Raw genomic sequence first — 228053 nt, 5'->3', positions numbered from 1 at the left:
TGCTGCTGGCCACGTACGCGCGTAAGAGCGACCAGGTGCTGGCCATGCGGCAGAGCTACCACGGGCGCAGCTTCGGCGCGATCAGCGTCACCGCCAACCGGTCGTGGAAGAACAACTCGCTCTCCCCGCTCAACGTGCACTTCCTGCACGGCGCCGACCGGCACCTGACCCAGTTCAAGGGCCTATCGGACGCCGACTACATCAAGGCGTGCGTGGACGACCTGCGCCACGTCCTCGCCACCTCCGTCTCCAACGACGTGGCGGCGCTGATCGCCGAGCCGATCCAGGGCGTGGGCGGGTTCACGATGGCCCCCGACGGGCTGTTCGCCGCCTACAAGGAGGTGCTGGACGAGCAGGGCATCCTGTTCATCTCCGACGAGGTGCAGACCGGCTGGGGCCGCACCGGCAGCTCGTTCTTCGGCATCGGCAACCACGGCGTGACGCCCGACATGATGACCTTCGCCAAGGGGCTCGGCAACGGGTTCGCGGTGGGCGGCGTCGTCGCGCGCGGCGACCTCATGGACGCGCCGCACGCGGTGGGCCTGTCCACCTTCGGCGGCAACCCCATCGCCATGGCCGCCGCCAACGCCACCCTCGACTACGTGCTCGACCACGACCTCCAGGCCAACGCCGCCCGTACCGGGGAGATCATCATCAGCGGCCTCAAGGCCGCGGCGCAGCGCCTGTCCGTGGTCAAGGACGTGCGCGGCAAGGGCCTGATGTTCGCCGTCGAGCTGGAGAGCCCCGCCCAGGCGGGCCGCTTCATGGAGCTGACCAAGCGGGCGGGCCTGCTGGCCGGCAAGGGCGGCCTGTACGGCACCGCCATCCGCATGGCGCCGCCGCTCACCCTCAGCGTGGACGAGGCCACCGAGGGGCTCGGCATCATCGTGACCGCCCTGGAGACCATCGACGCGGAGGCAGCGGCCCAGTGAAGTCCGTCAAGCACTGGATCGGCGGCGCACTCGCCGACGGTGACTCCGCGCGTACCGCGGAGATCTTCAACCCGGCCACCGGCGAGGTGAGCGGCCACGTCGCGCTCGCCTCGGCCGCCGACGTCGACGCCGCCGTCGCGGCGGCCGTCGCGGCCTACCCCGCCTGGCGGGACGCCTCGCTCACCAAGCGCACGCAGGTGCTGTTCCGCTTCCGCGAGCTGATGTACGCCCACCGCGACGAGCTGGCCGCCCTCATCTCGGCCGAGCACGGCAAGGTGCACTCCGACGCGCTCGGCGAGGTGGCCCGCGGCCTGGAGGTCGTCGAGTTCGCCTGCGGGATCCCGCACCTGCTCAAGGGCGGCTTCTCCGAGGGCGTCTCGACCCGGGTCGACTCCTACTCGATCCGCCAGCCGCTCGGCGTGGTGGCCGGCATCACGCCGTTCAACTTCCCGGCCATGGTGCCGATGTGGATGTACCCGATCGCGATCGCCTGCGGCAACGCGTTCGTGCTGAAGCCGTCGGAGCGCGACCCGTCGGCCTCGCTGCTCATGGCGCGGCTGTGGCAGGAGGCCGGGCTGCCCGACGGCGTGTTCAACGTGGTGCAGGGCGACAAGGTGAGCGTGGACCGGCTGCTTGAGCACCCCGACGTGCGCGCGGTGTCGTTCGTCGGCTCCACCCCCATCGCCCAGTACGTCTACGAGACCGGCACCGCCCACGGCAAGCGCGTCCAGGCGCTCGGCGGCGCCAAGAACCACATGCTGGTGCTGCCCGACGCCGACCTCGACCTGGTGGCCGACTCGGCGGTCTCGGCCGGGTTCGGCTCGGCGGGTGAGCGGTGCATGGCGATCTCCGTCGTGCTGGCCGTGGACCCGATCGGCGACGAGCTGGTGGGCAAGATCGTCGAACGGGTCGGCAGGCTCGTGGTCGGCCCGGGCGACGACCCCAAGTCCGAGATGGGGCCGCTCGTCACCGGGCCGCACCGCGACAAGGTCGCCTCCTACCTCGACCTCGGCGTCGAGGAGGGCGCCAAGCTGGTCGTGGACGGCCGCGAGACGCCCGTGCTGGGCGGCGGCAAGGCGGCCGAGACGCCCGGCTTCTGGCTCGGGCCGACCGTGCTCGACCACGTGCCCGTCGGGTCACGCACGCACACCGACGAGATCTTCGGCCCGGTGCTGTCGATCGTGCGCGTCTCCTCGTACGAGGAGGGCCTGGAGGTCATCAACAACGGCCTGTACGGCAACGGCACCGCCATCTTCACCAACGACGGCGGCGCGGCCAGGCGCTTCCAGAACGAGGTCGAGGTCGGCATGATCGGGATCAACGTGCCGATCCCCGTGCCCATGGCGTTCTACAGCTTCGGCGGCTGGAAGTCGTCGCTGTTCGGCGACACGCACGTGCACGGCACGGAGGGCGTCCACTTCTACACCCGCGGCAAGGTCGTCACCTCGCGCTGGCTCGACCCCTCGCACGGCGGCGTGAACCTGGGCTTCCCCACGAACGGGTAAGCGGCGCTCACGGGCGGGAGGAACGACCGTTCCTCCCGCTCCCGTCCCCGGTAAGCTCCAGCACGACGGACAAGGGGGGACATCGTGAACGGTCGTCGTACTTATGCCCTGGCGCTCGCCGCGACGGCGCTGGTCGCGGGCATGGGCGCGGCGGCTCCTGCGGCCGTTCCCGGGCCTCAGGGCGTGCGGCCCATGCCCACCCCCACGGCCAAGCCCAGCGCGACCTCCACGCCCACACCCACGCCCACACCCACGCCCGCACCGAGCGCCACCCAGCTCGACGGCACGCTGCAGATCCTCACCTACCGTGGCTACGCCGAGTACGGCGGCGTCAGCTCCCGCGTCAACTGGGTCGGCTCGTTCGAGAAGGAGACCGGCTGCCGCATCGCCAGGCTCGACATCGCGCAGACCGCGGAAGAGCTGGCCGCGCGGGTGGACGACCGGCCCTACGACGTCGTCACGGCCGGTCCCGTGCTGGCGGCCGACCTGATCCAGCGCAAGTGGGCGCAGCCGATCGACCCGGCCAAGGTGAGCGGCTACACCGATCTCGACAAGCGGTTTCGCGACATGACCACCGTGTCGGGCAAGTCGTATGGGGTGCCGTATCTGTGGGCGTACGACGAGTTCGTCCGCGACCGCAACACGGGCGGCGACCTCGAGCAGGTGTTCTCCTCGACGCGGGCGGCGCTCAGGGACAGCCCGCTGACGATCGCCGCCGCGGCGCTGGCCGAGGGGGCGAAGGAGCCGTACGAGCTGAGCGAGGCCGACCTGGACAAGGCCATGGCGCTGCTCGACCGCAACAAGGACCGCACCTACTGGCGCAACCCCGTCGACCTCGTCAAGGGCTTCGCGACGGGCGCGCTCGACTATGCCCAGCTCACCCCCTACTACCGGCTGCTCCTGCAGAAGGCGGGGGTGCCCCTCGAGACCGTGAAGACGCGGGCCACGCTCGGCTGGCTCGACTCCTGGATGCTCAGCGCGAACGTCCCCGACGCCACCTGCGCCTACCGCTGGCTCAACTGGGTGACCGCGACCGACGCGCAGCGCGACGCCGCCGCATGGACGGGCATGGCGCCCGCCAACGGCAAGGCGTGCAAGGGACGGGCCAGGGCGATGTGCCGGACGTACGGGATGGGCGACGACAAGCGGCTCGGCAAGGTGCACTTCGCGGTGCGGCCGCCCGGGGGTTGCCACGCGGACGACGGGGAATGCACTGACTACGCCACCTGGGCCAAGCGGTGGCAGGAGCTCATGAAGTAAGTGGTGGCCGCCCCCACCTGACCGTGCCGCGGGCTCGCCCTTCTCCCCCGCTGGGCGGGCTCGCTCTGAGGCGCCCCGGGCCTTCCCCTCTATCCCGGGGCGTCTCGCCGCGCTCGTCGTGCGTCAGCGGGACGGGAAGGCCACCACGGTGGCCATGGGCGCCGGCACGAGGGCCTCGGCGCAGTCGGCGCACGCGAGGACCGGTGCGTCGTCGGGCAGGCGGCCCACGCGCACGCGCGGGCGCGGCCATCGCTTGTGGCAGACGACGCAGGCGTCGCCGTCGCGCTGGGCCCAGGTCAGGCCCTCAGGGTCGAACGTCAACATGTCCTGCGCCGTTCTGGTCGCACCCCAGCTCATCACGCTCCCACCGCCCATGGGACTCTCCGCATGTCGCAACCGTTATAACCCTGACCGTGGCCGTGAGCGTCCTGCTGAGCGTCAAGTCAGGGTGAATTCTCTACCCGAGCGACGCCTTTTACACCACAAAAACGGGCAACCAGCCGCAAGCTGGGTGCCCGTTTCGTAGGGTTTCGTCTAGAGGTCGGCGATGGCCTTCTCCAGGATGCCGAGGCCCTCCTCCAGCAGGTGCTCGGGGATGACCAGCGGCGGCAGGAAGCGCAGCACGTTGCCGTACGTGCCGGCCGTCAGCACCAGCAGGCCCTCCGCGTGGCAGCGCTTGACGACCTCCGCGACGGCCGCCGGGTTCGGCTCCTTGGTGCCCGGCTCGACCAGCTCGATCGCGATCATCGCGCCCCGGCCCCTGACGTCGCCGATCACGCCGAAGCGCTCCTTGAGCGCCTCCAGGCGGGGCAGCATGATCTCGCCGATCCGCCTGGCCCTGGCCACCAGGTCCTCGGACTCGATCGTCTCCAGCACGCCCAGCGCGGCCTCGCAGGCCAGCGGGTTGCCGCCGTACGTGCCGCCGAGCCCGCCCGCGTGCACCTTGTCCATGATCTCCGCGCGCCCGGTCACCGCCGCCAGCGGCAGGCCGCCCGCGATCCCCTTGGCCGTGGCGATGATGTCCGGCACGACGCCCTCGTCCTCACAGGCGAACAGCGTCCCCGTACGCGCGAATCCGGTCTGCACCTCGTCGGCCACGAACACGATCCCGTTCGCCCGGCAGAACTCCGCGATGCGCGGCAGGAAACCCCTGGCCGGCACGATGAAGCCGCCCTCGCCTGCGATCGGCTCGATCACCACGGCGGCCACGTTCTGCGCGCCTATCTGCTTGGTGATGAGGTCGATGGCCTGCTCGGCCGCCTCTTCGGCGCAGTTGTCAGGACCCGTCGGCCAGCGGAACGGGTAGGCCAGCGGCACCCGGTAGACCTCCGGCGCGAACGGCCCGAACCCCTGCTTGTACGGCATGTTCTTGGCCGTCAGCGTCATCGTCAGCAGCGTGCGGCCGTGGTAGCCGTGGTCGAACACCACGACCCCCGGGCGGCCCGTCGCGTGCCTGGCGATCTTGACCGCGTTCTCCACGGCCTCGGCGCCCGAGTTCACCAGGAACGTACGCTTCTCGTGCTCGCCCGGCGTCAGCTCGTTGAGCTTCTCGCACACCTGCACGTACGACTCGTACGGGGTGACCATGAAGCAGGTGTGGGTGAACTCGGCGACCTGCTTCCGCACCCGCTCGACGACCTTGGGCGCGGCGTTGCCCACGTTCGTCACGGCGATGCCGGAGCCGAAGTCGATCAGCGAGTTCCCGTCGGCGTCCTGCACCACCCCGCCGCCCGCGCGGGTGACGAAGACCGGCAGGGTCGTGCCGATGCCGGGTGGGACGGCGGCCTGCTTGCGGGCCAGCAACTCCTGCGACTTCGGGCCTGGGATGGCGGTCACGACGCGCCGCTCCTGGGGAATGCTCATGCTTCGACGTTATGGCGGGCTTTCACCTGCGCCGATACGTCGATATGTAACACTGGGAGCGGTCGTCTTAGCCGAAATGGACAAATTCCGCATGCCGCCTACGCTGCAGACCGTCATGCGCCGCATGCACCTGAGGCCGCTGGCCGGCACCTCGGGGCCCGGCGTGCTCGACGCGGCCGTCCGCTGGGTCGCCGTCAGCGAGCTGGCCGACCCGACACCCTACCTGGAGGGCGGCGAGCTCCTGCTCACCACCGGCCTGCGCATGGACGGCGACCTGACCGGCTACGTCGCCCGCCTCGTCAGGCGCGGGGTGGCCGGGCTCGGGTTCGGCGTCGGGGTCTCGCACGAGGAGACGCCGCCCGCCCTCGTCGAGGCCGCGGAGGCGGCCGGGCTGCCGCTGCTCGAGGTGCCGCGCGAGACGCCGTTCATCGCCATCGGCAAGGTCGTCAGCGAGCTGCTCGCGGCCGAGCAGTACGAGGAGATCAGCCGCGCCTTCGCCGCCCAGGGCCGGCTGACGCGGGCGGCGCTGCGGCCCGAGGGCGTGCACGCCGTCATCGACCGGCTGGCCAAGGAGGTCGGCGGGTGGGCGGCACTGCTGGACGAGTCAGGCGAGGTCCGCCACGCCACGCCAGGAGCCAGGACGGACGCCGTCGCCGCCGAGCTCTCCCGCCGCCGCGGCCGCCCCCTGGACACCCCCCGGCGAGCCGAGGTGGGGGATGGGCGGATGCCGGCGAGTCTGGCGCTCTCCGCGCCGGGTGAGCACATCGTGGTGCAGCCGCTGGGTGGTGGCGGGCGGCCGCGGGGGTTCTTCGCCGTCGGGGCCGGGCACGCGTTCACGCCCGTCACGCAGACCGTGATCAACGCCGCGGGCTCGCTGCTCACCCTGTCCATGGAGCAGGGCAGGGCGCAGCGCGCGGCCGAGCGCAGCCTGCGGGCCGCCGTGCTGGAGCTGCTGCTGGCGGGGGAGGAGGAGCGGGCCAGGGCGGTGCTGGGCCGGCTGGGCGGCCGGCTGCCCGCCGCACCCGTGGTGGTGCTCGCGGCGGGGCCCGACGCGCTGGACGCGCTGGAGGCGGTCACGTTCACCGCGCTGACCGGCGTGCCGGACGTCGTCGCGCTCGTGCCCGAGCCGGAGGCGGATGAGGTGGCGCTGAGCGCGGGCGCGCCGGTCGGGGCGAGCCTGCCCACCGGCTACGGCACCCTGCGCGACGGGCTCGACCAGGCCAGGCGGGCCCTGGAGGCGGCCCTGGACACGCGCAGGGGCCCGGTCGTCAAGTTCGGCGAGCTCGCGGGGCAGGGGCTGCTCGCGCTGCTCGACCCGGCCGCCGCCCACGCGTTCTCGACGGCGGTGCTGGCCCCGCTCACCGCGTACGGTTCCCGCGCCGACCTCATGGAGTCGCTGCGGGCGTACCTGGAGAGCAACGGCCACTGGGACGCCGCGGCGCAGCGGCTCGGCGTGCACCGCCACACGCTGCGCTACCGCATGAGACGCGTCGCGGAGCTGCTGGGCCGCGACCTGGACGACCCCGGCGTGCGCGCGGAGCTGTGGCTCGCCCTGGAGGCGGCCGGCCGCCCGCCGCTGCGCAGCCGCGCTACTCCGGCTTCTCGACCTGGTAACAGCAGATGATCGCGGTCGTCACGGCCTCGTAGGTGCGCCCGTCGCGCAGGTGCCCGGCCCGCTCCAGGCCGATCGCGCCCTGAGCGGCCGCCCAGAACGCGTCGGCGATCTTGCGGGGCTGCGTCGGGATCAGGTAGCCGGCCGAGATGCAGTCGGCGATGACGCGGTCGAGGATGTTCAGGGCGGCGCGGGCGAGGGTGCGGGCGCGCTCGCTGGGCTCGAAGCCGGGGATCGCGCGCTCGAACATCAGGCTGTAGTAGCCGGGCTCCGACAGGCACGCCTGCCGGTAGGCGGGGCCGAGCGCGGTCAGGTGCTCGTACGGGTTGCGCCGCTGCGGCACGGCCTCCAGATAGCGGCGGAAGCGCTCGAACCCCTCCAGATAGAGCGCCTCCGCCAGCCCTTCCCTGTTGCCGAACATCGTGTAGATGACGGTCGTCGTGCAGCCGGCTTCCGCGGCGATCCTGCGCATGGTGAGGCTGTCGGGCCCGTCGCTCTGGAGCAGGTTGACGGCCACGTCGAGGAGACGCGAGCGGAGTTCGTCGTGGGTGGCGCGCTCACCCAGGAGGTAAGCACCCTGCAGTCCCAGAGGCGCCGAGGTCATGAGACCTCCCTTGTGGCCAAGGAGCTATGCGTCCTTGTGACCTCACGTCGTTCGGTCACGGGGCCCACGCCTTTCTGATCGGGGGCCCACCGCGCTGGAGACCCGCACCCGATGACTTAGCCATGGCGGAGATCCCTCAAACCACTCCGCATGGTAAACATCCCGAATTGGGTCTACTTCTGTTACATCATGGGTATACAACGGGGCTTGTACTTAACGGTGAGCCCTCGTGTGAGTCTTGTGCATCGTGGTGTAAATCCCCCGTGCACGCGTGGCATAACGTCGGGGTATGGACGTGCGTACCTTCTGGCTGGCCGGCCGCGCCGCGACCGGGGAGACCGAGCTCACTGTCACCAACCCCCACGACGGCCGCGCGGTCGCGCGGCACTGGGTGCCCACCGACGCCCAGGTGGAGGAGGCCGTCGCGGCCGCCGCCGCGGTCGCCGGGCAGGCCGCCGCGCTGCCCGTGCACGTACGCGCGGAGGCAGTCGCCCACGTCTCGCGCCGCCTCGCCGAGCGGGCCGACGAGATCGCCCACCTCATCACCGCCGAGAACGGCAAGCCCATCATGTGGGCGCGCGGCGAGGTGAGCAGGGCCGTCGCCACCTTCCGCTTCGCCGCCGAGGAGACCCGGCGCTGGTCCGGCGGCGTGCAGCGGCTCGACACCGAGCCCGCCGCGGCCGGGCGGCTCGCCTACGTCTCCCGCGTGCCCAAGGGCCCCGTGCTGGCGATCACCCCGTTCAACTTCCCGCTGAACCTGGTCGCCCACAAGGTCGCCCCCGCCATCGCCGTCGGCGCGCCCATCATCGTCAAGCCCGCGCCCGCCACCCCGCTGTCCTCGCTGCTGCTCGGCGAGATCCTGGCCGAGACCGACCTGCCCGCCGGCATGTTCTCGGTGCTGCCCATCGAGAACGAGCGCGCCTCCGCCCTCGTGACCGACCCCCGGCTGCCCGTCGTGTCGTTCACCGGCTCGGCGCCCGTCGGCTACGCCATCGCCGACCAGGTGCCGCGCAAGCACGTGACGCTGGAGCTGGGCGGCAACGCCGCCGCCGTCGTGCTGGCCGACGCCGACCTCGACTGGGCCGCCCAGCGCATCGCCCTCTACTCCAACTACCAGGCCGGGCAGAGCTGCATCGCCGTCCAGCGGGTGATCGTCGAGCAGTCCGTCTACGACGCGTTCGCCGAGCGGCTGCTGCCCGCCGTCAACGCGCTCGTCACCGGCGATCCCGCCGACGAGAAGACCCAGGTCGGGCCGCTCGTCTCCGAGGCCGCCGCCGAGCGGGTCGAGCAGTGGGTGCGCGAGGCGGTCGACGCCGGCGCCACCCTGCTCACGGGCGGCGGGCGCGACGGCGCCACCGTCGAGCCGACCGTGCTGGCCGGCGTGCCCCACGACGCCAAGGTCGCCTGCGAGGAGGTCTTCGGGCCCGTCATGATCCTGCAGCCGGCCGCGTCCATCGACGAGGCTTACGCGATGGTCAACGACTCCAAGTACGGGCTGCAGGCCGGTGTCTTCACCCGGTCGCTCGACGCCGCCTTCCGCGCCAACCGGGAGCTGGAGGTGGGCGGCGTGATCATCGGGGACGTGCCGTCGTACCGGGCCGACCAGATGCCCTACGGCGGGGTCAAGGACTCCGGCATCGGGCGCGAGGGGCTGCACTCGGCCATGGAGGACCTGACGTACGAGAAGGTCATGGTCCTGACCGGGCTGTCGCTGTAGGAACCGCGGCGGGGTGACGCGGCGCGCCCGCCACCCCGCCCGTCCTGATCCCCCCTTCCTAGGCGCGTTCGGCCGTGCGGAAGAGAGACTTGATCGTGTCGCCGAAGTACGGGCCGTACATCGTGCGGTGGTCGTCGCTGTACTTGAAGCTGCTCAGCGACGTTATCGTGCCCCTGCCCGTCGCGGTGTCGAACGACGTCATCCACGGGCCGCCGCTGGCGCCCGCCGTCATGTCGCAGCCGAGGCCCTGGTCGCGGGTCTGGCCGTGCGGGTCGTTCTTGAGCCGGCCCGCGCAGTAGACCAGGTGCGAGCCGTCGTACGGCGGGTCCGCCGGGTAGCCGAAGCCGAACGCCTGGCCGCCGCGGCCCGTGTTGAAGGCGATGTTCTGGGCTCCGACGACGTCCGTCACGTGCCGGCCCCTCGAGGTGGCCAGGGCGACCATGCCGACGTCGTAGTCGTCGTCGCCGCTGCGCGACCACGGGCCGGCGACGAACATGCGGCGGGCGGTGTACTGGCCGTACGGGTGCCCGTCGGCCGTGTCGTACCCCGGGACGAACGTCCAGTTCGCCGCCCACTCGCCGGAGCCGTCCTTCACGCAGTGGCCCGCGGTGACCACGACGTCCCTGTTGGCGCTCTTGACCGTGCTCGCCGAGCAGACGAAGTCGGCGCCCGCCACGGTCAGGAACACCCGGCCCGTCGTCCTCGCCACCTGGCCGCCGGTGATCCAGCGGGAGCCGGCCGTGCTGGTGGCCGGCTTCGCGGGCCCGGCCGGCGCGAGGGGGCGGGCGGCCGCCATGAGCTCACGCGGCGACGGCAACGCCGACTCCCCGCCCGCTCCCGCCGCACCGCTCGCTTCCGCACCGCTCGTTCCCGCACCGCTCGTTCCCGCACCGCTCGCTCCGGCAGCGCCGCCGGTCCCCGCCGCACCGCTCGCTCCCGGCCCCGCCGGACCGCTGTGCGACCTCCCGGCGCCTCGCGTCGGCGCCCCGCTCGCTGGGCCGCTGTTCGCGGGGGCCGCGCTGCCCGTGAGGCCCTTCGTGATGCCGCTCAGGCCGCCGGTGAGGCCGCGTTCGACGAGGCCGAGCACGTCGATCGGCAGGGCCTTCGCCATGCGTTCCGGCGTCCAGTACGCGAGCACGCGCCGCTGGTCGGCGGCCGTCCTGGCGGCCACGTGCTCGACGATGCCCCCGTGGATGTCCCCGTGGATGTCCCCGTGGATGTCCCCGTGCTCCGCGAAACTCGCGGAGACGACGGCCCGGGTCCCGGTCTGGGTGCCGGTCTGGGTGCCGGTCTGGGTGTCGGCCTGCTGGCGGGCGGGTGCCGCGCCGGCGAGCGCGGGGCCGATCAGCCCCGCCATGAGCGAGGCGGCCGCAAGCAGGGGGGTGCTCAAGGTCATGGCCCCCGAGTGTGCCCCACGAGATGTGTTCTTGTGACTACTTTCGGTGAATTCCTCAGGCTGCGTTGGTGGTTTGCGCCGCTTGGTAGACGGCCTGGGCCTCGGTCCCGAAATAGGGGCCGAACATCCAGTTGGGGGCGAAGTTGTATTTGAAGCTGTTGACGGAATTCTGGGTGCCGAGCCCGGTCGACTCGGTGAAATTCAGCATCCAGGGACCGCCGCTCGAACCGCCGGTCATGTCGCAGGTCAGGCCGAGGCCGCGGCTGGCCAGGAAGTCGTCGAACGTCCGCCCGCTGCAGTAGACGAGCTTCGAGCCGTCGTAAGGGGCCGCCGCCGGGTAGCCGAAGGCGTACATCTGCTGCCTGCGCGGCTGGTTGAAGGCCACGCCCTGGCCGCCGACGGTGTCGACCAGCGTCTTGCCGTTCACCGGCGCGACCACGGCGGCGGCCACGTCGAAGTTGATGTCCTCGCCCGAGTTCCACTGCGGGGTGGTGAGCAGCCGGATGGCGGGCCAGGTGCCGAAGGGGCGCTGACCTTTGTCGTAGCCGGGGACGAAGACCCAGTTCGTGTGGAAGGCGCCGGACATCTTCACGCAGTGGCCTGCGGTCAGCACCACGCTCTTGTTGGCGCTGGTGACGGCGGTGCCCGAGCAGGAGGCGTTGCGTCCCTGGGTGGTGAAGAAGATCCGCCCGGTCGTACGCGCGACCGCGCCGCCCTTGGTCCACGCCGCGCCCGAGCCGCGCGCCGCCTGCGTGGTGGCGCCCGACCCGCCGCGGGTGGGTGGAGCGGTCCACGCCGTGCCCTGGCGGGGTTCCGCCGCACCGGGCGCCACCTTGGGGTCGGGGACGTCCAGCGGCTGGGCGGCCTCCATGCGCCGCTCGGTCCAGTACGTCATCACCTGCCGCCGCTCGGACGCCGTGTCGGCGGCGGCGTGCTGCGCCGGCTTCGGCCGGGGCGCAATCCGGGACCCGGCTTGCACCCCGGCTGAGGACGCAGCTGAGGACGCAGCTGAGGACCCGGCTGAGGGCGCAGCCTGGGCCGCCACGGCGGGGAGTGCGGTGGTGAGCAAGGTGCCGGTGAGCGTGGCGGCGGAAAGCAGGGCGATTTTGCGGTGCATTACGTACCTCCCTAAAGCGGACTCGGGGTTGGAACGTAGCCGCCGCAATATCCGGATTTCTCAAGATTCGCGCATTCCGATATGACGATATTCCGACATAAATGAACTGGGTTATCTCGTGTCACATAAGGCGGCGAATTCTGGCCCGGCCGCCCCGTCGTGCCTGAGCGCCCGGCACAGCGGGGAGAATGGGTCTGTGCATGCAGAGACCCTCCGCTCCGTCGTCATCCTCGGCTCCACCGGTTCAGTCGGCACGCAGGCCCTCGACGTCATCGCCGCCAACCCCGACGGTTTCCGCGTCGCGGCGCTGGCGGCGGGAGGCGGCAGGGTCGACCTGCTGGCCAGGCAAGCGGCGGAGTTCGGTGTCGAGGCGGTGGCGGTGGCCGACGCCTCGGCCGTGCCCGCGCTGCGCGAGGCGCTGGAGGCCCACGGCGTCAAGCCGGTCGTGCTCGGCGGCCCCGACGGGGTGGCCGAGGCGGCGGGCTGGGAGTGCGACATGGTGCTCAACGGCATCACCGGCGCGCTCGGCCTGGCCTCCACCCTGGTCGCCCTCAAGGCGGGCCGCCTGCTCGCGCTGGCCAACAAGGAGTCCCTGATCATCGGCGGGCCGCTGGTCAAGCGGCTGGCCGCGCCGGGCCAGATCCTGCCCGTCGACTCCGAGCACTCCGCCCTGCAGCAGTGCCTGTGGGCCGCGGGTCCCGACGGCCACGACCCCTCCCGCGTCAAGCAGCTGGTGGTCACGGCCAGCGGAGGGCCGTTCCGCGGCATGAAGCGCGAGGAGATGGCCGACGTCACGCCGGAGATGGCGCTGGCCCACCCGACCTGGTCGATGGGCCCCTACATCACGATCAACTCCGCCACCCTGGTCAACAAGGGGCTCGAGGTGATCGAGGCCCACCTGCTGTTCGACCTGCCGTTCGACCGCATCGAGGTCGTCGTCCACCCGCAGTCGATCATCCACTCCATGGTCGAATACGTCGACGGCTCCACCATCGCCCAGGCCAGCCCGCCCGACATGCGGCTGCCGATCGCGCTCGCGCTCGCCCACCCCCACCGCGTCGCGGGGGCCGCGCGCCCCATCGACTGGACCAAGGCCCACACCTGGACGTTCGAGCCGCTCGACGACGTGGCCTTCCCCGCCGTCGCGCTGGCCAGGCACGTCGGCGGCGAGGGCGGCACCGCGCCCGCCGTCTACAACGCCGCCAACGAGGTGTGCCTCGACGCGTTCCTGCGCGGCGATCTGCCGTTCCTCGGCATCGTCGACACCGTGGCCAAGGTCGTCGAAGAACACCAGGTCACCCCGGCCGGCTCCGTCGAGGAGGTGCTCGCGGCCGATGCCTGGGCGCGGGCCCGTGCGGCCGAACTCACAGCCGGGCAGTCCCGCTAGCTACCTAGACTGGAAAGCGTCGTCACAGTAAGGGTTGAAATGTCTCCTGTAGCTCTCGGCATCCCGACGGTCCGCCCCAAGCCGCTCGCCGAACGCCGCCACTCCCGGCAACTCATGGTCGGCAGCGTGCCCGTGGGCGGCGACGCCCCCGTCTCGGTGCAGTCGATGACGACGACGGTGACCGCCGACGTCAACGCCACCCTCCAGCAGATCGCCGAGCTCACGGCGTCGGGCTGCCAGATCGTCCGCGTGGCGGTGCCGTCCCAGGACGACGCCGACGCGCTGCCGCTGATCGCGAAGAAGTCGCAGATCCCCGTGATCGCCGACATTCACTTCCAGCCGAAATACGTCTTCGCCGCCATCGACGCCGGGTGCGCGGCCGTCCGGGTCAACCCCGGCAACATCAAGAAGTTCGACGACAAGGTGGGCGAGATCGCCCGCGCGGCCTCCGACGCCGGCGTGCCCATCCGCATCGGCGTCAACGCCGGCTCCCTCGACCCCCGCCTGCTCCAGAAGTACGGCAAGGCGACGCCAGAGGCGCTGGTGGAGTCCGCGCTGTGGGAGTGCTCGCTGTTCGAGGAGCACGGCTTCCGCGACATCAAGATCTCGGTCAAGCACAACGACCCGGTCGTGATGATCAACGCGTACCGGCTGCTGGCCGCCCAGTGCGACTACCCGCTCCACCTCGGCGTCACCGAGGCGGGGCCGGCCTTCCAGGGCACGATCAAGTCGGCCGTGGCCTTCGGCGCGCTGCTCGCCGAGGGCATCGGCGACACCATCAGGGTCTCCCTGTCGGCTCCTCCCGTCGAGGAGGTCAAGGTCGGCGCCCAGATCCTCGAGTCGCTGGGGCTGCGCGAGCGCGGCCTGGAGATCGTGTCCTGCCCGTCGTGCGGGCGGGCCCAGGTCGACGTCTACACCCTCGCCGACCAGGTCCAGGCGGGCCTTGAGGGGATGAAGGTGCCGCTGCGGGTGGCCGTCATGGGCTGCGTCGTCAACGGTCCAGGCGAGGCCCGCGAGGCCGACCTGGGCGTCGCCTCCGGCAACGGCAAGGGCCAGATCTTCGTCAAGGGCGAGGTCATCAAGACGGTGCCGGAGTCGCAGATCGTCGAAACCCTCATCGAGGAGGCCCTGCGCCTCGCCGAGGAGATGGGCGTCGAGGTCGACCTCGACGACGACACCACCGGCCCCACCGTCACCGTCAGTTGACCCTCATCCCTGTCTGACCGGCCTGCTCGGCTGAGTGCGGGCCGGTCAGGGCCGAGGTTGCTCGGTTACAGCGGGCAATGGGGGCATTACAGGTTGGCAAGCTTTTCCCCATACCCTTCGTGGTCGCCTGGTCGCTCGCGGGAGCATCGCAGGGCCTATGACAGGAAGGGGGCCGGGTGAAGCGGCTTGTTGGGGTTGTCGCCGGAGTGGCGGTGCTCGTCGCCGGGGTCGGGAGTGCGAGTGGGACCGCGGGGGCGGTGGCCGGGGGAACGACGCCGGCCGGGGTGAGGCAGGCGCAGGCGGCCGTCGCCTGGGCGGCCTGTCCCAAGGTGGCGGGCAAGGCGGCGCCGGCGGCGCTGGAGTGCGCCACCGTACGCGTGCCGCTCGACTACAAGCGGCCGAGGGGCCAGTCGATCAAGCTGGCGCTCAACCGGATCAAGGCCAAGGTGCCCAGGGGCGGCGGCCATCTGGGGACGCTCCTGATCAACCCGGGCGGGCCAGGCTCGCCGGGGCGGGCACTGACCGAGTACGTCGCCACGTCCCTGCCCGCCGAGGTGTCCGAGCGTTACGACATCGTCGGCTTCGACCCGCGCGGCGTCGGCGGCAGCGAGCCCGCCGTGCACTGCGTGGACGCCGAGACCTACTACAAGGCGCCGCGGCTCGACCAGATCCCGCGCAACAGGGCGCACGAGAAGGCGCTGCTGGCCCGCGCCGCCGGCTACGCGAAGCGCTGCGGCGACCAGTGGTCGTGGCTGCTGCCGCACCTGACGACGGAGAACTCCGCCAGGGACATGGACCGCATCCGCGCCGCGCTCGGCGAGGAGAAGATCAGCTACTTCGGCTACTCGTACGGCACCTACCTCGGCGCCGTCTACGCCACCCTGTTCCCGAGCCGGATCAAGCGCCTGGTCATGGACAGCACGGTCGATCCAGGCGGCGTCTGGTACGCCTCCAACCTCAAGCAGGACCGCTCGTTCGAGCGCCGCCACCGCCAGTTCCTGGCCTGGACAGCCCGCCACAACGACGTCTACAAGCTGGGCTCCACGGTCAAGCAGACGTCGTTCGCCTTCTACGCGATGCGCGACCGGCTGCGCTCGCACCCGGCGGGCGGCGTGGTGGGCCCGAGCGAGCTGGACGACACGTTCACGCTGGCCGGATACACGGACAAGGTGTGGCCGTCGTTCGCGCAGGCGTGGTCGTCGTACGTGCGCGACGGCGACGTCACGGGCCTGACCGACGTCTACACCAGGCACGGCAAGAACGACGCGGCCGACGAGAACGGCTACGCCGTCTACCTGGGCGTGGAGTGCAGCGACGCGCGCTGGCCGCGCAAGTGGGACAAGTGGCGGACCGACATGACCAGGATGCACCGCAAGGCGCCGTTCCTGACCTGGCCGAACGCCTGGTACAACGCCCCGTGCGCGTTCTGGCCGGTGCGGGGCGGCACGCCGGTGCAGGTGCACGACTCGCCGAAGCTGCCGCCGTTCCTCATCCTGCAGTCCAAGGACGACGCGGCGACGCCGTACCAGGGGGCGCTGGAGATGGCCGAGCGGTTCCCGCGTGCCAAGCTGGTGGTGGACCAGGGCGGCAACCACGGGGTGACGCTGTCGGGCAACGCCTGCATGGACCGGCACCTGGTGACGTACCTGCGGGACGGGACGCTGCCGAGGACCGGCGCGGCGTGCGCCGCGGCGGCGGACCCGAAGCCGGCCGCGCACATGGCGTCGGGCAGCTCGCGCGCCCCTGACCTGCTGGGTCTCCTCGGGGCGCTGAACCTGCTGAAGGGCGCGCGCTGACGCGCCGGGCGGGGCGCGCACAGGTCGGACGTCAAGAAAGGGTTACCGTGGGCATTTCCGGATGAGCTATTCGGTAACCCTTCGCGTAGTCTGACCATTGTGATGCTGCGTACATCGGCGTCGCGCGTGCTCGACGACAACGACCGGGACGAGGTTCTCGCCCTGCTCGACGCCGATCCGGTCGCCAACGTCTTCGTCTCCTCGCGGGTGCGCGCCGTCGGTCTCAACCCCGCGCGGCTGGGCGGGCAGATGTGGGGCTTCGGCACGCGCGGTGGCCTCGTGTCACTCTGTTACGCCGGCGCCAACATGGTGCCGGTCAACGCCGGCCCCGAGGCCGTGCACGCGTTCGCCGACCGTGCCCGCAAGCAGGGGCGGCGCTGCTCGTCCATCGTGGGCCCCGTTGACGCGGTCAGCCTGCTGTGGGAGCGGCTGGAGCCGCACTGGGGGCGGGCGCGGGCGATCCGCTGGGCGCAGCCGGTCATGGCCACCTCCAGCAGGCCGCCGGTGCCGGCCGACCCGCTCGTGCGCAGGGTGCGGCCCGAGGAGTTCGACATCCTGCTGCCGGCGTGCGTGGCCATGTTCACCGAAGAGGTCGGCGTCTCGCCCAACCTGGGTGACGGCGGCGCGCTCTACCGTACGCGGGTGGCGGAGCTGATCAGGATCGGCCGCTCGTACGCGCGGATCGCCGACGGCCGGGTGGTGTTCAAGGCCGAGATCGGGGCGGTCACCCCGCAGGCCTGCCAGATCCAGGGGGTCTGGGTCGATCCCGAGCTGCGCGGCAGGGGTCACGCGGTGGCCGGGATGGCGGCCGTGGTGGAGGCGGCGATCAGCTGCTTCGCCCCCGTGGTCACCCTCTACGTCAACGACTACAACCACTCGGCGCGCGCGGTCTACCGCAAGGTGGGCTTCCACGAGGTGGACACGTTCATGTCGGTGCTGTTCTAGCCGGGCACGCGCAGGGTCAGCAGCGCCACGTCGTCGTCGTTGTCGTCGGGGCGCACTCTGCGCAGCAGCCGGTCGCAGAAGCCGTCCAGCTTGCGCGCGCCGAGCGCCGACGCCTCCCTGCGCAGCCGTTCGAGGCCGTCGTCCAGGCTGTGGCTGGGCGACTCGATCAGCCCGTCGGTGTAGAACACCACGCTGGAGTGCGGCGGCAGGTCGACGACCGCGTCCTCGCGGGGCACGCAGATGCCGGTGCCGAGCATCAGGCCGCCGCCGTCCTCCAGGAACCGGGTGGTGCCGTCGCGCTCGACGAGCAGCGGCGGCGGGTGGCCCGCGTTGGTGTAGCGCAGCCGCCAGCCGCCGTCCACGGGCTCGGCGCGGGCGAAGACGACGGTGGCCATCGTGGCCTCGGCCATGCGCGAGACCGCCTGGTCGAGCCGGCCGACGACGGTGCTGGGCAGGCTGTCCATCTCTCCCGCGTACGCCCGCAGCATGTTGCACACCTGGGCCATGCCGGCGGCGGCGTCGAGGTCGTGGCCCACCACGTCACCGATCACCAGGCCCAGTGCGCCGCCCGCCTGGGTGAAGGCGTCGTACCAGTCGCCGCCGACCTGGGAGGCGTCGGGGGCGGGCACGTAGCAGGCGCTCATCTCCAGGCCGGACACGACCGGCAGCCGGGGCAGCAGGTGGCGCTGCATGGTCTCGGCGACGCGGCGCTGGCGCTCGTACAGGCGGGCGTTGTCGAGTGCCAGCCCGGCGCGGCGGGCGATGTCCTCGACCAGCAGCAGGTCGCCCGCGGTGTACGGCTGGGCCCGCTCGGACCGCCCGAGGGTCAGCGCGCCGATCACCTCGCGGATGCCGCGGATCGGGGCGATGCACGCGGACTTGATGCCGGTCTGCGCCAGCAGGTCCTGCTGGGCGACGGCGATGCCGGTGTCGGGCGGCATCTGGTAGCTCTGGGGGCTGATGAGCGTCGCGGTGACGCCGCGCAGCGCCCGCGACAGCGGCATCGGGGAGTCTTCGGTGACGGGTGGCAGCTGCCGCTGCAGGTCGTCGCGGTGGGTCAGCGTGCCGTTCTCGTAGTGCACCACGACGGCGCGGGAGATCGTGCCTTCTTCGTCGAGCAGGTCGACCACCACCCAGTCGGCCAGCAGCGGCACCACCAGGCGCACCAGGTGCCGCAGCGTCGCGTCCACGTCGAGGCTGGAGGTGAGCGTGGCGGTCGTCTCGGCGAGCAGGGCCAGGCGTTCGAGCTCCGACAGCGACGGGTTCTGCCAGGGCGGCTCGGCGGCGCCGTCCTCGGTGTCGGGGGCCGGGTGGAAGATCACCAGCGCGCCCGTCGCGGACTCGTCGACCCTGCAAGGGGTGACGAGCCAGCTCACGCGGATCAGCGTGCCGTCGCCGCGCTCCATCCACTCCTGGTCGCCTGAGGCGGTGCTGCCGGAGATGAGGGCGTGGCGCATCACGCACCGGCTGTGCGGCAGCGCCTCGCCGCGCCTGCCGCGGTGCAGGGCGTCGTGGGCGTCGTGGTCCAGCAGGTCGCCGGCGCGCCGCAGGAGCAGCCGCTCGGCGTTGGGGTTGACCTCGATGATGCGGCCGCGGTCGTCGACCACGTACGCGCCGGCGTCCTTGAGGTCGCGCAGCCTCAGAGGACGCCCGCCCCCGAGGGTGAGGTCGTGCGCCTGCCCGTGCGGGACGCTCATGGACGATCTCCTTCCTCCCGGAGAAACCTACCCAGGAGTCACCCCCATCACCGCAGGCTCGGCTATACGCGTACGAGCTTGTCGAAGAGCCGGGCCAGCTCCGTGCCCGGGTCGGCGGTCAGCCCCGCGTGCACCGGCCCCGCCTGGACGATCGTGCTGCGCGGCGCCGTCAGCCAGCGGAACCTTCCGCCGAGCGACTCGCCGGCCAGCGGGCCAGGCTCGGCGCCGCAGGCCAGCTCGTACGCGCCGAGCGCCCGCCGCACCCCCTCGACGTCGGCGCCCGGGTCGAGTGCCCGCAGCCGGCCGGGGTCGAGCTCGACCTTGGCACACAGGTAGCCGCGCGGCTGACAGTAGAGCAGCACGCCGGCGTTGATCTGCTCGCCCCGCTCGACCTTCGGCACCACGCGGATCACCGCGTACTCGTAGACGTCCCTGCTCATCGGCTCCCGCCCTCCCGCCAGAACGCGCCGACCGAGCCGGGGCCCGCCGTCTTGCGGGCCCGCTGCTCGCCTGCCACCAGCCAGCCGCGCGGGCCGTGCGCCCGCTCCAGGAGGTGCTCGACGTACGCCGCCCGCACGGCGGCGGGGGAGTCGAAGCCCGGCTCGCCCGCCAGCCACTCGTCGGGCACCAGGGCGGTCACGCTCTCCAGCAGCTCGCGGTCGATGCGCCCCGCCAGGTCGGCGCCCGCGCGGCCCACGTCGCCCGCGAACGGCGCCAGCACGTGGTCGCCCGCGTCGAACGGCCGCTGCGGGTCGGCGGTGCGCCAGTTGTGGTGGAACCACAGGGCGGCGCCGTGGTCGATCAGCCACGTGTCGCGGTGCCAGATGAGCAGGTTGGGGTTGCGCCAGCTGCGGTCGACGTTGTGGATCAGGCCGTCGAACCACACCACCCTGGCGGCGAACACCGGGTCGGGCACCCAGGCCAGCGGGTCGAACCCGAGCGCGCCGGGCAGGAAGTCGACGGCCAGGTTGAGCCCGGTGCTGGCCTTGAGGAGGTCCTGCACCTCCTCGTCGGGCTCCCTGACGCCGAGCTGCGGGTCGAGGTCGATGAGCTTGAGCTCGGGGGTCCTGAAGCCGAGACGCCGGCCCAGCTCGGCGGCGATGATCTCGGCGACCAGCACCCGCCGGCCCTGGCCGGCCTCGCGGAACTTGACGACGTAGGTGCCGAGGTCGTCGGCCTCGACCACGCCGGGCAGCGACCCGCCCTCCCGCAGCGGGGTGACGTAACGGGTGGCTGCGATCTTTTCCAGCACGAGATGAGGCTATCGCCCTGGAAGCGCCGTTCAGGACGTCACACGGGCATCTTGGCGATCACCTCTTCGGCGAAGCGTTCCATGGTGGCGAGCTTGAGCTCCAGGGTGCCCTCGCCGTACCGGGACTTCTCCTCCGGCGTGGCCAGCCACCACGGGGCGGCCAGCGTACCCGTCACGCCCTTGGCGGCGAAGTGGCGGTAGGTCTCCGCCTCGGGCAGCACCGCGAGCGGCGCGATGATCTCGAACTCCTCGATGGACCTGCCGTTGGCCTCCAGGTGCCCGCGCAGGGTGTCGAGCACCTCGTCGAGCTGCTCTTCCGTGTAGATGCGGTTGCCGATCCAGCCGTCGCCGAGCCGGGCCGCGCGGCGCAGGGCGGCCTCGCTGTCGCCGCCGACGTACACGGGGATCGGGCCTGACGGGGTGGGGGAGATCGACAGCGGCGGGAGGCCGTCGAGGGTGACCGTCTCGCCCGACCAGAGCGCGCGCAGCGCGGGCAGCATCGCGTCGAGGCGCTTGCCGCGGGTGTGGAAGTCCTGGCCGGTGGCCGTGAACTCCTCCTTGCACCAGCCCACGCCGACCCCGAACGTGACCCGCTCGCGCGACAGCACCGCCGCCGTGGACACCTGCTTGGCCACGGTGAACAGGTCGCGGGCGGGCGCGATGTAGACGTTCGGCGCGAAGCGCAGCGTGCTGGTGACCGCGGCCATCGCGCCGATCGTCACCCACACGTCGGGCCAGTGCGTACGCGCGTCCCACCGGGGCCGCCCCGACCGCGAGTACGGGTACGGCGAGGCGAAGTCGGCGTAGAAGAGGTGGTCGGAGAGCGTCAGCGTGTCGAACCCGCACCGCTCGGCCGCCCGCGCCAGTTCGGTGAACTGATCGGTGTCGGAGAAAGAGGCGCCCAGCCAGAACTTCATCGGAACTCCGGTGCGACCTTGGTGGCGAACAGCTCGAGGTTCCGCTTGACCGTGTCGAGCGGCAGCACGCCCTGCTGGCCCTGCATGTAGAGGCCGAACCACTCCAGGTCGGGCATCTTGTCGAGCATGCGCTGGATGCCGCGCTTGACGTCGTCGGGTGTGCCGAACAGCGCCATCTCGACGTCCCTCATGCGCTTGGCGTCGCCCTTCTCCGGCGAGATGGGCTTGTGCTTCTCGTCCTCCTTCTTGCGCAGCACCTCCAGGTAGCCGAAGGGGCCGAAGAAGGCGGCGAAGTCCTTGGGGATGCTCCTGCCGAAGGTGGCGATGGCCTGCTCGGTGGTGTCGCCGATGCCGACGATCTTGAGGATGCCGGTGTGCTCGCCCAGCTTGTAGTGGCGGCCGTGCTTGGCCGACTCCTCCTGGTAGAGCCTGGCCTTCTGGGCGTGGTCGTCGGGGTTGGGGGTGAACATCCACGGCAGGATGTCTTCCTGCGCCGCCCTGATGACCGACCGGTCGGAGATCGTGAACGGCTGCCACAGCTCGGGATGCGGGTTCTGGTACGGCCTGGGGCAGACCGACACGGCCCTGACCACGCCGTCGTCGTCGATCTCGCCGGGCGCGCCGAACGTGCGGGTCCACTCCTGGGCGGGCCAGCCCTCGATGCCCTCGTACGGGAAGGGCACCTGGTAGTCGAGCACGTCCGACTTGTACCGGAGCGTCTCCTGCGTCCAGGCCAGCTTCATGATCTTCAGCACCTCGCCGAAGACGTCGAAGTTCCGCGTGTCGGTGGCCGAGCCGTCGGAGCGGGCGGCGGCGGCCTGCCAGCGCTGGCCGAGCACGTTCATCCAGCGGTTCTGGTAGCCCCGCGCCACGCCCAGCCGCAGCCGTCCCTTGCTGAACTGGTCGAGCAGCGCGACGTCCTCGGCGGCCCTGATCGGGTCCCAGGCGGGCAGCACGAGGCCGAGCGGGGCGAGCAGGATGCGCTCTGTCCGCGCCGCGAGGTCGGTGAGGAACATCAGCGGGTTGACCGAGAACTCCATGCCTTCCGAGTGGAAGTGGTGCTCGGTCATCATCAGCGCGTCGAACCCGATCTGGTCGGCGTGCACGGCGATCTCGCGTACCTCGTGCAGCAGCCGCTGGTACGACTCGGTGTCGCGGCCGATCGGGCGTTTCGCCCTGGCGTTCTCCTCGGCCGCGTAGCCCGAGCCTGGGATCTGCGGGTTCAGGAAGATCGAAAACTTCACCGGGAACCTCTCTCCGCGGGACGGTCCTTCGCAAGGTACTCTGGAAATCTTAACCGAGCAATCGCTTGGTTTACCGGTGTGGGGGTGTGATGAAGCTCGGCGTCACGATGTTCGCGACCGACCTGGCGATGCCCGTGCAGGAGCTCGCGAAGGCGGCGGAGGAACGCGGGCTCGACTCGCTCTACCTGCCCGAGCACACCCACATCCCGGTCTCGCGGCGCACGCCCTACCCGGGGGCGGCGGACGGCGAGCTGCCCGAGGAGTACAAGCGCACGCTCGACCCCCTCGTCGCCCTGTCCTTCGCCGCCGCCGCGACCACCCGGCTGAGGCTCGGCACCGGCATCCTGCTCGCCGCCCAGCGCGACCCCATCGTCACCGCCAAGGCCATCGCCTCGCTCGACCTGCTGTCCGGCGGTCGCGTGGTGGTCGGCGTCGGCTTCGGCTGGAACGTCGAGGAGATCGAGAACCACGCGGTCCCGTACGGGCGGCGCCGCGAGATCGCCCGGCACCATGTCATGGCCATGCAGGCGCTGTGGCGCGACGAGGTGGCCTCCTTCGACGGCGTCGAGCCGGCCTGGTCCTGGCCCAAGCCGATCAACCTCCCGCCCGTCCATGTGGGCGGGGCGGCGGGGCCGAAGCTGTTCGCCCACGTCGCCGAGTACGCCGACGGCTGGATGCCCATCGGCGGACGCGGCATCAAGGCGGCGCTGCCCGCCCTGCGCGAGGCGTGCGAGAAGGCGGGACGGCCGACGGCCCGCGTGATCCCGTTCGCCACGCTGGCCACCAGGGAGAAGCTCGACTACTTCGCCGAGCTGGGCATCGAGGAGGCCGTGGCGACGCTGCCCAGCGGGCCCGCCGACGAGGTGCTGCCCGTCCTCGACCGGTACGCGGCGCTGCTCCCGTAGCTGGTTCTGGACGCTCGCTTGCCCCGGCCAGGCATAATGGCGGTATATGTCCGAGCTACGTGCCGACGACCCCCGGCAGTTGGGGTCCTACCGGCTGACACGCAGGCTCGGTCAGGGTGGCCAGGGAGTGGTCTACCTGGGCGAATCCCCGCAACGCGGCCGGGTCGCCATCAAGCTGCTGCACGCCAGCCTCTCCGGCACCGCCGACGCCCGCCGCCGCTTCCTCGGCGAGGTCGAGGCGGTGCGCCGGGTCGCCGCGTTCTGCACGGCCCAGCTCCTGGACGCCGACCTCGAAGGCGACCGTCCTTACCTGGTGAGCGAGTACGTCCACGGCCCCTCGCTGCGCGAGCACGTGGAGAAGGAGGGGCCGCGTACGGGCGGGTCGCTCGAACGCCTGGCCATCGGCACCGCCACCGCCCTCGGCGCCATCCACCGCGCCGGGGTCGTGCACCGCGACTTCAAGCCAGGCAACGTGCTGCTCGGCATCGACGGGCCCCGCGTGATCGACTTCGGCGTGTCCCGGCTCGTCGACACCACCGTCACCACCAGCCACATGCCCATGGGCACGCCCGCCTACATGGCGCCGGAACGCATGAAGGGCGAGCCGGCCGGACCGCCCGCCGACATGTGGGCCTGGGCGCTCACCGTGGCCTACACCGCCAACGGGCGGCCCGCGTACACCGCCGAGACCCACAACGAGGTGCTGGCCCGCGTCCTCTACGGCGCGCCCGACCTCGGCGACCTCGACGGGCGGCTGCGCGAGATCGTCGAAGCCTGCCTGGCGACCGAGCCAGGCGACCGGCCCGACGCGGAAGAGGCGCTGCGCCTGCTGCTCGGCCAGGAGGGCGACGGGGGCGACGTGCTGACGACCGGCGCCATGGCCGCCGTCGGCGGCAACGGCATCGGCACGCTCGTCCGCACGAGCAGGCCCGTCACCCGCGCTCCCGACGCCGTCGTCGGAGTCGGCGCCGCCGAGGCCGAGCCAGGCGTCATCACCGACCCCGACCCCACCACCAGCTTCCCCGCCATCACCCCCGGCCAGGTGGCGCGGGCCGGGCGGCGGCGGGTGCGGCCCTGGCAGATCGGCGTCGCGCTGGCCGGGCTGCTCATGGGCGTCGCCGGGTTCGTGCTCTACCTCCGAAGCGCCCAGGGCGAAGGGCTGGCCGGCGGCTGGACCGGCTCCGCCGAGCACTTCAGCGCCGAGCGCGTCTTCCCCGTCGAACTCGTCCTGGACCACGAAGGCTCGGGACGCATGCGCTGGGGAGCCGACCTGCGCTGCACCGGACGGCTCTCGCGCGACGGCGGCGGCATGGTCTTCACCCTCCGCGACGTCGGCGGGCAGGAGTGCTACCCGGGCACGCTCCGCATGTACCCCACCTCCGATGTGAACCAGATGGACATCAAGGTCACTCGTGCAGGTAAGGACGAAGTGACGTATTCCGGCAGGGTCGCGCGTACGTCCTGACCGGCTGTGTCACGGTCCGGATGCGATTGCCCTGCGCACCGTTGACTGTTCGCGGCCCCTTGCCTTCAGTAGGAGGCAGAAGGGGTGGCGCGGCGAGGGGAGGCGCCCCGTGCCAACGGCACAGCCGCTCAGAACGGGGGACCCTCGGCGACTCGGCGACTACGAGCTCACCGGGCGGCTGGGCGAGGGTGGCCAGGGCGCGGTGTTCCTCGGTTCCAGGAGCGGAGAGACGTACGCGGTCAAGCTCCTGCACGGGCCCGTCGGTGACGAGCGGGCGGCGTTCCTGCGGGAGGTCGAGCTGGCCAAGCACGTCGCCAGGTTCTGCACGGCGCAGGTGATCGACGCCGGGTTCGACGAGGGGCGGCCGTACATCGTCAGCGAGTACGTCGACGGGCACTCCCTGGCCCGCGAGGTCGCGCTCACCGGGCCCCGCAGGGGCGGCGCGCTCGAACGCCTCGCCGTCGGCACCGCTACCGCGCTCGCCGCCATCCACCGGGCCGGGATCGTGCACCGCGACTTCAAGCCCCAGAACGTGCTGCTCGGCTCCGACGGGCCGCGCGTCATCGACTTCGGCCTGGCCCGGGCACTCGACGCCGCCGCCACCGTGAGCGGGCGGGGGGTGGGGACGCCGGCGTACATGGCGCCCGAGCAGATCACCGCCTCGGCCGTCACGGGGGCCGCCGACGTGTTCTCGTGGGGCGCCACCATGTGCTTCGCGGCCAACGCCAGCGCCCCCTTCGGCCAGGACTCCGTCGCGCCCGTCCTGCACCGCATCCTCACGGCGCCGCCCGAGCTGGGGCTGCTCGACGGGCGGCTGCGTACACTGGTCGCGGCCTGCCTGGACAAGGACGCCCGCAACCGGCCGAGCAGCAGGGAGCTGCTGTTCGAACTGCTGGGAGCGGACGGGCCTGCGGAGGTGCTGCGCTCACCTCCGCCGCCCATCCCGCGCACCCCGCCGACACCCCTGGTACCGGGCCAGCGCACCCCGGACGCCCACTCCGGCCCCACCGCCGCAGGTGGCTCCGCCGCCTCACGCGGTCCCTCCGGGGTCTCACCCGGCCCTGCCGGGGCGTCACCCGGCTTCTGGTTCACCCCGCTGGCCGATCCCGAGGCCACCGGGGCCATGGACGCCTACCATCTCCCTCCCGCGACCTCCGGCCCGCAGGCCGCCCAGCCAGCAGCCGGGGCACCACAGCGGGGTGCGGATATCGGGGAAGCGTTACCCGGGGATCCTTCGCAGGCCGGGGAAGGGCGTACGGACCGGAGGCAGTGGCCGCGGGCGGCGGTCGCGGTGTGTGCGGCGCTGCTGGTGACGGCCGTGGTGCTGCTGGCCGTGGTCGTACCGGCGCTCACCCAGAGCCCGGCCGGGCACGCGGGACCCCAGGCGGGCGGACCTCTCGCCTCGCCGCCGCCCGTCACGCCCGCGCCCGAGACGACCCGCGAGTCGCCCGCCGAAGCCGCACCCACGAAGACCGCGGAGGCCCGGCAGTCCCAGGACGACCGCCGCCCCGCCTACGACCCGCCCGCGGTCGTACGTCCGCCGACGGTGACGATCCCGCCCCTGACCGGCCTGGACAAGGCCGCCGCCACCAAGGCCGTCGAACGCGCCGGCCTCACCCTGGGCCGCGTCACCCGTCAGGACTCACCCCGCGCCATCGGCCAGGTCCTCGCCAGCACCCCCGCCGCGGGAACCGCCGTGGACCGGGGAGCCAAGGTGTCCCTGCGCGTGTCGGCGGGCCTGCCCGTGCCGGAGGTGACGGGCATGCGACGCGGCCCCGCCGAAGCGGCCCTGACCGGCGCCGGCCTCAAGGTCGGCGCCATCACCCGCTCCTGCTCCCAGGAGCCGTCGGGCCAGGTTCTGTCCACCCGCCCCAAGGCAGGCAGCCGCGTGAAGGGCGGCACAGCGGTAGCGCTCACCGTGTCCCGGAACGGCGCCACCGTCCCACCGGTCGTCGGCCGCTCCCGCGAGGCGGCCCGCACAGCCCTGACGGCGGCGGGTTTCACGGTAGGAACGAAGGAACAGCTGGTGGACGACGAGTCCCAGGCAGGCGCAGTCCTGGCACAAAGCATCGACCCGGGCACCTGCGCCGAACCCGGCGCCCAGATCACCATCACCGTCGGCCTGGCCGCCCAGACGGGCCCCGACCCCGGCGAATCCCTCGAACCCACCACCAACGAGCCCGAACCCGAGCAACCCCACTCGCCCTGACCGTCAGATGGCGACCGCCCCTCACCGGGTTCTGCCCCAAACAGCGCCAGGTCCGGTGCGGCCTATGCGTGCGCCTACCGTCCTGGGGCAGTTGAGGGCGTATGAAGAAACTCCTGAAGCTTCTGGTGGCCCGCAAGATGGCCACCACCCCCCTCGGGATAGCCGCCCTGGGCGTCGGCTGGTTCCTCGGCCGCCGCCGCAAGCGCCGCCGCGCCGAGCGCGAGGCCCAGCACAACGTCCCCCAGCACACCGGCACCACACACGAGGACGTCAGGGCCGCCCAGCCCTGATCCGTCGTCGGTCGTCACACGCGCAGGATGGTGACCGGGCGGCCAGAGGGTGTGGTGGCCTCCTCGAACGCGCCGCGTTCCTGCCATGGCGGCGCTTCTGGGCGCCGGTCGAAGATGACGAGTCTGCCGGTGGACAGGGTGAGCCGGTCGAGATAGCGGTCGAGCTGGGCGAGGCCGTCGGGGGCGGGGTCGTTCTCGCCCGCGCGCCACACCTTGAGCTCCATGGCCTCGCGCTGCACGAGCCGTTCGCCGTCCGGCCCCTGGTAGGGCCAGCGCATCAGGACGTCGAGGCGTTTGGTGCCGGCGGCGTATTCACGGTCGAGCTGGCCGCCGCCGTTGACGAGCCGGTGCAGGAAGGCCATGAGGATGATCTGACATGCGGCCTCGTGATAGCCCTCCTGCTGGATGAGGACTTCGCCGTGCTCCCGCCAGAAGACGACGAACTCCTCCAGGAGGCGTGCCAGGTCGAAGCGGCCGTCGGGCAGTACGAAGCTGCGCGGGTCGGCGCGGACGCGGACCTCGGCCCGCTCGCCCAGAACCCGGAGCAGGACCTCCCGGTAGATCGGGTTGGCGATGTCCAGATCCCTGGTGCTCCGGATGAGACCCAGGTCATGGACATAGCGGGCGTCGCTGCTGAAGGCCATGTCCATGTCGGGCCAGGTGCCCGCCAGGATCGGTTCGATGACCCGGGCCACCCGGGGCTCCCGCAGCCGATCCGACAGTGACTCCAGGTGCATGGCATGTGCTCGGATCAGCCGTTCCTTGGCTTCCTCCACCCGCGTCACGGAGACGGCGCCGGTCACCCCCATCTCCTGGGTGATCTCGTAGGCGAGAGCGTTGACCAGCCATGGCTGGCCCTGGGTCAGCTCGAAGACCCGCTCGACCGCGTCCTTGGTGAACTCCTGACCGGTCGCGTCGGTGTGCTGGCCGTACAGCTCGGCGATCTGGTCGATGGTGAAGTCACCCAGGCGCAGCGACTTGGCGATGATGTTGAACGGGCTCGCCGGGTTGGTCTGATCCGGATCCCTGCCAGAAGCGACCTTGTAATCGCGCACGTCCCGTAGTCCGCACAGCGCAATGGATGCAGGAAATGGATGGCGTTCCGGTCGCGCGTTGTGACCGTCGCGAAGTTGGCTGAGAATACTGGCCATGCTGTTGCCCTGCAGGGCGTCGAACTCGTCCAGAAAGAGCACCACCCGGCGCGGACAACGGCGGCACCACTCCCCCAATGCCGCGCCGAACTGAACACCCGGAAGATTCGATGGCCAGGGATCTGGCGGAAGCCATTTCTTCGGCCATCCCGAGCGATTGGCCGCTTCGCGAAGGGCGGTCAGCAGCACTGACTCCGCGGCAGCGTAGTTCTCGCCTACCGCTTTAACACGCTCGCAACTGACCATCAGGGCGGCGACGTCGCCTGCTGCGGTCAGCTCGGAGGCGAGGGTGCGCAGCGCGGTGGTCTTGCCGGTCTGGCGAGGGGCGTGAAGGACGAAGTAGCGGTCCATCTCGATGAGGGTGCGGGCCTCGGGGATGCGTGGCGTGGGAGGCAGCATGTAGTGGCGCGTCGGGTCGCACGGGCCCGTGGTGTTGAAGAACTTCGCGCGGGGTAGTCGCATGGTCACATTCTGACAGTCTTCGGGTCAGCGTTCGTGGCGTTTGTTTCGTGCGGTGCGGGTGCCGGGGCCGGTGCCGGGGATCAGGCGGAGGGGGCGGTGGTGGGTGGTGCGGAGGGGTTCGGCGACCAGCGCGCGGATCTCCTCCAGGCCGACCGTGTCGTGGTGGCCGGCGTCGAGGACGGCGGCGACCAGCTCGTACGCCTCCCGCCCCGCCATCGCCTTGAGCTGCTCGATCAGGGTTTGAGGGCCGCCCAGCTCCAGCAGGGTGAGGAAGTTCTCGGCGGCCAGCAGCAGGTGCTCGTCCTGGCCGATCGCGGACGGGTCGAGCTCGCCGACGTCCACCAGGTACGTCAGGGCGGCGGGGCCGAGCATAGGGTCGCGGCGCAGGCCGTGGAGGAGGGCGCGGCCGTCGGGCAGGGCCTCGGCGAGCACGTTGAGCATGGCGCCGGCCCGGGTGCGGAACGGGCACCGGCGTACCGCCTCCAGCAGCGGCTCTATGCCGTGGCCCGGCTGGGCGAGCCAGCCGTGCAGCTCGGCGGCGGCGTCGTACGGCGGGTAGTGCTGGGTGAGGACGCCGAGCAGTTCGGCGGGGTCGGCTTCGGCGAGTTCGCCGATGAGCGGGGCGTCGCGGCCCTCGGCGAGCAGGCGGGCGCGTACGGCGCGCTGCCCGAGCGGGGTGAGCCTGGCGAGGAGCAGGTCGGGCTCGGCGAGGCGGGTGCGGAGGCGTTCGACGGACTCGAGCGGGAGCTCCTGGGCTTCGTGGTCGAGGTCGGCGAGGTAGAGCTCGTCGGCCGGGCCGCGGCTCAGCTCGACGGCGCCCAGGTCGGCGAGGACCTCGAAGGTGCGGACGAGGTCGTCGCCGAGCCGGCGTCGCGGCAGGGTGGATGAGGCGCGGTGGTCCCCGGCGACGTAGTCCTCGTATTCGCGGCAGGCCAGCCACACCGTCTCCTCCAGCCGTGTCACCGGCATGTCGTCCATGCCGTAGAGGGTGTTGAGGAGGTCGGGCAGCAGCTCGTCGAAGAAGAGCGTGAAGGGCGCGCCGTCGGTGCGGCCGGTGATGGGGCGGCCCAGCTCGGGCAGGACGTCGAAGGCGCGCTGCCACAAAGCTTCCGGGTCGCGCAGCAAGGGAGCTGCCTTGGCCACCGCATGGACGCGGCCCTTGGCGACCCGCACCAGCCGCACCCGCTTCGCCCACGCCAGGAGGAGGTCGGGGTCCGCGCCGGTGGCAGGCAAGGTGCCGAGCTCGGTGAGGGGGCGGCCGTCCTTGCCGGCCCAGGCTGCCAGGGCCGTCAGGCGTTGGACTGTCCGGCTCCCAAGGGCGGCGGTCGTGAGGTCTGGCGCGGGGGGCAGGGCGATGGGGGGTTGGAGGGGGGCGCGCTCCTCCGCCAGGTCCAGCTCCGCGCCCAGCAGGCGGGCCTGGGTGAGGTGGTCGAGGATGTCCTGGTCGTAGTGGACGCGGCCGGCGTCGAGGTCCTGTTTGAAGTCGTCGAACCCGCCGGGGTCGGTCAGGTCGACGCCGTGGTCGAGCGCGGTCTGGGCCCAGAACTTGGCCAGCCCCTGCAGGTGCGGGTCGTCGAGGGACTTCCTGAACTCGGGGGTGGCGCGGGCGATGGCGGTGTCGGCCTCTGACAAGGTGGCGCCGCGCGGGTCGCGCAGGCCCGACGCGGCGAGGTAGGCGAGGTAGGTGCGCAGGATGTCGGGGGCGATGTCGAGGATCTCGCGCGGCGCGACGACGTATTTGGGGATCCAGGCCAGCAGATAGCGGCGGATCTGCGGCTCGTCCCAATAGGCGAGCCGGCCGTCGCGGCTGTGGTGGCGGGCGTCGATGGCGGCGCCGATGAGAAGGTCGTCCGCCGGGCGGCCGTGCTCGTCGGCCCAGGCGAGGCAGCGCCGCAGCAGCACGGCCTTCGCCGCTTCGAACTCCTCCGCCTCCTCCGGCTCGAACCAGGTACGCAAGACCGTTCTCCCTGCCGGTGCGAAAAAGGGGATCTGGCGTCCCAGTATCGCCCTTCAGGCCCGCCGTCGTGAGCCGTTGTGCACAAGCGGTCAGTACGCGCGTGCCGCTTCGAGCAGAGCGGCGCGTACCTGCTCCTCCGGCAGGTCCATGGTCTTGACCGCGCCCCACTGCAACGCCCCCAGCAGCGCCCAGCTCTTGAGCCTGGCCTCGGGGGTGGGGTCGGGCCCGGCGAGCTTGGCGTAGATCTCGTCCCTGAAGGTCCTGATGGTGTCGCGCTCCGAGCCGGGCGCGGCGCCGGCGTCGTCGGCGGCGAGGTCCTCCATGAACAGCCGGATGACCGAGCGGTAGCGCACCGCGAACGCGACGAGGGCCTCGACGAAGGCGTCGCGGCTGTCGTGCGCGGTGTCGAGCAGCGTCAGCATGTCGGCCGCGACGGGGTCGAGCAGCTCGGCGGCGAGGCGGTCCTTGGGGTGGAAGTGGTAGGCGACGGCCGTCTTGGTGAGGCCGACGGCGGCGGCGATGTCGGCCAGGGAGGTCGCCGCGTAGCCGCGTTCGGCGAACAGCTCTCTGGCGGCGGCCAGAATCCGCGATCGGGTGTCGTCGGCTGTGGTCTCAGCTGTGGTCATCGTCTCATTTCCCTGCGGGAGACGGCCTTCCTGATGGGTTCCGTTTTATCGTATGTCGCTGTACGACCGTACAGGACGGTCGTCGAGTGGGGGCTGAGCGATGACGCGGTTGCTGGGACGGCTGGGCGGCTGGTGCGCGCGGCACGGCTGGATCGTGCTCGTGACGTGGGTGATCGCCGCCGCGGCGCTGATGGGCGGCAGCCTCGCCTTCCCCAGCCCGACCAGCAACGACGCGAGCATCCCCGGCACGGACGCGCAGCGCGCCCACGACCTGATGAAGGAGGGCTTCGGCGCCGGGTACGCCCAGGGCGGCACCGTCCAGCTCCTCGTCTACTCCGCCGACGGGCCGCTGCTGGAGGAGAAGCGCAAGCAGGCCGTCGAGCGGGCCGTGGACCGGCTGGAGACGATGCCGCACGTCACCTCCGTGGACACCCCGTTCCGCGTCGGCGGCATCTCCTCGAACCTGCAGATCGGCCTCATCACGATCAAGCTGGAGGGCAACGACTCCGACACGATCGCCCAGACCACCCAGGAGCTGTCCAAGGCCGCGGATCCGGCGCGCGAGGCCGGGCTCGAGGTCGTGCCCGCCGACAGCTCGAACCCTGCGGACAAGGAGATCAAGACCGGCCCCAGCGAGGTCATCGGCGTGGTGTGCGCGCTGCTGGTGCTGGTGTTCGCGTTCGGGACGCTGGTCGCCGCCATCGTGCCGATCTTCGCCGCGCTGGTCAGCGTGGCCTCGGGGCTCGGCGTGATCGGGCTGCTCGGCTGGGTCGTGGACATGCCCAAGCAGGCCGGCATCATGGCCACGATGATCGGGCTCGGCGTCGGCATCGACTACGCGCTGTTCCTGCTGTCGCGCCACCGGCGGCTGCTCGCGCAGGGCGTGCCGGTGGTGGAGTCGGTACGCAGGACGGTGTCCAGCTCGGGCGGCGCGGTGGTGTTCGCGGGCGGCACGGTGATCATCGCGTTGAGCGCGCTGATGCTGGCCGGCTTCCCGCTGCTGGCCACGCTCGGCTGGGTGACCGGCATCTCGGTCGTGGCCGCCGTGCTGACCTCCGTCACGCTGGTCCCCGCCCTGCTCGGGCTGCTCGGCCACCGCGTCAACGCTCTCAAGGTGCCGTTCCTGCGCGGCTCGGGCTCGTCCGGCACCGGCTGGGCCGGGCTCGGCTCATGGGTGGCGCGCCGCCCGTGGCGGGTGCTGCTGGCCAGCACGATCGTGCTCGGCGCGCTCGCCGCGCCCGCGCTGGCGCTCAAGCTGGGGCCGATCGACGAGGGGTACGGCGACAAGGGCTCCGAGCCGCGCCGGGCGTACGAGCTGATGGCCACCGGCTTCGGCCCCGGCTTCAACGGCCCGCTCATCGTGGTCGCCGAGCTGCCCGAGAAGGTGCCGGGCGCGAAGGACCCGCTGGTCAAGAAGCTGGTCGGCGAGGTGGAGGACGTCGAGGGCGTCAAGTACGTCAGCGACCCCAAGGTCAACGCCGACGGCCGCTCGGTGCTGGTGCAGGCCATCCCCGAGTACGCCCCCAGCGACGAGCGCACCGCCGGGGTCGTCGAGGACGTCAGGGCGATCGCGCTACCGGGCGTGCAGGTGCACGTGGGCGGCAAGGTCGCCGGACTGACCGACGCGGGCGACCGGATGGCCGAGCGCACCCCGCTGGTCATCGGCGTCGTGGTGCTGCTCAGCGCGCTGCTCCTGCTGCTGGCCTTCCGCGCGCCGATCGTGGCGATCAAGGCGGCGGTGATGAACCTGGTGTCGCTGGGCGCCGCGTTCGGCGCGCTGGCGCTGGTGTTCTCGATCGGCCTCGGCACCGGCCTGGTCGGCCTGGACCCGCCGGCCAGTTCGTCGTACGTGCAGACGATCTTCTTCTCGGTGCCCATCGAGAGTTACGTGCCGCTGATGCTGTTCGCGGTGCTGTTCGGGCTGTCGATGGACTACGAGGTGTTCCTGCTGACGGCGGTGCGGCAGTCGTACCAGCGGCACGGGCGCAACGCGCGGGCGGTGGCCGAGGGGCTCGGCTCGACCGGGCGGGTCATCACGTCGGCGGCGCTGATCATGGTGGCGGTGTTCACCGCGTTCATCGCCTACCCGGACTCGCTGGTCAAGACGTTCGGCGTGGGGCTCGCGGTGGCGATCGCGGTGGACGCCACGATCATCCGCGGGTTCCTGGTGCCGGCCACGATGGTGCTGCTGGGCCGGCTCAACTGGTGGTGCCCGCGCTGGCTCGACCGGCTGCTGCCGAACCTGTCGGTGGAGGGCCACGAGGAGGACGAGGACGAGCCGGTGGCCGAGCGGCGGGAGCCGGTCGGCGCGGGCGCCGGATAGGACTCCGATAGGGCGTCGGGGTAGGGCTCAGTCGGAGTCGAGCAGGTCGCAGGCGGGCACCCAGCCGATGACGCCGGTGCTCGCGTTGTGGCCGTGGTGCCACAGCGTGGTCTCGTACGGGCCGCACGCGTACGCCTCGTGCTCCTCCTCCCGGTTGGACGCGAACCCCTCGCCCGGCTGCCCGAACCCGTGCACCGGGGCCCCCGCCGCGGGCTCGGCCCGGATGGCGACGCCGGGGGCCGCGAAGTCGTAGGCGGGCCTGGCGCTCAGCGCCGGCACGGCGAGCAGCGCGGCCAGGGCCATCGGTCCGAAGCGCACGCCGCTCAGCGTAGTGGCATGGTCGCTCAGCGTTCCAGCGGCTTGCCGTCGCGCCGCCAGGCGAGGTAGCCGCCGTCGAGCGGGCGGGCGGAGCGGCCGTGGGCGCGCAGCACGCGTACGGCCTCGGGCGAGACCACGCAGTACGGCCCCCCGCAGTACGCCACGATCTCCGCCGACGCCGGCAGCTCGCCCAGCCGGTCGCGCAGCTCGGCCATGGGCACCGAGACCGCGCCGGGCACGTGCCCGGCCGCATAGTCGGCCGCCGAGCGCACGTCGAGCACGAGCGTGGACGGGTCGGCCAGCCGCGCGGCGAGCTCGTCGGCCGTCACGCCCTCCAGGTCGCCGAGCCGGTCGCTGACCGCGCCGCGCAGGTCGGCCAGCCGCTCGCCGGCGAACGCCTGGAACGCGCCGAGGAAGCGCGACACGCTCTCGTCGGCCAGCCGGTAGTAGACCCGGGTGCCGTCCCTGCGGCTGGTCACCAGGTGGGCCGCGCGCAGCTGCTGGAGCTGCGCCGAGGTGTTCTTGAGCGGCACGCCGGCCGCTCGCGCCAGCTCCTCGACCGTGCGCTCGCGCTGGTCGAGCACGTCGAGCAGGCGCAGTCGGACGGGGCCCGACAGCGCCTTGCCGATGCGGGCGAGCTGCTCGTAGATCGGCTCTTCGGCGAACATCAGACCATGTACTGGTCGTGGCGCAGGTAGAGCTCGGTCCACTCCTCGGGGGAGAGCTGCCGGCCGGTGGCGGCGATCTCGGCCAGCTCCTCGAAGTAGCCCTCGCGCGGCGCGCCCGGCGTGAACAGGATGAGCATCGTGGCCGGCTCGCCCGACTCGTTGCGGAAGGCGTGGATGCCGCCCTCGGGCACGAACAGGAAGTCGCCCGGCTTGCCGTCGGCCCACTTGTCGCCGTTGTAGAGCCGGATGGTGCCGTCGAGGACGTAGAAGGACTCGGTCATCGTGCGGTGGAAGTGGGGGCTCGGGCCGGACGGCTTGGCGGGCATCTCGTAGCGGTAGAGGCCGAACGCGCCGCCCGTGCTGCCGCCCGTGGCGAGGTAGTGGACCTGGGTGCCGCCCGGGCCGCCCATGCTCAGGTCGGGCGCCTGCCCGGCCAGGTGGAACACGCCGCTGGGCTCGCCGTGCTCGGCGTGGTAGCGGGGCTCGGGGTAGGACATGGGGGCCTCCTCTAGAGTTCTAAGGATTCTTAGAATAGCTCAGGAAGGACGTCCTCCGCCAGCCGGTCGAGCTGCCCGGCTTCGCCGACCATCGGATCGATCAGCACGAGGTCCGCGCCGGCGTCGATGACCGCGCGCAGGCCGCGTACGACCTCCTCCGGCGAGCCCGTGACCGCCACGTCGGCGCTGCCGTACATGCTGCGGAGCTGGTCGTCGATGCGGCCCGGCGCGTCGACCGAGACGTAGACGCGCTTGGCCACACCGAAGCTCCCCGGGTCGCGCCCGGCCCGCGCCAGCTCGTCCTTGAGGACGCGCACCTGCTCGGCGAACGCCTCCGTGGTGGCGCCGCCCGCGCCGATGAAGCCGTCACCGTGCCTGACGGCCCTGCGCACGGCGGCCGGCTTGTGGCCGCCGATCCAGATCGGCGGATGCGGCTTCTGGTACGTCTTCGGCTCCATGGCCGCCTCCACCTGGAAGAACCGCCCCTGGAACGACACCTTCGGCTCCGTCCAGCACGCCTTCATCAGCTCGATGCCCTCGGTGAACCGCGTCACCAGCCCCTCGGCCGGCACCCCGAACGACTCCAGCGCCCGCCTGCCGCCCAGCCCGAAGCCCACCTCCAGGCGGCCCCGGCTGAGCTGGTCGAGCGTGCTCAGGCTCTTGGCGAGCTGGAGCGGCTGGTGCTGCACGCTGACGAACACCGCGCAGCCGATGCGCACCCGCTCGGTGCAGGCGGCCGCGTACGTCATGACCTCGATGGGGTTGAGCGTCGGGACGGGTGACAGGGTGCCCTCGCGGGTCCAGACGCTGTGGAAGCCCAGGTCCTCCACCCGCCGCAGGTAGGCGCGGAAGGCGGCGGGGTCGAAGGCGCCGCCGGAGATCTGCTGGGGGAGGGAGACGGCGAAACGAGTGCGCGTGGTTGCGGTCATCCTCCACCCAATATCCGGCCGCCCGGCGCGCGTCCAGCTCCGCCGCGCGTCAGAACGTGATCACGGTACGCGCCACCGTGCCCGCGCGGACGTGGGCGACGGCCTCGTCGATGCGGTCGAGCGGCAGCCGCTCGGTGATGAGGCCGTTGAGGTCGAGCCGGCCGCGCACGTACTGCTCGGCCAGCATGGGCAGGTCGCGGTGCGGCGCGGCGTCGCCGCCCTGGGTGCCCATGAGGCGGCGCGAGGCGAACAGCAGACCGGTGTCCAGCTCCATCGGATGGCCCTGGGGCGGGCTGCCGACCATGACGGTGGTGCCGCCCGGCCGGGTCGCGGCGAACGCCTTGGCCAGCACGCCCGGCGCGCCCGTCGCGTCGAAGGCATGGTCGACGCCGCCCCTGACCAGCTCGTCCACCTGACGGGGCAGGTCGGTGACCAGCAGGGAGTGGGTGGCGCCGAAGCGCTCGGCGAGCTTGAGCTTGCCCTCGGCCACGTCGGCGGCCACGATCGTGGTCGCGCCGGCCAGCACCGCGCCCTGCACGACGTTGAGCCCGACGCCGCCGCAGCCGACGACGAGCACCGTCGCGCCGGGGGGCACCCGCGCGACGTTCAGCACCGCGCCGACGCCGGTGACGACGCCGCAGGCCAGCAGCGACATCGCGTCGAACGGCAGCCCCGCGGCGAGCTTCACGCACATGGCCTCGGGGACGACGGCGTACTCGGCGAACGAGCCGATGCCGATGAACCTGCGCACCTCGGAGCCGTCCAGCGTGACGCGGGGGAGGCCGCCCATGATGATCGGCAGCCGGCCGGGGCTCGCGCACAGGTGGAAGTGTCCGGCCTGGCAGGGGCGGCAGCGGGCGCAGGGGCCGTTCATGGCGATGATGACGGGGTCGCCTTCCTTGACGGAGGTGACGCCCGTACCGGTGCGCTCCACCACGCCGGCGCTCTCGTGACCGAGGATGAACGGCAGGCGGCCCGCCACCGGGCTCTTGCCGTCGATGGCCTTGAGATCGGACCCGCACACGCCGGACGCCTTGACGCGCACCCGCACCTCACCGGGCCCCGGGTCGGCGATCTCCACCTCACGCAGCTCCATGGGGGCGTGGAACTCGGTCAGCACGGCCGCGCGCATCCGCATGGGCCTCACGGTAGCCGCGCCCCGTCATACGAGCAAGCGGTTGCTCGGCAGGCTCATCAGTCCCGCGCACGCGCGAGGCGTCCGTTCCCGGCGGGCGTGCCGGCGGTGGCCGGGGAGGAGGGCCGTACGGCCGGGGCGAGCAGCGTCAGCAGCACCACCACGCCGGTGATCACGGCGAAGGCCGCGGGATAGGACAGCCCGCCCGCCACCCACCCCGTCACCGCCGGGGCGACGAGCCCCGAGAGGTACGTGATCGTGGCCACCCCGGCCACGCCCTCGCCCGGCGTCGCGCCCTTGTTGCCCGCCGCCGCGATCGCCAGCGGCACGATCACCGCCACGCCCAGCCCGAGCAGCGCGAAGCCGGTGACGGCGAGGGCGGGCGTGCGGGACAGGACCACGATCAGGCCCCCGAGCGCGGCGACCGCCCCGCCGGCCCGCACCGTCCGCACCGGGCCGAGCAGACGGATGACGCGGTCGCCGAGCAGGCGGGTGCCGGCCATGCAGAACATCAAGACCATGTAGCCGGCGGCGCCCACGCCGGGCCCCGCGCCCGTGACGGCGGTGATGTAGACGGCCGACCAGTTCGCGCTGGCTCCCTCGGCGAAGGTGGCGCAGAAGCCGACGACGCCGATGAGGGCGATCCCGCGGGCGGGCAGCGCGAAGCGGCGCGGCGCGGGGCCGGTGGCCGGGCCGCGCTCGTCGGCGAGCAGGCCGCGGCCGGTGCGGGCGCCGGTCAGGAGCAGGGCGGCGGCGACCGTCGCGAGGTGCGCGCGGGCGTCGATGCCGGCCTGCGCGGCCAGGGCGCCGAGACCGGCCGCGGCGAGGCTGCCGACGGCCCACATGCCGTGCAGCCCGGACATGATCGGCCTCTCGAGGCGGCGCTCGAGGACGACGGCGTGGGCGTTCATGGTGACGTCGGACATGCCCGCCGCGACGCCGAACAGCAGGAACGCGAGGAACAGGCAGGCGGTGGAGGGGGAGAGGGCGGGCAGTGCGAGGGCCGCGCACCATAGGGCGATGAGTAAGCGGGTGGCGGTGCGGGCGCCGATCCGGTAGGCCAGGCGCCCGGCCATCGGCATGCCGGCGAAGGCGCCGATGGGCGTGCAGAGGAGCACCAGGCCGAGGACTTGGGGGTCGAGGCCGAAGTGCTCCTGGAGCCAGGGGATGCGGGTGGACAGGCTGCCGGCCACGGCTCCGTGAATGAGGAAGACCGAGACGATGGCGCGATGAGGGCTCATGAATCGGAAACTATCAGGCAGGGTTCCTGATGGAAAGAGCTTTCAGGCAGGGTTCCTGATTATTATGGCGAGCATGAAGACCGCGACCCCTTCCACGGCTCGAGCCATCAACGACCGGCTGGCGCTGGACCTGCTGCTGGAACGGGGCCCGCTGAGCGCTCCCCAGCTCCGCTCGCTGACGGGGCTGTCCAGGCCCACCGTGTCCGACCTGATCGAGCGGCTCATCGGCGGCGGCCTGATCGAGGTCGCGGGGGAGTCGGGCGAGGACAGGCGCGGGCCCAACGCGCGCCTCTACGGGCTGGTGGCCGGCCGGGCCCACGTCGCGGGGGTCGACGTGCGGCGTGACACCGTCCACGTCACCGTCGCCGACCTCACGGGCCGTACCGTCGGCTCGGCCGCCCGGCCGGTCGGCGGCGACCTGGTGGATCTCGTCGAAGGCGTCCTGGCCGAGGCGGCGGGGCGGCGGAGCCTCGACGCCGTCGTGGTCGGGGCGCCGGGCCTGGTCGCGCCGCGCGACGGCGAGCTGGTGTCGTCCAACGACGTGCCGGGGTGGCGGCCCGGGCTGGTGACGTCCTGGCGGGAGCGGCTCGGCGGCGTCCCGGTGGTGCTGGAGAACGAGGCGAACCTGGCCGCCGTCGCCGAGTCGCGGGACGGGGTGGCGCAGGACGCCGAGGACTTCGTCCTGCTCTGGCTGGGCGACGGGGTCGGGGCGGCGGTCGTGCTCGGCGGGCGGTTGCGCCGGGGGGCGTCGGGGGGCGCGGGCGAGATCGGGTTCCTGGAGGTGGGCGGGACCGCGTTCTGCAACCTGGTGACCTCGTCCGTCGCGCGCGGCCTGGCCCGTACGGAGTTCGCCGCCCGCATCGCCAAGGGCGCCGCCGCCTTCGTCACGCTGCTCGACCCCGGCCTCGTCGTGCTCGGCGGCGAGTGCGGGAGTGAAGGGGGCGCCGAGCTGGCCGAGGAGGTGGCCGCCCGGCTGCGCGACCTGGCGCCCGCGCCCACCGAGGTGCGCGCCAGCTCGGTCACGGGCAACCCCGTGCTCCAGGGCGCCGTGCTGACCGCACTCGACCTGGCCCGCGATCGCGTCTTCGGCGCCTCGGCCGCCCGGTGACGGCCGCCATCACCCGTGTGTGAGCAAGCGGTTGCTCGGTAAGCCCGTTGACGGCGCCGTAAGGCGAATTTACGCTCGGACGAAACCAAGCGAGCGCTAGGCCAAGGCGCAAGGGGAGGCCGTCATGGTGCGAGTGAGGTCGGTGGCCCTGGTGACGGTCCTTCTCGCGACCGGATGCGCGGCCCAGCAGCAGGGCGGCGCCGCGGGCGGGGGCGCGGCCGGTGTGACGGACGCGACGGTCAGGGTCGGTGGTGTGCTGACCAAGACCAGCGCCAGCGGTTACTCCACCAAGGACGCCGAGCTGGGCGCCAAGGCCAGGTTCGAGCGGGCCAACGCGGAGGGCGGCGTGCACGGCCGCACGATCGAGTTCCTCGGAGCCGAGGATGACGGCCAGGACGCCGCCAAGGGCGACGCCGCGGCCAAGAAGCTCGTGCAGAAGGACTCGGTGTTCGCCCTCGTCCCCGTGCACGCGCCCAACTTCGGTGGCGCCGCCTTCCTTGAGCAGCAGGGCGTGCCGTGGTTCGGCTGGGCGACGGGCCCGCAGTGGTGCGGCACGAAGACCGGCTTCGGCTACAACGGCTGCCTGGCGCCCAAGCAGGGCGCGGGCTCGCAGACATGGTGGGGCCGTCAGATGGCCGACCTGCTCGGCGGCGCCGAGGGCAAGAGCGTGTACGTCCAGACCTCCGACTCCAGCGGCAGCAAGTACGGCGGCACCACCATCTCCCAGTCGTTCACCGCGGCCGGGTTCGAGCTGGCCGGCGTGAACTCGGGCCTGCCGGCCGCCGCACCCCCGCCCGACTGGCTCCCGTACGTCAACAAGATCATGACATCCGACGACGGCGGCCCGCCCGACGTCGTGGTGTCGGTGATCGCCGGCACCAAGTTCAACGTCGGCCTGTACTCGGCGCTCAAGCGGGCCGGCTACAGGGGCGTGCTCACCGACGCCACCAGCTACGACGCGGCCATACTCAAGGACCCCGCCAGCGCGAAGGCCCTGGAGGGCGTGATCGCGGCGCCCATGTTCGAGCCCTTCGAGTCGGACGCCCCCGAGGTCGCCCAGCTCAGGCAGGACGTCGAGAAGGTCGCGCCGGGCACCGAGCTGACCCAGCACCTCGCCATCGGCTACTGGGCCGCCGACATCTTCCTCGACCTGCTGGACAAGACCGGCAAGGAGCTGACCAGGGAACGCTTCCTCGCCACCGCCAACGGCTCCTACGTCTACGAGAACCCCGGCTTCGGCCGCATCGAGTATCCGAAGGACCACAGCGAGCCCAACGGCTGCGGCGCCCTGGTCAAGCTGGAGGGCGGCGCCTTCCAGGTGGCGAGGAACATGCGCTGCTTCGGCAACGTGCCGCTGAAATGAACGTGCCGCTGAAATGATCGCCTACATCCTCAGCGGCCTGGTCACCGGCGCGGTCTTCGCGGTCATGGGGGCGGGCCTGACGCTCTCGTACGCCGCCACCGGCGTGTTCAACTTCGCCCACGGCGCCATCGGCTTCCTGACCGCCCTGCTGTTCTACGAGCTGACCCAGGCCGGCGTGCCCGCGCTGCCGTCGGCCCTGCTGGCGGTGGCGCTGTTCGCGCCCGCGCTCGGCTACGCCCTGCACAAGGCCATGTTCAGGGGCCTCGCGCAGGCGGGAGAGACCGCGCAGATCGTGGCCACCATCGGGCTCACGATCGCGCTGCCCGCGGCCGGTCTGCTGGTGGTGGACGTGGCCGGGCTGCCGCCCGCCGACGCGACCGCCCTGCCGCGCGGCGTCGGGCCGCACCCGGCCGTGGACGTCGAGGTGTTCGCCGTGCGGCTGGACAGCGACCAGCTCATCACGTTCCTGTGCTCGGCGCTCGCGGCGGCCGGCTTGTGGGCGTTCATGCGGCACACCCCGTACGGGCTGCGCATGCGCGCCTGCGTGGACCGGCGGCGGCTGGCCACGCTGCGCGGCATCGACGCCGACGCGGCGTCGGCGCTGGCCTGGACGCTCTCCTCAGGGCTCGCCGGGCTGGCCGGGGTGCTGGCGGTGCCGGTGCTGGGGCTGGACGCGACGGCGTACACGGTGCTGCTGTTCGCCTCGGCGACGGCGGCGGTGTTCGGGCGGCTGCGCTCGATCCCGTGGACGTTCGCGGCCGGGCTGGCGCTCGGCGTGATCCAGAACCTGGTGGCGGGCTACACCGACTTCCTCGAAGAGGTGACCGGGCTGCGTACGGCGGTGCCGGTGATCCTGCTGTTCGCCGGGCTGGTGCTGCTCAACAGGGCGCGTGACCGGGTCGCGGGCAGCGCGGCCGAGGACGCGCCGCCGCCCGACCACCTGGCCGGGCTGCCGCCGTGGCGGCGCCGGCTGCCGTGGGCGCTGGGCGCGCTCGCGCTGGCCGCCTTCGCGTTCGCGGGTCCCGTCTACTACGTGGGCGTGGCCGCGCAGGGCCTGGTGCTTGCGCTGATCTTCTGTTCGTTCGTGATCGTCACCGGCATCGGCGGCATGGTGAACCTGGCCCAGGCCGCCTTCGCCGCCATGGCCGCGCTGACCTGCGGCTGGGCGTTCACCTCAGGGTTGCCGTTCGCCGCCGCGATCGTGCTCGGCGTGCTGGCAGCGGCGGCGGCCGGGATGCTGGTGGCGCTGCCCGCGCTGCGGCTCGGCGGCCGGGTGCTGACGCTGGCCACGCTGGCCATGGCGCTGCTGGCCGATCAGGTGCTGTTCCAGGTGGACGCGTTCAGCAACGGCACGATCGGCTGGGCGCTGCCGGCGCTCGGGTTCGGCTTCGCCGACACCTCGGATCCGCGCGTGCGGGTGGTGCTGCTGCTCGCGCTCATCGGGGCCGTGGCGCTGCTGGTCCGCAACCTCGAACGGTCGGCGTCGGGGCGGGCGATCCTGGCCGTGCGCTCGGCGCCCGCCGCGGCCGTCACGTCGGGGCTGTCGGCGCCGCGTACCAAGATCGTGCTGTTCGTGCTGGCGTCGGCGGTCGCGGGGCTGGGCGGGGTGCTGTTCGCGATCTTCAAGGGCTCGATCACGGCGACCGACCTGCCGGCCTTCTCCGGGTTCGTCTGGCTGGCCATCGTGGTGCTGCAGGGCGTGCGGCGGATCGGCGGCGCCGTGCTGGGCGGGCTCGTCGCCGTCGCCGTGCCCGAGCTGCTGGCCGTCTGGGACCTGTCCGCGCACGTCGGTGCGATCCTGTTCGGGCTCGGCGGCGTCATCCTGGCCAAGCACCCCGACGGCGTGCTCACCCAGATGGCCGGGCTGCGGCACAGGAGGCGGGAGCGCCCCGAGCCCGAGGTACGGGCCGAGCCGGCCGTGCGGGAGCGGCGGCTGTTCACGCTGGAAGGCGTCGTCGCCGGATACGCCGACACCACCGTGCTGCGCGGCGTGGACCTGGCCGTCGGCCCCGGCGAGGTGGTCGCGCTGCTCGGCGCGAACGGCGCGGGCAAGTCCACCACCTGCGCCGTCGCGGCCGGCGACCTGCCCGTGAGCGCGGGCCGCGTGCTGCTCGACGGCCGCGACGTCACCGCCTGGCCCGCCCACCGCAGGGCCCGCGCCGGCATCCTGCTCGCGCCCGAGGGCAGGGGCGTCTTCCCCGGGCTGACCGTGGAGGAGAACCTGCGCACCTGGCTGCCCGACCCCGAGCCGGTCTTCGCGCGGCTGCCGCACCTCGGCGAGCGCCGCCACGTGCCGGCCGGCGCCCTGTCCGGCGGCGAGCAGCAGCTGCTCACGCTCGCCCCCGCGCTCATCAGGCCGCCGCGCGTGCTCATCGCCGACGAGCCGTCGCTGGGGCTCGCGCCCATGGTGGTGCGGCAGGTGTTCGAGGTCTTCGCCGAGCTGCGGGCGCGCGGGGTCGCGCTGCTGCTGGTCGAGGAGAAGGCCACCGAGGCGCTGGCGATCGCCGACCGGGTGGCGTTCATGCGGCTCGGCCGCGTCACCTGGTCGGGGCCGCGCGCCGAGGTGGACGGCGAGCGGCTGACGGCCGCCTACCTGGGGGTGCGCTGATCATGCTGGCGGTGGACGGGGTGTCGGTCGTCTTCGGCGGCGTCAAGGCGCTGGACCAGGTGTCGTTCGAGGTCGACGAGGGGGTCGTGTGCGGTGTGATCGGGCCGAACGGGGCAGGCAAGACCACCCTGTTCGACGTCGTGTCCGGGCTGCGCAGGCCCGTCGAGGGCCGGGTCCGCGTCCATGGGCGGGACGTGACCGGGCTGCCGCCGGTCCGGCGGGCCAGGGCAGGGGTGCGCCGCACGTTCCAGCGCACGCAGGTGTTCGGCCGGCTCACGGTCGAGGACAACGTGCTGGCCGCGCTCGACTGGCACGGCGGCGGTGGCGGGCTGGCCGCCGACCTCGTCGGCCTGCCCGCCCGGCGGCGGCTCGAACGCGACCGGCGCGAGCGCGTCGCCGAGGTGCTGGAGCTGTGCGGGCTCGACGGGCAGCGCGAGGCGTACGCCGCCGCGCTCCCGGTCGGCGGGCGGCGCCTGGTCGAGCTGGCCAGGGCGCTGGCCGACCGGCCCAGGCTGCTGCTGCTCGACGAGCCCACCTCCGGGCTCGACGCCGCCCAGACCGCCCGCCTGGCCGAGGTCGTCAGGAGCCTGGAGACCACGGTGCTGCTGGTCGAGCACGACATGGGGTTCGTCATGGACGTCTGTGACCGGATCGTCGTGCTCGACCTCGGCCGGGTCATCGCCGCGGGGCCGCCCGCCGAGATCCGCGAAGACCCCGTCGTCCGGGCGGCCTACCTGGGATGACTCAGGAGTGGCGCTCGGTGAAGTCGAGGATGCGCCGCCACGAGTCCTGGCAGACCTCGGTCCACTCCGCGTACGAGCGGTCGAAGTACGAGTGCGGAGCGCCCGGGTAGACGTGCTTCTCGTACGGGGTGCCGGCCCGGTCGAGCGCGGCCTCGTACGCGGCGGACTGCTCGCGCGACGTGGCCCGGTCGGCGCCGCCCAGCAGCATCAGCAGCGGCGCGCCAGGCCCCGACTCGGGCGGCTCCACGAAGCGCAGGGTGGGGTAGAAGCCGATGCCGCCCGCCAGTCCGTTGCCCTCGGCGGCCTGCCGCAGCGACTGCGCGCCGCCCAGGCAGAAGCCCACGGTGAACACCGGCCCGTCCAGCGCCCGCGTGGCCGCCAGCGCGTCGGCCCTGACGTGGTCGCTGGTGAGCTGGTCGACGTGGGGACGGAACGGGAAGTCGTCGCCGCGGTCGCCGAGGCCCGCCGTGCGGCCGAAGTAGTCGATCGCGATCGTCCGGAACCCCGCCTCGGCGAACCGGACCGCGAGGTCCCGGTAGTAGGGGTGCAGCCCGCGGATGTCCGGCAGGATCACCATGCTCCGGCCGTTGGGCTGGGCGGGTTCGGCCCGGTAGGCGAGGAAGCGGTTGCCGTCGGCGGCGGTCAGCTCGATCTGCTCGTGGGCGGCCACCTCGCCACGCACGGGTGGGGCGGGCGGCCTGCTGTCGGTGGAGTGGCACATGATGATCAGCATGCCGGACGGCCGCGGCTTCGTCCCGTATCCGGGGCGGCCATTCGCCGGACGGCGGGGGCGGGGCGGTCAATCTCCGCCGCATGACGGTTGTGCGACGATGACCGGGAATTCCACGATGTCAGCAGAGACAGCACCGCTCCGCGGAAGGAACACCCCATGGCGCATCACCCCAACCTGGACGCCGAGCTGCGGGCCGGGGTCGAGCAGGCCGCGCAGATGCCGTCGATCGACTTCGCTTCGCTGACGCACGAAGCGCTGGCCCAGCATCGGGCCGAGCTCAACGCCATGCTGGCCGCGGCGCCGCGGCCGGAGACCGAGGTCTCCATCGAGGACAGGATGGTGCCGGGGCCCGCGGGAGCGCAGGACGTACGAGTGCGCGTCTACCGGCCCGCCGAGGCCGGCGAGAACCGGCCCGCGCTCTACTGGATCCACGGCGGCGGCATGATCATCGGCAAGCCCGAGATGGACGACGAGATGATCGTCCGCTACGTCGAGCGGCTCGGCCTGGTCGCCGTCTCCGTCGACTACCGGCTCGCCCCCGAGCACCCCCACCCCGCGCCCGTCGAGGACTGCTACGCGGGCCTCGCCTGGACCGCCAAGAACGCCGCCGAACTGGGCATCGACCCGGCCCGCCTGGCCGTGGGCGGGGCCAGCGCGGGCGGCGGGCTGGCCGCCGCCACCGTGCTGCTGGCCAGGGACCGCGGCGGCCCCGACGTCGCCTTCCAGCTGCTGATCTGCCCCATGCTGGACGACCGCAACGTCACGCCGTCCAGCCACGCCTTCGCCGACGCCGTGGTGTGGCCCAGGTCGGCCAACCTGTACGGCTGGAAGGCGCTGCTCGGCGACCTGGCGGGCACCGGCGACGTGTCCCCTTACGCCGCCCCCGCCCGCGCCACCGACCTGTCCGGGCTGCCGCCGGCGTTCGTGGACGTGGGGGAGCTCGAGGTGTTCAGGGACGAGTGCGTCGACTACGCGCAGCGGCTGGCCCAGGCCGGGGTCTCGACCGAGTTCCACTTGTTCCCCGGGGCCTTTCACGGGTTCGACATGATGCTGCCGGACGCCGAGCTGAGCCGGCGGGCGCGGGCGGCCAGGGAGGCGGCGCTCAAGCGCGCCTTCGGTATCTGACCACGTCCTCTTGAGGGGCACCTGCCTGGTCTTCGGGCGGGTGCCCCTTTCTGTGGAAATGATGGGGGCTGGGCGTACATAGAGGTAGGTGTCCGTGTCAATCGTCTGCTGAGGAGATCTGCCATGGGGACCGCCTGTGGATGACGAGCGGCTGGCCCGGTTCGAGGCCGCCTATGACCTGGCGTACGGCAAGATCACCGCCTACGCCGTACGCCGCTGCGACTCGCCCCAGGACGCCGCCGACGTCGTGGCGGAGACGTTCACCGTCGCCTGGCGGCGGGTGGCGGAGCTGCCGGACGGCCCCGAGGCCGTGCCCTGGCTGTACGGCGTGGCGCGCAAGGTGCTGGCCAACCACTTCCGCGGCGACAACCGCCGCAGGGCCCGCACCGCCGAGCTGGACGCCGAGCTCGCCGACCTCTACGGGCACTCCCCGGACACCGAGGTCGAGCTGGAGGCGATCGGGCGGGCCTTCAGGAGCCTGCCCGACGACGACAGGGAGCTGCTGGCCCTGGTCGCCTGGGAGGGCCTGGAGCGCGAGGAGATCGCGCGGGCGCTGGGGCTGTCCCGCAACGCCGTGCGCATCCGGCTGTACCGGGCCCGCAAACGGCTGTCCCGGGCACTCGCCGACGCCGGGGTGCACGTCAGCACGCGGGCTCGGCCCGCATGGGTGGAACGGTCGCAGGGAGGAGCGCTGTGAAGGACATCGACGAGGTCGAGGCGATCAAGCCGCTGGCCCGGGTCGCGCCCGGTGGCCTCGGTGGCGAGCCGTCCGGCGCGGGGGCGCGGGCGCTGCTGGCCGAGATCACCGCGCAGGAGCCGGAACCGGTGCGGCGGCCCCCGCGCTCGTTCAAGCGGCCGTTGCTCGGCCTGGCGGCGGCCGTCGTGCTCGCCGCGGGTGTCGTCGTGGTGCCGAGCGTGCTGCGCGGTGGCGCGCCCAGCTCGTACGCCGTGGACATGCAGGACGGGATGGTGACGATCCAGATCCGCGACTTCGACGACGCTGAGGGGCTGGAGCGGCGGTTGCGGGAGCTGAACGTTCCCGCGACCGTCGACTTCGTCCCTCAGGGCATGATGTGCCGGGAACCGCGTGGGAAGCACGTGAAGAACATCCCCCGTGGTATCTACAGCCTGCCGGAGAACATCCCCGGTGAGCGGGAGGGGTGGCAGATGCGGATCAACACGAGACTGTTCCGGCCAGGTCAGACGTTCGTGTGGAGCATCAGCGGCAAGGGCGGCGCGACCACCACGTACCTGATGGAGGGCCCGATCGCGCCCTGCGAGCCCGTCCCCGCGCCCACGCCCTCGCTCAAGGAGCCGGAGTTCCGCGTCGCCACCGACAAGGGCCGCTCCCTGGAGGGCCTGCGCGTGGACGAGAAGACCGTCGGCGAGGTCCTCCCCGAGCTGCGCGAGCGCGGCAGGAAGGTCGTCTTCGCGGTCATCTCCGTCCCTCCGGGAAACCCCGGCGGATTCGGCATCGTCCGCACCCAGGAGGAGCCTGTCGGCGGCGACTGGGTGGTCTGGGAGGCGGAGGAGAACGCCAAGGGGGTGATCCGCCTGCTCGTGACCGAGCACCGGCTGGACAAGAACCCCGTCTACGGCGGCCCCAGGGACGCGCTCATCCCGGACTGAGCAGCCTGTCTCAGCCCGGGGGCGGCTCCGGCGTTGGCGAGCAGGCGTATCAGGGCGAGGGCCAGGTGGGCGCGCCCGCCCACGACTCGGCCGCATCCCGGTCCCAGGACCGGGTGAGGTGGTGGTGTGGCCGCCGGGGGTGACGCGGGTGCGGCGGCCGGTGGCGGCGTCGAGGAGGCCGGCCGGGCACGGCGTGAGCCGGGCCGTGGCGGACCTGGTCAGCGCACCAAGCGTGCGCTAGGTTGGTTGTCGTGGATCTCGACTTCTCCCCGGCCGAGCGGGACTTCCGCGCCGAGGTTCGCGAGTGGCTGAGCACGCACGTCCCCGATCACCTCCCGTCCATGGACACCCCCGAGGGCTTCGCCGCCCACCGGGCCTGGGAGGCGGAGCTGGCCGCCGCCCGGCTGTCCGTCGTCTCCTGGCCCGAGGAGTACGGCGGCAGGGGCGCCTCCCTCGTCGAATGGCTGATCTTCGAGGAGGAGTACTGGGCCGCCGGCGCCCCCGCCCGCGTCACCCAGAACGGCATCTTCCTCCTGGGCCCTTCGCTCATGCGGTTCGGCACCGAGGAACAGCGGCGGCGCTGGCTGCCCGGCATGGCCTCCGGCGAGCAGGTGTGGGCCCAGGCGTGGTCGGAGCCCGAGGCGGGCAGCGACCTGGCCGCGCTCACCTCCAGGGCCGAGCCCGTGCCCGGCGGCCGGCGCCTGTACGGACACAAGACGTGGAGCTCGCGCGCCGCGTACGCCACCCACGGGTTCGGCCTCTTCCGCACCTCGGGCGAACGCCACCGCGGCCTGACCTACTTCCTGTTCCCCCTGTCCGACGTCGCCGTCCGGCCCATCGCCCAGCTCGACGGCCTGCCCGGCTTCGCCGAGCTGCACTTCGACGGCGTGTACGTGCCCGACTCCCTCGTGCTCGGCCGGCCAGGCGACGGGTGGCGCATCGCCATGGCCACCACCTCATCGGAACGCGGCCTCACCCTGCGCAGCCCGGGCCGCTTCCTCGCCACCGCCGACCGGCTCGTCGCCCTGGCCGCCGGCGCCGACCCGGCGCTCGCCGACCGGGCCGCGCGGTGCTGGGTGGAGGCGGAGGCGTACCGGCTGCACACGTACGCGACCGCGCGCAGGATCGCGGCAGGGGAGGAGATCGGAGCCGAGGCCAGCCTGGGCAAGCTCTTCTGGTCCGAGCTCGACCTGCGCATGCACGCCCTCGCGCTCGACCTGCTCGGCGACCGGGCGGGGGCGGAGGGGTGGCTCGACGGGTTCCTGTTCGCGCAGGCGGGGCCGATCTACGCGGGCACGAACGAGATCCAGCGCACGATCGTCGCAGAACGCCTCCTCGGACTGCCCCGATGATGATGGATGCCGCTTTCAGCGCCGATCAGCTCGCTCTGGCCGCCACCGTACGGGATGTGCTGCGGGCGCACTGCCCGCCCGCCGCGCTGCGGAGCGAGCGGCGGCCCGGGTGGAAGCAGCTCGCCGGGCTGGGGTTCTTCCAGGTGTTGTCGCCCGAGGAGGCCGGCGGGCTGGGGTTACGGCTGGTCGACGTGGTGCCCGCGCTTGAGGAGACCGGGCGGGCCTGCCTGCCGGGGCCGGTCGTGGAGACCGCCGTCGTGGGGGCTTACCTGCTGGGTGGGGCTGAGCCGGTGACCGTGGCGGTGCTGCCGCCCGGGCAGGCTTATGCGGCCGATGCCGATCTCGCCGACCTGATCGTGGTCGTACGGGATGGTGTGGCCCGGTCTGTGCCCGCTGTGTCCGTGCGGCTCAGCCCGCGTTCAGGGCCCGACCCGTGCCGGCCGCTGTTCGAGGTCGTCAGCGAGACGCCGGGTGAGCCGCTCGGCGGAGACGTGGGGGCGGCGCTGCGGGCCGGTGTCGTGGCGACCGCCGCGCAGCTCGTCGGGGTCGCCAGGCATCTGCTCTCCACCACCGTCGATTACGCCGGGGCCCGCACCCAGTTCGGAGCTCCGATCGGGTCGTTCCAGGCCGTCAAGCATCAGCTCGCCGACGTGGCGGTGGCGGTCGAGTTCGCCGCGCCGCTGGTGTGGCGGGCGGCGGTGACGGCGGACAAGGCGCTGGGCGGCGCGGACCGGGACGCGAGCGCCGCCAAGGCCGCCGCGGGCGAGGCCGCCACGCTAGCGGCCAGGACGGCGCTGCAGGTGCACGGCGCCATCGGCTACACCGACGAGCTGGACCTGCGGTTCTGGCTGGCCCGCGCGTGGTCCCTGTCCAGTGCGTACGGCACCACCGCCCGCCACCGCGAACGCCTGCGCACCGCCATCGTCGACGGCTCCCCTCGGAGGTATCCGTGAAGTTCGGCGTCCCGCTCGGGCTGCTGCATCCCGCCGCGTGGAAGGACGTGGCGGTGGCGGCCGACGAGCTGGGGTTCGAGTCGGTGTGGCTGCCCGAGCACCTCGTCTTCACCACCGACCTGTCCACCGCTCACTACCCGGGCGCCACCTCGCCGGGGATCACGCCGGGGACGCCGCTGTTCGACGCGCCCGCGTACCTGTGCTGGCTGGCCGCCCTCACCTCGCACGTCAAGCTCGGCACCGCCGTGCAGCTGCTCGCCCTGCGCCACCCCTTCGTCTCCGCCCGCGCCTTCGCCACTCTGGACGTGGTCTCCGCCGGGCGGGCCGTCTGCGGGGTCGGGGCGGGCTGGTATCGGGGGGAGTGGGACGCTGCAGGGGTGCCGTTCGAGAGCAGGGGGGCGCGGCTGGACGAGGCCATCGAGGTCGTACGGCGGTTGTGGAGCGAGCCGGTGGTCGCCCATAACGGGAGGTTCTACTCCTTTCCCGAGGTCGCCTTCGAGCCCAAGCCCGTGCAGCCGCGCCTGCCCGTGCTCGCCGGCGGGGAGTCGGACGCTGCCTTGCGGCGGGCGGCGCTGCTGTGTGATGGGTGGATCGGCATGCCCCACACGCTCGCCTCGATCCGGCCCCGCCTCGCCGCCCTCGGGCGGCTGCGTGAAGGGGTGCCGGTGACCGCCCATGCGTACGAGCTGGGGTCCCCTGACGAGGTCGCCGAGTGGGCGGCACTCGGGGTCGAGCGGCTGATCGTACGGCCCTGGACCCGCGGCCGCGACGCGGTGGCCCGCCTGACCAGGTTCGCCACCGACTACGGCCTCACGCCCCCGTCGGCCCCCGGCCTGACCGCCACCGGCTACGGCCTCACGCCCCCGTCGGCCCTTACCTGACCGCCCCCATGGGGTGGTCAGGCGCGGTGACGGCCGGTGGTGTCGGCGATCAGCTCGTCCTCCGGGCGGGTGCGGCGGTGGCGGCGGCCCCTGGGCGGGGCGTCGGTGTAGGGGAACGCCGGGTGCTCGTCCGATGAGCGGCGACGGCGGCGGCCACGGTAGGTGGTCGCGGGCTCCGAGACGGTGAGCAGGCCGCCGGACCGCGCGGGCGGCGCGAAGGCGTCGAACGTGCTCGTCGCGCCGGGGATGACGATGCGCTCGAACGGGCTCGTGTCCACCACCCGGTCCAGGGGGCCGGTGTCGAGCACGACCTCCAGCGGGCCCGTGTCGTCCGTGAACCGGTAGCGGGACCTGTCGAAGTCCGGCTCGTAGGGCGCGGCCAAGAAGGCGGGCTCGTAGGGGGCCGTGTCGTGGGGCGCGCGGGTGTGGGGCCCGTCGGCTCCCCGGACGGACGGGGCGCGGTGGTCGTGGGAGCCCTGGGCGGTGGCCGGGCCGTGCGGGGTGATGTCGGTGGTCAGGTCGAAGGGACGGATCTCCAAGGGAAGCCTGCGGTGCCTGGCGTGGCGGGCGCCGTGCCTGAGCGTGTCGCGTGCCGCCTCCCTCGCGGCGACTTCCCTGGCGGCGGCGTGGCGGGCGGCCTCCCGCGCGGCGGCCTCCTTGGTCGCGGCGTGGCGCGCGGCCTGCCGGGCGGCGAGCTCCCTCGCGGCGGCCCGCTGCGCGGCCTCACGTGCGGCGGCTTCTCGGGCCGCAGCCTCACGGACAACCGCTTCCCTGGCCGCCGTCTCTCGGGCGGCAGCTTCGCGTGCGCCGGCCTCGCGTGCGCCGGCCTCGCGGGCGGCGATGCGGCGGGCGGCTTCCCTGGCGGCGGCGTGCTGGGCGGCTTCCCGCGCGGCCGCTTCTCTGGCGGCGGCGTGCTGGGCGGCCTCGCGTGCGGCGGCGTCCTTGGCCGCGGCGTGGCGGGCGGCGTTCCTGGAGGCGGCGTGGCGGGCCCTGCCTCTGGAGGCGGCGTGCCGGGCCGCGTCCCTGCCGCCCGTTCGGTGGGAGCCGTCCCCGGCGCCCGGATGGCCGTGCAGGCCGGCGTCCGCGGAGTGGCCGTCCGAGCCGAACCCGGCGCGCACCCCGGAGGAGGGGGCGTCGAAGGCGTCGGGCCAGGGGGTGCCGTCGAAGGAGACCGACCGGGGACCGAAGGCGGCGCGGGTGGTGTCCGAGCCGGACCCCGCGGTGACCGGCCAGGCCGTGGGGTCGGTGGATTCCGGGAGGGGCCATGCCATCGTGGTCGAGGCCGCGCTTGCGGTCGCCGGGGTGGCGGTGGTGGCCGCTGCGGGGGAGAGGGTGCGGAGGGCGGCGGCGGTGGCGAGGCGTTCCGGGGTCTCCGGGAGGTCGACGACGGTGCGGCGGTCGGCCGTCGCCAGGACGGGGGCCGTCCTGCCGCGCCGGCGGCGGCCCTTCGCGCGGGACGGGCGGGGCGGCCTGGCCGGTGCGGCGGCCGCGGCGGCGGCCGAGCGCTGGCGGCGGGTCTTGGCCACGGCGAGCAGCGTCAGGGCGGCGATCAGCGTCGAGCCGACCAGCGTCGGGGTGTTGACGACGGGCAGCGGCCCGGTGGCGGAGGCGTCGGTGTGGGAGGGGAGGGGCTCGCTGGTCGCGGCCTCGGTGTCGGCCGTGGTGGGCTTGGCGTGCTTGCCCTTCTTGGCGGGGGCTCCGCTGGCAGCGCCGGTGGAGGCGCCGGTGGAGGCGCCGACCTGGGGTTCGGCCGGGGCCGGCGCGGTGGGGGCGGGGCGGGCGGCGGAGTCGCCCGTTCCCGTACGGGACTTGGCCGTCTCCTTCGAGGAGGACTTGGACGTCTTCGCCGGGGCGTCCGCGTGCGCGTCCGAGGACGAGGAGCGCGGAGCGCCGTGGGGGTCGGACTGGGCCTGCTCCGGGGTCTGGCCCTCGGTCTGGCCGGTCGCTCCCTGGTCGGTCTGGCCGGGCGTCAGGGACTGGATGCGGTCGCCGGACAGCGGCACCTGTGCGGAGCGGCCGTCGTCGCCCCGGGGGATCTGCGAGGTGAGTGACTGCTCGGGAAGCTGGATCGTGCCAACCTCGCTTCCCGGTTTCCCGGCCTCCTTGAGCGCCTCCTGGGCCTCTTTCTGTGCCTTCTTCCTGGCCTTCTTGTCGAGCCGCTCCTTGACCCGCTGCGGATAACCGTAACCGACGACCTTGCTCGTGTCGCGTTCCTTGCGCTTGGCGACGCCGCCGTCGATGTTGCCCTCGATGGTGTGGATCCGGCCGCCTTCGACCCTGGTCACGACCCCGACGTGGTCGATCCTGTCGATGTCGTCGGAGCCGCTCCAGTCGTAGAAGACCAGCGCCCCGACCTCGGGCTTCTTCCCCCACGCGCCCTGCTTCTTGAACCACTTCGCGTGCTCGACGGTCCAGGCGAACTGGCCGACCCAGTCCTCGTAGCCGAGCTTGTGCGCGGCCCATGAGAGGTACATGTCGCACCACGGCGCGGAACTGTAGTCGGCGTCGAACTCGATGTTCTTGCCGTACCAGGCGCCGAACTTGGTGTACGAGCCCGACTTCTCGGAGTAGCCGATCTGGCTCTCGAGCAGTTCTATGTACTTCTGGATCTCTGGCGTCATGGAAGTGTGGGGGAACCTTCCGGGCAAGACCGGGTTCGACCCACCAGTCATGGGTAAAGGGGGGTAACCCGGGACTGGTGTGACAAAACCGGAGGCCTGTCGTCTTCCGTGATGAGTGAGGTTATCGTGTCGTGACCTTAGCTCAAGCACGCACCCTGGGGGCAAGGGCCCTCACGGGGTAGAAACCAGCAGGTCAGTAACGTTGCCAGAAATGTCCAACCCTAGGTGGTTTAACACTAAAAGATCTACCTTGTGGTGAGATCTTAGTATCCTGCGCCGGTCAGCAGCCCGCCGTCCACGGTGAACTCGCTCCCCGTGCAGTAGCTGGCCCGGTCCGAGGCCAGGAACGCCACCACGTGCGAGACCTCCACCGGCTTGGCGAACCGCTTGATGACCATGGATTTGACGAACGCCTCCGCGTCCACCTCGCCGACCAGCTCAGGGTCCATGACCATGGAGGTGTTGATCGCTCCAGGGTGCACCGAGTTCACCCTGATCTTGAACTTCGCCAGCTCCCGCGCCGCCGACTTCGTCACGCCGCGCACACCGAACTTCGAGGCCGAGTACGCCGACAGCCCCTCGGCGCCGACGTACCCCTCGATGGAGGAGATGTTCACGATCGAGCCGCGCCCGGCGGCCTTCATGGGCTCGATGACCGACTTGATGCCGAGCCAGGTGCCCCTGAGGTTCACCCCGATCACCCGATCGAAGTCTTCGAGCGACATGTCAGCAATACGCCGAAATTTCAGGATCCCGGCGTTGTTCACCAGCACGTCCAGCCGCCCGTACGCCTCCAAGGCAGCCCCCACGGCCGCCTCCCACTCCTCAGGACGGGTCACGTCGTGCCGCACGTACGCCGCGCCCGTCTCCGCCGCCAGCGCCTTGCCCTCCTCCTCCAGCACGTCCCCGAACACCACCCGCGCGCCCTCGGCCAGGAACAGCCGCACATGCGCCTCGCCCATGCCCCGCGCACCGCCGGTGATCAGCGCGACCTTGCCGTCAAGCAGCCCCATGGCGTCCTCCTGCCGCGACGGCCACGGCGGCCGCCTCCATCGTGCGGTAGACGGGGATCCCGGCCGCCGCCGCGATCCGCCCGACCTCGTCCGTGACGCCCGGAGGCGCGCACTCGGCGTTCCTGGTGACGAGGGTGATCCTGGTGTGCGGGTGCGCGGCCTGGGCTCCCGCCAGGGCGCGCGCGTAGGCGTACAGGGGCTCGGCGGCGTCCCCGTACGTGAAGAAGGCCGTGACGTTCACGTGCGCCACCACGTCCCGGTACGGCCCCGCGAGCGCGTCGATCACCTCGGCCACGAGGCCGGCCCGGCCCATCGGACCCACGGGCACTTCGAGCGGGTTGCCCGCCGCCACCACGCCGAGCCCGCGCAGCGCGGCCAGGCGGTCGGCGGGCAGCGGGTCGAGGCGGACGCCGGCCCGGTCGAACGCGTCCGCGGCGAGCACGCTCGCGCCCCCGCTCGGCCCGGCCACGAGCGTCCTGTCGCCCTCGACCGCGCGCCCGCCGTGCGCCTGGAGGAACGCCAGCACGCCGATCAGGTCCTCCTGGGACGTCACCAGCGTCACGCCCGCCTGCTCGGCCACCGCCGCCCAGATCCGCTCGTCGCTCACCAGGCCGCCGGTGTGGGAGGCGGCGGCCTGCCTGCCCTGCCCGGTACGTCCGCCGACCAGCAGCACCACGGGCAGGTTCGCGTCGCGCAGCGCCTCGTACAGCTCGCGGCCGTTCCTCGGGTCCTCCAGGTACAGCCCCGCCGCCCGCGTCTCGGGGTCCTCGGCGAGCCAGCGCAGCAGCTCTGCCGGGGTGACGTCGGCGGCGTTCCCGGCCGTGACGACCCGGCTGAACGCCAGCCCGCGCCGCTCCCCGACCTTGATCACCTCGCCGGCCAGGCCGCCGCTCTGCGAGATGAGCGCGACGGAGCCCGCCGGGCCCGTGCCGCCGCCCACGAATGTCTGACCGCCTCGGGGACAGTACACGCCCATGCAGTTCGGCCCGAGCAGCCGGGCGCCGGCCGCGCGCGCCGCCGCCACCAGCTCGGCCTCCAGCTCAGGCCGTCCCGCCTCGCCGAACCCGCCGCTCATCACCTGCACGAACGGGACTCCCGCCGCCTGCCGCACCACCTCGGCACAACGCTCGGCGGGCACTGCCACCAGCGCGTAGTCCACGTCGGCGCGGTCGAGCGACGGCACGGCCGGCACCCCCGCGACCTCCTCCGCCGTCGGATGCACCGCCACCAGCGGGACGCCCGTCTCCCGGTAGAAGCCGAGAAACATGTTCCCGAAGTTCGGCCTGCTCGTGGACGCCCCGACCACGGCCACGGCCCTGGGCTCGAAGAGCGGCAGGAAGTCGGTCGCGGGGGCTGCCGGGATCGGCGGGGCCGGGGACGCGGGGAGGTAGCGGGCGTCGACGGCCACCACGCCTGACGGGCCTGCTATGACCGGGTTCAGTTCGAACTCGCCCAGATCCAGCCGCTCCCACAGCCCGCCGGTCCCGCCCACCGCCATGAGGAGCTTGACCACGGCGTCCTCGTCCACGGGCGGCGCGCCGCGCCAGCCACGCAGCACGGCGGCGCCGCGCAGGGAGGCGGGCATGCGGCGGGCGTCCTCCTCGGAGATCGGGCAGAGCCGTACGGCGGTGTCGCGCAGCGCCTCCGTCCACACCCCGCCGAGCCCGGCGAGCAGCACGGGCCCGAACGCGGGGTCGCGCACCAGCCCGACGATCAGCTCGGCCCCGGCGGGGACCTGCTCCTCGACCAGGAAACCGGCGGGCCGCAGCCGTTCGCGCAGCCGGTGGGCCGCCGGGGCCAGGTCGGCGTGGCGCAGGCCCAGCACCACCGCCCCCGACTCGGTCTTGTGCGTCAACCCGGGACCGAACGCCTTCAGCACCAGCGGCTCGGCCAGCTCCCCGGCCGCCGAGAAGTCGTCGCCGGCCACCACGACCCCGCGCGGCACCGGCACCCCGGCCTCCCGGATCAGCGCTTTGACCTCGTGCTCGTCCACTCTCTACCCGCGCAGCCCGGGCAGCTCGCGGATCTTCCTGCGCAGCAGCTTGCCGGGCCCTCCGGAGGCGTCCTGGGTGTGCGGCAGCTCGCCCGTCACCACGATGCGGTCGGGCCGCTGATGGGCGGGCAGCGCGTCGGCGAGGGCCGGCATCAGCTTGGACGGGTCGAGCGTGTGGCCGGCGCGCGGCACCACGGCCAGCAGCACCTCCTGCTCGGCGGCCCCCTCAGGGGTCCCCACCGCGCCCGCCTCGGCCACGCCGTCCAGCGCGCAGGCGGCGTCCTCGATGACGGCCGGCTGGGTCCAGACGCCGCCCTTGAGTATGGAGTCCTCGCGCCGCCCCAGCACCCGCAGCACGCCGTCGGGGCAGAGCGTGCCGAGGTCGCCGCCGACGTACCACTCGCCGCGCAGCACCTCCGCCGTGCGGTCGGGCAGCCCGTCGTAGCCGGCCATCCGGTGCGGCCCGGCCAGGTTGATCTCGCCGACCTCGTCGATCACCCGGTGGCCCTGGGGGCCGGTGACGCGCACGGCGTTCCCCGTACGGGCCCGGCCGGACGAGCCGAGCGGCGTGGAGCCGTCGTCCACTCGCCCCATGCACGTGTACGGCGCCTCGGTCTGCCCGTAATAGGAGTAGATGCCCGCCTGTGGCAGCCTGGCCTTGATGCGGTCGAGCATGGACGCCGTCAGCGGCTCACCGCCCAGCATGATCACCCGGATCGACGACAGGTCCACGCCCTCATGCGCGGGTGAGGCCAGCAAGGCCGCGTAGAACGACGGGATCTGCGACACGTGCGTGACGCGCTCGCGCGGGACCACCCGCAGGAAGTTCTCCGGCCCCCAGTCCTGCTCCAGCACCAGGCGCATGCCCGCGTACAGGGCCGGGCCGACGATGGCGGGGAAGCCGATGCCCCAGATGATCGCGCCGGTGCCGAACACCGCGTCAGGTCCGCGCGGCACGTCCAGCCAGATCTGGGCGGTGGCCAGCGACGAGGCGTGGGTGTGCACGACGGCCTTGGGCAGGCCGGTGGTTCCCGAGGTGTAGTAGAGCGCGAGCGGGTCGTCGTAGGACCCGCCGAGCGGCGGCTCGGCGTCGGACGCCTCCGGCAGCTCCCGTACGTCGATCCAGGTCGTCACCTGCGGCAGCTCCGGCTTGATGGCCTCGACCACGGGGGCCACGGTGGCGTCGTGCACGAAGGCCGTGCACCCCGAGGCGGCCACCACGGCGCGCAGCGTCTCGACCGGCCAGTACGGGTTCAGCGCCGCCGTCACCGCCCCGATCTTCGCCTGGGCCAGATAGACCTCGGCGACCTGCAACGTCTCGTTGAGCAGCGCCGCCACCCGCGTGCCCGGCGTGATCCCGGCGGCGATGAGGGCGTTGGCGCGGCGGTTGACGTTCCTGTTGAGCTGGTCGTAGGTGAAGCTGCGCTCCCCGCAGTACGTCAGCGCCACCTGGTCGGGCGTGCGCATCGCGCTCGCGGTCAGGATCGCGTGCCCGTAGTTGCCGTACGGCGATCGTGCCGGTCGTGCCATGGGGGTGCCTCCATCTCAGACTGGCGAATAGAACACGAAGACGTTGCCCGAGGGGTCGCGCAGCACGGCCCGCCTCTCGTGCGGCCCCGCCTCGGGCTCCCGCACCACCTCGGCGCCGCGCGCGACCAGCTCACCCACCTCGCGATCGACGTCCGCCACCTTGTACGACACCGCAACCGACCCGGCGACGTGCTCCTCCGGCCCCGCCAGCGCCACGGTCACCCCGCCGCCGTCGAGCGCGGCGAACCTGTCGCCGTCGCGGAACTTCACCGGCAGGCCGTAGAACGCGATCGCCGCGTCGAGGTCGGCGACGGGGATCAGCACGTTGCCCAGCTTCACGCGGGCCTCCAGTGGGGCAGGTCGTCGTGGAAGGTCACGCGTACGGGCAGGCCGATGCGCACCTGCTCGGGCTCGCAGCCGATCACGTGCCCGAACGCGCGCACGCCCTCCGGCAGGTCGACCCAGGCCATCACGTACGGCTCGCGGCCCTGGTAGGCGGGGGAGAAGGAGCGGTGCACGACCGTGTAGGTGTGCACGACGCCGTCGCCCGAGACGGGGTCGAACACCAGGTGCCGGCCGCCGCACCAGGGGCAGGCCGGCTCGGGGAGGTGGATGCGGCGGTCGCAGGCCGTACAGCGCTGGATGACCAGCTCGCCGCGCGCGCAGGCGGCCCGGTAGGCAGAGGTGTCACCGCTCATCGTGCCTGCCAAGCTAGCGCACGCTTGGTTGCCCGGCAAGGCCCGTTCAGCCGGACCGCTCAGCCCCCGGCCTGGCATCGGCCGGCGACTCGGAACCGGGCTCCTGGACGCCGCCCGATGACCCGCCGACGGGCTCATGCGAGCCGCCCGAAGCCTCGCCGGCCGGCTCGGGCGGGCCGCCGGAAGGCTCCGGCGAGTCGGTGCGAAGGGTCGGCGTGGAGAGACCGGCATCCGGGCCGGCGGACGAACGGGCCTCAGGGCCGCCGGTGGGTGGGCCGGCTGGGGAGCGGGCGGCGGGACCGTCGGACGGTGGGGTGGCGAGCGGGGTCGATGGGCTGGGCGGCGGTTCCGTGGTGGGCGGGGCGGGGCGGGTGGCTGTGGAGGTGGGTGGCGCGGGGCAGGCGGGGCCGGTCAGCGCGACCTCGCTGACCTGCGGCCCGTTCCCCGCGGCCGGCTCGGTCATCACGAGGATCCCGACGTGCGCCTGCTCCCCGCACGGCATCCGCCCAGGGTCGTAGGTGACGGCGCTGGTGTAGGAGGTGCGGCCGCGCAGGGTGCGGCTCTCCTGCCGGACGGTCCGCGCCGCCCCGCCGTCGCCGTCCCTCCTCGTGTACGCGATCCGCAGCCGCACCGCCCCCGTGCCGTCCGCCGAGACCCCGATCGTCCCTGCCGTGCCGTTCCAGCGCAGGATCGTGGCCGCCCGCACGGAGGCGATGGGAGCGGACGTGCCGGGCTGCCCGCCGCGGGTGGGCCGGGGGGAGGGAGGGGCGGCGGTCCGGGTGGCGGGCGGGGACGGGGAGGCGGCGGTCCGCCGGGGCGCGGGGCTCGACCGGGTGGGTGAGGGGCTCGTGGTGGCAGGGGCCGGCTCGTCGCGGACCTCGGGCGGCGGCAGCAGGATCGTCCCGGGGCCGGGTGGCACCCCGCCGCCGGACACCAGGATCGCGACCACCGCCGCGACCACCGCGCCGCCCGCCACCCAGAGCTGGGGCGGCAGCCTGGGCAGCCGGGACCGCAGGCCGTTCGAGGGAGCCGGGCCGGTGCGCGCCAGCGGGAAACGTAACGCCAGCAGGGTGGCCAGCTCCGCCAGGTGCCGCCGTCCGCGTTTCTCCCAGTCGGGGCCGTACCCGGCGGCGGCGTCCTCCTCCAGCTCGGCCGCGAACTGCCGGGCGGAGGCGTACCTGACTGCCGGGTCTTTGGCCATCCCGCGCCTGAGCAGGTCGCGAAGCGTGTCGGGGGCGACCTCCACCGGCACCGGCTCCACGAGGTGCTTGTCGCGCAGCGCGGGGACGTCCTGCTCGCCGTCGCCGTTCTCCGCCCGGTACGGCGGCCGCCCCCTGACCGCCTCGAACAGCACGCACGCCGCCGCGTACACGTCGGCCGGCGGCCCGTCGCGCCCCTGCGTCCATAACTCGGGCGCCATGTACGGCGGGCTGCCGGCGGGCACCCCGGGCTCCTCGGCGTGCACCACGACGCCGAAGTCGGTCAGCTTGGTCGTGCCGTCGGCCTGGACCAGGATGTTGCCCGGCGTCACGTCCCGGTGCGCCACCCCGCGCTCGTGGGCGGCGGCGAGGGCCAGCAGCGTGCTCTTGACCACGGCCAGCGCCGCCTCGGGGGCGATCCGGCCGTGTTCGGCCAGCAGCGTGCGCAGGGACACGCCGTCCACCAGCTCCATGACGAGGGCGGCCCTGGTGGCGGTCTCGACGTACTCGTAGAGGCGCACCACGTCGGGGGAGTCGATCTCGACGAGGCGGTGGGTGTCCGACCGGAAGCGGTCCATGAACGCGGTGTCCCTGCGCAGGGTGGCGTTCAGGTACTTGATGGCCACGTACGCGCCGGTCTCTTGATAGGTGGCGAGGAACACGCGGCCGGTGCGGCCGGCGCCGAGCTGCCGTACTTCGCGGTACCCAGGGACCAAGTCCTACCCCCATCAGACGGCCGTCTTCGATTTGACGGTCTCACCCGGGGTTCGGGTTGTCACGACCGGAGATATTTCGCCCCGCGTTAATCGGAGATGGCGGGATGTACCGGTGTTATGCTGAACGGCGTACCAAGCAAGCGCTCGGCTAAAGAACGGGTGGAGGTCGCCGGTGGAGCGCGTGGCGGTGCTGGTGATGGAGATGCAGCGGGGCGTCGTCGGCGATCTCACGAAATTTCCGGATCTGGTGGCGGCGTGCGACCGGCACGACGTGATCGCCAACGCCGCCCGCCTGCTCCGGGCCGCCCGCAGGGCGGGCATGCCGGTGATCCACTGCACCGCCGCGTTCCGCTCCGACCGGGCCGGCTCCCACACCGGCAACTGCCCGTTCATCGTCTCCCTGCTCAAGGACCCGGCCCACATGCTGGAAGGCGCCCCCGCCACCGAGGTGCTGCCCGAGCTGCTCGACCCCGGCGACCTGGAGAGCCGCCGCCACCACGGCTTCTCCCCGTTCACCGGGACCTCCCTTGACATGACGCTGCGCTCGCTGGGCGTCTCCGAGGTGGTCGCGGTCGGCGTATCGCTCAACCTGGGCATCCCCGGACTGGCGCTGGAGGCGGTCAACCTGGGTTACCGGGTGTGCGTGGTGACCGACGCGGTCGCGGGCGTCCCGGAGGAGTACGCGCGGGCGGTGCTCAAGCACACGATCAGCCTGCTGGCCACCCGGACGACGGCCGCCGGCCTGGTCGAGGCGTGGACGTGATGGAGGGGCTGCGGCTGGACGGGCGGGTCGCGGTCGTCACCGGGGGAGCGGGGGCGATCGGCGCGGCCATCGGCGCCGACCTGGCCGCGCTCGGCGCCCGCGTGGTGCTGGCCGACGTGGACCTGCCGGGGGCGTCGAAGGCCGCCGCCGGGCTGCCGGACGCGCGGGCGCTCCGCGTGGACCTGGCCGTGCCCGAGTCGGTCTCCGCGTTCGCGGCGGCCGTGGGGGAGGTGCACGTCCTCGTGCACAACGCCGGGGTGTCGATCGTGCGGCCGTTCACCGAGAGCGACCCCGCCGACTGGGAGCTCATGTGGCGGGTCAACCTGCGCGGCCCGATGCTGCTGACCAGGCTGCTGCTGCCGGGCATGACGGCGGGGGGATGGGGGCGGCTGGTGTTCGTCTCCTCCGACGGCGCGCGGGCCGGCTCCGGCGGCGAGGGCGCGTACGCGGCCACCAAGGCCGGGCTGTTCGGCCTGGCCAAGACGCTGGCCAGGGAGGCCGCCAGGGCGAACGTCACCTCCAACGTGGTCTGCCCAGGCCCCACCGACACCCCCATGCTGCGCCGGGTGGCGGAGGCGGAGCCCGGCCTGGTCGACAAGATCGCCCGAGGCATCCCGCTGCGCCGCCTCGGCACCCCCGCCGACGTCGCCGGCCTGGTCGCCTACCTGTGCACGGAACGCGCCGCGTACATCACCGGGCAGATCCTGTCGGTGAGCGGCGGCGTGACCATGCACTGACCCCCGCCATGCGCCTACACCGCGTCGTAGACGGCCTGGACCAGCCGCATCCCGCGCAGGTTGCCGGTCAGGGCGCCGGCCATCCTGTTCATCACGTAGCCGATCGCGAGGCCGCGCTCGGGGTCGCCGAGCCCGATCGCGCCGCCCATCCCGGAGTGGCCGAACGCGGTCTTCGACGGCATCAGGAACGTCAGCGACGGCCGCATGAACCCGAGCCCGAACGCCGTGTTCAGGAGCAGCACCTTGTCGGGGCCGTTCACGCGGGGGCGCAGCGCGTCCCGCAGCGTCTCGGGGCGCAGCAGGTCACCGGCGATCAGCCCCCGGTAGAACCCGGCCAGGCCCCGCGCGGTGGTGACGAGCCCCGCCGCCGGCCAGCCGGCGCGCAGGATCACCGGATGGTTCGCGCCGCCCTTGAGCCGGTGCATGGCGGGGTTGCCGAGCGCCCTGTTCATCAGGCTCGCGGGGTCGAGCGCGGCCCGCTGCACCTCGGCCAGCACGTCCTGCGTCCGGTTCCCGGTCTCGACGATCTGCATCCCGCTCCTGGGCCCGGGCTGCGCGGCGGGCTCGGTCTGGGCGGGCTGCTCTGCGGGCTGCTCTGCGGGCTGGTCTGCGGGCTGTTCCGCGGGGTCGCGGCGGGGGCGTTCGCCGGCCTGGAGCCGCGCCGTACGCTCGATCACCGCATCGGAAGCGCCCACCCACAGCTCCAGGTCCAGCGGCCCCGCGATCTCGGCCGCCGCCAGCTCGCCCACGGACTTACCCGTCACCCTCCTGACCACCTCGCCGAGCAGGAACCCGTACGTCAGCGCGTGATACCCGTGCGCCGTCCCCGGCTCCCACAGCGGCCGCTGCCCGGCCAGCCGCGCCGCGATCGCCGGCTGGTCCTCGAACTCCTCCACCGGCACCTCCTCCTCCACCACCGGCAGCCCGGCCTGGTGGCTGAGCAGGTGCTCGACCGTCACGGACCCCTTGCCCTCGGCGGCGAACCCGGGCCACACGTCCGCGACCGGCGCGGCCAGGTCGAGGCGGCCCTGCTCGGCCAGCCGCAGCAGCACGGCCGCGGTGACCGCCTTGGTGCAGGAGTAGGCGAAGACGGGGGTGCCGCGCTCCCAGGGACGCCCGGTGTGCCGGTCGGCGACGCCGTCCCACAGGTCCACCACCGGCTCGCCGTCCAGGTAGACGGCGAAGGCCGCGCCCAGCTCCTCGCCGTCGGCGAAGTGCCGCTCGAACACCTCGCGTACGCGGGCGAAGCGCGGGTCGCAGTACATCGGACCTCCAGCGGGGAAAGGGAGTGCTTACGTGATCCACGAGCCTAACAATTGGGGACGATTCGGCCCAGACGATCAGCGCGGCACCCTCAACCTGCTCACCCCGTCCGTGGTGCTCGACGCCCTGCGCAGCGCCACCACCGGCGAGGTGCTGAACCTGGCCCTGCCGATCAGGGGCGCCACCTCGTCGCCCGCGCCCGGCACCGTCCCGCACCTGCCGGGCCGCCCGCTGCCGCAGCACTTCATGAGCGTGGACGGCGGCGACTACGCGGCCGGCGCCCGCCCCGTCGGCCCCGGCCTGCGGGTGGCCGACGACGCCCTGCTCGTCAGCCACCACGGCACGACCACCCACATGGACGCGCTGTGCCACATGTGGTCGGGCGACGAGCTCTACAACGGCCACCCGGCCGCCCGCGTCCGCTCGTACGGCGCCACGAGGTGCGGCATCGAGCACGCGGGTGGCGTGGTGGCGAGGGGCGTGCTCTACGACGTTCCCCGTCACCTCGGGCTCGACCACCTGCCCGCCGAGCACCGCGTCTCGGCCGCCGAACTGGCCGCCATCACCACGCCGCGCCCCGGTGACGTGGCCGTGGTGCGTACGGGCTGGCCGCTGGTGTGGGAGCGGTCGCGCGAGGAGTACTGGTCGGGACAGCCTGGCCTGTCCGCCGAGGCGGGCCGCTGGCTGGCCGGGCACGACGTGGCCGCCGTCGCCTGCGACAACGCCGCCGTCGGCGGGCTCGACGGGCGCGGCATGTCGCAGGAGCCCGTCGAGGACGACCTGCACCTGCTGCTCCTGCACCGGCACGGCATCCACCTGATCGAGATGGTGTGGCTGGAGGAGCTGGCGGCGAGGGGACGTACGGACTTCGTGTTCGTCGCGGCCCCCCTGCGGATCGAGGGCGGCACCGGCAGCCCGCTCAGCCCGCTGGCGATCCTGTGACCCAGGTGACGGGCGGGCCCTCGTCGGGGGGCGCGTCAGGCGCCCGGGTAGTTGCCGCCGCCGTGTGCCTCGTCCAGGGCGTCGTAGTCGGGGGTGAAGCCGCGTTTCGGGATCGTGTCCACGAACGTGAGGTGGCGCGGGCGCTTGTACGCCGCCAGCAGGCCCCTGACGTGCGCGATCAGGTCGTCCTCCGTGGCGGTGGCGTCCGGTTTCAGGGACACGACGGCCTTGACCGTCTGGTGCCAGTCGGGGTCGGGGACGCCGATGACGGCGGCGTCGGCCACGGCGGGGTGGGTCTTGAGCGCGCGCTCGACCTCGGCGGGGTAGATGTTCTCGGCGCCTGACTTGATCATGCGCAGCTTGGGGCCGATGAAGGTGATGGTGCCGTCGGGTTCGCGGCGGCCGAGGTCGCCGGTGTGGTGCCAGCCGTACCGCGACTTTTCCGCATTTAAGTCGGGCCGGGCGAAATATCCGGAAAAGAGGGTCTTGCCGCGGGCGCAGATCTCCCCGACCTCCCCGACCGGCACCTCGCCCCCGTCCGGCGCCAGGATCCGCACCTGCGCCAGCGGCGAAGGACGTCCCGCCGGCCCCGCCTCGCCCTCGGCCAGCCCGAGGAAGGTCAGCATCCCGCCCACCTCGGTCTGCCCGTACCCGCCCATCTTCGAGCGGCACCACGGCGAGTCGTCCACGGTGATCATGTCGTCCCACTCGGCGGAGTGGGCGACGAAGCGCAGCGAGGACAGGTCGTACTTGCCGCCCGCGTTCGCCTTCGCGACGGCGTCGATCATCGGCCCGAACAGGAACGCCTGCGTCACCCGCTCGGCGTCGATCAGCCGGCACACCTCCTCGGGGTCGAAGGCGGGGGTGAAGACGTTCGTGCCGCCGATCTGGAACGTGGCCAGGCAGAACATCATCGTCCCGACGTGGAAGAGCGGCCCGTTGTTGAGGAAGGTGAAGCCGGGCTCCATCCGCCGGACCACGAGCAGGGTGGTGGCGTGCGCGAGCAGCGCGGCGCTGCTGAGCAGGGCGGCGCTCGGACGTCCGGAGAAGGCCGCCGTGTAGAGGGCCAGGGCCGGCTCGCCATCGTTGACCTGCGCGAACTCCCTCGGCTCGGCGCCCGCGATCAGCCGCTCGTACTCCTCACCCGCGCGCACCCACGCGCCGCCCGCCTCGTCGCGCAGCGCCGCGGTGAGGTCCGACGGCTCCCACACGACCGCGGCCGGCGCCAGGTCGCCGAGCACGAACCGCAGCTCGTCGAGCGACTGCCGCCAGTTCGCCGGGCACAGCACCGCGCCCAGCCGGGAGCAGGCGAGCAGCAGCTCCAGCACCGCGTACGCGTTCTGCCCGAGCCACACCACCCGGTCACCGGCCCCGACGCCGAGCCCGTCGAGCGCCGCCGCCAGCCGGGAGACGCGCTCGTCCAGCTCCGGGTAGGTGAGCCGGACTTCGCCGTCCACCACGGCCGTGGCCTGCGGCCTGCTGCGGGCGTGCTCGGCGAGGGCGTCGGACAGGGTCAGGCTGTGGATCATCGTCCGCCTCCAAAGGCCGGCATGACTTCGGTCGCGAAGAAGCGCATGACCCGCTTCATGTCCTCCAGCGGCATCGGCCGGGTGCTGCCGAAGTCGCACAGGAGGTTGCCGAACCCGGCGTCGCGCAGCAGCGCGATCTGCTCGATCACCCGGGCCGGGTCGCCGATCACCTCCAGCTGCTCCCAGCGGAAGTCCGGCGAGACGGTGCCGCCCTTGAGGTAGCGGTCCTGGTAGTACTCGAAGCCCTGCGCGGCCCGTCCGGTGCGCGGGTCGATGGGGGCGCTGCGCTCGTTGAAGATGCGCGAGCGGTCGAACGACGCCTCGAACCTCTCCTGGTCGGCGCGGGCCTGCTCCAGGGTGCGGGCGACGTACACGCTGCGCGCCACCACCAGCTCGGCCTCCGCCGCCGGATGCCCCGCCCGCGCGGCCGTCTCCCGCCAGGTCCCGGCCGCCTTGACGACCTTGCGGAACGGGGCCGCGGGGTCGGCCAGGATGGGCAGGCCGCGCTCGGCGTACATGGTGACGGTCTCCGGCGAGACGGCCGCGACGTGCAGCGGCGGGTGCGGGTTCTGCAGCGGGCGCGGCACCAGCGACACCTCGGTGCCGGTCCGGTAGAACTTCCCCTCGTGCTGGTACGACTCCCGCGTCCAGAGCCCGACGATGACCTCCAGCGCCTCGTTGAACCGGTCCCGCGCCTCCGCCAGGTCGACCCCGAACCCCTCGAACTCGTAGCTCTGGTACCCGCGCCCGATCCCGAGTTCGAGCCGGCCGCCGGACAGCACGTCCACCTGCGCCGCCTCCTCGGCGACGTGCACGGGGTTGTGCAGCGGGAGCACCACGATCCCGGTGCCGAGCCGCAGCCGCTCGGTGCGGGCGGCGGCGTGGGCGAGCACGGTGAACAGGTTGGGCGCGACGCCGTAGTCGCGGAAGTGGTGCTCGGCCAGCCGCACCCCGTCGAACCCCAGTTCCTCGGCCAGCTCGATGAGCTCCAGGTGGTAGTCGTAGACGTCCTTGAAGCTCTGCCCGTCGAAGCGGTGGAAGAGGTGGAAGGTCGAGAACTTCATACGGCGGCCGCCCCTCAACGGAAAACCAAGCGCTCGCTTGGGAGCGTATCACAGGCGTTTCCAGCGGACCTGCCGCGAAGAGGAGACCTACGCCAGGGCGGTGATCAGGCCCATGGTGAGGGCGGTGCGCTCCGGGATGTGCTCGACCAGGACGTGCTCGTGCCGCGCGTGGGCCCCGTCGCCGACGGCGCCCATGCCGTCGAGGACCGGGCGGCCCAGGGCCGAGACGAAGTTGCCGTCGCTGGCCCCGCCCACCGACGCCTGGTCGAGGGTCCAGCCGAACCCGGCCGCCACCCCCTGCGCCTCCTTGAACAGCCGCTGTGAGGCGGCGTTCTGGACCATCGGAGGCCGGTTCCACTCGCCGGTGGCGGAGATCGTGACGCGCGAGTCTGAGGCGCGCAGCCCGGCGAACACGTCGTCGATGCGGCCCATCTCGGCCGGGTCGGTCACGCGGACGTCGATGCCGCAGGTGGCGCGGCCCGCGGTGACGTTGCGGCCGGTGCCGCCGCTGATGAGGCCGACGTTCACGGTCGTGCCGCGCTCGCGGGAGCCGGCCCCGGCGAGTGTGGTGACCAGCTCGGCGAGCGCGTGGATGGCGTTGGCCCCCGCATACGGGTCCAGCCCCGCGTGCGCCTCCACCCCCGTGACGCTCACGTTGAACAGCCCGACGCCCTTGCGCGCGGTCTTGAGCGCCCCGTCCAGCGACGCCTCGAAGACGAGGGTGGCGAGCGCGTCCTCGCCGGCCGCCTCGATGTGCTCGCGGGAGGCCGGGCTGCCGATCTCCTCGTCGCCGTTGAACAGGAAGCGCACGCTCGGGTGCGGCAGGCCCAGCTCGCGCAGCCCGCGCAGCGCCCAGATCGACTGCACGAGCCCGGTCTTCATGTCGAAGACGCCGGGCCCGGTCGCCTTGCCCTCGACGACGGTGAACGGCCAGCTCTTGAGCGTGCCGGTGGGCCAGACCGTGTCGTAGTGGCTGAGCATGAGGATCGTGCCGGGCGCGGTGCCCTCGTAGAACAGCTCAAGGATGTCGCCGTGCTGGCCGCCCTCGTGCAGGATCTCGTCGTCCGGTGTCCCCAGGTGGCCGACCACCCTCGCCCTGATCGCCCGCAGCCCCTTGACCAGCATGGCCTTGTCGTAGCTGTTGGTCTCCAGCTCCACCACGGCCCTGAGGTCGTCGAGCATGGCCGGCAGGACCTGCCGGGTCCAGTCGGTGATCAACACGAGAATCCTTCCAACGGGTGTACTAGGGGACGGGGGCTCCGGGGCCGAGCGGCACGCCCAGCCACCAGAAGACGTAGAACAGCAGCGTCCAGACGACGAGCAGGGTGAGCGCGAGCGGGATCGTCATCGAGGCCAGCGTGCCGATGCCGGCCGAGCGGCGGTAACGCTGCAGGAAGCCGAGCGCCATCACGAAATAGGGGCTCATCGGGGTGATCGCGTTGGTGCAGGAGTCGGCGATGCGGTAGAGGGCCTGGGTGTACTCGGGCGGGATGTCCAGCAGCATCAGCATCGGCACGAACACCGGGCCGACGAGCGCCCACTGGGCCGACCCGCTGGTCACCACGAGGTTGATCACGGTGACCACGAGCAGGATGCCGAGGAAGACGACCGAGCCGCTCACCCCGGCCGACTTCAGCAGCCCGGCGCCGTCGATGGCGAGGATCTGGCCGATGCCGGTCCACTTGAAGTAGGCGAGGAACTGCGAGATCGCGAAGAACAGCACGAGGATAGGCGCCATCTCGCGCACGCCGTGCACCATGAAGCCGGGGATGTCGCCGCCGCGGGTGACGGTGCCGGCCGCCTTGCCGTACGCCCAGCCGACGGCCAGGAACGCGAGGCCGAGGAAGACGGCGATCGAGGTGAGCAGCGGCGACTGCACGATGCTGCCGCCCTCACCGCGCAGCGGCGACCCCGACGGCAGGACGGCGGCCGTCAGCGCGGCGGCGAACACCACGAGCGTGATCAGCGCGGCCCGCAGCCCCCGTCGCTCCTCGGGGGTCAGCTTGAGCGAGCCGAGGTCGTCCTCGTCGGCGTCGGGGTCCACGGGGATCGACTCGACGCGGCGGGCCAGCACCCGTTCGGTCACCAGCGTGATGACGGCGGCCAGCACGACGGACGACACGAGCGAGAAGAAGTAGTTCGCCAGCGGCGTGACCGTGTAGCCGGGGTCGATCGTGTGGGCGGCGGCGGTGGTCAGGCCGGACAGGATGGCGTCCACGGGGGTGACGACGGGGCTGGCGTCATAACCGGCCGAGATCGACACGAACGCCACCACGATGCCGAGGATCGGGCTGCGCCCGACCGCGCGGAAGGCCAGCGCGCCGAGCGGGATGAGCACCACGTACGCGGCGTCGGAGGCCACGTGCGCGACCATCCCGGTGAACGACAGCGCGAACGTCACCCACCGCGGCGACACCCGCGACACGCCCGAGCGGAGCACCGCGGCCAGCAGCCCCGACCGCTCCGCGACGGCGACGCCGAGCATGACGACGAGGATCGTGCCGAGCGGCGGGAACGAGGTGTAGTTCTCGATCGCGTCGCCGACCATCATCCGCACACCCTCGACGGACAGCAGGTTCTTGGCCGCGACGGTCTCCCCCGTGGCCGGGTTGACGGCCGAAACCCCGGCCGCCGCGAGCGCCCAGCTCAGCAGCGACAGCAGCACGCTCAGGATGACGAACAGCCAGAACGGATGCGGCAGCCGGTTCCCCAGCCGCTCGATCCCCCCGAGCATCTTGAGCAGCGCGTTCAGCGAACGCGATCCCGTCATCGTCTCGGGGGTCGCCACCGGGTCATCTCCTTTCCGCATTTCGGTCACCCATTACATGCGGTCAGAAGACATCCTGACAAGTCGGGGTAAAAACTCAGCCAGTGGCGGCGGGCTCACGCAGCGGCAGGCGTACCTCGAACCACGTGTCGCCCGGCGTCGAGCGGACCTTGATCTCGCCGCCGTGCCGGCCCGCCACGATCCGGTACGAGATGTCCAGCCCCAGCCCCGTGCCCTCGCCCACGGTCTTGGTCGTGAAGAACGGGTCGAAGATGCGGTCCTTGATCTCCTCGGCCACGCCATGACCGGTGTCGCCGATCTCCACGATGGCCTCGTCCTCGTCGTACGCCGTGCGGATGGTCAGCGTGCCCTCCTGCCCCATCGCGTCGAGCGCGTTGTGCATGAGGTTCGTCCAGACCTGGTTGAGCTCGCCCGCGTAGCAGGGGATCTCCGGCAGCGTGCGGTCGTAGTCGGTGACCACGGTGATGCCGGGCGGGATCTTGCCGCGGAAGATCGCGATCGTGCTGTCGAGCAGCTCGTGCACGTCGGCCTGCTGGAACGGAGCCCGGTCCATCTGGGAGTACTGCTTGGCCGAGCGGATGAGCGTGGTGATGCGCTCGGTCGCCTCGGCCACCTCGTTGAGCATCTGCGCGATCTCCACCGCCTCCGACAGCCAGTGCAGCGCCTTCGGGGTGTGCTCCTCGCCGACCTTCGTGCGCACCTTCTCCAGGTCCTTACCGGAGAAGCCCGCGCTGACCAGGGCGGGCGCGAGGTCCCACGCGTCCTCGACGCCGATCTCCTCAAGAGCCTCGCCCAGCTCGTCCTCGGCGTCGGAGATCTCCAGCGGTGAGCGCTGCGGCTGCTCGCCCAGCTTGCTCGTGCACGCCTCCTGCGCCTCGATCAGCGCCCGCAGCTTCTCCGGCGGGATGCCGTCCTCGGCGAGCTGGGCCAGCTGCAGCCGCGAGCCGGCGATCAGCGAGCGCAGCTCGCCCACCGCCCGCACGGCCGCCGCGGCCGGGTTGTTCAGCTCGTGGGTGAGCCCGGCGGTGATCGTGCCGAGCGCGGTCAGCCGCTGCCGCCTGTCGATGATCTCCCGCTGCATCCGCCCGCCCGACATCAGCCCGTCGAGCAGGTGCATCGCCATCGGGAACCACTCGGCCACGATGTAGGCGAACTTCTTGGCCGGCAGCATGAACATCCGCGACGGCGCTGTTGCGCGCAGCGTGTGCTGGTAGGTGAGCGGGGCGCGGTCGCCGAGGTAGGCGGCGGTGGCGCCGCCGTACACGCCGGGCTGGGAGGTGCGGGGCATCGCGACGGTGCCGGCGCTGACCGTCTCGCTGATCATCTGGATCTCACCCTCCAGCAGCACCGCGAAGCACTCGGCGGGCTCGCCCTGCCGGACGACGTCCTCGTCCTGGGCGTAGGTCTGCACGCGGCCGCTGGCCGCGAGCTTGGAGAGCTGCTCGTCGCTGAGGCGCTCGAACAGGAACAGCTTGCGGAGCTCGTCGATGTCGATCATTGCTTCTCCAGGTAGCGGTGCACGAGCGCGACGGCCATGGCGCCCTCGCCGACGGCGGAGGCCACTCTCTTGATCGACTCGGCGCGCACGTCGCCCGCGGCCAGCACCCCGGGCAGGTTGGTCTCCAGGAAGTACGGCTCCCGCCGCAGCGGCCAGTTGCGCGGCCGCTGGCCGCCCTGCACCAGGTCGGGCCCCGTCAGCACGAACCCGCGCGCGTCCCGCTCGATCGTCTCGCCCAGCCAGTCGGTGTACGGCCGGGCCCCGATGAACACGAACAACCACTGCGCGTCCACCGTGCGCTCCTCGCCCTTGGTGGACAGCGTGAGCCGCTCCAGGTGACTGTCGCCGGCCGCGCCGGCCACCTGGGTCTGCAGGTGCACCTCGATGTTGGGCAGCGCGGCGATCTGCTCGATGAGGTAGTGGGACATGGACTTCTCCAGACCGTCACCCCGCACCAACAAGTGGACCTTGCTCGCGAATCCCGACAGGTAGACGGCCGCCTGCCCGGCCGAGTTGGCCGCGCCGACGATGTACACCTCGGTGTCCTTGCACGAGGGCGCCTCGGTCAGCGCGGCGCCGTAGAAGACGCCGCGGCCCACGAAGTCCTCCAGGCCCGGCGCCTCCAGCCGCCGGTAGGTGACGCCGGTCGCGAGGATCACCGCGTGCGCCGCGATCTCCCCGCCGTCCTTGAACCCGACCACCCGCGCCTGCCCGCGCGCCTCCAGGCTGCTCACCTTGCGCGGGGTCAGCAGCTCGGCCCCGAACTTCAGCGCCTGCCTGCGCGCCCGGTCGGCCAGCTGCTGCCCTGAGACGCCGTCGGGGAAGCCCAGGTAGTTCTCGATGCGGGAGCTCTGGCCCGCCTGCCCGCCCGACGAGTACGCCTCCACCAGCACGGTGTTGAGCCCCTCCGAGGCGCCGTAGACGGCCGCCCCGAGCCCGGCCGGCCCGCCGCCCACCACGATCAGGTCGTAGAAGTCGGTCGCCGGCGTCGTGGACAGCCCCACCGCCGCGGCCAGCGTCGCCTGGTCGGGCGACTCCAGCGTGGTGCCGTCGGCCGTCACCACCAGCGGCAGGTGGCTGTCGTCGCCCGCCGCCTTCACCAGCTGCGCGCCCTCCGGGTCGTCGGCCAGCAGCCACTGGTACGGCACGTGGTTGCGGGCCAGGAAGTCGCGCACCTTGTACGACGGCGCCGACCACCGGTCGCCCACCACCCGCAGCTCGGAGCGCTCGACCCGGTCGGTGCGCAGCCAGGCGTCGAGCTGCCCGTCGATCACCGGGTAGAACTTCTCCTCCGGCGGGTCCCACGGCTTGAGCAGATAGTGGTCGAGGTCGACCACGTTGATCGCCTGGATGGCCGCGTCGGTGTCGGCGTAGGCGGTCAGCAGCACGCGGCGCGCGTAGGGATAAAGGTCCATGGCGGCTTCGAGGAACTGCACGCCGTTCATCTGCGGCATGCGGTAGTCGGCCAGGATCGCCGCGATCTCGTCGCCGCGCAGCCGCATCTCGCGTACGGCGTCGATGCCGTCCCTCGCCGTCTCGGCGCGGACGATCCGGTATTCCTGCCCGTAACGGCGTCTCAGATCACGGGCGACCGCCCGCGAGACGCCTGGATCGTCATCCACGGTCACGATGACCGGCTTGTCCATGCGATTCGCCCTTTCCTGCGCTCCTACTAGGAAGGATGTCATGTGCTCGGGTATGGGCGAGACACCGCTCATATCATGGGCGGATGGGCACCCGCGAACGCATCATCGACGCCGCTGAGCAGGCGATTCAGGAGTTCGGCATCTCGGGGGCCACCACCAAGCGCATCGCGAAACAGGCGGCGTGCTCCGAGGCGCTGCTCTACAAGCACTTCGCCGGCAAGGAGGAGTTGTTCCTCGCCGTGGTGACGGAGCGCATGCCGGCGCTGGGCCCGGCGCTGGAGGAGCTGCGCGCCGCCGCCGGCCGGGGCGACCTGCGCACGAACCTCGTCACGTTCACGCTGGCCGCGCTGGGCTTCTACACCCGCGCCCAGGGCATCGCCGGCGGCCTGCTCGGCGACCCGGCGCTGATCACCGGGTTCCGCGCCATGCTGGCCGAGCGGGGCGCCGGGCCGCACGTGCCGATCCAGGTGCTGGCCGGCATCCTGCGGGACGAGCAGCGCGCCGGCCGCGTCGACGCCGGTCTCGACGCGGACGCGGCGGCGTCGATGCTCATGGGCGCCTGCTTCCACCGGGCCAACCTCGCGCGCTTCGTGGACCTGCCCGGCCACGGCGACGAGGAGTGGGCCGCCGCCGTCGTCGGCACCCTGCTCAGGCGATGACCCTGGCCTCCCCGCCGTCCACCAGCAGCGACACCCCGTTCACGTAGGACGCCCGCTCGCTGGCCAGGAACGCCACCACGTCGCCCACCTCCTCGGGCCGCCCGACCCGCCCCACCGGCACGCCCGCGCCGCGCTCGCGCAGCGCCGCCTCGTCGCCGGCGAGCTGACGCAGCCGCTCGGTCTCGATGGGCCCCGGCATCACGTTGTTGACCAGCACCCCCTCGCCGCCCACCTCGCGGGCCAGGGTGCGCACCACGCCCGCGACGGCCGTACGCATGGCGTTGGACAGCGCGAGCCCGTCGATCACCTCGCGGGCCGACCTGCCGGTGATGGTGACGATCCGGCCCCAGCCGCGCGAGCGCATCTCCGGCAGCACCGCGTGCATCAGCCTGACCATGCCGAGCAGGTTGCGCTGGACGGCGGCGTCCCAGTCGTCCAGCCCGACCTCGTCGAACCGGCCCGGCTTAGGCCCGCCCGCGTTGGCCACCAGGATGTCGACGGGACCGAGCACGTCGCGCGTCTCCTCGACCACCCGCCGGGCGGCGGCCGGATCCTCCACGTCGGCCAGCACCGCGTGCACGACCTTGCCGAACTCCTGCAGCTCCACCACCGCGTCCGCGAGCTTCTCCGGGTCGCGGGCGCTGACGCACACGTCGCAGCCCTCCCGTGCGAGACTCTTGGCCGCCGCGAGGCCGAGGCCCGCGCTGCCACCGGTGACGAGGGCGACCTTGCCCGAGATGCCGAGATCCATACGGCCGACTATAGATCGTGCGGGCCGGGCCGCTCGTACGGCTGTGCCGGTACGGGTGGTAATGCCGCGACAGGCATGATGGGCTGGGCGGGTGGCGAGAAATCTCATCCTTTCTGGAGGCCTGTTCCACGACTTCGCCGCCACATCGGCCGCGCTCGCGGAGGTGCTCGCCGAGGTGGGGGTCGAGTCGGAGATCACCGAGGACATCGCGGGAGCGCTCAGCGAGCCGTCGGAGTTCCAGCTCATCACGGTCAACGCGCTGCGCTGGCAGATGACCCAGGACCGCTTCGCCGGCCTGCGCGACCAGTGGCGCTTCACCCTGCCGGCCGGCGCGCGGGCCACCCTGCTCGACCATCTCGACCAGGGCGGCGGGCTGCTGTGCATGCACTCGGCGGCGATCTGCTTCGACGACTGGCAGGGCTGGCCGCGCGTGCTCGGCGGCTGCTGGGTCTGGCCCAAGTCGCACCACCCGCCGCTCGGCTGGACGGGCGTGCGGGTGCACGGCGGGCATCCGGTCGTGGACGGCCTGCGCGACTTCGACGTGGTGGACGAGGTCTACAGCGACCTCGACGTGCTCCCCGACGTCCGGCCGCTGGCCTCGTCGGCGAGCGGCCAGCCCCTGGTGTGGGCCAGGCCGGTGCGCAGGGGGCGGGTCCTGTACGACGCGCTCGGCCACGACACCAGGTCGTACGACAACGAGGTGCACAGGACGCTGCTCCAGCGCGCCGCGCTGTGGCTGCTGAAACGCCCGGTCACGGTCAGGGACTAGCCGCCCACGCGCTCCAGCGGGTCACCTCGACGCGGATGACGGCGCCGGCGGGCGGGCGCTCCCGGTATTGGGCGTACTTGGCGGCGAGGGCGGCCAGCGCCCGCTCGCGGGTTCCCGGGTCGTCCGCTTCTTCGGCCGTGCCGTCGGCGCGCACCCACCACAGCCGCGCCCAGTCGTCCTCGTAGTGATCGGCCAGCACGCTGACGGCGGGGTCGCGGGCGATGTCGCGCAGCCGTCCGAGCCGCATGGTCGTCTTGGGCTTGTGATCGACGGCCGTCACGATGGCGCCGTCGAGCAGCGCGAACGTGATGGGCACGATCCGCGGCGTCCCGTCTTCGGCCAGCCGCGCCATCCTGGCCACCGGCTGCCCCGCGAACATCTCCCGCGCCCGCTCTTCCCCCATGCCCCCATGCTCGCACCGGCGGCGTGTCCGATACCTACAAGACCGGGCGGCGGCGGTCTGGGCACGATGACAGGCATGAACGTGAACCTGTCCGCGGTCCCCGGCTTCATGGCCGGGCACGCCCGCGTCCTCGACCGCCGCCGCTACGGCCTGCTCATGGGCGAGGAGGACGCGACCGGCGCACTCGCCGCACTCGACGCCTACCGCAACCCCGACGGCGGCTACGGCTGGGGCCTCGAGCCCGACCTGCGCTCGCCGGAGAGCCAGCCGGGCGCGGCCCTGCACGCCTTCGAGGTCTTCGAGGAGGCCGGCCCCGTCACGTCGCCGCATGCCGCGGCCCTGTGCGACTGGCTGGAGTCCGTGACGCTGCCCGACGGCGGCCTGCCCTTCGCCCTGCCGGTCGGGGTCTCCACCGGCACCGCGACGTGGTGGGCGAGCGCCGACCCTGCCTCCTCGTCGCTGCAGATCACCGCCGTCACCGCCGCCGTCGCCCACCGGGTGGCCGCCCACGACCGGGCGGTGGCCGAGCACCCCTGGCTGGAGCGGGCCACCCGCTACTGCATCGAGACCATCCGCGCCATGGAGGAGCGCCCGCACGCGTACGTGCTGTCCTTCGCCGTCCGCTTCCTCGACGCCGTCCACGACCGCCACCCCGCAGCCGCCGACCTGCTCAAACGGCTCGGCGCGTACATCCCGGACGACGGCAGGGTGCCCGTCGGCGGCGGCACCGAGAACGAGGCCCTGCGCCCCCTCGACTTCGCCCCCTACCCGGGCAGCGCGGCCCGCGCCCTGTTCGACCCCGCCGTGATCGCCGCCGACCTGGTCAGGCTGGCCGGCGAGCAGCAGGACGACGGCGGCTGGGTGGTCGACTACGCCCGCTTCTCACCCGCCGGCTCCATGGAGTGGCGCGGCGCGGCCACCGTGCACGCCGTCCAGGTGCTGCGCGCCAACGAGCTGATCTAGCCGATCACGAGCTCCGGGCTGTCCAGCCGGAAGCGCTGCCCGTCGGGGCCGACGGTCAGCCCGAAACGGGCGCGCCCCGACTCCTCACCCGGCGCCCAGATGGCCAGCGCCTTCTCCTCCATGGCAACCGTCCGCGGCGGTGTAAGAGGGGCGGTCCTTGTCAGGGGGCGAGCCTCCGGGCGGATTCTGATTCGTGGGCCATGCGGCGCAAGGTGTCGAGGGCTCTGCCGTACAGGACCGTGCCGAGCACCATGGCCTCCACGGCGGCGTCGCGGGGGCCGTCGAAGGGGATCACGTCCATCTCCACCTCCGACACCAGGCGGCGGGCCGCCTCCACGTACGGGGCCAGGTCGATGGACAGGCCGAGCTGGCGCATCCTGACGATGGTCTGGGCCAGTTCGTCGCGGGTGGGGGCCTCCTCGGTGATGTCCCAGCCGAGTTCGGTGACCAGATCGTCCACCAGGGCGCGGGCCGAGCGCCACTCCTCGGTCTGCTCTGGGTCCACGGCGGGGCTGAGGGCGTAGTGGGCGGTGCCGAGGACGCGGTGGGTGGGCAGGGACTCGTCCTCGACGGCGGCGATGACCTTCTTGATGGAGGCGACGGAGAGCCGGCCGACCTCGAGGAGGGCGCGGATCATGCGGAGCCTGCGCAGGTGCGTCTCGTCGTACTCGGCCCTGGTCGCGGCGGTCTGCTCGCCCTGGTGCAGCATGCCCTCGCGCAGGTAGTACTTGATCGTCGGGATCGCCACGCCGGACTTGGCGCTGAGTTCGGAGATGCGCATTATTGGATAATAGTACTATCCAGATCGTGCGAGATGCCGTGCGGCGCTCACCAGCTCGTGCACGTCGGCCTGGCGGTTCCAGAGGAAGACCACCTCGATGGGCGGCGTGTCCTCCTTGACCGGGACGAACGTCACCGAGTCCGGCACGGTGGTGCCCTCATGGACGCAGAGCGCGTAACCGGCGCCCTCCCCGACCATCGTGATCACCAGGTCGTGGGTGGCGGCGGCGGGACCCAGGCGGGGATGCAGGCCGTGACGGACGAAGCCCTCCAGGAACCGGCGGGCCCCGGCCACCGCGTCCGACTCCGGCATCAGCAGCGGCTCGCCGGCGAGGTCGGCCAGCGACACGGCGTCGTACTCGGCCAGGTGGTGCTCGCGGGGCAGCAGGGCGCGTACGGGGAAGCGGTGGACCAGCATGCGCGCCACGCCCCGGGGCAGCGAGCCGGGCGCGTACCCGAGCCCGGCCTGCAGGGTGCCGTCGGCGATGGAGACGATCTGCTCGGCGGTGCCCATCGGCGCGACGCGTAAGCGGCCGGTGTGCAGCTGGGACAGCAGCCGGGCGACGACGTCGGCGAGCCCGTCGGCGACGCCCAGGCGGGCCGTCGTGCCCTTGCCGCGCGCGGCGACGACCGCGCGCTCGAAGGCGTCGAGGGCGACCGTGGCCTGCGCCAGGAACGCCTCGCCCGCCTCGGTCAGCTGCACCCCGCTCGACGAGCGGCTGAACAGCTCGACCCCGATCTCCTTCTCCAGCGCCCTGAGCTGCTCGGACAGCGTGGGTTGAGCGATGTGCAGGGCGGCGGCGGCCCGTCGGAGGCTGCCCGCCCGCGCGATCGCCATGGCGTACCGGACATAGCGTAGATCCATCGCTCACCTCGGCGTGATGATGATGAGCTATCGGTAGATCGCACCTCCGTATTACAAGACCGGACAGCTTTCGTGAAGTTCTGCAGTCATCTCTTTTCGCTTCCCCAAGCAAGCGCTAGTCTGGCTGAGGAGCGGAGGAGGGTGGATGCGGCCCTTCGCGGGACGTGCGGCCGTGGCGGGCGTCGGGATGACGGCGCTGAGCAGGCGGTCGGGGGAGCGCGAGCGCGAGCTGGCCGCGGCGGCGTGCCGGGCGGCCTGCGCGGACGCGGGCATCGCGCCGCCCGAGGTGGACGCGCTGCTCAGCTACCACATGAACGACTCCGTGCCCGTCGTCCAGGTCGCCAGGGCGCTCGGGATCGAGCGGCTCGGCTGGCACAACGACATCGCCGGCGGCGGCACGCAGGCGGCCTCGATCCTGGGGGACGCGGCGCTGCTCATCGAGGCGGGCCTGGCCCGCCACGTGCTCGTCTACCGGGCGCTCAACGGCCGCTCGGGCAGGCGCATGAACGTGGTCAGCACCGGGCCGCAGGAGGAGTTCACGTACGGGATGGCCGGTCCGATCCCGATGTTCGCCCTGGCTGCCACCCGTTACCTGCACGACACCGGCCTGACCGCCGAGCACCTGCACGCCGTCGTCGACCAGTCCAGGCGGAACGCCGCGGGCAACCCCAGGGCGTTGCGCCGCGAGCCGCTCACCCTCGACGACTACCTCGCCCGCCCGTACGTCTGCACGCCCCTGCGCACGGCCGACTGCTGCCAGGAGACCGACGGCGCCTGCGCCCTGCTGGTCAGCGGCGCGCTCGGCGGGCCCAGGGTGCGGGCCGTGGTGCGCGGGGGAGGGCCGGGCTGCTCCGCGATGGACCGTGCCCCCGACGTGACGGCGATCTTCTCCGCGTACGTGGCTCCCATGCTGTGGGAGGCGTCCGGCATGAAGCCGCGCGACGTGGACGCGATGCTGCCCTACGACGCGTACTCGTGGCTGGTGCCCCGCCAGCTTGAGGACTTCGGGCTGGTCGAGCGGGGGGAGCTGGGGGCGTACCTGCTGGAGCGCCGGCACGCCTGGGTGAACCCGCACGGCGGCCTGCTGTCGGAGGGCTACGTGCACGGCCTGAACAACGTGGCCCAGGCCGTACGCGAGCTGCGCGCGGGCGCCGCGACCGCGCTCGTGACCGGCTTCGGCGGCAGCTACGGAAGCGCCGCGCTGCTCAGCTGGTGACAAGAATTATCACCCGATGGCCTTGACGGAGGCGGGTGGTGAGCATAATTATCACCGCGTGGACCTCCTCAACCGCATCAGAGCCGACCGGCCCGACCTGCCCGAGGCGCTGCGCAAGGTGGCGGACGCCATCCTCGAGGCGCCGGGCGAGACCGTCCGGCTGACCATCGTCGACCTCGCCGAGCGCAGCGGGACGTCCACCGCCACGATCACCCGCTTCTGCCGGGCGCTCGGCTTCGCCGGGTACGCCGAGCTGCGGGTGGCCATCGCCACCGAGTCGGGCCGGGTCGCGCAGCAGACGTGGGAGACCGACATCGGCCAGGAGATCCTGCCCGACGACAGCCTCGAACGCGTGCTCGGGGTGGTCTCCGGCAACGACATCCGCCTCATCCAGGAGACCCGCGACCAGCTCGACCTGGCCGTGGTCGAGAAGGTCGCGCAGGCCGTGGCCAGGGCGGGGCGGGTGCTGCTGTTCGGGGTGTCGAGCAGCGCGGCGGTGGCCAGCGAGATGGAGTACCGGCTGCAGCGGATGCGCGTGCCGACGTGGAGCAGGTCCGACGCGCACGCCGCGCTGACGGACGCGGCGCTGCTCGGCCAGGGCGACGTGGCGATCGGCATTTCCCACAGCGGCAGGACGCGCGAGGTCATCGAGGTGCTGGCGGAGGCGGGCAGCCACGGCGCGATCACCGTCGCCGTCACCTCGCAGCCGCGCTCGCCGCTCGCCGAGGTGGCCGAGCTGGTGCTCACCACGGCCAGCAGGGCGACCAGCTTCCGCTCCGAGGGGTTCGCCGCGATCCACTCGCAGCTGCTGGTGCTGGACGTCGTGTACGTGTCGGTGGCGCAGCGCACCTATGAACGGACGAAGCAGGCGTTCGACGTGACCGTCCGCGCGGTCGCCGGACATCGCCTGCCAGAAGGGGATATATGACTGTCAATCCGCAGGACTTCGTGGAGCACATCGCCCGCCTCGTACGGACGATCCCCGAAGACCCCGAGATCTCCCGCGCCGCCGACCTGTTCACCAAGGCGCTGACCGGCGGCGGCGTCATCCAGGCGTTCGGCTCCGGCCACTCCGAGGCCGTGGCCATGGAGATCGCCGGGCGCGCGGGCGGCCTCGTGCCCACCAACCGGCTCGCGCTCAGAGACATCGTCCGTTACGGCGACGCCCCCGCCTCCGAGCTGGACCGCTACGACCTCGAACGCGACCCCGCCGTCGCCCGCCAGATCCTCGACCTGGCCCCCGTCCAGCAGCATGACCTGTTCGTCATCATCTCCAACTCCGGCGTGAACGGCGTCGTCGTCGAGCTCGCCACCCTCGTCAAGGAGCGCGGTCACGACCTGATCGCGATCACCTCGCGCACCCACAGCGAAGCCGTCGCGTCCCGTCACCCCTCGGGCCGCAAGCTCGCCGACCTGGCCGACGTCGTCCTGGACAACCACGCGCCCTATGGCGACGCCGTGCTGCCCCTGCCCGACGGAGGCGCCACCGGCGCCGTCTCCACGATCACCTCCGCGCTGCTGGCCCAGCTCGTGGTCACGCAGACCGTCCGCAACCTGCTCGAAGCCGGCGAGGTGCCGCCCGTCTACCTGTCGGCGAACGTCCCCGAAGGCGACGAGCACAACCTCCGCCTTGAGGCGCTGTACGCGGGCCGCATCCGCCGCGGCGCCTGACCCTCCGTCACTCCGGGCGCCGGCTCGGCGCCACGACCTGTCTTCAGCATGCCCGCACGTCTCCCCGGGAGCCGCACAACCGCAAGGAGCCCACCCCCCATGTCCCGAAATTTCGGTAAACGTCTTGTCTCCTTAGCCCTCCCCGCCGTCCTCATCGCGGTCACCCTGATCGCCTCACCCGCAGCAGCCGCCCAAGCCGTCCGCCTCCAGTACCGCACCAGCGCCCCCGGCGCCATGACCGCCCAGGCCGAGCCGTGGCTGCGCCTGTTCAACACCGGCACGACGACGATCCCGCTCAGCCAGGTCAAGATCCGCTACTACCTCACCGGTACGGAGACCTACCGCTTCGCCTGCTCCTGGGCCGTGGTCGGCTGCTCCACCATCACCGGCAGGTTCGCCCCGCAGGAGGGCGGCAAGCAGTACCTGGAGGTCGGCTTCACCTCCGGCAGCCTGAGCCCCGGCCAGAACACCAGCGACATGCAGCTGCGCTTCTACCGAGCGGACTGGCAGTCGTTCCAGCAGGGCGACGACTACTCCTACGGGCCGAACACCTCCTACGCCGACTGGGACAAGGTCACCGTCCACGTGGACGGGCAGCTCGCCTGGGGCACCCCGACCGGCACCGAGCCCGACCCCGACCCGGATCCCGACCCCGACCCGGGCGCCACCGGTGAGCTGTTCGACGACTTCACCTACACCGGCTCCACCGACCCGAGGCTGGCCCAGCGCGGCTGGACCGTGCGCTCGGCGTCGGGCGGCCCCGGCGTGCCCGGCGCGACCTGGTCGCCGTCGGCCGTCTCGTTCCCCGGCGGCCTGCTGACGCTCGACTCCTCCACGAACGGCACCGCCGGCGGCACCGTACAGACCGAGCTGTCCACCGCCCAGCGCAAGTTCCGCGAAGGCACCTACGCCGCCCGCGTGCGCTTCAGCGACGCCCCCACCAGCGGCCCCGACGGCGAGCACGTGGTGCAGACGTTCTTCACCATCACCCCGCTGCGCTACGACCTCGACCCCGACTACGGCGAGCTGGACTTCGAGTACCTGCCGAACGGCGGCTGGGGCGAGCCGTCGAACATCCTCTACGCCACCAGCTGGGAGACCTACAGGAACGACCCCTGGCTGGCCGTGAACACCCACACCGAGGAGCGCACGAGCTTCGCCGGCTGGCACGACCTGGTCATCCAGGTCTCCGGCGGCCGCATCAAGTACTACGTGGACGGCCGCCTGTTCGCCGACCACGGCGGCGACCACTACCCCGAGACGCCCATGTGGATCATGTTCAACCAGTGGTTCATCGATCTTCAGGGCGCGAGCGGGACGCGGACGTACCGGCAGCAGGTGGACTTCGTCTACTTCAGCGCGAACGAGGTCGTCGCGCCCGCCACCGTGACCTCTCGCGTCGCCGCGCTGCGGACGGCGGGCACCGCCTTCAGGGACACCGTCCCCAACCCGTGACCGACACCCCCGCGCCCGCCCGGTGCGGGCGCGGGGCACCCCCCAGCAGTGGACAAGGAACGTCTTGGCATCCTCCCCCGCCTCAAGGCGGGGGTTTCCTCGGAGGTCTTCGATGAAGAACCGCATCCTGGCCCTCGCGGCCGTGTTCGCGCTAGGGGCGTGCGGCACGGCCCAGGAGCCGCAGGCGGCCACGCCCGACGCCCCCGCCAAGCTGACCGTCTGGATCATGGACGGCAGCGTCACGCAGGAACTGCTGAAGAAGTTCGAGACCGAGTACGAGGCCGCGCACCAGGACGTGGACCTCGACATCCAGATCCAGCAGTGGGACGGCATCGGCGAGCGCGTCACCGCGGCCCTGGCCAGCACCGACGCCCCCGACGTGATCGAGGTCGGCAACACCCAGGTCGCCCAGTACAGCGCCAGCGGCGGCGTGACCGACCTGACCGCGAAGGTGGCCGACCTCAAGGGCGAGGACTGGCTGCCGGGCCTGGCGCAGCCGGGCAACGTGGACGGCAAGCAGTACGGCATCCCGTGGTACGCCGCGAACCGTGTGGTCGTCTACAACAAGGAGTTGTTCGACAAGGCCGGGATCAAGGAGCCGCCCGCCACCCGCGACGAGTGGCTGGACATCACCTCAAAGCTCAACAAAGGCGGAAATCAGGGCATTTATCTGACCGGCCAGACCTGGTACGCCCTCGCCGGCTTCGTCTGGGACGAGGGCGGCGACCTCGCCGTCCAGGAGGGCGGCCGGTGGAAGGGCGCGCTCGACACCCCGCAGGCGCTCGCCGCCATGGACTTCTACAAGCGGCTCCAGGCGCTCGGCAAGGGCCCCAAGGACGCCGACGAGGCCAACCCGCCGCAGCACGAGGTGTTCGCGCAGGGCAAGGTCGCCCAGATCATCGCCGTGCCCGGCATCGCCGCCCGCGTGCTGGAGGTGGACGCCGGACTCAAGGACAAGATCGGCTTCTTCACCATCCCCGGCAAGACGGCCGACAAGCCGGGCACCGTCTTCACCGGCGGCTCCGACCTCGTCATCCCGGCCGCCTCCCAGCATCAGGAGCAGGCGTACGAGGTGGTCAAGGCGCTGGCGGGGGAGCAGTTCCAGACCGAGCTGGCCAAGACCATGAGCTTCGTGCCGAACCGTACCTCGCTGGCCGGCGTGCTCGACGGCGACGAGGGCACCGCGGCCATGGCCAAGGGGGCCGCCTACGGCCGCGCCACCCCCAACACCCCCAACTGGGCCGCCGTCGAGGCCACGTCCGTGATCAAGCAGTACATGACCGCCGTGCTCACCGGCGGCGACCCGGCGGCCGAGGCGAAGAAGGTCTCCGAGTCGATCACCACGACCCTGAACAGCGGATCCTGAATGTGGTCGAGGAGCCGCTCGTACTGGCCCTACCTGCTCATCGCGCCCACGGTGGCGGGCGGGGCCTTCCTCCTGCTCTACCCGCTGCTCAAAGCGCTGCTGATCTCCCTGCAGCACTTCCGCATGGGAGAGCTGATCAGGGGCGGGGCCGCGTTCGTCGGCCTGGACAACTACGCCGAGCTGCTCGGCGGCGAGCAGTTCTGGCAGGTGCTGCTGCGCACGCTGGTGTGGACGGTGATCAACGTCGTGCTCATCGTGGGCCTGGCCACCGGCGTCGCGCTCATGCTCCAGCACCTGCGCCGCGGCCTGCGCCTCGCCCTGATGAGCGCGCTCGCCCTCGCCTGGGCCATGCCGATCATCGCGGCGACCACGGTGTTCCAGTGGTTGTTCCAGTCGGAGCTGGGCATCGTCAACTGGCTGCTGGTCACGCTCGGCTTCGACTCGTTCGCCGGATACACCTGGTTCGCGAACGGCACCGCCACGTTCGCCGTGCTCGTGGCGCTCGTGGTGTGGCAGTCGGTGCCGTTCGCCGCGCTCACCCTGTACGCCGGCCTCACCACGATCCCCAGCGAGCTGTTCGAGTCGGCCAGGATCGACGGCGGCACCGGCCGGCAGGTGTTCCGCCACGTCACCTTCCCCATGCTCAGGTCGCTGTTCGCGCTCATCACCTCCTTGGAGATCATCTGGGTGGCCAAGTGCTTCCCGCAGATCTGGGTGCTCAGCCAGGGCGGCCCCGGCGACGCCACGACCACCCTGCCCGTCTACGCGTTCAAGGTCGCCCGCGTGCTGCACCGCTACGACCTCGGCTCCGCGGTGGCCATCCTGCTGGTGCTCGTGCTCGCCGCCGCCCTGATCAGCAACCTGCGCCGGATGGTCCGCTCATGAGAAGAGTCCTGCTCAACACCACGGCCGTCGCCGTGCTCCTGACCACGATCTTCCCCGTCTACTGGATGTTCCTGACGGCCTTCAAGCCCACCCGCGACATCCAGGCGGCCACGCCCACCTTCTGGCCCGCGAACCCGACGCTCGACCACTTCGTCACGGCGGTCAACGCGCCGGGGTTCTGGACGTACTGGCGCAACAGCCTCCTGGTGACCGTGGGCGCGGTGCTGATCGCGCTCGGGGTGGCGCTGCTCGCGGCCTTCGCGGTGGCGCGGATGCGCTGGCGCGGGCGCGGCCCGTTCGTGGTGGCGGTCTTCGCCGCGCAGATGGCGCCGTGGGAGGCGCTGCTGGTGCCGGTGTTCGTCATCGCCCGCGACACCGACCTGCTCGACTCGCTCGCCATGCTGACCGGCGTCTACTTCATGTTCACCCTCCCCTTCACGATCGTGACGCTGCGCGGCTTCCTCGCCGCGATCCCGCCGGAACTGGAGGAGGCCGCCCAGGTGGACGGGTGCAGCCGCATGACGGCCTTCCGCCGCGTGGTCTTCCCGCTGCTGGCACCCGGCCTGATGGCGACCTCCCTGTTCGGCTTCATCACCGCGTGGAACGAGTTCGCGTTCGTGAACGTGCTGATCATCAAGGCCCAGGACAAGCGCACCCTGCCGGTGTGGCTCTCGTCCTTCAGGGACGTCTTCGGCACCGACTGGGGCGCCACCATGGCCGCCGCCAGCCTGTTCGCCTTGCCCGCCCTGCTGCTCTTCCTGTTCTTGCAACGCAACGTCGGCACAGGCATGACAGCGGGCGCCGTCAAAGGCTAGATGACGCGTGCTCGGGTTCGCGGGGCCAGGTGGACGGGTCGGCCACGCGGACGCCGCGCGGGGATGACTCGACCGCCCAGCCCTGGCGTACCAGGAGGGCGACGGCCTGCCGGGCGGTGACCCTGGCGACGCCGTAGTGCCGCGACAGCGTGCCCGCGTCGGGGACCGCGCGGCCGGGCCGCAGCTCGCCGCGCGTGATGCGGGCCGCGACCGCCGCCGCGATCGGCACGTACAGCGCCCTGCTCGGCTTCACCCTGGGCACCCCCGCAGGACCGACGAACGTGCCCTCGCCGCGCACGGTGTGGGCCAGGCCGCGCCTGCGCAGCTCGCGGGCCGCGTTGCGGGCGGTCGTGCGCCCGATGCCGAACTCCTCCTCCAGCGCCGCCTCGCTCGGCAGCGCGTCGCCGACCCTGAACTCTCCGCCCGCGATCCGCTCGCGCAGCACCTCGGCCACCTGGACATAGAGGGGGACGGGACCGTCGCGGTCGAGCATGCTCGTATCGTAGACGTCTGCCTACGGCCGGACAGGCATGATCAGTCCTTCGGCCACTTCTCCTCGGGTGACACATAGCTGCCCCGCTGCGGCACGGTGTAGATCCAGCCCTGCTCGCGCAGCAGCGCCATCGCCCTGCGGACGGTCTCGCGGGCCACGTCGTGCTCCTTCACGAGCGCCGTCTCGCCGGGGATGGGGCGCCTTGGACGGTATTTCCCCGCTTTGATGTCGCCCGCTATCTCCGTGGCGATCTGCTGGTAGAGCGGCACTTTGCGCTTCTTGCGCGGTCCGCCCGCCGGCGGCCCGACGAAGGCGCCCTCCCCTTGGACGGCGTAGATGAGCCCTTCCTCGCGCAGTACGTGGATCGCGCGCCGGGCCGTCGTCCTGGCGACGCCGAACTCGTACTGGATGTCCGCCTCGCTCGGCACCGGGTCGCCCGCCGACAGATTCTTCAGCCGCTCTCTGAGGATGTTGGCGATCTGGATGTAGACGTGCGTGTCGCCTTCGTAGTCGAGCACGTAGGCAACATAGGCCAACGCGGGCAAGAGTGCCCATATCGCTCTGTCTATTTAGACAGAGTTTCCTGTGCAACCAGACAAGCGCACACGACCAGAGCTATGGTTCAGGCATGACGATCTGCCCCGTCCCAGATGACGACAGGTGTCTGTCGACGCACCTCCCGCCCGCCAACCCCGACTACAAGAAGCTGGCGTGGACGCCCATCCGGCCCATGGGTCACTCCATCCGCGTACGCGACTTCACGTGCCCGTACCAGTCGATCAGCTACGAGCTGTGCGACTACGGCGGCGAGAGCTTCATCCGCAGGACTCGCAGGCACGGCGACGCCTTCTTCGTCGACGAGGCCGCCCGCGGCCGCCGCGCCGTCACCACGGCGATCTGGGAGCAACTCCGCTCCGGCGACGCCAGGTGACGACACGTCCTCAGCACGAGGCGGCTTTGTTTCACGGATCGTCAAGAAGCCGGTTCATTGCCGGGCGGGTGTCCTGCACGTCGGATGCCCGCCCGGGCGGCGCGTGTGCTTACTTCAGTGCTCCTGAGGTGAGGCCGGCCTGGATTTGGCGTTGGAAGGCCGTGTAGACGATCAGCATCGGGAGGATGGCCAAAGTCAGGGCGGCGAAGAGGGCGGACCAGTCCTGGTCGTAGCCGGCGGCCGTGGAGATGTCGGCGATGCCCATGGTCAGGACCCACTTGTCGCGCTCCTGCAGAAGGATGAGCGGGAGCTGGTACTGGTTCCACTGGCCCAGGATGTTGAAGATCGTGATGCTGATGATCCCTGGCCGGGCCATCGGCAGCATGATCTGGAAGAAGACCCGGGTGTGCGAGGCCCCGTCCACCATCGCGGCCTCGCCCACGGCGGTCGGCAGCGTCCTGAAGAACGCCGACAGGAAGAAGACCGTGAAGGGCATCGAGTACGCGATGTAGACCAGCACCACCCCCGCGTGCGTGTTCAGGCCGATGAACGGCCCGATCAGGGGGAGGTTGCCCATGTTCTGCACGACGAAGAACAGCGGCGTCAGCGCCAGATAGACGGGGAACGCCAGCCCCGAGACGAACAGCAGGTAGATGGCCCGGTTCCCGCGGAAGGGATACCGGGCCAGCACGTACGCCGCCATCGACCCGATGAGCATCGTCCCGAACGTACTGAACGACACGACGATGACGCTGTTGAGCATGTACTGCCCGATGTGCGCCTGCTCCCAGGCCCGCGCGAAGTTGTCCCAGCGCAGCGAGGCGGGCAGCGACCAGGCGTCGCCGAAGATCTCGTCCTCGCTCTTGACCGAGGCGAGGAACGTCCACACGATCGGGACCATCACGAGCAGCGTCCAGATCAGCAGGGCCAGGTGCGTCAGCACCCCGAGCGGCCCCAGCCGGTTCCTGCGCTCGGCGCGCGCGAGCTTGCGCGAGTTGGCCGCGGTCCACGAGGTCATCGTCGTCACCTAGTACTCGATTCGTTCGCGCCGGGACAGGCGCAGTGACAAGATCGCGAAGCCGACCGTGAAGAAGAACATCACCACGCCCAGAGCCGAGGCATAGCCGAAGCGGAAGTACTCGAAGGCGTTGCGGTAGATCTCGGCGGCCATGACCGTCGTCGAGCGGTCGGGGCCGCCGTGCTGCAGGGTCATCACCCAGACGATGGCGAACACGTCGAGGGCGAGGATGCCGAGATAGACCCAGGCGACCTGCACGGTGTCCCACAGCAGCGGCAGCGTGATGCGGAAGAACAGGCTGACCCGGCTCGCCCCGTCGATCTGCGCCGCCTCGAACATGTCCTTCGGGATGCTCGCGAGGCCGGCGGAGAACAGCACGACGTAGAAGCCGACCGCCTGCCACACCATGACGCTCAGCACCGACCAGAACGCCACGTCAGGGTCGGACAGGAAGCCGACGGGTTCGAGCCCGAGCGCCATCAGCGGCCCGTTCAGCATGCCGCTGCCGTCGGGCCGGAACACCTGCTGGAACAGCACCGCGACCACGGCCACGGCCAGCACCTGCGGGAAGAAGAAGACCACCCGGTAGAACTTCGAGCCGCGGATGCCCGACGTGCCCTGCCGGCCGCCCACGTTCAGCAGGAACGCGAAGAACAGCGCGATCACGATCGTGATCAGCGGCAGCAGCACGAGCAGGGCCGCGTTGTGGGTGACCGCCTTCCAGAACGCGGTGTCGGCGAACAGCCGCTGGAAGTTCTCCAGGCCGATGAACCGCGGCGTGGCCGTCACGCCGCGCCAGTCCGTCATCGCGATGTAGAACGCCTGGACGTACGGGGCGATCACGTACACCAGGTAGAGAATCACCGGGGCTGCCAGGAACGAGGTGATGAACAGCCCGCGGCGATACCTGTTGAAGGTCATCAGCGCTTGTACTTCTTGATCGAGGAGTCGTTCTTGATCTCGTCGGCCTTCTTCTGGATGCGCTCGAGGTACTTGTCGGCGGTGAGGTTGCCGGACATCAGCTCGCCGGTGGCGGCGATGGCCTCGTCCTTGAGCGGGCCATACCAGTTGAACCAGCGGTAGTAGACGGTGTTGTCGCCGGCGTCCGCGACCGCCTTCGAGGCGCTGGTGACGCCGGGGGAGATGTCGCGGCCCTCGGTGGCGCCCTTGACCACGGTCATCGTGCGGACGAGCGCGCTGAAGTCACCGGCGGCCTTCTTCGACAGCATGGCCCGCAGGTACTCCAGGCCCGCCTGCGGATGCGCGCTGCGCGAGGAGACGATGAAGTTCTCGCCCGGTTGGGTGTGCAGGGTGCCGTACGGCAGCTTGTCGGAGCCGGTGACGTCGGGGATGGGGAACATGCCGTACTCGAAGTCGTCCGGCGTGGTGGTCTTCTGCTCGTTCTCCAGCCACGAGCCGGACGGCAGCATGGCCACCTTGTACTTGTTCTGGGCGGTCTGCGTCTGTACGTGGTCGAGGCCGGTCGTGCCCTGCATGAGGTATTTGGCGCCCACCTCGGCCCAGGCCGCGGCGGCGGTCTTCATGGCCTCGGTCGTCCAGGCGCCGTCCTCCAGGTTGTCGATGTTCACCAGCACCTCGTTGCCGCCGATCTTGGCGGCCATGGTGAGCAGCGGCTCGTACAGGTATTGGGGGAACTTGCCGGCGTAGGTGAAAGGCGCCATCTTGCCGGACTTCTTGATGGTCTCGCACAGCGCGAGGAACGCGTCCCAGGTCTTCGGCACCTCCCACTCGTTCTCCCTGAAGACCTTCTGCGAGTACCAGATGCCGTGGATGTAGTTGACGTAGCCCAGCACGCTGAACTTGCCGTCGTACATGCCGATGTCGATGACCGACTGGTCGATGGTGTCGCGGACCTTGACGTTCGGGTCGTCCCAGCTCGGCGCGTCCAGCAGCGGGGTCAGGTCCTGGAGCTGGCCGTCCTGGGAGAGCGCGCCGAAGTCCATGAAGTTCGCGCCCGAGTTGTCGATGACCTCGGGCGGGTTGCCGCCGGCGAAGCGCGGCTGCAGGATCTTCGTGATCTCCTTGGTGGAGTTGTGCTTGATCTCCACGCTCGGATACTTCGACTTGAACAGCGGCTGGTGGATGTTCGTGGCGTACTCCTGGCCGAAGCCGCCGTCGAAGATCCACACCTCCAGCGGCTTGTCGTTGGCCACGCCGAACGGGTTCGCCGCGCTGGTCGCCGCGGGGGCGGCCGAGCTGGACCGCGCCGGCTGGGCGGCCGGGGTGGCGCAGGCGGCCAGCGCGCCCGCCACGGGCACGAGCGCCGCGCCGCGAAGGAGTTCGCGCCTGCTGATACGGGGGGTGTGAGGCATGGTGGCTATTCCTGACCTTTCATGGTCCGCTGTGGTGGAGCCCGTCCGGTGGACGAGGCTTGAGTGATCGCCTGAGGGTGGGCCAGGACGCCGGCCGTGGGCGGCCTCGCGCGGGGAGCGTCATTCAGCCTCTCTCCACCCGGTGGCCCTCGACGGCCCTGATCGTGCGTTCGAACGCCTCGTTCGTCCGCTCGTACGTGAGCTGTGCGACCGCCACGTAGACCGCGTCCAGCACGAAGAGCTGCGAGTGCACGGCCGCTAGCCCGCCCAGCCTGAACGTGGTCTCCCTGCTCGCGGTGGTCAGCACCAGGTCGGCGAGCTCGGCGAGGGGGGAGCGGGCGAAGGAGGTGACGGCGACGGTCAGCGCGCCGTGGCCGCCCGCCTCGGCGAGCGCCTCCATGACCTCCCTGGTACGCCCGCGGTGGCTGATCCCGATGGCCACGTCGCCCGCCTTCATCAGCGCCGCCTCCGACAGCGCCACGTGGGCGTCGCCCGCGCTCCAGACGGGGATGCCGATGCGGCGCAGCCGCCCTTCGAGCATGGTGGCGACGTTCCCGCTGGTGGAGACGCCGACCAGGAGCACGCGCGGCGCGGCCACGATCGCGGCGGCCACCCGGCCCACCACGCCGAGGTCGAGCTGGGCCGCGGTGTCCTGGATGAGCCGGGTGTCGGCGGCGGCCATCACCTCGATGGCCGCGTCGAGCGGGTCGTCGGGGCCGATCTCGTGGCCGACGCCCGCGCCCCAGCCGGCCTGGGCGGCGCGGCCGGTCTCAGTGGCCAGCGCGACCCGCAGCTCGGCGTAGCCGGAGAACCCGAAGGCCCGGCAGAACCTGGTGACGGTCGCGGGCGAGCTGCCCGCGCGTTCGGCCAGCGCGATGATGGTCGAGCGCGCGGCCTCGGCCGGGTCGCCGAGGATCACCTCGCCGACCCTGCGTAGGGCCTCCGGCAAGCCGGGTAGTTCTGTTTCGACGCGCCCGAGCGCTCCTGAAGTCACGAATATTCCTTCCGAATACCCGGTCTTCTGGCGAAAATTATTCTTGCTTACCGGTCGCGTCAACCCCCAGACTCGTTCCGTGACTGAATCGCTAGTGGTCGGTGTCGATGCCGGCGCCACCTCCACGCGGGTGTCCGTGCACACGCTCGACGGCCGGAGGGTGGGGTACGCGCGGGCCGCCGCCGGCAACCCGACCGCCCACGGCCTGGCCAAGGCCGTCGCCGCGGTCGGCGCCGCGCTGAAGGAGGCGCTGGACTCCCTCGACGGGAGCCGCGTCGCCGCCTCGATGGCGGGTGTCGCCGGGCCCACGCCCGCGATGGTGCCGGAGCTGGCCGCGCTCTGGGCCGCGCACGGCATCCCTCGGCCGCCCGTCCACGTCCCCGACGTGACCATCGCCTACGCCGCGGGTTCCGCCGAGCCCGACGGCTCACTGCTGCTGTCGGGCACGGGCGCGGTCGCCACCCGGGTGGCGGGCTTCGAGGTGGCGCGGATCGCGGACGGGCTCGGCTGGCTGCTCGGCGACCAGGGCTCCGGCTTCTGGATCGGCCGCGAGGCCGCCAAGGCGGTCATCTCGTCCCTCGACCGGGGCCGTCTCCCGGTCCCCGGCGACATCCTGACCGACCTGGTCCTCACCCACGTCCTCGGCCAGGAGCGGCCCGAGACCCCGCGTGCCATCGCCGATCGGGTCGTGCGGGTGGCGCAGGCCGATCACATGGGGCTGGCCGCCCTTGCGGCGCTGGTCAGCAAGGCCGCCGCGGCCGGTGACCCGGTGGCGGAGGGGATCGTCAGGCGGGCGGCCGGGCACCTGGTGGACACGCTGCGGCGGGTGCACGTGTCCGGGCCCGTGGTGCTCGCGGGCAGCGTGCTGACCAACGACGGGCCCGTGCGTGACGCGGTCACGGAGCTGCTGGCCGGTGCGCGGGTCGCGACGGCCAGGGACGGCGCCGGGGCGGCGGCCTGGCTCGCCGCCCGCCCGCTCCTCACCGACGCCGCCTCCTGCCACGCCGCCTTCACCACCGCCCCCTAGAGTTCCGCGCGGAGGCGGCGGGTGGCGGTGATCACGTTGGTCAGCGACGCCTCCACCTCCTCGTACGTCCTCGTCTTCAGGCCGCAGTCCGGGTTGACCCACACGCGCTCGATCGGGAGCGCCTCGACGGTCCTGCGCAGGAGTGCCTCGACCTCGTCCACGGCGGGGACGCGGGGTGAGTGGATGTCGTACACGCCGGGGCCGAGCCCGCGCCCGAAGCCCGGGACGGAGCCGAGGATGCGGCCGCCGGAGCGGGCGGACTCGATGGTGGTGACGTCGGCGTCCAGGCCGTCGATGGCGGCGAGGATCTGGTCGGCGTCGGAGTAGCACAGGTGGGTGTGGATCTGGGTGTGGTCGCTCGCTCCCGACGTGGCCCGCCGGTACGCCGCCACCGCCCACTCCAGGTAGTCGGACTGGGCGGCGCGGCGCAGCGGCAGCAGCTCGCGCAGGGCCGGTTCGTCCACCTGGATGATCCGCACGCCGGCCGCCTCCAGGTCGCGCACCTCCTCCCTGATCGCGTCGGCCACCTGGAACACCACATCGCGCAGCGGCAGGTCGTCGCGGACGAACGACCAGGCCACGATCGTGACGGGCCCGGTGAGCATGCCCTTGACCGGCCGGTCCGTCAGCGACTGCGCGTACGTGGCCCACCGCACCGTGATCGGGGCGGGCCTGGAGACGTCGCCGTGCAGGATCGGCGGCCGGGTGCAGCGTGACCCGTACGACTGCACCCAGCCGTTCCTGGTGACCGCGAACCCGTCGAGGTGCTCGGCGAAGTACTGCACCATGTCGTTACGCTCCGGCTCGCCGTGCACGAGGACGTCGAGCCCGAGCCGTTCCTGCAGCCGGATCACCCGCTCGATCTCGGCCTCGACCCGCCGCTCGTAGTCCGCCTGCGACAGCGTCCCGGCCACCACCGCCGCGCGGGCCGCGCGCAGCTCGCCGGTCTGCGGGAACGAGCCGATCGTGGTGGTCGGCAGCGGCGGCAACGTGAGCTGCGCGGCGGCCCGTACCGCATACGGCCCGCGCTCCTCCAGCGCCACAGGAGCGGCCGGCGGGACGGACACCTCAGGGATGGGCCCGGCGGCGGGGCGGTCCGCCGCGGCGAGTGCCACCACCTCGGCCGCCTTCTCCTCGGCGAAGGCCAGCCGCTCCTTCAGCGCCGGGTCCAGGCCGGGCTCGGCGGCCAGCGTGTAGGGGACGTGCAGCAGGGAGCACGAGGTGGAGACGGTGACCCGGGAGGCGCGGACGGCCGCGAGGACCGCCAGCGCGCGCTCCTGCGAGGTCCGCCACACGTCGCGCCCCGAGACCACCCCGGCGACCACGGTCTTGCCGGTCAGATCGACGGCGGGGACGCCGCCGCGTACCAGGTCGAGCCCGACGGCCTCCACGGGCGTGCCGGCCAGCACCGGCAGCGCCGCCCCGAGGTCGCCGTAGGGCGCGGCCACGAGCAGCGCGGGCCGCGCCGCCGCAGCGCCCAGCCGCTCGTACGCCCGCCGCACCGCGTCGAGCTCCTCCGGCGTCCGGTCACCGACCAGCGCGGGCTCGTCGAGCTGGATCCAGGCGACCCCCTCGGCGGCGAGCGCCGCCAGCAGCTCCTCGTAGGGCCCGAGCACGTCGTCCAGCCGGTCCAGCGCCCCGCCCAGCAGCAGGAAGGTGAGCGGCCCCACCACCACGGGCCGCGTCTCGTACCCCAGGGCCCGCGCCTCGCGCACCTCACCGAGAGGTTTGGCCGCGTCCAGCTCGAACACCGTCTCAGGCCCGATCTCCGGCACGATGTAGTGGTAGTTCGTGTCGAACCACTTGGTCATCCGCAGCGGCGCCAGCTCCTCGGTGCCCCTGGCCATCGCGAAATAGGGGTCGGCCGCGTCGCGATACCGCTTCGGCACCGCCCCCAGCAGCACCGCCGTGTCCAGCACGTGGTCGTACAGGGAGAAGGTGTTGGACGGCAGCCCGTCGAGCCCCAGCTCGGCCAGCCGCCGCCAGGTGCGCTCGCGCAGCTCGGCACCCACCCGGTCGAGCTCGGCCTGGGTGGACCGCCCGGCCCAGTACGACTCCAGCGCCCGCTTCAGCTCCCTGCGCGGCCCGATCCTCGGGTAACCGAGCACCGTGGAGGCGGGGAAGACGGCGGTTGGGGACATGGGTTTCGACTCCCTCAGCAAGGACGATCAGGTCGCTCGCATCGTGCCGACCTTCCGCCACGTCGTGCACCATGTATTGGTGCTGCTTATGCTCAGGGAGATCCAGTGCTTCACGCGGGTGGCCGAGCGGCTGAGCTTCTCGGCCGCGGCGGCCGACCTGGGGATGTCCCAGCCGGCGATGAGCCAGGCCGTCACCCGGCTCGAACGCGCCACCGGCGCCAGGCTGTTCGAGCGCAGCGCCCGCGAGGTGCGGCTCACCGCCCAGGGCAAGGCGCTGCTCGCGTACGCGGAGCAGGTGATCGAGTCGGTACGCGCGTTCGGCGACGAGGCGGCCAGGCTGGCCAGGCCGACCATTCACCTGGCTTATCCACCGCTCGTCGGCGCACTGGCGGCCAGGATCGCCAGACGGCTCGCGAGCCGCACCCCGTCCATCGGGGTCGAGCTGCGCGCGGCGGGACGGACGGCCGCGGCACGGGCACTGGCCGATCAGGAGGTGTCGGCCGCGATCCTGGCGACGCCGGCGCCCGCCCAGTTCGTCACGGCGGCCAGGTTCCACGTCACGGTGGACCACCTGGCCGTGCCCGCCGGGCACCGGCTGGCCGGGCGGCCACGGGCGAGCGCCGCCGACCTGGGCGGCGAGGTGCTGCTGACCCCGGCGAGCCGCCCGTGGCAGGGGCTGCCGGGCAGGCCGCGGCTGGTGGCCGACGACGACTTCGCCGCCGCGCTCGACCTGGTGGCGGCCGGCGCCGGGCTGCTGCCCATCCCGCACCTGCTGGTGCGCACGGTCCGGCGCGACGACGTGCGGTTCGTGCCGCTGGAGGCGGGCGGGCTGCGCATCACGTACGCGCTGGCCTGGTCGAGGGAGCGGGTCACCCCTGAGCTGATGGCCCTCGTCCAGGCCGTGCAGGACGCGCTGTGGACCCGCTAGGAGGCGGGCACGTTCTTCAGCGCCTCGCGCTTGCTGAGCCCCGTCAGGCCCTTCGCCCGGACGTAGCGGACGACCTCGGCGGGGTTGACCTTGGCGTATTCGCGTAAGGCCCAGCCGATCGCCTTACGGGCGAAGAACTGGTTGTCGGACAGGCTCGGCTCGATGCACGCGTAGAGCAGGGCCGTGTCGGTGCGCTCCTTGAAGCGGTTCTGGCACAGGATGGCCGTGCGCCGCTTCCACAGGTCGGCGTCGTGGGCCCACTCGAGCATCATCGGGCGCATGGAGTCGGGGTAGGTGGCGAGCAGGTGGCCGATGCGATGCGTGGCCAGCTCGTCGACCAGGTCCCACCAGGCGCCGGTGACGATCATCTCCTCGTACATGGGGACCGTGTAGAGGGTCTGGTAGTCGCGGTAGAGGTGGTGGCCGGACAGCTCGATGGCGGCGTAGCGCTCCTCGCGGTATTCGGCCTCCCGCCACAGCGACAGCACCGCGCGCCGCCACTCGGGCGCGCTCTCCAGCCGGTGCTCGCCGAACACCACCCGCAGCACCGACCGCCTGGGCACCGCCTTCACGCCGAGGAACGGCATCTCCGACTTCATGTAGGCCCGCATGGTCTCGGCCTTGCCGGGCTCGGCCACTTCCTGCAGTGCCAGCCGCACCGCCTTGCCGAGGCTCATCCCTTGTGCGTGGTGCGGTCGCCCGTGGCGATGCCGTCGAAGAGCACGGTGATGTAGTGCTCGGCCAGCCCGGCCGTGTTGAGCCTGCCGCCTGGACGGAACCAGCGCACCGCCACCCAGATCGTGTCGCGGATCATCCGGTAGGTCAGCTTGGGATCGACGTCGGCCCGCAGCAGCCCGGCCGCCTGCCCGGCCTTGATCTGCGAGACCCAGATCTGCTCGACCTCGTCCTCGGCCTTGACCAGGTAGTTGAAGCGCTCGAACTGGCGCAGGTAGTTCCAGTCGTTCTGCATCACGGTGATGGCCGAGCGGTGGGGCTCCAGCGTGCCGAAGCCGATGCGGACCATCTCCTCCAGCACCGCGCGCGGGTCGGGGCCCGAGTCGAGCGCGGCGCGGTAGCGGGCGAGCAGGTCGTCGAGGAAGGTGGACAGCACCTCGTCGACGATCGTCTCCTTGGAGTCGAAGTGGTGGTAAAGACTGCCGGAGAGGATGCCGGCCTCGTTGGCGATCTCGCGTACGGTCGTGGCCTGGAAGCCCTTGCGCGCGAAGAGCTCCGCGGCGAGCTTGACGAGGTGGTCACGGCGCTCTGACGCGGACCCCGATGAGGTCGCGCGCTGGCGCTTCGCCGGGGCGGTGGTGGTGCCGGAGTTCTTTCGCGTCGTCACGTCACCATTATGAGCCCTCAGACAATCGCTTGTTCACACAACAGTGCCAGCTCATACGGCGTTCCCGACTAGACCAAGCGCTTGCTACGATGCGGAGATGAGCGAGGCGTACATCGCCGGCGCCGTCCGCACCCCGGTCGGGCGCAGGAACGGCGGCCTGTCCGCGGCCCACCCCGCCGACCTCGGGGCCCACGTGCTGAAGGAGCTGATGGCCCGCACGGGCGCCGACCCGGCGGCCGTGGACGACGTGATCTTCGGCTGCGTGGACACGATCGGGCCGCAGGCGGGGGACGTCGCGCGTACCTGCTGGCTGGCGGCCGGCCTGCCGGAGCAGGTGCCCGGGGTCACCGTGGACCGGCAGTGCGGCTCCTCGCAGCAGGCGCTGCACTTCGCCGCCCAGGCCGTGCTGTCCGGCACCGCCGACCTGGTGGTGGCGGGCGGCGTGCAGAACATGTCCATGGTGCCCATCTCCGCCGCCATGCTCGCGGGCCGGCCGCTCGGGCACGAGACGCCGTTCTCGGGCTCCAAGGGCTGGGCCGAGCGGTACGGCACCCGCGAGGTCTCCCAGTTCGCCGGCGCAGAGATGATCGCCGAGCGCTGGGAGCTGTCGCGCGAGGAGATGGAGCGGTACGCGTACGCCTCGCACCGCCGGGCCCTGGACGCCATCGACGCCGGTCGCTTCGGCCGCGAGATCGCCCCGTACGAAGGCGTCACCACCGACGAGGGCCCGCGCAGGGACACCACCCTGGACAAGATGGCCGCGCTCGAACCCCTGACCGAGGGCGGCCGCCTGACCGCCGCGCTGGCCTCGCAGATCTCCGACGGCGCCGCGGCCCTGCTCGTCGCCTCGCCCCGAGCCGTACGCGAGCACGGCCTGACCCCGCGCGCCCGCGTCCACCACCTGTCGGCCCGCGGCGACGACCCGATCATGATGCTGTCGGCCCCCATCCCCGCCACCGCGCACGCGCTGCGCGTCACCGGCATGGAGATCGGCGACTTCGACGTCATCGAGATCAACGAGGCGTTCGCGTCCGTCGTGCCGGCCTGGATCAAGGAGACCGGCGCCGACCCGGCCCGCGTCAACCCCAACGGCGGCGCCATCGCGCTCGGCCACCCCCTCGGCGCGACCGGGGCGGTGCTGGCCGTCAAGCTGCTGCACGAGCTGGAGCGCACCGGCGGCAGGTACGGCCTGCAGGTGATGTGCGAGGGCGGGGGACAGGCGAACGTCACCGTCGTCGAACGCCTGGCGGGGTCGGGATGACGCCATGGCCGACCCGTTCACGCTGGGTGTCGCCTCCGGCGAGCCGATGCCCGACGGCGTGCTGCCCGGGCCCCGATGAGCCGCCGATCCCCTCGCCACCGACCCCGCGCGACCCGGCGGCATGCCGCCGAGGGCCGTCGAGGTGGACTGGCAGCTCGCCGAGGACGAGCGCTTCACGCGGGGCCTGCGCCAGGGGCGCGTCAACGCGCCGCCGGCGGTGGACGGCCGCCGCGGCTTCCTGTCGTGCGTCGCGGACCCAGGGGAGCTGCGGGTGGCCTTCCGCGCGGTGGACTTCGTGGGTCGCAGGGACGCGCCCGTGCGGAGGGTGGCGGAGTTCCGCACCGATGGGAGCGGGCTGACGTCAGAAAATGCCTCTAGCAAATAGGAAACTTTCCTATTAGATTGCGGTGCATGTCCCTCAGCGGTGACCTGCTTCGCCTCGCCGACGCCGTGCTCTTCCCCGGCTTCACCGGCCACACCCCGCCCGACTGGCTGCGCCGCCGGCTCGGCGCCGGGCTCGCCGGCGTCGCGCTGTTCTCCCGCAACATCGCCGACCCCGGCCAGCTCGCCCGGCTCACCGCCGAGCTGCGCGCGGAGAACCCCTCGGTGCTCATCGGCACCGACGAGGAGTCGGGCGAGGTCACCAGGCTGGAGGTGGCCACCGGCAGCAGCAGGCCGGGCGGGTACGCGCTCGGCGTCGTGGACGACGTACGGCTCACCGAGGCCCTGGCCCGCGACCTCGGCCACGACCTGGCCGGGGCCGGCATCACCATCGACTTCGCCCCCTCGGCCGACGTCAACTCCAACCCCGACAACCCGGTCATCGGCCTGCGCGCCTTCGGCGCCGACCCGTCCCTGGTCGCCCGGCACACCCGCGCGTTCGTCCGCGGCCTGCAGTCCGCCGGGGTGGCCGCCACCGCCAAGCACTTCCCCGGGCACGGCGACACCACCGTCGACTCCCACCACGGCGTGCCCGTCGTCGCCGAGAGCGGGATCCAGGACGCGCTGCACCCGTTCCGCGAGGCCATCGACGAGGGCGTCAAGGTGATCATGACCGGGCACCTGCTCGTGCCGTCGTACGACGCCGAGCGGCCCGCCACGCTCAGCCCCAAGGTGCTCACCGGGCTGCTGCGCGAGGAGCTCGGGTTCGACGGGCTGATCATCACCGACGGCATCGAGATGGCGGCCGTGTCGGAGGCGTACGGGATCGGCGGCGCCTCCGCCCGAGCCCTGGCCGCCGGGGCCGACGCCATCTGCGTCGGCGGCGAGCACGCCGACGAGGCCACCGCGGACGGCGTCCGCGACGCGATCGCGACCGCCGTCACCACCGGACTGCTGCCCGAGGAGCGGCTGGCCGACGCCGCTCGAAGGGTCCGCGAGCTGGCCGGCTGGGCCGCCTCCTCGGGCAGCCGGAGCCACTCCGACGGCGAGATGGGCCTGGAGGCGGTCCGCCATTCCGACGGCGGGGTGGGCCTGGAGGCGGCCCGTCGCGCCGTCCGCGTCACCCGCCGCTCCACCGCGCCCGTGCTGCCCATCGGACCTGCGCCGCACGTCGTCGAGCTGGCTCCCGAGATGAACCTGGCCATCGACAAGGGCACCCCGTGGGGCGTCGGCGAGCCGCTCGCCCGCCTGCGGCCCGGCACCACCGTCACCCGCCTCACCGCCCGCTCGGCCACGGGCGCCGAGCTGGACCGCCTGCTCGTGCTCGCCGGCGACCGCCCGCTGGCCGTGGTCGTCAGGGACGCGCACCGGCACCCCTGGCAGGCCGAGGTGCTGCGGCACCTGCTCGGGGTCCGTCCCGACGCCGTCGTGGTCGAGATGGGGCTGCCCGTACGCTCCGACCTGGGCGGCGTGCACATCGCCACGTACGGGTCCGCCAGGGTTTGCGGACAGGCCGCCGCCGAGGTGCTGACTGGTAGCCTCTGACGGTGATCTTCGACGGCGCGGACCTCTCCCACCAGGCGCTGGCCGAGCGGCTCTCCTCCGACGAGACCCACGTCTTCCGCGAGTGCGACCTCACCGAGGCCGACCTGTGGGGCGCGCCGCTGGCGGGCGCCCGCTTCGAGTCGTGCGTCCTGGAGGGCGCCGACCTTCGCAAGGCCGACCTCGACGGGGCCGTGTTCACCGGCGGGGGCGGCATGCGCATCCGGTTCGCCGACGCCGACCTCATCGACGCCCGCTTCGCCGACGTCGACCTGTCCTCCGCGCAGTTCGGCGGGGCGTTGCTGACCGACGCGTCGTTCACCGGCTGCCGCATGATCGGCGCGATGCTCACCGGCTCGCGCGGCACCGGCTTCACGCTGTCCCGCTGCAACCTGACCCTCGCCAACCTCGGCGGCTGCTCACTGCGGGGCGAGACCATCGAAGGCGTCCGCTTCGACGACGCCGACCTGTCAGGCTGCGACTTCACTGAGGCAACCCTGGTGGATTGCCGCCTCCGAGGCACCCGCCTCCTGAGCGCCAAGTTCGCGAAGGCCGACCTGAGAGGCGCCGACCTCGGCGAACCGGACGACACCAAACTCCGCGCCCTCGCCGGCGCCATCATCACCCGGTCGCAGGCCGCCGCCATCCTCGCCGCCCGCGGCATCACCGTCCTTTAGTTGGAGGTCTTCAGTCAAGGGAGACGGGCGAGGGTGGTTTCGGCCTCTGCCATGATGCGTTCGATCAGCTCCTGGCACGACGGCAGGTCGTCCAGCACCGACACCACCTGGCCCGACGCCATCACTCCCAGGTCCGCCCGCCCCTCGACCATGGCCGCCCGCAGCAGCATCGGCGTGCTGGCGGCCTGGAGCACCTGGGCCCACGTCAGTTCCCGCCCGTGCCGCATACGCCGCCCCTCGCGCAGCAGCGACCCCCACGACAGCCCTGAGAGCCGCTTGAAGCGCGCCGCGTTGACCAGCGCCCGCACGAGCCGCGACCGCTCAAGGGCGGCCACGAACGGCGTGTGCAGGACCCGGTGCGGGACCCCGTCCACGTTCCTGGTCACCACGGTCTCCCGGGCCGCGAGGTAGAACCGCTTCACCTCGCCGGGCACCGGCGAGTCGCTGGTCAGCAGGAAGCGGGTGCCCATGGCGATCCCGCAGGCCCCGTACGCGAGCGCCGCCACCAGCCCCCGCCCGTCGAAGAACCCGCCGGCCGCGACGACCGGGATGTCCACCGCGTCCACCACCTGCGGCAGCAGCAGCGTGGTCGCGAGGGGCCCGGTGTGCCCGCCGCCCTCGCCGCCCTGCACGATGACCGCGTCCGCCCCCCACCCCGCCACCTTCTCGGCGTGCCGCCGCGCCCCCACCGACGGGATCACCACGACCCCGGCGTCCTTGAGCCGCGCGATCAGCTCAGGTCGCGGCGCCAGCGCGAACGACGCCACCCGCACCCCCTCCCTGACCAGCACCTCCACCCGTTCGGCCGCGTCGTCGGCGTCGGCGCGCAGGTTCACCCCGAAGGGCGCGTCGGTACGCTCCTTCACCCGCCTGATCGCCGCCGTCAGCTCGGGCACCGACATGGTGGCCGCCCCGATGACGCCGAGCCCACCGGCCCGCGACGTGGCGGCGGCGAGCCGGGCGCCCGCGACGTACCCCATGCCGGTCTGCACGACCGGGTACCGGCAGCCGACGAGCGAGGTCAGCGCGGTCCTCACGCCGGCACCTCGCGGTCGCGCAGCCGGCCGGGGTCGAGGCGGCCGAGCACCCGCAGCTCCTCGGCGGTCGGCTCCCGCGTACGCGGCACGTCCCCGTCGGCCCCGGACAGCTCGAACCCCGTCGCGGCCACCACGTCGGCCACGCTCACGCCAGGATGCACCGACACCAGCCGCATCGTTCCGCCCGGGCCGGAGAAGTCGAGGACGGCGAGGTCCGTCACGACGCGGCGCAGCTCGTACGCGCCCCGGCCGGTGCCGATGCCGCTCACCATGTCCACCTCGGGCACGAACACCCGCCGCCCGTGCCGGGGGATCCAATAACTGGTCGGGTCGCAGCGCGTGTTGCCCGGCGCCCCGCGCACCCCCAGGAGCTGCGCCTTGGGACGCGCCCAGTCGCCGACGCAGGAGATGTTCGTGTTGCCGTACCGGTCGATCTGGCTCGCGCCGAGCATGACGTGCCGGCGTCCGTTCAGCACCAGCCACAGGTGGTCGCGGAACGGCAGCCACCCCTCCACCACCTCGGGCGCCGCCCCCAGCGCGGGCACGTCGCCGGTGAGCAGGCAGACGCCGTCGCTGGTGAGCAGATCGGGCTCGAACGTCAGCCGCGCCAGCCGCGCCGCCAGCGCCGTGACGGGCCCGCCGATCCCGGCCGCCAGGATCTCCCCGTCACCCCTGAACGCCTCCGCGCACGCCACCACGCACACGTCAGCACGCGTCACGGTCGGGGTCGTGGTCGTCGTCTCAGGCGAGCCGCTCACGGTAGTCCTCCCAAGGAGTCCCGGCGTACACCCGCTGCTCCGCCTCGTCGCGCCCGTAGTCGGGCTCGCACGAGGTGAACCCCGCACCGCCCGGCGCCTCCACCACCCCCGCCACCATCGACCGGCTGATCAGCAACGACTGCACCGGGCCCTCCTTGAGCAGGTCGGCCGGGTCCACCAGCCGCTCGCACGAGACGTAACACCGCGCCGCCGCCTTGGCGTAGAGGTCGTCGAAGTACGGATCGGGCCCCAGGTACTGGGCGTTGCCCCGCGGGTCGGCCCTGTTGAGGTGGACGAGGGCCACGTCCATGGTCAGCGCGGGCACCGCGACCAGCTCCTCCCCGTCCCCGTACGGCGACCGCACCGTCCGCAGCTCAGGGTTGACCCGCAGCACGTCGGAGCCCAGCCCCGCCCGCGTCGGCAGGAACGGCAGCCGGTGCGCCCCCGCCAGCAGGCCGAACATGAACATGCCCTCGTCGTACTCGGTGAACGCGATCTCGCCGCGCTGCCTGGCCCGCCGGAAGTGCGGCTCCAAGGGGATGGTGTCGAGCGTGACGAACGGGGCCACCACCCTGCGCACCTTCCCCGCCGCGCAGAGCATGCCGACGTCGGGGCCGCCGCAGGAGACGATCGTGAGGTCGCGTACGGGGGAGCGGAGCAGGGCCGACACCAGCGCCATGGGCTTGCGCCGGGACCCCCAGCCGCCGATCCCGACCGTCATGCCGCTCTCCACCTGGCCGGCCACGTCGGAGGCCGTCATCACCTTGCTCACGCGAACCGCTCCCTGTGCCGGTCGCCGACGCCCATGAGGTTCAGCTCGAAGGTGAAGCCCTGCTCGAAGCGGTAGCTGCGGTTGACGTCGATCGGGTCGATGCCGTTGAGCGACTCCTTGGCGCGGCGGATCACGTACGGGTCCTTGGCGGCGATCTGCCCGGCCACCTCCATGGCGGCGTCCCGCAGCTTGTCGCGCGGCACCACCTCCAGCACCGCCCCGAACGCGTGCAGCTGCGCCGCCGTCGCGTTCCTGCACGTGTAGACCATCGCCCGCATCAGGTGGCCGGGCACCAGCCTGGCCAGGTGGGTGGCGGCGCCGAGCGCACCCCTGTCCACCTCGGGCAGCCCGAAGTAGGCGTCCTCGCTGGCCACCACCACATCCGCGTTGCCCACCAGCCCGATGCCGCCGCCCAGGCAGTGGCCGTGCACGGCGGCGATCACGGGGACGGCGCACCCGTAGACGGCGGCGAAGGCCGCGTGGCATGCGCGGTTCGCCCCGACCAGGGCGGTGAAGCCGTCGGTGTCGCGCATCTCCTTGATGTCCACCCCGGCGTTGAACCCGCGGCCCTCGGCCCGCAGCACGACCACCCTGGTCGCGGGGTCGTCGCCGGCCGTGCGCAGGGCCCGCGCCAGCTCCTCCCAGTGGCGTACGGCCAGCGCGTTCACCGGCGGCACGTCCACGACCACCTCCGCGACGGGCCCGTCCAGCAGCGAGATCCCCATCCACTCTCCTCCACCTAACGCTTGCTTGGTACGGTAGCACCCGTGACCGTCTCTTACGACTACGCGGGCAAGCACGTCCTGGTGACGGGCGGCACCCGCGGCATCGGCGCCGGCATCGCCAAGGCCTTCCAGGCCGCCGGCGCCACCGTCACCATCTGCGCCCGAACCCCATCCCCAGCAAACGACTCGCGACCCCCTCACGCAGATCCGCGACCCCCTCGCGCGGACCCAGAGGAAGATCCGCGGGCTCCTTGCGCGGATCTGGGGGGAGAGCTGCCGGCTCCTGGGTTCGTGCGGGCCGACGTGCGGGTGCCTGAGGACGTGGAGCGGCTGATCTCCGGGTTCGAGCGGCTCGACGTGGTGGTCAACAACGCCGGTGGGTCGCCGCCCGCGCCGTTGGCGGGCACCTCGCCGCGCCTGCACGCCAAGGTCATCGAGCTCAACCTGACGGCTCCGCTGCTGGTGGCGCAGCGCGCGTACCCGCTGCTCGCCGCCGTGGGCGGGGCCGTCGTGATGATCGGCAGCGCCAGCGGGGCCAGGCCGTCGCCGGGCACCGCCGCGTACGGCGCCGCCAAGGCCGGGCTGCACCACCTGGCCCGCTGCCTGGCCGCGGAATGGGCGCCCCACGTCCGCGTGAACACGGTCGTCGTCGGCCTGGCCGCCACCCCGGACGCGGCACCCCACCACGGCGGTCGCGACGTGGACGCCTCCGCGATCCCGGCCGGCCGCCCGGCCACCCCGGAGGACGTCGCCGCCGCCTGCCTGTGGCTGGCCGCCCCGGGCTACGTGACCGGCGCCGAGGTCCGCGTGGACGGCGGCGGTGAAGTCCCCGCCTGGCGCCTCCTCGCCACCACCCCACCTTGACCGCGTCCTTCGGAGGGCGCTCACCCCGCGCCTCTGGGAAGCCGCCCGGGGGCGCTCGCTCCGCGTCTGCGGGGAAGGGCTAGCGCCGTGCCTGTGGGGAGTCGCGTGGGTGGCGTCCACGCCGTGCCTTGCTCTCGGAGGGTGGTTTCTGGGGGCGTTTGCTGGTATTTGTGCTTGATCCTTGTCGGGAGGTCTGTGTGGGTATCTGTGCCGGGCGCGTGGTGGTCGTGACGGGTGCCGGTCGGGGCATCGGCAGGGAGCACGCGCTGGAGTTCGCCCGGCAGGGCGCTCGCGTCGTGGTGAACGATCTCGGCACCGGGCCCGCCGGCGAGGGCGGCTCGGCGGGGCCCGCGCTGGCCGTGGCCGAGGAGATCCGCGACCTCGGCGGGCAGGCGGTGCCCAGCAACGAGGACGTCGCCGACTGGGACGGCGCGGCCCGGCTGGTCAAGACCGCCGTCAGCGCGTACGGGCGGCTGGACGTGTTGGTCAACAACGCCGGTTTCGTACGGGACAGGATGCTGGTCTCGATGACCGAGCAGGAGTGGGACGACGTCGTACGCGTCCACCTCAAGGGACACGCGGCGCCGTTGCGGCATGCGGCGGCTTACTGGCGGGAGCGGGCCAAGGCGGGCGACCGGGTCAGCGGCCGGGTGATCAACACCTCGTCGGGCGCGGGCCTGATGGGCAGCGTGGGGCAGGGCAACTACGCGGCGGCCAAGGCGGGCATCGCCGCGCTGACCCTGGTGGCCGCCACCGAGCTGGCGAGGTACGGGGTGACGGTCAACGCGATCGCGCCCGCCGCCCGTACCAGGATGACCGAGCAGGTGTTCGCGGAGTCCATGGCCCGCCCCGCGTCCGGCTTCGACCCCATGGACCCCGCGAACGTCTCTCCGCTCGTCGTCTGGCTCGGCTCGGAGGAGTCGGCGCACGTGACGGGACGGGTGTTCGAGGTGGAGGGCGGGACGATCGCACTGGCGACGGGCTGGCGCCACGGCCCGGAGGTGGACCGCGGCGCCCGCTGGGACCCGGCGGACGTCGGCCCGGCCGTCACCGACCTCCTGACCACGGCCCCGTCCCCAGAACCCGTCTACGGCCAGCCCATCTGATCCGCCCGCCTCCCGACCGGCGCCCGCCTCCCGACCGGCGCCCGCCTCCCGACCAGCGTCCTGCCCCCGGCCGTGAGGCGCGATCGGCCCCCACGTCAGCGCATGGTTGAGCGGGCCGTCGGGTGGAGTTTCAGGCGGAGTGAGGGGGCGGTGAGGTGGGGGGTGATCATCGGGAGGTCCACCTCCTGCTCCTTCTCCGGGCCGTCGAAGCGGGCGAACCACACGAACACGTTCACCCCCGTCCGTACGGGCAGCCGCGGGTAGGTGTTCTCGGCGTGCTCGCTCTCGAAGCACGCGACGACGGGCACCCCCGCCTCGGCCAGCACGGGCGCGACCTCACGCGCGAAGAACCCGGCGAAGCCGGCCCCGGCGTGGTGGACGGTGGCGACGTACAGGGCGGGCGGCAGGTCGGTGGCGCCGGCGGGCGGGCGCTCGGACAGGGGCGGCTCGGGCCCGACGGGCCGCAGCAGCAGCACGTCGTCGGAGTCGTCGAGGGTGGCGTTGGCGGCGTCGCGGTGCGCCCGCCACACCGGCCCGCCGTAGAAGGACTCCAACGAGGCACGCCGCTCCTCCATGGAGGGAAAGGCGCGCAACCAGGGGAACGTGTCCCGCTGCCCCGCCTCGCGGAAGGAGCCGGGCACCCGCATGCCCGCCGCCTCCTGTCCTTCGATGAACTCCCGCTCGAACAGCGAGATCAGGGTGTCGCGCCGTCCCGGGCGCATGCGGTAGCGCCGCAGTTCGTAGATCATGCGCGGACGGTAAGCCCGGGTCACTGACACCCCTTGTCAGCGTAAGCTCCGAACAATGTTCTGATCACTCCTCGCTACCATTCGACCACGCATGGTTATATGCTCGCACTGACCTTGATCCCCTGAGGTCAAGGAAGCCCCAAAGGGGCCGGCGGCGCCCATCGGGCCCGGTGGCCGCCGTCCCCGGCGGGCTTCCCCCTCGGATGGCGAAGGAGCAGATGTGATCAGAAGGGTGTGGACCGTCGCGGCCGTGCTCGCAACGGCCGTCGGCGGAGCGCTACTCGCAACCCCCGCTCACGCTGACGACGACTGGGCCCGGTGGGCGGGCCCCTGGGCGGGTGGCAACTGGGCCGTCAACCGGAGTGCCAACACCGACTCGGCCCAGTCGGGAAACGCCTTCGGAGACGTCCTCGCCGGCAACGACGGCGACGGGCTCTCGACCAACGTCAACAACATCAACGGCATCGCCCCGACCGCGACCAACGGCGGGATCACGGTGACCTACATCTTCTACTGACCGGCTGACGTCCGAGAAAACAGCACCTCGAAAGGACACATCATGATGAAGAAGCTCTGCGTGACCGGTGTCATCGCCGCCACCGCCGCCGGCGTCACCCTGCTGTCGGCCCCCGCCTACGCCGACACCAACGCGGGCAACTCCAGCCGTAACGCCAACTCCTCGCAGTCGGGCAACAACTTCGGCAACGTCTACAACGCCAACGTCAGCGGCGGTCGTGGCGCCACCAGCTTCAACAACGTCAACGGTAACGCCGTGACGGGCACCAACGGCAGCGACGTCGTCGTGGACGACGTGGTCGACTAGCACCACCAGGGCCGCGCCGCGCGACCGCCGGACCGCGGCGCGGCCCGACCGCGGCGAGCCGGGCCGGAAAAGGCCCGGCTTGCGGCGTATTAGCATCCCTGCGTGACTATCTGTGCTTATGCCACGTTTGACGGGCCCGATGACGAGCTCGCCCCGATGCTGGCGGCCTGGCGGGAGGCCGGCATCGAGGGGCGCGCCGAGCGCTGGGACGACCCTGACGCCGACTGGAGCGCCTACGACGCCGTGGTGGTCCGCAGCGTCTGGGACTACGTGGACCGGCGCGAGGAGTTCGTCGGGTGGGCGCGGCGCGTGGCCTCGGTCACGCGGCTGCTCAATCCGTACCCCGTGATCGACGCCAACACCGACAAGACCTACCTGCGTGAGCTGGGCGTGCCGATCGTGCCCACGCACTGGTCGTCGCGAGAGCTGCCCCACTGGCCGGAATACGTCGTCAAGCCGGCCGTCTCCGCCGGCGCCCGCGACACCACCAGGACCACCGACCGTGCCGAGGCCGCCCGGCTGGCCGCGGCGCTGGAGGCCGCGGGGCGCACGCCGATGGTCCAGCCCTACCTCGACATGGTCGAGTCGGAGGGCGAGACCTCCCTGCTCTACTTCAACCGCCGCTTCAGCCACGCCGTACGCCGCAGCCCCATGCTCGCCCCCGGTGCCACCACCGAGGACAACGAGCGGGCCGAGCTGCGCACACCAGCCCCGGACCAGGTCGAACTCGCCGAGAAGGTGCTCACCGCCGTACCCCATGACCTTCTCTATGCCAGGATCGACCTGGTCCGGCTACCCGGCGGCGAGCCGGCGCTGATCGAGATGGAGCTGACCGAGCCGTACCTCTTCCTCACCCTCGACCCCGCCGCTCCGGCGCGGTTCGCGGCGGCGCTGCGCGAGCTGCTGGGTCAGCAGGTGATGCCGCCGTCCACGGGGATGACCGCCCCCGTGAGGTACGCCCCCGCCCGCGACGACAGGTAGATGGCCGCGCCCGCCATGTCGTCGGGCCGGCCGATGCGCCCGAGCGGCACGCTCTGCGCGATGGCCTCCCGGGTGTCGGGGTCGTCGAGTGCGAACGCCATCATCTTCGAGTCGAACGGCCCGGGGGCGATGGCGTTCACCGTGATGTGCTCCTTGGCCAGGCGCTGGGCGAGGTGGCGGGTCAGCATGTGGACGGCCGACTTGGTCGAGGAGTAGGCGTAGCTCTCCAGCGCCGGCACCCTGATGCCGTCCACCGAGCCGATGTTGATCACCCGCGCGGGGTCGTCGGCGCCGGCCGCCTGCCGCAGCTGCGGCAGGAACTTCTGCGTCAGGTAGAAGACGCCCTTGACGTTGATGTTCCAGAGCTTGTCGAAGGCGTGCTCGGGGAACTCCTCCAGCGGCGCGCCCCAGGTGGCGCCCGCGTTGTTCACCAGCACGTGCAGCGGCCCCTCCACGGCCGACACCAGCCGGTCGATCCCGCCGGGCGTGGACAGGTCGGCGGGCACCGCCCGGCAGCCCAGCTCGGCGGCCGTCTTCTCGACCTCGGCCGTCTTGCGGGCGGAGATGTACACGTCCGCGCCGGCCGCCACGAACCCGGCCGCGATCATGCGTCCGATGCCGCGCGAGCCGCCCGTGACGACGACGGTCTTGCCTTCAACGGAGAACAGAGTCATGTTCTGGGAGCATGCCATACCAACTGGTCGGTCGCCAGGCGTCGCGCCGGTCAGGGGTGCTGCGAGGAGACCGAGACCACCTCGCCTGTCATGTACGACGAATAGTCGCTGGCCAGGAAGACGATCACGTTCGCGACCTCCCACGGCTCCGCCGACCGCCCGAACGCCTCCTTGGCCGCCAGCTCCGCCAGCAGCTCCTCGCTCGTCACCTTCGCGAGGAACGGGTGCACCGCCAGCGACGGCGCCACGGCGTTGACCCGGATCCCGTGCTCGGCGGCCTCCAGCGCGACGCACCTCGTCAGCGCCATGACCCCGGCCTTGGCCGCCGCGTAGTGCGCCTGCCCGCGCTGGGCCCGCCAGCCGATCACGGAGGCGTTGTTGACGATGACGCCGCCACCCTGGGGGATCATGTGCCGCAGGGCCGCCCTGGTGCAGCGCATGGTGCCGGTCAGGGTGACGTCGAGGACGGCGTGCCACTGCTCGTCGGTCATCTTGGCGAGCGGGGACGTACCGCCGAGTCCGGCGTTGTTGACCACCACGTCCAGCCGCCCGTGCGCCTCCACCACCGCGTCGAACAGCGCGAGCACCTGCGCCTCCGAGGTCACGTCGCACGGCACGGCCAGCGGCTTGACGCCGGTCAGCTCGGTCAGCGCCTCGGCGGCGGCGGCCAGGCGGCGCTCGTGCCGGTCCGAGAGCACGATCGTGGCGCCCTCCTCGGCGCAGCGCCGGGCGGTGGCGTAGCCGATGCCCGCGCCCGCGGCGGCGGTGACCAGCGTGACCCGGCCGTCGAGCAGGCCGTGCGCTCTGGGATAGGACGTGGGCATGGGTGCGGCTCCGTTCAGCGGGGGAGCTTCAGCGTGCGCTCGGCGATGATGGTGCGCTGGATCTCGCTCGAACCGGCATAGATCGTGTCGGCCCTGCTGAACAGGTAGAGGCGCTGCAGCGCGTCGAGCTCTCCTACCAGCCCCGCCCGGCCCTGTACGGCCTGCGCCAGCTCGCCCAGCCTGCGGTGCCACTCCGACCAGTAGAGCTTGGCGATCGACGCCTCGGGGCCCGGCCGGTCGGAGCGCAGCATCCTGAGCGCGTTGAGCCGCATGATCTCCAGCTCCAGCCACGACCGGACGAGCCGGTCGCGCAGCACGGGGTCGCCGGCCGCCCCGGTGCGCTTCGCCGTCTCGATGACCCGCCGCAGCTCCCGGCGGAAGCCGATCTGCTGGCCGAGGGTGGAGGCGCCGCGCTCGTGCCCGAGCGTGGCCATCGCCACCCGCCAGCCGTCGCCAGGGGCGCCGAGCATGTTCCCCGCCGCCGTGCGCGCGCCGTCGAAGAACACCTCGTTGAACTCCGAGGTGCCGGTGAGCTGCACGATCGGCCGTACCTCGACTCCCGGCCGCTTCATGGGGACCAGCAGGTACGACAGCCCGCGATGCCGCTGCGAGCCCTCCTCCGTCCTGCACAGCACGAAGCACCAGTCGGCCACGTGCGCCAGGGACGTCCAGACCTTCTGCCCGGTGACCACCCACTCGCCGCCTTCGAGGCGGGCCCTGGTGCGGATGTTCGCCAGGTCGGAGCCGGCGTCGGGCTCGGAGTAGCCCTGGCACCACAGCTCGTCGCCGCGCTGGATCGGCGGCAGGAAGCGCTCCTTCTGCTCCTCGGTGCCGAACTCCAGGATGGTCGGGCCGATCAGGCCCTCGCCGATGTGGCCGACCCGGGCGGGGGCGTCGGCCCTGGCGTACTCCTCGTGGAAGGCGACCTGGTCCTCCAGCGAGGCGGCGCGGCCGCCGTACCGTTCGGGCCAGGCCAGGCAGGTCCAGCCGTGCTTGCCGAGGTGGCGCTCCCACGCCTGGCGCAGCTCCTGGCCCTCGTGCTCGCGCCCGGGGCCGCCGAGCCCGCGCGCGTGGGCGAACGGGCCGCTCAGGCTCTCCTCCAGAAAGGCCCGCGCCTCCTCACGCAGGCTCAACGAACCCCCCGGCGAATCCTCCGTAGCCGCCGCGGAAGAACACCAGCGGCCCGCCGTCGGCGTGCGTGTCGAGCTGGAGCACCCGCGCCACCACGATCATGTGGTCGCCGGCCGGATGCTCGGCCTCGACCGCACAGTCCAGCCAGGCCAGCGCGCCGTCGAGCACGGGGTTGCCGCCGGGGGAGCCGGTCCAGGCCAGCCCGGCGAACTTGTCGCCGCCCTTGGCCGCCATCTGCACGCAGACGGCCTGCTGGTTCTCGGCCAGCACGTTGACGGTGACGACCTTGGCGCCGCGCACTTTGGGCCAGCTCGTGCTGGTGTGGGCCACGCAGAAGGCGATGAGCGGCGGGTCGAGCGAGACGGAGGTGAAGGAGTTGGCGGCCAGCCCGTACGGCCGGCCGTCCACCGGATCGACGGCGGTGATCGCCACCACCCCGGTCGCGAACCTGCCCAGCACCTGCCGGAAGCGGCGGCTGTCCAGCCGGCCGTTCTGGCCGTTCTGACCGCTTTGGACAGGCTGGGCTGGGCCCGTGGCCATGGCGGCTCCGTTGCGAATCCTGCGCTGATGGGGCGTGGGAAGGCCGCGGCAGCCGTCCGGTGCGATGAGCCGGGCAGCGTGTGTGCTCATGGTGGGCCTCCTCGTCCGCCTGTGCGCTCAATCTTACCAAGCGCTTGCTTGGACGCTAGGGGGAAGCCGAAACGGCTGTCAAGTCGTACCCTCCGACCTGCGTTGACAGCGGCGAGAGCGGCTGCCTACGGTGCTATTGTGCCCAAGCGCTTGCTTGAATTCCGCGACCGCACCGCCGTCGCGGGCGTCGGCTGGACCCCCTTCTCCAAGGACTCGGGGGTCAGCACGCTCACCCTGGCCTGCCGCGCCGTGCTCGCCGCCCTGGAGGACGCCGGGCTGCCGCCCGACGCCGTGGACGGCCTGGCCACCCACCGCGTCGGCGACTCCGCCCCGCCCGCGCTCGTCGCGCCCGCGCTCGGCTTGACCGGCGTCACCTGGCACCTCGACCAGTTCGGCGGCGGCAGCGTCTCGCACGCCGTCGTCGGCCAGGCCGCGCTCGCCGTGGCCACGGGGATGGCCGAGACCGTCGTCTGCTACCGCGCCATCAACGCCCGCTCCGAGTTCCGCATGGGCGGCACAGGACGCGCCCTGCCGGTCAGCCCCGAGGTGCAGTACCAGGCCCCGTACGGCTACGTCGCCCCACCCCAGCAGTACGCCATGTACGCCCGCGCCCACATGATCCGCTACGGCACCACGGCCGAGCACTTCGGCCACCTGGCCGTCACCCAGCGCGCCCACGCCGCCGCCAACCCGCGCGCCCTCATGCGCACCCCCATCACCCTGGACGACTACCTCGCCGGACGGTGGATCGCCGAGCCGTTCCGGCTGCTGGACTGCTGCCTGGAGACCGACGGGGCGTGCGCCGTCGTCGTCACCACGGCCGAGCGCGCCCGCGCGCTGCGCCGTCCGCCCGTCCTCATCTCGGCGGCGGCCTGGGGCGGCGGCACCTCGCACCTGTCGGGCGGCGCCGCCGACCCCACGGTGACGGCCGCCGCCGAGCTGGCGCCCCGCCTGTACGCCCAAGCCGGCCTCGGGCCCGCCGACATCGACGTGGCCGAGCTGTACGACTGCTTCACGTACTCGGTGATCGTGCAGCTGGAGGACTACGGCTTCTGCCCCAAGGGCGAGGGCGGCCCGTACGTGGCCTCCGGCGCCACCGCGCTCGGCGGCCCGCTGCCGGTCAACACGCACGGCGGCTTCCTGTCGGAGGGATACGTGCACGGCATCAACCACATCGCCGAGGCGGTCTCCCAGTTGCGCGGCGAGGCGGGGGAGCGGCAGGTGGCCGGGGCCGAGGTGGCGCTCTCGACGGCGCAGCCCGGCTACGTCCTGCCCGCCACCTCAGCCCTGATCCTGAGGAGCGACCGATGACCGGCTCTCGCGAGGAGCCTTCGCTGACCGGCCACCTCTGGAGGAGCGACCGATGACCGGTTACCTGCCCCAGCCCGACCGCGACTCGGCGCCCTGGTGGGAGCGGCTGGCGGAGCGGCGGTTCGCGGTGCAGGAGTGCTGCTCCTGCGGCGCGCTCCGGTTCCCGCCGCGCGCGTTCTGCGCGGCCTGCCGTACGGAGGAGTGGCACTGGCGGGAGGTGGCGCCCGAGGGGACGGTGGAGAGCTGGATCGTCAGCCGTCAACCCTTCGTGCCGGGAAGACGCGACCCATACCTAGTGGTGATGGTCCGGCTGGCGGCGGTGCCGGGCTGCCTGGTGTACGGGAACTGGCGGGCGTCGCGGCCGCCCGTGCCCTGGGAGCCGGTGACGGGAGAATATGTCGAGGTCGCGGCGGGGGTGACGCTACTGAACTGGGCGCCGGCCGGCGACGGGAGCGGGCCCGGGGCCGGTGCCGCTGCGGGGACGGCGCCGTAAATCCTCCCGGTTTCTGACCTTGAGCCGGAAATTGGATTGGTACCCGTAAATCCCACCAGTCCCACCATCACGAAAGGTGTCCCCACGTTCGGCCCTGAGGGTTGATGATGAGGCAGTAGGCGTCGTCAACGCGGACGGCGCGGACTTGGGGCAGACGTGAGCGTTGCGTACGCGAAGGCTCGCGTGACCGCGAGGAGGTCACGCGGTGCTCGCATGCCCGCCCGCGCGCCCCCCGGCACATGGAAAAGCCCCCATCGGGAGATGGAGGCGTCGGTTCTGCCGGTCCCCTCGGAGGAAAGCGCGCCCTGGCGGGCGTGGGGGACCCGCCAGGACGCGCTTCCTGCCCCGTGTGCGACGACCCAGGACTCCGGCGAGGGATGGAGTCCTAAACCGTTGATTCGCACACGGAGTCGATGGGGGAGCGCGAAGGCTCCTGCTGCCGGATACGTGCGATGCGTCGAACTGCTCCGACCGGGTCATCGATGGAATGCGCGACGGGGGCGCCAACCTCCTCGTTGCGGACTAAGGATCCGTCGGCGCATCTCGCGGTCAGCTCAGCCGACACCGTGTGCGCGGGCGTGCCGCCGCCCATGCTCTGGTAGGTGTGGGTTGACCGCAGGCGGAGCGACGCGTAACGCAGTGAACGCGTTGCTTCGCGAGGGTCCTGCCAGGGCAGGTATGGCGTACCCGCGCGGACCGGCAACACTGGCCTTCACCCCCTCACCGGCCTTTAGATGGATTTGTACCAACGAATGGATGATGGGCCGGTCAAGGGGGTTCGGTCAAGGGGTTGTGGCCTGCTAGAACCAGATCGTCTAAATTGTTGGAACAAAAGGGGTGAAAGTGGCAAGGTCGGTGCTGTATCAGCAGGTGGCTTCGGAGTTGCGTCGAGCCATCTACTCGGGTGTCCTCGGCCCCGGGGCACAGCTGCCGACCGAGGCGCAGCTCATGGAAGACCATGGGGTGAGCAGGAACACCGTGCGACTGGCCCTCGGCGAACTCGTCAACGAGGGTCTCGTCACGCGCACGCCGCGGCGCGGCACGGTGGTCAGAGACCGGCGCCCGTTACTGATCTATCCGCAGCGGGAGCTGGAGCCACAACCCAGCGGGGAACTTCGCGAGGCCTTCGCCTACGCCGTCGCGCAGGAAGGCCGGGCGCCCAGCCAGTACATCGAGGTCCTGACGGTGTCTCCGGTCGAGGAGATCGCCAGCAGGCTCGAGCTGGCCGATGGGGAGCTGGCGGTGGTGAGACGCCGTCTGCGGTTCGTGGACGGACAGCCGTACAACACCAACGACTCCTACTTTCCCCGTGACCTAGTCGCAGATTCCGAGATCGCCAGGCCCGGTGACATCGCGAGAGGGGCGAACCGGGTGCTGGAGGAGCTGGGCCATGCGCAGGTGCGCGTCGTCGACGACATCTGGGCGCGCATGCCTAACCAGGAGGAGGCAGAGCGTCTCCAGCTCGAACTCGGTACACCAGTCATGGTGTACGTCAGAGTGGGGTACGACCGGGCTGACATGCCTGTGCGTGTCGCCGTGTCGGTTTTGCCAGCCGACAAACATCTGATCAGATACGAGCTCGATCGCCGCTGAGAGCTCGTGGGTGAAGGGGTGATCCCGCCGGCCGGGCGCAGCGAGAATTAGCCGCCTCGCTGGCCATGGGGAGTCGTGCATACTCCCCTAAATCGCCATTTATCCATATACATCGGGTATATGGCCCCATTTCGCCCCAGCGCACCATTGCGCCATTACGCATCGTGCCGCTGCGGCCACCCACGGCATCGAAGGGTTTGTACTATGCACACCACCACCCTCCTGCACCCGCTCTCCCTGCGCAGGGCGGAACCCGCGGACCTTCCCGGCGTACTCACGCTGCTCGCCGACACCGCCGAGTGGCTCTATATGCGGGGAGTGCGGCAGTGGCCGCGGGGAGGGTTCGGCCCCGAGCGGATCGAGCCGCTCATCTCCGAACGCGTGCTCTACCTCCTCGACGACGAGCTCAGGTATCTCGATCCCGACGAGGCGGCCCCGCCTGTGGCCACCATAGCCCTTGACGACCACGCCGACCCCGAGTTCTGGCAACCCGCCGACGACCCGGGGGCCGCGCTCTACATCCACAAGCTGGCCGTCGCCCGTCCCTGGTCCGGCTCCGGTCTCGGGGACGCCCTGCTGGACTGGGCCTGCTCCATGGCGTACGCGTCCGGCCTGCCCTGGCTGCGGCTCGACTGCGCCAAGAGCAACCCGCGACTGCAGGACTACTACCGCAGCCGCGGCTTCCGCCACGTCCGCACGGTGGACCTGCCGCACCGGTCGTCGGGCGCGCTCTTCCAGCGCCCGTCGGAGGACGTGCCGGCCACGGCCTTCCGTGACCTCACGATGGCGGAGCTGATCAGCGCCTGACCCACCGCCGGCCCCGGTCCCACCCCCCGCCGGGGTCCATGCGGAACGTCACATTCCGTACAGAAATGACAGCAAAGTCGATCTTGTCGGGTTGACGGTCAGCTAGTTAAGCTTTGCCCGGTTTAGTCAGAGCTCCAGAGCCGCACGAGTCAGGCACGCGCCTGCCGGTGGGGTGGAGCGACGTCCGACGCCCTGGTCAGGGGCGTCCCTCGTTGTGGTTCGGAGTGTGACGCGCCGTGCGCAGATTCTTGTCGCATGCCTTCTTTTCCCGGACGGCGGCTCTCGTCCTGATCGCCGGGCTGCCAGGGCTGCTCCAGTTACCGGCGATGCCCGTCGCCGCCGAGGTGAGCGTCCAGCAGACCGGCTTCGTGACGCGGCAGGCACCGTTACGCGGCGCCGAGGCCCTGCCCGAGCTGACGGGCCGGCCCACCGGGGCGACCGCGCCGGACGACGCGCAGGACCCGTACGTGCCGGGCGCCCTGCCCCGCGACGCCGGCGGATGGCCGCGTACGGCACTGAAAACGGACAAGGAACCTGACTCTGAGCTGCCTCCCGCGATCAAGCGCGCGGAACAGCGGGACGTCGCGACCGCGGCCGACACGTTCCCTTTCATTGACGCGGTCTACCCGGTGGCGGGCTCGCTGGTCGGCACCACGACGCCGCTGTTCATCGTCCGTGCCTCGCGGTTGGGCGGGCCTTGGATCGAGATGCGCTACCGCTACAGCATCTGCGAGAAGCCCGAGGAGACCGACGAGGTTGTCTTCCCTCCGCCGCCCGACCCGCAGTGCTGGAGCTCCTCCGACATGCTGGGTGCGGAGACCTGGAGAGTGCCCGCCGGCTGGCTGGAATGGGGCAAGCAGTACGAGTGGTGGGTCCGCGTCACAGACCCGGAGAGCCAGGCCACGGCGACGTCCGAGAAGCAGCTCATCGGCACGCAGTCGCCGCAGCCGTTCAACAGCCCGCACCTGGGTGAGCAACTCGGTGACGGCAAGGAGTTCTCGCTCGCCTCCGGCAACTACACCACCACGGTGGTGGACGCGCAGGTGCAGGTCGCGGGGCCCGACCTGGCCGTGGTGCGCACGTACAACAGCCTGGACTCGCGGACGAACGGCATGTTCGGCCCCGGCTGGTCGGCCACGTGGGACATGAACGTCGTGGCCGAGCGCTCGGGAACGACGATCACCGGGCTGCTGGTCACCTACGCCAGCGGCCGCCGGGTCCGCTTCGCGCCCAAGGGCGACGGCACCTACCAGCCCCCGCCGGGCAGGAAGGACACGCTGGCCGACGTCGAGGGCGGCGGCTGGCGGCTCATGGACACCTACGCGACGACGTACGTGTTCAACGAGAACGGCCGGCTGACCAGGATCGAGGACAACCGCGGGCGGGCGCAGACACTCACCTACAACGCCGACGGCACCTTCGACACGGTGAGCGGCCCCGGCGGCCGGGCGCTGCACTTCACCTGGGACGGTCACCGGGTGGCCACGGTCTCCACCGACCCGGTCGACGGCAAGGCACAGACCTGGACCTACTCCTACACCGACGGCAACCTCACGTCGGTCTGCTCACCGGCTGCCGCCCCGAACTGCACCACCTACAGCTACGGCGACGGCTCCCGCTACAAGGGCTTGGTGCTCGACTCCGAGCCGCTGGGCTACTGGCGGCTGGGCGACGCCCGGTACGAGCCGGCCGCGAACCTGGGCAGCGAGGGCGGCGACGGCATCTACAAGAACGTCACCGTCGGGCAGCCGGGCGCCCTGGAAGGCACCGCCGACACCGCGGCCGGGTTCACCAAGTCCACGATGATGCTGCCCTTCGACATGCTGGACAAGGTCCAGAACTCAATGTCCGTCGAGGGCTGGATCAAGACCTCGCAGAACGGCATCGTCCTGTCCGCCGGCCAGTTCGGCTACGAGTACGGTGCGACCGAGCCCGTCGTCTACGTGGGCACGGACGGCAAGCTGCGCGGCCAGCTCGGCTACGTGGACGGCCGCTACACCCCGATCACGTCCGCCGGCGGCGTCAACGACGACCAGTGGCACCACGTGGTGCTCACGGTGGACGGGAACAAGCAGAAGCTGTACCTGGACGGGCAACCCGTCGGTGAGCTGACCGGCACGCGCTCCACCTACTATCTCGCGGAGGCGTTCCTGGGCAGTGGCGACCGTGCCACCTCCTGGCGCGACATCCCCGCCGGGCAGACCACGTCGGGCGCGTTCGCGTTCAAGGGCTCGATCGACGAGTTCGCGGTGTACGGCAAGCCGCTCACCGAGGCCGACGTGCAGGCGCACTGGGCGGCCCGCGCCAAGGTCAGCCACAAGCTCGCCAAGACCACCCTGCCCTCCGGCCGGGTCTGGGCGACCAACACCTACCACCCGTCGAGCGACGCGCTCCAGACGCACACCGATGGCGACGGCGGCACCTGGCGCATCGGCGACTACGAGATCGATTGGACCGAGGGCCTCTACAAGGTCACGCTCACCGACCCGCGTGGCGCGACCCTGCAGTACGCCTACGACTCGCTGCGCAACAAGCGGCTGGCGTACACGGTCGACCAGGCCGGCGGCAAGACCACGTACGACTACGACACAGGCGGCTTCGCGGTCAAGCAGACCGACCCCAACGGCACCGTGTCGCAGCAGTGGCACGACAAGCGTGGCAACGCCATCAGGATCAAGACCTGCCGCAAGGCCGGCGACTGCCAGTACGTCTACCGCGACTACTACTGGGACAAGGACAAGCCGCTCGACCCGCGCAACAACCTGCTGACCCACGTACGGGACGCCCGCTCGTCGAGCGAGACGGACAACCGCTACCTCACCACGATCGCCTACAACGAGTACGGCGAGCAGGTCACGCAGACGACCCCGGCCACGTCGGACTTCCCGGACGGCCGCTCCCGCACCGTGACCTACACCGACGGCACCGAGCCGGCCGTCGGCGGCGGCACCACGCCCGCCGGTCTGGTGAAGACGGAGACCGACTACCGGGGCAAGACGACCACCCACGCCTACACCGCGGCGGGCGACCACGCCGAGGTCCGGCTGCCCGCCGGGCTGGTGACCAGGTACACCCACGACGCGCTGGGCCGGATGACCTCGAAGACGGAGGTGACGGAGGAGCATCCGGACGGGGTGCGGACGACGTACACCTACGACGCCGTCGGCCGGCTGCTGTCCACCCGGGGGCCCGGCATCAAGAACGAGGTCACGGACGTCACCCACACCTCCGAGGTGACCTACACCTACGACCCGGACGGCAACGCGCTCACCGAGACCGCCTCCGACCTCACCGGCGGCGACCCGCAGCGCGCCATCACCTACACCTACGACGACTACGGCCGGGTGGCGACGGTGACGGGCCCCGAGGGCGGCACGGTCTCCTACGGCCACGACGCCATGGGCAACCAGACGCACATGGTGGACGAGCTGGGCAACCGCTTCGAGTACACCTACACGCAGCGCGGTGAGCTGCACAGCACGACGCTCAAGGGCTACACCGGCAGCCCGGTGTCGCCCCAGCCGGCCAAGGACGTGGTGCTGGAGGAGCTGTCGTACGACCCGGGCGGGCGCCTGAGCCTGCGTACGCTGCCAGAGGGCCGCAAGACCGAGTACGTGCACTACGGCGACAACCTGCTGCACCGGGTGGTCGCCAAGGGAGCCAAGCTGAACGGCTCGACCAGCACCCGCGACGTCGTGCTGGAGGAGAACACCTACGACGCGGCCGGCAACCTCGTCCACGTGGCCGCCGGCGGCACCCCCACGCAGAGCGCGAGCCGGATCGAGGAGATCAGCTACACGGTCGACGCGGCCGGGCGGGTGACGTCCGAGACCTTCGACCCGGTGGACCTGGCTCGCAAGACCGCCTACGTCTACGACGCCAACGGCAACGTCACGAAGGTGACCAGGACCGGCGCGGGAACCAGCCGCGCCGAGTCGGTCGAGTTCGCCTACAACGACGACGACGTGCTCGTCCGGCGTACCGTCGAGAACGGCGACGAGGACGTCACCACGCGCTGGAAGGTCGACGAGCGCGGCCTGATCGTCGAGTCGGTCGACCCGCGCGGCAACGCCTCGGGCGCCGACGAGGCCGGCTTCACCACCCACTACCGCCACGACGCGGCGGGCCGGCTCGTCGAGGTCAAGGCGCCCGAGGTCGCGGTGGAGGAGTACGGCGCCGAGCCGAGGCGGGCGCGGCCGAGCATGAAGTTCGGCTACGACGGCGCCGGGCGGCGTACGCACGAGGTGGACGAGGCCGGCGCGGTCACCACCTCCGCCTACGACCGGCTGGGACGTCTGGTGTCGATCACCGGGTTCCCGTACCAGCAGCCGGGCGGCCCGGCGCTGACGCCGAAGGAGACCTTCGCCTACAACCCGGCGGGCCAGGTGACGCGCTACACCGACCCGCGCGGCTCGTCCTGGGTGACCGAGTACGACGCGCTCGGCAACCGGGTCCGCGTGACGGAGCCCGCCGTCGAAGGCCGGGCCGCCGGGCAGTGGGTGTACGAGTACGACCTCGCCGGGGAACTGCGCGCCGCCGTCGACCCGACCGGGGCGCGGGTCGAGAGCGACTACGACGCTCTTGGCCGGATGTGGAAGACGACGGTCCTGGAGCGCAAGCCGGCGGCCGAGGCGTTCACCACGCAGCTGACCTACAACGACGTCGGCGCCCGTACCAAGGAGGTCGGTCCGCTCAACAGGACCACCTCGTGGGAGGTGAACGCGGCCGGCGAGATCACCAAGGAGACCGACCCGGCGGGCAACGCCACCTCCTACGCCTACGACCCCTCCGGGCGGGCCACCAGAGTCACCGACGCGCTGGGCAACTCCGCGATCAGCGAGTACGACCTCGCGGGCCGGCTCACCGCGCTGAAGGAGGCCGACAGCACCGGCAAGGTCCTGCGGACGACGAGCTACGGCTACGACGCGGCGGGCAACGAGATCTCGGAGACCACGCCGGAAGGCCACACCATCCGGAGCACGTACGACGCCACGGACCTGCTGACGAAGCTGGTCGAGCCGGTCTCGGCCGACAAGTCGATCACCACCACGTACGGCTACGACATCGCCGGCTCGCCGACCAGGGCCACCGATGGTCGCGGCAACGCGTTCTGGACGACGTACAACAGCCTCGGCCTGGCCGAGCGCACGATCGAGCCGGCCACCACCGCGCACCCGGACGAGGCGGACCGGACGTGGACCTACGTCTACGACGCCGGCGGCAACATGATCTCGGCGCGGTACCCCGGCGGGGTGCGCGTCGACCACGCCTACGACGCGCTCGGCCGCCTCACCGAGCAGAGCGGCACGGGCGCGGAGGTGGACACGCCGCGGTGGACGTTCGACTACGACGCGGCCGGCCGCAACACCGTCGTCGGCGACTACATCCTCGACTACAACGACCGGGGGCTGCTCACCAGGGTCGCAAAGGGCGGCACGCAGACGGCGGCCTTCACCTACGACGCCTACGGCAACGCCACCAGGAAGCAGGACGTCAACGGCGCCACGACGTACGGCTACGACGCCGCCGACCGGCTGAAGACCTTCAGCGACGCGGTCAGCGGCCGGTCCCTGACCTACGACTACGACGCCGCCGACCGCCTCAGGACGCTCACCTCCGCCGGTCCCGGAGGTAGGCAGGAGTTCGGCTACGACGACCTCGACCGCATCACCAGCCACACCCTGCGCAACGCGAGCGGCAGCCAGCTGGCGAAGATCACCTACGGCTGGGACAAGAACGACAACCTCACCTCCAAGGTCACCGCGGGCACGGCTGGTGCGGGCACCAACACCTACACCTACGACCAGGCCGACCGGATGACCTCCTGGACGGCCCCCGACGGCACCACGACCACCTACGAGTGGGACGACTCCGGCAACCGGGTCAAGGTCGGGGACACGCCCTTCGTCTACGACGAGCGCAACCGGCTGCTGTCGGGCGGCGGGACGGAGTACACGTACACGCCGCGCGGCACCCTCGCCACCGAGACCACGAACGGCGTCACCAAGCAGCTCAAGTTCGACGCCTTCGACAACCTGGTCTCCGACGGGGACGCCACCTACACCTACGACGGCCTCGGCCGCCTCGCCTCGCGCACCCAGGGCGGGCAGGAGGAGCGTTTCGTCTACACCGGCATCGAGAACGACATCGCCGCCGTCACCGACCCGGCCGGCACGGTCAAGGCCCGCTTCGGCCGCGACCCCGACGGCAGGCTGGTGAGCCTGGCGGAGAACGGCGTCCAGCTGGGCGTGCTCAGCGACCAGCACGACGATGTCGTGGCCACTTTCACCGGGGACGCGCTGGTGGATTCGAGCGCGTACAACCCGTTCGGTGAGGTCATCGCGAGCAACGGCACCAAGCGGCGGCTGGGCTACCAGGGGGCTTACACCGACCCGAACACCGGCAAGGTCAACATGGCCTCCCGCTGGTACATCCCGGGCACGGGTGGCTTCGCCTCGCGCGACGACTTCTCGATCGACCCGTACCCGTCGATCAACCTCAACCGCTACACCTACGCGGGCGGTAACCCGCTCGCCTACACCGACCCGTCGGGTAATTGCCCGTTCTGCATCCCGATCCTGTTCGCGGTGGTGCGGGTGGCGGCCCAGGTGGCGATCAAGCAGTTCGCCAAGGCCGCCGTCAAGCAGGTGGTCAAGCAGGGCGTCAAGCAGGCGGTCAAGAAGACCGCCCAGACGGGCGGCAGAAAGGTCACGCAACAGGCCGCCAAGAAGGGCACCCAGCAGGCCGGGAAGAAGACCGCGCAGCAGGCGGGAAAGAAGGCCGGCCAGAAGACGGCCAAGAAGGGCGGGAAACCGAAGAAGGCCACGAAGAAGAAGTCGACGACCAAGAAGCAGACGACCAGGGCGGGGGCGAAGAAGCCCACCAGGCCGGTCGCGAAGTCGCCGAAGGTCAAGACGCCCAAGGTCAAGAAGCCGCAGACCAAGACCCCCAAGGTCAAGAAGCCGAAGGCGAAGACCCAGAAGAAGACGACGAAGACGACCAAGAAGACCACGAAGAAGACGGCGTCGAAGCCGAAGACGAAGACCTCGACGAAGAAGAAGAACGAGACCGCCAACGAGGCCACCGAGATGGTCTTGGAGGAGGCGGAGGTCGCCGACATAGCCACGGCGGGCGTCGATTACGACGGCCTCGACTACGACGGTGACCTGCTGTGCCGCAGCATGATCTCCTGCGCCAAGGACGTGGTCGAGGAGCTTGGGGAGAACGCCGCCGAGGACATCGCCGACAAGGTGATCGAAGACGTCATCGACGCCACGATCCCGGACGTCCCGGTGGACCCGCCCGGTACGACCTGCGCTTTGCCCAACAGCTTCGTCCCCGGCACCCCGGTGCTGATGGCCGACGGCTCGACCAAGCCGATCGAGAAGGTGGAGACCGGCGACGAGGTAGTGGCCACCGACCCCGTGTCCGGCCGCACAGAGTCTCGCCCGGTCCTGGCGTTGATCAGTAGCAAGGGCGTCAAGAAGCTGGTCGACATCACCGTCACGGTGGACGGCGCGAAGGACGTCATCACGGCGACGGACAACCACCCGTTCTGGGTCCCGAAGCGCAAGGCATGGCTGACCGCCGGCGCCCTGCAGCCCGGCATGTGGCTGCAAACCTCAGCCGGCACGTACGTCCAGATCACCGCAGTCGCCCACCGCACCGCCACCCAACGCGTCCACAACCTCACCGTCGAGGACCTCCACACGTACCATGTGGTGGCCGGCAGCCAGGCCGTCCTCGTTCACAACAGTGGCCCAGGAAAGTCTGACGAAGACCTCCTGTCGGATGCAAGGTCTTTGCATGAAACGATGCGTACAAGGTACGGAGATCGTGCCTATAATGGCACGACGGTCGCGACCGGAGAATTCGGCGGAGAATACGTTTATACCGTAAATCGGAATAAGACGAACCCCGCTATGCGAGCATTGGCGAATAGTCTCGGATATGGTCGTGTCAGTGGATCGAAATACATAGGGCCCAATCAAACCGATGCGGAACAGGTAATGCTGAATGCCGTTGATCAGGGGCGCCTGTCGGATCGAGGTAGGATGGCAACCTCTCGTCCGCCGTGTGGGCCAAGTCGGCAAGACTGTTCCGGACGAATTGACGAGTACCCTGGTATTGACCTGGTTGGAGGGTGCTGATGTTGCTCTGGGACTACGAGATGGCCGAGGACCGAGATAAGTTGGCCGTTCTTAGCTCAGCTGAACGGATGGCGGTGGCAGTGGAGGCCATCGAATGGACTCTGGAAACGATGTCACCGCCGATCCAAGATGGCGCCACTACTGATTTCCTAAGTAGGGCTCTAACAATCTGTCGTCAGGCGGTAACTGAAGGAAGAGGGGCGGTTCCGGAGCAGCCGGATCTTAGCAGGGACTTCGACGATGTGTACGAGGGCACCGAAGAGCCCGGTACTGCTCATCTTCTTTCGGCGGTGATGGAGTGTTGCGAAGCTCCTGATGGCATACAAGCAGAGGGGCTTTACAATATTCTTTCCTATTGCTATGAAGGGTCGATGGATAGAGAAGATATCGCCGATCTCAATGTCGAAGCCGAGCGCAATAATAGTCGATGTAAATCAGTAATTCTTTACCAGCGCAACCTTATTCGGACTGCGTTGGCTAATAGGATGCCGTAGAAGTTGTGGCACTATCAATATGCCATAACTTCGTGAGTAAGGCCCTGTGCTTGGATTTCAGCGCGCCTGCAGTGACCGTCTGACAGCTAAGTTGACGGTTAGTGCACCCTTTCGTTCTCTGACGGCTACAGTACCTCTTTGTTGCCTCGGCCAATGCCGGCCATACGGCAGGGCAGCGTGGATTGGGCTCGATGCCGGCCAACGGAATAGGTGTGGAGCGGGATCTCGATGCGGCTCGCGAGCTGTTCGAGTCTGCGGCCCTGTCGGGTGATCTGTTCGCTCTGTTCAACCTGGCGATGATGTACCTCAAGGGAGTCGGTGTTGAGCAGGACGACTCCAAGGGGCGGAATTGTTGCGGCGCGCTGCCGACGGAGGGTTGCCGGTCGCCAACGCCGTTCTGGGTGATCAGTTCGCGGCGCGGCGGGATCTCGTGGAGGCGCGCGCCCGGTATGACGTGCCGGCAGGGGGTGGGGTGTCCGGGGTCATCTTCAGGCTGGCGGAGTGGTGTCGGGACGGGGTGGGTGAGCCGGTGGACAAGGCGCAGGCAGTCCGTTGGTTCCTGAAGTTGCTTGACTTCGGTGACGGTGATGGCGTCCATGAGGCGATAATGCTGGCTCGCTCGATGTCCGATGAGGAGATCAGGACGGCGGCGCGTCTTGCTGACAGAAGCGGCGAGGCGGAGGTTCTCATCGGCGTGGCCAGGAGATGACCGGCTGTCGGAAGGTGGCATGTGGTGAGGCGGTTCTCGTCCGAGGCGGAGCGAGTGTTACGTCGTGCCGGCTGGTTTCCGGGTAGACAGGTTGATATCGAGGCGTGGAAAGCGTCGTTGGCGCTGTTCGATTGGCATGATGAGGTTGAAAGATTTCTCCGTGAGTTCGGGGGCATCTCTGTGAACGTGCGAGGCCCAGGCATAACGACCGCTCGGGAACCGTTCGAGTTCGACCCTGAATTGGCGGTGGGTGAGGAAGACAGATTTGCGGAGCTCTCCCGTGACTTCCGGCGGAGGTTCTTTCCCGTTGGAGCAGTGGGTACGGGTGGAGAGTTCTTTCTGGCCATCGATGAGCAGGGGTATCTTTACCTGGTTATCTCGTGGGTTTTCTACCTGGGAGACGTCACCAGCGGGATAGAGCGGCTCGTCACTGGAGTCAAGGCGGAGCGCGTGGAACGGACTGTGGAGGATGTCGGCGGTGACTGACGTCAAGTACGCGCTTCGTGAGTTCAGGACATCCGGGTGCATCCTTGCCATGGCCGACATGGACGGCTTTTTCATCGGTGACCGCTCGTTCTATGAGGACTATGAGTGCCCAGACGAGACGCCGGGTCACCGACTTTCTGTTCCTTTGCGCGGGGCCCAGGTCTCGCATGGGTGGCGGGGAAGATGGGATGAGCCATGGCGTATTGCGGGTGATGTCCAACTCGAGATCTGGGACCGATCCGGCAGGAGTATCGGTGAATATGATCTGATGGGTGTGGAGATCACTCTCGCTTCTCCTGATGGGGATGTCGGGGAGATGCAGGCGACTGTGAGTCTGCCGCCACATGCCTGGGCGAAGCCTGTGTGGGAGGCATGGCGAGTCGGCCCGCCGGTGCAGCTCAACCAGTGGTGGGACATTCCCGTTGGGCAGCGGGAGGGGTGGGTGGAGGTCGCTCAGCACAGCATGATCGCTACACGTCCTCATCGCGAAGAGATCGTGCTTGACGGCCGAGGTGTGGTTGACCTGGCCAGTTTCTTCTGCGCGATAGGTGAGGCCGTGCACGGCCCTGGAGGATATTTTGGGTCGAACTTCATGGCGCTCCACGACTGCCTGCGCTGCAGGCCTTCCATACTGCTGCACTGGCAGGATTACGCCGTAGCGGAAGAGCACCTGTCGCACTCCGGCGACTTAGAGGAAGGTCCGATGCGATGGATCGACATCATCATGGGCTGCCTGTCTGCTGCCGGCACTCGTGTGGTGCTTGAGTGACATGAAGCTCAATGCGGCTGCTCTGCGGGATCACCTCAGACTGGTCGGCGCTCTATCCTGAGTTCACCGTGTGGAAGCCGCTGCGGCTCATGCGGCGGGTAGGTCCTGTCGTCCTAGGAATTATGCTGGATCGTTCTACCTCTGGGGATGCTTACTATCCGCATGCCCACGTGCATGCCGCGACTCGCGATTTTCCGGATATCTGTCTCACGCTCACTCAGAGGCTGGTGAAGCCGTCGGGAGTGCCGGAGAGGATCCCCCTTGATCGGCATGGCGAGAAGTTCGTGGACGCCGCGTGCCGTTTGAAGGCTCAGAGTCCCCTTCCTCTGGAGGCAGTGCCTACCCTGGAGCAGGTTATCCAGCGCTACCGGAGCTATGCGATGGACGTGCAGCGTGCACGTATCCCGAATGCGATTCCGGAGCTGGAGGACTGCGTGCTTGTTCCGGCGGTTGCTGGTGATGATGAGCTCGCCAGCGAAAGCCTCCAAGCAGCAACAAGGGTTGCTGCCGGCTGGTCGAAGGCGGAAGCCCCTTGGGGGTGGGATGGAACGGAGAATTGGTTGGAGTGGCTGGCCCGCAGGATGCTGGATGTAGAAGGTTTGGCGGCCACTGTGGAGGAGCAGGTCCTCAAGCACGAGTTGTCGAAGGTTCGCACAGTTCCGTGGACACGCCGGGCCCATGCTGCTGAGTGAAGCCGTGGAACAAGTTCAACTGACGGCAGCAGAGCGGACATCCTCGGTCGTCCCGGTCCTCCTGGAGATCCTCGAAGACGGGGGAGAGGTGGGGCTGAGGATGCGTGTTGCGGACGGGGAGTGGCGGACTTGCTCGGGTGGGATCGTTGACATATTCGAGCCGGCTGAAGCGTCGCAGGTGGCTTCTGTTGAGGAGCAGCGTATTGCCGTTCATCGGTTCTTCGGACTGCCTGTGACGGGCGGATGGGATTGGAGGTCCGTGCCGACCGCTACGGGGAAGGCGGCGGAACTGTTGCCGCTTCTCGATGACCTGCTTGAAGGTGATGAGCCGCAGCGCGACAGAGCGTTCGGCAGCATCTATGGGGGCGTCGTGAACCAAGGGGATCTGTACGCGGCGGCTGCGCCGGTCGTGGACAGGCTCTTAGCGACGTTGAAAACACAAGGATCGCTACCTGAGTACGCGTGGCTCATTCTTCATGAGATCTTCCGCGGCGCTTCGTACGGCCGCAGGGTATGTGCTCCCGATGGGGAGTATAACATCGAGGAATATTGTCGGAGAAGAATTCTCGGCGAGGTGGATCTCATCGGCCGGTCGATTGCGGGATTGGCCGGGAACACCTTCTTCTACTGCATGTTGCTTTTCGGCAGCATGGGCGAGTACAGCCCTGAAGTCAGAGCGATCCTCGAGCAGGAGGTTTCGACGTCCACCGGTGAGCGGCGGCAAGTGGCGAGTGATGCCTTGGAAGTGGCGGTCGAGCTTGCGGCGGAGAGGGCTTCGGGGCGAGGGGGGCGTCCGATGATCATTAGTGATCGGCCACAACGGGGGTGGCCATAGTGGCACAAAGGGACAGATAGCCCTATAACCTCTCCTCCATGACCGGATCCCTGCTTGAGGTGATCGCGCTCAACGTGCGCGACGCCGTGGCCGCGGAACAGGGCGGCGCCGACCGCCTGGAGGTCGTGGCCGACATGGCGGCCGATGGGCTGACTCCCTCCCCGGAGACGGTCGCCGCGATCGCCGCAGAATGCCCCCTCCCACAGATGGTGATGTTGCGCTGCGATGCCCACTTCGCGGCCGATCCCGACGTGCTCGACCGGCTCAGGCGGGATGCCAAGGCGCTCGCTCAGGCGGGTGCGGCCGGGTTCGTGTTCGGGTTCCTTGATGGTGGTGGGGCGGTGGATCTGGCGGCTACCGAGGCGCTGATTCATGCTGTTTCGCCGTTGCCGTGGACTTTTCACCGGGCCGTCGACCATGCGGCGGATGTGCCTGCGGCGTGGCGGGCCGTGCGGCTGCTGCCGAATCTCGCCACCGTGCTGACGTCCGGGGCGCCGACCGGGGTGGGGGACGGGCTGCCCGTGCTCAAGGCGCGGGCCGACGCCGGTGACGCGTCGATCGTGCTGGCGGGTGGTGGGTTGCGGCCGGCTCATGTGCCGGCGCTGCTGGACTATGGCGTCAGGGCCTTTCATGTCGGGTCCGCCGTACGGGGGAGCTGGTCCGATCCGGTGGAGTGGCGGCTCGTACGCCAATGGCGGTCCCTGGTCGAGCGCGACTGACAAGCCCCGATCAGGGGAGGGCCTGGTCGGCGCGGCGCAGGGCGGCGGCCAGGGTGCGGATGGTGGCCGGTTCGTCCATCACGCCGCCCCCGGCATCCCGTCGCTCCTGCCAGGCCAGCACCCGCTCCCGGTACGCGTCGTAGCGGGCCAGGTGGAAGGCGTAGACGGTGGCGAAGCGGCTCACCAGGTGGGACGGGTGCATGTCCCAGCCCTGGTAGTAGCCGTGCCGCAACGAGTGGCGGACGAGGTCGGCGTGCCGCCGCCACAGCGCGTGGATGTCGGCCGTCCGGTCCGAGGCGGGGGAGGCGGCCAGTGAGCCGTCGGACAGCTCGACCCCCGTGCCCGCGAACGCCGTCTGCATCACGTGCCGGGCGTGATCGCAGGCCGGATGGTCGAGCCGCTGCTCGTGCGGCGGCAGCCCGATCGCGGCGGTGTAGTCGAAGACCCCGAAATGCGCGGCGGCCAGCCGCCCGCCGAGCGACTCGTTGAGGTCCCCGCGCAGGAACGGCAGCGTCTGCGGCGCCTCCACCTGCATCTCGAAGCGCAGCCGCGCCCCGAACTCACCCTCCAAAGCGGCAAGAAACCCGACAAATTGCCCCAGGTACGCTTCCATCAACACCTTGGGAAATGTCACGACAAATCCCGGGGGCACCTCCCCGACCGACCCCACCACCCCGGCCAAGAAGAGCCGCAACGTCCCCACCGACCGAGCAGGATCCCCATCGGCGAAGGACTTCACCCGCACCCCCCACCGCCGGGGCAAGGCCCCGGAGGCATGCAGGGCGGCGACAGCCTCGGCGGCCTGAGCGGCATGGGCATCCTCGACCGCATCACCGCGCACCCCGTATCCGTCCTCGAAGTCGATCCGCAGATCCTCGACGGGCTCGGTGGCGAGCTTGCGCAGCACCTTGTCATGTACGGCGGACGCCAGAGCACTAGGCAAGTCGAAGACGGAAGCCACCTCGGCAGGGCCGGAAAGGTGCGCCTTCACCAGCGAAGACGCGAGATCACCCCAGTCGGCGACCGTTCCGGCGGAGAACCGGTCAGCCGGCACGTAGACGGTATGGACGGGCTGCCAGGCAGGCTCGACAGCGGAGGGATAACGGGCCTGCTGCACCCGATAAGTCTCCGCGAACCCCTCAGGGACGGCATGCACGGAGCATGGCCTCCAAGCCCACGAGCTTCACCCTCTCGCCCCGGCCCAGAGAGCGGGCCAGCTCGGTCTCGGCCGCCTCGATGCCCAGCCACTCCTCGTACGTGACGGGCTGGACGCCCCGACCGGCCAGCAGCGCCTCGATGGACCCGGACCCGGTCCGAGGCAACCCGGAGAGGTCGGAAAGCAACGTACGGACGGTCTCAGCGGCATCCGACTTGTTGGTGCCGATCACCCCGGTAGGCCCACGTTTGAGCCACCCGGCGACGTACTCCCGCTCCCGCACCCGCCCCGCCACATTGGGCACCGTCATCGTGGACTCGGAGAACGGCACCCCAGGCAACGGCACGCTCTGATACCCGACCGACCGCAGCACCATCCCGACGGGCAGCGTCTCGTACTCCCCGGTGCCGACCACCCGTCCCTCCGAGGACAGGCGGGTGCGCTCAAGCCGTAGCCCCTCGACCCGCGAGGTGCCGAGGATCTCGACGGGCCGCAGCCAGAACCGCACGTCGAGCCGGCGCGGCCGCCCGACGGGCTCACGCGCCGCCCACTCCTGCAGCACCTTGATGTTGCCCTGCACCTGACGCGGGAAGTCGGCGCCGAGCACGACGGCCTCATCGGGCCGCACGCACACGTCGGCGTTGGCCAGCTCGCCCAGCTCCCGCAGCTCCTTGAGGGTGAACTTGGCGTGCTCGGGCCCGCGCCGCCCGATCATGTGGATGGCCTTGACCTGGCTCTCGCCGAGCCGTTCGAGCACCTCGTGGGGCACGTCGGTGGCGCGCAGCTCCTCGGCGGTCTTGGCCAGCACGCGGACGACGTCGACCGCCACGTTGCCGACCCCGATGACCGCGACCTCGGAGGTGTCGAGCGTGAAACGCGCGGGATCGACGTCGGGATGCCCGCAGTACCAGTTGACGAAGTCGGTGGCGGCCACGCTGCCCGGCAGGTCCTCGCCCGGGATGCCGAGCTTCCTGTCGACCATCGCGCCGGTGCAGTAGACGACGGCGTCGTAGACGCCGAGCAGGTCGCCGACCGACAGGTGGGAGCCGAGCGTGACGCCGCCGAAGAAGCGCACCTGCGGCAGCTCCAGCACCCTGCGCAGGTAGTTGGCGATCGACTTGATGGACGTGTGGTCGGGCGCCACACCGTAGCGGACCAGCCCGTACGGCGTCGGCAGCCGCTCGAGCACATCGACCTGGACAGGTTCGGCCGCCTGCTTGACCAGCGCCTCGGCCGTGTAGATCCCGGCGGGGCCCGACCCGATGACCGCCACGTGCAACGTCACGCTGCCTCCCTATGCCGGTTGTGCGTGCGCCCGGGATGTGACCGATGTATCCCCGTTTGCCGCCACGGCTGAACCCGCATCCCCAGGCTACTCGCCGACCGGCCGATCATGCCGTAACGCGAGCTTGTCCACTTTGCCGTTGACGTTCACGGGCAGGGCGTCGACCACGATGACCCGCTTCGGCACCTTGTAGCCGGCCATGTTGTTCCTGGCCCAGGCGATGAGCGCGGCGGGGTCGGGACGCACGCCGGGCCGGCCCACCACGTACGCCACCCCCGCCTCACCCGAGACGGGGTCGGGCACCCCGACCACCGCCGCCTGCGCCAGCGAGCCCTCCCGCAGCAGCAGCGACTCCACCTCGGCGGGCGAGACGTTGAACCCGTTGACGATGTAGAGCTCCTTCTTGCGGTCCACGATGGCGAGGTTGCCCGCCTCGTCCAGCACGCCGACGTCCCCGGTGTGCAGCCAGCCGCCGGCGTCCACCACCTCGGCCGTGCGCTCGGGCTCGCCCCAGTAGCCGCGCATCACGCCGTAGCCGCGCTGCAGGATCTCGCCGCGCTCGCCGGGCGCGACCTCCTTGCCGTCGCCGTCCACGACCTTGACCTCGATGCCGGGGACGGGCCTGCCGGTGGTGTTCGCGACGACGTCGATGGGGTCGCCGGCCCTCGTCATGGAGACGACCGTGCCCTCCATCAGCCCGTACGCGTTGATCATCCGTTCGAGACCGACCTCGCCGACCAGGCGGGTGATCAGGCTGGCCGGTACGGCCGCCGCCCCGCAGATCGCCACCCGCAGCGACGAGACGTCCCAGGAGCCGCGCTCCAGTTCGTCCAGCACCCGGGAGAAGAGCGTGGGCGGCCCGGCCAGCACGCTCACCCGCTCACCCGCGATGAGCGACATCAGCGCGTCCGGCGCGAACGACGCGATCGGCAGCATGGTGGCGCGGCGCAGCACACAGGCGATGAGCCCGGCGTTCAGCCCGAAACCATGGCTGAAGGGGGCGATCACCGGATAGCGGTCGTGCGGGCCGAGCGTGACGATCTCCGACCAGTCGAGATAGCCGCGCAGAATCTGCGCGTGGTCGAGCATGACCCCCTTCGGGGTGCCGGTGGTGCCGGAGGTGGCCATGATCTCGCACAGATCGGAGTCCCGTACGGCCAGCGCCCGCTCCTCGGCCTCCCGCGACGGCACCCGCGCGGCGAGCCCTCCCATGGCGACCAGGCGCGTCCCCGGCAGCGGCGGCAGCAGCTCCAAGGCCGCCCCTGCGCCCGCCACCAGCACCTTGGCGCCGGTCTTGGCGATGAGCCCGCCCGCCTCGATGCCCTTGTAGCGGGGCGAGAGCGGCACGATCACCGCGCCCGCGTCCCAGATCCCGAACGCGTGGACCACCCACGAGGCGGAGTTCACCCCCCAAAGAGCCACCCGATCGCCGGGCGCGACGCCGAGCGCGAGCAGCCCCCTGGCGACCTCCAACGCCGCCGCCCGCAGCTGCGCCAAAGTGAGGCGCGGGCCGCCGGGTTCGGCGATCACGACGTCGTCGGGATGCCGTTCCGCCTGGTCGCGCAGCATGCGGGGAAGCGTTTCCCAGGATCCCATGGCTGCCCCTTGCTCTCAGGTGATGAGTGACCGGTCCCTTCCGAGGTGGTGGCCGCGCAGGTCGTTCACGGTGCCCGGCGAGGGGGTCTCGGAGACCTTCGGCGCGATCTCGACGGCCACGGAGATCGGGGTGAGCGCGCGTACGGACTCCTCGATGCGCGCCTTCCACATGGGGTTGCCGATCAGGCTCTCGCGCCCGAACGTCACCGTCAGCGCGGCCGTGTCCAGCGTCCCCTGCCTGCTGACGGCCAGCTCCCAGCCCGTCACGCCGTCGATGCGCGACAGCGCCTTCTCCAGCCGGGGCAATGCCAGCCACAGGCCCCTGACCAGCACGTGCTCCCCGACGGTGTGCGCGGGAAAGGCGCCTGGGGCGAGGGCGACGAGACCCGTCCTGAGCACGGCGTCGGGCGTGGTGAGGACGAGTTCGGCAGGCCCTGAGTCGATCAGCACGTCCTCGGCGGGCGAGGCCAGGGCCAGCAGGTCGTCCGCGAGCGGCGTCAGCGGGTCCTGCTCGGCCGCCCGCCAGGCCAGCGCGGCCCCGCCGAACGGACTCGCCAGCACCTCCGTCACCCGTGCCCCGAACTCGTGCGCGAGATGCCCCATCGTCTGCTTGGAGGCGATCTCCCCGGTCAGCACGATGGTCCTGAGCTCGAGATCCAGCGGGTCCAGCAGGAACTCCAGGTGCAGGCGGGCCAGGAAATCCATCGCGCCCGTCGGGGTGGCGACCAGCGTGGTCGCCCTGAGCGCGGTCAGCGCGTGATGCAGCCGCATCCGGCCGCGCGGCCCGACGGCGGCGCCCGCCTCGGCCACCTCGGCCGCCGCCGCGGCCCACAGCGAGCCCGCCGGCTCGGCCAGCGCCACCACCACCCGGTCACGCTCGCCGACGCCCGCCACGCGCAGCGCCCGTGCCGTACGAGCGTGGTCGTCGGGGCCGAGTTGGACGGCGGCCGTGCCGTCGGGGGAGACGAGCAGCAGCCCGGAGACGGAGCCGGCGGCGGCCCCGAGGTCGTCCCGGGTCGGCCAACGGCCCATCAGCGCATCACGTCCTTCAGCCTGAGATCGTCACGGGTCGGCCGGCGCCCCATCAACGCACCACGTCCTTCATGAACAGCGTCATCGACGCGCACACGTGCTCGTGCGCGAGGCCGCCCACCTGCGCCTGGATGATCAGGTCCGTCGCGCCGGCCTCGGCGATCCTGGCCAGGGCCTTGCGCGAGCCCTCCACGTCGTCCACCACCACCATGAGGTGCTCGCGCAGCGTGGCCATCGACTCCTCGGGCGGCAGCCCGGCCGCGAGCTGCCCGAGCACGCGGTGGGTGGCGTGGCGGGCGTCGTAGTAGCCGGGCGGGGTGACGAGGTTGACCTGGCGGCGGATGTACCACAGCACGGGGTCGGCGGCGGTGGTGATGGCCTCGTCGCGGGTGGGGGCGACGTACCAGGGGATCATCAGCGCGACGCGCCGCGAGGCGGGGTCGAAGCCGTGCTCGGCCAGGCAGGCGCGGTAGGCCGCGATGTCGGCGGCGACGTCGTCGATGCCCTTGAGCATCGTCATGCCGAGCAGGTTGTAGCCGTGCCGCGCGGCGGCCAGGTAACCCTCCAGCGAGGTGGAGGCGACCCAGACCGGCGGATGCGGCCGCTGCACCGGGCGCGGGTAGACGGCCACGTCGGGGATCTCGAAGAACTCGTTCGAGCGGCTGACCGGCTCGCCGTCGGCCTGCCAGATGGCCAGCGTGGCCTCCAGCGAGTCCTCCCAGATCTGCCGCGACCGCTCGAACGGCCGGCGGAACGCCTGGTACTCCAGCGGCGAGGCGCCCCGCCCCGTGCCGAACTCCACCCGGCCGCCGCTCAGCACGTCCAGCGTGGCGACGCGCTCGGCCGTGCGGATGGGGGACTGGAACGGCAGCAGCACCACCCCGAGCCCGAGCCTGATGCGCTCGGTGCGCTGCGAGATGGCGGCCAGGACCAGGTCGGGGGCCGAGGAGTGGGAGAAACCCCGGGTGAAGTGGTGCTCGACGAACCAGGCGGCCTCGAAGCCGAGCCGGTCACCCAGCACGACCTGGTCCACCACGTTCTCGAACGCCTGCCGCTCCACGTCCCTGGAGCGCCCGCGCACCTCCAGCTCGTACCCCAGGCTGATCCGTAGGGACGTCATCGCGCCTCCGGAGAAGTAGGAAACCAAGCGCTCGCTTGGTGGAGCGTATCAGTGGCAAAGACTTGCGGGAAGGGCGCGGCGACGATCAGAGTGGGTGTTCGTGAAGCGAAAGCACGCGCTGCGGCGGACCAAGAGCGGCACGTCCACCTCCCCAGGCGACGAACTCTCGCTCACCGGCGCCCGCAGGTACGAAGCGTTCGGCCGGGTGATGGCCGCGCTCGCGACCGAGGCCGACTTCATCGAGTCCTGCCGCGACCTCACTTGGTGGCGCGGCGCCGACCACAGCTGGCACATCGAGTGGCGCGACGGTCCTTACGCGTCGGAGGTGGCCGCGCTGCTCGCCGAGCAGGTACGCGGCCGCGACGGCTCCCTGGTCACCCAGGCAGGGCCCGGCCGGCCCGGCTCGGCGGTGCTCGACGTGATGGGCGTGCGGTTCGAGCTGCGCGCCATCGACCCCATGGGCCGCGCCACCGTACGCGCCCGCCCCGGCCTCTGGCGGCTGGCCGAGGCGCTCGACACCACCCGCCGCACCAACACCCGCCACCCCTGGGAAGAGCTGCTCGGCGGCTAGTCCCCGAAGACGTGCACGCCCAGGCGGGCGCGGTGCGCCTGCGGCGGGCCGAAGAGCTGGGCGTCGGAGGTGGCCCGCTTGAAGTAGCGGTGCGCCGGATGCTCCCACGTGATGCCGATGCCGCCGTGCACCTGGATGTTCTCGCCCGCCGCCGTCAGATACGCCTCCGTGCAGTACGACCCCGCGACCGCCGCGTTCACCTCGCCCACGTCCGCCGCCGCACCCAGGGCCGCCGAGCGGGCCGACTCGACCAGCAGCAGCACGTCGGCCAGCTTGTGCTTGATCGCCTGGAACGACCCGATCGGCCGCCCGAACTGGTGACGCCGCCCGGCGTGCTCCACCGCCATCTCCAGGCACCGGGCCGCCCCGCCGGCCTGCTCGGCCGCCAGCGCCGTGATGCCGAGGTCGCGGACGCGGGCCCAGGGCCCGCCGCCGAGCCGCCTGGCGGGGGTTCGCTCGAAGCGCAGCCGCTGCAGCGGGCGGCTCTCGTCCATCGTCACGTACGTCTCGCGCTCCACCGGCTCCGCCGTCACCAGCAGCCCGTCCACGTAGGCGAGCACCAGGTCGCCGACGAGCGCGTACGGCACCTCGCCGGTCAGCAGGTCACCGTCGAGCCGCAGGTCACCGTCGCCGGGCAGCACCACGGTCGCGCTCGTCCCGCCTTCGGCGAGCGCCGCCAGCTCGTCGCCCGCCTCGCACGCGCGCAGCGCCTCGACCGCCATGACGGCGGACTGCAGGAACGGGTGGGGTGACAGGACGCGGCCCAGCTCCTCGGCCACGGCGGCCATCTCACGGGGGCCGCAGCCGGCGCCGCCGTACCGCTCGGGGACCAGCAGGCCCGCGAGCCCGAGCTCGCGCGCGCACTCCTGCCAGGACGCGCCCGGGCGGCCGGCGAGGTGGTCGCGGACGGCGGCGCGAAGGTCATCGGCGAGTGCCACGCGAATATCGTAACCAAGCGCTTGCTAGTTTTGGGAGGGATATGACCGAAATTTGCCTTTTCGGGACGTATGCATAATCTGGAGCTGGTCATCCCCAGACGCATCGGGGGGAGGGGTTGACCAGGGAATGGACATGAACAACACCACGATCGAGTACGCCGACTTCGCCGAATACGACCGGCGCCAGCGCGCCATCGAACATCATTTGCTGGGCGCCTTCTTCGGGGGCCTCGCCGTCGGCATGCTCGGCATGCTCCTTTCCGGCAACGGCCCCCATTGGGCCGGCCAGATCTACGACCCTTACGCCTACCTCGCCCTGTCCCTGATGGTCGGCGCCACCGCGTCGGGATTCGCCTGGGCGCTGCTGACCACGTTCCTCGCCTCGCTGTCCACGCTGGTCGCCGCCATCGGCGCGAGCGCGCTGCGCGGCGCCGACCCCTTCGACCTCACCGGCCCGGGCGCCTCCGGGCTCAACTGGACGCTCGCGCTGCTCGTCTGCCTCGGCCTGCTCGCCTACGCCACCCGCAGGGACGGCGTCTGGGGCGACGTCGCGGCCGGCGCGGTCGGCGCCGCGCTGATCGCCGACGTGGTGGCCAGGGCGGCACCGGGCGTCGTGGAGAGCGAGCAGTCGTTCTGGCCCGGCCCCGCGGTGGTGATCGGGGTGCTCACCGTGGCCGCGGTGCTCGTCCTGCGCAGGAACGTCCGCGGCAGGGTGCGCGCGCTCGCGCTGTCGGCCACGCTGGCCGGGCTGGTCACGGCCGGCATGACCGCCGCCATGGTCGGCTGGTTCCCCCTCGCCGGCTGAGCGCGGCCCGAGCTGTGGATAAGCGCGAGCGCATCGCTCCTCCGACTCGATAGCCTGTAGTCCTCCACATCCAGCTTCGAGCAAGGAGTAGCCGTGTTGCTGCGCATGTCGTCGTTGTTTCTTCGCACCCTGCGGGACGACCCGGCAGACGCGGAAGTGCCGAGCCACAAGCTCCTGGTCCGTGCCGGCTACGTCCGCCGCGTCGCCCCCGGCATCTACACCTGGCTCCCGCTCGGCAAGTTGGTGCTGGAAAACGTCACCAAGATCGTCCGCGAGGAAATGAACCGCATGGGCGGCCAGGAAGTGCTCTTCCCCGCCCTGCTGCCGCGCGAATACTACGAGGCGACCGGTCGCTGGACCGAATACGGTGATCTGCTCTTCCGCCTGCACGATCGGAAAGGCGCCGACTACCTTCTCGGCCCCACCCACGAGGAGCTCTTCACCGACCTGGTCAAGGGCGAATACTCCTCCTACAAGGACTATCCGGTCACGCTTTACCAGATCCAGACCAAATATCGCGACGAGGCGCGGCCCAGGGCGGGCATCCTGCGCGGCCGCGAGTTCGTCATGAAGGACTCCTACTCCTTCGACCTCGACGACGACGGCCTCAAGCGCTCCTACGAGCAGCACCGCGAGACCTACATCAGGACCTTCGACCGCCTCGGCATCGACTACAAGATCGTCTTCGCGCAGTCGGGCGCCATGGGCGGCTCGGCCTCCGAGGAGTTCCTGGCGCCCACGCCCACCGGCGAGGACACCTTCGTCGCCTGCCGCTCCTGCGGCTACGCCGCCAACGCCGAAGCCGTCGTCACCACCGCGCCGCCCGCCAAGTCCCTCGACGACGCGCCGGCGCTCACGGTCATGGACACCCCCGACACGCCGACCATCGAGTCGCTGGTCTCCCACGTCAACGAGCACCACGGCCTGTCCATCACCGCCGCCGACACGCTCAAGAACGTCGTCGTCAAGGTCGTCACACCCGGCTCCGACACGGTCGAGACGCTGGTCATCGGCGTGCCCGGCGACCGTGAGGTCGACTTCAAGCGCCTGGAGGCGGCGCTGTCGCCCGGCGAGCCCGCGATCTTCGAAGCCGAAGACTTCGCCAAGCACCCGGGCCTGGTCCGCGGCTACATCGGCCCGCAGGTCCTGCGCGAGCTCGGCATCCGCTACCTCGTCGACCCCCGCGTCGTCACCGGCACCGCCTGGGTCACCGGCGCCAACGAGCCGGGCAAGCACGCCGCCGGCGTGGTCGCGGGGCGCGACTTCGTCCCCGACGGCACCATCGAGGCCGCCGAGGTCCGCGCCGGCGACCCCTGCCCGCGCTGCGGCTCCGAGCTGTCCATCGACCGCGGCATCGAGATCGGCCACATCTTCCAGCTCGGCCGCAAATACGCCGACGCGGCCGGCCTCGACGCACTCGGCCCCGACGGCAAGCCCATCCGCATCACCATGGGCTCCTACGGCATCGGCGTCTCCCGCGCGGTGGCCGTGATCGCCGAGCAGGCCCACGACGAGCTGGGCCTGGTGTGGCCGCGCGAGGTCGCGCCCGCCGACGTCCACATCGTCGGCACCGGCAAGGACAACCAGGTCGAGGCCGCCCTTGAGCTGGGGGCCGAGCTGGAGTCGCGCGGCCTGCGGGTGCTGGTCGACGACCGGCCGCAGGTCTCGCCCGGCGTCAAGTTCAAGGACTCCGAGCTGCTCGGCGTCCCCACGATCGTCGTCGTCGGCCGCGGCCTGTCGCAGGGCGTCGTGGAGCTGCGCGACCGCGTCTCGGGCGAGAAGTCGGAGATCCCGCTCGCCGAGGCCGCCGACCGCATCGTGGCCGCCACCGGCGCCTAACGACAGGCGTGGAGCCCGCTCAGGCCGAGCGGGCTCCACTCACGCCGCGGGCAGCGCCGTCTTCGTGCGCCGGCGCACGACCACCGGGCCCACCAGGCAGGCCGCCGCGATCAGCAGGATGACCAGCGACACCGGCCAGGTCACGAACACCGAAGCATCCCCCTCGCCGAACGCCGGCGCCCTCGAACGGCTCGGCCCCGACCTGCTCTCGGCGCTCTACCGCTGAGCGGGGTCAGCCGCCCGGGGGAGGCGAGGCGGGCGGCGTGGCCGCCTGCGGCATGCCGGGGAAGGCCGCAGGCTGTGCGGGGCGGAAGGCGTAGGAGCGCGTGACCGACTCCTGCATGGCGAGCGCGGCGTAGCGGCGCAGCTTGACGTCCTGTGCGGCGGCCAGCTCCAGGTACGCCGCCGTCACCCCCGCCTCCAGCCGCACCGCCAGATCGGCGGCCAGCGTGGCGTTGGAGGGGATGAACGGAAGCTGATAGGACGCCTCCGGCTCGACCGGCCGCCCGCCCCGCGAGGTGATGGAGGAGCGCAGCTGGTCGCGCCGCGCCCGGTGGGCGTCGTAGGCGGCGCTCATGCGCTCGCGCAGCCTGCCCGACGTGCGCGCCCCGAGCAGCCCGTACGCGAACAGCACGGCGTGCTCGGCCGCCAGCGCCTTGCCCAGCTTCTCCAGGTCGTCGCCCGCGGCCGTCACAGCGACCTCGGCAGGGCGATCGCATGGACGGCCTCGCAGGCCCCGATGCCGGCGATGAGCTGCGCGATGCCGGGCGAGACGGCGTCGAGCTGGCGGGCGCGCGAGGCGGCCGCCTTGCGCTCAAGGTCGCGCAGCCGTTTCAGCGACGGCTTGCGCGTAGTGGGCGAAGGAGAGGGCGAAGGAGAGGACGAGGTGGAGGTGGCCGCCGTAAGGGAGACGGCAGGAACGTGCTTGCGCAGCTCGTTCAGATGAGCCTGGTGACGGTCACGAAACGGCGTCAGCTTGCCGCCCCCGTCGGCGATCAGCGCCGAATAGAGCGCGATGGTACGTTCCTTCTCCGCGATGAGTGCCTTCAGCAGCACGACCTCGGGAGAGTCGGGCGCCGGAGAGGGCGGCGGAGGCGGGCCGGACGCGCTGCAGGCGGTCAGAGCGGCCGCCCCGCCCGCCAGCACGGTTCGCCGGGAGAGCTGACGCGGGCGCACGAACTCCAACCTCCACTTGTCACCTACCTGGCAGGGCCTGGCTACCGGCCTCGGTAGCATCGTACGGCCAGTGCCCGCGCTAGCCGTCCGGCGACGCTCCGCCATTCGACCACGACGAGTGGCGCTCTCTCCGTGCCCTCATACGGATAGGGTGTCAACTGTCGTCGCTGGCTGAGAGGTCAGACGGCGGGAGAGCCAGTGGCGAGGTCCGCCCGGCTGAGACATGACAATAGGGGAGGTCGATATGGGCAGCGCATCACCCCGCGACCACCTGATGAAGCTCCTGGAGCCCGTGGTCAGCGCGGAGGGTCTCGACCTGGAGGACATCACGGTCACCCAGGCGGGCAAGCGGCGGCTGCTGCGCGTGATCGTCGATCGCGACGGCGGCGTGAGCCTCGACGACGTGGCCGACGTCAGCCAGGCCGTCTCCACGGCGCTCGACGACACCGACGCGATGGGCCAGGCGGCTTACACGCTCGAGGTCTCCTCGCCGGGCGTCGACCGCCCGCTGACCGAGCCGCGCCACTGGCGGCGTGCGGCCAAGCGGCTGGTGAAGGCGGAGCTGAAGGACGGCACCGTGGTTGAGGGCCGCGTCAAGGCCGCCGACGAGAGCGGCGTCGACCTCGACGTCGCAGGCGAGCCCCGCAGGCTCGGTTATGAGGACCTGACCCGCGGACGGGTGCAGGTGGAGTTCCGCCGGATCGACGACGTCGACGGCGACGAAGGCTAAGGGGGAGCCGTCGTGGACATCGACATGAGCGTCCTGCGCAGCCTTGAGCGGGAGAAGGACATCTCCTTCGACCTGGTCGTCAAGGCGATCGAGGACGCGCTGCTCATCGCGTACTTCCGCACCGACGGCGCCGCCGCCAGGGCGCGGGCGGAGCTCGACAGAGCCAGCGGCCACGTCACGATCTGGGCGGCGGAGCTCGGCGAGGACGGCGAGGTCGTCAGGGAGTACGACGACACTCCTTCCAACTTCAGCCGCATCGCCGCCACCACCGCCAAGCAGGTCATCCTGCAGCAGCTGCGCGACGCCGAAGACGAGATCAACTTCGGCGAGTTCGCCAGCCGCGAGGGCGAGCTGGTCTCCGGCGTCATCCAGCAGGGCAAGGACCCGCGCGTGGTGCTGGTCGACCTCGGCAAGATCGAGGCCGTGCTACCGCACGCCGAGCAGGTGCCCGGCGAGGAATACGTGCACGGCGAGCGCATCCGCGCCTACGTGGTGCAGGTGAAGAAGGGCCACAAGGGCCCCTCGGTCACGCTGTCGCGCACCCACCCGGGGCTGGTGAAGAAGTTGTTCGCCCTCGAGGTGCCGGAGATCGCCGACGGCACCGTCGAGATCGCGGCGGTGGCGCGCGAGGCGGGCCACCGTACGAAGATCGCCGTCAGGTCGCGCAAGCCCGGCGTCAACGCCAAGGGCGCGTGCATCGGCCCCATGGGCTCACGCGTCCGCAACGTGATGACCGAGCTGCACGGCGAGAAGATCGACATCATCGACTGGTCGGAAGATCCGGGCGAGTTCGTCGGGAATGCCCTGTCGCCGGCCCGTGTTTCCCACGTTGAGGTTCTCGACCTTGACGGGCGGGTGGCGCGGGTCACCGTGCCTGACTACCAGCTCTCGCTGGCCATCGGGAAAGAGGGGCAGAATGCCCGGCTCGCCGCCCGGCTCACGGGCTGGCGGATCGACATCAGGCCCGACACCCAAGCCGAGGATGCCGCCGGTTCCGTAGATGCGTCAACACGGTAAGCTGGAATATGGTGGCCAAGCGGTTCCACAGCGCACCTGTGTGGGCTGCAGGGTTCGCACGGCTAAGTCCGAGCTGCTCCGCCTGGTGCTGGTCGAGGATCATGTGGTCCCTGACCTGCAAGGACGGCTCCCTGGTCGCGGTGCATCGCTGCATCCGTCCTTGAGCTGTCTGGAGCTCGCCGAGCGGCGCCGAGCGTTCCCGCGCGCGTTCCGCGTGCCGGGGCCGCTTGACGTGTCGCCCGTGCGGGCGCACTTGGAGGGAGACCACGAAATGTCATGTAGGACGCCGAGTTGATGGGCGGAGTCAGATTGCTATGAGCGCCTGATGAGCACGCGGCGATGAAGACGTCAAGGTAGCGACGGTCCGGACGGCATAGCCAGCCTCCCGGGCCGAGTAAGGGAGTGCAGTGGCGAAGGTCCGGGTATACGAGCTCGCTAAGGAGTTCGGCGTAGAGAGCAAGGTCGTCATGGCCAAGCTCCAAGAGATGGGAGAGTTCGTCCGTTCGGCGTCCTCGACCATCGAGGCGCCGGTGGTCCGCAGGCTCACCGAAGCGCTGGGGGCATCCAAGGGTGGCCCCTCTCGTGGCGGCGGTCAGCCGTCCAACAAGCCGCAGCCGCCAAGGGCTGCGCCCCGGCCGGCGGACAGCCAGGCCGGTAACGGCGCCGGGCAGGCGCCTGTTCCCGCTCCGCCGCGTCCCGGGCCCAAGCCCGGCCCGCGGCCAGGTCCCGCGGCCGGTCCCAGTGGTGGACAGGGCGGCGGGCAGGGCGGTCAGGGCGGCGGTCAGCCGCGCCCGCCGGTGCCCATGCCCCACCAGCAGCCGCAGCAGCCTGAGGCGGCTCGCGGCGAGACCTCTGGGGCTCCTCAGGCACGTTTCGAGAGCGGCGCGCCCGCTCGTCCCACGCCTGGCCCGCGTCCGGGCCCCGGCGCCCGTCCCGGGCCCAAGCCGGGTCCGCGTCCTGGCCCCGGCGGTGGCGGCGGCTCCGCGCAGGCGCCGCGTCCCGGCGCGCCCTCCGGGGGCGGTCCCCGTCCCGGTTCCGGCCCCAAGCCGGGTCCGCGCGGCCCGCGTCCCGGTAACAACCCGTTCTCGTCCAACGCCAGCGGCATGGGTCAGTCCAGGCCGCCGCGCCAGGGTGGCAACCGTGACGGTGGCGGCCCCGGTCAGCGTGAGCGTCGCGACGGTCCGCCGCGCGACGGCGCGATGCCGCGTCCACCGCAGGGCCGTGGCGGCGACAGGCCGACGCCAGGCCCGCGTCCCGGCCCGCCGCCCGGCGGTCCGCGTCCCGGTCCCGGCGCCGGTGCGGGCGGTCCTCGTCCTGGTGGCCCGCGTCCCAACCCGATGATGATGCCCCAGGGCCGTCCCGCCGGTCCCGGCGGTGGCGGCGGTCGTCCCGGCGGTGGCGGCGGCGGTCGTCCCGGCGGTGGCGGCGGTGGCCGTCCCGGCGGTGGCGGCGGTCGTCCCGGCGGTGGCGGCGGCGGCTTCGCCGGTCGCCCGGGTGGCGGCGGCACCGGTCAGCGCACGGGCGCTCCCGGCGGCGGCTTCGGCGGTCGCCCGGGTGGCGGCGGCCGTGGTCGTGGCGGCGGCACCGCGGGAGCCTTCGGGCGTCCCGGCGGCCGTCCCGCGCGTGGCCGCAAGTCCAAGCGCCAGAGGCGCCAGGAGTTCGACAACATGTCGGCGCCGGCGATCGGCGGCGTGCAGGTCGCTCGCGGCAACGGCGCGACGATCCGCCTGCCGCGCGGTGCGTCGCTGTCCGACTTCGCCGACCGCATCGGGGCCAACCCCGCCTCGCTCGTGCAGATCATGCTGCACCTCGGCGAGATGGTGACCGCGACGCAGTCGGTCAACGAGGAGACGCTGCAGCTGCTCGGAGCCGAGCTGGACTACAACATCCAGGTCGTCAGCCCCGAGGAGGAGGACCGCGAGCTGCTCGAGGCCTTCGACATCGAGTTCGGCGAGGACGAGGGCGACGAGGGCGACCTGGCCGCGCGCCCGCCGGTGGTGACCGTCATGGGTCACGTCGACCACGGTAAGACCAAGCTGCTCGACGCCATCCGCAAGACCAACGTGGTGGCGCGCGAGGCGGGTGGCATCACCCAGCACATCGGCGCTTACCAGGTGTCCACCACGCATGAGGGCGAAGACCGCAAGGTCACCTTCATCGACACCCCGGGTCACGAGGCGTTCACCGCCATGCGTGCCCGAGGCGCGAAGTCGACCGACATCGCGGTGCTGGTGGTCGCGGCCGACGACGGCGTCAAGCCGCAGACGATCGAGGCGCTCAACCACGCCCAGGCCGCCGAGGTCCCGGTCGTGGTCGCGGTCAACAAGGTCGACAAGGAGGGCGCCGACCCCAACAAGGTCAGGGCCCAGCTCACCGAATACGGCCTGGTGGCCGAGGAATACGGTGGCTCGACCCTGTTCGTCGACATCTCGGCGAAGAACGGCACCGGCATCGACAACCTCCTCGAGGCCATCCTGCTGACCGCCGACGCCGAGCTCGACCTGCGCGCCAATCCGACGATGGACGCTCAGGGCATCGCGATCGAGGCCCACCTCGACAAGGGCCGCGGCCCCGTCGCGACCGTCCTGGTCCAGCGCGGCACGCTGCGCGTCGGCGACTCCATCGTGTGCGGCGAGGCCTTCGGCCGCGTCCGCGCGATGCTCGACGACAACGGCGACCAGGTCGAGGAGGCCACGCCGTCGCGTCCCGTCCTCGTGATGGGTCTGACGGCCGTGCCGAGCGCCGGTGACAACTTCATCGTGGTCACCGACGACCGGATGGCCCGGCAGATCGCCCAGCAGCGCGCGGCGCGCAAGCGCAGCGCCGACATGGCGAAGTCGAGCCGGCGCCGCACCCTCGAAGAGCTGTTCAGCGACCTCGAGAAGGGCCGCGTCGACGAGCTCAAGCTCATCATCAAGGGTGACGTGTCCGGTTCGGTGGAGGCCCTGGAAGACGCCCTGCTCAAGATCGACGTCGGCGACGAGGTCAGGCTTCGAGTCCTGCACCGCGCGGTCGGCGCCATCACCGAGTACGACGTCAACCTGGCCGTCGCCGACGACAACGCGGTCATCATCGGCTTCAACGTCCGCCCCGAGCCTCGGGCGCGCGACCTGGCCGAGCGCGAGGGCGTCGACATCCGCTACTACTCGGTCATCTACCAGGCGATCGAGGAGATCGAAGCGGCGCTCAAGGGCATGCTCAAGCCCGAGTTCGAAGAGGTCCAGATGGGCTCGGCGGAGGTCCGCGAGGTCTTCAAGGTGCCGCGGATCGGCAACATCGCCGGTGCTCTGGTCCGCTCCGGCGTGATCGTCCGCAACAGCAAGGCCAGGGTCATCCGCGACGGCGTCGTCATCGCGGACAACCTGACCGTCTCGTCCCTGCGTCGCTTCAAGGATGACGCGACCGAGGTCCGCGAGGGCTTCGAGTGCGGCATCGGTGTCGGCTACAACGACATCAGGATCGACGACGTGATCGAGACGTTCGAGATGCGGGAGAAGCCGCGCGTGTGACGCGCGGCCGGGCGCCCGGCGGGACATCCGCCGGGCGCCTCTCGCACGCCCTGGCCTGGTCCCCACCGCAGCAGGCCGGTCGTGCGCTGACCACACAAGGCCAAGCGGTGGTTACCAGTGATGTATGTGGGTGCCCTGACCCTGGACATCCTGCTCGGCGACGTCAGGTCGCTGAAGCAGAAGCGCTCTGTCGTCCGTCCGCTCATCGCCGAGCTGCAGCGCCGTTACCCCAGCATCGCGGTGGCTGAGACCGGTCATCTCGACCTGCACCGCAGAGCGGAGGTCGGCGTTGCGGTGGTTTCCGCTTCCGCGGGTAACTGCAAGGAGCTGCTGGACGCCTGCGAACGCATGGTGGCCTTCCGCCCCGAGATCGAGCTGCTGTCGGCCCGGCAGCGGCTCTACACCGACGAAGATTGAACGACTGCACGGCCAGGTCGTGCGTGAGGGGGAGCGAACATGGTGGATGCCGCACGAGCGCGCAAGCTCGCCGACCGCATCCAGCAGATCGTCGCCGAGATGCTGGAGCGTCGGATCAAGGATCCGCGTCTGGGCTTCGTGACCGTGACCGACACGCGCGTCACCGCCGACCTGCGCGACGCGACGGTGTTCTACACGGTGTTCGGCTCCGACGCCGAGCGGGCCGACAGCGCCGCGGCTCTCGAGAGCGCCAAGGGCATCATCCGCTCCGAGGTGGGCCGCCAGACCGGGGTCCGGTTCGCGCCGACGCTGACGTTCAAGCACGACCCGCTGCCCGACAGCGCGCGTCACCTCGACGACCTGATCAGCGCCGCCCGCGCGCGGGACGCCGAGGTGGCCAAGCAGGCCCAGACCGCCTCCTACGCCGGCGAGGCCGACCCCTACCGCAAGCCCGACGACGAGGACTTCGACACCGACGCCGAGACGGGCGCTGAGGCCGGCTCGCAGAGCCTGAGCGGCAGGGACGACCAGGCGTGACGCCCGACGTGCGCGACAGGGCAGAGCGTCCGCCTCGCGTCGAGCGGCGTCCTTCCGAGGACTGTCCCATCCCCGAGGAGTCGTGGGACCGCGCGCTGCGGCTGATCGGGCAGGCCGACGAGGTCGCGCTGGCCTGCCACGTGACGCCCGACGGCGACGCGCTCGGCTCGATGCTGGCGGTCGCGTTCGTGCTGCGCTCGATGGGCAAGCGGGTGGTCGCCTCGTTCGGCGACCGCCACTTCGCGGTGCCGCGGCTGCTGCGCTTCCTGCCCGGCCAGGAGATGCTGGTGCCGCCGGACGACTACCCGGCCGCGCCCGACCTGATGATCGTCTTCGACTGCTCGACGTTCGAGCGGGTCGGGCTGCTCGGCGCCAACGCCGCCTCGGCTCGCGAGGTGATCGTGGTCGACCACCACCCGTCCAACTCGGGGTTCGGCTCGCTCGACCTCATCGACGCCAAGGCCGCGGCCACCGCCATGCTCGCCGAGCAGCTCGTCTACCGGCTCGGCGGGCGGCTCGACCGCGACATCGCCACCTGCCTGTACGCCGGCCTCGTCACCGACACCGGCTCCTTCCGCTACTCCTCGACCACGCCCGCCGTGCACCAGATGGCGGCCAGGCTGGTCGCCACCGGGCTGCGGGTCGACGAGATCGCCCGCGAGCTGTGGGACCGTTCCCCGTTCGGCTACCTCAAGGTGCTGGGCGACGCGCTGGAGCGGGTGGCGCTGGAGGACGGCATGGTCTGGACGTACGTGACCCGGGTCGACCGGGCCGCGTACGCGCTGCCGTACTCCGAGCTCGAAGGCATCATCGACATCGTCCGCCGCACCGACGAGGCGCAGGTCGCCGTCGTGCTCAAGGAGGACGACTACGGCGACTGGCAGGTGTCCACCCGGTCCAAGGGCACCGTCGACGTCGCGGCGGTGTGCGCGGCGCTCGGCGGCGGGGGCCATCACAACGCGGCCGGGTTCACCTCCTACGACACCGTCGAGGAGACCATGACGAAGTTCCGTCGCGAGCTGCGGAAGGTTACCTGAATGGCCGAGAGCGGTCTGATCATCGTCGACAAGCCGGGCGAGTGGACCTCCCACGACGTGGTGGCCAAGATGCGGCGCATCGCCGGCACCCGCCGGGTGGGGCACGCGGGCACGCTCGACCCGATGGCGACGGGCGTGCTGGTGATCGGTGTGGAGAAGGCGACCAGGCTGCTCGGTCACCTGATGCTGACCGAGAAGGAATACCGCGCCACGATCCGGCTCGGCGTGAGCACCAACACCGACGACGCCGAGGGCGAGGTCACCGCCACCACGTCGGCCGCCGGGGTGGGCGACGGCGAGATCCGCAAGGGCGTCGAAGCGCTCACCGGCGCCATCATGCAGGTTCCGCCGCAGGTCAGCGCCATCAAGGTGAACGGCCAGCGGGCCTACAAGAAGGCGCGGGCGGGCGAGGAGGTCGAGCTGGCGGCCAGGCCCGTCACGGTGAGCTCGTTCGAGGTGCTCGACATCCGGCCGGCCGGTGACGTCATTGACGTCGACGCCGTCGTGGTCTGTTCGAGCGGCACCTACATCCGCTCGCTGGCCCGCGACCTCGGCGCCGCGCTCGGCGGGGTCGGCGGGCACCTGACGGCGCTGCGCCGCACCCGGGTGGGGCCGTACGACCTGTCGCTCGCCAAGACCATCGAGCAGCTCACCGAGGAGTGCGTGGTGCTGCCCATCGGCGAGGCCGTCGCCGTGGCCTTCCCGCGCCGCGACGTCACCGCCGAGGAGGCCCGCGTCGTCGCCCACGGCGGGCGGCTGCCGGCCGCCGGGCTCGGCCCTGGCCCGATCGGCGTGTTCGGGCCTGAAGGTGAGCTGCTGGCGCTGGTGGAGGAGCAGGGCCGCACCGCGCGGCCCCTGGCGGTCTTCGCCGGCTGACCCGCGTCAGCCCGGCTTGCGGGCCACGATGATGTCGCGGACGATCGCCTGGTCCACCCAGTGCTCGAAGTCGGGGTAGTCCATCACCTCGAGGCCCGCCCCGGTCAGGATGCGGGCCAGCTCGTCGCTCTTGCCGCCGTAGGTGTTCCAGGCGATGCCCATCGCCCCTCCGGGCCGCAGCAGCTCGGCCCAGACCGGCACCGCCCGGCCCAGCAGCTCCAGCGGGCTGCGCGACAGGCCCGCGCCGCCCTTGCTGCCGTGCTGCACGCCGTAGGGGGCGTCGGTGGCCAGCACGTCGAACGAGCGCGGCTTGAAGAACTCGCGGCTCTTGAGCGTGTCGGCGTTGACCACGGTCAGGCGCTGCACGTCGCCGGCCTTGAACGCCTCCTTCGACAGCCCGAAGGCGACGTTGAGCCGCCGCCCGACGAGAGCACGGTCGCGGCGCACCGGCACGGTCTCGGCGGTGTGCTTGAGCCGCTTGTTGCGCAGCCACGTCTTGATGAAGCCGGCGTAGGCCTCGAAGTCCTTGCCGTCGACGTCGAGGCCGTAGGCGTCGTAGCCGTACATGAGGGCCTGGTTGAGCGTGGTGCCGCGGCCGCACATCGGGTCGAACACCGCGAGCCCGTCGCCCAGCCCCTTGTCGCTCGCCAGCGCCGTGACGTTGAGCAGCAGCTTGGTGAAGTGCTCGTTGGTCTTGCCGGCGTATTTCTGGATGGTGAGCAGGTCGCTGCTGAGCCGGTCGCGCGGCCGCATGGCGAGCGGCCTGAGCAGGTCACCCTCGACGCCGAAGACGGCGTAGACGGACGACAGGTCGGACAGCAGCCGGACGTCGCCGTCGGACAGCGGCCCGGCGGTGTCGAACGTCACGTAGGGGACGCCGCCGATGCGGGTCTCCTCGCTGGCCAGCACCTCGCCCTCAAGGGCGCGCGCGCTGAAGACGGCCAGCTCGTTGCGGGTGAGGCGGACGGAGCTCTCTCCGTAGACCCGGTTGAAGGCAGGCAGGATCAGGAGCGCGTAGCGAGGCATGATGCCCGATGATAGCCGCCTCGATTGGAGGGAATGCCGCGCCGCGTGGCACGCTTGTACGGGTTGTTCCGGGGACGAGTGAATGGGGCCTGGCGTGCAGGGTTCGGAAAGGTCTGTGGTGACCGTCGGCGTGTACGACGGGGTCCACCTCGGGCACCAGCGGGTGGTCGGGCGGGCCGTCGCCGTCGCCGGGGAGCGGGGCCTGCGCAGCGTGGCGGTCACGTTCGAGCCGCATCCCGACGAGGTGGTCCGCCCCGGCTCGCACCCTCATCGGCTGACCAGCGCGCGGCGGCGGGCCGAGCTGCTGGCCGGGCTGGGCGTGGACACCATCGACACCGTGGAGTTCTCCTTCGGGCTGTCGCAGTGGACGCCGGCCGAGTTCGCCCAGAAGGTGCTCGCCGAGCGGCTGCGGGCGGCGGTCGTGGTGGTGGGCGCCGACTTCACGTTCGGCCAGGACGCCGCCGGTGACGTCGAGACCCTGCGCACGCTGGGCGACAAATACGACTTCGAGGTCGAGTCCGTGCCCCGGCTCGACGACATCTCCTCGACCTCCATCCGCGAGCGGCTCACCGCCGGCGACGTGGCGGGCGCGGCGGCCGAGCTGGGCCGCCCCCACCGGGTCGAAGGCGTCGTCGTACGCGGCTACCAGCGCGGCCGCCAGCTCGGCTTCCCCACGGCCAACGTCGAGACCCCGCAGTACACCGCGATCCCGGCCGACGGCGTCTACGCGGGCTGGCTGCAGTGCGTCCCGGTGGCCAACCTGCCCGCGCTCTACGACGGCGAGCGCTGGCCCGCGGCCATCTCGGTCGGCACCAACCCGACGTTCGAGGGGGTGCCGCGCACGGTGGAGGCGTACGCGCTGGACCGCGACGACCTCGAGCTGTACGGCGCGCACGTCGCGGTGGAGTTCGCCGCCCGGCTGCGCGGAAACACCCGCTTCGACTCGATCGAGGCGCTCATCACCCAGATCCACGCCGACGTGGAGGACACGCGACGCCTGACGAGCTAGCCGGTCTCGGCTCGGACACGACCGCCCCGTGCACCGGACACGGGGTGGTAACCTTGCATGTCGGCTCTATACCGGCGGCGCTGCGCGCTGCCCATGACGGCCTTCACGCGGCGACTGTAGGCACGCACGGTCGTTCGCGCTTCCATCTCATTCGCGCGTGTCCGTAGATCGAAGGAGAGCCGTGTCCCTCGACACCGCTGCCAAGAAGTCCATCATCGACGAGTACGCGACGACCGAGGGTGACACCGGGTCGCCCGAGGTGCAGATCGCGCTGCTCAGCAAGCGCATCAGCGAGCTGACCGAGCACCTCAAGACGCACAAGCACGACCACCACAGCCGTCGTGGTCTGCTGCTGCTCGTGGGTCGCCGGCGCCGCCTGCTGAAGTACCTGCAGAAGGTCGACATCCAGCGCTACCGTTCGCTCATCGAGCGGCTCGGTCTGCGCCGATAACATGACGAGGGAGCGGCCTGCGCGCCGCTCCCTCCTCATATGGGGTAGGACCCATCGCAGGGCGCGTGGCGGCGTGAAAACCGCCCCGCGCCTGGCGTACAACTGAAGATCCGAGACACACAGCCCCCGCGTCCGCTCAGCACCATGCGACCCGCGACGCCTGCGGGCCGGTCCTCGGTAGTGGCTTCCGGTAAGAACGCACTTGACCGGGCGCTTCGATCGAAGACCGGCGCTGCACCTAACGAGGGTGCCGGTGAGAAAAGGGCGCGGGTGACCGACCACAAGGAGGTCCCCCGTGGAGGGTGTCCACACTGCTGAAGCCGTCATAGACAACGGCTCATTCGGCACGCGTACGATCCGGTTCGAGACCGGTCGGCTCGCGCGCCAGGCGGCGGGTTCCGCCGTCGCCTATCTCGACAGCGACACGATGGTGCTCTCGGCGACGACCGCGTCCAAGACGGCGAAGGAGCAGTTCGACTTCTTCCCGCTGACGGTCGACGTCGAAGAGCGCATGTACGCCGCGGGCCGCATCCCCGGCTCGTTCTTCCGCCGCGAGGGCCGTCCCTCCGAGGACGCGATCCTCACCTGCCGGCTGATCGACCGGCCGCTGCGCCCGTCGTTCGTCAAGGGCCTGCGCAACGAGGTCCAGGTCGTCGCCACCGTCATGGCGCTCAACCCCGACCACCTCTACGACGTGGTCGCCATCAACGCCGCGTCGCTGTCCACCCAGCTCGCCGGGCTGCCCTTCTCGGGCCCCATCGGCGGTGTCCGGGTGGCGCTGATCGACGGCCAGTGGGTGGCCTTCCCGACCCACCACGAGCTTGAGCGGGCCACGTTCGACATGGTCGTGGCCGGGCGGGTGCTCGACGACGGCGACGTCGCGATCATGATGGTCGAGGCGGAGTCCACGAAGGACACGCTCAAGCTCGTCGCCGACGGCGCGGTCGCCCCGACCGAGGAGACCGTCGCGCAGGGCCTCGAGGCGGCCAAGCCGTTCATCAAGGTGCTGTGCGAGGCGCAGTCCCGCATCGCGCAGGTCGCCGCCAAGGAGACCGCCGAATACCCGATCTTCCTCGACTACCAGGACGACGTCTACACCGCCGTCGAGGCCGCGATCAAGACCGAGCTCGCCGCCGCGCTGACCATCGCCGGCAAGCAGGAGCGCGAGAACGAGCTGGAGAAGGTCAAGGCGCTGGCCGCCGAGAAGCTCCTGCCCGAGTTCGAGGGCCGCGAGAAGGAGATCTCCGCCGCGTTCCGCTCGGTGATGAAGAAGCTCATGCGCGAGCGCGTCATCAAGGAGGGCGTGCGCATCGACGGCCGCGGAACGAAGGACATCCGCGCGCTGTCGGCCGAGGTCCACGTGGTGCCCCGGGTGCACGGCTCGGCGCTGTTCGAGCGTGGCGAGACCCAGATCCTCGGCATCACGACGCTCAACATGCTGCGCATGGAGCAGGTCATCGACACGCTCAACCCCGAGCGGACCAAGCGCTACATGCACAACTACAACTTCCCGCCCTACTCCACCGGTGAGACCGGCCGGGTGGGCTCGCCCAAGCGCCGCGAGATCGGTCACGGCGCGCTGGCCGAGCGGGCGCTGATCCCGGTGCTGCCCACGCGTGAGGAGTTCCCCTACGCGATCAGGCAGGTGTCGGAGGCGCTCGGCTCCAACGGCTCGACCTCGATGGGCTCGGTCTGCGCCTCCACCATGGCGCTGCTCGACGCCGGTGTGCCGCTCAAGGAGATGGTCGCCGGCATCGCGATGGGCCTGATCGGCGAGGGCGACACCTACGTCACGCTGACCGACATCCTGGGCGCCGAAGACGCCATGGGCGACATGGACTTCAAGGTCGCCGGCACCAAGGACGTCATCACCGCCCTGCAGCTCGACACCAAGCTCGACGGCATCCCCGCGAGCGTCCTCGCCGGCGCGCTCAAGCAGGCCAAGGGCGCCCGCCTGGCGATCCTCGACGTGATGCAGGAGGCGATCGACTCCCCGGCGGAGATGAACCCGACCGCGCCGCGCATCATCACCATCAAGGTCCCGGTCGACAAGATCGGCGAGGTCATCGGCCCCAAGGGCAAGATGATCAACCAGATCCAGGACGACACCGGCGCCGAGATCACCATCGAGGACGACGGCACGATCTACATCGGCGCCACCGACGGGCCGTCCGCCGAGGCCGCCCGTTCGGCGATCAACGCCATCGCCAACCCGCACATGCCCGAGGTGGGCGAGCGCTACCTGGGCACGGTCGTCAAGATCGCCGCCTTCGGCGCGTTCATCTCGCTCATGCCGGGCAAGGACGGCCTGCTCCACGTCTCCCAGATCCGCAAGCTGCACGGCGGCAAGCGCATCGAGAACGTCGAGGACGTCATGGCCGTCGGCGAGAAGATCCAGGTCGAGATCGCCGAGATCGACGGCCGCGGCAAGCTCTCGCTGGTGCCGGTCGAGGTCATCGAGAAGGAGGCCGCCGAGAAGGAGGCCAAGGCCGCTGACGGCGGTGCTCCCGAGCAGTCCGAGGCGCCCGCCGCCCCGGCCGCCGACGACAAGTCAGAGCGCCCGCGCCGCACCCGCACCCGCGTGCGCAGCTCCCGCAGCTCCTCCGAGGGAGACGACCGGAACTCGTGACCACGACCACGCTGCACCCCGGCAAGGACGGAGCCGGGGTGGTAAGGCGCACCGTCCTCCCGGGTGGGCTGCGCGTGGTGACCGAGACCATGCCGACCGTGCGGAGCGTCGCGGTCGGCATGTGGGTCGGCATCGGCTCGCGCGACGAGGCTCCCGAGCACATGGGGGCCACCCACTTCCTTGAGCACCTGCTGTTCAAGGGCACTCCGACGCGCGACGCCATGGAGATCTCCGCCTCCATCGAGGGCATCGGCGGTGAGATCAACGCCTTCACCGCCAAGGAGTACACCTGCTACTACGCGCGGGTCCTCGACGAGGACCTGCCGGTCGCGGTCGACGTGCTCGCCGACGTGGTGACCAGCTCGCTGGTGACCGAGGACGACGTCGAGTCCGAGCGTGGCGTGATCCTCGAAGAGATCGCCATGCACGACGACGACCCCTCCGACGTGGTGCACGAGCAGTTCGCCGCCACCCTCTACGGCGACTCGCCGATCGGCCGGCCCATCCTGGGCACGGTCGACTCCATCAACGCGCTCGGGCGCGAGCGCATCGCCGAGTACTACCACCGCTTCTACCTGCCGCGCCGCACCGTCGTGTCGGTGGCGGGCAACGTCAGGCACGAAGAGGTCGTCGAGCTGGTCGCCAGGGCCTACGAGCGGGCGGGGGCGCTGAGCGGCCCCGCCGAGTTCGAGCCGCCGCGCACCAGCGGCCCCGGCGCCGCGACGCGGTCCGGCGTCGCGGTCCTCGACCGGCCCACCGAGCAGGCCAACCTGGTGCTCGGCACGACCGGCCTGTCCCGCACCGACGACCGCAGGTTCGCGCTCGGCGTGCTCAACGCGGCGCTCGGCGGCGGCATGTCGTCGCGGCTCTTCCAGGAGATCAGGGAGAAGCGCGGCCTGGCCTACTCCGCCTACAGCTACACCTCGGCCTACGCCGACACCGGCCAGTTCGGCATCTACGTGGGCTGCCTGCCCTCGAAGATCGACGACGTGCTGAAGATCTGCCGCGACGAGGTGTCCAGGGTGGTGGCCGAAGGGCTCACCGCCGACGAGATCATGCGCGGCAAGGGCCAGATGCGCGGCGGGCTCGTGCTCGGCCTGGAGGACACCGGCTCGCGCATGTCCCGCATCGGCAAGAACGAGCTGGTCTACGACGAGCTCATGTCGGTGGACGAGGTGCTCGCGCGCATCGAGTCCGTCACCCCCGACGAGATCACCGAGGTCGCCGCCGACGTGCTCAACCGGCCGCTCACGCTGGCCGTCATCGGCCCGTACGGCGACAAGGACTTCAGCGACGCGATCCGCTGAGACGCGCGCCGCCGCCCCCCGGTCCGGCATCGGCGGGGCGGCGGCACGATAGGCTCGCCCTGTGATCAGGGTAGGTGTGCTGGGCGCCCAGGGACGTGTGGGCGTCGAGGTGTGCAAGGCGGTCGAGGCGGCAGCCGACATGGAGCTGGTGGCCGCGCTCGACAAGGACGACTCCATCGAAGGGCTCGCCGGCGCCGAGGTGGTGGTCGACTTCACCCATCCCGACGTGGTGATGGGCAACCTCGAATGGGCGATCGGCCACGGCGTCCACCCGGTGGTGGGCACCACCGGCTTCGATGAGGGGCGGCTCGAGACCGTGCGGGGCTGGCTGGCCGCCAACCCCGGCACCAACTGCCTCATCGCCCCCAACTTCGGCATCGCGGCCGTGCTCATGATGCACTTCGCGCAGCAGGCCGCCCGCTACTTCGAGTCGGCCGAGATCGTCGAGCTGCACCACCCCAACAAGGCCGACGCGCCGTCCGGCACGGCCAGGCGCACCGCTGAGCTGATCTCCGAGGCGCGTTCCAAGGCCGGGCTCGGGTCGATGCCCGACGCCACCAGCACCGCGCTCGACGGCGCCCGCGGGGCCGACGTCGGCGGCGTCCACGTCCACGCCGTGCGCCTGTCGGGGCTCATCGCCCACCAGGAGGTGCTGCTCGGCGGCGACGGCGAGACGCTGACGATCCGCCACGACACCATGAGCCGGGCCGCGTTCACCCCCGGCGTGCTGCTCGGCGTGCGGCGGGTGCGCGAGCTGCCCGGCCTCACGGTGGGCCTGGAGCGGCTGCTCGACCTCTAGCCAGGTGCACACGACGTGCCCACGCCTCGCACACGCGGACGTGGGCACGTCGTGAGGAGAGGGTCCCGGCTCCGCACAGCCGGGCCTACGATCTTCAACCCTAATATGAGCGGCGAGCTACGCTCCGAACATGAGATCGTGTCGCCATGGTGCGATGGGCCGAGGCGGATGAGCTGGCCGGATTGGTGCCGATCGAGCTGGCCGCCGACCGGCTGTTCGAGCAGGTGGGCATCGTGTTCCCGCCGGGCACGACGATGATCGAAGAGGTCGCCGACCCGCACGCGGTGCTGGTCGAGGGGGCCCCGCCCGACGGGTTCGCGCTCATCGGCGAGGTCGACGGGTGCGTGCATCTCGACCAGCTCGCCGTACGTCCCGAGCGTATGCGCCAGGGCGTCGGCGGGCGGCTCGTCGCGGCGGTGATCGACCACGCGCGGGCCTGCGGGGCGCCCGGCGTGACGCTGACGACGTTCAGGGACGTGCCGTGGAACGGCCCCTGGTACGCCCGCCACGGCTTCTCCGTGCTGCCCGAGAGCGCGTGGGGGCCCGAGCTGCGGGCGCTGGTCGCGCACGAGCGGGAGCTGGGCATCGAGCTCGCGCCACGCGTCGTGATGCGGTGCTTGGTGTGATGCGGTGCTTGGTGTGATGCGGTGCTTGGTGTGAGGCGGTGCTTGGTGTGAGGCGCCGCGCCGTCTGGTCAGCCTGATGTCTTCTGTGGGGGTTCTTCGAAGCGGGAGCGGCGGGCCGGCTCGCCACTCACCTTCTCCACGATCGCGGCGGCGATCTGGTGCACCTTGACGTTGCGGTCCTGCGAGATCTGCCGTAACAGCTCGAACGCCTGCCGCGCGGTGCACCGGCGCTGCGCCATGACGATGCCGAGCGCCTGGTCGATCACCCCGCGCGTGGTCAGCGCCTCCTTGAGCTGCCCCGCCACCTCCCGCATGCGGGCCACGTCGAGCGCCGCACGGAACAGCACCCCCACGTGCGCCGCCGTCACCCGCATCGCCGTCCACGTCTCGTCGGCGAACCCGCCGGGACGGCTCGCGTAGAGCGTCAGCACGCCGAGCAGCACACCCGCCGACTCCAGCGGCTCGCAGTGCACCCCGCGCACCTGCCCGGCCGCCGCCGAGAAGCGCGGCCAGCGCGACTCGGCCCGCAGATCGTCGGACGTCACGGGACCGCCGTCCCTGATCACGTCGAGCACCGGCCCCTGCCCCGTGGCCCGCTGCAGGCCGTCGAGCAGCTCGGCGACACCGTCGGAGCAGGCCACCGTGGGGATCTCGCCGTCGCGGCACAGCACGATGCTCAGCATGGGCGAGTCGGGCATCGCCCGCCCCGCGATGGCGACGCACTCGGCGAGTGCCTGCTCGAACTCCGCGATGTCGGTGGGCACGCCGGCCCGTTCGGCCATGATCCCTCGCACTCGTCGGCGGTGCTCGGTGACCTAAGGCTAGCTCACGAGAGGTAGGCGTCCACCTCGGCGAGGTAGGCGTCCTTGAGGTGGCGGGGCAGCCAGGTGATCTCGAACGCGTTGCGCTGCAGCCCGGCCAGCTCCTCACGGGTGAGCTGGAGCGCCTCGTGCAGGGCCAGGAGGTTCTCCGTCACGTACGCAGCGAAATACGCCGGATCGTCGGAGTTGATCGTCACGCGCACCCCGAGGTCCATCAGCTTGCGGATGCCCTCGGCCTTCATCGAGTCCGTCACGTAGCCGTTGGAGACCGGGCAGCACGTCAGCCCCATGCCCCTGGCCAGCACCTTCTCGACCAGCCGCTGGTCCTCCAGGATGTTGACGCCGTGGTCGATGCGGTCGACCCCGATGTCCTCGATCGCCTGCCTGATGTGCTCGGCCGCGTCGTCCTGGTCGACGTCGCAGTGCATGGTCAGCAGGTAGCCCTCCTGCCTGGCTCGCTCATAGACGGCCGCGAACTTGCGCGGCGGGTTGCCCTTCTCGTCGGAGTCGAGGCCCACGCCGGCGATCCACTCCTTGTACGGCAGCGACTCCAGCAGCGTCGCCATCGCGTACTCGGCCTGGAAGTCGCGCAGGAAGCACATGATGAGCTGGGCCCGCAGCCCGAGCTGCGCGTACGCGTCGAGCAGCGCCCTGCGCAGCCCCCTGATCACCACGTCGAACGGCACACCGCGCGAGGTGTGCGCCTGCGGGTCGAAGAAGATCTCCGCGTAGCGGACGTTCTGGCTCGCCGCCTTGCGCAGGTAGGCCATGGCCAGGTCGTAGAAGTCGGGCTCGGTGCGCAGCACCCGCATGCCCTCGTAGTAGATCGTCAGGAACGACGGCAGGCTGTCGAAGGTGTAGGCCGCCCGCATCTCCTCGACCGACGCGTACGGCAGCTCCAGGCCGTTACGCCTGGCCAGCTCGAACTTCAGCTCGGGCTCCAGCGTGCCCTCGATGTGCAGGTGCAGTTCGCACTTCGGCAGACCGGCGATGAAATCCTTCACCGTCCCACCCTAGAAGACGCCTCAGAAGACGAGGGCCAGCCCCACCGCGAAGAGGGCCCCGTACGCCATCTGCAGCTTGCCCGTCTGCTGCAGCACGGTGATGAGCGCGGGGCCCACCGCTTTGCCCATCACCGCCCTGACCGGCAGCACCGCCAGCGGCGCGCTCAGCAGCACCAGCGCCGCCCACGGCGTGAACGGCACCATCGTCAGCGCCACGAAGTAGGGGATGACCTGGCAGGCGACGTAGAGGGCACGGGTGCGTTCGGCGCCCAGCCGTACGGCGAGCGTGCGCTTGCCCGACTCGCCGTCGGTGTCGACGTCGCGCAGGTTGTTGACCACCAGCATCGAGCACGACAGCAGGCCCACCGGGATCGACGCGATCAGCGCCGCCCAGCTCAGCTGCTCCGTCTGCACGTACGCCGTGCCGACCACCGGCACGATGCCGAAGAACACGAACACGGCCAGCTCGCCGAGGCCGCGGTAGCCGTACGGGCGCTTGCCTCCGGTGTAGAACCAGGCGGCCGCGATCGCCACCGCGCCCACCAGCAGCACCCACCACGCCTGCGTCACCAGCACCAGCGCGAGCCCCAGCACGGCTGCCACGGCGAAAGAGCCGAGCGCCGCCGCCAGCACCTGCCTGGGCGGCGCCACCCGCGAGCCGACCAGCCGCATCGGGCCGACGCGCTGGTCGTCGGTGCCGCGGATGCCGTCGCTGTAGTCGTTGGCGTAGTTGACGCCGATCTGCAGGGCCAGCGCCACGAGCAGCGCCAGGACGGCCCGCCACCACACGAAGCCGCCCTCGCCGATCGCCACGCCGGTGCCCACCATGACGGGCACGATGGCGTTGGGCAGTGTGCGGGGACGGGCGCCGGCGATCCACTGGCCGGGGGTTGCCATCTTTGTCCTCAAACCTCTAGCTGATGTCGGTCCTGAGCCTGACCATCCTGATCGGGCGGCCCATGTCGAGGACGCGCTCTGCCATGTCCTCGCCCCAACCGGCCGACTCCAGGAAGCCGAGTACAGCGTAATTGTCGGCGAACACCCAGGTGACGATCTGCCGGAAGCCGTCTTCGCGCAGGTAGTCGACGGTGGCGTTGAGCAGGCGGCTGCCGTGACCCCGGCGTACGAAGTCGGGATCGACCAGCAGGGTCAGCATCTCGGCCGTCACGCTGGGATCGAGGTCGGGATCCTCGGCCGGCGCATGGGAGGCCAGACCCACCACGCGCTCACCACCACGAGGAGTGACCAGAGCGGCGCTGCCCCCCGCGCCGAGGGCGGGGAAGCCCTCGGTGTCGAGGATGGTCTCCACCGCGACCAGCACCCGGTGCATGGGGCTGGGCGGGGCGACGATCGCCTCGTCCCACTGGCGCAGCCACATCTTCTCCGCCGCCGCGCCGGTCATCTGCTCGAGTGGACCTTCCGGGAGGAAATCCCGATAGCCGTAGCGCCAGGCGCGGATCTGAGTATTCGCAACCTGGAGCACATCCTCGCGCCGGGCCGCCCGGACGCCTACGTCTGCCATCTCGGCCCGCTCCTTCGCCTGCCGTTCATGCCACAAGGCACGAGTTACACCGTATCGGTGTTTGACCCTTGAGGACGACGCGAACCCCGCTTCCTCGCCCGGTAAGCGCGTGTCTTGGTGCGGTTGCCGCAAACCCGCATGGAACACCACGAGCGGGAACGGTTCTTCGACGAGTCGATGAACGCCCACTGACAGGTTCCCTCCGCGCACACCTTGAGCCGGTCCCACGACGCCGTCACGGCCGCCGCGGCGATCCGCGCCAGCCCGCCCAGAACACCGCCCGCCACCGGCGCCAGCCCGGGACCCTCCTCCGGAGTCACCACCACCCGCAGGGGGAGCCCCGGCAGGTCGGCCGCCTCGCGCCTGAGCGCCGCCCGCAGGCCCTCACGCAACTCGTGCGCGGTCCGCAGGTCGTCGTCGGTCGCTCGGTCGTGGGGGCCGGCCAGGTCGCGCTCGCGCAGCCACAGGGCCAGCTCCGCCGGTGAGGACAGCTCGTCCGTCTGGGTTTCGACGTCGAAGGTGTTCACGAAGTCGCGTACGAGCTCCGTGGAGAACGGCATGCCGTCACTCTACTGCGCGCGCCCGCCCCCATGATCACCAGGTCTGGCGCGGCGTCCTTGCCATGCGTGACGCAGCAGTCGCAGGATGGGAGAGGAGGTGTCACAACCATGGCCGACCTCACGATCCCGGAAGGCGGCTTCTGGCCGGCGCCGGACATCCCGCAGCCCAACATCTACCCGATGGAGTGGCGGGTCGAGACCGAGAAGCTCGCCGCCATCTACGAGAAGTCCAAGCGCGTCGTCTGGAACCCCGCCGACCTGCCCTGGGACGCCCTCGACCCCGCCGCCTTCACCCGCGAGCAGCGGCTGGGCATCATGTACTGGTTCGCCGTGCTCGCCAACTTCGACGCCTCAGGGCCCGCCGTCTTCGCCCGCGCCACCATCCAGGCGTTCGAGAAGCACGAGGAGGACCCGGTCAGGAAGTGTTTCTTCTCGATCACCCGCGACGAGATGAACCACGAGGAGTGCTGCCAGCGCACCATCGCCCGCCTGTGGCCCGGCGGTCCCCTCGACTGGACGCCGTCCGACGACCTCGAAGCCGCCGCCCACAACAACATCGGCTGGCTCTACCACAACGGCGGCCGCTACTGGAACGGCTACACCGCCGCCGTCGGCCGATATTCGCTGCCGGTGCTGTTCACCAGCTTCATGATGGGCGAGATGGCCGCCTCGACGCTCTTCCGCGGCATGGCCTCCGGCACCCGGCACCCCGTCTTCGGCGAGATGTTCCAGCGCATCGGGCGCGATGAGTCCCGCCATCTCCAGATCTGCATGACCATCCTGGAGAACGAGTGGCCCGGCCTCACCGACGACACCCGGGGCCTGATCACCCGGCAGCTCAGAGCCGGGTTCGTCTTCCTCAGCATGATCCTCTGGGAGCCGCCCGAGGGGTTCTGGGAGCTGCCGCCGTACTTCCTGGCCAACCACCGCGTCCTCATCGACCACGCCAGGCAGGCGGGGCTGGGGGTGCTGTCGTACGAGGAGCAGGCCGAGAACTGGCGCCTGGCCATGGCCCGCGTCCGCGCCATCGTCGAACGCTGGGGCATCGCCTTTCCCGCCATCCCCGAACTCGACCTCGAAGGGGTGCAGGTGGACGTCGTCGATCCTGAGGACATCATCCCCGTCTTCTAGCATCGAGGTCATGTGGCCACGGATGGACGGACTGCGGGTCCTTGAGCTTGGTACGCCCGGCGAACTTCGTACCCGGTTGACCGACCTCGTGCTGTCCGGTCACAAGACCGCGACCGCCGGGCTCCTGACCCTCGACTACGAGGCTGAGGGGGAGGAGGTCGAGCACGTCGGTGAACGGCTCGCCCTCGTCGGCGATTCGGGGGAGCGCGTGGGGGAGATCGAGATCACCCGGGTCGAGGTGGTGCCGTTCGCTGAGGTGAGCTGGGAGTTCGCGAACGCCGAAGGCGAAGGCTACGCGTCCGTGGCTGAGTGGGGGGAGTCGCATGTGGGGTTCTGGCGCGCGTACGGCGTGGAGGTCACCGGCTCGACCCCCGTGGTCTGCCTCTGGTTCCGCCTACTCTGACCAGCCCTCCAGTCCTCACCGAACACACCCTGAAGGCCCTTAGAGCTCACCCCCACCCCCACCCCCATCAATCCCCTCACCACACCCCGCCCTGCGGCACACCGCCTCTCCCCGCCGTCTCGCCCTGCCACGCCGGCGTCCCGCTCCGTCGCCCGGCCCTGAGGCCCGCGCTACCGCTGGTCCCGGCGGATGCCCGCTCCGGCTCGGCTCTGCCCGCGCTTCCTCCCTCCGACCCGCCGCCCCGGGCCACCGCCCCGCGCTGCTGTTCAGCGCTTTTGCACGGCCCTACAGGGTGTTGCCTCTCCTCACCCGCCTCGCGTGATGCACAGTGCTGCGCTTGGCTCAGGCCCCGTGCTGTGCTTGGCTCAGGCCCATGCCTCGCCTGGCGCTGACACTAGGCGCCGCCCTACTCAGGTCAGCCGAGATTGGCGCCGCAACAGCCCGGCTCACCTGCCACATCACCAGCCCTTGACGCGGTGCTCCGGTGGTCGCGTCCCTGACCGTCACTGGCCGGTCGTGGTCGACGGCCATTGCTCCTCCGGGGAGACGTAAGTCCCACGGTGCGGAACGCTGTATACCCACCCCTCGTCGCGCAGCAGCGCAATAGCCCGCCGCACGGTCTCACGAGCGGCCTCGTACGACCGCACCAACGTGACTTCGCTGGGAATCTGCTGCCTGGCGGCCAGATCACCGGCCTTGATGCGCTCCCGAATCTCCCCGGCTATATGCCGATAAAGCGGCTTATCCCGCCCCACAGGCCGAAGTTCACCCGGCACGCTGACAAACGTCCCCTGACCTTGCCGAGTATGGACCAGTCCTTGATTACGCAGCACGCGAATGGCCCGGCGTGCAGTCGTACGCGCGACGTTGAACTCCCGCTGGATCCCCGCCTCGCTGATAACCACATCTCCAGGCGACAGTTCGGCGATGATGCGCGACCTGATGACCTCGCTGATCTGGAGATAAAGATACCTGTCGCCCTCGCGATTCAGCACACCCCAAGAATATCCAACGGCGAGGCAGCGGGAAGCCCAATCAAGAACCAGGACGTATGGGCCATTTCTCAGGGGTAGTCACGTAGCTGCCCCGATATGGCACAGTGACCACCCAGCCATATTCTCGCAGATACGCCACAGCCTGCCGTACGGTGACCTTCGCCACCCCATATCGCCGCATCAATGCCCGCTCCCCGGGAATGGCCCGGTTAGGCGCAATATCTCCACGCTCGATGCGCTCGACAATATCCGCAGAAATTCTCTGATAGATCGGCATATGTACGAACGTCCGAGGCGTCCCAGGCCGCCCGACGAACGTCCCTTCCCCACTGACCGTGAACACCAGTCCCCGCGCCCGCAACTCCCGCGCGACCCGCCGGGCGGTGGTCTGGGCGATGAGGTAGTCCTTCTGGAGCGCGGCCTCGCTGGGCACAGGCTCGCCGGCCTTGAGCTCGCCACGCTCGATCCGATCGCGAAGCAGGTCGGCAACCTGCACGTAGAGGGGAACACGACCCCCGCGATCCAGCACGCCGGGGATTCTACAATCGTCCTCAATCGGAACTTCCGTCCACCAAGGGCCGAAGCGGACGCCGCCCGTCGCTAAAGCGACGCCCCCTGCTTCGGCTAGTGGTTCGGTCGCCCGCGCCTCTGCCTCAGTCGGCGGTTTGGCTGCCTGTACCTCTGCCTCAGTCGGCGGTTCGGCTGCCCGCGCCTTTGCCTCGGTTGGCGGATCACCTGCGTGCGCCCGTGTCGGTCGGCGGTTCGGCAGCCGGGCACCCTTGCCCTGGTCCGCGATGCGTCTCCCCGCAACCCACGGAAGACGGGCGGTTGCGGCGCACCTGCCCGACGCCCAACGACAGCCGTCCAGATGCTGACGTCCGAGGGGCCGATGCTGCCGAGGTAGCAATCGCACAGTAGCGCGGCCACCGCACAAACCCCTGCGTAAGCAACGATTCACGGTGAGGGAGAATGACGGTGGCCGCGATCACTAGTGTGACTGTCGAATCGCACCGGCGCAGGAGATCCGCGAACCTGAAAGCAAAACATGTGGCGAGCGCCAAACCACGTAGCACGTACCGGAAGAATTACCACCGACAACACTGACAAGGCATTCGCGACATATTCGAGCCGGCAGCCGGCCTGCGGAGTGGGACGTATACCCACCAGCCAGGCACATGCGTACACATCATGATTACGCACAGACCGTGCGGAAAAATAAAGAAATGGTGACGGCCATCGCGATCCCCCGAAGACGCAGTTCGAAGGACATCGGAGCGCGATGGCCGCGAACAACAGTCTGCCCTCTGATCGCCTCCCGGTGAAGAGCTTTCCGACCGGTGGCTCCGACTTTCTGTTGCGAACCTTGTGGAGAGGGCCGATGGACGCAGCGTCACCGGACGGGGTCGCCACCCGCCCGGTGACAAGGGTGCAGTGGGTGCCTGGTACGCGCCATGGCCCAGCACTGTGCACCGGAGACCGCTGACTATGACACGCCCACAGCAGCCGTCGCCCACGCACCCCGCGTGTCCGCGCATGATCCCGGGCAACGCGCCTGCCCAGACCTCACTCATGAGGAACGGGCTTCACCCGGGATCACACGCAGGACCATGGACATGGCCCCGTGCGACTTCAAGGGGGCATGACGCCATGTCCACGGCGAGTATCGGCCGGCTGACGTCCATAACGGCCTACCCGCGCGATTAGATTCTCATGGTCATCCCTTGGAAAACTGCCGTTCGACGCTATATGCGGGATCATGCAGTTTGCGGAAACCTGCCTCCATCGTCCGATGGGAAATTGATTTATAGCGGAATGCGCCTCCAAGCCCCGCCTGAGATGATCACGTGGTCGAGAAGTCGCAATCCGACCGTGTCTGCCGCTTCGAGCAGCTGGGCCGTGGCCTCCAAATCTTCCGGACTCGGGTCGAGTGACCCGCCCGGATGGTTGTGAGCGAGCCCGAACACCGCGCCGCCCGCCGTCAGAACCTCCCTGATCACTTCGCGTATGGGCATGACCGTGTGATCGCTGCCGCCCTCGGTCAGCACCGCCCGCTTGAGCACCCGCCCACCGGTGTCGCACGCCACCATGACGAGCCGCTCCTGGGTGCGGTCGTGGAGCAGTGGCGCGCAGGCGTGGGCGAGGTCGGACGTGCTGGTGATGCGTTCGCGCTCAGGCCACGCCTCCGCTCGGCGTACGAGATGAAAGGCCGCCGTCACCCGCGCCGCCTTGGCAGGCCCGATCCCGGGCAACGTGATTAACCGGTGCGGATCCGAACGGCTGAGCCCATCGAGATCCCCACAGTGCTCGATCACCTGGCTGGCCAGGTCGAGCGCGCTGGCTCCCCGAAACCCGGAGCCGAGCAGCACGGCCAGCAACTCACGATCGGCCAGCGCGGCGGCCCCACTGGCCATGAGCCGTTCGCGCGGCCGATCACCCTTGGACAGGTCTTTGACTCGCATCGACAACCTCCGCCCCCGTTCTATCAACGCCCACCGACAATCCCTGACCTGCGCAAACGCCCCAATCCCGACCATCAGCAGCTTCCCACCTCACCCACCTAAACTCCGTCCTCCAGGCCGCCGTGGACACCCCCTGCCTGGGGCGCATCCCACTGATCGGGCCCTTCAAGGGACCCATGATCCAAAGGACTCGGCGTCGCTTGAGAACCCGCAGCAGAGAGTCGTGGTCCGCATAAACGGGGACGCGCACGAGGGCGCGCGGCCCAAGGGCTTGGGGCCTGAGGGCAGGGAGACCGGGCGGTCGGCGTGCGAGGACGTCCGGGGTGCGAGGACACCGGAGGGTGGGGGCGCGCGAACGTGAGGGAGATGTGAGAAGACGCGGGGACCGAGCGCCTTCCGACGGCGGGCGCACATCGCACCCCGCGCGCCGTGCCCCGCGCGCCGTGCCCCGCGCGCCGTGCCCCGCGCGCCGTGCCCCGCGCGCCGTGCCCCGCGCGCCGTGCCCCGCGCGCTTTGCCGCTGCCGTAATCCGCGCTGCGCAGGTGGTCGGTCTCGGTCGGCGTCAATGTCTCGGTCATGGTCTTCACCGTGGACCGCAACAAGTCGGGGTCCCCGGTCCCGATTTGCTGCGCCAGCCGGAGATCAGGCGGCACACTGTTGTCGCGGCCATCACGTGGTTCCCTTCGATCTTTAATTGCGCCTTCGGAGGATCACGCGATGGCCGTCACCATTTCCCGGCGCCGCCCCTGTGAGCACGTCAAACTCGCGCACTCCTCCCGTGGGCGTAACCTCCTCGCGCTGCGCCGCGCACCCTTGCGCTGTGCACTTTTGCGCCGTGCATCCTCGCGTGCACTCGGCGCTCTGCTCGCCTGCTTCCGCGTGCGGTGGTGTCCGTCCCGGGCGGTGCGTGCCTGGGCGCGCGGGGTTGTGTCCGCCCGCCCGCGCCGAGGTCCAGATGCTCAAAGCTGAACCACAGGTACTTCCTCGTTACAGAGTTGGCGGCAGGCCCCGCCTCGGTGATCCCGCGCCATCGCGCATCTCGGGTCATGTATCCCATGACCGCCTCCGCGTCCATCGGTCCCGAGTCGGCCGCGCCGCCGCTCGAACTCGGACATTCGCCAGGAGGGATGGCCCGCGCTCCGGCTCAGAGGGCAGCAGCGAAGAAGTGGGCGTTGCCGGGAAGATGCGTGTCCTGGCTAGAGACACGTAACGGAGGGCTGGGCTCTGCATGAAGGCGCCCAGCTGGCCAGGGCGGCTCGAAGCGGGGAGCCGCATGGCCGCCAAGTTGCCTGAATAAGTGCAGCCGGCGGCGGAGCATGCCAAGCGAGGCGCACGCTCGAGAAAGGTCAGCAAGGGCCTTTGCGTGCGTGTGGAGGGTCGTGGCCATGCGAGGTCATTGCCCGGCCAGGTACAGGTGCGACGGGGGTATTCGGCCCGACGGGCGACGAAGCGTCTCTCGGTGTCGCCTGAGGCAGGACCTTGGAGCCGCTGCGCGCAGTGTGTCCTGGTGTGTTCCCGAACAGGGGCCGGAGGGTTGCGCGGCAGGGTGTTCAAGAAGCCGCGTGGGTGGCGGCATGGGGAGTATCGCGTGGATGAGTACCGAGGTGGGGAGCTCCGGGCGAGAGAGAAGGTGCTCGCCCGGAGCTCACCGTTCTAGACGGGCATGCTGTACATGACCCGGAATCGGTCGCCCGGGATGACGATGTCGCTCGTCTCCACCGGCCGGTCGCCCGCCCAATGCGTACGCTCCACGTGCAGCACGTGCACGCCGGCCGCCAGGTCGAGAACGTCGCTCTCCACCGGCCGCGGGATGCGGGTGTGCACGCTTTCGACGATCTCCGTGATCTTTATGCCGTGCGCGTACATCCGTGTGACGAATCCCCGCCGGTCCTCGTCGCTGTAGGAGGCGAACTCCCGCATCTCGTACGACGTGGCGAGTTGGAGGGGCCGGCCGTCGCCGCGGAAGACATAGCGGGTCCTGGTCAGCGTCGCCGTCTCGGGCAACCGGAGCCGCCGGGCGATGTCGGGGCCGGCTTCGGTGAGCTCGCTGTGCCAGTCCCACGTCACGCGTCTGCCCTGTGACTGCAGGTCGGCCGCGAAGGGGGCTGGATGATCGAGGAAACGCCATCGATGCAGCGCGGTCAGGTCGGGACGTTCTCGGACGTAATGTCCCGAGCCCACGCGGCCGATGATGAGGCCCTCGCCCGCGAGTACGCGCAACGCATGACGGGCGGCGGTCTCGCCGACCTGATATTTGCGGGTCAGCTGCGCCCGCGAAGGAATGGGCGCGCCGGGGGGAAGGGTGCCGTCGGTGATCTGTCGCCGGATGTCTTCGACGACACGCAGGTAGACCGGATCTGAGGTGGCCACTAGTCCATCCCTGGGGGTTCGTGTGAGGCGTTGCCCCATGTTGCCGTATTCGGCAGGTAACCGACCGTCATCGAAGGACGCTGGAGCCCCAACTTTGCGATGGCGGAAAATTATCGGAGAAACCCTGTAACGCCGGTGTAAGGGCGGCCGATTCTCCGATAGAGGTCGTCGATGTGTGTACCCCCGAGCACATATCGGCGACCTCTTCCATGTCGGCCTTGCCTGACCGCCGCCTACCTTAGTGACGTACGGCCAGGTGAGACCACCTTTTCTTGGTTCGAAGCCAAGGTCTTCTTGACCCTCCGCTCAGCCCCGCCGCAACGGCCGTCCGTCATGTCGAGGCCTGTCCCAGTACGTCCGCGCCGCCTTGTCCCCCTCCGTACGCGAGGGGATGCGTATGCCTAAGTGATCACTCCCTTGAGGGGTCATGCCCATGAAGATTGCTTTGCGTGGCGCTGCACCGGCTCGGGATGCGGAGTCCCGAGTAGCGAGCTACGCGCCGGTTTCAGCTGGAGCGCACCCTTAAGGGCGTGGCTTCGTGGCGATGCGGGCTGATTCGACCCTTTCGCGAGGGGAGGGCGCACATGTGATGGGGATCGTGGGGTGTGCCGCGGTGGCGTAGGTGGTCTGGGCGCCGGGTAGCCTGCGATGAGGGAGCGCGGCCGGCCACCGCGATGCGTCGTGACGGTCGGCTGGGTCATCCGGTGTCGTGCGCTGAGGCGTACAGATGCTGGCGAAAGGGGGCAAAACACGGCTCCGGGCAGGCGAAGCGGGGTGGCGACGTCCAATGGATTTCTGAATCCGGGTAGCGTTCGCACTATGGCATCGCCAACTGGAACCACCGACGCGCCCTTCGGCCGTATGCTGACCGCGATGGTCACGCCGTTCACCCCCGACGGTGAGGTCGATTACGCGGCTGTGCGACGTCTTGCCACCTATCTGGTGGACGAGCAGCGAAACGACGGTTTGATCGTCAACGGGACGACCGGTGAGTCGCCCACCACCTCCGACGAGGAGAAGCAGCGCATCGTCAGCGCTGTGCTGGACGCGGTCGGCGACCGCGCGACCGTGGTCGCGGGGGCGGGTACCAACGACACCCGCCACAGCGTCGAGCTCGCCAAGCAGGCGGCCCGCGCCGGCGCCCACGGCCTGCTCGTGGTGACGCCGTATTACAACAAGCCGCCGCAAGAGGGGCTTTACCAGCACTTCACCGCCGTCGCCGACGCGACCGACCTGCCGGTGATGCTGTACGACATTCCGGGACGCAGTGGCGTACCGATCAAGCTTGAGACTTTGCTGCGCCTGGCGCAGCACCCGCGCATCGTGGCCGTGAAGGACGCCAAGGGCGACCTGTTCGCCGCCAGCCAGGTGATGATCTCGACCGACCTCAAATTCTACTCCGGCGACGACCTGCTCAACCTGGCCTGGCTCTCCCTCGGGGCGGCCGGCTTCGTGAGCGTCGTCGGTCACGTGGTCGGGGCCGAGTTGGCCCGCATGATCGAGCTGCACAAGAGCGGCGACGTCGCGCAGGCCCTGGCCGTGCACAACCAGGTGACTCCCGTCGTGGACGGGATCATGCTGCGCGCGGGCGGCGCGATCATGGCAAAGGCGGCACTGAGCCTGGTGGGGATGCCGGCCGGTCCGGTACGGCTGCCGCTCGTGGACGCCACGGAGAAGCAAATCGCCGAGCTGCGTGCTTGCCTGGTGGCCGGCGGGGTGAAGTTGACAGATACCTAGGAACGGGGAGGAACCGGGAGTTTTGAGAACAAGATCTGACCATGGGGGCCGGGCATGAGCCATCCGCATCCTGAGCTTGGCCCCCCGCCGGCGCTGCCTGAGGGCGGCCTGCGCATCGTCGCGCTCGGCGGGTTGGGGGAGATCGGCAGGAACATGGCCGTCTTCGAGTATGAGGGTCGCCTGCTGATCGTCGACTGCGGGGTGTTGTTCCCCGAGCCCGACCAGCCGGGTGTCGACCTCATCCTGCCCGACTTCGAATACATCAGGGACCGGCTCGACGACGTCGAAGCCGTGGTGCTGACGCACGCCCACGAGGACCACATCGGGGCGGTACCGTACCTGCTGCGCGAGCGGCGCGACATTCCGCTCATCGGGTCCAAGCTCACCCTCGCGCTGATCGAGGCCAAGCTGACCGAGCACCGCATCCAGCCCGTCAAACGCGAGGTCGTCGAGGGTGAGCGGCACGTGTTCGGGCCCTTCGACTGCGAATTCCTCGCGGTCAACCACTCCATCCCCGACGCTCTGGCCGTCGCCATCAGGACTCCCGCCGGCATCGTGCTGCACACCGGCGACTTCCGCATGGACCAGTTGCCGAGCGACGGCCGCCTCACCGACCTCGGCGGCTTCGCCAGGCTCGGCTCCGAGGGCGTCGACCTGCTGATGTCGGACTCCACCAACGCCGAGGTGCCGGGGTTCGTCACCAGCGAACGGGAGATCGCGCCCGTCATCGACGAGGTGATCCGCACCTCCGAGCAGCGCGTCATCGTCGCCAGCTTCGCCTCCCACGTGCACCGCATCCAGCAGGTCATGGATGCCGCCGCCAAGCACGGCCGCAAGGTGGCGCTGGTCGGACGGTCGATGGTGCGGAACATGGGCGTGGCCCGCGACCTCGGCTACCTCAAGGTGCCGCCGGAGCTGATCGTCGACTCCCGCGACATCGAGGAATGGCCGCCCCAGGACGTGGTGCTGATCTGCACCGGCTCCCAGGGCGAGCCGATGGCGGCGCTGTCGCGGATGGCCAACCGCGATCACCCGATCCGCATCGCCGCGGGTGACACGGTGCTGCTGGCCTCGTCGCTGGTGCCCGGCAACGAAACCGCGGTCAACAAGGTCATCAACGGCCTGACCAGGTGGGGCGCCCGCGTCGTGCACAAGGGCAACGCCAAGGTGCACGTCTCCGGCCACGCGGCCGCAGGCGAGCTGCTGTACGTGCTCAACCTGACGCGTCCCTCCAACTTCATGCCCGTGCACGGCGAGTGGCGTCACCTGCGGGCGCACGCCAAGCTGGCCGAGCTCACCGGCGTGCCCAAGGACCACATCGTGATCGCCGAGGACGGCGTCGTGGTGGACCTGGTCGACGGGCGGGCGCGGATCGCGGGCGCCGTCCACGCCGGATACGTCTACGTCGACGGCTCGTCCGTGGGTGAGATCACCGACACGTCCCTGAAGGATCGCAGGATCCTCGGCGACGAGGGATTCATCTCCGTGGTCGTCGTGGTCGACTCCAACACCGGCAAGCTCACCGCGGGGCCGGAGATCCACGCGCGTGGGTCGGGCATCGATCCGGCGCAGTTCGACGAGTTCATCCCGCAGATCCAGCGGGCCCTGGAGGAGAAGGCCGCGGACGGCGTGATCGACACGCAGGAGATCCGCCGGGTCGTGCGGCGTACGGTGGGTCGCTGGGTGAGCGACACCTACCGCCGTCGGCCGATGATCATCCCGGTGGTGCTCGAGGTGTGAGCCTCCGGACGGTACGGCAGGTGTCTTCGCCTGCCGTACCCGCCCGGTGGCCGGCGGCCTGCGCGCCGGCTTGTGGTTGCGCATGTCAGACGTCCCTTCGGCGTATCAGTACGGTGGCGGCGAGAAGCGGGACGGCCGCGTAGCCGATCATGACGGCTGCTGCTCCCAGCGGGGACAGCAACGAGCCGTAGACCGAGGAGGCGTTGGTGTCGCCGATGAGCTGGCGGGGCAACGCGCCGATCATCAGTGACCCGAGGGTCTCGCTCCAGGGCTCGGGGAGATTGCCGATGATGATCGGCAACACGTAGACGAGACCTGCGACGACGGCGATCGCGGCCGCCGGTGAGCGCAGGAGCGCCCCCAGCCCGAGGCCGAGCAGCGCGAACACGGGCACCGTCAAGGTGAGCGCGATCAGGAGCGGCAGCCGGTCGCCGATGGCGGTGGCGTAGGCGCCGGCGAATCGGTCGCCGATCGCACTCCTGACCGCCGCGTACGTGCCGAAGACGGCTACGGCTCCGATGACGAGGGACAGGACCGTGACGGTCGCCGCCTTGGCTGCCAGCAGGGGCCGGCGGCGGGGCACGATTGCGAAACTCGTTCTGATCAGGCCCGTCGTGTACTCGGACGTCATGGCCAGCACGCCGAGGACACCCATCGCCAGCTGAGGGACGATCACGAACACCTCTTCCAGGTACGCGATCCTGGCGATGGCCTGCCGCCCGGGTGAGGCGGCGTCGTACGTGCCCGCGGCCGTAACGGCGAGCGCGAGGCCCAGGAGGATGGTGCTGAGGGCCAGGCCGACGGTCAGGTAGGTCGAGCGGACCGACCGCATTTTCACATATTCAGAGGTCAGAACGCTCATTTCGCATCCACTCCGTCGTCAAGGTGAGGCAGGGTCTGCCGGGTTGTCAGGGAACAAGGAGCGCGTCGGTCGTTAGGGGCAGGGCGTCTGCGGGTCCTTGCGCGCAGGTATGCGTGGGGCCGACATGCGCGGGCGTATGTCGGGTCGTCACGTGTGGGCGTGCGTTGGGTCGTCACGTGCGGGGGTGTGTCGGGTCGTCACGTGCAGGTTCGCGTCGAGTTGTCGCGCGTGCGGGTGTGCGTTGAGTCGTATGGTCACAGGGCCGGGTTTGCGCCGGGCATTAGAGGGTTAGGCGAGGGCGGGTTGTCACGGTCGAGGTGAGGCCTGGCGGTGACACGAGCGGTTGTTCGGTGGGGCCGCCGGTCATGCGTCTCTCCATTTGAGAGCGGAGTAGCCGACGGCGAGGGCGATGGTCGGGTACGCGACCAGTAAGGCCAGCGCGGCCCAGGGCGGCAGGAAGCCGTCTCCTAACTGCGAGGACACGCGCTGACCGCCGATCTGGGGCGCGAGGTTCGGCAGGAGGATCGAGGCCATGCGCGCGTTCCACGGAGGTGGCAAGTAGGTGACCACTCCCGGCACGACGAACAGCAGCGCGACCAGCGACGCGATGGCGCCCGCCGTGGAGCGGATGGCGGCGCCGAGGCCGAGCCCCACCAGCGCCAGCGCGGTCACTGACAGGCCAGAGGCGAGCACAGTGGTCCAGCTCTCGGCGAACGAAACTTCGTTGAAGCCGAGATGGCGGCCGTTCGCGATCAGTCGGCTCATGACGAAGGTGACCAGGAGCACTGCGTTGGCCGTCACCAACGTCGCCAGCCCCACCACTGCGGCCTTGGCCAGGAGTAAGGCACCGCGCTTGGGGACCGTGACGAGACTGGTGCGAATCAGGCCGGTGGCGTACTCGGAAGCGATCGCCAGCACGCCCAGCACGGCCAGGCTGATCTGCAGGAGAGGCAGGATGCCCTGCTCGGGCGCGGCTGCGCTCAGCGTGCCGCGAACGTCGGCCAGGTCGCGCACGTAGAGCGTCCAGCCGATGCCCAGGACCACCATGAGGGCTGCCGTGCCGAGCGCGTAGTAGGTCGAGCGGAGCTTCAGCCACTCCGAGGCGAGGACCGGCTTCATCGGGTAGCTCCGTATTGCACGCTGCCGGCCGTCAGGGCGAGGTAGGCGTCTTCGAGCGAGGGGTAGCGCGCCGTCAGCTCGGCGACCGTGGCCTGCTCGATGAGTCTGCCCCGGCCCACGATGACGATGCGCTCGGCGGTGAGGGCCATCTCGCTCATGAGGTGGCTGGAGAGCAGGATCGTGCGGCCCTCGGCGGCCAGCGCGCGCATGAGGTCGCGGATCCAGCGCACGCCGTCGGGGTCGAGACCGTTGACCGGCTCGTCGAACATCAGCACCCCGGGATCGCCGAGCAGCGCGGCGGCGATGCCGAGGCGCTGTTTCATGCCCAGGGAGAAGCCGCCCACGCGTTTGCGAGCCACGTCCGCGAGGCCGACCTGCTCGAGCACCTCGGAGACGCGCTTGGGGCCGATGTCGTTGGTGAGGGCAAGGCTGAGCAGGTGGTTGTAGGCGCTGCGGCCGCCGTGGACCGCGCCCGCGTCGAGGAGCGCGCCGACCTCGCGCATCGGTCTGCGCAGCGACGTATATCGGCGGCCCTTGACCAGGGCCTGGCCGGAGGTCGGCGCGTCGAGCCCGAGGATCAGGCGCATCGTGGTCGACTTGCCCGCGCCGTTGGGGCCGAGGAAGCCGGTGACGTGACCGGGCTCGACCGTGAAGGACAGGTCGTCGACGGCGAGGGTGGAGCCGTAGCGCTTCGTCAGGTGCTGAAGTTCGATCACGGCGTAAAGAATGCTGGGCGGCGGCAGGCCGGCGCGTCGGACCACGGTACGAACTTCAAGGTCAGACCCTGGGTTGACGTGCCACGCCGCCGCAGCGGCTACGGTTCAACGCGTGAACGACACGCATCCCTTCTTCGCCAGGCACCTCAGCCGGCGCCAGCTGGTCGCGCTCGACCTGGTCGCGGGGCTCTGTCTGGCGTTCCTGCTCTTCACGGTCATGGTCAACGCCGTCACGATGCCGCCATGGATGCGGCTGGCCCTTCCGCTCGGACTGGGGCTGCCGATCGCCGTGCGCAGGGTGTGGCCCATGCCCGTCTTCTGCCTCACGCTGGTGCTCGCCCTCTATGCAGCGCTGGTCGGCACGGTGGGACATGCCTATCTGGCGCCCGCGTACGCGCTGTACATCGTCGCCCTGTCCGACAGGCTCGGCGCGGTGGTGCCGACGTCGGCCATCGCGGCGGTGAGCCTGGTCACCGTCCTGGGGCTGACGGTGGCCGGCACGTCGCGAGTCGGTGCGCCCGACTGGATGGTCCACCTCGACCAGCCGCTGCTGGGCATCGGGGCGCTGGGCGGGGCGTGGACGATCGGCAGGGCGGTGCAGGAGCGCAGGTCGTACGCGGCGCGTGAGGCCGAGCGGCTGGCGGCGCAGGCCGTCACGGAGGAGCGGTTAAGGCTCGCTCGTGAGCTGCATGACGTGGTCACGCACAGTGTGGGACTGATCGCCATCAAGGCAGGGGTCGCCAATCACGTTCTCGCGTCCAGGCCGCAGGAGGCACACGATGCCTTGCGCGTGATCGAGACGGCCAGCCGGAGCGCGCTCGTGGAGATGCGTCACCTGCTCGGCGTGCTGAGATCGTCGGACGCTCCCGACCGCACGCCCGCGCCCGGACCGGCCGGCATCGAGCGGCTGGTGGAGCAGGCGCGGCTGGCCGGGGTGGACGTGGACCTCGACCTCCACTTCGCACCGGATGCTGCTGCCGGTGGTTCGGCGGCTAGCGGCCCGGCGACCGCCGACGCTGGCACCAGCGGTTCTGGGGGCTGCGGATCTGCGGTTCGTGGTTCGGTGGTCGACGGTTCTGGGGTCGGCGGTTCTGCGGTCGGCGGCCCGGTAGCTGGTGGTTTGTTGGCTTCGTCGGGTGCTGGCTCCGCAGCCGGTGGTTCGCCGGCGGTTAACTCGGTGGTCGACGGTCATGGGGTCGGCGGTCGTGCGCTCGGAGGTCGTGCGGTCGGCGGCTCTGCAGCTGGTGGTTCTGCGGACGGCGGGTCGTGGGCCGGTGATTCTCCGGCGGGCAGCTCGATGGTGGGCGGTCATGCGGTCGGCGGTCGCGGGGTCAATGGCCGTGCGGTCGGTGGTTCTGCAACTGGTGGTTCTGCAGCTGGTGGTTCTGCGGATGGTGGGTCGTCGGCTGGTCGTGTCGGGGATTGGGCGCGGCTGCCTGAGGGTGTGGGGCTGTCGGTCTACCGCATCGTGCAGGAGGCGCTCACGAACGTGGTCAAGCACGCCGCACCTGCTCGGTGCCGGGTGTCCGTGGTGGCGGATGAGAAGGAGGTGCGGATCGAGGTGCTTGATGATGGCCCGAGGAAACGCACCTTGCCGTCCGATGGCTCGGGGCATGGCCTGATCGGCATGCGGGAGCGGGTCAGTATGTACGGCGGTACGTTCGAGGCGGGGAGCCGACGTGGGCGGGGGTTCCGGGTTTTCGCGACATTGCCTTATGGGGAGGGTTTGTGATTCGCGTGGTCGTCGCCGATGATCAGGCGCTTATTCGGGGGAGTTTCACCGTACTGGTCGATTCTGAGCCTGACCTTACGGTGGTGGGTGAAGCGGCGACTGGAGCGGAAGCCGTTGCCGTCGCGCTGGAGCAGCAGCCTGATGTGGTGTTGATGGATGTACGGATGCCGGAAATGGACGGCATTGAAGCCACGCGCCGTATCAAAGACGTTTCCCGAGTGCTCGTCGTGACCATGTTCGACCTTGACGCTTATGTGTATGACGCGCTCCGAGCGGGGGCCAGTGGATTCCTCCTGAAGGACACGCCGCCTGCGGACTTGCTCTCCGCCGTCCGCGTGGTCGCCCGGGGAGAAGCGCTGCTGGCGCCTGCGGTGACGCGGCGGTTGATCGAGGAGTTCACGCGGGCTCCTGTTCTGCCGAGGGTGAAAGGGCTGAACGGCGTCACCGAGCGGGAAAAGGAAGTGTTAATGTTGATCGCGAGAGGCTTGTCGAATAATGAGATAGCCGCCCATCTGCAAGTGAGTCTGGCGACAGTGAAGACACACATCACCCGGTTGCTGGCCAAGTTGGAGGCCCGGGATCGGGCGCAGCTCGTTATCGCGGCATATGAAAGCGGACTGGTTGCGGCCTCCGGGTGATGTGTGATCAGGGTGTTGATGATGATAGCCTTGGTTTTCGATCAGGTCTCAGTTTGATGCATTCATGAAGCTTGTGCTTGCCAGGACAAGTGTGCTCCGCCGAACGGGCCCTGCCTTTTCGCGACTGCGTCGAGAAGCCAGCGTGCTGATTCTTCCGCTTGTTTGATCAATTCGGTGGGATAGTTCAAGAGAAGCTGATGCTCGGCGAATTCGTCTTCGTCGTCGAGAATGAGACGTCCGTTCCTCAGCCTGATGACGTCCAGGTCGAGGTCGAGCATGGTGACCTCGTCGTCTCTCCACTCCGGCACCGTGGTGACGTCGATGTAGAGGTCGCTCTTGTGGGGCGGGATGTGAAATGAGGCAGTCCACCAGGCGTTTCGGGGGAACAGCATGGTGACCGGGGTCTCCCAGGTGACAGGCGGTTCATCGCCTTTACGAGCTAACGTCCCGCCGGGCACGTCCACCCAGACGCCGTGCTCGTCCTCACCGAGCACGCGGCCGGGGTGGTTCCAGTGCAGTGCGCCGCCGTATTTCCTGAAGACGATTCGCACATCGTTCATGCAGTGGTATGTATCCGGAGCCAGCGCGGCTCACACGGAATCTTAAGTGTTAGGGCCGTAGCAGCACGACGGGGTTCAAAGGAACGCGACGGTGTCAGGGCTGGCCAATCCTTTGGACGGGCGGCGCTGTATCGACCCCAAACGGTGTGCGAGGAGGTGGGGCGGGGATGGCGGACCTTTGCTCGGCAGAAGTTGTGGGATGCAGGAAAGTATGCGAGGAGGCGGGGCTGCTCCTCGCCGAGGTGGTGCGCTGGCGGAAGGTTGCAAAGTCCGAATCGTGGTTCGAGGGTGATGCTGGGAACAATGCGGCGGTACGGGGTCGGCCCAGGTGCGAGAACGCGGTGGTGAGGGTGCGCCGGTTAGCGGTGAGGGTGGGGTTGCATCTCGCGGGACCGGCATCCCGGAAGGGGGCCATCTCGCGTGAGGCTGTACGGGGGACTGGCATCCGCATGAGGCTGTATCGCGGGGACCGGCATTCGCGTGGGGTGGCACCTCGCGTGGGGCTGCATCCCGCATGGGGGTGTTCCCCCCTTTGAGGCGAGGTTTGAGGTGCGGCGGCGAGACGCAGCGGTGAGGGTGGTGTTCGGGGCGGTGAGAGGCAGCGGTGAGGGTGGTGTTCGGGGCGGTGAGAGGCAGCGGTGAGGGTGGTGTTCGGGGCGGCGAGGGCTGTGGGTGGGGCGGTGCTTAGGTCGGGGTGGTGAGGGCGTGAGGGTGTGAGCTGGGGCGCGAAGGGTGGGGCTGGGAGGCCGGAGCGATTGGGGAACGTGCGGCCGGCCTCCCTTCCCACCCAGCACAGACGTGGTGGCTAGGGCAGGAGGGTGAGGGCCCGCGCTAGGGCTGACAGGCGTTGGGGAGAGGCCAGGCCGGCGTGGTAGAGGTGGTATTCCGTGGCTCCTGCCTTGCTGTACGTCCTCAGTTGGTCGGCCAATACCTCTGGGTCGGCGGGGCGTGGGGGGAGGGCCAATACGTAGGCGCCTACTCGTTGGGGCTCGTTCGTCAGAGTCTTGAGGCGGGTCAGGCGGGTGGCGTCCGTGGAGGGGTCGCCCCAGCAGTTGGCCACCAGGACGTCCGCGTTCGGTTCGCCTGCGGGGAGAGGGGCGAAGGCGCCTGTCGACCAGGGGTCGGGGTTGGCGTGGAGGGTGATGGGGACGCTGGGGGCGGACTTCTTCGCCACTGCGATCAGGCGTTGGCGGAGGGTGGTGGTCAGGGTGGTGCGGGCTTCGCGTACCTCGTCTGCCAGGTCGCCTAGGGCTTGTTCGGCTGAGAGCGGAGGGGTGGCGGTGCGAGCTGTGCTTGCTGATTTCTGCGTGGCGGTGGCTTCGGGGTGGTGGCTGAATGTTGTGGTGCGGTCTATTGCGGAGCGGACCACTGCCCTTGTCTGGTCGGGGTATCGAGTGGCGCAGTTTTTGCAGAAACACAGGGAGAGGAGGTCGATGTCCGCCGGGGTCCAGTCGGCGCCGGAGGTCTTTTCGTGGACGGTTTGGTGGCCGAAGCCCATGGGGCCGCAGGCCTCCAGGATCAGGCCGTCCGGTTCTCCTAGTGTCAGGGTTTCTCTGACCAGGGCCTCGCAGTATTCGATGACGTCCTCGTGCGATGGGCACAGGGCGTACGGGTATGCGTCGCCGAAGGCGTTGCGGACGACCAGGTCGGGGTTGGCCGCGCCGAGGTGGGAGTTATGGGTGAGGACCGTCCAGGCGTGCACCTGGAGGCCGACTGCCTTGAGGGCGTCCCTGGCCTGGAGGTAGGCGTCTGCCGGGGTCCAGGTGGGGACGGCGGGTACCAGGCGGGACCAGGAGGCTGGGCGGATCGGGAGGTAGAAGGCCGGGTACGGCACGTCCAGGACGCGGTGGGCCGGATGGTACGGCGTGGCCGCTCGTGTCGAGTGGTAGCTGGCCGCCAGTGCGACCGCCTCGACGCCCAGGTCGGCCAGACGGCTGGGGGCCGACGGGTCACCGACCACGTCCCAGGGGTACAGGTAGGCGACGTTCACCACAGGGTCTCCTTGCTGGATGTGTCTTCGTTAGGGATGGGGGATAGGTCGATGGATTTGTCGGTGGGAGTCATAGGAAGGGGCTAGGGGTGCTTCTTCCCAGCCGGAACGGAGGAACGGTGGGGTCCAGTCCGGTCCTTGCCGGGAGTGATCTGTGGGTGACGGTTCTCGCAGATAAGAGTCGGTGAGGTCCGTTCGTGCGCATTTGAGTCGGTGGTTCGTTCCGCGCGAATGGGAGTCGGTCCGATCCGTCCCTCGGAATTGGAGTCCGTAGGTGATGGTCCATGGGGCACGGTTCGTGGGGCACGGTTCGTGGGGCGCACGGTTCGTGGGGCGCACGGTTCGTGGGGCACGGTTCGTGGGGCACGGTTCGTGGATGAGGGTGCATCCCGATCTGATCGCAGGCCAGCCAGGGCGCGCCCTCCTTTGTGGGGGCGGAGGTGGAAAGCGCTTCGGCCCTGGTCTGAGGTGGGAGAAGGAGCTTTCGGCCTGGGACCGAAGGTGGGTGAGGGGGTTTCGCTCTCTGGTTGAGGGCAGCTGAGAAGGCTTCTGTCCTCAACCTGAGGGGTTTCTGCCCCCAGCTTGGGGTGGGCGAGAGGGCCTCTGCGCCCAGCCTGAGGCTGAGGGGTGGGGAAGACGGTTTCCGCCCCCAGCCTCAGGGTGGGTGTAAGGGCTTGCGGCTTCAACTTGAGGTGGGTGGGAGGGCCTTCGGGCCTGGCGTGAGGCAGGTGAGGGAGCTTGCTCTGTTCGACCAGAGGTGGGCGGAGAAGTCTTGCGGCTCTGGCGTGAGGCAGGTGGGGGAGCCCGTTGCACCCGACCGGGTGGGGCAGCAGGAGGCTTCCGTCGCTGCCTGGAGGTGGGCACTGAAGACTTCCGTCTCCGGCCAGACGTGGGCGCGGAGGGCTTTTGTCTCCGGTCAGAGGCAGGCGTGGAGGGCTTCCGTCGCTGGCCGGAGGTGGGTGGAGCGGGCTTCTGTCTTTGAGGAGAAGCGGGGTGAAGAGGGGCGTGTTGGGCAAGGGCGGGTTACCAGCGGGGGCGGGTGGCGGTGAAGGACGGGGTGAAGCGTTGCATGTACGACGTGTCGTCCCGTGCCGTGATTCCGCACTTCTTGTACTGCTCGTTCATCGTCGCCAGCGCGTCGCGGTCGAGTTCTACGCCGAGGCCCGGAGCGGTGGGGACGGGGACGGCGCCGTTCTCGAAGCGGAGGGCGCCGGGCTTGACCACGTCCTGGCCGTCCTGCCAGGGCGTGTGCGTGTCGCAGGCGAACGTCAGGTTCGGGGTGGCGGCGGCCAGGTGGGTCATGGCGGCCAGGCTGATCCCGAGGTGGGAGTTGGAGTGCATCGACATCGACAGGCCGAAGGCGTCGCACATCGCGGCCACGTGCGACGAGCGTACGAGGCCGCCCCAATAGTGGTGATCGAGGAGGAGCACGCCGATCGAGCGGGCGGTCATGGCGGGCGGGAAGTGTTCGGGGGTGACCACGCACATGTTGGTGGCGAGGGGCATGGGGACGGCGGCGGCGACCTCGCCCATGCCCTCGATGCCCGGCGTCGGGTCCTCCAGGTACTGGAGCGTGCCCTCGAGTTCGCGGCCCACGCGGATCGAGGTCGCCACCGACCAGGCGGCGTTCGGGTCGAGGCGGAGGGGCACGCCGGGGAACGCGTCGTGCAGGGCGCGGATCGCGGAGATCTCCTGGTCGGGCGGGTAGACGCCGCCCTTGAGCTTGATGGACTCGAAGCCGTACTCGTCGATGAGCAGTTTCGCCTGCTGCACGATGCCCGCTTCGTCCAGGGCGGCGCCGAAGCGGTCCGGCTCCTCGCCGGGGTGGCCGGCCCACTTGTAGAAGAGGTACGCACTGTACGGGACGGCGTCCCTGACCTTGCCGCCCAGCAGGTCACTGACCGGCACGCCGGCCGCCTTGCCGCGGATGTCGAGGCAGGCCACCTCGAAGGGGGAGAAGACGCGGTCGATGCTTTTCTCCTTGGTGGCGGCGCCGGTCAGGCCATGGAGATCGGTCACCGTGCCGCCGACGGTCGCGGCGATCCTCGCGTACATCTCGTTGAGCGCGTGGACGTCGAGACCGACCAGAGCGTCGGCGCAGTCGCGTACCTTGGCGAGATGGTGCAGGTCACCGTAGGTCTCGCCCAACCCGGTCAGACCTTCGTCGGTGACGACCTCGACAATGGTGCGCAGGGCCCACGGCTCGTGGACTCCGGCGGCGTTGAGAAGAGGCGGATCCCTGAAGGCGACGGGAGTTACGTGGACCTGCCTGATGATCATGCGCTCGCCGTCCATGTATGTGAACAATGGCCAGATTTGTGGACAAGTTGCCGCAACTGTAAGAATCAGGTGGAAGAAGTGTCAAGCATCCGAAGGGCCTTTCGATGATCTACGGACACGACCCCAGGACCGGCGAAACCGTGGGCGCCGCCCTGCCCGAGACCGACAGCGCCGGTGTCGACAGGATCGTTTCCGCGGCGGCCGCTGCCGGAGCGGCGTGGCGGGCGACGCCGGCGGCCGAGCGGGCCGTCGTGCTGGAAGCCGTCGCCGACGCGCTCTCCGCCCATGTGGACGAGCTGTGGCAGCTCGCCGACCAGGAGACCGCGCTCGGCGAGGGACGCCTGCGCGGCGAGGTCGCGCGTGCCGCGGGGCAGTTCAGGCTGTTCGCCGAGGTCATCAGGGACGGCGGCTACCTTGAAGCGATCATCGACCACGCCGACGCCTCGCTGACGCCGCCCAGGCCCGACGTACGCCGGATGAAGCACGCGCTGCCGGGTGTGGTGGCGGTGTTCGCGGCCAGCAACTTCCCGTTCGCGTTCTCGGTGGCCGGCGGCGACACCGCCTCGGCGCTGGCGGCCGGGTGCCCCGTGGTGGTCAAGGCGCATCCCGGGCACCCCAACACGTCCGAGCGGGTTGCCAAGATCATCAGCGAGGCGCTGCCGAACCCCGACCTGCTCGGCCTGGTCCAGGGCATGCAGGCCGGTGCCGACCTCGTCCGGCATCCCGCGGTCGTCGCGGCCGGGTTCACCGGGTCGGTGGCCGGCGGCAAGGCCATCCAGAAGCTGATCGACGAGCGGGAGACGCCCATCCCGTTCTACGGCGAGCTCGGTAGCGTCAACCCCGTGGTCGCGCTGCCGTCGGCGCCGGTCAAGGAGGTGGCGGCGGGGTTCGCCGCATCGCTGACGCTCGGGGTCGGGCAGTTCTGCACCAACCCCGGCCTGCTGTTCGTGCCCGAGGGGGACGAGCTGCGCAAGGCGATCGTGGAGGCCGTCGAGGGTACGGCCGGCGGTCCCATGCTGGCCGAGCGCATCCGTGACGGTTACCTCGGCGGCGTCGAGCGGCTGGGTGAGCTGCAGCTGCTGGCCGAGGGCAAGCCGGGTGAGGGCAGCTGGGCGGTCACGCCGAAGGTGTTCACCGCCGACCTCGACACGTTCGCGGCCAAGCTGCCGGAGATCGGGGAGGAGTGCTTCGGGCCCGCCTCCATCGTGGTCACCTACCGCGACGTGGCCGACCTGCGGCCGGTGCTTGAGCGGCTCGAAGGTTCGCTGACCGCCAGCGTGCACGGGGTGGCGCCGGAGGAGGCGTCCGAGGTCGTCGAGGTGCTGGGCAGGAAGGCCGGGCGGCTCATCTGGAACGGCTGGCCGACCGGGGTCGCCGTGTGCTGGGCCATGCACCACGGCGGGCCTTGGCCGTCCGCCACCACGACCTCCACGTCGGTCGGGGCCACCGCGATCGAGCGGTGGGTGGCGCCGACGGCGTACCAGGACTGGCCTGAGGCGCTGCTGCCTGAGGAGCTCAAGGACGCGAACCCGCTGTCCATCCCGCGCCGGGTGGACGGCCGCCTCCAGGTGTGAGCCTTCGGACGAGGTGAGCCGGCGGGAGGGCTCGCCGGTCGGGCGATGAGGTGATTCCACCTCGCCCGGTCCGGCGGGCCCTTCGTCGTTCCGGGCGTGAGAGGGAAGAAAGTCAGGGACGCGAGGGGGCGAGCTCCGATGCGCGATCGGGTGCCAGGGGGAGCGGCTTCAACGGTTGGTCGTGCGGGGGAGGCCGGCTCCAGAGCGATCGGGGCGCGGCCGAGGGCGGGGACGGGTCAGAAGCCGGTCAGGGAGAGGCCGGTGGTGAGGATTCGTTCGAGCTTTTCCAGGTGCTCTCGGTCGGGGTCCACCAAGGGGGCTCGGACGCCGCCCACCTCCAGCCCCCGCATCCGTACGCCCGCCTTGACCAGGGAGACGGCGTAGCCGGGGGCGAGGTCCCTGAGCTGGACGAGGGGGAGATAGAAGTCGGTCAGGAGGCGTTGGACCAGGACCTCGTCGCCGCCGGTGACGGCCTTGTGGAAGGCGAGGGCGATCTCGGGGGCGAAGGCGAAGACGGCGCTGGAGTACAGGGTGACGCCGAGGCCGCGGTAGGCGGGCACGGTGAGCTCGGCGGTGGGGAGGCCGTTGAAGAAGGTGAAGGGCTCCGAGGTGGCCTGGCGGACGGTCAGGATGATGCGTTGCAGCAGGTCGAAGTCGCCGAGCCCGTCCTTGAAGCCGATCACCTGGGGCACGTCGGCGGCGAGCGTGGCGACGGCGGACGGGGTGAAGCGGGCGGTGCCGCGCTGGTAGACGATGACGGGCAGGTCGGTGACGGAGGCGACGTCGCGGACGTACTGGATGAGGCCGGAGGTGGGGCCGGTGACCAGGTAGGGCGGCATGAGCAGCAGGCCGTCGGCGCCCTGGGAGGCGGCCGCCCGGGCGAGCGCGCGGGCGGTGGGGAGCGGGCCGCCGGCCCCGGCGAAGACGGGGACGCGGCCGGCGGTGGCGGTGACGGCGGTGGAGACGACCCGGGTGTACTCGGCGGGGTCGAGGGCGTTGAACTCGCCGGTGCCGCACGCGGCGAACACTCCTCCGGCTCCGGCGGCGACCCCGGCGGCCACGTGGCGGGCGAGGACGGGTTCGGCGAGGCCGCCGTCCTGGCCGAAGGGGGTCACGGGGAAGAAGAGAACGCCGTCTAACCGCATCAACGGTCCTTCCTGGGGACTAGCGGATGCCCTCCCTGCGCAGGGTGGCAGCCAGCTTGCGGGTGTGTTTGATGATCGATTCGGTGATGCGCTCGACCTCGGCGGGCGGCAGCCCGGCGGGCATCGAGCAGCTGATCGCGTCGGTGGCCGGGATGCGGTAGTCGACCGCGACGGCCACGCAGGCCACGCCGGGCGTGCCCTGCTCGCGTTCGTAGGACCAGCCGCGGGTGCGGACCTGGTCGAGTTCGCCGGTGAGCTTGGTCAGGTCGGTGATGGTGTGCTCGGTGAGCGCGACGAGCGGGGTCGGGAGCAGGGCGACCACCTCGTCGTCGGTGAGCTGGGCGAGCAGCACCTGGCCGAGCGCGGTGACGTGGGCGGGCAGCCGCCGCCCGACGCGGGGGATGACGTGGTCGGCCTCGCGGGACTCGCGGGTGGCGAGGTAGAGGACGTGGGCGCCGTCACGCCGGGCGAAGTGCACGGTCTGCCCGATCTCGTCACGCAGGTCCTCCAGGCAGTCCTGGGCGAACGGCAGCGCCGGGTCCTTGTCGAGGTAGGCCGTGCCGGTGAGCAGCGCGTGGGGGCCGATCCCGAAGGCGGACCTGGCCGAGTCGGTCTCGACCCAGTTGAGCTCGACGAGCGTGCGCATGAGCGCGTGCAGGCTGCTGCGCGGGAACCCGGTGCGCTGCTGCAGCTCGGAGAGCGTCAGGTGGTCGTGCGACTCGGCGAGCGTCTCCAGGATGCGTACGGTCCGCTCCGCGGACTTGACCAGCGGGGGCTGCTCCATGCTCATCCCATCTCGTATCCTTCGGCGGCTTCGGACATCCAGGATATTGGATAGCGTCCAGATACATGGACGCCTAACCCTTGACCGCGCCGCTCGTCAGACCGCGCATGAACTGCCGCTGGAAGGCGAGGAAGGCGATGATCGACGGCAGCAGCGCCAGCAGCGAGGCCGCCAGCAGCACGCCGATCCCGACCTCCTCGTCGGAGCGGAGCGAGCGTAGCGCGATGGGCAGGGTCCACATGTCCGACTCGGGGGCCACGATCAGCGGGAGCAGGTACTGGTCCCAGATCATGGTGAAGCCGAAGACGCCGATCACGCCGAGCGCCGGGCGGCACAGCGGCACGATGATGGTCGCGAAGATGCGCAGCTCGCCGGCCCCGTCGATGCGCGCGGCCTCCTCCAGCTCCACCGGCACCTCCTTCATGAACTCGGTCATGACGAGGATGGAGAAGCCCCAGGCGCCGACGGGCAGGATCATGCCCGCGTACGTGCCGATGAGGTTGACGTTCAGCAGCGGCATGTCGGCGAGGACGAGGGAGAGCGGGATCGCGATGATCTCCTCGGGGAGCATCATCGTGGTGAGCATGAGCAGCATCACGAACGTCATGCCGCGGAACTTCTTGCGGGCCAGCGCGTACGCCGCGAAGACGCTCACCAGCACCTGCAGCAGCAGCCCGAAGCCGACGACGATGAAGGAGTTCAGCAGGTAGAGGTAGACGTTCTTGTCCTTGGCCTGGATGAAGTTCTCCAGCGTGAACTCGTCCGGCCACAGGGAGAAGGAGGTCGGGTCGAGCGTCTTGCTGAACGAGCTCATCAGCAGCCCGACCAGCGGCCCGGTGAAGACGATCACCATCGTGGCGTAGATGAGGACCTTGCCGGCGCGGGCGACCGGGCCCCGCCGCGCCTCCAGGCCCAGCGCGCTGTCGAACTTCATGTCGCCTGCCTCCTGCGCAGCATCTGCACGATCACGGTGAGCGCCAGCGTGGCGAGGAACAGCACGATCCCGCCCGCCGAGGCGACGCCCAGCTCGTTCTTCTGGAAGCCGAGCTTGTAGATCAACGTCATGAGCACTTCGGACGAGCCGTTCGGGCCGCCGTTGGTGAGCACGTAGACCTCGACGAAGACCCGCAGCCCGCGGATGGCGGCCAGGGTGAACAGGATCCAGAACACCGGCCGCAGCGCCGGCAGCGTGATGTGGCGCAGCCGCCGCCAGGTGGAGGCGCCGTCCACGGCGGCCGCCTCGTACAGCGCGCGGTCCACCCCGACCAGCCCGGCCAGGAAGATCATCATGTCGTACGGCGTCCCGCGCCAGATGCTCATCAGCATGATCGACCAGAGCGAGGAGTTCTCGCTGGCCAGCCACGGCTGCGGGTCGATGCCCGCCCAGCCGATGATGACGTTGAGCATCCCGCTGTCGGCCGGGTGGAACATGATGCGCCACACCTCGGCCACGGCCGCCATCGTGGTGACGACCGGCAGGAAGGCCGCGGTCCTGACGAACCACAGATAGCGAGCGGGCCCCTCGATGAGCAGCGCCAGGCCGAGACCGAGCACGATCGAGCCGACCGTGGTGCCGAGGGCGAGCACGACGCTGTGCCAGATGGCCGAGGCGAACTCGTCGTCGCTGACGATGGTCTGGTAGTTCTGCAGGCCGACCCACTCGTCACCGAGGAAGGTCTGCACCTTGAACAGGCTCTTCCACAGCCCCACGAACATGGGGATGAACTTGAAGTACAGGAAGAGCAGCAGCGCGGGCGCCAGGAACAGCCAGGCGATCAGCGGCCCCCGCCACCGCACCGCTCGGGGTGGGTGGCCGGGGGACGCGGTCCGGCCGCGCGCCGGGGTGAGTGTCGAGGTCATGAGGCTTTCTGGCTCTGCAGTTCCTGGGTGAGCTTGTTGTTGAGCTCATCCATGGCCGTCTTGACGTCGGCTGAGCAGTCGGCCCACACGGCGTTGATGGAGTCGGCCGAGGTCTGGCGGATCGGCGCCCAGTTGGGCACCGGCGGGGCGTAGACCGCGTGCTCGTAGGACTCCTGGAACACCTTCCAGCGCGGGTCCTGCCGCTCGGCGGCCATGTCCACGGTGGTGTTGACCGGCAGGCGGACGATGGCGCCGTTGGCGTCCTTGTTCATGCCGATGCGCTGGCCCTCGGGGGAGATGGCGAACTCGGCGAACTTCTTCTGCCCCTCCTGGTTCTCGGAGCCGGCCATCATGTAGACGTTCTCGCCCTCGCCGAGGGTGCCGGGGCCGCCCGACGGGCCCTTGGGCACGGGGAGCACCTCGATCTTGTCGGTGCCGATGCTGTTGACGAACCGGGCCAGCACGTACGGGCCGACCAGGTAGATCCCGCCCTGCCCCTTCTCGAACACCTCGTGGGTGACGGTCGTGTCGTTGCTGACGGCGCCGGGGTTGACCGTCTTGGTCTTGCAGAACTGGTCCTGCAGGAACTGGACGGCCTCCACGGTCTTGGGGTCGTTGACGGTGGCGGTGTACTTGCCGTTGCCCGCGGAGGCGAGGAAGTCGCCGCCGTTGGCGTAGATGAGGGAGGAGGCGTACCAGGAGGCGTAGCCGCGTTTGGTGCCGGCGGGGGCGACGAAGCCGGCGGTGTCCTTCTCGCCGTTGCCGTCGGGGTCCTGCTCGGTGAACGCGACGGCGAGTTTGGAGAGGTCCTCCCACGTGGCGGGCGGTTCCATGCCGACCTTCTCGCGCCAGTCCTTACGGACGATCAATGCGAACGACTGGGCGGAGAATGGCGCCGCGTAATACTTGCCGTCGCCGCCGGCGGCGGCCTTCCACGCGGTTTCCGCGAGCTGGTCGGCGCCCGCCAGAGTGGCTTTGTCGACGGGCTGGAGCCAGCCCTGTGACACCATGGTGCCGAGTTGCGCGGTGTCGTTGATGACGATGTCGGGCAGTTGTCGCTGTGCCGCCTGCTGGTTCAGTTTGGTCTCGAAGTCGTCGAAAAGCGCGACGACTTTCGTCGGAACCCCGCTGGCCTTGGTAAATGCGTCGGCCAGCTTCTTGGCGGTCTTGGCGGAGTCGGAATCGGGCGCCTGCCTGATCCAGATCTCCAAAGTGTTGTCCGAACCTGACGATCCCCCGGAACCGCAGCCTGTCAGTCCTACGGCGAGGGTCGCGGCGAGCGCGACCCCCAGCAAACGACGTGACATCAGACCGCCTCCTGTTCACATACGTGGACATGAGTCGTGGACTTGAATGTGTGCCTGTGAACGTAACTAGTGACGCGGCTCACGGTCAACATTCAAGGATGTGAATTTCGGCCAGAATCGTGTACATCATGGATGCATGCGCATTCTCATGACGGGAGCCGCGGGAAAGGTCGGGACGTTGCTCCGGCCCCGGCTCGCCCGCGAAGGCCGCACGCTGCGGCTTTCCGACATTCAGCCGATCGAGCCGGGGCCCGGCGAGGAATGGGTGACGGCCGACCTCGCCGACCCCGACGCCGTGGCGGAGGCCATGAAGGGCGTCGACGCCGTGCTGCACCTCGGCGGCCAGAGCAGGGAGCACCCCTGGGGCGACATCCTGCGGGCCAACATCGAGGGGACGCAGGTGCTGATGGAGGCGGCGTACAAGGAGGGGGTCGAGCACCTCGTCCTCATGGGCAGCCACCATGCCGCCGGCTACCACACCCGCCCGGCCGACGGCGCCGACCTGCCCGACTATGCCTTCCCCCGCCCCGACACCTTCTACGGCGTGAGCAAGGTCGTCATGGAGGCGCTCGGCAGCCTCTACCACGACCGCTTCGGCATGAACGTCACCGTCATCCGCCTCGGCACCTGCAACGAGGGCCCCGTGGACACCCGCGGCCTGGCGACCTGGATCTCCGCCGACGACCTGACCAGGCTCGTCGAGGCGGGCCTGACCGCCGACGGCTACCACGTCGTCTGGGGCGTCTCCGACAGCCCGCGCCGCTGGTGGTCGCTGGAGGAGGCCAAGGCGATCGGGTACGTCTCGCACGACTCCTCCGAGCCGTTCGCCGCCGCGCTCATCGCGGAGCAGGGCGAGCCCGACCTGAACGAGCCCCTGCACAACCGCGCCGGCGGTATCTTCACGCTGAACGAACTCGGCGGGAAGTGGTGAACCCGGCCGGGTGAGCCGCCGCGCGCTGTAGCAACCGGTTGCAGAAACCTTGACGCCGTTATCCGGGACGGCCAGGGTTTACTGTGGCAACCGTTTGCAAGGGAGGACCGCGATGGCGGCGACGATCAAGGACGTGGCCCGTGCCTGCGGCGTTCACGTGTCGACTGTGTCGCGCACCTTCTCCGCGCCGCACCTGGTCAACCCCGCCACCAGGAGCCGCGTGCTGGCCGCGGCCGACGACCTCGGCTACCGGCCCAACCGGGCGGCCAGGGCGCTCACCACCGGGCGCACGTACAACATGGGCCTCATCGTGGCCGACATCGCCAACCCGTTCTTCCCGCCGCTCATCAAGGCCGCCCAGTCGCAGGCCAGAGGCCGCGACTACCACGTGTTCGTCGCCGACACCGACGAGGACCCGCGCGTGGAGGAGGAGCTGATCAGGACGTTCACCAAACAGGTGGACGGCGTCCTGCTGTGCAGCCCCCGCCTGTCGAACAAGATGATCGAGCGCCTGGCCGAGGACGTGCCGTTCGTGGTGGTCAACCGGCGCATCAAGGGCATGCCGTCCGTGCTCATGAACGTCGCCCAGGGCGCCAAGCTCGCGCTGGAGCACCTGGCCGGGCTCGGCCACCGCAGGATCGCGCTCGTCTCGGGCCCGATCGGCTCGTGGACCAGCAACGAGATGCAGGGTGTGGCCGCCGAGACTCCAGGGCTCGACCTGATCTTCTTCGGCCCCAACCAGCCGACCGAGGCCGGCGGGCTGTCGGTGGCCCCCGAGGTGGCCGCCTGCGGCGCCACCGCCGTGCTCGCCTACAACGACCTCGTGGCCCTCGGGCTCATCGAGGGGCTGTCGGCGATGGAGATAGGGGTACCAGACCAGATAAGTGTGATCGGGTTCGACGACATCCTGCCGGGACGGCTCAACCGGCCCAAGCTGACCACGGTCGCCATGCCGGCCGTGCAGGCGGGCAGAATGGCGGTCGATCTGCTGCTGCAGTCGGGGGGCGAGGGCGCGACGGTGACCCTCGACACCGCCCTCATAGTCCGCGAGTCCACGGGAAGGGCACAGAAATGATCTTCGGAACGCTGCCGTCTGGCCGGCAGGTCGAGCAGATAGAGCTGTCGTCGGGGCGGCTGCGCGCCGAGGTGCTCACGTACGGCGCCATCGTGCGCAGGCTGGAGGTGTCGGGGGTCAACGTCGTGCTCGGCCTCGACACGCTCGACGACTACCGCACCCGCAGCCGCTACTTCGGCGCCGTCGTCGGCCGCTACGGCAACCGCATCGCAGGCGCCCGCTTCACCCTCGACGGGGTCGAGTTCACCCTCCCCGCCAACAACGGGCCCAACTGCCTGCACGGCGGCACCGAAGGCTTCGACGCCAAGGTGTGGACGGTCGCCGAGCGCAGTGACTCGTCGGTGACGCTGACGCTCGTCAGCCCCGACGGAGACCAGGGCTTCCCCGGCACGCTGAGCGCGTCGGTGACGTACACGCTGGAGGACGACGCGCTGCGCATCGACTACGCCGCCGAGACCGACGCGCCGACCGTGGTCAACCTGACCAACCACTCCTACTTCAACCTCAAGGGCGAAGGCGACGTGCTCGACCACGTGGTCCGCATGGAGTCGGAGCACTACCTGCCGGTCGACGACGACAAGATCCCCACGGGCGAATTGGCGCCGGTCAAGGGCACGGTGTTCGACTTCACCGAGCCGCACGCCGTCGGCGAGCGCTTCGAGGGCGCCTACGACCACTGCTTCGTGCTCGACGGCGGGGTCACGGTGACGGGCGGCGAGCTGACCATGGAGGTCACCACCACCGAGCCGGGCGTGCAGTTCTACGCGGGCGGCATGCTCGACGGGGACGCCACGCCGTACGGGCCGTTCGCCGGGCTGTGCCTGGAGACCCAGCACTTCCCCGACTCGCCGAACCAGCAGCAGTTCCCCTCCACGGTGCTGCGGCCGGGCGAGCGCCGCACCTCCACCACCGCCTACCGGTTCCGCTGACTCACCTGACGCCTTGACGCAGGGCGGCGGAGGCCTTGATGACCAGCAGGGCCACGTCGTCCTGCGACGGCTCGGGCGCGAACGTCTCGACCGCGTGCCGCACCCGCTCGGCCACCGCGTGCGCGCTCAGCCCCGTGCAGCCCGACAGCAGCGCGGCCAGGCCGTCGTCGTCGTCGAGCAGCCGGTCGCCGTTGCGCCGCTCGGTCACCCCGTCGGTCACGCACAGCAGCACCTCCTCGGGCGCCAGCTCGAACGTCTCCACGTGGAAGCGGGCGTTCGCCTCGATGCCGAGCAGCAGTTGCGGGGTCGCCATCGCGCGTACCTCGCCGCCGGGGCACAGCCGCAGGGGCGGCGGGTGGCCGGCCGAGGCGATCGTGCACAGCGCGCCGCCCTGGGGGAGCGGGGTCAGCTCGCCGCACAGCAGGCTGAGGAACCTGCCCTCGTCGCCCTCCTCCAGCAGCGCGTGGTTGAGCCGGTCGAGGATGTCGGAGACCGTGTAGTGCTCCTTGGCGAGCAGGCGTACGGCGTGCCTGGCCAGGCCGGTCACCGCGGCCGCCTCAGGGCCGCTGCCGCACACGTCGCCCAGCGCGAAGCACCAGTGGTCGGCCACCGTGAACAGGTCGTAGAAGTCGCCGCCGACGTCGGCGCCCTCCTCGGCCGGCTCGTAGACGACCGCGGACTCAAGGCCCGGCATGGGCGCCACCCGCATGGGCAGCAGGCTGCGCTGCAGCACGCGGGAGGTGGTGGCCTGGCGGGCGTACAGCATGGCGGTGTGCAGGTTGAGCGAGACCAGCCGGCACAGATCCGCCAGCAGGTCGGCCAGCTCAAGGGGCAGCGTCGGCTCGGTGCGGCCGATCACCAGGGCGCCGTACGACCTGCCCTGGGTCAGCAGCGGGAAGGCGAGCACGTTCTCCGGGCCGATCGGCCAGTCGACCTGGTCGAGCGCCGAGCGGGGGATGGCGGGCAGCGACTTGCGCAGGTCGGCGTTGTTGCGCTCGTCGCTGTGCCAGACGTGCGCGAGCCTGGTCATGCCGGTCAGGTCGGTGAGATAGACGGCCGCCCACGTCGCGATCTTGGGCACCACGAGCTGCGCGGTCAGCGCCGCGATCAGCTCTTCGTCGTGCACGCCCGCCAGCAGCTCGCCCGCCTCGGCGAGGAACGACAGCCGCCCCCTGTGCGCGCGGTCCTGCTCGGCCAGCCGCCCCCGCTGCACGGGGACGGCCACCTGGCCGGCGATGTGCTGCAGGCTGATCGTCAGCTCATGGTCGAAGTGGCCAGGCCTGGCCGCGGTGACCACGAGGTAGCCGATCACCGCGCCGCCGACCAGCAGCGGCGCGCACGCCATCGACCTGGCCCGCAGCTGGTCCGCCAGCTCGACGTCGCCGGCCAGCAGGTCCTCGATCATCACCGGCGTCCTGCGCTCGGGCCCGAACACGCCCGCGGCCAGCACCCCGACCAGCCCCGCCGTCGCGCCCGCGCCCGCCGCCACCCCGAACCGGTTGCCGCCCTCCGCCGACAGCAGCACGTATGCCGCGTCGCCCCCACTGGAGACCTGGACGATCTGCGCGATCGTGTCCAGCAGCTCCGTGAACGGCATGTCGTGGTCGAGCAGCTCCTTGATCCGCCGGCCCGCCTCCCTGCGCATCGGCGCCGACGGCGGCGTCAGCACGCCCCGGTGCTCGGCGGGCACCACCATCCAGATCGACCTGCGCTCACCCGCGTGCCCCCTGCTGCGCAGCTGGGAGACGTAGACGGGGACGAGCCCGCCGTCGCGGTGACGCATGCGCGCCTCGCCCCGCCACCGGCACAGCGCCAGCGTGTCGATCAGCGACAGCGCGTAGGGGCCTTGGCCCTGCCAGGCCACCAGGTCTTTGAGGGAGCGGCCGACGACCTGCTCGGCCTGCCAGCCGAGCAGCTTCTCCGCCTCGGTGTTCCACGACTCCACGACGCCGTCGAGGTCGGCCACCAGCACGCCCACGTGCAGCGTCTCCAGCGGCACGACCGGGAGCATGCCGAGCCGGCCCGGCGGCTCGTGCGGCTCGAAACCCTCGCCGATCTCCATGCGCACCCAGACCCGTTTGGCGTGCTTGGTGTAGGTGACGCCCCACGCGTCGGCCAGCATCCCGGCCAGCGCCAGGCCGCGGCCCGAGGTCGCGTCGCCGGAGGGCGGTTTCCCGGCGGGCGGGATCGTGCGGGCGGGATGGTGGTCGTCGACCTCGATCTCGAGTTTGGCCGGGGTCGCGTCGACGTCCAGCCGGCAGGTCAGCTCGACGCCGGTGCCCGCGTGCAGCACGGCGTTCGTGACGAGCTCGCTGGTCAGCAGGACGGCGTCCTCGGCGAGGTGGCTCAGGCGCCACTCGCCGAGCACCTGACGGACGAACTTGCGTGCGTGCGCCGGTGCTTGCGGAGTGCCGTCGAAGGCCGTACTCGACACTCTGGTCGTGTCCACTCTGCGTCCTAGAACATCACTCGATGTGGCAGTTCGGTCACTCTCAGAGTGGCAGACCGATGCCGCTGATACCTCCAGTTGTGAAGAAGGCCGCCGTGCTCATGCCCGGCATGGACGGCTTTCGAGGCGGTCTCGACCGTGCGGGGACGCGAGTGAGCGGGCGTCCGCGTCACCGTTCGGGTGGTCACATGTCAGGACACCGGCGAGCCTACGCGCGTACCGAGGTGTCTCCGTCGTACCTTTGGCATCATGGCCACCCGTACGCCGAAAAGCGCATCGAAGGGGCCGGCGAAGCGGTCGACCTCGTCTCGCTCGACCCCCGCCAAGCGCGGGACGACGCAGGCGGGACGGTCCAGGACGAAGGCATCCGCGTCCGGCCGTAAATCCCCGGTGACCCACCCCGACCCGATCACATGGGTACTCACCATGATCGGGAAGCTGATCGTGGGGCTGTGGATGCTGTTCGCCAACGGCATCGGCGGCGCCGCGCGGGCGGTGGGCAAGAACGCCCGCGAGCTCGACCCGGCGCACCGGCGCGACGGCGTGGGGCTCACGGTGCTGGCGGGCGCGATCGTGCTCGCGGCGATGACCTGGCGCGACTCGGACGGCGCGGTGTCGGGGGCGGTCAACGCGGCCGTACGCGGCGTGTTCGGCTCGCTGGCCTGGGTGCTGCCGCTGCTGCTCGGCCTGCTGGCCTGGCGTTACCTGCGCCACCCCGACCACTCCGCCGACACCGGCCGCATGGTGATCGGCTGGGCCGCGCTGCTGGTCGGCGTGCTCGGCGTCATCCACGTCTCCAACGGCACCCCCTACCCGGCCGGTCAGGGCCAGGGCATGGACAAGGTGGCGCAGGCCGGCGGCATGGTCGGGTTCCTGGTCTCGGCGCCGCCGATGAGCATCCTGCCGGCGTGGGTGACGATCCCGCTGCTGCTGCTCCTGTCCGGGTTCGGGGTGCTGGTGATCACCGCCACGCCCGTCCACCGCATCCCCGAGCGGCTGGCCGAGCTCAAGCACCTGCTGTTCGAGCGGCACGCGGAGCCGGCGACGCCGAAGTCGTCGGCCAAGAAGCGGGTCAAGACGAAGAAGGGCGACGACGGCGAGGGCGGCGACATCATCAAGCCGTACGACACGCCGGTGCTCGCCGAGAAGGACAAGCGGACCGACCACTCGCCGGAGATCGTGCCCGGGCTGACCGACGAGGAGGAGGCGCCCGTTCCCGAGGCTGAGAGGCGTCCTGAGCCGCCGCAGCCCACCCCCGCGCCCCGCAAGGTCGAGCAGCTGGTGCTGTCGCCGCAGGCGGGCCCCTACAGCCTGCCCGACCTGGCCCACCTCAAGCCGGGCACCGCGCCCAAGCCGCAGACCAAGGCCAACACGACCGTGGTCAACGCGCTGACCAGCGTGCTGGAGCAGTTCAGCATCGACGCGCAGGTCATCGGGTTCACTCGGGGGCCGACGGTGACGCGCTATGAGATCGAGCTGGGGCCCGCGGTCAAGGTGGAGAAGGTCACGGCGCTCACGAAGAACATCGCGTACGCCGTCAAGTCCGCCGATGTCCGGATTTTGTCGCCTATCCCCGGCAAGTCGGCCATCGGGGTCGAGATCCCGAACGCCGACAAGGACCTCGTGGCGCTCGGCGACGTGCTGCGCTCGCAGGTCGCGCAGGCCGACCACCACCCCATGATCGTCGGCCTGGGCAAGGACGTCGAGGGCCGTACCATCGTGGCGAACCTCGCCAAGATGCCCCACCTGCTCATCGCCGGCGCCACCGGCGCCGGTAAGTCCGTCTGCGTCAACGGCCTGATCACCAGCATCCTCATGCGCGCCACCCCCGACGAGGTGCGCATGGTGCTCGTCGACCCCAAGCGCGTCGAGCTCAGCGTGTACGAGGGCATCCCCCACCTCATCACCCCCATCATCACCAACCCGAAGAAGGCCGCCGAGGCCCTCGAATGGGTCGTGGGCGAGATGGACCGGCGCTACGACGACCTGGCGGCCTCGGGCTTCCGGCACGTGGACGAGTTCAACAAGGCCGTGCGGGCGGGCAAGCTGCAGCCGCCGCCCGGCAGCGAGCGCGTCTACCAGCCGTACCCGTACCTGCTGGTCATCGTGGACGAGCTGGCCGACCTCATGATGGTGGCGCCGCGCGACGTCGAGGACTCGATCGTGCGCATCACCCAGCTCGCCCGCGCGGCCGGCATCCACCTCGTCATCGCCACCCAGCGGCCCTCGGTCGACGTGGTCACCGGCCTCATCAAGGCCAACGTGCCGTCGCGGCTGGCGTTCGCGGTCTCCTCGCTGACCGACTCGCGGGTCATCCTCGACCAGCCGGGCGCCGACAAGCTGGTCGGCCAGGGCGACGCGCTCTTCCTGCCGATGGGCGCGAGCAAGCCGATCCGCATCCAGAACGCGTTCGTCTCGGAGAAGGAGATCTCCGAGATCGTCGGGCACTGCAAGGAGCAGATGCAGGTCGAATACCGCGACGACGTGGCGGCGGCGCCGGTCAAGAAGGAGATCGACGAGGACATCGGCGACGACCTCGACCTGCTCATCCAGGCGGCCGAGCTGATCGTGACCACCCAGTTCGGCTCGACCTCGATGCTGCAGCGCAAGCTGCGGGTCGGCTTCGCCAAGGCGGGACGCCTGATGGACCTGCTGGAGAGCCGCGACGTGGTCGGCCCGAGCGAGGGCTCGAAGGCCCGCGAGGTGCTCGTGAAGCCCGACGACCTCCCGGGTTTGCTGGCGAGTCTGCGTGGCGAATGACCCCAATGCGTGCTTGCCTGGCGATAACTGATTGAATATCTCCTACCACGAAGAGTAGTCGGTGTGGTGGGGGGCGTTCGCTGTGCAGGAGCAGAGCATCGGGGCCATGCTGGCGGCAGCCAGGCAGTCGGCAGGGCTGACGGTCGCGCAGGTCGCTGCGGCGACCAGGATTCGCGAGGCGATCATCCATTGCATGGAGCGGGACGAATACGGCGACTGCGGAGGTGCCTTCTACGCCAGAGGGCACATCAGGGCGGTCGCCAAGGCTGTGGGGCTCGACCCCGAGGCCACCGTCCATCTCTATGACCAGCAGCACGGCGGGGCTCCGCAGCCCGTGCCGGCGTCGTCGGTCTTCCAGGCCGACCGCAAGATCAACCTGCCGGAGCGGCGGGGGCCCAACTGGACGATGGCCCTGGGGGTGGCGCTGGCCATCGTGGTGGTCTTCGGCATGATGCGGGTGCTGGGAGGTGGCGGCGACCAGGTCCGTACGGGCGACGTGCGCGCCGCGTCGGCCCGGCCCAGCGTCCCGCCGAACACGCCCATCACCGAGGCGCCCAAGCCGGCCCCGCCGGTGGTGGCGGCCAAGAACATGGTCACGGTCCGTATCAAGGCCAAGCGGTCGTCGTACGTCAACGTGCACGACGCCAAGGGGCGCAAGCTCTTCGCCGGCACGCTCAAGGCGGGCAAGACCTCGACCTGGCGCGCGCCCGACAAGGTCAACGTGCTGCTGGCCGACGCCGGAGCCGTGACGCTGCACGTCAACGGCAAGCGGGTGAAGGGCCTCGGCGGAAGGGGAGACGTGGTGCGGCGCTCGTTCGGGCCGCAGAAACCGCAGTCGCGATAGGCAGGTGAGGGGCCGCGATGCGGCCGGCGGGGGAGCCCGTGCATCGGGTGGTGGCCAACTCCCGATACCGTAGTGTTCACCATGTCATCCCGCCGAACCGCATCGCTGATCACTCTGGGCTGCGCACGCAACGAGGTCGACTCCGAGGAGCTGGCCGCGCGACTCGAGGCTGCCGGCTGGCAGCTCGACGACGACGATCCCGAGGTCGTCGTCGTCAACACGTGTGGCTTCATCGACTCAGCCAAGAAAGACTCGATCGACACGCTCCTGGCCGCCGCGGACTCCGGCGCCAAGGTGGTCGCCGCGGGCTGCATGGCCGAGCGCTACGGCAACGAGCTGGCCGACGCACTGCCCGAGGCGAGCGCCGTCATCTCGTTCGACGACTACGCCGAGATCGGCGGCAGGCTCGACGACGTCGTCGCCGGCCGCCCGCTGAAGCCGCACACCCCGCGCGACCGCCGCACGCTGCTGCCCATCACGCCGGTCGAGCGGGCCGCCGCCGCGCCCGCGACCGCCATCCCCGGTCACGGCGACCTGCCGACGGGCCTCGCGCCCGCCAGCGGGCCGCGCGTGCTGCGCAAGCGGCTCGACGAGAGCCCGGTGGCCTCGCTCAAGCTCGCCTCCGGCTGCGACCGGCGCTGCACGTTCTGCGCCATCCCCGCCTTCCGCGGCTCCTACGTCTCCCGCAGGCCCGACGAGCTGCTCGCCGAGGCCGACTGGCTGGCCCACCGGGGCGTGCGCGAGCTCGTCCTGGTCAGCGAGAACTCCACGTCCTACGGCAAGGACCTCGGCGACCTCAGGTCGCTGGAGAAGCTGCTGCCGCAGCTCGCCGCCGTCGAGGGCGTCGAGCGGGTGCGGGTCAGCTACCTCCAGCCGGCCGAGCTGCGTCCCGGCCTGATCGACGTGATCGCCGGCACCGACGGCGTCGCCCCCTACTTCGACCTGTCCTTCCAGCACGCCAGCGGCACCGTGCTGCGCCGGATGCGCCGCTTCGGCGACCCCGAGCGCTTCCTGGGCCTGCTGGAGGGCATCCGCGAGCGCGCCCCTGAGGCGGGCGTGCGCTCCAACTTCATCGTGGGCTTCCCCGGCGAGACCGAGGAGGAGTTCGCCGACCTGGTCACCTTCCTCGAGGCCGCCAGGCTCGACGTGATCGGCGTGTTCGGTTATTCCGACGAAGACGGCACCGAGGCGGCCAACCTGCCGGGCAAGCTGCCCCAGGAGGTCGTCGACGAGCGCGTGCGCGTGCTCACCGAACTGGCCGAGGAGCTGACCGCCCAGCGCGCGGAGGAGCGCATCGGCACCGAGCTCGACGTGCTGATCGAGGACGACCTGGGCGACGGCGGCTACGAGGGCAGGGCCGCACACCAGGGGCCCGAGGTCGACGGCTCGGTCACGGTCCAGGGCATCGGCCTGGTCAAGGGGCAGATCGTGCGCGCGGTCGCGGTCGACGCCGAGGGCGTCGATCTCATCGCGCGCATCAAGGCCGGTCCATGAAACGGGACGAGCGCCGGGTCGTCAGCCCGTGGAACATCGCCAACGTCCTCACGGTCCTCCGGTTGGCGCTCGTCCCTTTCTTCGTCGTCTGTCTCTTCGTGCCCGGCACGGGCTGGCGGGTGGCCGCGCTGGGCGTCTTCGCGGTGGCCTCGATCACCGATCACCTCGACGGGGAGCTGGCCAGGCGCTACGGCCTGATCACCGACTTCGGCAAGATCGCCGACCCGATCGCCGACAAGGCGCTCACCGGGGCCGCGCTGGTCTGCCTGTCGATCCTGCAGGAGCTGCCCTGGTGGGTCACGATCGTGATCCTCGGCAGAGAGCTGGGCATCACCGCGCTCAGGTTCGTGCTGCTGCGCCACGCGGTCATCCCGGCCAGCTACGGCGGCAAGGTCAAGACCGTGCTGCAGATCGCGGCCATCGTCCTCTACCTGCTGCCGTTCGTGCCAGGTCCCCTACGGTGGGCGGTGATGGGCGCGGCGGTCGTGGTCACCGTGGGCACGGGCGTCGACTACGTCGTCCGCGCCATCCGGTTGCGCAAGGTGGCGAGGCGAGCACGCGAGGGGCAGTGATCCATGGCAGACGTGGCCGAGATGCTCGACCTGCTGGTCGGCGCGGACGCGACGGTGGCGGTGGCCGAGTCGCTGACCGGGGGGCTCATCGGGGCGGCGATCACCTCGGTGCCCGGGGCGTCGAAGGCGTTCCGCGGCGGGGTGATCTCCTACGCCACCGATCTCAAGCACGAGCTGCTGGGGGTGCCGGCGGAGCTGCTGCGGCGCGAGGGCGCGGTGCACCCCGAGGTGGCCGCGGGCATGGCGGCGGGGGTGGCGCGGCTGTGCGGGGCCACGTACGGGCTGGCCGTGACGGGGGTGGCCGGGCCCGAGCCGCAGGACGGCAGGCCCGTGGGCACGGTCCACATCGGCGTCGCCGGGCCGGGAGGCCGGAAATGGGCGCGGGAATTGAGACTTCAGGGGTCGCGCGAACGTATCAGGGTAGAGACGGTGGACGAGGCAGTCGATCTCCTGTCAGGTGTGCTGAAGGCGAACATAGGGGAACATTCCGGGTGATTACCGTGTTACGTCCCGAGCGAACATGCGATGTGCGGTCTGACGCGGTGTCGGTGGATACGGGTACGGTGGAGCTGTGAGTGAGGTCCGTGAGCCAACTGCAAGCACCGAGCGCCCGGCAGGCGGGCCTGATGAGTCGCGCAACGAGCCACGAGCGGCGGTTCAGGGCCGGCGAAGCCCCATGATGACGGCGAGGAGTATGTACGAAGCTAAGAAGACCGATGTGCGGCACGAACCGATCGCGCGGGGCGTGGTGAAGTCATCCGCGCCGGGGAGGGAGCGACAGATGATTCTGCTGCGTCAGCTGCTCGGCGACGTGCTGAGGCGGTTGCGGGTCCGGCAAGGGCGCACGCTACGCGAGGTGTCCACGCTGGCCCGGGTTTCGCTCGGCTACTTGTCCGAGGTGGAGCGCGGCCAGAAGGAGGCCTCGTCCGAGCTGCTCGCGTCCATCTGCGGCGCGCTCGGCGTGCCGCTTTCGCAGGTGTTGCGTGAGGTGTCCGACCAGTTCGCGCTGGCGGAGCTGCAGGCCACTCCTGTGCTGGCCGACGTGCCCGAGCACGAGCGCCTGGCCCTTTCCGAGCCGGTGGGCGGGGCGATCTCCGACTCCGTGTTCCCTGAGGTCAAGGACATGGTGGCTGCCTAGCCAGGCTGGCAGCCCGCACACCACAGGATCAGCCGTTCCTGTGGCTGCGTCCCCATTCCCCCACGGCTGATGCGGGTGCCGCATCGGCGACAGGGTCTCCCGGCCCTGCCGTAGACCCAGGTCGCGTTCGCCGGGCGGCGATCACCTGTGGTCACCGTGCCCGCATGCCCCTTGTTCGCCTCCAGCAGCCGCTGGGCGAGCGACACGACCCCTTCGAGATCCTCGATCTCCCCGACCGTCTTCCACGGCCAGATTCCGCGCAGGAAAAGGGTCTCGGCGCGATAGATCGTGCCGATCCCCGCCAGGTTGCGCTGATCGAGCAGCGCCTCCCCGATGGTCCTGCCGGGTGCCGCTCGCAGCCTTCGCACGGCCTCTTCCAGGTCCCAGTCCGGGCCGAGCAGGTCAGGCCCCAGATGCCCGACCAGCTGCGCCTCGTCGGCCGTCCTGACGAGATCGACCATCCCCAGCCGCACCCCGACCGCCTGCCACTCCTCATTGGCCAGGATCAGCCGCACCTGGTCGCCCGGTCTGGTGCGGCGGCCGGCCGGCATGACCAGCCAGCTCCCCTCCATGCGCAGGTGGGTGTGCACCGTGAGGTCGCCTTCGACGCGGGTGAGCAGGTGCTTGCCGCGTGAGCGCGTGGTGATGACCGCGCGTCCCGACAGGTCGGCGGTGGCGTGCCGGGGGACGCGGAAGTCGGAGCGCACCAGCACGCGGCCGTCGAGGGCGCCCCGCAGGCGGGCGGCCGTGCGGTAGACGGCGTCTCCTTCTGGCACGCCTCCCAGTGTAGGAATCCGCGTGCGACACCCCTGCGCCCGCCTCCCGCACCGCTGTCTGGGGCGCCCTTCACGGTCGTGTGACGCCCTTGCGGTCGCCTCCCGTTACCGCTGTCTGGGTCGCCTTCCACGGTCGTGTGGCGCCCCTGCGGTCGCCTCCCGCACCGCTGTCTGGGGCGCCTTCCACGGCCGTGTGGCGCCCCTGCGGCCGCCCCCCACCTCCCCCCGGCGTCGGCCGGGTACTGTCCGTGATGATTCGCCGCAGATGGCTGCTTTCCGTGGTCTTGCTGGTCATAATGACGATCTGGACTTGGCCTTGACGGAAGGCTTGGGCGGCGCATGCCGGAGATCACGGATTTACGTGCGGGAGAACCCAGCGAGGTCGCGGGCTACCGGTTGACCGGGCGGCTGGCCTCTCACGCCTTCCTGGGGCGGTCGGAGGCCGGTGAGGCGGTGGTGGTCCGGCTCCTGCCACCTGAAGTCGAGCCCCAGTCGTTCCAGGCCGCCATGGAGCCGCTGCGCGGGATCTCCGCGGTCGGCACGGCGCAGGTGCTGGACACCGGCGTGGCGGACGGGCGGGCGTACCTCGTGACCGAGTTCGTGGACGGGCCCGCGCTCGAAGAGGCCGGCGGGACGTTCGACGGGGTGGGGCTCTACCGGCTGGCGGCCGGGACCATCACCGCGCTCGTCGCCGTCCATCAGGCGGGGCTGGTGCACGGCGACATCCGGCCGGGCAACGTGCTGCTCGGCCCCGACGGGCCGCGCGTGGTCGACGCCGGCCTGGAGCAGGCGCTGGCGGCGGCGTCCGTGTCCACCAGGAAGGTGGCGGTGCCCGCCTACACCGCGCCGGAACGCTTGCGCGGCGGCGACGCAGGGCCGGCCGCCGACGTGTTCTCGTGGGCGGCGACCATGGTGTTCGCCGTCAGCGGCGCCTCGCCCTTCGAGGGCGGCTCGATGAGCGCCACGGTCGAGCGCATCACGGACCGGCCGCCCGTGCTGCCCGGCCTGGGAGAGTTGCACGACCTCATCGTGCGCTGCCTCGACAAGGACCCCGATGCCCGGCCGGCGGCCAGCGACGTGCTGCTGCGGTTGGTCGGTCAGACGTCGTTACTGGCGGCCCCGCCGGACGACCTCGTGGCGAAGAAGGCGTCGGGCCGGGGACTGCGAGGTCTGGCCGTGCCGGTGGCGGCCTTCGTGGTGGGGGCGCTGCTGTCGGGTACGGGGGTCTACGTCCTCACCGGCGACAGGACCGCCACCGTACGGCAGGTGGCCGCAACCCCTACGGCGACGCCCACGGTGACGCCCACGGTGGCGATTTCGCAGACGGCGGCGCCGCGCGACGAGGTCGAGGAGAAGGCGGCCACCGACCTGGAGATCAAGGACATCGACGGCGTCCTGCACGAGCATCCGGGCGACGCGATGCGGCTGGTGTCGTACCTGGGGGCCTCGGGCGACTTCACCAGCTACGTCCGCGACAAGAGCGGCGCCTTCAAGGCCGTCGGCAAGTACGAGCAGCCGCTGCTGTCGCCCGCCGGTGACTGGGTGGCGCTGAACCCGCTCATCAAGTTCCAGGGCACCGACACCGACCAGGTCACGTTCACCAGCCTGACGACGGGCGAGTCCTTCGTGGTCAGCACGGTGAAGAAGCCGCTGAACACGATGCGGCCGTTCTGGTCCCGCGACGGCTCCAAGCTGCTGCTCTCCGTCTACGACACGGAGAAGAAGCCGGAGCTGGTCGTCGGCTTCGTGGTCATCGACGTCGCGGCGCGCAAGGCCGTGCACGTCAAGACCGAGTACGCCGACGACGCGACCCTCGTGCACACTTTTGCCCCCGACGGGACCGTGGTGCGCACCTACTGGGACGGTCGGCAGAAGGGCATCGCGTTCTACGACCTGTCCGGACAGGTGAGTAAGACGATGCACTGGGTGGGCCATCCCAAGGGCGGCGAGTGGTTCTCCCCCTCGGGAGCCCGGCTCGCCACGATCTGCCCCAGCGAGAAGGAGTACTGCGTCTGGGACGTCCGTACGGGCGCCCGGCAGGCGACGGTGCCGTTCACCAAGGGCGAGGGCGCCTTCCTCGGCTGGTTCAACGAGAAGCACCTGCTGGTGCAGGACCCGGGCAAGAAGAAGGGCACCATGCAGATCAAGATCATCGATTTGCTCGGAAAGACCACACGCGTGCTGGCCGACCTGGCGACGGACAAGCCGCACATGCTCCAGTTCGCGTACCAGCCGGGCTCGTGAACCCGCTGCTCGCCGGCGACCCCGCCGAGGTGGACGGCCACCGCGTCGTCGGGCGGCTGGGGCAGGGCGGCCAGGGCGTCGTCTACCTCGGCGAGGCGCCCGCGGGGACGCCGGTCGCGATCAAGATGCTCGGCCCGGGGCTCGACGACCCCGAGGCGCGCGACCGCTTCCGGCAGGAGATCGGGTACGCGCGCCGGGTCAAGGCGTTCTGCACCGCGCAGGTGCTGGCCAGCGGGGAGTTCGCGGGCACGCCGTACGTGGTCAGCGAGTACGTCGACGGGCCCGCGCTGGCCGACGTGCTCGTCCGCCGGGGGCCGCTGCGCGGGGCCGAGCTGCGCCGCCTGGCGATCGGCACGCTGACCGCGCTGGCCGCCATCCACCAGGCCGGCGTGGTGCACCGCGACTTCAAGCCGGGCAACGTGCTGCTCAGCAGGCACGGGCCACGGGTGATCGACTTCGGCATCTCCAGGGCGCTGGAGGAGATCGAGGCCGACGGGCAGCACATCGTGGGGACGCCGCCGTACATGGCTCCCGAGCAGTTCGGCGGGGCGCCGGTCGGGCCGGCCGCCGACATGTTCGCCTGGGCAGGGACGATGGTGGCCGCCGCCACCGGACGCCCGGCGTTCGGGACGGGCGAGCTGCCCGCGCTGATCGCCCGCATCCTGACCGCCGAGCCCGATCTCGGGAACCTGGACGGCGAGTTGCGCGAGCTGGCCGCGCGCTGCCTGGACAAGGACCCGGACGCGCGGCCCACCGCGACGCAGGCGCTGCTCACCCTGCTCGGGCATCCGGGCGAGGCGCCGCACGACACCGTCGAGCAGCGGCTGCTCGCCCAGGGCCGGCAGTCGGCCGCACCGCCTCGCCCGCGCCGGTGGCCGCTGGGCGTCGCGGCGGCCGGCACGGCCCTGGCCGTCAGCGTCGCCGTGCTGCTGCTACGTCCCGCGCCAGAGGCCGCGCCGCGCCCGCCCGCCGTCGCCTCCGCGCCGCTGCCCACGCCGAGCCCCGGGACGATGGCTCCCGAGCCGGTCACGGAGACGAAGGTGCCCGCCACCGGGATCGTGCTGCACGAGAACCCCGCCGATCCTCTCTGGGTCTCGTCCTACCGCAGCATGTCCTCCTCGGTGGTCACCGGCCACGTCCGTGATCCCGCGACCGGCGCCTTCGCCTTCTTCGGCAACCTGGAGGAGCCGATCGTCTCGCCCGGCGGCCGTTTCGTGGCCTCGCTGACGTACACGCGGCTGCTGAGCGACGGCTTCGAGACCATCACGATCCGCGACCGCGCCACCCGCCAGGAGCGCAAGCCGCGGACCGTGGACAAGCCCCGCACGCTCATGGACCCGGTGTGGGCCGAGGATGGGCGGCGGCTGCTCGCGACTGTCGTCGACTACGACTACGGCGGCGACAAGGAGACCCGGACCGTGGGGTTCGCGGTCGTGGACGCGGTCACGGGGGGTGTCATGGTCACGGAGGCGCCGGGCCCGTTCCGCTCCAGGTACGCCTGGGGCTCGGACTTCGCCAGCGTGCTCCAGCGGGCGGGTGACGGGTCCGTGCGCGTGCTGAGCCTGAACGGGACGGTGCTGCGGAGCTTCGAGGACGTGGGCGAGCTGGAGGCCGGAGGAGCCGTCAGGAGCGCGCTCGGCACGGTCTTCCCCACCGCCTGCCCGGGGACGTCGAGGGACATCTGTTTCTGGGACGAGCGGACCGGGGCCAGGAAGGGCACGGCCCGGCTGCCGGCCGGCGCCGTCTTCCACGGCTGGTTGGACGGGGACCACCTGCTGGCCACCGTGCGCGAGGGAAGGCGGGCCCGCGTCGTCATGGCGGACGCCGCCGGGAAGCCCGTCCGCACCCTGATCAGCGCGACCCGTGAGGAACTGGACGACGCCGTCTTCTGGTTCTCCAGGAAGTGAAGGTCTCTTGCGGCGATCTGGCGTTGAGTGGTCGTCTTCTCACTTTTGGTGACGGTGCGGGAGCCGCTCGGGCACACTGGAACGCAGGCCGAGCCCGATGAGGTGAGCTCCATGCACGCCAGCCGCCGGCGAGGGAACCTGCCCGGCGAGACCACGCCGCTGGTCGGCCGCCTCACGGAGGTGGCCGCCGTCGAGAAGCTGCTCGGCAGGTCGCGGCTGGTGACCTTGACGGGGGCGGGTGGCGCCGGCAAGACCAGGGTCGCGCTGCGGGCCGCCGCCGAGCTCCGGGACACCGGTGGGGCCTGGCTGGTGCCGGTGCCCCAGGAGGCGGGGGCGCTGCCGTACGCGATCGCCTCTGCCCTGTTCCCTGCCGCGAGTGCGGGGACGGCGATCGAGGGGCTGGCTCGTCGCCTCGCCAAGCGGGAGGCGCTGCTGGTGCTGGACGGGTGCGATCACCTGATGGGAGCGTGTGCGGCGGTGGTCACGGCGTTGGTGGCCGCCGCGCCGGGGCTGCGGGTGCTGGCCACCTGCCGACGGCCGCTGCGCTGCCGTGGCGAGCGGGTGCTGCCGGTGCCGCCGCTCCCTCTTGAGGACGCCGGGGCGTTGTTCGCCGAGCGGGCCGTCGCGGCGGTGCCCGGGTGCGCGGTCAATGGGCTGGACGAGCAGGCCGTGCTGCGGGTGTGCCGGCGGCTCGAAGGGCTGCCGCTCGCCGTCGAGCTGGCCGCCGCACGGCTGCGCGAGCTGCCGGTCGAGGTGCTGGCCCGGCGTCTCGACGACCATTTCTCCGCGAGCGATCACCACGCGTACGGCGGCTCTTCTGGCGGGCGGCAGGTGCTGGAGCAGCCAGGGGAACACACGCTGCGCGTCACCGTCTCCTGGACCCACCGGCTCTGCACCACCGCCGAACGGCTGCTGTGGGCGCGGGCCTCGGTCTTCACCGGGAGCTTCGACGCGGTCGCGGCCAAGGAGGTGTGCGGGGACGACCGGCTGCCGACCTGGCAGCTGCCGCAACTCCTGGAGTCGCTGGCCGACCGGGCGATCCTGGTGCGGGAGCCGGGGGAGCGCTATCGCATGCCCGAGCCGCTCCACGCGTTCGGCGCGGAGCGGCTGAAGGACCTCGGCCAGGACGAGCGCCTCCGCCGCCGCCGCGAGGCACTCACCCCCACCGGCGGCGCGGCAGGCTGAGGGGGCGTGGGCCGGTGGGGAGGGTCAGTCCCAGGCGGCGGGGTCGGCGGCCAGCTGGCGGATGCGTTCGGGGAGGGCGCCGGAAGCCACCTGCTCCAGCGTGACCTCCTCCAGGATCGACCGCTCGGTCGCCCGCAGCGCGATCCACACCTGCTGCAGCGACTCGGCGGGCCCGCGGTAGCCGACGTGCTCGGGGCGCTCGCCCCGCACGTTGGCCAGCGGGCCGTCGACCGCGCGGATCACGTCGGCCAGCGAGATCTCGGCCGCCGGGCGGGCCAGGACGTAGCCGCCCTCGGGGCCGCGCTGGCCGCGGACGAGCCCGGCCCTGCGCATCTGCAGCAGGATGTTTTCCAGGTATTTGGGCGGCATGTCCTGCTCCTTGGCGAGCTCGCCCACAGTGGTCGGGCCTGCACCGGCGGCGGCCAGTTCAGCGGCGGCACGGAGGGCGTAGTCGACACGAGCGGATAGGCGCATGTTCTCGATTATCCCTCCTGGTCAAGACTGGTTAGGCGCAAGGTCGTCAGATCGGGTGGGAAACTGCGATCATCGGCCATACCTGGCCACGTGTCACCTGCGACGGCGGGTGAAAGGCGGAGCGCTAAACTTCCAACAACCTTTTCGATAACGGCCCTTCGAGTGCGACGGCGGGATTCAGCGTGGAGCGACGCCCTGGTGTGCCCAGACTGCTCAGGGAGATCAATGACCGGGCCGCGCTGGACCTGTTGCTGGCGACCGGTCCGATGACGCGTGGCCAGATCGGCGAGCTGACCGGGCTGTCGAAGGTGACGGCGTCCCAGACGCTGGCGCGGCTGGAGGAGCGCGGGCTGGTCGAGGTGGTCGGCACCCAGGCGGGCGGGCGGGGGCCCAACGCGGCGCTCTACTCCGTGATCCCCTCCAGCGCGTACGTCGCCGGCCTCGAAGTCGGGCCCGAGCTGATCTCCGCGGCCGTCGCCGACATCCACGGCCGCACGATCTCCGAGGTCGTGGTCGAGCCAGGCGCCGACGACGACCCGGTCTCCGTCGTGCACGACGCCATCGTCAAGGCGTGCAGGGGGGCCAAGGTCAGCCTGTCGAAGCTGCGCGGCGTGGTGATCGGCACCCCAGGCGTGGTCGATCCGCGCAGCGGCGACGTGCGCTTCTCCTTCGACCTGCCCGGCTGGCACGAGGGCATCCACGAGGCGCTGGCGGGCGACCTGCGGCGCAAGGTCACCATCGAGAACGACGTCAACCTCGCCGCCATCGCCGAGCGGGCCGACGGCGCGGCCAAGGGGCTCGACGACTTCGTGCTGCTGTGGGCGTCCCGGGGGCTGGGGCTGGCCATCATGCTCGGCGGGCGGCTGCACCGCGGGCGGTCCGGCAGCGCGGGCGAGATCGGCTACCTGCCGGTGCCAGGAGTGCCGCTGCCCGAGGACATCCGCACCGAGCCGGGGCGGCTGCCCTCGCTGGCGGGCGGCCTGCAGTCGCTGGTCAGCGCGGAGGCGGTGACCGAGCTGGCGCGCAGCTACGGGTTCGCGGTGGGCAGCGCCACCGAGTGCGTCAAGGTCGCGGTGGCGGCGGGGGCCGAGGGCGAGCCGCTGCTCGACGAGATCGCCCACCGGCTGGCGCTGGGGGTGGCGGCGGTGTGCGTGATCCTCGACCCCGGGCTCGTGGTGCTGTCCGGGGAGGTGGGGCACGCCGGTGGGGAGGCGCTGACGTCCCGGGTGGAGGAGGCGGTCGCCCGCATCTCCCCCGTACGTCCCCAGGTGGTGACGACCACGGTCACGGACGACAATCCGGTACGCCGCGGCGCGGTCCTGGCCGCCCTCGACGAGGCCCGCGAAGAACTCCTGGCCCCCTGACCCCGCCCCCCGCGTGGAGCTGTGGGGCGGGTGGAGCGGTCGCCTCGCGCCGGCGGGTTCCGGCGCGGGCGGGGTGGTTCCCTGTGTCCCCACCGCACCCAGGTTCCAGCAGGCCGCGGTCAGGCGGTGAGGAGTTCTACGGCGGCTTGGGCGTTGGCGCGGGCGGCGCCGTACGTGGCGATGTAGGCGGCGGTGTCGGGCTGCCAGACCGGCAGGCCCATCTCGATCACGGTCGTGTCCGGGCGGGCGGCCACCAGGGCGGAGACCAGTTCGCGGCTCTCGTGGTGGCGGTGCGCGTCCTTGACCACGACGACGAGCGAGCGGTCCACCGCCTTGGCGAGCAGGGCGGGCGCGTCGGCGGCGGCCGGCTTGACGCGGACGATCTCCGCCTCGGGCAGCCACGGCCCCACCCCCCACGGCACGTCGCCCACGGCGATGGTGGGCGGCGTGTCCACCTCGATCACCAGCGGCTCGACGAGCGGCTTGGCGCGGCCGGTGAGCCGGACGGCGCGGCGGGCGGCGTGCAGGCCGATGACGTTCTGCTCGGCCGCGATCCGCTCCCCCTCGCCGAACCAGGACCGCAGCGCGGCGACCCGGCCCGCGGCCTCCTCCAGCCGTTCCAGCGGCAGCCGTCCCTCGCGCACGGCGGCGACGACCGCGTCGATGATGCCCTGCACGTCGTCGTACGTCGGCAAGGGCCCGAGGCACAGCAGGTCGGATCCGGCCGCGATGCTCATGACCGCACCGCCCGCCAGGCCGACGCTGCGGGTGATGGCGTGCATGTCGAGCGCGTCGGTGACGACCACGCCGTCGTACCCGAGCTCGCCCCTGAGCAGCCCGGTCAGCGCGGCGCCGGACAGCGTGGCGGGCGTGTCACCCGTCACGACCGGCACCGCGACGTGCGCGGTCATCACCGACTTGGCGCCCGCCCCGATGGCGGCGCGGAAGGGCGCCAGCTCGCGCTCGCGCAGCACGTCCATGCCGACGTCCACGACGGGCACGGCCAGGTGCGAGTCGACGCGGGTGGCGCCGTGGCCGGGGAAGTGCTTGACGCAGGCGGCCACGCGTACGGACTGCAGGCCCTCGACGGCGGCGACGGTGTGCCGGGCGACGAGCCCCGGCTCGGGCCCGAACGACCGGGTGCCGATGACCGGGTTGTCGGCCTCGCTGTTGACGTCGGCGCTGGGCGCCATGTCGAGGTTGATGCCGCAGGCGGCCAGCTCGGAACCGATGGCGCGGTAGACGCGCCGGGTCAGCTCGACGTCGTCCACGGCCCCGAGCGCCGCGTTGCCGGGGTAGGGGCTGCCGACGTGGTACGCCAGCCGCGTCACGTCGCCGCCCTCCTCGTCCAGCGAGATGACGGGCTCGCCGGCGGACCGCAGCGCGGTGGTCAGGTCGAGCACCTGGCCGGGATCGGCCACGTTGAACCCGAAGAGCGTCACCCCGCCCAGGCCGTGCTCCAGCTCGCGCAGCACCCACGGGGGCGCCGTGGTGCCCTGGAAGGCGACGAGCAGCGTGCCGGCCGCGAGGCGGCGCAGCCCCCGATCACTCTGACTCATGGCTCCTCATCAGTTGGCAGGAAGATTGGGCACGGCGAAGGGCCGTGCGGTGACCCCGTGCGGTGTCGTTCAGCCCTTGACGGCGCCGGCCACCAGACCGGAGACCATGCGGCGCTGCACGAGCAGGAAGAAGACGACGACGGGCAGCGTCATCAGGGTCGAGCCGGCCATGATGGCGCCCCAGTCGACGCCCTTCTGGCCGAAGAAGTACTGCAGGGCGACCGGCATCGTGTATCCCTCCGACCCCGACATCAGGTAGAGGGCGAAGACCAGGTCGTTCCACGCGGTGATGAACGAGAAGATGCTGGTGGCCACCAGGCCGGGCGCGACCAGCGGGAAGAGCACCCGCCAGAACGTCGTCATGCGGCCGGCGCCGTCGATCCAGGCCGCCTCCTCCAGCGACTTGGGCACGGCGGCGACGAACGTGCGCAGCATCCACACCCCGAACGGCAGCGTCAGCGCGACCTGGGTGACGATCAGCCCGATGAGCTGGTCGCCGAGCCCGACCCGCTTGACCATCATGTAGAGCGGGATGAGCAGGCCCTCGGCGGGCAGCATCTGCACGACCAGCAGCACCACCAGGAACAGTCCGCGGCCCTTGAAGCGGAAGCGGGCGATGGCCGTGGCCGACAGCAGCGCGAAGGCCGAGCCGATGAGCACGGTGCCGAGCGCCACGATCGCGCTGTTGCGCATGTAGAGCCAGATGGAGTTGTTCGCGACGCCCTCGGTCAGCACCCGCGCGAAGTGGTCGAAGGTGAAGTGCGTCGGGAACGGGACGAACTCCGTGGTGAAGATCTGGTCGTTCTCCTTGAAGCCGGTGGAGACCATCCAGTAGACGGGGAAGACCGCGTACAGGAAGACCAGCACTCCGGCGGTGTTCAGGAGGACTTTGCCGAGCCTCTTGCGGGCGAGGGGGGTCACATCTCCTCCTGCTTCACGATCTGCCGGACGTACACGACGGTGACGATGAGCAGGATGATCGTCAGCACCACCGAGATGGCCGCGCCGGTGCCCAGCTTCTGCGGGGGACGGAACGCCTCGGCGACCGCGTACATGGACAGGTTGAAGCCGTCGCGGTTCGTCGGGCCGTTCATCAGGACGTAGAGCTGGCTGAAGACCTTGAAGTCCCAGATGATCGACAGGATCGTCAGGACCGCGAAGACCGGCTTGAGCAGCGGCAGCGTGATCTTCCTGAACGTGTGCCACGGGCCGGAGCCGTCCACCCTGGCGGCCTCGTACAGCTCGTTGGGGATGCCCTTCAGGCCCGCCAGCACCGAGACGGCGATGAACGGGAAGCCGGCCCACACCACGCAGACGACCAGCGCGATGTAGAGCGGGATGGTGTCGTTGAGCCAGGGGGTGCCGGTCCAGCTCGTCTGGCCGTCGGGCGGCGCGGCGAGCCAGTCGGGCAGCAGGTTGAGCGCCCAGTTGATGATGCCGGACTCGGCGTCGAACAGGGAGCGCCAGATGACGCCCTGCGCGACGGGCGGCACGGCCCAGGCGAACATGCAGCCGATGACCACGAACAGCGACATCCGCTTGCTGAGCCGGTGCAGCAGCACACCGACGGCGGTGCCGACGATGAGCGTCATGCTGACGGCGACGGCCGCGAACGCGACGGTGTTGCGCAGGGCCGACCAGAAGATGTCGTTGCTGAGGACCTTCTCGAAGTTCTCCAACCCCACCCACTCGGCGGGCCTGGTGCCCCTGATCTGCGCGAGGCCGACCTTCTGGAAGGCCATGATGCCGAGCTGGACCATCGGGTAGAGCAGCAGCCCGGCGATGACCAGCAGACCGGGGACGAGCAGGACGTACGGGATGCTCCAGTCCGGCAGGCCCCCGGCGCGCGGAGCCCGGTCGTTCTTCTTCCGGCGGCCCGGGGCGGGGGAGGAGCCCGTGCCCCGGGCGACCGTCGTCGTGTCGGCCATCGTTACTGGTTCAGGATCTCTTCGAGTTCCTTGTTGGCGTCAGCCAGGGCGGTGTTGGCGTCCTTCTTGCCCTCGATGACGTCGCGGGCCGCGTTCTGCAGCACGGCCTTGGTGGCGTCGGCCTCCGACCAGTTGGGGTCGGCGGGGAACGCCTTGGCCTTGGCGAAGGCCTGGGCGAAGGCTCCCTGGGCGGGGTCCTCGTTCAGCGCGGCGAGGGTGTCGGGGTAGACGGGGAGCAGGCCGCCCTCCTTGGCGTAGCGGTCGGCCCAGGTCTTGCTGGTGGCCAGCTTGATGTACTCCTTGCCCAGCTCGGCCTGCTGGGTGCCGCCCCACAGCGCGATGTCGTTGCCGCCGAAGAAGGACGGCGCCACGCCGCCGCTCTTGGCGGGCAGCGGGAAGAAGCCGAGCTTGTCGCCCTTCAGCTTGCCCTTGGAGTCCTCCTCGATGCCGGGCAGGTCCCATCCGGCGGTGAGGTACATGGCGACCTTGTCGTTGGCGAAGCGCTTGCGGATGTCGGTCGTGTTCTGGGTCAGGTTGGCCTTGCCGGACAGGCCGTCCTGGACGAGGCCCGTGTAGGTGGCGAAGCCCGCGGCGAAGCCGGGCTCGGTGAGCTTGCCGACCCACTTGTCGCCCTCCTTGACGGCGTACTCGCCGCCCTCGGACCAGGCGAACGCGGCCAGGAGGTGGTTGGCGTCGGAGCCGCCGTTGAAGGCGAAGCCGTCCACGCCCTCGCCCTTCTCCTTCTGGATCTTCTTGGCGGCGGCGACGAGCTCGTCCCAGGTCTTCGGGATCTCGATCTTGAGGTCCTCGAACCAGTCCTTGCGGTAGAGCACGGCGCGGGCGCCGGCGCCCCACGGGATGGCGTAGATCTCGTTGTCCACGGTCTCGTAGCCGTAGAGGTTCTCGGGGATCTGGGCGCGGTCGCCCTCGCGGGCGATGTCCGTGAGCGGCTCAAGCGCGTCCTGGCTCTGCCACATGGGGACCTGGTCGTTGCCGATCTCGGTCACGTCGGGGCCGGTGCCGGTGGCGGCGGCGGCGAACTTGTCGGCCACCTGGGGCCACGGGATCCACTCGAGCTTGACGTCCGCGCCCGTCTTGGCCTTGAACTCGGCGTTGAGCTCCTCCATGTACTTCGCCGCGGCGGGGTTGCTGTCGCCGAGACGCCACACGCTCAAAGTCTTGCCCGCGAAGGCGGGGCCCGAGGCGGCGGCGCTGGGTGAGGACGTGGTGGGTTCTTCACTTCCGCCGCAGGCGGCCAGGCCCAAAGCCAGCGCGGCCGAGGTGGCCGCGGCGGCTGTGATCTTCGCGATCCTCACAGGGTTCTCCCTTCCCGGGTGCTGGCCAACGGTCCGCACCAGGCTGATCGTCATATGCCGAACGATGGTGTTAAACTAACAAGAAACTTTCTTAAAAGAAACGCTCGTTAGCCGATCGTGACGGAGAGAGGGCACCGATGAGCCGAGACCCGGGAACTCCCCGGCTGCTGCGCCGGCTGAACGACCGCGCGGCACTCGAACTGCTCCTCGGAGACGGCCCGCTCACCCGCGCCGAGCTCGGCGAGCGGACCGGTCTGTCCAAGGTAACGGCAGGTCAGCTTCTCGCTCGACTGGAAGAGCGGGGCCTGGTCGAGGTGGCGGGAGAAAGGGCCGGGGGCAGGGGACCGCACGCCGCCCTGTACGCCGTGGTCCCGTCCAGCGCGTACGTCGCCGGCCTCGAAGTCCTGCCCGACAGCCTCAAGGTCGGTGTGGCGGACATCACAGGCCGCACGGTGATCGAGATCACCCTCGACCCCGCCGACGGGCGCGACCCGGTCAAGGCCGTGCACGCCGCCGTGCGCCGGGCCTGCGACGCGGCCGACATCGACCTGTCGCGGCTGCGGGCTTTCGTCATCGGCAGCCGCGGCGTCGTCGATCCCGGCAGCGGGGACGTGCGCTGGTCGTACGACCTGCCCTCCTGGCACGTCGGCGTGCTGGCCAGCCTGCGCGAGACGCTCGGCGCGTCGGTCACCATCGAGAACGACGTCAACCTCGTCGCGCTCGCCGAGCACCGCTACGGCGCGGCCGTCGGCCACGACGACTTCGTGGTCATCTGGGCGGGCGTCGGCCAGGGCATGGGCGTCATGCTCGGCGGCCGGCTGCACCGGGGCAGCACCGGCGGGGCGGGCGAGATCGGCTGGCTGCCGGTGCCCGGCGAGCCGCTGCCGACCGACGTCGCGGAGCCGCAGTCGGGCTCCTACCAGCGGCTGGTGGGCCACGCCGCGCTGCGCGGCCTCGCCGATGAGCACGGCGTGACCGGCAATACCGTGCCCGACCTGCTGCGCGGCGGCGACGACGGCTTCCTCGACGCGGTCGCGGCGCGCATCGCCGTCGGCGCGGCGGCCGTCAGCGTCGTGCTCGACCCCGGGCTCATCGTGCTCAGCGGCGACGTCGGCAGGGCGGGCGGCGCCCGGCTGGCCGCGAAGGTGCAGGAGGCGGTGGCCGGCCTCTGTCCCACCCCGCCGACCGTCGTCACCACTCGGGTGGCGGGCAACCCGGTGCTGCGCGGCGCGCTCGTGGCGGCGTTGGAGCAGGCCCGGGAGCAGGTCTTCTCCGACACTGTGTGAGAATCACTGCCCATGTGGCAGTCCCCGAACGATGTCGTGCTCATCTCCGATGCCCGTGTGACCTCGATCCCGGTCAAGGAGGTCGGCGAACCGCTGGTCGACGTACGCGGGCGGCTCCGAGTCGACACCCGCCTGGCAGACGACCAGGGCGCCTACGCCCACCTGCGGGCCGGGGTGCTGCGGCGGCTCGAACACGCCGAGAGCCTGCTGCCCGCCGGATACCACCTGCTCGTGGTCGAGGGCTACCGGCCGGTCGCGACCCAGCGCCGCATCTTCGACGGCTACCGGGCCACGCTGACCGGGCTGACGCCCGAGGAGTCGTACGTCGCCGCCAGCCGCTACGTCTCCCCCGTCGAGGTCGCCCCGCACACCGCGGGCGCCGCGGTCGACCTCACCCTGGTCTCGCCCGACGGCACCGAGTACGACATGGGCACCGAGGTCAACGACAACCCCGAGCAGAGCGAGGGCGCCTGCTACACCGCCGCCCCCAACATCTCCGACGACGCCCGCGCCCACCGCAAGCTGCTCGGCGCCGCGCTGGAGGCCGCCGGCCTGGTCAACTACCCCACCGAGTGGTGGCACTGGTCCTACGGCGACCGCTATTGGGCGATGTCCACCAAGAACGACCACGCGCTCTACGGCCCCGTCGAGTTCACACCCTGACAACCCGGGTTTTCCGGGCGGTGAGGTGGGGGCACAACTCCCTACGGAGATGTGGACTCCCAGCGAGGTGTGGGCATGATTCCGCTCATCGGGATCGAAGAGGAATACCTCGTCGTCGATCCCCGCACCCGCCACGTCGCCCCCCGGGCGGCCGAGGTCCTGGCCGCCGCTACGGACGTGCTCGACGTGGTGCAAGAGATCACCCGCTTCCAGGTGGAGGCGCGCACGCCGCCCTCCGCCGACCTGAGCGAACTGGGCCGGCGGCTGCGCGCGGCACGCAAGGAGGTGGCGGGCGCAGCCCGCTCGTGTGGGCTCGCGGTCGTCGCCAGCGGCATCCCGGTGCTCGGCACCGTGATGCCGCCGCCGCTCACTGACGACGACCGCTACCTTCAGGGCCGCGTGCTCTACCGGGCGCTGCAGGACGAGATCAGCATCTGCGCCCTGCACGTGCACGTGGACGTGCCCGATCCGGAGCACGCCGTCTACGTGGGCAACCACCTGCGGCCCTGGCTGCCGACGCTCATCGCCCTCGCCGCCAACTCGCCGTTCTTCGTGGGCCGCGACACCGGCTACGCCTCCTGGCGGGTGATCAGCTGGGGGCGCTGGCCGGTCTCGGGCGCGCCGCCGTACTTCGCCTCCTACGGGGCGTACGAGGGCGCGCTACAGGCCCTGGCGAAATCGGGGGCGCTGCTCGACGCCAAGACCGTCTACTGGGACGCCAGGCCGTCGCCCTTCCTGCCGACCGTGGAGATCAGGGTGGCCGACGTGCCGCTCGACGTGGCCGACAGCCTCACCATGATCGGGCTCATCCGGGCGCTCGTGGTCACCGCGCTCGGCGCGGTCAGGCGGGGTGACCTGGGGCCGCCGGTGCCGGGGGAGGTGCTGCGCGCCGCGTACTGGCGGGCGGCGCGCTACGGGTTGCAGGGCGAGATCCTCGACGTGCGCGACGGCTCGCTCGTCCCCGCGGCGGTGCTGGCCGGGCGGCTGCTTGAGCACGTACGCCCGGCGCTGGCCGACGCCGGTGACCTGCGGTTCGTCCAGGAGGGCCTCGACCGGCTGCTGCGTGCCGGGTCGGGGGCGATGCGGCAGCGCAGGGCGTACGAGCGGGGCAACGACCTGGCGGAGGTGGTGGACGACCTCATCGAGGCCACTGTCGCCTGAACCGGCCGCCTGAGCCCGGTCAGCGCAGGGCCAGCGCGATCGAGACGCCGAGCCCGAACACGACGACCACGCCGCGCAGCACGGCGGGCGGCATGAGCCGGGCCACGCGGGTGCCGAGGAAGCCGCCCGCGAGGCTGGCCGGCGCGATCACCGCCACGGCCTGCCAGCGCACGGGGCCGAACAGCGAGAACGCGACCACCGAGACCGAGCTGATGACCAGCGAGAGCGCGGCGCGTACCGCGTTGACGCGGTGCAGGTTGTCGTGCAGGAACATGCCGAGCACGGTCAGCAGCACCACGCCCATGCCGCCGTTGAAGTAGGCGCCATAGCAGCCGCCGACGAACACCCCCGCGTACACCAGGCGGCTGGTCCCGCCGCCCTCCTCGCCGCCGAGGTGCTTGCGCAGCCACGGCTGGGCCAGCAGCGCGAGGCTGGCGAAGCCCACCAGCCACGGCACCAGTGACTCGAACAGCCGGCCCGGCGTGAGCAGCAGCAGCGCGCTGCCCACGCAGGCCCCCAGCACCGCCGCGACCGACAGGACGGTCGCGCGGTGCTGCTGGCCGCGCAGCTCGGCGCGGTAGCCGAGCACGCCGCCCAGGTACCCGGGCCAGAGCGCGACCGCGTTGGTCACGGTCGCGGTCAGGCCCGGGTAGCCCAGCGCGAGCAGCGCCGGGAAGGACACGAGCGTGCCGCCGCCGGCCAGCGCGTTCACCACGCCGGCCAGCAGGCCCGCCCCCGCCAGGAAGAGCAGGTCGTGGAGGGTCATCGGCCGGCGGCGTAGCCCTGGGCGCCACGCGGGTTGGCGGCGGCCTTGAGCAGGTCGCCGTCACGGGCCACCGCGCTGAGCCGCCCCAGCGACCACGGGCCCTGCGTCTCGACCTCGTGCCCGCGCCGCCGCAGCTCCGCGACGACGGCCGGGTCCACGCGGTCCTCGACGTGCATGACGCCGGGGCGGGAGCCGCGCGGGAAGAACGAGCTGGGGAAGTGCTCGCTGTGGAACATGGGGGCGTCGACGGCCTCCTGGAGGTTCAGCTTGCCGTGCACGACCGCGAGGAAGAAGTTGAGGCTCCACTGGTCCTGCTGGTCGCCGCCCGGGGTGCCGAACGCCAGCCACGGCTTGCCGTCCCTGAGCGCGAACGACGGCGACAGCGTCGTACGCGGCCGCGCGCCGGGCCGCAGCGCGGTGGCCACGCCCTCCTGCAGCCAGAACATCTGCGCCCTGGTGCCCAGGCAGAAGCCGAGCTGCGGGACCGTGGGGGAGCTCTGCAGCCAGCCGCCGCTGGGCGTGGCGGAGACCATGTTGCCGAAACGGTCCACCACGTCCACGTGACACGTGTCACCCTTGACCATGCCGTCCCGCGCCACGGTCGGCTCGCCGACCCCCTGCGGCTTGCGGCCGCCCGACACGCCGGGCGCGGCGCTGAACGTGCCGGGGTCGGGGAAGACCGGCAGCCTGGGCGTGCGCCCGCCGGGGGCGCCCGGCCGCAGCTCCAGGCTGGCCCGCGCGCCGATCAGCGTCCGCCGCTCGGCGTTGTAGGCCGGGCTCAGCAGGTCGGCCATGGGCACGTCGGTGTCGCCGTACCAGGCCTCGCGGTCGGCGAAGGCCAGCTTGGCCGCCTCGGTCACGGTGTGCACGTAGTCGGCGCCGAGGAACTCCATCGACTCCAGGCCGGTGCCGTCCAGCAGGGCGAGCTGCTGCAGGAACACCGGGCCCTGACCCCACGGGCCCGTCTTGGCCACGGTGTGGCCCTGGTAGTCGAAGGTCAGCGGCTCCTCCACCGACGCCCGCCAGCCCGCGAGGTCGTCGCCGGTCAGCAGGCCGCCGTGCACCTCGCCCGAGCTGTCGCGCCAGGCCGTCCTGGCGCTGAACTCGGCGATCGCCTCCGCGACGAAACCCTCGTACCAGGCCTTCCTGGCGGCCTCAAGGCGGCCCTCACGGGTGCTCGCCGCCGCCTCGGCCTCGGCGACCAGCCGCCGGTACGTCGCCGCCAGCACCGGGTTGGCCAGCTTCGTGCCCGGCTCGGGAACGTTCCCGCCGGGCAGCCACGTCGCCGCCGAGGTGGGCCAGTCGTCCCTGAACAGGCCCTCGACCGACGAGATCGTGGCCGAGATGCGCTCCAGCACCGGCACGCCGTGCTCGGCGTAGTGGATGGCCGGCGCCAGCACGTCCGCCAGCTCCCAGGTGCCCCAGCGCTCCAGCATCAGCATCCAGCCGCCGAACGCGCCGGGCACCGTGGCCGCGAGCAGGCCCGTGCCGGGCACGACGTCCAGGCCCAGCTCGGCGAAGCGCTCGATGGTGGCCGCGGCGGGCGCCACACCCTGCCCGCACACGACCGACACCTTCTGCTCCTCCTCGCTCCACAGCAGGATCGGCACCTCGCCGCCGGGGCCGTTCAGGTGCGGCTCGGCGACCTGCAGCACGAACCCGGCGGCCACCGCCGCGTCGAAGGCGTTGCCGCCGCGCTCCAGCACGCCCATGCCGGTGGCCGAGGCCAGCCAGTGCGTGCTGGCGACCATGCCGAAGTCGCCCGACAGCTCGGGCCTGGTGGTGAACAAGACTTTCTCCTTCTCATCGGGGGGCGGCGGCGTCGGGGACGCGGTCCGCCGTTACCAGGTGGCAGGCGGCGGGGTGACCGCTGCCACGTGGGTCGTTCAAGAGGGGCTCGGTGGTGCGGCACTCGTCGTACGCCAGCGGGCACCGCGTGTGGAAGCGGCACCCGGCCGGCGGATCGACCGGGCTCGGCACGTCGCCGCCCAGCACGATCCTGCGCCGCTCCCGCTGCCTGACCGGGTCGGCCACCGGCGCCGCCGACAGCAGGGCCTGCGTGTACGGATGCCGCGGCTGCGCGAAGATCTCGGCCGTCGGTCCCGACTCGACGATCCGGCCCAGGTACATGACCGCGATCCGGTCGGCCAGGAACTCCACCACCGACAGGTCGTGGGTGATGAACAGGCACGAGAAGCCCATGTCCCGCTGCAGGTCGGTGATGAGGTTGAGCACCGACGCCTGCACCGACACGTCCAGCGCCGAGACCGGCTCGTCGGCCACGACCAGCTTCGGCTCAAGGACGAGCGCCCTGGCCAGCCCCACCCGCTGCCGCTGCCCGCCGGACAGCTCGTGCGGGTGGCGCCTGCGCATCTCCTGGCGCAGGCCGACCTTCTCCAGCATGGCCGCCACCTTGGCCGCCACCTCGCGCCGGTCGCCCACCTTGTGCCGCAGCAGCGGCTCGGCCACGATCTGCTCGATCGTGAAGCGCGGGTTGAGGGAGGAGAACGGGTCCTGGAAGACCATGTGGACGTCCCTGCGCAGCGGCCGCATGGCCCGCCGCGACAGGTGGGTGATGTCCCGGCCGGCCAGCTCGATCGAACCGGCGGTCGGCTCGGTCAGCCGCAGCACGCACTTGCCGACCGTGGACTTGCCGCTGCCCGACTCGCCGACCAGGCCGAGCACCTCGCCCTCGCCGATCTCCAGCGACAGGCCGTCCACGGCGCGTACGGGGCCGTAGTGCTTGACCAGGTTGTCGATGCGCAGGATCACCGGTCACCTCCCGGGTGGTAGCAGGCCGCCAGGTGGCCATCGCCCTGGCGGGTGAGCGGCGGCCTGGACAGCCGGCAGTCCGCCTGGGCGCGCGGGCAGCGGTCGTGGAAGGCGCACTCGTCGGGGTCCGACAGCGGCGACGGCACCATGCCGGGGATCTCCGCCAGCCGGCCGTTGACCGCCGCCGACGGCAGGGCCTTCATCAGGCCCAGCGTGTACGGATGGCGCGGGTTGGCGAACAGCTCGGTCACCGGGGCCTGCTCGACGGCGCGGCCCGCGTACATGACGACGGCCCTGTCGGCGATGTCGGCCACCACGCCGAGGTCGTGCGTGATGAGGATGATCGCGGTGCCGAGCCGGTCGCGCAGGTCGCGGAAGACGTCGAGCACGCCGGCCTGGATCGTCACGTCGAGCGCGGTGGTGGGCTCGTCGGCGATGAGCACGCGCGGCGAGCAGGCCACCGCGATCGCGATCATCACGCGCTGCCGCATGCCGCCGGACAGCTGGTGCGGATACTCCTTCATGCGCCGTTTCGGCGCCGGGATGCCGACCAGCTCCAGCAGCTCGACCGCGCGCGCGGCGGCGGCCTGCCGCGACAGCTTCTCGTGCCGCCGCAGCACCTCGCTGATCTGGTAGCCGACCGTGAACGACGGGTTGAGCGAGGTCATCGGCTCCTGGAAGACGACCGAGACCGTCTTGCCGCGCACCCGCCGCATCTCCGGCTCGGGCAGCGTGGTCAGCTCGCGGCCGTCCAGCGTGATCGAGCCCTTCAGCCGGGTCGTCTCGGGCGGCAGCAGCCGCGGCACCGACATCGCGGTGACCGACTTGCCGCAGCCTGACTCGCCGCACAGCGCCAGGATCTCGCCCTCGTCCAGGGTGAGCGAGATGTCCCTGACCGCCTGGACGAGCCCGTCCTCGGTGGCGAAGCCCACGCTCAGGTCGCTGATCTCCAGCAGGCTCATCGGGCGCTCCTCGGGTCCAGTACGTCACGCAGCCCGTCGCCCAGCAGGTTGAAGCCGAGCGTGGCCAGGGCGATCATCAGGCCGGGCCAGATCGCCAGCCAGGGCGCGTCGCTCAGATACTGCTGCGCGGTCGTCAGCATCACGCCCCACGACGGGGTCGGCGGCTGCACGCCCAGTCCGAGGAACGACAGCGTGGCCTCGCCGATGATCGCGGCGGGGATCGCCACCGTGGCCTGCACGATGAGCGGGCTCAGGCAGTTCGGCAGCACGTAGCGGAAGATGATGTGCCCGTCGCCCGCGCCGTCGGCGACGGCCGCGGCCACGTAGTCCATCTCCCTGACCGCCAGCACCTCACCCCGGGTGATCCTGATGACGGCGGGCAGCTGGGAGAAGCCCAGCGCCAGCACCACGCCCTTCAGCGAGGGGCCGATGATGGCGGCCAGGCCCACCGCGAACACCAGGAACGGGAAGGCCAGCGTCACGTCCACCAGCCGCATCACGATCGGGTCCAGCCAGCGCCGGTAGAACCCGGCGACCAGCCCGATCGGGATGCCGACCACCATCGCGAGCAGCGTGGACAGCACGCCCGCCTGCAGCGAGACCTGCGCGCCGTGCGCGATCCTGGCGAACGCGTCGCGGCCCAGGTCGTCGGTGCCCATCGGGTGGGCGCCCGACGGCGGCGCCAGCGTGGCCATGTAGTCCTGCGCCGCCGGGTCGCCCGTCACGAGCGGCCCGAGCAGCGCCAGCAGCACGAACGCGACCACGAGCACGAGCCCGGCCATCGGCATCGGCCTGCGGCGGAAGCGCCGCCACAGCCGCGTCCTGCGCATCACCTCAGTCATGGCCGCCTCCCGACAACCGGATCCGCGGGTTGAGGAAGGCGTAGGCGATGTCGACCAGCAGGTTGACCAGCACGTATCCGACGACCGTGACCAGCACGACCGCCTGGATGACGGGATAGTTCCTGGTCAGCACCGCGTCCACGGTCAGCTTGCCGAAACCCGGGATGACGAAGATCTGCTCGGTCACCACGGCGCCGCTGATCAGCGCGCCGAGCTGCAGGCCGAGCACGGTCACCACGGTCGTCAGGCTGTTGCGCAGCGCGTGCGCGCCGACGACCTTGGTCTCGGGCAGGCCCTTCGAGCGCGCGGTCCTGACGTAGTCGGCCGACAGCGCGCCCAGCATGGCCGAGCGGGTCTGCCGCATCAGGATCGCCGCGAAGCCCGTGCCGAGCACGACGGCGGGCAGGATCATCCGCTGCAGGTTCTGCACGGGGTCCTCGGTGAAGGGGACGTACCCGGAGGCGGGCAGCACCCGCCAGGTCACCGCGAACAGCAGGATGCCGAGCAGGCCCAGCCAGAAGTGCGGCACCGACAGCCCGGCCAGGCCGAAGCCGGTGGCCAGGTAGTCGGCGACCTTGCCGCGCCGTACGGCGGCCACGATGCCCGCGCCCACACCGACGATCACCGCGACCAGCATGGCCAGCGCCGACAGCTCCAGCGTCACCGGCAGCCGCTCCAGGAGGATGTCGGCCACCGGGAGCTGGTCCTGCGTCGAACGCCCCAAGTTGCCGGTCAGCGTCTGGCCGAGGTAGTCGAGGTACTGTGCGGGCAGCGGCTTGTCCAGGCCGAACTCGTGCCTGATCGCCTCGATCGCCGCGGGCGACGCCTCCTGGCCGGCCATGACGGTGGCCGGATCGCCGGGCAGCGCCCGTACGCCCAGGAAGATCAGCACGCTCGACAGGAACAGCACGATCACGGCCGACCCGCAGCGCCGGAGGATGAACCAGAGCATCAGGCGGCGAACCCGGCGGTGACGAAGCGCGGCAGGCCGTCCTTGAAGTACTGGACGCCGGCGACGTTCTTGTTCATGCCGAGGTAGTACAGGTTGTGGTACAGGTACACGACGCCCCGCAGCTCGGCGGCCTTCTTCATGGCGGCGCCGTAGAGCTCGGCGCGCTTGGCCTGGTCGGTCTCGGCCGCGGCCTGCTTGATCGGGTCGTCGATGCCGGGGTCGGACATGCCGGCGTAGTTGTTGCTGCCCTGCGTGGTGATGAGGTTCGTGAGGTTGCCGTCCGGGTCCACCCGGCCCGACCAGCCGCTCAGCAGCACGTCGAACTTGCCCGCCTTGCCCTGCTCCAGCACGCTGACGAACTCGGCCGTCTGCACCTTGACGTCGAAGCCGGCCTCCTTGGTCATCGACTGGATGACCTGCGCCAGGCGCTGGTTGACGGCGTCGTTCGGGGTGGCCATGGTGACCGTGATCGGCGTCGGCACGCCGGACGCCTGCACGAGCTGCTTGGCCTTGGCCAGGTCACGCTTGGGGCAGGCCGGCAGGTCCTTCGCCCGGTACGGGCTGTCGCCGGGCACCGGGTAGCAGTCCACCTCGTGCAGCCCGTTGTAGACGGTCTTGTTGATCGCGTCCCGGTCGAGCGCCAGCTCGAACGCCTCGCGCAGCTGCGGGCTCTTGCCCAGCGGCGTGTCCACGGGGCCGGGCTTCGCGGTCGAGCCCTTGACGTTGCCGATGTTGATCTGGAAGCCGTAGTAGCCCAGGCCGCCGCCGGAGACGACGGTCAGGTTGGGGTCGTCCTGCACGCCCTTGACGGTGTTGGTGGCGAGCTGGTCGGCCACCTGCACGTCGCCGGACTTCAGGTTCGCGGCCCGCACGTTCGGGTCGACGATGATTTTGTATACGAGCTTGTCCAGCTTGACCTTGGCGGCGTCGTAGTAGTCGGGCGACTTCTCCAGCACGATCTGGCTTCCCGAGGTCCTGCTCGCGAACTTGAACGGGCCCACGCACACCGGGTTCGCGCCGAAGTTGTCGCCTTCGGAGTCGAGCGCCTTCGGCGACATGATCATGCCGGCGCGGTCGGCGAGCTGTGCGGTCAGCGGCGTGAACGCCTGGGTCAGCTCAAGCTTGATCGTGGACGGGTCCGCCACCGTCACCTTCGACACCGCGGCCAGGTCGGCCTGCCGGGCGGACTTCTCCCACGTACGGTGCCGGTCCAGCGACTTCTTGACCGCCTCCGCGTCCAGCGGCGTGCCGTCGTTGAACTTCACGCCCTCACGCAGCTTGATCGTCACCTCTTTGCCGTCGTCGGACAGCTCGGGCGGGGCCGCGGCGAGCTGCGGGACGAGGGCGGACGAGGCGTCGATGTCGTAGAGCTTCTCGCACATGCTGGTGAAGACCTCGCGGCCCACGAGCGTGGTGGAGACGCTCGGGTCCAGCGCGTCGGGGTCGGCGTTCAGCGCGATGTTGAGTGTGCCACCGGCCTTGACCGGCCGGTGGTCGGCCGAGGCGGTCGCTATGGAACTAGGTGCCGCGGGGGTGCTGCTCGTTCCGCCTCCACCACAGGCCGTCAGGGCAAGGGGGAGAGTGACGAGCGCCGCGGCGACCTTGGGTGACGGTCGCATGGTGCCTCCGGTTAAACGTTTAGGAGACTGTATACAAGGTCTGACATTTCAGTGGTGTTTCGTTACCCTATGTCGTTACCTGAGTGTTTCCTAATCGTTTGCCGGTTTTGGCTTCCGGCTCGCCGCCGCGAGGAACGACCGCCGCGCCGCCGCCACGTGCGCGACCGCCCTGGCCTGCGCCTCGTCCTCGTCGCCCGCCTCGATCGCCTCGCACAGGCTGAGATGCTCCTGCCACGAGTGCGGGCCGCGTACGGCGGCGGTCTGGCTGAAGACCCACTGCGCCCGCTGAAGCATCGGCGTCATCATCAGCGCCAGGTAGGAGTTGCCCGCCGCCTCGCCCACCGCCAGGTGGAAGGCGGTGTTGAGGTCGGCGACCTCTTCGAGGCGGCCGCTCTCCACCGCCGCCTTGGCCTGCTCCAGCACATGACGCAGCCTCGCCACGGCCTCGGGGGTGTGCTTGCGTGCGGCCAGCCGTGCCGCGAGGCCCTCGATCGCCATGCGGACGTCGAAGAGCTCCTCGCCCTCCTCCGCCGACAGGCGCGCCACGGTGGCGCCCAACCGGGGGACGACCTCGATGAAGCCCTCGGCGGCCAGGACCCTGATGGACTCGCGTACGGGGTTGCGCGAGACGCCGAGCGCGGCGGCCAGCCGGTCCTCGACCAGTCGCTCACCCTGAGCCAGCTCGCCGGAGAGAATGCGGCGGCGAAGCTCCTTGGTGACCTTGTCGCGCAAGGTCCGATGGGCCGCGCCCAGCGTCAAATCAGCCATAGAGGAACTTATCGTATACAACGGACAAGTCTTCTCGGGTCGGCCTCGCCGGCAAGGTCGGCGGCCCCTGCCACGACTGCCTCGACGGCCAGCGGGTCGCCGCGAACAGCGCCAGCAACTGCTCCTTGTCATCGGCCCGCCAGAACAGCTCGTCCGCCAGCATCCGGAAGCTCAGGCTGCCCATCTCCGTCAGGTCCGCCGCGGCGCCCGCCTCACGGTAGACGTCGTGACTGCCGACGGCGTCCAGGTGGCCGCCGTTCGGCAGCGCCTCCATGCCCGCGTTGCGCAGCGCGGCGTCCACGATCGCCAGCGAGAGCTTCACCTGCGTCTGGATGACCGCCGGATCGAGCGAGCCGTCCCACAGCCGGAACCCGACCCGGTCATCGTCCCCGCCTCGGATGCCGGTCATGTCGATCGCGTCGTCCCGGCCGTGCCTGCGCAGAATCTCCTCCACCGAGGCGTCCCGGCCGAGGGGCTCCTCGTTCGGCTCGCGCCGCCACAACCCGTTGTGCTCCTCACGTTCCGGGTTCTGCGCCAGCCGGAAGAGCGTGTCGGCGTGGTGATCGACGTACGTGGCCAGGGCGCGCTGAGCGTCCACCATGCGGCCGATGGGACCGGTGCTCACGTCGACGTGGGCGGCGGTCCGGTACGTCGCGACGCCGCCGAAAGCCCTGATGATCTCGACGGCCTGCTTCAGGTCCGACCACGTCGAGCGCACGTCGTGCATGAGGGGTGAGACCAGCACGCTGTGCGCCGGGGCGCTCCTCAGCAGCTGCCACCCCTGCTCGCCGTCGATCAGCCGGGCCTGGCGCAGGAGAGCGTCGATGGTCGCGAGGGCGTCGTCCCTGATCCTGGCCGGCAGGTCGAACTCGATCTTCACGGCGAACCCGTGCCCGCGGTCACGCGTACCGACGCCCGCGGTGACGTTCTGCATCATGTACGGGATCAGCGTCTCGCCGTCGGCCACCCGCGCCAGCGCCCGCTCGTAAGCGCGCCGATAGGCGGCGAAATCGCCGGTGAACGACACCTCGGGGACGTCCGGCCAGCGCCCCCACGCCCACCAATGATCATTCCAGATGCCGAGTTCGGCCTTCGCCGCTCGCCACTCCTCGGGAGCCGTGTGGGTGCCGCGATTGAAGATGCGATTCACGTTCCGGAAGGCTTCCTCCCAGCGTTGCTCCGCGAACCGCCGCGCGGCGCGCGCCTCCTCGGGCGACACGTTGTGCAGGCCGGGCTCGGCGTCACGCAGGGCCATCGGGCGGCCGTCGCCCGCCACGCCGTACGGGTCGCGCGGGTCCGGGCCCCGCAGCGCCTCCACCACCTGCCAGCGGTTCACCAGGCGGGAGAGATCGAGGCCGTTGCGCCCGGCCTCCGCCGCCCGCCGCACCAGCTCCGGCACCGAGTGCCCGAGCCCGGCGTCGTACGCGAGCCGCCGCAGCGGGTCGAACACCCAGGCCGGCCGATCCGGAGCAGGCCCGGCGAGCTCCGCCAGCCTGCCCAGGACACGCGCCTGGTCGTCACGCACGGCGGGAAGGTGGTGGTCGTCGGCCAGCCGCAGGCCGTCCCACAGGTGGGGATCCCGCGCCCGATGCGTCGCCAGCAGCTCATGGAGCTCCTGCAGGTCTGCCGCCCGCGTCGGATCGGAGCCGTGCTCACGGGCGTCCGCGGCCAGACGGAGCAGCTGTTCGACCGATCCTCCCTGGCCCAGCTGGTGCGCCAGGTCCTCGACCGGCTGGTGATGGGGCGTCCTTGGCGGCACGTCCGGCGCCCCAGCGATGCCGTGCAGCGCACCGAGCATCCGGGCGTCTTCCAGGCCGAGCCCGTCGACGCCCAGCTTCACCGACGCCACCACACCCGTCCACAGCTCCGGCTCCACCTGCCGGAACGCCGCCATCACCGCATGGAACTCGCCCGCGTGGTGCAGCCCGGGAGGCAGGAATCCGGCGGCGTCCGCCGCCCGGACGAGCGGCAGTACCTGGTGATAGCGGTTGAGCCCCTCCTTCCGCATCCAGGGGAACAGGTAGCTGTCGAGCTCCTGGATGCTCAGGTGCGGCGACATCATGTCGACCAGCAGCCCTAGCGTGCGCGCGTCCTCCGGGGTCGTCACGTCCAGCAGCGCCCGGTGCCGGTAGCCGAGCCAGCGAAGATTGTCGCGGGGCATCGCGAGACGGAGCGCTTCGGCCAGCATGGCACTGCCGCGTGCCGCCTCCGGGGCCATGCCCTGGCGCTGGGCGTCCTGGTAGAGCTCCACCACGGCGTCCACGGCGTACCTGTTGGCGAACAGCTCCTCTGCCAGGCTCTCGATCGCGGCCTTCGGATTCTCCCTCTGCAGGCTCGCGTGCATCTGGGTCAGGGTCAGGGCGGTCGCCTCGTCGGCGCGCACCGTGGGCAGCTTGTTGATCAGGGCCCAGCCGGGCAGCAGGAACTCGGGATCCGGCCGGGTGGCGCCTCCCCGCCCGCCGCCCTGTCCGGTGAGCAGCCGCTCAATGCGGTTGGGGCCGTCGGCACGGCTCTCGCCGTCGCCGGGGGTCCAGCGGTGGAACGTCGCCGCGGCCTCGGCGAAGCTGCGCGGCCGCGAAGGCGCCACCACCGGGTGCCCGCCGACCAGCACGGCATCGGGCCCGCCTGACGCCGCCGCGAGTGGCCGCCGCGCCTCCTGCGACGCCCCGCCCGCCTCGGGCGCGTGCTCGGCCGCCTTGGGGCGGGTGTTCTGGTCGTGCGCGGCGTCACGACCGACCGCCTCGCCCGAACGCTCCGGCGACTGGGCACTCACCCGCTCGGGTGGCTGAGCGCCCGCACGCTCCGGAGACTGGCCGGGCCCGCGCTCGGGAACCTCGGCGGTCACGCGGTCAGGGCCGGCGGTCGCCGTCGTCGAACGCTCACCTGCAGCACTGTCCGGCCGACTGTCCGGCTGGCTGCCCGGGCGGGTGTCCGGCGGGTCCTGCCGTGCGCCCTCGCCGGCCCGGCTCGCGTCGCCGGCCCGGCTCGCGTCGCCGGCCCGGCTCGCGTCGGCGGCCCGGCTCGCGTCGGCGGGCCGGCGGCCGTCCTGGCCCTGGAGCCGTCCGTTCTGTGCGGGTGGGTCGGTCTCCGGGGCGGGTGTGCGGGGGGTCTGCGTTCTCGCCTCGGGGGTCTGGTCCTGGGCGGGGAGTCCTGGCACGTCGTGCGGCCGGGCAGGGGCGACGATCACGTCGGCGGGCCGGTCGCCGTTGGCCTGGCGCGCGGGTGGCGGGGGAGGCGCGGTCATGTCCGTACGCGGCGGGGCGACGATCGTCTGCTGGTCGCTGGTCGCGACGGGGGCCCGCTGGGCGTTCGGGTCGGAGGTCTCCTGCCGCGTGCCGGGGGACGTGTCCTGTCCCGCGTTCTGGGCGGAGTCGGGCCTTGTGCCGCGTCCGGTGGCGTCCGGGGTGGTGTCGCGCCCGGTGGGTTGCTCGGCAGGGGTGTCGCGCTGGGCGGTGCCGGCCTGATCGTTCCGGGAGCCGGTCGTGTCCCGCTCGGATGCGTCCTGGTCGGTGGTGACCTGTTCGGCCGGTTCCACGGGGTGGAGGGCCGCGGCGACGGCCGGGACGGTCGCGGGCAGCGCCGAACTGGCGGGCAGGGCGCC

203 protein-coding genes and 2 pseudogenes (1 of these 205 running past the window's edge) are annotated in these 228053 nt (G+C 71.1%); 103 read left to right on the top strand and 102 right to left on the bottom strand.

Annotation, left to right across the window (positions count from 1 at the left end):
• From AB0K12_RS32240 to AB0K12_RS32230, 3 genes are all read left to right on the top strand, one after another.
• Window positions 1–932: the 3' portion of an aspartate aminotransferase family protein gene (locus AB0K12_RS32240; protein WP_364569591.1), read on the top strand. 349 nt of this gene lie to the left of the window's left edge; the window shows 932 of its 1281 coding nt (coding positions 350–1281); its start codon lies off the left edge, out of view; it ends in the stop codon at window positions 930–932.
• Complete coding sequence (locus tag AB0K12_RS32235; RefSeq protein WP_364569588.1) at window positions 929–2437, top strand: CoA-acylating methylmalonate-semialdehyde dehydrogenase; 1509 nt, start codon at window positions 929–931, stop codon at window positions 2435–2437. The genes AB0K12_RS32240 and AB0K12_RS32235 overlap by 4 nt, the downstream gene beginning before the upstream one ends.
• An 84-nt stretch (window positions 2438–2521) precedes the next feature.
• Complete coding sequence (locus tag AB0K12_RS32230; protein WP_364569585.1) at window positions 2522–3697, top strand: extracellular solute-binding protein; 1176 nt, start codon at window positions 2522–2524, stop codon at window positions 3695–3697.
• 123 nt (window positions 3698–3820) lie between these two features.
• Here the strand turns inward: AB0K12_RS32230 and AB0K12_RS32225 are convergent, their stop codons facing one another.
• Together AB0K12_RS32225 and gabT are read right to left on the bottom strand one after the other, a co-directional pair.
• Window positions 3821–4072, bottom strand: a complete 252-nt coding sequence (locus AB0K12_RS32225) for a hypothetical protein (protein ID WP_364569583.1) — start codon at window positions 4070–4072, stop codon at window positions 3821–3823.
• A gap of 159 nt (window positions 4073–4231) precedes the next feature.
• On the bottom strand, window positions 4232–5560 hold the full coding sequence (gene gabT / locus AB0K12_RS32220) for a 4-aminobutyrate--2-oxoglutarate transaminase (protein WP_364569580.1): 1329 nt from the start codon (window positions 5558–5560) through the stop codon (window positions 4232–4234).
• Window positions 5561–5651: 91 nt separating this feature from the next.
• On the opposite strand from gabT, the gene AB0K12_RS32215 reads away from it, so the two are divergent.
• Entirely contained in the window at window positions 5652–7184 is a 1533-nt protein-coding gene (locus AB0K12_RS32215; protein ID WP_364569577.1) for a PucR family transcriptional regulator, read from the top strand.
• Here AB0K12_RS32215 and AB0K12_RS32210 read toward each other — a convergent pair.
• On the bottom strand, window positions 7150–7776 hold the full coding sequence (locus tag AB0K12_RS32210) for a TetR/AcrR family transcriptional regulator (RefSeq protein ID WP_364569574.1): 627 nt from the start codon (window positions 7774–7776) through the stop codon (window positions 7150–7152). The genes AB0K12_RS32215 and AB0K12_RS32210 overlap by 35 nt on opposite strands.
• Window positions 7777–8065: 289 nt before the next feature.
• On the opposite strand from AB0K12_RS32210, the gene AB0K12_RS32205 reads away from it, so the two are divergent.
• Window positions 8066–9493 carry an aldehyde dehydrogenase family protein gene (locus AB0K12_RS32205; protein ID WP_364569571.1) on the top strand — a complete coding sequence of 476 codons (1428 nt, stop codon included), beginning with the start codon at window positions 8066–8068 and terminating at the stop codon, window positions 9491–9493.
• A 58-nt stretch (window positions 9494–9551) separates the two neighbouring features.
• Here the strand turns inward: AB0K12_RS32205 and AB0K12_RS32200 are convergent, their stop codons facing one another.
• Both AB0K12_RS32200 and AB0K12_RS32195 read right to left on the bottom strand, forming a co-directional pair.
• Window positions 9552–10889 carry a trypsin-like serine protease gene (locus AB0K12_RS32200; protein WP_364569568.1) on the bottom strand — a complete coding sequence of 446 codons (1338 nt, stop codon included), beginning with the start codon at window positions 10887–10889 and terminating at the stop codon, window positions 9552–9554.
• 55 nt (window positions 10890–10944) lie between these two features.
• Entirely contained in the window at window positions 10945–11784 is an 840-nt protein-coding gene (locus AB0K12_RS32195; RefSeq protein ID WP_364569566.1) for a peptidase, read from the bottom strand.
• A 418-nt stretch (window positions 11785–12202) separates the two neighbouring features.
• On the opposite strand from AB0K12_RS32195, the gene dxr reads away from it, so the two are divergent.
• The 4 genes from dxr to AB0K12_RS32175 all read left to right on the top strand — a co-directional run bounded on the left by dxr (window position 12203) and on the right by AB0K12_RS32175 (window position 17340).
• Window positions 12203–13393: a 1-deoxy-D-xylulose-5-phosphate reductoisomerase gene (dxr, locus tag AB0K12_RS32190; protein WP_364569563.1), complete on the top strand. Its 1191-nt coding sequence runs from the start codon at window positions 12203–12205 to the stop codon at window positions 13391–13393.
• 39 nt (window positions 13394–13432) lie between these two features.
• Complete coding sequence (gene ispG, locus AB0K12_RS32185) at window positions 13433–14599, top strand: flavodoxin-dependent (E)-4-hydroxy-3-methylbut-2-enyl-diphosphate synthase (RefSeq protein ID WP_364380355.1); 1167 nt, start codon at window positions 13433–13435, stop codon at window positions 14597–14599.
• Between the two features lie 176 nt (window positions 14600–14775).
• On the top strand, window positions 14776–16395 hold the full coding sequence (locus tag AB0K12_RS32180) for an alpha/beta hydrolase (protein WP_364569560.1): 1620 nt from the start codon (window positions 14776–14778) through the stop codon (window positions 16393–16395).
• A 102-nt stretch (window positions 16396–16497) separates the two neighbouring features.
• Window positions 16498–17340 carry a GNAT family N-acetyltransferase gene (locus AB0K12_RS32175; protein WP_364569644.1) on the top strand — a complete coding sequence of 281 codons (843 nt, stop codon included), beginning with the start codon at window positions 16498–16500 and terminating at the stop codon, window positions 17338–17340.
• Here AB0K12_RS32175 and AB0K12_RS32170 read toward each other — a convergent pair.
• From AB0K12_RS32170 to AB0K12_RS32150, 5 genes are all read right to left on the bottom strand, one after another.
• Entirely contained in the window at window positions 17337–19037 is a 1701-nt protein-coding gene (locus tag AB0K12_RS32170; protein ID WP_364569557.1) for a SpoIIE family protein phosphatase, read from the bottom strand. The genes AB0K12_RS32175 and AB0K12_RS32170 overlap by 4 nt on opposite strands.
• A gap of 62 nt (window positions 19038–19099) precedes the next feature.
• Window positions 19100–19477 (bottom strand): DUF3037 domain-containing protein, encoded by a 378-nt coding sequence (locus AB0K12_RS32165; RefSeq protein WP_364569554.1) that lies wholly within the window; start codon window positions 19475–19477, stop codon window positions 19100–19102.
• Complete coding sequence (locus tag AB0K12_RS32160; protein ID WP_364569551.1) at window positions 19474–20289, bottom strand: HipA family kinase; 816 nt, start codon at window positions 20287–20289, stop codon at window positions 19474–19476. Before AB0K12_RS32160 ends, AB0K12_RS32165 begins: the two co-directional genes overlap by 4 nt.
• Before the next feature lie 38 nt (window positions 20290–20327).
• Window positions 20328–21206, bottom strand: coding sequence for a TIGR03619 family F420-dependent LLM class oxidoreductase (locus AB0K12_RS32155; RefSeq protein ID WP_364569548.1), 879 nt, complete (start codon window positions 21204–21206; stop codon window positions 20328–20330).
• Entirely contained in the window at window positions 21203–22450 is a 1248-nt protein-coding gene (locus tag AB0K12_RS32150; RefSeq protein ID WP_355425898.1) for an LLM class flavin-dependent oxidoreductase, read from the bottom strand. The genes AB0K12_RS32155 and AB0K12_RS32150 overlap by 4 nt, the downstream gene beginning before the upstream one ends.
• An 89-nt stretch (window positions 22451–22539) precedes the next feature.
• Here AB0K12_RS32150 and AB0K12_RS32145 point away from each other — a divergent pair, with 89 nt between their 5' ends.
• From AB0K12_RS32145 to AB0K12_RS32130, 4 genes are all read left to right on the top strand, one after another.
• Window positions 22540–23355 carry a TIGR03619 family F420-dependent LLM class oxidoreductase gene (locus tag AB0K12_RS32145; protein WP_364569545.1) on the top strand — a complete coding sequence of 272 codons (816 nt, stop codon included), beginning with the start codon at window positions 22540–22542 and terminating at the stop codon, window positions 23353–23355.
• Between the two features lie 46 nt (window positions 23356–23401).
• Window positions 23402–24820, top strand: coding sequence for a serine/threonine-protein kinase (locus tag AB0K12_RS32140; protein ID WP_364569542.1), 1419 nt, complete (start codon window positions 23402–23404; stop codon window positions 24818–24820).
• 109 nt (window positions 24821–24929) lie between these two features.
• On the top strand, window positions 24930–27029 hold the full coding sequence (locus AB0K12_RS32135) for a PASTA domain-containing protein (protein ID WP_364569540.1): 2100 nt from the start codon (window positions 24930–24932) through the stop codon (window positions 27027–27029).
• A gap of 101 nt (window positions 27030–27130) precedes the next feature.
• A complete protein-coding gene (locus AB0K12_RS32130) occupies window positions 27131–27319 on the top strand; it encodes a DUF6203 family protein (RefSeq protein WP_364569537.1) in 189 nt (62 codons plus the stop codon).
• A 14-nt stretch (window positions 27320–27333) separates the two neighbouring features.
• Here AB0K12_RS32130 and AB0K12_RS32125 read toward each other — a convergent pair whose 3' ends face one another.
• The 3 genes from AB0K12_RS32125 to AB0K12_RS32115 all read right to left on the bottom strand — a co-directional run bounded on the left by AB0K12_RS32125 (window position 27334) and on the right by AB0K12_RS32115 (window position 31515).
• Window positions 27334–28932, bottom strand: coding sequence for an AAA family ATPase (locus tag AB0K12_RS32125; protein WP_364569534.1), 1599 nt, complete (start codon window positions 28930–28932; stop codon window positions 27334–27336).
• 24 nt (window positions 28933–28956) lie between these two features.
• On the bottom strand, window positions 28957–30888 hold the full coding sequence (locus AB0K12_RS32120; RefSeq protein ID WP_364569531.1) for a hypothetical protein: 1932 nt from the start codon (window positions 30886–30888) through the stop codon (window positions 28957–28959).
• A 90-nt stretch (window positions 30889–30978) separates the two neighbouring features.
• Window positions 30979–31515, bottom strand: a complete 537-nt coding sequence (locus AB0K12_RS32115; RefSeq protein WP_364569528.1) for a helix-turn-helix domain-containing protein — start codon at window positions 31513–31515, stop codon at window positions 30979–30981.
• A 100-nt stretch (window positions 31516–31615) separates the two neighbouring features.
• Here AB0K12_RS32115 and AB0K12_RS32110 point away from each other — a divergent pair, with 100 nt between their 5' ends.
• Entirely contained in the window at window positions 31616–33838 is a 2223-nt protein-coding gene (locus tag AB0K12_RS32110; RefSeq protein ID WP_364569525.1) for an MMPL family transporter, read from the top strand.
• A 27-nt stretch (window positions 33839–33865) separates the two neighbouring features.
• Here AB0K12_RS32110 and AB0K12_RS32105 read toward each other — a convergent pair whose 3' ends face one another.
• The 6 genes from AB0K12_RS32105 to AB0K12_RS32080 are packed head-to-tail and all read right to left on the bottom strand — an operon-like array spanning window position 33866 to window position 38626.
• The gene (locus tag AB0K12_RS32105; protein WP_364569522.1) at window positions 33866–34156 is read right to left on the bottom strand and encodes a hypothetical protein; all 291 of its coding nucleotides are present in this window, start codon (window positions 34154–34156) and stop codon (window positions 33866–33868) included.
• Window positions 34157–34182: 26 nt separating this feature from the next.
• Window positions 34183–34824 (bottom strand): metalloregulator ArsR/SmtB family transcription factor, encoded by a 642-nt coding sequence (locus tag AB0K12_RS32100; protein WP_364569519.1) that lies wholly within the window; start codon window positions 34822–34824, stop codon window positions 34183–34185.
• Complete coding sequence (locus AB0K12_RS32095) at window positions 34824–35321, bottom strand: cupin domain-containing protein (protein ID WP_364569516.1); 498 nt, start codon at window positions 35319–35321, stop codon at window positions 34824–34826. Before AB0K12_RS32095 ends, AB0K12_RS32100 begins: the two co-directional genes overlap by 1 nt.
• A 29-nt stretch (window positions 35322–35350) precedes the next feature.
• Window positions 35351–36250, bottom strand: a complete 900-nt coding sequence (locus tag AB0K12_RS32090; RefSeq protein WP_364569513.1) for a TIGR03619 family F420-dependent LLM class oxidoreductase — start codon at window positions 36248–36250, stop codon at window positions 35351–35353.
• Between the two features lie 49 nt (window positions 36251–36299).
• Window positions 36300–37388: an alcohol dehydrogenase catalytic domain-containing protein gene (locus tag AB0K12_RS32085; RefSeq protein WP_364569510.1), complete on the bottom strand. Its 1089-nt coding sequence runs from the start codon at window positions 37386–37388 to the stop codon at window positions 36300–36302.
• A gap of 56 nt (window positions 37389–37444) precedes the next feature.
• Window positions 37445–38626 (bottom strand): MFS transporter, encoded by a 1182-nt coding sequence (locus AB0K12_RS32080; RefSeq protein WP_364569507.1) that lies wholly within the window; start codon window positions 38624–38626, stop codon window positions 37445–37447.
• Window positions 38627–38699: 73 nt separating this feature from the next.
• Here AB0K12_RS32080 and AB0K12_RS32075 point away from each other — a divergent pair, with 73 nt between their 5' ends.
• The 4 genes from AB0K12_RS32075 (at window position 38700) to AB0K12_RS32060 (ending at window position 44448) form a co-directional block, all read left to right on the top strand.
• Window positions 38700–39734, top strand: a complete 1035-nt coding sequence (locus tag AB0K12_RS32075) for an ROK family transcriptional regulator (RefSeq protein WP_364569505.1) — start codon at window positions 38700–38702, stop codon at window positions 39732–39734.
• A gap of 124 nt (window positions 39735–39858) precedes the next feature.
• Window positions 39859–41097, top strand: a complete 1239-nt coding sequence (locus AB0K12_RS32070; protein WP_364569502.1) for an ABC transporter substrate-binding protein — start codon at window positions 39859–39861, stop codon at window positions 41095–41097.
• Between the two features lie 13 nt (window positions 41098–41110).
• On the top strand, window positions 41111–43705 hold the full coding sequence (locus AB0K12_RS32065; RefSeq protein WP_364569499.1) for an ATP-binding cassette domain-containing protein: 2595 nt from the start codon (window positions 41111–41113) through the stop codon (window positions 43703–43705).
• Between the two features lie 2 nt (window positions 43706–43707).
• Window positions 43708–44448 carry an ABC transporter ATP-binding protein gene (locus AB0K12_RS32060; RefSeq protein WP_364569496.1) on the top strand — a complete coding sequence of 247 codons (741 nt, stop codon included), beginning with the start codon at window positions 43708–43710 and terminating at the stop codon, window positions 44446–44448.
• 1 nt (window position 44449) lies between these two features.
• Here the strand turns inward: AB0K12_RS32060 and AB0K12_RS32055 are convergent, their stop codons facing one another.
• Complete coding sequence (locus AB0K12_RS32055; protein ID WP_364569493.1) at window positions 44450–45169, bottom strand: dienelactone hydrolase family protein; 720 nt, start codon at window positions 45167–45169, stop codon at window positions 44450–44452.
• A gap of 168 nt (window positions 45170–45337) precedes the next feature.
• Here AB0K12_RS32055 and AB0K12_RS32050 point away from each other — a divergent pair, with 168 nt between their 5' ends.
• The 6 genes from AB0K12_RS32050 (at window position 45338) to AB0K12_RS32025 (ending at window position 51121) form a co-directional block, all read left to right on the top strand.
• Window positions 45338–46306, top strand: coding sequence for an alpha/beta hydrolase (locus AB0K12_RS32050; protein WP_364569490.1), 969 nt, complete (start codon window positions 45338–45340; stop codon window positions 46304–46306).
• A gap of 136 nt (window positions 46307–46442) precedes the next feature.
• Window positions 46443–47003 carry an RNA polymerase sigma factor gene (locus tag AB0K12_RS32045; RefSeq protein ID WP_364569487.1) on the top strand — a complete coding sequence of 187 codons (561 nt, stop codon included), beginning with the start codon at window positions 46443–46445 and terminating at the stop codon, window positions 47001–47003.
• On the top strand, window positions 47000–47935 hold the full coding sequence (locus AB0K12_RS32040; RefSeq protein WP_364569484.1) for a hypothetical protein: 936 nt from the start codon (window positions 47000–47002) through the stop codon (window positions 47933–47935). The genes AB0K12_RS32045 and AB0K12_RS32040 overlap by 4 nt, the downstream gene beginning before the upstream one ends.
• Before the next feature lie 251 nt (window positions 47936–48186).
• Window positions 48187–49287 carry an acyl-CoA dehydrogenase family protein gene (locus AB0K12_RS32035; RefSeq protein ID WP_364569481.1) on the top strand — a complete coding sequence of 367 codons (1101 nt, stop codon included), beginning with the start codon at window positions 48187–48189 and terminating at the stop codon, window positions 49285–49287.
• Complete coding sequence (locus AB0K12_RS32030) at window positions 49284–50240, top strand: acyl-CoA dehydrogenase (protein WP_364569478.1); 957 nt, start codon at window positions 49284–49286, stop codon at window positions 50238–50240. The genes AB0K12_RS32035 and AB0K12_RS32030 overlap by 4 nt, the downstream gene beginning before the upstream one ends.
• Entirely contained in the window at window positions 50237–51121 is an 885-nt protein-coding gene (locus AB0K12_RS32025) for a TIGR03619 family F420-dependent LLM class oxidoreductase (protein ID WP_364569475.1), read from the top strand. The genes AB0K12_RS32030 and AB0K12_RS32025 overlap by 4 nt, the downstream gene beginning before the upstream one ends.
• Before the next feature lie 17 nt (window positions 51122–51138).
• Here AB0K12_RS32025 and AB0K12_RS32020 read toward each other — a convergent pair whose 3' ends face one another.
• From AB0K12_RS32020 to AB0K12_RS31990, 7 genes are all read right to left on the bottom strand, one after another.
• Window positions 51139–53742 (bottom strand): CHAP domain-containing protein, encoded by a 2604-nt coding sequence (locus tag AB0K12_RS32020; RefSeq protein WP_364569472.1) that lies wholly within the window; start codon window positions 53740–53742, stop codon window positions 51139–51141.
• Window positions 53743–54005: 263 nt separating this feature from the next.
• The gene (locus AB0K12_RS32015; RefSeq protein ID WP_364569469.1) at window positions 54006–54755 is read right to left on the bottom strand and encodes a glucose 1-dehydrogenase; all 750 of its coding nucleotides are present in this window, start codon (window positions 54753–54755) and stop codon (window positions 54006–54008) included.
• Window positions 54742–56748, bottom strand: coding sequence for an acetate--CoA ligase family protein (locus AB0K12_RS32010; protein ID WP_364569466.1), 2007 nt, complete (start codon window positions 56746–56748; stop codon window positions 54742–54744). Before AB0K12_RS32010 ends, AB0K12_RS32015 begins: the two co-directional genes overlap by 14 nt.
• A 3-nt stretch (window positions 56749–56751) precedes the next feature.
• The gene (locus AB0K12_RS32005; RefSeq protein WP_364569463.1) at window positions 56752–58278 is read right to left on the bottom strand and encodes a class I adenylate-forming enzyme family protein; all 1527 of its coding nucleotides are present in this window, start codon (window positions 58276–58278) and stop codon (window positions 56752–56754) included.
• Window positions 58279–58293: 15 nt separating this feature from the next.
• Window positions 58294–58617: a VOC family protein gene (locus AB0K12_RS32000; protein ID WP_364569460.1), complete on the bottom strand. Its 324-nt coding sequence runs from the start codon at window positions 58615–58617 to the stop codon at window positions 58294–58296.
• Window positions 58614–58976 (bottom strand): OB-fold domain-containing protein, encoded by a 363-nt coding sequence (locus tag AB0K12_RS31995; RefSeq protein WP_364569457.1) that lies wholly within the window; start codon window positions 58974–58976, stop codon window positions 58614–58616. Before AB0K12_RS31995 ends, AB0K12_RS32000 begins: the two co-directional genes overlap by 4 nt.
• 46 nt (window positions 58977–59022) lie before the next feature.
• Window positions 59023–60891: a protein kinase gene (locus AB0K12_RS31990; RefSeq protein ID WP_364569455.1), complete on the bottom strand. Its 1869-nt coding sequence runs from the start codon at window positions 60889–60891 to the stop codon at window positions 59023–59025.
• A 172-nt stretch (window positions 60892–61063) separates the two neighbouring features.
• On the opposite strand from AB0K12_RS31990, the gene AB0K12_RS31985 reads away from it, so the two are divergent.
• Window positions 61064–61654 carry an isochorismatase family cysteine hydrolase gene (locus AB0K12_RS31985; protein ID WP_364569453.1) on the top strand — a complete coding sequence of 197 codons (591 nt, stop codon included), beginning with the start codon at window positions 61064–61066 and terminating at the stop codon, window positions 61652–61654.
• On the top strand, window positions 61654–62391 hold the full coding sequence (locus tag AB0K12_RS31980; protein ID WP_364380598.1) for an SDR family NAD(P)-dependent oxidoreductase: 738 nt from the start codon (window positions 61654–61656) through the stop codon (window positions 62389–62391). Before AB0K12_RS31985 ends, AB0K12_RS31980 begins: the two co-directional genes overlap by 1 nt.
• A 14-nt stretch (window positions 62392–62405) precedes the next feature.
• On the opposite strand, the gene AB0K12_RS31975 is transcribed toward AB0K12_RS31980, so the two are convergent.
• Complete coding sequence (locus AB0K12_RS31975; protein ID WP_364569450.1) at window positions 62406–63656, bottom strand: serine hydrolase; 1251 nt, start codon at window positions 63654–63656, stop codon at window positions 62406–62408.
• Window positions 63657–63687: 31 nt separating this feature from the next.
• On the opposite strand from AB0K12_RS31975, the gene AB0K12_RS31970 reads away from it, so the two are divergent.
• The gene (locus AB0K12_RS31970) at window positions 63688–64596 is read left to right on the top strand and encodes a cyclase family protein (RefSeq protein WP_364569447.1); all 909 of its coding nucleotides are present in this window, start codon (window positions 63688–63690) and stop codon (window positions 64594–64596) included.
• Window positions 64597–64631: 35 nt separating this feature from the next.
• On the opposite strand, the gene AB0K12_RS31965 is transcribed toward AB0K12_RS31970, so the two are convergent.
• From AB0K12_RS31965 to AB0K12_RS31940, 6 genes are all read right to left on the bottom strand, one after another.
• A complete protein-coding gene (locus AB0K12_RS31965; RefSeq protein WP_364569444.1) occupies window positions 64632–66125 on the bottom strand; it encodes an AMP-binding protein in 1494 nt (497 codons plus the stop codon).
• Window positions 66122–67189: an LLM class flavin-dependent oxidoreductase gene (locus AB0K12_RS31960; protein WP_364569441.1), complete on the bottom strand. Its 1068-nt coding sequence runs from the start codon at window positions 67187–67189 to the stop codon at window positions 66122–66124. Before AB0K12_RS31960 ends, AB0K12_RS31965 begins: the two co-directional genes overlap by 4 nt.
• Window positions 67190–67276: 87 nt before the next feature.
• Window positions 67277–68410 carry a M20 family metallopeptidase gene (locus AB0K12_RS31955; protein WP_364569439.1) on the bottom strand — a complete coding sequence of 378 codons (1134 nt, stop codon included), beginning with the start codon at window positions 68408–68410 and terminating at the stop codon, window positions 67277–67279.
• A 22-nt stretch (window positions 68411–68432) separates the two neighbouring features.
• Window positions 68433–69959 (bottom strand): AbgT family transporter, encoded by a 1527-nt coding sequence (locus AB0K12_RS31950; protein ID WP_364569641.1) that lies wholly within the window; start codon window positions 69957–69959, stop codon window positions 68433–68435.
• A 94-nt stretch (window positions 69960–70053) separates the two neighbouring features.
• Window positions 70054–71475: an ATP-binding protein gene (locus AB0K12_RS31945; RefSeq protein ID WP_364569436.1), complete on the bottom strand. Its 1422-nt coding sequence runs from the start codon at window positions 71473–71475 to the stop codon at window positions 70054–70056.
• A complete protein-coding gene (locus tag AB0K12_RS31940; RefSeq protein ID WP_364569433.1) occupies window positions 71472–73121 on the bottom strand; it encodes an FAD-dependent oxidoreductase in 1650 nt (549 codons plus the stop codon). The genes AB0K12_RS31945 and AB0K12_RS31940 overlap by 4 nt, the downstream gene beginning before the upstream one ends.
• 83 nt (window positions 73122–73204) lie before the next feature.
• On the opposite strand from AB0K12_RS31940, the gene AB0K12_RS31935 reads away from it, so the two are divergent.
• On the top strand, window positions 73205–73780 hold the full coding sequence (locus AB0K12_RS31935) for a helix-turn-helix domain-containing protein (RefSeq protein ID WP_364569430.1): 576 nt from the start codon (window positions 73205–73207) through the stop codon (window positions 73778–73780).
• On the opposite strand, the gene AB0K12_RS31930 is transcribed toward AB0K12_RS31935, so the two are convergent.
• Window positions 73770–74531, bottom strand: coding sequence for an SDR family oxidoreductase (locus AB0K12_RS31930; RefSeq protein ID WP_364569427.1), 762 nt, complete (start codon window positions 74529–74531; stop codon window positions 73770–73772). The genes AB0K12_RS31935 and AB0K12_RS31930 overlap by 11 nt on opposite strands.
• Before the next feature lie 91 nt (window positions 74532–74622).
• Here AB0K12_RS31930 and AB0K12_RS31925 point away from each other — a divergent pair, with 91 nt between their 5' ends.
• Window positions 74623–75300, top strand: a complete 678-nt coding sequence (locus AB0K12_RS31925; RefSeq protein ID WP_364380478.1) for a ThuA domain-containing protein — start codon at window positions 74623–74625, stop codon at window positions 75298–75300.
• Here AB0K12_RS31925 and AB0K12_RS31920 read toward each other — a convergent pair.
• Entirely contained in the window at window positions 75290–75703 is a 414-nt protein-coding gene (locus AB0K12_RS31920) for a TIGR03668 family PPOX class F420-dependent oxidoreductase (RefSeq protein WP_364569424.1), read from the bottom strand. The two genes, AB0K12_RS31925 and AB0K12_RS31920, sit on opposite strands and share 11 nt — an antisense overlap.
• A gap of 75 nt (window positions 75704–75778) precedes the next feature.
• Here AB0K12_RS31920 and AB0K12_RS31915 point away from each other — a divergent pair, with 75 nt between their 5' ends.
• Window positions 75779–76666, top strand: a complete 888-nt coding sequence (locus tag AB0K12_RS31915; protein ID WP_364569421.1) for a hypothetical protein — start codon at window positions 75779–75781, stop codon at window positions 76664–76666.
• Here AB0K12_RS31915 and AB0K12_RS31910 read toward each other — a convergent pair.
• Genes AB0K12_RS31910 through AB0K12_RS31900 form a run of 3 tightly spaced genes read right to left on the bottom strand, consistent with a single transcriptional unit; the run spans window position 76663 to window position 78311 of the window.
• On the bottom strand, window positions 76663–76788 hold the full coding sequence (locus AB0K12_RS31910) for a hypothetical protein (RefSeq protein ID WP_364569418.1): 126 nt from the start codon (window positions 76786–76788) through the stop codon (window positions 76663–76665). The genes AB0K12_RS31915 and AB0K12_RS31910 overlap by 4 nt on opposite strands.
• A 38-nt stretch (window positions 76789–76826) precedes the next feature.
• Window positions 76827–77447 carry a MerR family transcriptional regulator gene (locus tag AB0K12_RS31905; RefSeq protein WP_364569416.1) on the bottom strand — a complete coding sequence of 207 codons (621 nt, stop codon included), beginning with the start codon at window positions 77445–77447 and terminating at the stop codon, window positions 76827–76829.
• A 15-nt stretch (window positions 77448–77462) separates the two neighbouring features.
• On the bottom strand, window positions 77463–78311 hold the full coding sequence (locus AB0K12_RS31900) for a LysR family transcriptional regulator (protein WP_364569413.1): 849 nt from the start codon (window positions 78309–78311) through the stop codon (window positions 77463–77465).
• A gap of 145 nt (window positions 78312–78456) precedes the next feature.
• Between AB0K12_RS31900 and AB0K12_RS31895 the strand changes: the two genes are divergently transcribed.
• The 7 genes from AB0K12_RS31895 to AB0K12_RS31865 all read left to right on the top strand — a co-directional run bounded on the left by AB0K12_RS31895 (window position 78457) and on the right by AB0K12_RS31865 (window position 85719).
• Window positions 78457–79527, top strand: a complete 1071-nt coding sequence (locus AB0K12_RS31895; RefSeq protein ID WP_364569410.1) for an acetyl-CoA acetyltransferase — start codon at window positions 78457–78459, stop codon at window positions 79525–79527.
• A 58-nt stretch (window positions 79528–79585) separates the two neighbouring features.
• A complete protein-coding gene (locus tag AB0K12_RS31890; protein WP_345398446.1) occupies window positions 79586–80455 on the top strand; it encodes a MurR/RpiR family transcriptional regulator in 870 nt (289 codons plus the stop codon).
• Window positions 80452–81198 carry an SIS domain-containing protein gene (locus AB0K12_RS31885; RefSeq protein WP_364569408.1) on the top strand — a complete coding sequence of 249 codons (747 nt, stop codon included), beginning with the start codon at window positions 80452–80454 and terminating at the stop codon, window positions 81196–81198. Before AB0K12_RS31890 ends, AB0K12_RS31885 begins: the two co-directional genes overlap by 4 nt.
• A gap of 99 nt (window positions 81199–81297) precedes the next feature.
• Entirely contained in the window at window positions 81298–82653 is a 1356-nt protein-coding gene (locus tag AB0K12_RS31880; protein WP_364569405.1) for a cellulose binding domain-containing protein, read from the top strand.
• Window positions 82654–82765: 112 nt separating this feature from the next.
• Window positions 82766–84019 carry an extracellular solute-binding protein gene (locus AB0K12_RS31875; protein WP_364569402.1) on the top strand — a complete coding sequence of 418 codons (1254 nt, stop codon included), beginning with the start codon at window positions 82766–82768 and terminating at the stop codon, window positions 84017–84019.
• Window positions 84020–84904 carry a sugar ABC transporter permease gene (locus AB0K12_RS31870; protein ID WP_355423510.1) on the top strand — a complete coding sequence of 295 codons (885 nt, stop codon included), beginning with the start codon at window positions 84020–84022 and terminating at the stop codon, window positions 84902–84904.
• A complete protein-coding gene (locus tag AB0K12_RS31865) occupies window positions 84901–85719 on the top strand; it encodes a carbohydrate ABC transporter permease (protein ID WP_364569399.1) in 819 nt (272 codons plus the stop codon). The genes AB0K12_RS31870 and AB0K12_RS31865 overlap by 4 nt, the downstream gene beginning before the upstream one ends.
• On the opposite strand, the gene AB0K12_RS31860 is transcribed toward AB0K12_RS31865, so the two are convergent.
• Window positions 85709–86212 (bottom strand): GntR family transcriptional regulator, encoded by a 504-nt coding sequence (locus AB0K12_RS31860; RefSeq protein WP_364569396.1) that lies wholly within the window; start codon window positions 86210–86212, stop codon window positions 85709–85711. The two genes, AB0K12_RS31865 and AB0K12_RS31860, sit on opposite strands and share 11 nt — an antisense overlap.
• 41 nt (window positions 86213–86253) lie before the next feature.
• Window positions 86254–86730, bottom strand: coding sequence for a winged helix-turn-helix domain-containing protein (locus AB0K12_RS31855; RefSeq protein WP_364569393.1), 477 nt, complete (start codon window positions 86728–86730; stop codon window positions 86254–86256).
• 110 nt (window positions 86731–86840) lie between these two features.
• Here AB0K12_RS31855 and AB0K12_RS31850 point away from each other — a divergent pair, with 110 nt between their 5' ends.
• Entirely contained in the window at window positions 86841–87143 is a 303-nt protein-coding gene (locus AB0K12_RS31850) for a hypothetical protein (RefSeq protein WP_364569390.1), read from the top strand.
• Window positions 87144–87252: 109 nt separating this feature from the next.
• Here AB0K12_RS31850 and AB0K12_RS31845 read toward each other — a convergent pair whose 3' ends face one another.
• From AB0K12_RS31845 to AB0K12_RS31830, 4 genes are all read right to left on the bottom strand, one after another.
• The gene (locus AB0K12_RS31845) at window positions 87253–88161 is read right to left on the bottom strand and encodes a carbohydrate ABC transporter permease (protein WP_355423495.1); all 909 of its coding nucleotides are present in this window, start codon (window positions 88159–88161) and stop codon (window positions 87253–87255) included.
• Window positions 88162–88170: 9 nt separating this feature from the next.
• Window positions 88171–89082, bottom strand: coding sequence for a sugar ABC transporter permease (locus AB0K12_RS31840; RefSeq protein ID WP_364569387.1), 912 nt, complete (start codon window positions 89080–89082; stop codon window positions 88171–88173).
• Window positions 89082–90494, bottom strand: a complete 1413-nt coding sequence (gene ngcE, locus AB0K12_RS31835) for an N-acetylglucosamine/diacetylchitobiose ABC transporter substrate-binding protein (RefSeq protein ID WP_364569384.1) — start codon at window positions 90492–90494, stop codon at window positions 89082–89084. The genes AB0K12_RS31840 and ngcE overlap by 1 nt, the downstream gene beginning before the upstream one ends.
• 124 nt (window positions 90495–90618) lie before the next feature.
• Window positions 90619–91488 (bottom strand): MurR/RpiR family transcriptional regulator, encoded by an 870-nt coding sequence (locus AB0K12_RS31830; RefSeq protein WP_364569381.1) that lies wholly within the window; start codon window positions 91486–91488, stop codon window positions 90619–90621.
• Between the two features lie 79 nt (window positions 91489–91567).
• Between AB0K12_RS31830 and AB0K12_RS31825 the strand changes: the two genes are divergently transcribed.
• The gene (locus tag AB0K12_RS31825; protein ID WP_364569378.1) at window positions 91568–92515 is read left to right on the top strand and encodes a BadF/BadG/BcrA/BcrD ATPase family protein; all 948 of its coding nucleotides are present in this window, start codon (window positions 91568–91570) and stop codon (window positions 92513–92515) included.
• On the opposite strand, the gene metE is transcribed toward AB0K12_RS31825, so the two are convergent.
• On the bottom strand, window positions 92512–94656 hold the full coding sequence (metE, locus tag AB0K12_RS31820) for a 5-methyltetrahydropteroyltriglutamate--homocysteine S-methyltransferase (protein WP_364569375.1): 2145 nt from the start codon (window positions 94654–94656) through the stop codon (window positions 92512–92514). The two genes, AB0K12_RS31825 and metE, sit on opposite strands and share 4 nt — an antisense overlap.
• Here metE and AB0K12_RS31815 point away from each other — a divergent pair.
• The gene (locus tag AB0K12_RS31815; protein ID WP_364569372.1) at window positions 94655–95584 is read left to right on the top strand and encodes a LysR family transcriptional regulator; all 930 of its coding nucleotides are present in this window, start codon (window positions 94655–94657) and stop codon (window positions 95582–95584) included. The two genes, metE and AB0K12_RS31815, sit on opposite strands and share 2 nt — an antisense overlap.
• Here AB0K12_RS31815 and AB0K12_RS31810 read toward each other — a convergent pair.
• Together AB0K12_RS31810 and AB0K12_RS31805 are read right to left on the bottom strand one after the other, a co-directional pair.
• Window positions 95581–96261 (bottom strand): DNA alkylation repair protein, encoded by a 681-nt coding sequence (locus AB0K12_RS31810; protein ID WP_364569369.1) that lies wholly within the window; start codon window positions 96259–96261, stop codon window positions 95581–95583. The two genes, AB0K12_RS31815 and AB0K12_RS31810, sit on opposite strands and share 4 nt — an antisense overlap.
• Window positions 96258–96926, bottom strand: coding sequence for a TetR/AcrR family transcriptional regulator (locus AB0K12_RS31805; protein WP_345398504.1), 669 nt, complete (start codon window positions 96924–96926; stop codon window positions 96258–96260). The genes AB0K12_RS31810 and AB0K12_RS31805 overlap by 4 nt, the downstream gene beginning before the upstream one ends.
• A gap of 97 nt (window positions 96927–97023) precedes the next feature.
• Here AB0K12_RS31805 and AB0K12_RS31800 point away from each other — a divergent pair, with 97 nt between their 5' ends.
• From AB0K12_RS31800 to AB0K12_RS31785, 4 genes are all read left to right on the top strand, one after another.
• Window positions 97024–98187 carry an acetyl-CoA C-acetyltransferase gene (locus tag AB0K12_RS31800; RefSeq protein ID WP_364569365.1) on the top strand — a complete coding sequence of 388 codons (1164 nt, stop codon included), beginning with the start codon at window positions 97024–97026 and terminating at the stop codon, window positions 98185–98187.
• A gap of 121 nt (window positions 98188–98308) precedes the next feature.
• Entirely contained in the window at window positions 98309–98572 is a 264-nt protein-coding gene (locus AB0K12_RS31795; protein ID WP_364569363.1) for a hypothetical protein, read from the top strand.
• A 26-nt stretch (window positions 98573–98598) separates the two neighbouring features.
• Window positions 98599–100113 (top strand): glycoside hydrolase family 3 N-terminal domain-containing protein, encoded by a 1515-nt coding sequence (locus AB0K12_RS31790; protein WP_364569360.1) that lies wholly within the window; start codon window positions 98599–98601, stop codon window positions 100111–100113.
• Window positions 100114–100115: 2 nt separating this feature from the next.
• A complete protein-coding gene (locus tag AB0K12_RS31785) occupies window positions 100116–100787 on the top strand; it encodes a pentapeptide repeat-containing protein (protein ID WP_364569357.1) in 672 nt (223 codons plus the stop codon).
• Between the two features lie 14 nt (window positions 100788–100801).
• Here AB0K12_RS31785 and AB0K12_RS31780 read toward each other — a convergent pair whose 3' ends face one another.
• The 4 genes from AB0K12_RS31780 to AB0K12_RS31765 are packed head-to-tail and all read right to left on the bottom strand — an operon-like array spanning window position 100802 to window position 104079.
• On the bottom strand, window positions 100802–101824 hold the full coding sequence (locus AB0K12_RS31780; RefSeq protein WP_364569354.1) for a nitronate monooxygenase: 1023 nt from the start codon (window positions 101822–101824) through the stop codon (window positions 100802–100804).
• The gene (locus AB0K12_RS31775; RefSeq protein ID WP_364569351.1) at window positions 101821–102543 is read right to left on the bottom strand and encodes a CoA-transferase; all 723 of its coding nucleotides are present in this window, start codon (window positions 102541–102543) and stop codon (window positions 101821–101823) included. Before AB0K12_RS31775 ends, AB0K12_RS31780 begins: the two co-directional genes overlap by 4 nt.
• Window positions 102544–102565: 22 nt before the next feature.
• Entirely contained in the window at window positions 102566–103342 is a 777-nt protein-coding gene (locus AB0K12_RS31770) for a CoA-transferase (protein ID WP_364569638.1), read from the bottom strand.
• Between the two features lie 8 nt (window positions 103343–103350).
• On the bottom strand, window positions 103351–104079 hold the full coding sequence (locus AB0K12_RS31765) for an enoyl-CoA hydratase family protein (protein WP_364569348.1): 729 nt from the start codon (window positions 104077–104079) through the stop codon (window positions 103351–103353).
• 42 nt (window positions 104080–104121) lie between these two features.
• Here AB0K12_RS31765 and AB0K12_RS31760 point away from each other — a divergent pair, with 42 nt between their 5' ends.
• Both AB0K12_RS31760 and AB0K12_RS31755 read left to right on the top strand, forming a co-directional pair.
• Window positions 104122–104943, top strand: coding sequence for an SDR family oxidoreductase (locus AB0K12_RS31760; RefSeq protein WP_364569345.1), 822 nt, complete (start codon window positions 104122–104124; stop codon window positions 104941–104943).
• Between the two features lie 197 nt (window positions 104944–105140).
• Window positions 105141–106049, top strand: coding sequence for an SDR family oxidoreductase (locus AB0K12_RS31755; protein ID WP_364569342.1), 909 nt, complete (start codon window positions 105141–105143; stop codon window positions 106047–106049).
• A gap of 95 nt (window positions 106050–106144) precedes the next feature.
• Here AB0K12_RS31755 and AB0K12_RS31750 read toward each other — a convergent pair whose 3' ends face one another.
• The gene (locus AB0K12_RS31750; RefSeq protein ID WP_364569339.1) at window positions 106145–106798 is read right to left on the bottom strand and encodes an NIPSNAP family protein; all 654 of its coding nucleotides are present in this window, start codon (window positions 106796–106798) and stop codon (window positions 106145–106147) included.
• Between the two features lie 220 nt (window positions 106799–107018).
• Between AB0K12_RS31750 and AB0K12_RS31745 the strand changes: the two genes are divergently transcribed.
• The 3 genes from AB0K12_RS31745 (at window position 107019) to AB0K12_RS31735 (ending at window position 108602) form a co-directional block, all read left to right on the top strand.
• A complete protein-coding gene (locus tag AB0K12_RS31745; protein WP_345398526.1) occupies window positions 107019–107315 on the top strand; it encodes a hypothetical protein in 297 nt (98 codons plus the stop codon).
• 42 nt (window positions 107316–107357) lie between these two features.
• Window positions 107358–107621, top strand: coding sequence for a hypothetical protein (locus tag AB0K12_RS31740; RefSeq protein WP_355423442.1), 264 nt, complete (start codon window positions 107358–107360; stop codon window positions 107619–107621).
• Between the two features lie 102 nt (window positions 107622–107723).
• Window positions 107724–108602, top strand: coding sequence for a hypothetical protein (locus AB0K12_RS31735; protein ID WP_364569334.1), 879 nt, complete (start codon window positions 107724–107726; stop codon window positions 108600–108602).
• Here AB0K12_RS31735 and AB0K12_RS31730 read toward each other — a convergent pair.
• From AB0K12_RS31730 to AB0K12_RS31715, 4 genes are read right to left on the bottom strand one after another with little or no spacing between them, the layout of a single operon-like run.
• Window positions 108530–109276: an SDR family oxidoreductase gene (locus AB0K12_RS31730; protein WP_364569331.1), complete on the bottom strand. Its 747-nt coding sequence runs from the start codon at window positions 109274–109276 to the stop codon at window positions 108530–108532. The genes AB0K12_RS31735 and AB0K12_RS31730 overlap by 73 nt on opposite strands.
• Window positions 109277–109326: 50 nt before the next feature.
• Window positions 109327–110100, bottom strand: a complete 774-nt coding sequence (locus tag AB0K12_RS31725) for an SDR family oxidoreductase (protein ID WP_364569328.1) — start codon at window positions 110098–110100, stop codon at window positions 109327–109329.
• Between the two features lie 14 nt (window positions 110101–110114).
• Complete coding sequence (locus AB0K12_RS31720; RefSeq protein ID WP_364569325.1) at window positions 110115–111233, bottom strand: acyl-CoA dehydrogenase family protein; 1119 nt, start codon at window positions 111231–111233, stop codon at window positions 110115–110117.
• The gene (locus AB0K12_RS31715; protein WP_364569322.1) at window positions 111220–111771 is read right to left on the bottom strand and encodes a flavin reductase family protein; all 552 of its coding nucleotides are present in this window, start codon (window positions 111769–111771) and stop codon (window positions 111220–111222) included. Before AB0K12_RS31715 ends, AB0K12_RS31720 begins: the two co-directional genes overlap by 14 nt.
• Window positions 111772–111999: 228 nt before the next feature.
• Between AB0K12_RS31715 and AB0K12_RS31710 the strand changes: the two genes are divergently transcribed.
• The 13 genes and pseudogenes from AB0K12_RS31710 to AB0K12_RS31650 all read left to right on the top strand — a co-directional run bounded on the left by AB0K12_RS31710 (window position 112000) and on the right by AB0K12_RS31650 (window position 128919).
• Complete coding sequence (locus AB0K12_RS31710; RefSeq protein ID WP_364569319.1) at window positions 112000–113172, top strand: acetyl-CoA acetyltransferase; 1173 nt, start codon at window positions 112000–112002, stop codon at window positions 113170–113172.
• A 52-nt stretch (window positions 113173–113224) separates the two neighbouring features.
• Window positions 113225–113665 carry a zinc ribbon domain-containing protein gene (locus AB0K12_RS31705; protein WP_364569316.1) on the top strand — a complete coding sequence of 147 codons (441 nt, stop codon included), beginning with the start codon at window positions 113225–113227 and terminating at the stop codon, window positions 113663–113665.
• Between the two features lie 855 nt (window positions 113666–114520).
• Window positions 114521–115258, top strand: a complete 738-nt coding sequence (locus AB0K12_RS31700; protein WP_355423420.1) for a GntR family transcriptional regulator — start codon at window positions 114521–114523, stop codon at window positions 115256–115258.
• A gap of 204 nt (window positions 115259–115462) precedes the next feature.
• Window positions 115463–116065 (top strand): GNAT family N-acetyltransferase, encoded by a 603-nt coding sequence (locus AB0K12_RS31695; protein WP_364569312.1) that lies wholly within the window; start codon window positions 115463–115465, stop codon window positions 116063–116065.
• Between the two features lie 236 nt (window positions 116066–116301).
• Window positions 116302–124215, top strand: a complete 7914-nt coding sequence (locus AB0K12_RS31690; protein WP_364569309.1) for a polymorphic toxin-type HINT domain-containing protein — start codon at window positions 116302–116304, stop codon at window positions 124213–124215.
• Window positions 124215–124709, top strand: coding sequence for a hypothetical protein (locus AB0K12_RS31685; protein WP_364569306.1), 495 nt, complete (start codon window positions 124215–124217; stop codon window positions 124707–124709). The genes AB0K12_RS31690 and AB0K12_RS31685 overlap by 1 nt, the downstream gene beginning before the upstream one ends.
• Window positions 124710–124891: 182 nt before the next feature.
• A pseudogene (locus AB0K12_RS31680) lies at window positions 124892–125050 on the top strand (sel1 repeat family protein); the annotation flags it as partial.
• Between the two features lie 35 nt (window positions 125051–125085).
• On the top strand, window positions 125086–125418 hold the full coding sequence (locus AB0K12_RS31675; protein ID WP_364569647.1) for a hypothetical protein: 333 nt from the start codon (window positions 125086–125088) through the stop codon (window positions 125416–125418).
• A gap of 24 nt (window positions 125419–125442) precedes the next feature.
• Window positions 125443–125904: an SUKH-3 domain-containing protein gene (locus AB0K12_RS31670; protein WP_364569303.1), complete on the top strand. Its 462-nt coding sequence runs from the start codon at window positions 125443–125445 to the stop codon at window positions 125902–125904.
• A complete protein-coding gene (locus tag AB0K12_RS31665; protein WP_364569301.1) occupies window positions 125897–126673 on the top strand; it encodes a barstar family protein in 777 nt (258 codons plus the stop codon). The genes AB0K12_RS31670 and AB0K12_RS31665 overlap by 8 nt, the downstream gene beginning before the upstream one ends.
• Window positions 126674–126684: 11 nt before the next feature.
• Window positions 126685–127365: a hypothetical protein gene (locus AB0K12_RS31660; RefSeq protein WP_364569298.1), complete on the top strand. Its 681-nt coding sequence runs from the start codon at window positions 126685–126687 to the stop codon at window positions 127363–127365.
• A complete protein-coding gene (locus AB0K12_RS31655; RefSeq protein ID WP_364569295.1) occupies window positions 127352–128200 on the top strand; it encodes a hypothetical protein in 849 nt (282 codons plus the stop codon). Before AB0K12_RS31660 ends, AB0K12_RS31655 begins: the two co-directional genes overlap by 14 nt.
• A gap of 38 nt (window positions 128201–128238) precedes the next feature.
• On the top strand, window positions 128239–128919 hold the full coding sequence (locus AB0K12_RS31650) for a copper homeostasis protein CutC (protein WP_364569292.1): 681 nt from the start codon (window positions 128239–128241) through the stop codon (window positions 128917–128919).
• A 10-nt stretch (window positions 128920–128929) separates the two neighbouring features.
• Here the strand turns inward: AB0K12_RS31650 and AB0K12_RS31645 are convergent, their stop codons facing one another.
• From AB0K12_RS31645 to AB0K12_RS31625, 5 genes are all read right to left on the bottom strand, one after another.
• Window positions 128930–130036, bottom strand: a complete 1107-nt coding sequence (locus AB0K12_RS31645) for an aldolase (protein ID WP_364569289.1) — start codon at window positions 130034–130036, stop codon at window positions 128930–128932.
• Window positions 130037–130058: 22 nt separating this feature from the next.
• Window positions 130059–131360, bottom strand: a complete 1302-nt coding sequence (locus AB0K12_RS31640; protein WP_364569287.1) for an FAD-dependent oxidoreductase — start codon at window positions 131358–131360, stop codon at window positions 130059–130061.
• Window positions 131361–131447: 87 nt separating this feature from the next.
• Entirely contained in the window at window positions 131448–132956 is a 1509-nt protein-coding gene (locus AB0K12_RS31635) for an AMP-binding protein (RefSeq protein ID WP_364569284.1), read from the bottom strand.
• Window positions 132957–132971: 15 nt separating this feature from the next.
• Window positions 132972–133988, bottom strand: a complete 1017-nt coding sequence (locus AB0K12_RS31630; protein WP_364569281.1) for a hypothetical protein — start codon at window positions 133986–133988, stop codon at window positions 132972–132974.
• Window positions 133989–134040: 52 nt separating this feature from the next.
• The gene (locus AB0K12_RS31625; protein WP_364569278.1) at window positions 134041–135108 is read right to left on the bottom strand and encodes an LLM class flavin-dependent oxidoreductase; all 1068 of its coding nucleotides are present in this window, start codon (window positions 135106–135108) and stop codon (window positions 134041–134043) included.
• Between the two features lie 100 nt (window positions 135109–135208).
• On the opposite strand from AB0K12_RS31625, the gene AB0K12_RS31620 reads away from it, so the two are divergent.
• The gene (locus AB0K12_RS31620; RefSeq protein WP_355423373.1) at window positions 135209–135679 is read left to right on the top strand and encodes a hypothetical protein; all 471 of its coding nucleotides are present in this window, start codon (window positions 135209–135211) and stop codon (window positions 135677–135679) included.
• On the opposite strand, the gene AB0K12_RS31615 is transcribed toward AB0K12_RS31620, so the two are convergent.
• The gene (locus tag AB0K12_RS31615; RefSeq protein ID WP_364569274.1) at window positions 135676–136617 is read right to left on the bottom strand and encodes an acyl-CoA dehydrogenase family protein; all 942 of its coding nucleotides are present in this window, start codon (window positions 136615–136617) and stop codon (window positions 135676–135678) included. The two genes, AB0K12_RS31620 and AB0K12_RS31615, sit on opposite strands and share 4 nt — an antisense overlap.
• 133 nt (window positions 136618–136750) lie before the next feature.
• On the opposite strand from AB0K12_RS31615, the gene AB0K12_RS31610 reads away from it, so the two are divergent.
• From AB0K12_RS31610 to AB0K12_RS31600, 3 genes are all read left to right on the top strand, one after another.
• Window positions 136751–137422 (top strand): hypothetical protein, encoded by a 672-nt coding sequence (locus AB0K12_RS31610; protein ID WP_364569271.1) that lies wholly within the window; start codon window positions 136751–136753, stop codon window positions 137420–137422.
• A 93-nt stretch (window positions 137423–137515) separates the two neighbouring features.
• A complete protein-coding gene (locus tag AB0K12_RS31605) occupies window positions 137516–139261 on the top strand; it encodes a proline--tRNA ligase (protein WP_364569269.1) in 1746 nt (581 codons plus the stop codon).
• Between the two features lie 64 nt (window positions 139262–139325).
• Complete coding sequence (locus AB0K12_RS31600; protein WP_364569266.1) at window positions 139326–139487, top strand: hypothetical protein; 162 nt, start codon at window positions 139326–139328, stop codon at window positions 139485–139487.
• 6 nt (window positions 139488–139493) lie between these two features.
• Here the strand turns inward: AB0K12_RS31600 and AB0K12_RS31595 are convergent, their stop codons facing one another.
• Both AB0K12_RS31595 and AB0K12_RS31590 read right to left on the bottom strand, forming a co-directional pair.
• Window positions 139494–139955, bottom strand: a complete 462-nt coding sequence (locus AB0K12_RS31595; RefSeq protein ID WP_364569264.1) for a ferritin-like domain-containing protein — start codon at window positions 139953–139955, stop codon at window positions 139494–139496.
• The gene (locus tag AB0K12_RS31590; RefSeq protein WP_364569262.1) at window positions 139952–140437 is read right to left on the bottom strand and encodes a hypothetical protein; all 486 of its coding nucleotides are present in this window, start codon (window positions 140435–140437) and stop codon (window positions 139952–139954) included. The genes AB0K12_RS31595 and AB0K12_RS31590 overlap by 4 nt, the downstream gene beginning before the upstream one ends.
• 244 nt (window positions 140438–140681) lie before the next feature.
• On the opposite strand from AB0K12_RS31590, the gene rimP reads away from it, so the two are divergent.
• The 8 genes from rimP (at window position 140682) to truB (ending at window position 148560) form a co-directional block, all read left to right on the top strand.
• Window positions 140682–141167: a ribosome maturation factor RimP gene (gene rimP / locus AB0K12_RS31585; protein ID WP_355423340.1), complete on the top strand. Its 486-nt coding sequence runs from the start codon at window positions 140682–140684 to the stop codon at window positions 141165–141167.
• Between the two features lie 24 nt (window positions 141168–141191).
• Complete coding sequence (nusA, locus tag AB0K12_RS31580) at window positions 141192–142184, top strand: transcription termination factor NusA (RefSeq protein WP_364569636.1); 993 nt, start codon at window positions 141192–141194, stop codon at window positions 142182–142184.
• Window positions 142168–142479 (top strand): YlxR family protein, encoded by a 312-nt coding sequence (locus AB0K12_RS31575; protein WP_364569258.1) that lies wholly within the window; start codon window positions 142168–142170, stop codon window positions 142477–142479. The genes nusA and AB0K12_RS31575 overlap by 17 nt, the downstream gene beginning before the upstream one ends.
• A gap of 112 nt (window positions 142480–142591) precedes the next feature.
• Window positions 142592–145693, top strand: coding sequence for a translation initiation factor IF-2 (gene infB, locus AB0K12_RS31570; RefSeq protein ID WP_364569256.1), 3102 nt, complete (start codon window positions 142592–142594; stop codon window positions 145691–145693).
• Window positions 145694–145813: 120 nt separating this feature from the next.
• Window positions 145814–146110 (top strand): DUF503 domain-containing protein, encoded by a 297-nt coding sequence (locus AB0K12_RS31565; RefSeq protein WP_345398649.1) that lies wholly within the window; start codon window positions 145814–145816, stop codon window positions 146108–146110.
• Window positions 146111–146149: 39 nt separating this feature from the next.
• Window positions 146150–146647, top strand: a complete 498-nt coding sequence (gene rbfA / locus AB0K12_RS31560; protein ID WP_364383058.1) for a 30S ribosome-binding factor RbfA — start codon at window positions 146150–146152, stop codon at window positions 146645–146647.
• Window positions 146644–147684 (top strand): DHH family phosphoesterase, encoded by a 1041-nt coding sequence (locus AB0K12_RS31555; protein ID WP_364569252.1) that lies wholly within the window; start codon window positions 146644–146646, stop codon window positions 147682–147684. Before rbfA ends, AB0K12_RS31555 begins: the two co-directional genes overlap by 4 nt.
• On the top strand, window positions 147685–148560 hold the full coding sequence (truB, locus tag AB0K12_RS31550; RefSeq protein ID WP_364569250.1) for a tRNA pseudouridine(55) synthase TruB: 876 nt from the start codon (window positions 147685–147687) through the stop codon (window positions 148558–148560).
• Between the two features lie 6 nt (window positions 148561–148566).
• On the opposite strand, the gene AB0K12_RS31545 is transcribed toward truB, so the two are convergent.
• On the bottom strand, window positions 148567–149586 hold the full coding sequence (locus AB0K12_RS31545; RefSeq protein WP_364569247.1) for an SAM-dependent methyltransferase: 1020 nt from the start codon (window positions 149584–149586) through the stop codon (window positions 148567–148569).
• 82 nt (window positions 149587–149668) lie between these two features.
• Between AB0K12_RS31545 and AB0K12_RS31540 the strand changes: the two genes are divergently transcribed.
• The 6 genes from AB0K12_RS31540 to AB0K12_RS31515 all read left to right on the top strand — a co-directional run bounded on the left by AB0K12_RS31540 (window position 149669) and on the right by AB0K12_RS31515 (window position 156407).
• Window positions 149669–150595: a bifunctional riboflavin kinase/FAD synthetase gene (locus tag AB0K12_RS31540; RefSeq protein ID WP_364569244.1), complete on the top strand. Its 927-nt coding sequence runs from the start codon at window positions 149669–149671 to the stop codon at window positions 150593–150595.
• A 181-nt stretch (window positions 150596–150776) separates the two neighbouring features.
• A complete protein-coding gene (gene rpsO / locus AB0K12_RS31535; protein WP_345398667.1) occupies window positions 150777–151046 on the top strand; it encodes a 30S ribosomal protein S15 in 270 nt (89 codons plus the stop codon).
• Between the two features lie 295 nt (window positions 151047–151341).
• Window positions 151342–153675, top strand: a complete 2334-nt coding sequence (locus AB0K12_RS31530) for a polyribonucleotide nucleotidyltransferase (RefSeq protein WP_364569239.1) — start codon at window positions 151342–151344, stop codon at window positions 153673–153675.
• A complete protein-coding gene (locus tag AB0K12_RS31525; RefSeq protein WP_364569236.1) occupies window positions 153672–154982 on the top strand; it encodes a pitrilysin family protein in 1311 nt (436 codons plus the stop codon). Before AB0K12_RS31530 ends, AB0K12_RS31525 begins: the two co-directional genes overlap by 4 nt.
• Window positions 154983–155043: 61 nt before the next feature.
• Complete coding sequence (gene dapB, locus AB0K12_RS31520) at window positions 155044–155781, top strand: 4-hydroxy-tetrahydrodipicolinate reductase (RefSeq protein WP_364569233.1); 738 nt, start codon at window positions 155044–155046, stop codon at window positions 155779–155781.
• A 146-nt stretch (window positions 155782–155927) separates the two neighbouring features.
• On the top strand, window positions 155928–156407 hold the full coding sequence (locus tag AB0K12_RS31515; protein ID WP_364569230.1) for a GNAT family N-acetyltransferase: 480 nt from the start codon (window positions 155928–155930) through the stop codon (window positions 156405–156407).
• A 68-nt stretch (window positions 156408–156475) separates the two neighbouring features.
• On the opposite strand, the gene AB0K12_RS31510 is transcribed toward AB0K12_RS31515, so the two are convergent.
• From AB0K12_RS31510 to AB0K12_RS31490, 5 genes are all read right to left on the bottom strand, one after another.
• Complete coding sequence (locus AB0K12_RS31510) at window positions 156476–157189, bottom strand: GAF and ANTAR domain-containing protein (RefSeq protein ID WP_364569227.1); 714 nt, start codon at window positions 157187–157189, stop codon at window positions 156476–156478.
• Window positions 157190–157233: 44 nt separating this feature from the next.
• The gene (locus tag AB0K12_RS31505; RefSeq protein WP_364569224.1) at window positions 157234–158232 is read right to left on the bottom strand and encodes an adenosine deaminase; all 999 of its coding nucleotides are present in this window, start codon (window positions 158230–158232) and stop codon (window positions 157234–157236) included.
• Between the two features lie 21 nt (window positions 158233–158253).
• On the bottom strand, window positions 158254–159129 hold the full coding sequence (locus tag AB0K12_RS31500) for a 1,4-dihydroxy-2-naphthoate polyprenyltransferase (RefSeq protein WP_364569221.1): 876 nt from the start codon (window positions 159127–159129) through the stop codon (window positions 158254–158256).
• Between the two features lie 16 nt (window positions 159130–159145).
• The gene (locus tag AB0K12_RS31495) at window positions 159146–159634 is read right to left on the bottom strand and encodes a GNAT family N-acetyltransferase (protein WP_364569218.1); all 489 of its coding nucleotides are present in this window, start codon (window positions 159632–159634) and stop codon (window positions 159146–159148) included.
• Window positions 159635–159798: 164 nt separating this feature from the next.
• The gene (locus AB0K12_RS31490; RefSeq protein ID WP_364569215.1) at window positions 159799–160314 is read right to left on the bottom strand and encodes a CGNR zinc finger domain-containing protein; all 516 of its coding nucleotides are present in this window, start codon (window positions 160312–160314) and stop codon (window positions 159799–159801) included.
• Window positions 160315–160422: 108 nt separating this feature from the next.
• Between AB0K12_RS31490 and AB0K12_RS31485 the strand changes: the two genes are divergently transcribed.
• Complete coding sequence (locus AB0K12_RS31485; protein WP_364569212.1) at window positions 160423–161445, top strand: hypothetical protein; 1023 nt, start codon at window positions 160423–160425, stop codon at window positions 161443–161445.
• Window positions 161446–161467: 22 nt separating this feature from the next.
• The gene (locus AB0K12_RS31480; protein ID WP_364569209.1) at window positions 161468–161848 is read left to right on the top strand and encodes an ASCH domain-containing protein; all 381 of its coding nucleotides are present in this window, start codon (window positions 161468–161470) and stop codon (window positions 161846–161848) included.
• A gap of 503 nt (window positions 161849–162351) precedes the next feature.
• On the opposite strand, the gene AB0K12_RS31475 is transcribed toward AB0K12_RS31480, so the two are convergent.
• The 4 genes from AB0K12_RS31475 to AB0K12_RS31460 all read right to left on the bottom strand — a co-directional run bounded on the left by AB0K12_RS31475 (window position 162352) and on the right by AB0K12_RS31460 (window position 167672).
• On the bottom strand, window positions 162352–162843 hold the full coding sequence (locus AB0K12_RS31475) for a winged helix-turn-helix domain-containing protein (protein ID WP_364569206.1): 492 nt from the start codon (window positions 162841–162843) through the stop codon (window positions 162352–162354).
• A 40-nt stretch (window positions 162844–162883) separates the two neighbouring features.
• Entirely contained in the window at window positions 162884–163372 is a 489-nt protein-coding gene (locus tag AB0K12_RS31470; protein WP_364569203.1) for a GntR family transcriptional regulator, read from the bottom strand.
• 1273 nt (window positions 163373–164645) lie between these two features.
• Window positions 164646–165302 (bottom strand): DNA repair protein RadC, encoded by a 657-nt coding sequence (gene radC / locus AB0K12_RS31465; RefSeq protein WP_364569200.1) that lies wholly within the window; start codon window positions 165300–165302, stop codon window positions 164646–164648.
• Window positions 165303–166955: 1653 nt separating this feature from the next.
• Window positions 166956–167672: a GntR family transcriptional regulator gene (locus AB0K12_RS31460; protein WP_364569197.1), complete on the bottom strand. Its 717-nt coding sequence runs from the start codon at window positions 167670–167672 to the stop codon at window positions 166956–166958.
• An 819-nt stretch (window positions 167673–168491) separates the two neighbouring features.
• On the opposite strand from AB0K12_RS31460, the gene dapA reads away from it, so the two are divergent.
• Both dapA and AB0K12_RS31450 read left to right on the top strand, forming a co-directional pair.
• Window positions 168492–169409, top strand: coding sequence for a 4-hydroxy-tetrahydrodipicolinate synthase (gene dapA / locus AB0K12_RS31455; protein ID WP_364569194.1), 918 nt, complete (start codon window positions 168492–168494; stop codon window positions 169407–169409).
• Window positions 169410–169463: 54 nt separating this feature from the next.
• Window positions 169464–171149, top strand: coding sequence for a ribonuclease J (locus AB0K12_RS31450; RefSeq protein ID WP_364569191.1), 1686 nt, complete (start codon window positions 169464–169466; stop codon window positions 171147–171149).
• An 85-nt stretch (window positions 171150–171234) separates the two neighbouring features.
• On the opposite strand, the gene AB0K12_RS31445 is transcribed toward AB0K12_RS31450, so the two are convergent.
• The 3 genes and pseudogenes from AB0K12_RS31445 to AB0K12_RS31435 form a co-directional block, all read right to left on the bottom strand.
• Window positions 171235–171981, bottom strand: coding sequence for an ABC transporter permease subunit (locus AB0K12_RS31445; RefSeq protein WP_364569188.1), 747 nt, complete (start codon window positions 171979–171981; stop codon window positions 171235–171237).
• Window positions 171982–172374: 393 nt separating this feature from the next.
• The gene (locus AB0K12_RS31440) at window positions 172375–173130 is read right to left on the bottom strand and encodes an ABC transporter permease (protein ID WP_364569186.1); all 756 of its coding nucleotides are present in this window, start codon (window positions 173128–173130) and stop codon (window positions 172375–172377) included.
• A gap of 77 nt (window positions 173131–173207) precedes the next feature.
• Window positions 173208–173846 (bottom strand): annotated as a pseudogene (locus AB0K12_RS31435) (ATP-binding cassette domain-containing protein); the annotation flags it as partial.
• A 112-nt stretch (window positions 173847–173958) separates the two neighbouring features.
• Between AB0K12_RS31435 and AB0K12_RS31430 the strand changes: the two are divergent.
• On the top strand, window positions 173959–175578 hold the full coding sequence (locus AB0K12_RS31430; protein ID WP_364569183.1) for a histidine kinase: 1620 nt from the start codon (window positions 173959–173961) through the stop codon (window positions 175576–175578).
• Window positions 175575–176216, top strand: a complete 642-nt coding sequence (locus AB0K12_RS31425; protein ID WP_364569181.1) for a response regulator transcription factor — start codon at window positions 175575–175577, stop codon at window positions 176214–176216. Before AB0K12_RS31430 ends, AB0K12_RS31425 begins: the two co-directional genes overlap by 4 nt.
• Window positions 176217–176278: 62 nt before the next feature.
• Here AB0K12_RS31425 and AB0K12_RS31420 read toward each other — a convergent pair whose 3' ends face one another.
• The 3 genes from AB0K12_RS31420 to AB0K12_RS31410 form a co-directional block, all read right to left on the bottom strand.
• Entirely contained in the window at window positions 176279–176776 is a 498-nt protein-coding gene (locus AB0K12_RS31420) for a DUF402 domain-containing protein (RefSeq protein ID WP_364569178.1), read from the bottom strand.
• A gap of 805 nt (window positions 176777–177581) precedes the next feature.
• Window positions 177582–178769 carry a hypothetical protein gene (locus AB0K12_RS31415; RefSeq protein ID WP_364569175.1) on the bottom strand — a complete coding sequence of 396 codons (1188 nt, stop codon included), beginning with the start codon at window positions 178767–178769 and terminating at the stop codon, window positions 177582–177584.
• Window positions 178770–179789: 1020 nt separating this feature from the next.
• A complete protein-coding gene (locus AB0K12_RS31410) occupies window positions 179790–181061 on the bottom strand; it encodes a glucarate dehydratase family protein (RefSeq protein ID WP_364569172.1) in 1272 nt (423 codons plus the stop codon).
• A gap of 89 nt (window positions 181062–181150) precedes the next feature.
• Between AB0K12_RS31410 and AB0K12_RS31405 the strand changes: the two genes are divergently transcribed.
• Complete coding sequence (locus tag AB0K12_RS31405) at window positions 181151–182620, top strand: aldehyde dehydrogenase (NADP(+)) (RefSeq protein ID WP_364569169.1); 1470 nt, start codon at window positions 181151–181153, stop codon at window positions 182618–182620.
• Between the two features lie 236 nt (window positions 182621–182856).
• Here AB0K12_RS31405 and AB0K12_RS31400 read toward each other — a convergent pair whose 3' ends face one another.
• From AB0K12_RS31400 to AB0K12_RS31380, 5 genes are all read right to left on the bottom strand, one after another.
• The gene (locus AB0K12_RS31400; RefSeq protein ID WP_364569632.1) at window positions 182857–183816 is read right to left on the bottom strand and encodes a 5-dehydro-4-deoxyglucarate dehydratase; all 960 of its coding nucleotides are present in this window, start codon (window positions 183814–183816) and stop codon (window positions 182857–182859) included.
• On the bottom strand, window positions 183785–184555 hold the full coding sequence (locus AB0K12_RS31395; RefSeq protein WP_355429373.1) for an IclR family transcriptional regulator: 771 nt from the start codon (window positions 184553–184555) through the stop codon (window positions 183785–183787). Before AB0K12_RS31395 ends, AB0K12_RS31400 begins: the two co-directional genes overlap by 32 nt.
• A gap of 67 nt (window positions 184556–184622) precedes the next feature.
• The gene (locus AB0K12_RS31390; RefSeq protein WP_364569165.1) at window positions 184623–185483 is read right to left on the bottom strand and encodes a carbohydrate ABC transporter permease; all 861 of its coding nucleotides are present in this window, start codon (window positions 185481–185483) and stop codon (window positions 184623–184625) included.
• Window positions 185480–186409 (bottom strand): sugar ABC transporter permease, encoded by a 930-nt coding sequence (locus tag AB0K12_RS31385; protein WP_364569162.1) that lies wholly within the window; start codon window positions 186407–186409, stop codon window positions 185480–185482. The genes AB0K12_RS31390 and AB0K12_RS31385 overlap by 4 nt, the downstream gene beginning before the upstream one ends.
• Window positions 186406–187716 carry a sugar ABC transporter substrate-binding protein gene (locus AB0K12_RS31380; RefSeq protein WP_364569158.1) on the bottom strand — a complete coding sequence of 437 codons (1311 nt, stop codon included), beginning with the start codon at window positions 187714–187716 and terminating at the stop codon, window positions 186406–186408. The genes AB0K12_RS31385 and AB0K12_RS31380 overlap by 4 nt, the downstream gene beginning before the upstream one ends.
• A 136-nt stretch (window positions 187717–187852) precedes the next feature.
• Between AB0K12_RS31380 and AB0K12_RS31375 the strand changes: the two genes are divergently transcribed.
• The 3 genes from AB0K12_RS31375 to AB0K12_RS31365 all read left to right on the top strand — a co-directional run bounded on the left by AB0K12_RS31375 (window position 187853) and on the right by AB0K12_RS31365 (window position 190651).
• On the top strand, window positions 187853–188647 hold the full coding sequence (locus AB0K12_RS31375) for an NAD(P)-dependent oxidoreductase (protein ID WP_364569155.1): 795 nt from the start codon (window positions 187853–187855) through the stop codon (window positions 188645–188647).
• A gap of 112 nt (window positions 188648–188759) precedes the next feature.
• On the top strand, window positions 188760–189722 hold the full coding sequence (locus AB0K12_RS31370) for a LacI family DNA-binding transcriptional regulator (protein WP_355429358.1): 963 nt from the start codon (window positions 188760–188762) through the stop codon (window positions 189720–189722).
• A complete protein-coding gene (locus AB0K12_RS31365; protein ID WP_364569151.1) occupies window positions 189719–190651 on the top strand; it encodes an aldose epimerase family protein in 933 nt (310 codons plus the stop codon). The genes AB0K12_RS31370 and AB0K12_RS31365 overlap by 4 nt, the downstream gene beginning before the upstream one ends.
• Window position 190652: 1 nt before the next feature.
• Here the strand turns inward: AB0K12_RS31365 and AB0K12_RS31360 are convergent, their stop codons facing one another.
• Window positions 190653–193100 carry a SpoIIE family protein phosphatase gene (locus AB0K12_RS31360; protein ID WP_364569148.1) on the bottom strand — a complete coding sequence of 816 codons (2448 nt, stop codon included), beginning with the start codon at window positions 193098–193100 and terminating at the stop codon, window positions 190653–190655.
• 249 nt (window positions 193101–193349) lie between these two features.
• On the opposite strand from AB0K12_RS31360, the gene AB0K12_RS31355 reads away from it, so the two are divergent.
• The 6 genes from AB0K12_RS31355 to AB0K12_RS31330 all read left to right on the top strand — a co-directional run bounded on the left by AB0K12_RS31355 (window position 193350) and on the right by AB0K12_RS31330 (window position 199908).
• Complete coding sequence (locus AB0K12_RS31355) at window positions 193350–195860, top strand: DNA translocase FtsK (RefSeq protein WP_364569145.1); 2511 nt, start codon at window positions 193350–193352, stop codon at window positions 195858–195860.
• A gap of 82 nt (window positions 195861–195942) precedes the next feature.
• Window positions 195943–196704 carry a helix-turn-helix domain-containing protein gene (locus tag AB0K12_RS31350; RefSeq protein ID WP_364569142.1) on the top strand — a complete coding sequence of 254 codons (762 nt, stop codon included), beginning with the start codon at window positions 195943–195945 and terminating at the stop codon, window positions 196702–196704.
• Window positions 196705–196785: 81 nt separating this feature from the next.
• Window positions 196786–198198, top strand: a complete 1413-nt coding sequence (rimO, locus tag AB0K12_RS31345) for a 30S ribosomal protein S12 methylthiotransferase RimO (protein WP_364569139.1) — start codon at window positions 196786–196788, stop codon at window positions 198196–198198.
• Window positions 198195–198770 (top strand): CDP-diacylglycerol--glycerol-3-phosphate 3-phosphatidyltransferase, encoded by a 576-nt coding sequence (pgsA, locus tag AB0K12_RS31340; RefSeq protein ID WP_364569136.1) that lies wholly within the window; start codon window positions 198195–198197, stop codon window positions 198768–198770. The genes rimO and pgsA overlap by 4 nt, the downstream gene beginning before the upstream one ends.
• Before the next feature lie 3 nt (window positions 198771–198773).
• A complete protein-coding gene (locus AB0K12_RS31335) occupies window positions 198774–199265 on the top strand; it encodes a nicotinamide-nucleotide amidohydrolase family protein (RefSeq protein WP_364569133.1) in 492 nt (163 codons plus the stop codon).
• A 286-nt stretch (window positions 199266–199551) separates the two neighbouring features.
• Window positions 199552–199908 carry a helix-turn-helix transcriptional regulator gene (locus tag AB0K12_RS31330; protein ID WP_345398809.1) on the top strand — a complete coding sequence of 119 codons (357 nt, stop codon included), beginning with the start codon at window positions 199552–199554 and terminating at the stop codon, window positions 199906–199908.
• Here the strand turns inward: AB0K12_RS31330 and AB0K12_RS31325 are convergent.
• The gene (locus AB0K12_RS31325; RefSeq protein ID WP_364569130.1) at window positions 199905–200684 is read right to left on the bottom strand and encodes a DNA-formamidopyrimidine glycosylase family protein; all 780 of its coding nucleotides are present in this window, start codon (window positions 200682–200684) and stop codon (window positions 199905–199907) included. The two genes, AB0K12_RS31330 and AB0K12_RS31325, sit on opposite strands and share 4 nt — an antisense overlap.
• Before the next feature lie 339 nt (window positions 200685–201023).
• Between AB0K12_RS31325 and AB0K12_RS31320 the strand changes: the two genes are divergently transcribed.
• From AB0K12_RS31320 to AB0K12_RS31310, 3 genes are all read left to right on the top strand, one after another.
• Window positions 201024–202928, top strand: a complete 1905-nt coding sequence (locus AB0K12_RS31320; RefSeq protein ID WP_364569127.1) for a serine/threonine-protein kinase — start codon at window positions 201024–201026, stop codon at window positions 202926–202928.
• Window positions 202925–204835 (top strand): serine/threonine-protein kinase, encoded by a 1911-nt coding sequence (locus AB0K12_RS31315; RefSeq protein ID WP_364569124.1) that lies wholly within the window; start codon window positions 202925–202927, stop codon window positions 204833–204835. The genes AB0K12_RS31320 and AB0K12_RS31315 overlap by 4 nt, the downstream gene beginning before the upstream one ends.
• 111 nt (window positions 204836–204946) lie before the next feature.
• On the top strand, window positions 204947–206020 hold the full coding sequence (locus AB0K12_RS31310) for a hypothetical protein (RefSeq protein ID WP_364569121.1): 1074 nt from the start codon (window positions 204947–204949) through the stop codon (window positions 206018–206020).
• A 24-nt stretch (window positions 206021–206044) separates the two neighbouring features.
• Here AB0K12_RS31310 and AB0K12_RS31305 read toward each other — a convergent pair whose 3' ends face one another.
• A complete protein-coding gene (locus AB0K12_RS31305; RefSeq protein WP_345398828.1) occupies window positions 206045–206494 on the bottom strand; it encodes an Rrf2 family transcriptional regulator in 450 nt (149 codons plus the stop codon).
• 182 nt (window positions 206495–206676) lie between these two features.
• Here AB0K12_RS31305 and AB0K12_RS31300 point away from each other — a divergent pair, with 182 nt between their 5' ends.
• The gene (locus AB0K12_RS31300) at window positions 206677–207858 is read left to right on the top strand and encodes an ROK family transcriptional regulator (protein WP_364569117.1); all 1182 of its coding nucleotides are present in this window, start codon (window positions 206677–206679) and stop codon (window positions 207856–207858) included.
• 119 nt (window positions 207859–207977) lie between these two features.
• Here the strand turns inward: AB0K12_RS31300 and AB0K12_RS31295 are convergent, their stop codons facing one another.
• From AB0K12_RS31295 to AB0K12_RS31280, 4 genes are all read right to left on the bottom strand, one after another.
• Window positions 207978–209417: a glycoside hydrolase family 3 protein gene (locus AB0K12_RS31295; RefSeq protein ID WP_364569114.1), complete on the bottom strand. Its 1440-nt coding sequence runs from the start codon at window positions 209415–209417 to the stop codon at window positions 207978–207980.
• A 69-nt stretch (window positions 209418–209486) separates the two neighbouring features.
• Window positions 209487–210338 (bottom strand): carbohydrate ABC transporter permease, encoded by an 852-nt coding sequence (locus tag AB0K12_RS31290; protein WP_364569111.1) that lies wholly within the window; start codon window positions 210336–210338, stop codon window positions 209487–209489.
• The gene (locus tag AB0K12_RS31285) at window positions 210335–211345 is read right to left on the bottom strand and encodes a sugar ABC transporter permease (RefSeq protein WP_364383181.1); all 1011 of its coding nucleotides are present in this window, start codon (window positions 211343–211345) and stop codon (window positions 210335–210337) included. The genes AB0K12_RS31290 and AB0K12_RS31285 overlap by 4 nt, the downstream gene beginning before the upstream one ends.
• Window positions 211346–211347: 2 nt before the next feature.
• Entirely contained in the window at window positions 211348–212661 is a 1314-nt protein-coding gene (locus AB0K12_RS31280; RefSeq protein WP_364569107.1) for an extracellular solute-binding protein, read from the bottom strand.
• 137 nt (window positions 212662–212798) lie between these two features.
• On the opposite strand from AB0K12_RS31280, the gene AB0K12_RS31275 reads away from it, so the two are divergent.
• The 3 genes from AB0K12_RS31275 to AB0K12_RS31265 all read left to right on the top strand — a co-directional run bounded on the left by AB0K12_RS31275 (window position 212799) and on the right by AB0K12_RS31265 (window position 215771).
• Complete coding sequence (locus AB0K12_RS31275) at window positions 212799–213947, top strand: ROK family transcriptional regulator (RefSeq protein ID WP_364569104.1); 1149 nt, start codon at window positions 212799–212801, stop codon at window positions 213945–213947.
• Between the two features lie 57 nt (window positions 213948–214004).
• Window positions 214005–214610, top strand: coding sequence for a M15 family metallopeptidase (locus tag AB0K12_RS31270; protein ID WP_364569101.1), 606 nt, complete (start codon window positions 214005–214007; stop codon window positions 214608–214610).
• 75 nt (window positions 214611–214685) lie between these two features.
• Window positions 214686–215771: a glutamate--cysteine ligase gene (locus AB0K12_RS31265; RefSeq protein WP_364569098.1), complete on the top strand. Its 1086-nt coding sequence runs from the start codon at window positions 214686–214688 to the stop codon at window positions 215769–215771.
• A gap of 19 nt (window positions 215772–215790) precedes the next feature.
• Here the strand turns inward: AB0K12_RS31265 and AB0K12_RS31260 are convergent, their stop codons facing one another.
• The 9 genes from AB0K12_RS31260 to AB0K12_RS31220 all read right to left on the bottom strand — a co-directional run.
• Window positions 215791–216537, bottom strand: a complete 747-nt coding sequence (locus tag AB0K12_RS31260; RefSeq protein WP_364569095.1) for a sulfite exporter TauE/SafE family protein — start codon at window positions 216535–216537, stop codon at window positions 215791–215793.
• Complete coding sequence (locus tag AB0K12_RS31255) at window positions 216534–218288, bottom strand: gamma-glutamyltransferase family protein (protein WP_364569629.1); 1755 nt, start codon at window positions 218286–218288, stop codon at window positions 216534–216536. Before AB0K12_RS31255 ends, AB0K12_RS31260 begins: the two co-directional genes overlap by 4 nt.
• Before the next feature lie 52 nt (window positions 218289–218340).
• Window positions 218341–219309, bottom strand: coding sequence for an oligopeptide/dipeptide ABC transporter ATP-binding protein (locus AB0K12_RS31250; protein WP_364569093.1), 969 nt, complete (start codon window positions 219307–219309; stop codon window positions 218341–218343).
• Window positions 219306–220271: an ABC transporter ATP-binding protein gene (locus tag AB0K12_RS31245; RefSeq protein WP_345398852.1), complete on the bottom strand. Its 966-nt coding sequence runs from the start codon at window positions 220269–220271 to the stop codon at window positions 219306–219308. Before AB0K12_RS31245 ends, AB0K12_RS31250 begins: the two co-directional genes overlap by 4 nt.
• Window positions 220268–221113, bottom strand: coding sequence for an ABC transporter permease (locus tag AB0K12_RS31240; protein WP_345398855.1), 846 nt, complete (start codon window positions 221111–221113; stop codon window positions 220268–220270). The genes AB0K12_RS31245 and AB0K12_RS31240 overlap by 4 nt, the downstream gene beginning before the upstream one ends.
• Window positions 221106–222065 carry an ABC transporter permease gene (locus tag AB0K12_RS31235; RefSeq protein ID WP_364569088.1) on the bottom strand — a complete coding sequence of 320 codons (960 nt, stop codon included), beginning with the start codon at window positions 222063–222065 and terminating at the stop codon, window positions 221106–221108. The genes AB0K12_RS31240 and AB0K12_RS31235 overlap by 8 nt, the downstream gene beginning before the upstream one ends.
• Complete coding sequence (locus AB0K12_RS31230; RefSeq protein ID WP_364569085.1) at window positions 222065–223684, bottom strand: ABC transporter substrate-binding protein; 1620 nt, start codon at window positions 223682–223684, stop codon at window positions 222065–222067. Before AB0K12_RS31230 ends, AB0K12_RS31235 begins: the two co-directional genes overlap by 1 nt.
• Window positions 223685–223774: 90 nt before the next feature.
• Window positions 223775–224452, bottom strand: a complete 678-nt coding sequence (locus AB0K12_RS31225; RefSeq protein WP_364569082.1) for a GntR family transcriptional regulator — start codon at window positions 224450–224452, stop codon at window positions 223775–223777.
• Window positions 224445–228053, bottom strand: a 3609-nt coding sequence (locus AB0K12_RS31220) for a hypothetical protein (RefSeq protein WP_364569079.1), incomplete at its 5' end; no start/stop codon positions are given. The genes AB0K12_RS31225 and AB0K12_RS31220, both read right to left, overlap by 8 nt.

This window comes from Nonomuraea sp. NPDC049419 (assembly GCF_040676995.1).
Classification (GTDB): Bacteria; Actinomycetota; Actinomycetes; order Streptosporangiales; family Streptosporangiaceae; genus Nonomuraea; species Nonomuraea salmonea.
Note: the sequence above shows the minus strand (reverse complement) of the source record. Positions and strands in the feature narration are given on the sequence as shown.

What these genes read in the sequence shown, in the direction of transcription:
- AB0K12_RS32225 (WP_364569583.1), bottom strand. Translation starts at nt 4,072, where the DNA reads ATGGGCGGTGGGAGCGTGATGAGCTGGGGTGCGACCAGAACGGCGCAG.
- gabT (WP_364569580.1), bottom strand. Translation starts at nt 5,560, where the DNA reads ATGAGCATTCCCCAGGAGCGGCGCGTCGTGACCGCCATCCCAGGCCCG.
- AB0K12_RS32215 (WP_364569577.1), top strand. Translation starts at nt 5,652, where the DNA reads ATGCCGCCTACGCTGCAGACCGTCATGCGCCGCATGCACCTGAGGCCG.
- AB0K12_RS32210 (WP_364569574.1), bottom strand. Translation starts at nt 7,776, where the DNA reads ATGACCTCGGCGCCTCTGGGACTGCAGGGTGCTTACCTCCTGGGTGAG.
- AB0K12_RS32205 (WP_364569571.1), top strand. Translation starts at nt 8,066, where the DNA reads ATGGACGTGCGTACCTTCTGGCTGGCCGGCCGCGCCGCGACCGGGGAG.
- AB0K12_RS32200 (WP_364569568.1), bottom strand. Translation starts at nt 10,889, where the DNA reads ATGACCTTGAGCACCCCCCTGCTTGCGGCCGCCTCGCTCATGGCGGGG.
- AB0K12_RS32195 (WP_364569566.1), bottom strand. Translation starts at nt 11,784, where the DNA reads ATGACGTACTGGACCGAGCGGCGCATGGAGGCCGCCCAGCCGCTGGAC.
- ispG (WP_364380355.1), top strand. Translation starts at nt 13,433, where the DNA reads ATGTCTCCTGTAGCTCTCGGCATCCCGACGGTCCGCCCCAAGCCGCTC.
- AB0K12_RS32175 (WP_364569644.1), top strand. Translation starts at nt 16,498, where the DNA reads ATGCTGCGTACATCGGCGTCGCGCGTGCTCGACGACAACGACCGGGAC.
- AB0K12_RS32170 (WP_364569557.1), bottom strand. Translation starts at nt 19,037, where the DNA reads ATGAGCGTCCCGCACGGGCAGGCGCACGACCTCACCCTCGGGGGCGGG.
- AB0K12_RS32165 (WP_364569554.1), bottom strand. Translation starts at nt 19,477, where the DNA reads ATGAGCAGGGACGTCTACGAGTACGCGGTGATCCGCGTGGTGCCGAAG.
- AB0K12_RS32155 (WP_364569548.1), bottom strand. Translation starts at nt 21,206, where the DNA reads ATGAAGTTCTGGCTGGGCGCCTCTTTCTCCGACACCGATCAGTTCACC.
- AB0K12_RS32145 (WP_364569545.1), top strand. Translation starts at nt 22,540, where the DNA reads ATGAAGCTCGGCGTCACGATGTTCGCGACCGACCTGGCGATGCCCGTG.
- AB0K12_RS32140 (WP_364569542.1), top strand. Translation starts at nt 23,402, where the DNA reads ATGTCCGAGCTACGTGCCGACGACCCCCGGCAGTTGGGGTCCTACCGG.
- AB0K12_RS32130 (WP_364569537.1), top strand. Translation starts at nt 27,131, where the DNA reads ATGAAGAAACTCCTGAAGCTTCTGGTGGCCCGCAAGATGGCCACCACC.
- AB0K12_RS32125 (WP_364569534.1), bottom strand. Translation starts at nt 28,932, where the DNA reads ATGCGACTACCCCGCGCGAAGTTCTTCAACACCACGGGCCCGTGCGAC.
- AB0K12_RS32115 (WP_364569528.1), bottom strand. Translation starts at nt 31,515, where the DNA reads ATGACCACAGCTGAGACCACAGCCGACGACACCCGATCGCGGATTCTG.
- AB0K12_RS32110 (WP_364569525.1), top strand. Translation starts at nt 31,616, where the DNA reads ATGACGCGGTTGCTGGGACGGCTGGGCGGCTGGTGCGCGCGGCACGGC.
- AB0K12_RS32100 (WP_364569519.1), bottom strand. Translation starts at nt 34,824, where the DNA reads ATGTTCGCCGAAGAGCCGATCTACGAGCAGCTCGCCCGCATCGGCAAG.
- AB0K12_RS32095 (WP_364569516.1), bottom strand. Translation starts at nt 35,321, where the DNA reads ATGTCCTACCCCGAGCCCCGCTACCACGCCGAGCACGGCGAGCCCAGC.
- AB0K12_RS32090 (WP_364569513.1), bottom strand. Translation starts at nt 36,250, where the DNA reads ATGACCGCAACCACGCGCACTCGTTTCGCCGTCTCCCTCCCCCAGCAG.
- AB0K12_RS32085 (WP_364569510.1), bottom strand. Translation starts at nt 37,388, where the DNA reads ATGCGGATGCGCGCGGCCGTGCTGACCGAGTTCCACGCCCCCATGGAG.
- AB0K12_RS32080 (WP_364569507.1), bottom strand. Translation starts at nt 38,626, where the DNA reads ATGAGCCCTCATCGCGCCATCGTCTCGGTCTTCCTCATTCACGGAGCC.
- AB0K12_RS32075 (WP_364569505.1), top strand. Translation starts at nt 38,700, where the DNA reads ATGAAGACCGCGACCCCTTCCACGGCTCGAGCCATCAACGACCGGCTG.
- AB0K12_RS32070 (WP_364569502.1), top strand. Translation starts at nt 39,859, where the DNA reads ATGGTGCGAGTGAGGTCGGTGGCCCTGGTGACGGTCCTTCTCGCGACC.
- AB0K12_RS32065 (WP_364569499.1), top strand. Translation starts at nt 41,111, where the DNA reads ATGATCGCCTACATCCTCAGCGGCCTGGTCACCGGCGCGGTCTTCGCG.
- AB0K12_RS32060 (WP_364569496.1), top strand. Translation starts at nt 43,708, where the DNA reads ATGCTGGCGGTGGACGGGGTGTCGGTCGTCTTCGGCGGCGTCAAGGCG.
- AB0K12_RS32055 (WP_364569493.1), bottom strand. Translation starts at nt 45,169, where the DNA reads ATGTGCCACTCCACCGACAGCAGGCCGCCCGCCCCACCCGTGCGTGGC.
- AB0K12_RS32050 (WP_364569490.1), top strand. Translation starts at nt 45,338, where the DNA reads ATGGCGCATCACCCCAACCTGGACGCCGAGCTGCGGGCCGGGGTCGAG.
- AB0K12_RS32030 (WP_364569478.1), top strand. Translation starts at nt 49,284, where the DNA reads ATGATGATGGATGCCGCTTTCAGCGCCGATCAGCTCGCTCTGGCCGCC.
- AB0K12_RS32020 (WP_364569472.1), bottom strand. Translation starts at nt 53,742, where the DNA reads ATGACGCCAGAGATCCAGAAGTACATAGAACTGCTCGAGAGCCAGATC.
- AB0K12_RS32015 (WP_364569469.1), bottom strand. Translation starts at nt 54,755, where the DNA reads ATGGGGCTGCTTGACGGCAAGGTCGCGCTGATCACCGGCGGTGCGCGG.
- AB0K12_RS32005 (WP_364569463.1), bottom strand. Translation starts at nt 58,278, where the DNA reads ATGGCACGACCGGCACGATCGCCGTACGGCAACTACGGGCACGCGATC.
- AB0K12_RS31995 (WP_364569457.1), bottom strand. Translation starts at nt 58,976, where the DNA reads ATGAGCGGTGACACCTCTGCCTACCGGGCCGCCTGCGCGCGCGGCGAG.
- AB0K12_RS31980 (WP_364380598.1), top strand. Translation starts at nt 61,654, where the DNA reads ATGGAGGGGCTGCGGCTGGACGGGCGGGTCGCGGTCGTCACCGGGGGA.
- AB0K12_RS31975 (WP_364569450.1), bottom strand. Translation starts at nt 63,656, where the DNA reads ATGTACTGCGACCCGCGCTTCGCCCGCGTACGCGAGGTGTTCGAGCGG.
- AB0K12_RS31965 (WP_364569444.1), bottom strand. Translation starts at nt 66,125, where the DNA reads ATGATCCACAGCCTGACCCTGTCCGACGCCCTCGCCGAGCACGCCCGC.
- AB0K12_RS31960 (WP_364569441.1), bottom strand. Translation starts at nt 67,189, where the DNA reads ATGAAGTTCTCGACCTTCCACCTCTTCCACCGCTTCGACGGGCAGAGC.
- AB0K12_RS31950 (WP_364569641.1), bottom strand. Translation starts at nt 69,959, where the DNA reads ATGACGGGATCGCGTTCGCTGAACGCGCTGCTCAAGATGCTCGGGGGG.
- AB0K12_RS31945 (WP_364569436.1), bottom strand. Translation starts at nt 71,475, where the DNA reads ATGATCGACATCGACGAGCTCCGCAAGCTGTTCCTGTTCGAGCGCCTC.
- AB0K12_RS31940 (WP_364569433.1), bottom strand. Translation starts at nt 73,121, where the DNA reads ATGGACAAGCCGGTCATCGTGACCGTGGATGACGATCCAGGCGTCTCG.
- AB0K12_RS31935 (WP_364569430.1), top strand. Translation starts at nt 73,205, where the DNA reads ATGGGCACCCGCGAACGCATCATCGACGCCGCTGAGCAGGCGATTCAG.
- AB0K12_RS31930 (WP_364569427.1), bottom strand. Translation starts at nt 74,531, where the DNA reads ATGGATCTCGGCATCTCGGGCAAGGTCGCCCTCGTCACCGGTGGCAGC.
- AB0K12_RS31920 (WP_364569424.1), bottom strand. Translation starts at nt 75,703, where the DNA reads ATGGGGGAAGAGCGGGCGCGGGAGATGTTCGCGGGGCAGCCGGTGGCC.
- AB0K12_RS31915 (WP_364569421.1), top strand. Translation starts at nt 75,779, where the DNA reads ATGAACGTGAACCTGTCCGCGGTCCCCGGCTTCATGGCCGGGCACGCC.
- AB0K12_RS31910 (WP_364569418.1), bottom strand. Translation starts at nt 76,788, where the DNA reads ATGGAGGAGAAGGCGCTGGCCATCTGGGCGCCGGGTGAGGAGTCGGGG.
- AB0K12_RS31905 (WP_364569416.1), bottom strand. Translation starts at nt 77,447, where the DNA reads ATGCGCATCTCCGAACTCAGCGCCAAGTCCGGCGTGGCGATCCCGACG.
- AB0K12_RS31900 (WP_364569413.1), bottom strand. Translation starts at nt 78,311, where the DNA reads ATGGATCTACGCTATGTCCGGTACGCCATGGCGATCGCGCGGGCGGGC.
- AB0K12_RS31895 (WP_364569410.1), top strand. Translation starts at nt 78,457, where the DNA reads ATGCGGCCCTTCGCGGGACGTGCGGCCGTGGCGGGCGTCGGGATGACG.
- AB0K12_RS31885 (WP_364569408.1), top strand. Translation starts at nt 80,452, where the DNA reads ATGACTGTCAATCCGCAGGACTTCGTGGAGCACATCGCCCGCCTCGTA.
- AB0K12_RS31880 (WP_364569405.1), top strand. Translation starts at nt 81,298, where the DNA reads ATGTCCCGAAATTTCGGTAAACGTCTTGTCTCCTTAGCCCTCCCCGCC.
- AB0K12_RS31875 (WP_364569402.1), top strand. Translation starts at nt 82,766, where the DNA reads ATGAAGAACCGCATCCTGGCCCTCGCGGCCGTGTTCGCGCTAGGGGCG.
- AB0K12_RS31870 (WP_355423510.1), top strand. Translation starts at nt 84,020, where the DNA reads ATGTGGTCGAGGAGCCGCTCGTACTGGCCCTACCTGCTCATCGCGCCC.
- AB0K12_RS31865 (WP_364569399.1), top strand. Translation starts at nt 84,901, where the DNA reads ATGAGAAGAGTCCTGCTCAACACCACGGCCGTCGCCGTGCTCCTGACC.
- AB0K12_RS31860 (WP_364569396.1), bottom strand. Translation starts at nt 86,212, where the DNA reads ATGCTCGACCGCGACGGTCCCGTCCCCCTCTATGTCCAGGTGGCCGAG.
- AB0K12_RS31850 (WP_364569390.1), top strand. Translation starts at nt 86,841, where the DNA reads ATGACGATCTGCCCCGTCCCAGATGACGACAGGTGTCTGTCGACGCAC.
- AB0K12_RS31845 (WP_355423495.1), bottom strand. Translation starts at nt 88,161, where the DNA reads ATGACCTCGTGGACCGCGGCCAACTCGCGCAAGCTCGCGCGCGCCGAG.
- AB0K12_RS31840 (WP_364569387.1), bottom strand. Translation starts at nt 89,082, where the DNA reads ATGACCTTCAACAGGTATCGCCGCGGGCTGTTCATCACCTCGTTCCTG.
- ngcE (WP_364569384.1), bottom strand. Translation starts at nt 90,494, where the DNA reads ATGCCTCACACCCCCCGTATCAGCAGGCGCGAACTCCTTCGCGGCGCG.
- AB0K12_RS31815 (WP_364569372.1), top strand. Translation starts at nt 94,655, where the DNA reads ATGGGTTTCGACTCCCTCAGCAAGGACGATCAGGTCGCTCGCATCGTG.
- metE (WP_364569375.1), bottom strand. Translation starts at nt 94,656, where the DNA reads ATGTCCCCAACCGCCGTCTTCCCCGCCTCCACGGTGCTCGGTTACCCG.
- AB0K12_RS31810 (WP_364569369.1), bottom strand. Translation starts at nt 96,261, where the DNA reads ATGAGCCTCGGCAAGGCGGTGCGGCTGGCACTGCAGGAAGTGGCCGAG.
- AB0K12_RS31800 (WP_364569365.1), top strand. Translation starts at nt 97,024, where the DNA reads ATGAGCGAGGCGTACATCGCCGGCGCCGTCCGCACCCCGGTCGGGCGC.
- AB0K12_RS31795 (WP_364569363.1), top strand. Translation starts at nt 98,309, where the DNA reads ATGCCGCCGAGGGCCGTCGAGGTGGACTGGCAGCTCGCCGAGGACGAG.
- AB0K12_RS31790 (WP_364569360.1), top strand. Translation starts at nt 98,599, where the DNA reads ATGTCCCTCAGCGGTGACCTGCTTCGCCTCGCCGACGCCGTGCTCTTC.
- AB0K12_RS31770 (WP_364569638.1), bottom strand. Translation starts at nt 103,342, where the DNA reads ATGACGGCCTCCGACGTGGCCGGCCAGGTGGAGAGCGGCATGACGGTC.
- AB0K12_RS31765 (WP_364569348.1), bottom strand. Translation starts at nt 104,079, where the DNA reads ATGGGGATCTCGCTGCTGGACGGGCCCGTCGCGGAGGTGGTCGTGGAC.
- AB0K12_RS31750 (WP_364569339.1), bottom strand. Translation starts at nt 106,798, where the DNA reads ATGATCTACGAACTGCGGCGCTACCGCATGCGCCCGGGACGGCGCGAC.
- AB0K12_RS31740 (WP_355423442.1), top strand. Translation starts at nt 107,358, where the DNA reads ATGATGAAGAAGCTCTGCGTGACCGGTGTCATCGCCGCCACCGCCGCC.
- AB0K12_RS31730 (WP_364569331.1), bottom strand. Translation starts at nt 109,276, where the DNA reads ATGACTCTGTTCTCCGTTGAAGGCAAGACCGTCGTCGTCACGGGCGGC.
- AB0K12_RS31725 (WP_364569328.1), bottom strand. Translation starts at nt 110,100, where the DNA reads ATGCCCACGTCCTATCCCAGAGCGCACGGCCTGCTCGACGGCCGGGTC.
- AB0K12_RS31715 (WP_364569322.1), bottom strand. Translation starts at nt 111,771, where the DNA reads ATGGCCACGGGCCCAGCCCAGCCTGTCCAAAGCGGTCAGAACGGCCAG.
- AB0K12_RS31705 (WP_364569316.1), top strand. Translation starts at nt 113,225, where the DNA reads ATGACCGGTTACCTGCCCCAGCCCGACCGCGACTCGGCGCCCTGGTGG.
- AB0K12_RS31695 (WP_364569312.1), top strand. Translation starts at nt 115,463, where the DNA reads ATGCACACCACCACCCTCCTGCACCCGCTCTCCCTGCGCAGGGCGGAA.
- AB0K12_RS31685 (WP_364569306.1), top strand. Translation starts at nt 124,215, where the DNA reads ATGTTGCTCTGGGACTACGAGATGGCCGAGGACCGAGATAAGTTGGCC.
- AB0K12_RS31660 (WP_364569298.1), top strand. Translation starts at nt 126,685, where the DNA reads ATGCGGCTGCTCTGCGGGATCACCTCAGACTGGTCGGCGCTCTATCCT.
- AB0K12_RS31655 (WP_364569295.1), top strand. Translation starts at nt 127,352, where the DNA reads ATGCTGCTGAGTGAAGCCGTGGAACAAGTTCAACTGACGGCAGCAGAG.
- AB0K12_RS31650 (WP_364569292.1), top strand. Translation starts at nt 128,239, where the DNA reads ATGACCGGATCCCTGCTTGAGGTGATCGCGCTCAACGTGCGCGACGCC.
- AB0K12_RS31635 (WP_364569284.1), bottom strand. Translation starts at nt 132,956, where the DNA reads ATGGGATCCTGGGAAACGCTTCCCCGCATGCTGCGCGACCAGGCGGAA.
- AB0K12_RS31630 (WP_364569281.1), bottom strand. Translation starts at nt 133,988, where the DNA reads ATGGGCCGTTGGCCGACCCGGGACGACCTCGGGGCCGCCGCCGGCTCC.
- AB0K12_RS31625 (WP_364569278.1), bottom strand. Translation starts at nt 135,108, where the DNA reads ATGACGTCCCTACGGATCAGCCTGGGGTACGAGCTGGAGGTGCGCGGG.
- AB0K12_RS31610 (WP_364569271.1), top strand. Translation starts at nt 136,751, where the DNA reads ATGAACAACACCACGATCGAGTACGCCGACTTCGCCGAATACGACCGG.
- rimP (WP_355423340.1), top strand. Translation starts at nt 140,682, where the DNA reads ATGGGCAGCGCATCACCCCGCGACCACCTGATGAAGCTCCTGGAGCCC.
- nusA (WP_364569636.1), top strand. Translation starts at nt 141,192, where the DNA reads ATGAGCGTCCTGCGCAGCCTTGAGCGGGAGAAGGACATCTCCTTCGAC.
- AB0K12_RS31575 (WP_364569258.1), top strand. Translation starts at nt 142,168, where the DNA reads ATGCGTCAACACGGTAAGCTGGAATATGGTGGCCAAGCGGTTCCACAG.
- AB0K12_RS31565 (WP_345398649.1), top strand. Translation starts at nt 145,814, where the DNA reads ATGTATGTGGGTGCCCTGACCCTGGACATCCTGCTCGGCGACGTCAGG.
- rbfA (WP_364383058.1), top strand. Translation starts at nt 146,150, where the DNA reads ATGGTGGATGCCGCACGAGCGCGCAAGCTCGCCGACCGCATCCAGCAG.
- truB (WP_364569250.1), top strand. Translation starts at nt 147,685, where the DNA reads ATGGCCGAGAGCGGTCTGATCATCGTCGACAAGCCGGGCGAGTGGACC.
- AB0K12_RS31545 (WP_364569247.1), bottom strand. Translation starts at nt 149,586, where the DNA reads ATGCCTCGCTACGCGCTCCTGATCCTGCCTGCCTTCAACCGGGTCTAC.
- AB0K12_RS31540 (WP_364569244.1), top strand. Translation starts at nt 149,669, where the DNA reads ATGGGGCCTGGCGTGCAGGGTTCGGAAAGGTCTGTGGTGACCGTCGGC.
- AB0K12_RS31515 (WP_364569230.1), top strand. Translation starts at nt 155,928, where the DNA reads ATGGTGCGATGGGCCGAGGCGGATGAGCTGGCCGGATTGGTGCCGATC.
- AB0K12_RS31510 (WP_364569227.1), bottom strand. Translation starts at nt 157,189, where the DNA reads ATGGCCGAACGGGCCGGCGTGCCCACCGACATCGCGGAGTTCGAGCAG.
- AB0K12_RS31500 (WP_364569221.1), bottom strand. Translation starts at nt 159,129, where the DNA reads ATGGCAACCCCCGGCCAGTGGATCGCCGGCGCCCGTCCCCGCACACTG.
- AB0K12_RS31495 (WP_364569218.1), bottom strand. Translation starts at nt 159,634, where the DNA reads ATGACCGGCGCGGCGGCGGAGAAGATGTGGCTGCGCCAGTGGGACGAG.
- AB0K12_RS31490 (WP_364569215.1), bottom strand. Translation starts at nt 160,314, where the DNA reads ATGCCGTTCTCCACGGAGCTCGTACGCGACTTCGTGAACACCTTCGAC.
- AB0K12_RS31485 (WP_364569212.1), top strand. Translation starts at nt 160,423, where the DNA reads ATGGCCGACCTCACGATCCCGGAAGGCGGCTTCTGGCCGGCGCCGGAC.
- AB0K12_RS31480 (WP_364569209.1), top strand. Translation starts at nt 161,468, where the DNA reads ATGGACGGACTGCGGGTCCTTGAGCTTGGTACGCCCGGCGAACTTCGT.
- radC (WP_364569200.1), bottom strand. Translation starts at nt 165,302, where the DNA reads ATGCGAGTCAAAGACCTGTCCAAGGGTGATCGGCCGCGCGAACGGCTC.
- dapA (WP_364569194.1), top strand. Translation starts at nt 168,492, where the DNA reads ATGGCATCGCCAACTGGAACCACCGACGCGCCCTTCGGCCGTATGCTG.
- AB0K12_RS31450 (WP_364569191.1), top strand. Translation starts at nt 169,464, where the DNA reads ATGAGCCATCCGCATCCTGAGCTTGGCCCCCCGCCGGCGCTGCCTGAG.
- AB0K12_RS31445 (WP_364569188.1), bottom strand. Translation starts at nt 171,981, where the DNA reads ATGCGGTCGGTCCGCTCGACCTACCTGACCGTCGGCCTGGCCCTCAGC.
- AB0K12_RS31440 (WP_364569186.1), bottom strand. Translation starts at nt 173,130, where the DNA reads ATGAAGCCGGTCCTCGCCTCGGAGTGGCTGAAGCTCCGCTCGACCTAC.
- AB0K12_RS31420 (WP_364569178.1), bottom strand. Translation starts at nt 176,776, where the DNA reads ATGAACGATGTGCGAATCGTCTTCAGGAAATACGGCGGCGCACTGCAC.
- AB0K12_RS31410 (WP_364569172.1), bottom strand. Translation starts at nt 181,061, where the DNA reads ATGGACGGCGAGCGCATGATCATCAGGCAGGTCCACGTAACTCCCGTC.
- AB0K12_RS31405 (WP_364569169.1), top strand. Translation starts at nt 181,151, where the DNA reads ATGATCTACGGACACGACCCCAGGACCGGCGAAACCGTGGGCGCCGCC.
- AB0K12_RS31395 (WP_355429373.1), bottom strand. Translation starts at nt 184,555, where the DNA reads ATGAGCATGGAGCAGCCCCCGCTGGTCAAGTCCGCGGAGCGGACCGTA.
- AB0K12_RS31390 (WP_364569165.1), bottom strand. Translation starts at nt 185,483, where the DNA reads ATGAAGTTCGACAGCGCGCTGGGCCTGGAGGCGCGGCGGGGCCCGGTC.
- AB0K12_RS31385 (WP_364569162.1), bottom strand. Translation starts at nt 186,409, where the DNA reads ATGACCTCGACACTCACCCCGGCGCGCGGCCGGACCGCGTCCCCCGGC.
- AB0K12_RS31380 (WP_364569158.1), bottom strand. Translation starts at nt 187,716, where the DNA reads ATGTCACGTCGTTTGCTGGGGGTCGCGCTCGCCGCGACCCTCGCCGTA.
- AB0K12_RS31375 (WP_364569155.1), top strand. Translation starts at nt 187,853, where the DNA reads ATGCGCATTCTCATGACGGGAGCCGCGGGAAAGGTCGGGACGTTGCTC.
- AB0K12_RS31370 (WP_355429358.1), top strand. Translation starts at nt 188,760, where the DNA reads ATGGCGGCGACGATCAAGGACGTGGCCCGTGCCTGCGGCGTTCACGTG.
- AB0K12_RS31365 (WP_364569151.1), top strand. Translation starts at nt 189,719, where the DNA reads ATGATCTTCGGAACGCTGCCGTCTGGCCGGCAGGTCGAGCAGATAGAG.
- AB0K12_RS31355 (WP_364569145.1), top strand. Translation starts at nt 193,350, where the DNA reads ATGGCCACCCGTACGCCGAAAAGCGCATCGAAGGGGCCGGCGAAGCGG.
- rimO (WP_364569139.1), top strand. Translation starts at nt 196,786, where the DNA reads ATGTCATCCCGCCGAACCGCATCGCTGATCACTCTGGGCTGCGCACGC.
- pgsA (WP_364569136.1), top strand. Translation starts at nt 198,195, where the DNA reads ATGAAACGGGACGAGCGCCGGGTCGTCAGCCCGTGGAACATCGCCAAC.
- AB0K12_RS31335 (WP_364569133.1), top strand. Translation starts at nt 198,774, where the DNA reads ATGGCAGACGTGGCCGAGATGCTCGACCTGCTGGTCGGCGCGGACGCG.
- AB0K12_RS31330 (WP_345398809.1), top strand. Translation starts at nt 199,552, where the DNA reads ATGATTCTGCTGCGTCAGCTGCTCGGCGACGTGCTGAGGCGGTTGCGG.
- AB0K12_RS31320 (WP_364569127.1), top strand. Translation starts at nt 201,024, where the DNA reads ATGCCGGAGATCACGGATTTACGTGCGGGAGAACCCAGCGAGGTCGCG.
- AB0K12_RS31310 (WP_364569121.1), top strand. Translation starts at nt 204,947, where the DNA reads ATGCACGCCAGCCGCCGGCGAGGGAACCTGCCCGGCGAGACCACGCCG.
- AB0K12_RS31305 (WP_345398828.1), bottom strand. Translation starts at nt 206,494, where the DNA reads ATGCGCCTATCCGCTCGTGTCGACTACGCCCTCCGTGCCGCCGCTGAA.
- AB0K12_RS31295 (WP_364569114.1), bottom strand. Translation starts at nt 209,417, where the DNA reads ATGAGTCAGAGTGATCGGGGGCTGCGCCGCCTCGCGGCCGGCACGCTG.
- AB0K12_RS31285 (WP_364383181.1), bottom strand. Translation starts at nt 211,345, where the DNA reads ATGGCCGACACGACGACGGTCGCCCGGGGCACGGGCTCCTCCCCCGCC.
- AB0K12_RS31275 (WP_364569104.1), top strand. Translation starts at nt 212,799, where the DNA reads ATGAGCCGAGACCCGGGAACTCCCCGGCTGCTGCGCCGGCTGAACGAC.
- AB0K12_RS31265 (WP_364569098.1), top strand. Translation starts at nt 214,686, where the DNA reads ATGATTCCGCTCATCGGGATCGAAGAGGAATACCTCGTCGTCGATCCC.
- AB0K12_RS31260 (WP_364569095.1), bottom strand. Translation starts at nt 216,537, where the DNA reads ATGACCCTCCACGACCTGCTCTTCCTGGCGGGGGCGGGCCTGCTGGCC.
- AB0K12_RS31255 (WP_364569629.1), bottom strand. Translation starts at nt 218,288, where the DNA reads ATGGTCGCCAGCACGCACTGGCTGGCCTCGGCCACCGGCATGGGCGTG.
- AB0K12_RS31245 (WP_345398852.1), bottom strand. Translation starts at nt 220,271, where the DNA reads ATGAGCCTGCTGGAGATCAGCGACCTGAGCGTGGGCTTCGCCACCGAG.
- AB0K12_RS31240 (WP_345398855.1), bottom strand. Translation starts at nt 221,113, where the DNA reads ATGACTGAGGTGATGCGCAGGACGCGGCTGTGGCGGCGCTTCCGCCGC.
- AB0K12_RS31235 (WP_364569088.1), bottom strand. Translation starts at nt 222,065, where the DNA reads ATGCTCTGGTTCATCCTCCGGCGCTGCGGGTCGGCCGTGATCGTGCTG.
- AB0K12_RS31230 (WP_364569085.1), bottom strand. Translation starts at nt 223,684, where the DNA reads ATGCGACCGTCACCCAAGGTCGCCGCGGCGCTCGTCACTCTCCCCCTT.
- AB0K12_RS31225 (WP_364569082.1), bottom strand. Translation starts at nt 224,452, where the DNA reads ATGGCTGATTTGACGCTGGGCGCGGCCCATCGGACCTTGCGCGACAAG.